The organism is Paenibacillus sp. FA6 (assembly GCF_051550225.1).
Classification (GTDB): domain Bacteria; phylum Bacillota; class Bacilli; order Paenibacillales; family Paenibacillaceae; genus Paenibacillus_AQ.
Genome location: NZ_CP188820.1, coordinates 57672 through 288357, shown reverse-complemented (window position 1 = coordinate 288357; position 230686 = coordinate 57672). Strand labels below are relative to the sequence as shown.

Genomic DNA, 230686 nt, shown 5'->3' with positions numbered 1-230686 from the left:
CGACGCACGATCGCTTCCATCTTCAATCTTAATAGCAATACCGATGCCACGATCAACAATTCCCATACATTGTACGCCTTCGGCTCCCACTTTAGTTACGATATTCCCATTAAAGGCTCTCATGATGTCCGTATCGAATCTCTTCTTGCCAGCCACCATCTCAGGATGCTCCATCATCGCATCACGGATCATTTCGAGTGCTTCTGCTCTACTTACAGAAACCGTCCCCCCTGGATGTGCCAGTCGAGCAAATCCCAATGCTGTGTTACAAAGAGGAATTTGATGTACTGGCAGACCGCAGCCATCTACACTAAGTCCAATTTGTTCTTCAGGAATGCTACACACCTCTGCAATGACGTTAAGCACCCTTTGTTGAACAGGATGGCTAATTTGGGGATACGTATGAATATCTTCATGCAAATGTACCGCTGTCGCAAGCATGCTTGAATGTTTCCCTGAACAATTACTAAAGACTGGAGTCAGCTCTCCACCCGCTTTAATTAGCTCAATATAGCTATCTTTGTCCCTAGGAACATGGGTTCCGCACAGTAGATCGTCTTCTTCTAAGTTCGCTCTTTCTAGAATGTCCAACACAGCTTCCCGATGTATCGTTTCCCCACTATGTGATGCGCAACTCAGTGCAATCTCAGATGCACTATATCCGAATGATGCCGCTGTCCCTGTCTCGACAATCGGAACTGCCTGGAACGGCTTCATTGCTGAACGCGCGAAAGTTAACCGTTTGGGATCTCCATATGAGTACAAGAGTTTCCCTGTATAATCTACAACTGCTACGTGAATATGATGTGTACTCTCAACATAATTCCCTCTAAACACTTGAATGGCTTCTGACATATATGATTTCTCCTTTTGCTTCTGACTTATTTCATCATAAACATTTTCATAGAAAAAGGAAACCAGCTATGCACAGTCTTCTCGATTACCATCAAGCCAGAATTTGCTCAATCCGAACTAACTCATCATCCGTGAAGGATAGATTATTAATTGTTCCTACAGCATCTTCAATTTGGCTAACCTTACTTGCTCCGATCAGGGCAGAAGTCACTCTTCCACCGCGAAGCGTCCATGCTAGTGCCATCTGGGATAGCTTCTGACCACGTTCCATAGCCATATCGTTAAGCTTGGCCACTTTAGCTATTATCACATCTGTCAGTTCACTCGGATTCATGAATACACTTGGCCCCGCAGCACGAGAATCCGAAGATATTCCATTTAAATAACGGTCCGACAATATCCCTTTGTTCAATGGTGAGAATGCAATGGAACCGATTCCTTCCTCTTCCAATACATCGAGTAAGCCACGCTCGGGTTCACGAGCGAACATCGAATACTGTGGTTGATGAATCAAGCAGGGGGTTCCAAGTCTTTTCAGAATACGTGAGGCTTCTAACGTCATCTCAGGTGAATAATTGGAAAGACCAACATACAGAGCCTTACCTTGACGAACAATTAAATCGAGTGCAGACATGGTCTCTTCAAGAGGCGTATCTTGATCTGGTCTATGGTGATAATAAATATCCACATAGTCGAGTCCTAATCTTGTTAAGCTCTGATCCAGACTGGCCACTAGGCTCTTCTTAGATCCCCATTCTCCATAAGGACCCGGCCACATATAATAACCAGCTTTGGTTGATATGATCATCTCATCCCGATACGCTTTGAAGTCTTCTTTTAATATTCTACCGAAGGTCTCCTCTGCTGAACCTGCTGGTGGCCCATAATTGTTAGCCAGATCGAAATGTGTAATCCCTAAATCGAAAGCTCTACGCACCATAGCTCTTCCATTCTCATACTTATCTATTCCACCAAAATTATGCCATAGTCCAAGAGAAATGGCAGGTAGTTTCAATCCACTTTTCCCGCTTCTCCGATATGTCATCATTTCATATCGCTTATCATCTGCTGAATATACCACAATAATCACTCCTTCTTTAACTTTCAACTTATTATAGGCATCATTACGGGAATAACCCATAACAAGAAGGATGATAATTATGGATTAATGTCTGATTTATGATGTTCTCTTTGATAATGTTTCGGAGGTATTCCGATAACCTTCTTGAACATTCTCGAGAAGAGGAGTGGATCCTGATATCCGACCGATCTCGCCACCTCTCCAACGGTAAATTTACCACTACTAAGTAATTCGCATGCTTTATTCATACGATAATGCAGCAAGTATTGACGAGGTGGTACGTCGAGCGCCTTTTTAAAAATCGAACTTAAATGCTTACGATCCAATCCTAAATTGTCAGCGTGATTCTCCAGTGAGATATCTTCACTGTAATGATTATGGAGAAACTCCAACGTCTGGTGAACGTATCCCTCTTGTCTGCTAGAAATCGTAACGAGTGGCGAATCCATTCCGGTCATCTCCACCCAAGATGCCAGAAATTCAAAAAAGATAGCATTTATTCGAAAATCAAGAGCGCTACTTGCAAGTACAGCCGCACTCGATAGTTGATCGTATAATGTAGGCATTATTCTCGAATCCATTGAAAAAACAGGTTGTGCGGGGGAAAGATAGGTTCGTTTAACAATATCAGGTACTTCAGCGCCTTGAAATCCTATCCATGAATACGTCCACGGTTCCTCCCCATCCGCTTCATAATAATAGACAACATCGGGGCAGATCAGGAAACCTTGTCCTGCAACGAGCTTATGCGTCTGCGTTCCTACGCGAACGAATCCTTGTCCCTTATGGATGAAATGGATCTTGTACACATCCCTAACTCCCGGCCCTACAGCATGCCCCGGGACACAATCTTCCTTGCCCCAGAACAGAAGGTGAAGATGAAAAGGATTACCCGTAGGACGAAACGGATTATATTGAAATATGGCCATACTCTGTACTCCCCCTACTATTCTTTGAAAAACAATAAATACTATGCACCAAAAATAAGTGTGACAATTTACACGAGAAAAAGAGGAAAAGGGAAAATACCAACATGCGTCGAATTTACTTAAGTTGTGACGACAAAACTAACTTTACCTAATCAGATTGTTCAGAGCAAGCCCGTGGTAGGTACTACCGTGTCATTCATCATTCCCGATCAGAAGGTTGGAGCTATATAGCGAAAGTCAACCTGCAATGTAGCCATGCAGACACTAATATCATATAGGAGAGTGGTATCCAATGATTGAAGAGATACGTAACAACAATGTAGAGCGGTTTGCCGGTTTCGGTTCACTATATGATCAGAATCGTCCTAGCGCACCTTTGGAGGTCGTTAAGATACTCACCACCTATTTACGTAGCAAGCCTCAAATGGTTGTGGATGTCGGATGTGGCACAGGTCTATCCTCATTCATATGGCTTAACGCTGCAGATCATATCATCGGGTATGAACCCAGTGATGATATGCGTGAAGTTGCCATATCCAAATGGGAAGCAAGCGGACAACCGTTAAATCTTGAATTCAAGAATGGCTTATCGCATGAATTGGGATTAGCATCCGGAAGTACTGACATCGTGACCTGTTCCCAATCCTTTCATTGGATGGAGCCGCAAAGTACGTTGCGTGAATTCGCTCGTATCCTTCGTCCTGGAGGAATATTCGCCGCTTATGACTACGACTGGCCTCCTGTCTTCGACTGGAAAATTGATGACATGTATCAGCAACTTATCACCTATGCAGATGTTCGTGCAACGCAATTAGCACCACAGGAACAGCGTGCACATAAATGGAGCAAAGATGAGCATTTGCATCATATCCAGAAATCTGGATTGTTCCGCTACGCAAGGGAAATCGTCTTCCATCATAGCCAACAATGTGATGCAGAGCGGTACGTGAACATTGCTCTCAGTCAAGGCGGGCTACAAACAGCTCTTAAATTGGGAGCAGATGAGATCCATTCTGAGGTATCGCAATTCCGGGAACTTGTCTCTCAGGCATTCGCAGGGGAATCTCGTGAAGTTATATTCAGCTATCGTATGCGACTCGGTATTCTTTAATCCATGTGGATTGCAAACCATGGATCAGAAACGCAAAATAGCAGGCCAAGGATAATCACCTTGGTCTGCTATTTCTTTGGATATCGTTCTCCCTTTTTTGGGGAAAAAGGTTTTTTTCGGTTATCTCTCGTAAAATTTCACAAGCTCCTGAACGATTTCTTCTTTGTTATGATCCATAACCAACTGATACTGCGGCTTGGAGAATAACTGCTTAATCTCGCTTGGGAACTCCTGCTCAATGCCACATTGTTCGATCGCTTCATTAAATTTCGCAGGGTGTGCGGTAGCAAATGAGATACAAACCTCATCTTCACCATGATATGTTTCATACGCTGCAATCCCACAAGCCGTATGTGGATCTAGCAGATAATTATAATCCGCTTTGTATTTGCTAATCAATTCCAGACATTGTTCATTGTTAGCACCGTAAGCTTCGAAATCATCTTGTACACGTTCTAGATCCTCTGCGCCAATTACGATCTCCCCATCGTTCTGTAACTTCTCCATGTAAGCAGACACTTTCTCTGCATCTTGACCTAAGAAATAATAAAGATATCTCTCGAAATTACTTGCCACTTGGATATCCATCGAAGGACTATGGGTACTTTTGAAGCCACCTGGCTTATATTTGCCCGTCTTCACAAACCGCTCCAAAATATTATTCTCATTCGTTGCTATAATGAGCTTGTTAATGGGTAATCCCATCTTCTTCGCTAGAAAGCCCGAGAATATATTCCCAAAGTTACCTGAAGGGACACTGAAATTAACTTTCTTCGGTCGGTCACCTTGCTCAATTTGGAAATAAGCATAGAAATAATAGACCGTTTGTGCCAAGATGCGTAAGAAATTGATCGAGTTGATCGCTCGAAGATTATGCTTCCCTTTAAAGTCTAAGTCTGCAAATTGCTCTTTAATAATTTTTTGACAATCATCGAAATTCCCTTTAACCGAAAGGTTCAATACATTCTTATCATCAACCGTTGTCATTTGCAGTTCCTGTACTTTACTCACTTTCTCGTGAGGATGCAGAATACATATCTTGATGCCTTCTTTCCCTCGAACTCCTTGGATCGCTGCAGCCCCTGTATCACCTGAGGTTGCTCCGAGGATGTGAATAATTTCATTCTGCTTCTTGGATACATAGGAGTAAAATTCACCCATGAATTGCAGAGCTACATCTTTAAATGCAAACGTCGGTCCATGAAACAACTCCAGAATATACAGTGAATCATTTATTTTCTTAACAGGTGTCACCTCAGAATGACGGAAATTAGCATAACTCTTATCCACCATTTCCTTCATATCTTCATAAGGAATTTCATCATTCGTAAAATGGGAAAAGATTTGGAGAAACAGCTCCTTATAGCTTAGTTTGCTCCATTCCTTCAATGTGGATTGGGAAATGACCGGAATCTCCGCTGGGATCATGAGTCCTCCATCATCCGCTAACCCCATGAGCACGGTATCAATAAATCCTTGAGCTTCTACCTGACCTCTTGTACTTATATATTTCATACGAATCCTCCGTTAGTTTAATATAGAATAGTTAATGAGTTGATTTCTACCTTAGTTATATCTATAATACCTTCACTTGCAGATATAGCCAATCCCTTATTTTTGGGGAGCTATATAAACATTATATAACAAAAAATAATATAGGAGGTTAACTTTCAAGTGATCACTAGAGAACAGCTTGAGAATAAGCAAATTTGGTTATATGTAGTATCCCTGTTCATTGGAGCTATTGTTGGCATGACTAATCCTACCGTAAGTTCCTTTCTGTACTTCACCATTTCACCTATTATAGCAGTTCTTCTGTTTGGAATGTTCGCGCAAATTCCCTTTCTCCATCTACGAGATTCTCTTTCAAATGGAAGATTTATCGGTGCGTTGCTAGTTACAAATTTCATTGTCGTACCCTTTGTCGTGTGGTTGCTTACACAACTATTTCCGCAGACTCCCCCTATTCTAGTCGGAGTCTACCTTGTTCTACTGACTCCATGCATCGATTACGTCATTGTGTTCACACAGCTAGGGCGTGGAAACGAGAAATTAATGTTAGCCGTAACGCCTATTCTATTCGTAGTTCAAATGATATTACTTCCGTTGTATCTGTGGCTATTTATAGGTGAGGAAACGACTAATATTATGAAGGTAGGGCCGTTTGTAGAGGCTTTCTTAAGCTTGATTATGTTGCCATTATTATTTGCCGTATTCACACAATTTTGGGCTAGGCGCAGACCTAAAGGACAATCCGCACTAAATGCAACGGCTTGGTTGCCCGTCCCATTCATGGCACTTACCCTTATCGTTGTCGTAGCGTCTCAAATTGAAAAAGTATATACCGATTTCAATGTCGTCGTTCGTGTCGTTCCGATCTATGTTCTCTTCCTAATTATCATGCCAGCGATATCAAGATTAATCGCTATGCTATTCCGATTGGATATAGGGGCAGGTCGAGCGCTTATTTTCAGTTCAGGAACGCGGAATTCCCTCGTTATGCTCCCCTTAGCTTTGGCTTTGCCAGATGATTGGGCTACGATCGCAGCAGCCGTTATTGTCACCCAGACTATTGTAGAATTGATCGGAGAATTAATTTACATACGCCTAATTCCAGGGTTTGTTATGCGGGATCAACATAAGTCTACCTCAGAATAAGAAGCAGCACCCTATTGGCTGCTTCTTATTTATGATTCAAGACAAACCTTACTGAGACTCAGGATGCACCTGTATACACCATCGGTTATCCGCTTCATGAAATGATACGAGCAACAAATTGGACAATCTCAATAGTAATTGGAGTATTTGAATAAATAATATCTCCACTCACAATAAGGTTCAAAGTATTTTCAGTTAAAATGTATAAACTGCTTTCTTGTAATACTCCATTAATATATAAATTTGAATAACTATTCAGGCCCAGACCTGCAAAACTATTGCTTGAATTTCCCTCGTCGTCAAAAAATTGATTAGCTTGGATGACGATTGGTGAATCAATATCGGTAGTAGCAAAATAAAAATATCTTTGTGAACTAGGTATAATGGATACCTCTGATATTGAACCCGGCTGCCCTTGGGGTCCTTGAACACCCTGAGGACCCGTAGCACCAACACTTCCTTCAGATCCAGTGGCTCCTGCATTCCCTTGGGGTCCTTGGGGTCCGACAGAACCGGTAACCCCCGCGATTCCCTGTGGTCCCGCAGCACCAACACTTCCTTCAGATCCAGTAGCTCCTGCATTCCCTTGGAGTCCTTGTGGTCCGACAGAACCGGTCACCCCCGCGATTCCCTGTGGTCCCGTAGCACCAACACTTCCTTCAGTTCCAGTGGCTCCTGCATTCCCTTGGGGTCCAACAGAACCGGTAACCCCCGCGATTCCCTGAGGTCCCGCAGCACCAACACTTCCTTCAGATCCTGTGGCTCCTACATTCCCTTGGGGTCCTTGGGGTCCGACAGAACCGGTAACCCCCGCGATTCCTTGTGGTCCTAGCAATCCAATTGGACCACGATCCCCTCTGCCACCTTCTAAACCCTGAAGTCCCTGTAGCCCTTGTATGCCTTGAAGACCTTGAGGACCTTGAGGACCTTGAGGACCTACTCTACATCTAGCTTTAGCTACTTTACAGCAAATGCGTCTAGATTTGGATTTGGATTTGGATTTGGATTTGGATTTGGATTTTTCAGAACATATCCTAGTATATATCCTAGTACATATCTTCACTGTAGTGTTTTGTCGATACTTAGGGCTATTTTTAGTACTTACTTTATTTTTTCGCACTTTTTTTTTGCAGTTTATTTTATTGAGCTTACGACGCGCCATTTAAAATTCCTCCTCACATAGTTTATTCATAGTATGTAATCTACCTATGTGAAGGATTGGACATCATCGAAATCCATTAAATAAGAGTAAATCCGCCGTTTCATAATCTTTTTTTTCACATTAACTATTGATATAACCGAGGAAATCTCTCAGTTATTTCCAAATGAAAGGAGGTGATTATATGCCCGTTATAAAACCTGTCTACACAGCTACTTCTACTGCTCCTGTATCAACTGGTGGAGTTATTGCTACCGCTGTTAACCCAGCTGTATCTCGTTACTTCGCAACAATAACTGCTGGAATGATAACCACAGATACAACCATTCCCGCTGCAAGCTTTGTTGACGATGCCGACGCACCTGTAGTTGAACTTCCAGCAGTAACTGCGGATGATTATTTCAATGTCTACATTAATGGTGTGCTCCAACAAGGAGCTCTATCTATACTAACAACTACTAACTTAGTATTAGATACGACTGATGTTTCCGTATCCGTGCCTATTTTACTTGAGATAGCAAGCTTCGGAAATACAACATCAACTATAACTACTCAACCTACGATTTCCGCTCCAACGATCACTATTATTACTTGATATGATTTAATGCCTATTAACTATGATATTGTTCTATGCTAAGTAATAGATTTGAATTCAGAGGTTACTAACCCACACAGGTTGGTATGTTTCCCCTACGATAGACAGTGAATAAGGAGTTCATGATCTTATGGATTCATTACTGTTCTTCGGAGGGGATTTTTTATGGCTACATAAGAACAGATGTTTACACGGTATACGAAAGACTTGATGATAGAGGCTGTTCGACTTCCGGTTAGGAGAAGGACGATCGCTTTCTAAGTTTTCCCCCTTTTCAAATAGGCTACAATGCATTATTCTAATATAGTAAAAAACCAGAACATAAATAGGAGTGTATTAAATGTCAGATGTACATGCGGCGCATTCGTTGCCCGCAAGCGGTAATTTATTCAAGAATAGGTTCTACCAAACTATACTTATCTCAAACTTATTTCTACAAATCGGAATATGGGTCAGAAACTTTGCCATTCTTATGTTTGTCACCGATCAGACGAACAACGATCCGATGGCTATTTCTCTTATCTCGGTAGTTGAATTCGCACCGATCTTTGTCTTCTCCTTTATTGGAGGTGCATTCGCTGACCGTTGGAGACCGAAACGAACAATGATTTGGTGTGACTTCCTTTCCGCTGTTTCGATACTTGCCGTTCTGTTTGCGTTACTATACGGTTCATGGGAAACCATCTATTTGGCCACCTTCGTTTCCGCCATATTATCGCAATTCTCTCAGCCCTCTGTCATGAAGCTGTTCAAACAACATGTTCATCCTGAACAGCTACAGCAAGGTATGGCATTATTCCAATCTCTTGTTGCGCTCTTTATGATCATGGGGCCTGCACTCGGCATATTCTCATATCATCAATTCGGTATTAACATCTCCATAGCCGTTATGGGCGTAGCTTTCTTATTGTCTGCTGTCGTACTCTTTCGTCTGCCACCTGATATAGTGGAAGATCCCCATAAAAAGAAGAATCTGAATTTGCGTAAAGAACTAGCTGACGGGTTCCGCTATGTCTGGAAGAGTCCCGTGTTGAAAGTACTTGCGGGTGCATTCGCTATTGCCGGATTCTCTGTTGGTATTATTCAGACTTTGGGGCTGTTCATAGTCACGGAGCGACTCGGTCAACCGAAAGAGTTCCTACAGTTTCTTATGATGGTTAACGGTGCTGCTATGCTCGTTGGTGGTGCTCTCATTATGACACTTGCCAAAAAAGTCTCACCCCAAGTTCTATTAGCATTCGGGATGAGCGTCAGCGCCCTATGTATTGCCGGTATGGGCTTATCTACAAGTATCCCTCTAACGTTAGCTTTGCAATTTATTAACGGACTGACCATGCCATGCATTCAAATCGGCATCAACACCTTAATACTACAGTGGACAGAACAATCCTATGTTGGTCGTGTGAATGGTGTACTTAGTCCTATGTTCATGGGGATGATGGTCATCATGATGTCCTTGGCAGGCGTCATCAAGAAGAACTTCCCACTCGTAGAGATTTATTGTATATCAGGTCTGATCATGCTGGTTGGTGCTATAATCCTAATTCCAATCTTCAAACATAAAGCTGCGCCTTCCATAGTCACGAGGGCAACTGAAACAACATAGAACAACAAATCAAAACAAAGGGGCGTCCCAAAAGCCATTAACAACGGCATCGGACACCCCTTTCGATTATACCAACGTTCCAAATATATAAGTTAATAACGACATTACCAATGATTCATACAGTAGAAAGTTTAATCAGGTCTGGTTAGTTCTTCCAAGCACCTGGATGATCATCTTGTACCAGATCAAGCGAAGCGGCGCGAGCGTTAGCTTCCACCTGTTCCACACTCTTACATCCTGGAATAACACAACTGACAGCAGGATGCTTCAAGCACCAAGCCAACGCCCAACTCGCCATATCGACGCCTTCAGGTACTTCTGTCTGCGCAATCTCATGAACGAGACGTAACTTCGCATCAATCTCGTCACGTTGATGCCCTTGTCTTACTCTATCATCGAACACAACACCCGGCTTATACTTCCCGCTCAGATACCCACTTGCAAGTGGTACTCTAGCAAGAACGCCTAGATCCTGTTCCAGACACGAAGTAAACACCTGTTCCTCTGGCTTCTGATCCAAGCGATTATACACGACTTGAATCGCTTTAGCGTTTATTTCGATTGCTTTTGCTGTTTGGTACAAGTTATCGTTACTTCCGATAGAAATACCTAGATTACGGATTTTACCGGCTTGTACCTGTTTATCCAACAGGGTCCACAGATCATCATTATCGAATACATCATCTGAACCGGAATGGAATTGATACAGATCCAAATAATCTGTCTGAAGCGCCTTCAGAGAATCGTCCAATTGTCGGCGAACTTCATCCACACTCCAAGCGTTCTCCCATTGATCTTCCCAGTGGTGTCCGAATTTCGATGCGATTACCCAATCCTGACGCGATTGCCGTGATAGATAATCCCCTATAAATTTCTCAGACATATGATGCGGTCCATAACATTCAGCTGTGTCAATCAAGTTAATGCCTACCTCTTTGGCATGATTAAGAATGTCATCTACCTCAGATTGAGTGAAATCTTTGCCCCAATCTCCGCCAAACTGCCATGTTCCTATTCCGACTACTGAAACTCTTAAATCAGTTTTGCCTAAACGTCTGTATTTCACACGCTCACCTCATATGTTATTGGTATATGTTCATCCTACTATTTCTTATGCTCAGGAGCAATACACACCGGAATCCCGGTTGTTCATCGATTGTCTCAGAACACCTAACTTTCGCCTACACAATACAAAGGGGTTGGCCCTAGCCATTTGAATGACCATTCGGACAACCCTATTCTCTACTACTCTTTATAAAATAACAGCATCGGCATCTTGAAAATATACTTGATGACGATAAAGATCCCAATCATCATGCCTATGAGAACTACAACGCTACCCAAGGACATACTACCTACACCACTAATGACGTTAGCGATGTTACATCCTGGAGCAATTCGAGATGCAATTCCCATTAGCAATCCGCCTATGATGGCGTTCGGCAGACGTGCGAGCTTGGGTAGACGAATCTTGAACGATCCACTCAAGAGCGCAGCAATGAACGAGCCGACAATCATGAAGATAATTAATGTCTCTTCAGGCCCAAGTCCAATCCTCGGGAATTCAGCGAACAGACCATTCAAATACGTATTGTTCAATACGATATCTTCTCCAAACATAAGCGATAGCGCTGTTGCACCGACACGTGTTTGCGGTCCGGTAATGCCGATACTCGACATTACAGCAAACTGTATTGTCGCGAGGATACCTAACAATGCAGCCACGAGGCGAATATCCCAGTGTTTTTGTTTAAATGGATTCTTCTGCCAGTCTGTTGCTGCTTCTTTGAATCCATTGAAGAAAGTCTTCACACCGAATCGATAGATTGCAATTCCAATCATTACGAGAACGATCAGTAGTGGAATCAGAAGTGGAAACAAAGTAGGCATGGAATACAATGTGTACCCTTCAGGCTTCAAAGTTAAAGGTTCTATGAAATAATCTCTTGCCCACGGATCATAGATAAATGCAAATACTAGATTTCCTATTACGGCAAACAATAATACGATCCAGAATTGCACATAACCCATGCCACAGCGATAAAGCGTCCCCGATCCACACGCTCCTGCAAGCGTCATTCCAATCCCGAACAGGATCCCACCAATCAGGTTAATTCCACCGAAAGGAACTACCCACAGTTCAGACAAATCTGCCGCTCCTACAGTCAGCATCGCTCCCCAACCTAATAGAGACACGGCCATAAGTACTAACACACCATTTAAGATCCGAGTATCTTTAACGATGAACCAGTCTCGGACGGAAGCCGTAAAACAAAAGTCAGCCTTCTGCAGTAGAAATCCGTATAAAAGACCGAAGATCGCCGCAATTATGAAAAAATCTAATGTAAACTGCATATGAATTCATCACTTTCAAAGTAAGTTTTATAAGTGCTTTATTTCGCATCAACCAGCATCTGATCTAATTTCAGCCGATATTCCTCAGCAGCTAGTTCACCACTTGCACCTAGCTTTTGTTCCACAATAACACCGTCCGCATCGACCAGAATGACGGTAGGAACGTTATATACTTTTAATGAATCGCCCGCAATACCATCTACGTCCAAGTAAACAGGCATCTGCAAATCATGTTTCTCAACAAATTCTTTGGCATCTTTGAGCGTATCTTGTGTCGTTACGTTCACGGATACGAATTCAACTTGATCTTTGTATTCTGCATATAAGTCATCCAGCACAGGCACTTCCTTATTGCAATACTGACACCATGAAGCCCAAAATGTGTAGAGAACTGGTTTAGTGATGGTGGATGTGTCTAGTTTCTCCTTATTGATGCCTACGAGTTGTAACGCTGGCGCAATCCTTTTCTCTTCAGCCGTATTCCCGCCCTTGGAACAACCTGTAAGAAGTATAACAGTACATAGTAACAAAGCTAGTAACATGCTACTATGACGTTTGATTCCATAGAATATACTCATTAGGAGCCCTCATTAGGTGTTAATTTTTTTTCAGATAAATATGGTAGTTACCCTTTTCTTCGATGATACCTAAAAACTCAGCCTGTTTGTTCATCTTCACAGCAGCTGGGATCGTCTTTGTAGCAATCGTATGATCCGTCACTTCTACGACAATTTCACCAGGTTGTGCTTTCTTTAGACCTTTCAACGCTAGATCCAATGTGTGCGGACACACCTCTCCAATGGCATCAATCACATAATCCTTCTTCAATCCTGCTAATTCTTCTGCTGAATAGCTCATTCATATCTCTCCCTTGTTAATTTATCCATAGAAAATGTCTCAATAATATGTTCAGGACCTACCTCAACTTCACGATCCCATGCGAGCATACCACCATAGTAGTTATGAACCTTTTCAATACCTTCTTGTTGAAAAAATTTAGATACCTCAAGGCTCCGGCGTCCACTACGACAGACGATGACATACTCCGCTGATTTATCAAAACTCTCGATCAAATCAGGTATATCGCCCATCGGAATGAGTGGAACTCCTGGGATATGTACCTCATTGTATTCCTCAGGTTCCCGAACATCAATCACATATACTTGTTGCGGCGTATGCTCTATTATCTTGTAAAGCTCAGAGGTATCCACATGGGATACCCCTTCAATGATTGTAGACATCATCATTCCTCGCTTCCTCTTAAATCTCTATAGGTGTCCCTTCTGTGTTACCCCACTCTGACCATGAACCTTCATATGGGCGAATGTCAGTGTAACCTAGCAATCTCAGTGTGAAGTACGTGTGTGCTCCACGTACATTCGTTTGGCAATATGGAATGACTGTCTTATCTTCAACGACACCAATTTGTTCGAATTTAGCAAGCAATGTATCATAACTAGAGAATACGTCCAGTCCGTTCTCATCTTTTTCTAATACACTAGTCCATTCTTGATTAACCGCTCCTGGAATATGTCCACCGTTTGCGTTCTTACGAAGATCTGCACCTGTATATTCTCCCTCCGAGCGGGCATCCAAGATAACAACCTCTTCTGAATCCAAGCTTCCAAGCACATCATCTTTGGTAGATACAAGTTTGTCATTGGCTTTCGCTACAAAGTTCCCTGCAGTAACTGTCGTTGGATCAACAGATATATCATATCCCTCTGTCAACCAAGCTGGATAACCACCGTTAAGTACTTTTACTTGATCTTGCAAACCATAAAACTCTAATGCGTAGAAAATACGTGTTGCGCTCAAAGCATTACCATCATCGTAGACCAGAATTTCCGAGTCCTGATTCACTCCTAGACCACTAAGCAATGCAGTGAAGTCTTCTTCTCCAAGTAGGAATCCGTCAATTTCATTCTCTGCATCATTGATTTGCCCCGCGCCCAGACTGACAGCACCTTGAATATGTCCCTCATTGTAACCTTCAGATCGTGCATCAATGATGACCAAATTTTCTTTATCTAAATTGTCATTCACCCATTTCGAGTCAGCCAACAACTGTTCATTTGGGTAATTTCCTTCTTTTGCAGTTTTATTGTCTCCGCATGCAGAGAGTAACAACACCATGGTCATAGCCAGCAATATAAAGTTCCTTTTTTTCTGTAATTTCATTTCTCTTTCTCCCCTTACTAAAAGTGTTTAATATATTGAATTAATTTGCTATGAATAGTACAATAACATTATTCCGATGTCTTTACAATGCTTTAGTCAAAAAAATATATTTTATACTTGGGGAGAATTGCAGAATGAATTTCTTTAAGAAACAAAGCACAACATTTGTATTCCTGTTCGTCGTTCTTATTATGTTGAGTGGCTGTGCATTAGAAACCAAAGAGGAAGCTAACAAACGTTTGGGAGTAGGAGATTCAAATGGAGGTGCTGGGAAGTTAACGAGTGTACAATTCTATGTACCTGTTGAAGATGAGAATAAAGTACAGATTATCGACATTGTTAGTGGCGAAGTCACCGGTGAAGTCGCAGTCGGTGAAGGGCCGACGAACACTGTCTTCTCCAGCACAATGCGTCAAGCTTATGTCGCAAATCAACTAAGCAGTACGATCTCCGTTATAGATACGATGAAACTGGAAGAAGTACAACAAATTGAAGTGGGTCCCATGCCACATGGACTGTTCTTAACTCCTGATAATAAGACATTGTACGTCTCTACCGTAGCCGATCAATATATTGATGTCATAGATACCCAATCTGGTGAGGTGACAGGTAGAATCGATATGGGTGAAGGGGCTAAAACCAACTACTTAGCTGTAAAGAATAACATCCTTTATGTAAGTGATCACGAGAACAACTGTGTATATATCGTTAATGCTTCCTCCAATACTGTGACGGATGTGATTCAGACAGGTCTAACGCCTCGGGCACTTCGATTATCTGATGATGGCGAGAAATTATATGTCCCAACCGCAGGAGATGGCAAGCTAACGATTTACAACACAACTAGCTTCGAGAAAATTGTAGAACTCGATACCGTCGAGGGAGCAACAGATATTGTGATCTCTAAGGATGGTTCCACAGCGGTCATCACCGGTACTGAAGGCAATGCTGCCGCTATTATCGACTTGAACAACAATACGATTATTACAACAATCGCTGATTTACCAGGAGCGAAGCATCTATCCTTCAATCGTCAGGAAAACCGGGTCTACATTACATTAAGTGGATCTGATGAAGTGGCTGTCTTCAATATGGAGACACTTGAACTAGAGAATAGCATCAAAGTAGGCGTTAAACCACATGGCATTCAGATCAAAGCCCTACCTGGTATCGGGGGAAGCTGCTAAATTCAGCCAAAAATCTAACTATCGCAACAGTTATGAAAACGACAAAGGGGAATACATCTCATGTGAGATGTATTCCCCTTTATTCATATTTGATCTCAATCCCTCGAAGGAGAAAAGCCTTCTTCCCACAAGTATTCCTTTGCCTCTTGTAGCGTTCCAAACACCATTTCAATGCTAGGACCTGTGTAGATATACCAAAGATCTTCATCACGCGTAAGAGTGAGCGATTCTTCTTCTCCGTTAATCCACACTTCAGCATCATAGAAATGATTTTCCTCACGAACACCTTCACTTTCGGATTCACCCTCTTCTCCATCATTAGAGAGAGAACGAATTGAAGCCTCTACAAGTGTCTTTATTTGTTCCGCGGTAAACTCACGGACATTTACATACCCTTTCTCATCAAGATCATATCCCTGTAAAAGTCCGGCATAAATATAGCCGTTGCCATTCGGATGAATGTGAAGGGCAATCGTTTTTTTATCACTCTGACTCTCCTCGTAGTGAAAATTCACTCGTCCAAGTGAGACATTCTTTCGTTGTAATGTAGGAAAAGATTCTAGAATCTCAAGTTTCTGTTCAAAGTTTAACATGTGACCTCCGGTGTGTAGCTTTATAGTATATGTGATTATATCATAACCATTGATTCCAAACTATTATAACCTGTTTTAGGTTAAACATCTGTTCCATATCCTTCTCAAGCCCAGTCGTCGGAAGAGGATCATCATGAACAAGGATCTCCACTATACCCACCTGTCTTGCTTCCTGGAGCATTTTAGAAATGAAGGGGCATGATACATTAAATTTCTTTGCAATTTCCTCATGTGTCCGAGATTCATAATAGTAGAGTTTGCACATTTAACACTCCCTTAATTCTAGAAAAACAAACCCCCTTTACAATTGTGTTGTACCGGAACAAATGTAAACAAATTTAGTGACGTGCGTTTGAGGTGATACCATGGATGTCAAAATTTCAGGTTACTGGGGAGGTTATCCTTCAGCAGACGGAGCAACCGCGGGATATTTAGTTGATACTGGAGAAGGACAGATTCTCCTTGATTGTGGTAGTGGTGTGATGAGTAAGCTAGTCAAACAAACCGATGTAGAAAAGCTTGAAGGCGTCATTCTTTCCCATCTGCATCATGATCATATTGCAGATATGGGCATTCTCCAATATGCCGGTGCCCGAATTGAGTTTGTCCCTGTATTACACACCATTCCATGTTATGCGATGAGAATTACGTAAAACGGCAAGGTACTCGTCTATTCAGGAGACACTTCCTATTGTGAATCGCTAGTAAAGCTAATGTAAAAAGGCTGGTGCTAGTCCATCTACCGGGAGATGGCGATTTCGAATTAATGCAAAAATCAGCAAGTGATGTCTTTGGAGGCACTGTTGATCTTCCTGACACGTCCCAGATGTATACTTTGTAAATCCAAATTAATGATTAGAGGAGCAATCAAATATGTTAAAGAAAAGTTCGTTTTTTGCCATAATGGCATCCATGTTGATATTTACGGGATGTAGCTCAGAGACACAAGCATCTACGAACACGGGATTAGCACAAGGTTCTACTAATACTTCATCTACTTCAATCTCTGGTAAGCTCTCCTTCTATACTTCTCAACCGGAAGAAGATGCTACTCAATTAGTCCAAGCCTTCAATGTTAAATATCCAGATGTCCAAGTTGAAACTTTCCGCTCTGGTACTGAAGAAGTAGCAGCAAAGATTCAAGCAGAAAAGCAAGCGGGACAAGTTCAAGCAGATGTTCTTCTCCTCGCCGATTCAGTTACTTTTGAAAGTCTGAAAAGCCAAGACCTACTAATGTCCTATAAATCAGCTGAGAGAGATCAAATTGCGGATGAATTAATGGACGCTGACGGAATGTATACAGGAACAAAGGTCATTGCTACTATTCTCGCTGTGAATACAGATAAAGTATCCACCCTACCAACTTCTTGGCAAGTTCTGACCTCTGATGAGGCTAAAGATGATGCAATTATGCCCAGTCCGTTATATTCTGGCGCAGCGGCATATAACATTGGTATATTCTCACGTACCGATAGCTTCGGTTGGGAGTTCTTAGGGAAATTAAAAGCAAATAATATGTCAGTCATCAAAGGAAACGGGGCAGTCCTCAAAGCCGTAGCCAGTGGCGAGAAGAGTTATGGCATCGTCGTTGACTATATGGTAGCACGTGAGAAAGCTAAAGGATCAGCTATCGAGCTAATCTATCCAGCAGAAGGAGTTCCCATCATTACGGAGCCAATCGGCATTGTCAACAATACAGATAGTATCGAAGCAGCTAAAGTATTTGTCGATTTCGTCTTATCCAAGGATGGACAGGAACTTGCCGCTGAAATAGGATACACTCCGATTCGTAACGGTATTACACCACCCGAAGGATTGAAGGGTATATCCGATCTCACCCTATTGTCTGGAGATATCGCCATTCTGACAAGTGAACGTGAAGCGGACAAGAAACAGTTTACGGAGTTATTCGGAAACTAACGAGCGGAGCGATTACTTATGGATGACTTAACTACCGATGATATCCAACAACCACTGAACAAGGAGAGGCTGAAACCCAGCCTCCTCCCTTTTTCCTTGTTAATCAAAAAGTCAGTAATACTTCTAGGTATCCTAGCCACACTATTCTTCTTCGTACTCCCAATCGCCAAGCTTCTCCATTTAAGCATTGGGGCGGAAACAGGATTTAGTCTCGATCACTACACTGAATTATTGAAACAAAATCGCTTTTGGAATACATTGCAGAATACATTTATAATGGTGATTGCATCTACACTATTATCTTTAGTACTTGGTATTGTGGCTGCTTGGATCATGGCTTACACCAATATAAAATATAAAAAAGTACTACATCTACTCATCCTACTATCTTTTGTTCTTCCATCGTATGTACTTACATTATCCTGGTCCTCTTTTATGGGCTCTCAGGGATTAATGGCTTCATTTCTACACCTATTCCATTCAGGAGCTCAGCCATGGAGTATGTATAGCATGGGTGGAATCATCTTCGTCATGGGTATTCACCACTTCCCATTGGTCTATTTATTTACCGTAAATGTATTAAAAAGAATTCCACGTGATCTAGAATGGGCAGCCAAGGCTAGTGGTGCTGGTCGGATCAAAAATTTTATAAAGATCACATTTCCACTTGCTTTACCTGGACTGACAGCAGGCGGACTGCTCGTATTTCTTGCTTCACTTGATAACTTTGGTATTCCCTCCTTTTTGGGGACACCTGTAAACATCAGTGTACTTAGTACATTGATTTATGAAGAAATTATTAGCTTCGGTCCCTCTGCCTTTGCACGCGGGGCATCTTTATCTGTCATATTAAGTATTATCGCTATCTTTGGAACATTGCTTCAATGGCTCTCTGTCCGCAAGAGTAAATCTGATGATACTGCTCGATTGGATAATCAGCCTCGTTATAATTTAGGTAAACATCGATTATGGTTAAGTCTACTTATTTGGATCAGCCTTATCTTCATTACTATCGTACCGTTATTCTCAATGATTTCACTCTCGTTAAAGAGGGCCTATGGCCGTCCATTGAACATGACAAATCTGACATTTGAGAACTACAAATATATACTTTTCAACAATCCAAAAATCTGGCAATCGATTCAAAATAGCCTACTACTTGCACTAGGCACACTCATCGTCTGTTTAGTTATCGGTTCATTGTTCGCTTATGTCCGTGTACGCAAACCATCAAAGCTAATAAAAGCCACTGAGCTGGCCATTTCAATTCCTTATACGCTTCCCGGAATCGTATTTGCATTATCTATGATTCTTGTCTGGATGGAGCCTATTCCTGGATGGAACCCTGGGATCTATGGAACGACTACGATTCTCTTCATTGCTTACGTCTGCCGTTTCCTTATCTTACAGATTAGAGCAGGTGTCACAGCATTTATGCAAGTTGACGCTTCTATGGAAGAAGCAGCTAGGATATCAGGAGCTAGTCCCTGGCGGAAATGGGTATTCATCCTGCTACCTCTACTGCTCCCAGGACTCCTTAGCGGAGCTATTCTAGTCTTCCTAACAGCATTAACTGAGCTGACGGTATCGGCACTTTTATACTCTTCACGGTCGCAGACGATTGGTGTTGCTATTTTCAGCTTTGAACAGGCTGGGGATACACTCCATTCGACGGCATTATCCAGTTTAATCGTCTTTCTAATTTTCATCGGAGCAAGCCTATTACATCTTGTACAAAAAATATTTTCCCATAAAGGAGTACACGAATGAGTATTGAACTAAAAGAAGTTAGTAAGACGTTCGGTAATTATAATGCGCTGAAATCAATCAACTTAAATATCGCGGATGGAGAATTCGTAGCTATCTTAGGTCCCTCTGGCTGTGGAAAGACCACTTTACTTCGAATGCTAGCAGGATTTGAGCAACCCTCTGCAGGTGAAATTGTTATGAATGGCTCGGTTGTAGCTACGTCCCGATCAAGTATCCCTCCTGAGAAAAGACGGATTGGGATGGTTTTTCAAAGCTTCGCACTTTGGCCCCATATGAATATTTCAGAACATGTTCGTTTTCCAATTCGTAATCATAAAGAGACACCTAAGGCTATCCGTGAGAATGAAGAGACACGTATCTCAGACGTTCTTGAATTAGTCGGCTTGTCCCATCTATCCCAACGCATGCCTCATGAACTATCAGGTGGCCAGAAACAGCGTGTTGCTATTGCTCGTGCTATTGCATCTCAGCCTTCGCTTCTACTTATGGATGAACCTCTAAGTAGTCTTGACGCTATGCTTCGTATGAACATGCGTCGTGAAATCCAATCCATACATAGGGAGACTGGTTCTGCGATCGTATATGTTACGCATGATCAAAGCGAAGCTTTAGCTATGGCAGATCGAATTGTAGTGATGAATGACGGTCAAATTGAGCAAGTGGGGACTCCGCAAGAAATTTACTTGAAGCCGGAAACTAATTTTGTCGCACAATTTGTATCGAAGGCAAACCTTATTCGGGGGCGTTGGGATCACGAACATTTCATTCCTGATGGTGCAGATTCCATTGTACAGTGGCCTGGAAATGAAGTAGCCGGTTATTTCAAAACAAATGGGCTTTATCCTGTCAGACCTGATCAATTCCAACTTGGACCTGAACAAAATGAGGGTCTATCTGGTGAAATAGTGAATGTACAGTTTCAGGGCAAAGAATTCTATTATGATATCCAATCCACTGGACAGCAGTGGGAAGTTATCTCTCCCTTACCTTTTAAATTAAATGATAAAGTGTCCATCAATATACCCATAACTGAGCATCATTATGTATAAAAATTGGAGGGGTTAATCATGACAAATACAAGGAGGATGATCTTTTTTATGCGATGGAACCCCTGCTCACTAGAACACTCTTTCGTTAAAGCATTCTTTTTCCCAAATTAATAAATTGATTAAAGATAGATTGTTTTGCTTTAACGGAGTTCTTAGATTGGCGATTTAATTTCGATATTTCCCTTTGGATAGCTAATACTTGCTGTGCTACTCTGTGCTGTTCCACCGAACTTTGTAAATCACGGAGATGCTGTTTGACGATCTCTTCATTGTTAAGATATAACAAATTTATAAATACCCCATTTCTTAAAGCGATAGCGACTCAACCTTGCTTAAATAAGCACTCGCTCCTATGTTCACCTCCCAACTATATGCTATTTTGAACCCTAAGGTTAGGTACAAAATGGCTTTAATTCTTTTTTCCGCGAACAGGATCTTCCCTAATTCATTAGCTAATACAATTTCTATAAAAAAAATACCCCCTATTGAAATCATCGGAGGTACTTCTCTTCATTCCATTATTGGTCTACAGATTGTACGAATGGTGGAACTCGTAGTTCAAGGAATAACAATCCTTACCGTAGTTCCTTCCCCTATCCTAGATTCTATCGTGATCCCATATTCCTCACCATAATAAAGCTTCAATCGCTCATCCACATTGTTGATACCGACTCCACCTAATTTAGATTGAGTTTCCGATTTATTACCTAGGATGTCCTCTTCTCGACTCGGTTCAAATCCAACTCCATCGTCCTTCACGACAAATAGAATATTGCCATCTTCTGTTCTCTTACAGGTGATTTCTAGCAGACCGGGACCGTCCTTCTCACGAACTCCGTGATAGATCGCATTCTCCACCAATGGTTGGAGGATGATCTTGGGAATAACCTTGTCAGACAAATCAGGATCGAATTGGATATCATAGTGAAGTCTTTCACCATAACGTTCCTTTTGGATAAATAGATATTGGGAGACATGGTTCATTTCATTCTGAATGGACGTGAACTCGCTGCCACCGCTCAGAGATAATTGAAAAAATTTCGCAAGTGCCTTTGTGGTCGAAATCACGCGTTCACTATCATTGAATTCAGCCATCCATACAATAGTATCGAGCGTATTGTACAAGAAATGAGGATTGATCTGACTATGCAACACGCTTAACTCGTATGAGCGAAGGTTCTTCTCCTTCTTCTCAATATCTTGCATTAAACGCTGCATCTCCATAACCATGGTGTTGAAATGCTGGGCAAGTCCTTGAACCTCAGTGACTCCAGTCTCTGATACGCTTACTTCCAGTCGGCCTTTCTTTACCTTTTGCATGGCTTGTTCCAATCGGTGAATCGGTCTTGTGATGCTCTTTGCAAGCAGAGGAGATACAATAACAATCAACGCTAACAATCCCAATGCTACGATGGCGAAAGACCTTAATAACTGATTACGAATTTGTGCTAAACCATCTAAGGAACTAACCCCAACTAATGTCCAATCTGAATTCCGTAACTTCGTATGGTATACAAGGAGGTTCTGCTTCTTATCATAACCTTCCTCCTCTTGGCTCACTTGTCGTAATTCGTCCTTCTTAGCAGCATTCATGAAATAGGATGGGTCTTTGTGGTACACAATCTCATCTTGATTATTCACGATGTAGGAAAATCCTTTGCTACCCAACTCTACCTCATTCAAATAATCTTCGAGTCCTTTATATTGGATATCCAATAGGACAACACCGATATTCTGATTGTTCTCATCTTTAACTTCCTGACTCATCGATATGACCCAATTATTTTTATCCATCGAGAATCTCTGCATTCTAGTAGAGGTCAGAACTGGATTACTACTATTAATGGCCGCAACATACCAGGGCTCCTTCATCATATCCGAGGAACGCATCATATTCAGCTTTTTCTCATTCGATAACACATATCCATCTTTACCTATGACGACAACGGATTGGATATAAGAATCCGACATTAGCACCGTATTAATGAACTGAAGTACATCCTCTTCTCCTGCTTTATCCTCTGAAGCTAATGTTCGAATGGTTTGAGGATTATGAGCGAGCATTGTAGACAACACCTTTAAGCGGTCCACATACATCTCTACGTAAGTACCACTCTTCGTAATCGCCATCTTAGAAGATTGAATGGAATCATCTAGTACTACCTGAGAAATCCCAACATACAGAACACTTCCTATAATACCAATGGTCACAAAGCTAATCATCATATATATCCATGAAATCCGAAATTGAAGTGAACGAAAGAAGGCCTTCATGAATCTTTAATTCTTTCTCGGTATTGAAGCGGAGAGAGTCCAAACTTCTTTTTGAATGCAACGCTGAAATAATTAGGATTATCAAAGCCTACGGTTGATGATATTTCATACATTTTCATATCTGAAATCAACAATTGAAGCTTAGCGCTCTCCAAACGGATCGAGACCATATAATCTTGAAAAGATATATTGAACAATCGCTTAAACATCACGCTCATATATCCTGAACTAAAACCCATCTGATTGGCTAAAATCGTAAGTGAGAAGTCTGGATTCGACATGTTAGCCTCAACGATTTGTGTTATGGATGCCTTATAACCTGCATCATCGTTCACATGCTGAATTTGACCATTATTATTCATATTCGTCTTAAATTCCATCACGACATCCTGTAATTTAGATTGTTGCTCTTCACTCTTCATCTTATTCACTAATTTACTCAACACTTCGAATACATCATTCTTAGATACGGGTTTGAGCACATAATCATCGATGCCAATTTTCAAAGCGGTGACCGCATAATCATAGTAGTCATAGCCTGTAATAACTGCTATCTTGACGTTAGGTTTTAGTTCTTTAATTTTCCTAGCAAAATCTAGTCCATTCATCTTGGGCATATTAATGTCTAATAACACCACATCAGGATGATGAGATTCGAAGAGCCGAAGCCCTTCCTCTCCATTGTTTGCTTCAATGATTTCGGTAATGTTCAGCTCACTCAGAGGCACTAATCGTTTAATACCATTCCGCACCAATTCCTCATCTTCTACAAGCAATAGTGTATACATTAGCGAAGGGCTCCTTCCTTGTTATTCTACTACGATACTAACATACCCGTATCCTTCTTTTTCCATGTCTGCAAGAGGGATAAACTGAATTGAGGCACTATTGATACAATATCTTTTTCCACCCTGATCTTCTGGCCCATCATCAAAAACATGACCTAGGTGAATGTCACCCGCGCGGCTTCTTACTTCTGTACGGACCATATTGTATTGCGTATCTTCATCATACGTAACGACTTCAGGTATAATCGGCTTGGTAAAACTCGGCCATCCACAACCTGAATCATATTTATCCTTGCTTGAAAAGAGCGGTTCACCTGTCGCCACATCCACATAAATACCTGGTTCATACTGATCCCAGTATTCATTCGAGAAGGCATGCTCCGTATCTTGCAACACCGCTACCTGATATTGTTCATCGGTTAGTTTGCTTTTAAGTACTTCATCACTCGGTTTAGGATACATCGCCGGATCTATTTCGATAACCACTTTTTCTTCCATTGGAATCTCTTGATTATCTAATATGCTTAGATCGATATGGCAGTACCCATTCGGGTTCTTCACCAAATAATCCTGATGGTAATCCTCCGCTAGGTAATAATTCTCGAGTAGTAACACTTCGGTGACGATATTTTTATCGTATTTATCCTGTTCTTGCTTCACCATATCCATAATGATGGGAGCCTCTGCCTCATCCTTATAATAAATACCAGTCCGATATTGAACACCTCTATCATTCCCCTGCTTGTTCAAGCTCGTTGGATCAATCACCTTAAAGTATTTGGTTACTAGATTCGCTAGAGATACTCGCTCAGGATCATATTTCACCTCAACGGTTTCAGCAAATCCACGGTTTCCTGCAATAACATCATCATACGTTGGATTCTCACCTGTTCCGTTGGCGTAACCCGAAGTTACATCGCTGACACCATAGATGCGGGACATATATGCCTCCACTCCCCAAAAACATCCCCCTGCAAAATAAATTGTACTAAGCTCACTATTAGAATAATCTATCGTTGCATTAGGATTGTTAGATGAAGAATTGGCACTAGCACTTGCCTCACTTTTCATTCCGTTAAGGGACGAACAAGCTGTCACAAGCAACAATAGTAATAATAATGAACCTAAATAAGGTAATCGTTTCATCGTGATCCCTCCTAACTATTATATTGTCAATTAATTTCGTTAATTGTACTTACTATTTGCTCATTAGAATTGTGACCCGGGGCAGTCTTTGCTAACACCCCATCTGAACCAATGTAATAAGACGTTGGGTATCCTCGGACGCCGAATTGCTTCGCCCATTTTCCATTCTCATCTATTAATACCGTAATATCTTGATCTGATGTTTGTTTCTTGAACCACTTGGTAAAGTCTTCTGTTGATTGTTCTCCATTGAAGTCCGGACTGACGATGCTGATTACCTTGAAATCATTATCTTGAGCAGACAATGTGTTCAACTCATCAAGTCCCGCTAGGCAAATGGAGCACCAAGAAGCCCAATACTTTACATACACCTTGTCTCCTGCAAGATCTGCCAGTGCGACCTCATTCCCATTCAAATCCTTGAGATCGAACATCGGAGCAGCTTTTCCTTGATTCATCGCTGTCTGCCCTGTATTCAAAGTTTGATTGGTTACATTACCACCATTTTTTCCACAAGCCGTAATAAGTAGCAGCATAGAGAGTAAAGCGATCATCAAGGGCCACTTCATCCTTATTTTCATCATTAGAATCAACCTCCTATATACTTGTTGAATTCAAAAAACGTCGTAATCATATTCAACTTATTAGTCATCAGTAGTAACCCCATGAGGATCAGAATAACACCAGAAATCACTTTCAGTATCCCCATGTATTTATAGATTTTTTTCAATCGCTGTAGTAGTAAATCAGAGAAGAGCGACAGAACAAGGAATGGAATCGCTAATCCCAAAGTATAGATCAACATCAACCATCCACCGAACGCGGATGAGCCTTCACTTGCAGAAATACTGAGAACAGCGGCTAAGACTGGACCGATACAAGGCGTCCATCCGAAGCTGAACGTAAATCCAAGTAGAAATGCACCTGCAAAACCTTTATTCCCTTTTAGCTCTAGCTTCAACTTCTTCTCACGTTCCAGAAAGAACAGTTTGATGACCCCAGTCTGATAAATTCCAAACAGAATGACAATACCTCCACACACCACAATAAACCAAGAGCTATTAATAAGACTTCCTAATGCCCCAGCACCGAAGCCCAGCAGTACAAAGACAGTGGAAATTCCGAGAATAAAGAAGATCGTTTTCCCAATCAAAAGAGGACGTATCTTAAGCTTTCCCAACTTCTTCGTCTTAGATTGACTTCCCAGATCCGAACCTCCAAGAAATGATAAATAAACAGGTAATAAAGGCAATATACATGGAGAGAAAAAGGATAATATACCTGCAATAAATACACTCCCGACGTATACCTGTTCTGTCAACATGGTCATCACATCCTCTGTCTTTGCTTATTTCAATTTTAATATATTTAATACAGATTGAACATTCAATCTCATGATCTCTTTCTACGAAATCATCATATAACGAAAAGAAACCCAAGCTTTTAGCTTGGGCTAGTCATTCATCTAATCCTATTTAACGGAACTTTCGGAATTATTGTAAAGGCATTCGCGGGTGTCCTGTAGCAGGTGCATATGCGTTTAGCATCTTCTGTGCATCGGAATTGTCCAATTGTGCTACCTGATAGTAACCATGCTTGTTCTGATACAAGAAAACTTCATACGCCATTTCGATGTAGTTCTCGATCTGCGAAGCCAGTACCCGACGAAGAACAGGATTAGTCGCCTCTACTGCAGTCATCGTCATATGAGAAGAGAGGGTTTTAAGGTTACCTATCATGAATCCACTAATCTGAGCTTCCTTGATTTCATTTGCAGATTGAACTGGCTTCTTAGGTTGAGCTTGAGTGAGACCGTAGATGATTTGGTTCGCTGATTCTTGCATCATATACTTCGATGTATCCTGACTTGGTTTGCGGCCTGTTGTAAAGCATTCTGTTGTCAGGTTGTACTGGGAAAGAATAAAGTTGTATTGACGGTCCATCATGGACAACAGCTCTTGATCTTGAACCATCGGTTTGTACATCAACATTTGGTCTAGAGTACTGATCGTACATGATAATACTTCATGCATATCAAGAAGTTCATGACCTCCACGATTGATATTCTGATTCTGCATACCCATCGACTGATTATTCAAGTTATTTTGTTGATTCTGATTCTGCATTGTAAAACCTCCTCTATTGAATTTAGAATGCTACACGAACTACAATAGGTTGAGTGTTTTGGGACATTTTTATACATGCCAAAATTGCGAACTCCCTTAAAGATACGTTTCTCGTCATCTACAATCTATGCAACGTCTATACTCCTTGTGGAAACAGCGCATTAAATGCAGGACATGGTTCAGTGTCAAGAAACTTCTGAAGCGGCGATGGTATGGCAGAGTAAATATCTTGTAATGCATTTCCCTTATAAATATTACCTATAATGACTGGATGGCATAACTCTGAGATGAGAATATCACCGTTCCCATGAAGATGAAGTTGTGTCTTCCCTTCTATACAGTGAGGAAAGTATACTCCAGGTTGTTCCTTGAATCCCAGTGCCTCTGCAAAACGATCCATACACGTAAAATACAGCACGGTATCCTCTTTCTTACGTTCGATCAGCTCATTAACCGCATTCTTCAATGCATCACGAGCTGCAATGGCTTTCCAACCGGTATGATCCATAATAATACTATTCTGAATCTCGTGTGTTCGAACTCCTAGCTGGTATACGTGATCACTGATCTCCTTCATATGATGCTCGGTTTCACTGAACAACAATGTTTCAAGCACCGTATCAACAGAAGTTGCTGCGAACATGGATATGTTTTCTCTTATCTTTTCGTATATGCTAGGATGGATATTGTAATAACGGGAGAATTCCTCAGCTGTTGTGAAATTGAATGAAATATGAATCGTCGTCAGCCCCGCATCAACTAGTTGCTGAATCCGTTCAGCATTAAGAAGGCTCCCATTGGAATTCAACTGTGTTTGAATCCCCCTCGATGAACAATATGCAACCACCTCGACACAATCTTGAAACTTCAAGGTCACCTCTCCACCTGATAATCTTACCCTTTTCAAGGTGGGAATCCCTTCTAGAATACGAATAATTTCTTTGGCATCGATACTTTGCCCATCATTTCTATTGTATGCGCAACAGTAATCACAGCGAAAATTACAATTAGAGGTTACTCCGATCTCCAATCCTTCCAATGCATATGTAGTAGGTTTCTCTAGCTCAAGGGATTTATACCTCATCATTTCAATTACCTCCCGAAGATATTGGTCACAATAAGTGATTATATAGATTTATCCCCATGGTTTGTGTGATGTATCTTACAAACAGCAATAAGCAGGTCAGCTCTAAATAGAGTGACCTGCTTATCAAGTGAAACTTATAGTTCTTCTAAAAGGCCTCCATTATCAGCAGAACGAATCTCCGCTTCAATAATTTCCAACGTATTTACGGCACTCTCCGGAGTACAAATTGTAATCGGTTCACCGCTTACAATAGATTGAATAAAGTATTTCATTTCGCGATAATATCCTCTATCCTCCGATAAGTCGGCAATAAAGCCAGGACCATCATTTGGATTAACTTTTAACACATCATTTTCAAAAACGAGGTTTCCGCCTTCAAAATTGACTCGATAGGTCATGGCGAAGCCGAAATCCCCTTGAAGGGTCCAATCTGATTGTGCATTCAATACCTTACCATCCGGGTAGATATAGTTCGTCGAGACCATGTCATATCTAATTCCCGAATCATCTTTGCGACCGAGTGCAGAAACCTTGTCAGGTCTGCCGAACAGCCAGTGAATCATATCTGTATCATGAAGATGCATATCCATGATGTTACCACCACTTTTACTACCATCAAGATACCAATCCTCCCAACCTTGTGGGAACCCTGATCCGCGGAAGAATGATCCCGCTTTAACCTTGCCAAAGCGTCCATCCTCTACACAGCCCTTTAAATACTCATAGGCTGGCCAGAAGCGTAAGCATTGCCCGATCATCAGCGTTTTGCTGTTACGTTTCGCTACTTCAACCATCTTCCATCCATCAGTAGAATTGCCTGCAACAGGTTTCTCACAAAATACATGCAATCCTTTTTCTAACATCATACATGTGATTTCCGCATGTAAATAAGTAGGAAGACAAATGTCGACGACGTCCAACTCTTCATTAGCTAACATCGCATCGATATTATCATATAGGTTGTATGGAGATAAATCGTATTCATCTTGATCTGTTGCAATATTACCCGCTACTGCTCCTTGCTTGAGCTCCTCGATCCGCAGATCGCAAATAGCTACCAGTTGCACCTGTGCACCTTCCGATGCTAGCCGAACATAATTGTCAAAGTGCATATGACCCATAAATCCAAATCCGATTAATCCAACTTTTAACAAGAGAAAAACCTCCTTATATTATATAAATAAATAGCTTACTTACGACCCAATATTGCATCCATAGAGTTCGATGTATTGTATATGATTTGGTCTGTATGATGCGTATAAGCAGGAATCATCTCTGCTGTAACGTAATTGTCATACCCAATCGCTTTGAGTGACTCCATCACTGCTGGATAGTTCACATCTCCTGCTAGTAGATCCACAAACCCGTGCAAACCTCCCGCTTCGCGACGATAATCCTTGAAATGCACCTTCTTAATCCGATGAGCTAATATGCGAATCCACTGCTCTGGATAACCATTCTGCAAGGCATTGCCGACATCAAAGTAGGAACCCACGAAATCGGAACCTATGTCATCAATAAACGATCGCATTTCAAGCGGCGATAGCAGAAACTTATTCCAGACATTCTCGATAGCAATGGATACTCCTGCAGCTTGTGCATAAGGTACAAGCTGAGCAATCGACTCTTGCGCTCGTTCGTATGCGTATTCATAATCCGTTACCTCACTGCCAGGAATAAAGTCTACTCCTACAGCGCCCGGAATAACCAATATGGCATCCACCCCAAATGCAGCTGCTAACTCTAGTTGTTTTTTACATACGTCGATGGCTTTCGTTTGCAATTCCTTATTCCCGCTTGTCATTGGATAGTCCCAATACAAACCAGTAGCCAAACCAGCAATTTCGAGTGATGCATCCTCAAGACGAGCCTTGATCTCCCTAATTTCCTTGTCCCCGCTAGCAAGACCAAGCTCACCTGTCTCATTCAATGATAATTCAATACCATCAAATCCTGCCTTCTTAGCTAGTTTAATACAATCCGCAATAGATAAATCCCCGTTAAAAGACCAAATGTTTATTCCTTTTTTCATTATAAAAACCTCCACATTGTAAGTTTAAACAAACAGCATCGTTCCAAATTTGGATGGAATATGATAGTTAATTGCTCTTGTAGGTTGCCATGCTTGATATTCACGGATTCCATTCACACACTCGTCAATTCGATAAAAGTTAACCTTCCATTGCAATCCTGCTTCAAGTTTACTCATGAAATTGGATGATGGAATTCTGATAGAATAGATGAGTTGATCTGCTTCATCTCTGACGACTGAAGTCTGAAGTCCAATAAAATCCCAGGACCTATCGACCTCTACAATAGATTGGTGACCATCATTTCTAATGATTGCGTCGAACACGATATTTCTTGGACTAATCTCAAGCTCTAGGTATTCTTTACCTAAGCCTTCCTCATCTATGAATACTTCCACGACATCCTGCTCATACAATGGGTCATCTCTCATCTCATAATCTGCTACGACATGGGTATCCTCACAAATGAAACGCATGAACAAATCGTCCTCGTTCCAGCACGCTTGAACCTTCGTATACTCTTTAGACGGTAATCCGGTTAACGTATCGGTTAATGAGACAACATGACAATTGCTCCAGTCTATGGCACCGATAGATGGCTCATCACATAGATATTCAATATGTTTACATATATAATGATCTTCTTGCGTGATTATAGAAATGGGCTCTCTACCTCCTTATCCTATTCAGCTGTATTGTATATCAAGCAATGTCATGTAATAATACATTTATAATAACCGAATGATCACAATATTGATTTAGCTAAAAAGGGTATTATTTGGACAATTCCGTCATTCCATCTCATATATCATTTAAGGAGCATCTGTTATGGACAATTTCAGGGGAATTTATCCTCTTCAGCGGCAAGCCACTTTCCGCGAATGGTCCCCAAATATTCATTACGCACAATTCCAACGCATGCCAACAGGCATACTTCCTCAGAGGAGACTTTACAATTTCGAGCTCCTCTATGTCGTTCAAGGACAAGCAGCAACAACAATATACGGGCAACGCATCGACATAGCCGCAGGACAACTCATCTTCTTACCCTCTGGCGTGTTTCATCAGAATGAAGTCGTTTCAAAGCCAGATGCAAGTTTTATCGGCATTCATTTTGATTTCTTCGATGAGCTTAATATTGCAACTGAAGCAGATATGATTGTGAACGAAGACAATATTCACTCGAATAAATTTGCACTTGAAGCCTGTTCTGAGAGTTACACTTCCTTATCATCACAAGTGGTCTATACCATTCCGCTTGTGTGCATCCAGCTTATGGAGAAGCTTGTACACGAATTTACGATGCGCCATCTAGGCTATGAACTTGTCTGCAGATCACTCATTCTGAACATTCTAGCCCATCTATTACGTATCTCACGATCCATTTCATTAACTCACGCTTCACCACATGCATCTAAGCTTTCCAAGATTATGGAGCAGATTGAATCCTCTCCCTCTGAGAGTTGGTGTAATCATTCCATTGCTAATGAACTACAATTAAGCGTTGATTACACTGCAAAACTCTTTAAGCAAACCGCCGGCATGCCACCTAATGAGTTCGTTCAATCCATTCGACACCGCGAAGCGCGAAGACTTTTGAGTGAAACAGATATGACCATTGAACAGATTGGGGAACAGGTTGGTTATCCAGATATTCATTATTTCAGCCGCATGTTCCGCCGTCAGGAGGGGATTCCTGCAAGTGAATATCGGAAGCTCTCTCGGATTCTATAAGTTATTGATCATAATGAAATGGTAACTATCGTGGGTGGGAAGGGACTGGATATGGGCTGCATCCGCTGTTAAAGTCGTGTTCCTTGAATTGTTTTCAAATGATGGAACTCGACTTTAAAGGCGGACCGTAAACTTTTCGCTCCATATCCATTCCCTTCTCCTGTTCTATTACGAAGATTCTGCTGCTCACACAAATAACAAATAAGTAGGTCAGCTCTAGATAGAGTGACCTACTTATAATTAAATACCTGCATGATCGCAGGTATCTTCGTGATGTCATTGGATTCGAATTTCCCCTTTTAATCCTGCGATTTTAATCCCTAATAAAAGGGTTTGGAAGAAGTGCGAAGCAGCACAGGTGACGGAATTGTCCTGAAGAAGCGGTAGCGTTCGCCTTTGCCCTCTGATTTCAACCGCTATGGGTATATAATCAAGAAATCGGAGGGCAACAGCGATCGGAAGGACAATCCGTCATCGGAGCGCCATCCTACACAATGTTTGTCAAGCGCTAATTATGGTCTTAAGCCATTTATTTCATCAAGATCAGCGTGTATCATTCCAATAATTCACAGGAGTCATATCTGGTGAGATGAGCTCAAACGAATATCCTTTTTTCTTAAGGGATTCAATAATCTGTGGAAGAACCTTTAGAGTTTCCTTCTGATCATGCAGAAGAATGATCGGTGTCGTCTTCTCCTTCTCCAATCGACTAACTTGATTCATGACCGTATTGTAGATTGAAGTGCTGTCCCCTTTATACTTCCAATCCATCGAATCTACATTCCAATCCCATAAACGATAGCCATCACCCAACATCTTATCCCTGAAGGTTTTCGTGAAATAGGGCTTACTACCATATGGTGTGCGTATTAATCTTGGACTAACGCCTGTAATCTTTTTGATATATTGCTTATCTGTATCCATCTCAGCTCTCGCCGCTGCTGGCGATTTATAGAACTTATCCTTCACATGTGTAATTCCATGCAACCCTAGACCATGACCCTCAGAGGCCGTCCGCTTAACTGCACTCGGATATTTCTGTACATTATTCCCTATCATAAAAAAGGTAGCTTTGGCATGATGCTCCATCAATACATTTAGTAATTGTCCAGTGGTAGCCGTAGGCCCATCGTCGAATGTTAAATATACGACTTTCCCCTTAGATGCTACAGGTATTGTGGGTACAACAACTGTCATTGCTTTCAGCTCCGCTGAGAACTTTGTTACAAACTCAGCATCACTAAGTGTAACTTTACTATCTTTTATTCTTAATAGATTCTCTTGTGATTGATAAGAGATATTGTAGCCGAAATAGCTAGATACTTCACGTAATGGAACCATTAGTTTACCTTCATGCTTAAATGATAGCATCGAAACCTTGCTTCCATCAGACTTAATAGCAACTTGATCATCCGCATAAATCGTCATCCATCCATTGGTTCCCGTAATCGTGAGAACGGTTAAAGTGCCCGTCATCTTTACATTCATAGCTTCTGACAAATCTCTCAAGGAAACATAGAATGAATTGTTCTTCATTAACGTATCAACAGAACTGACTTTGTCATTGATACTGAGCTTTAACTTTGGCATATTAGATGCCTCTACAGTGTTAATCACACCTATGGTCATGAGTAACATTACTAATAATAAGTACGAGATTCTCTTGATTTGCACTGGCCCTAACTCCTATCTATCTATAATCTAGCATTCAATAATATTACTATATCATAGACCATTTCCTTGTTATTTGAGAGTTTGTAACCTCGGAGTGAAGGTTCTGTTACTTCTTCGTCATAACAAAAACTCCTTGAAGAAATTTCATCCTCAAGGAGTTTTTGTTATCCTGACCGTTAGTAATTCAAGAACAATCTATTCTATTTTACTTTTCAGGTTCATTGTCGATCTGTTTGCGACCATTCAATTTTGCATTTTCTGCTTCTTTAGCAGCAGCACGGATAGCACCATAATTTTTTTTAACAATTTTTGTTTTATCCGTTTTATTCCAGCGGGTCCAACCCTTACTGCCAGTCCCTCTGCCTGTTCCACCTTTAGCTTTACTCATATCATCACTCCAATGTTTCTTATATAGATTATTCAAAAAGTCGACTTTTTGAACTTGCATTCATACTCTCATGTATTATAACATTAACTGCTCAGTTATTTAATCTAACTACGATTTCATTTATATTTACCAACCATCTCACGTCTACTTCTCCAAAGTAAACATTAAGAAAGGCCCGACTTCTACACATTCGCGTAGAGCTGACGGGCCGACCTTGTTATTAAGTCACTCTTGCTTTCAACTTCTAAGGTGAATTTCTCATGTTGTCCTTTAGTGTTGCTTCGATCAGCCATACACTACTTTGAACGCTTCCTCTACTTTAGGTAGAATGTCATCCCACTGTGCATCTGGTTCCTTGCTAACCGTTACGAAATCTCTAATCCCAAATATATTATCTATACCTTCTATGCTGAGTAGGGCACTAGCTAAAGGATGATCTGTTTGTGCTCCACTTTTCAGTGATACACTCCCAGTACCTTCAAATATCGTCTCACTCGTATTAATCTTCATTGAATTCGGATTAGGTGTTTCTTGAACATTAATTTGTATTGCCATGTGATCACTCCTTCTGCAGACCATTGTAACATGTAGAACCAAATCTTACTAATACTCATCCATTCCAAAATGTACTACATGTAGATAAATCACATTTCAATATATATGCTATTCACGCAAAAAACAAGGACCTCTCCCATCTCACATAGAGATGGAAGAGGTCCTTGACATTGATTCACTGAATTTTGTTGAGTAAGTTTATGAGAGCCTGAGCGCTTTCCGCACGGCTCGTGTCCGCTTTCGGAACAAATTTAATCTTGCTTTGCCCATTCATCAATCCAAGCGATGTAGCTGCTTGAACCTCTCCAACAGCCCATGAACTAATCTGTTGTTCGTCCGTGAACGCAGACCCTGAACCATTCGATATCGCAGTTGCTGTATTTCTAAGCTGATAAGCACGTAAGATCATCACAGCCATTTCTTCTCGTGTGATGCTCTCTTGTGGTGCGAATGCAATCTCACTCTTACCTTTCACCAGTCCGTTATGGTATGCAGTGGAAACTGCCGAAGCGTACCAAGCACTACTATCGACGTCTTTAAAAGCTACATTGCCTTCATCCGCCAGGTTCAATGCTCGGACGAGCATCGTTGCGAACTGAGCACGAGTCAACTTTTCCGCCGGACTAAATGTACTATCGGTGGTTCCTTTCACCACATGCTTGGCAGCGAGTTCCTTAACAGCCGCTTCCGCCCAGTGACCTACTAAATCTACAAACGATTTATTGTATTCTATTACCGCATACTTACTGAAATGGTATACATCTGCTTTAAGCTTGCCATCTTCCCAATAGGAGACTACGTGTTCCATTTCCCCATTGTCCTTAATAAAATATACGCCCAACCATTTTTTATCCGCAGAAGGATCAACATTGAAGACTAAAGTAATCGGCGTTACGAAACGTTCTACCTTTACTTCTTTTCCATCCTTCATTTGGACGCTCAGACTGAAATTGAACATCTTGCTTGCCAATTTCAACTTCGAAGTCGAACTGTTCGACTTCCCAACAAGGGATTCGGCTAATGATTGTTCTACCTCATCCATCTTAAAGGAGATGACAGCACCTTCAGCTTGCCCAGATGGAATCAATAACTGAATGGCTTTCAGTAATGATGCAGGAAGTTCAATCGTGAAATCTCCTTGATTGATTTCAATCGACTTAGATCCCAGAATCTCGGCTGCTTTCAACGGAAGTAGAACCCCATTTTCTCTTGCTCCAAGGTTAATGGATACTTTTTCTTTACCGCTCTTAAGCGATTCTTCATTAACGATCCTCTGAGTGAATTTATTGCTATTACCACTGGCAGTCCCACTACCAGTAGAAGCATTGCTGCCAGCGGATTCATTATCGGTATTATTGCCAACCGCTGGAATGATGGCGAGAATAACAGTTCCACCTTCATTTATACCTGGAAGGCTAAAGCTTACCTTATTAAAGTTCGTTACTCTGTAAAACTTACCACTATACTCATCCTTCACTTCGCTGCCGGCTGCAAACGGCACGCTTAACGTAACGTCTTTACTTGTTTCTTTCGTATTAATGATCGTAACGATATTACTTCCTTCATATTTTTTGCTAAATGCTAGATATCCTTCTTCATTAGAAGCAACAAGAGATGTCCGTGTTCCTTTGGAGAACACTTTGGAATACTTAGCTCGGATATTCAGCAACTTCTTGTAATGATCATGTAGATGTTTTTCACTCTCCAATTGATCCCATGGCATATCTGCACGATTCTCGCTAAATTCTCCTTTACTCATTTCGCCAGCATTCTCACCTGAACGCCCTAATTCTTCTCCATAGTAAATGACTGGCTGTCCTTTGGATGTAATTTGTAGTGCTGCTGCCGCCTTCAGCTTCCCTTTGTTTCCACCAACGGCATCAGACGACAGGAATCCGTCCTCATCGTGGCTACTCAGGAATTGCCCCATCGTTCTTGTATTATCCATCTGCGCTTCCCGATTAGCTAAGTACGCTTCAACCGATTCAATGTTTCCGTTCACGAACTGGGTCGCATTCTCATTGAAGCTGAAATCAAGAAGACTGTCCATTTGACCACTTTGGAGCGTACCACCATCACTATCAACAGTTGCACCGAAGTATTCACCGATCATTTTGAAATTTGGATCCATCGTAGTCAATACATTCTTGAACGCTTTCCATGTTGTGTCTTCCACATGCTTCACCGTATCTACACGGAAATAATCAATCGTATCTCCACGATCTGTTCTAGCCCGATCTAACCATCCAGCCTGCCAATCAATAATTTGTGCACGAACGTCGGCGTCCTCTGTGATGAAATCAGGAAGTTGTGCTAATTCTCCCTTAAGCACATCTTCATCCGAAGTAAGTCCATCTGTTCTCAGCATACCAGCGAAACGATCTTTATCTTCCTGCGTAATTCCAGGCCTGTTGTCCTCATCTTTCAAACCATACCCTGCATGATTTAGGACTACGTCTACCATAATCTTTATTCCTTTATCATGAGCCGTATCAATCAGTTCTTTGAACGTTTCTAGATCACCAAGATGTTCATCGATCTTCGTAAAGTCCTTAGCCCAATATCCATGATAACCATATTGTTTGCTGTCGAAATCGATGCCTTTATTGAAATCTATGTTGTCAACAATAGGTGTAATCCACAATGTATTTATACCCAACTGCTGTAAATAATCCAACTTATCAATAAGACCTCTGAAGTCACCTCCGTGATAAGCTTCAAGATGATTTTTATCAACATCGTTATTATTCGTTGGATCACCATCCTGGAAACGATCCGTCAGCGCGAAGTAAATGCGAGCTTCGTCCCAATCGAAATCATCTTTCCCAGTATACGTTCTTGCCTTCACCTGTACGGTCGCAGAATGAAGATGTTTGTTACCATATTGATCTACCAAAGTGATCGGAATATTCTTCGACCCAGCAGCAATCGAATCCTTCACTGCAATGGACTGTTCCAAAAGCTCCGTATCAAACTTCACCTTAGATGGTCCACCTAATTCAGTAAGATCGATATAACCTTCACGGTAGTTTATGAATTGATCTGATACAACATTCAATTTCAGTACCGCATTCTCGTTAGCTGTCATTACTGATGGATTAACAGCCGATTTGATTGTCATCACAGGCAATTGATACTCCACAATAGATTTCCCATTCATCGTATTGTGTGGATCTGTCACTTCATTAACTACCCCATCCTTGGTCACTACGAAAGTATACTCATGTGTACCAATCCCTACATTTTTTAACGTATAACTGAACCATTCTTTGGTTGGGTCGTAAGTCATTACATATTCTGTACCGTCGACTTTAACTTTTACATCTGTCATAGAGCTCATTTGCCCGCTTTGGAAAAGAGCATCATCTCTGTACACAAACGTAATATTACCGTCATTTAGAATAGGCCCTGTAATGCTTGGTAAAACATCCATTTCTCTGACCATGCTCGTCACGTTTACTTTGGTAAGCGTCTCACCAGGTGTGACCCAAATAAGACGATCATCCGGATAATCTTGTTTGATCTCATTCCAATCTAAATCTGTACCTTTAGCTTTAATAAGAACAAATCCAACACTTGTCGCTTGTGGGGCGATTTCAATCATGACAGTCGCCACACCGTTATCTACCTTATCAAAATGAATCAGATCATTCTTCACGCCTGTATTCCATACCCACAGCTTCCAATTCTCATAATCCTTATCTGGGCGGATATAATTGATTTGGACATAACGCTTCGCTGCTTGTGAAGTAACAGTCACCGTTACTTCTGACGTGATCCCGCCATAGGTAACTGTAATCGTTGCAGTTCCTTTAGACACTGCTTTTACTAGACCCTTTGCAGTCACTGTAGCAACTAGGTTATTACTTGAAGAGTAAATAGCCTTACTCGTTACTGCTCTTTGGCTACCATCATCGTATCTCGCATAGACGGCAGTTTGATGGGTTCTGCCTATTTCTAATGAATAATTGGATTCTTTCACTTCTACCGAGCTTAATACCGAAGCCGCAGCTTCCATCTTAATAATAACTGCTGATAAAGGTTCTAAAGTGATCGAATTAGCCGTGAGTGTAAATCCAGATTTCGATTTAACCTCAACGATCCCTGCTTCATCATTATCTACCACGACCGTACCTGCGGTTAGATCTTCCGAAAGCGTAAGTGTTCTTGCTGTATTATCTGCATTTACAAACGCATAATAATGACCGGTTCCGTCTGTTGCTTTGTTCTTATAAGCGATTATGAGATCTTGTGACTTTATCTCAGGCGCTTCAATCAAGGTGATATTAGAGTCTACTAACATTTGGTCGCCTAGTCGAAAAGCATCCGTTGATTTTCTTAATGCCGTCAATCCAGATGTATATTCTCTTGTTGTGTTGTTCACAGGAAAAGCTACCTCATCCGTTGCCTTCGTCCAATCAAACATATTGATAGCATCAGAAGAGTCATAGGAATCATGTACAAAATATCCAAAAACATGACCTGTTTCATCTTCTAATTCATGAAATTTTTGTTCTGGCTTCCCTTTTTCTTTCCATTGTTTCGTTCGTCCATATTCCTGGCCCGCATGAAGAAATGCCGTCCCTTGGGAAGTCAGCACTAACATATTTCCAAGTCGGATCCGCTTATGAATCTCCAGATCATTTTCCTCTATTGATGGATCCTTCTTAATCGACTGAGCAATAATATCATATAAAGGTAAGTTGTCATGTGCCTCGATATATTGCACGATGTCACCCGGATCGTCTTCAGCCGTGTTGCCCGGTTGCGCCTTAATGTTATTGAAGATCACATTGATGTCGCGCGCGCCGCCCGTAATAAATCTCGGCTCACCTTCATTACCAAATCCTGATTTCAATTCATTTCTGATCTCATCGGAGAACACACCGACACTGTCGGTTTTGTCCATCCAGTCCTGGTCCGCCCCTTGACCTGCTAGTGAAGGATCTGCAGCGGCTCCGCCGAACGTTCTCCAACCTTCACCAATAAATAAAGCATTCGGATTGATTGCCTCTGCTGCATCATAAGCATTCTGCACAGATTCATAGGTTGCATCACCCATCATATCCCAGCGCATTCCGTCAATTTTGTATTCGTCGAACCAGTATTTAACGGAATCTACCATTAACTTTTCGGACATTTTATGGTTTGTCGCTAGATTATTACCAAAGCCACCAATATTATTGCCGTTGGCATCTTGGAATGAATAATAATTAGGAACGATATCATCCAAGAAACTTGCTTGAGCCATATGGGTATATACAACATCCAGCACTACACCCATACCCGCATCATGAATGGCATCAATCATGTTCTTCAATTCCTTGATTCTGAGCTCTGGATCTGCAGGATTCACAGAATAAGCACCATCTGGTGAGAAATAATTATGTGGGTCGTATCCCCAGTTGTATTCATTGTCTTTAGCAGAATAATCAAGTTCCCTATCATTCATATTCATTTCATCCCCGTAATACCAAGCCATGACAGGAAGCAATTGAACATGCGTTACACCTAGAGACTTAATGTAGTCAAGCTTGCTCTTAAAGGCATCATAGGATCCCCATTTCACATTGTTCAAGTCATCTTTAATAGATGGGTCTGATGTGAAGTCTCTTACATGGATCTCCCAAATAATTGCATCTTCTCTTTGTTCATATCCTTCAATATTTGCGAAGTCAAAACCTGCGGGGTTCGTTCCGCTTAAGTCCACGATAGCCGCTTTTCCTACAGCATCTCCATCAGAACCAACTTCACCTTTCGTATTGACTCTAAATGGAGCCATTGATTTGGCATAAGGATCAAGCACTTGTTTCGCTACACCGTTATTGGTTACTTCATATTGATAGAAATAGCCTTTAAGATCTGTAACACCTAGATCCCCGGGGGAAATCCTAGCAGACCATATACCTTTATCCTCTTGGGTTAAGTTCACACTTCTCACTAGCTGCGCAGCATCATCTTTGTCATATACATCCGCAACTACCGAACTCGCTTTGGGTGCCCAAAGCTTAAGCGTTACGCTTTTCGTATCCGCGTGATATGTCGCTCCGAGATCATCCCCCTCATAATGGTACATTTCATCGATCATTCTCCAACCAGTCGTAGCCAGTAGGGTTCTTCCAGAGTATGTGACACTTAATGGAACATTCTCCAATGAGAACGGTGTTGTCACAACTTCAACCGTTGTTGCACTAATGATTTGGACTCTGTTGACCGTTACAGCATCACCATTTTTGTCTGTAATGATCAGTCCATCTTTCAATGCTTTCTCATCCAGACCTTCGGTCATCGTAAATCCTAACCGAATTTTACTTTCAGATAATACCTCAGCAGACGTCAGACCTGTAGGTAAATCTCCTTTAGATGAGACATATACGTTATTGTCTCCTTGTGTGATCCATATCTGATTATATTTATCCAAAAGATTAAAACTTCTATTGTCTTCTTTATCTTTATCACCTTCGGTGCGATTCACAACAAAAAAGCCTATTTTCTTCGCATTCTTTTTGAGCGGAATATCAACATATGCTCCAAATGGATCTACTTGATCAGCTGGAAATGGAGTCGCATCTGATGCCCATACGGACGACGGTCTTGCTACATCATCCCAGTTCCAAATTCCATAAGGACTATAGTTATTGTCCGCTCTTTGATAATGTATACGAACCGTATTGGCCGGAATATCGTCACCTGGCGCAACGAATTCTGCCGATACACTATGATCTGATGCATTGTAATTGAATGTGACTGGAAGCTCTTCGGGAAGACTCAGCTTCGCATTACTTCCGGGATACTCCACTCCCCAGCCAGAGCCAAGGACAATTTTATAGTCATAATCACCAGCGTAAACAATCTTCGTGACCGAATAAATATTATCGAAATCATCATCGTGCATGATGGCTTGAGCGTCAGCCGGAGACCAGTTATTGGAATCTCCCATATCCATTTGCAAATCTCCAACTACCCGAGGGAGCTTATCCGTTGCAATCGGAGTGTAGTATGTAGAATCTGCGATTTGGTGTGTGTTGTCGTTGTAGTAGAAAGTCACCACTTCATCTTGAGTTAATGTAATGTTGATGTTTCCTCCAGCATCAACCCCGGCTGGGTTGGTGTAGTTGCTGAAACCATGCCATTCTCCAGCAGCAACAACTTTGTATTGATAAGTACCTGCAGGCAAGGTACCCGTAAACTGATAGTTTCCATTGCCCTTATCGACCATTTCAGTCGCGGTAGCCTCAGGATCCCAATCCCCGCTGTGCCCTAACTCAGATTGCAAATCACCTGCTAATACAACTTTAGTAGGGGCATCTGCACCTGCTTGTAAAGGAAATAACCCAATGCTCGAAATAACAAGTATAAGTACCATAAAGATGGATAATATTTTTTTCATTTTATGAATAGATTTCACGTGAGCAACACTCCCTATTATAAATTTCAACAAAAAAATGCAAACGATTGCACAAAAGACGGTATTCCCCCCTTTTAAAATTTCAGCTGATAAACCCACTAGATTCACGATAGTAAGTACCTATTGCAAATGATTCCAATTTTGTGGAACGGTAACTTAGTCAATAAAATGAAACCGTTTGCATATATAGTATAACGCTTTTAACAATACGTCAATTCTTATATTTATCAGATCATCATATCGAATCTAATTGTGCGTGTAGTATTTGTAGTTCTTCATCGCTAAGGTCTCTCCAATTCCCTTGTTCTAGTCCATCCATAGAAATATTCATTATTCTTATCCGTTCAAGCCTAAGCACTCTATAGCCGAGAGCCTTACACATTCTACGAATTTGAAGATTGAGCCCTTGGGTTAGAATAATTCTAAACTCATATTCATCGATCCGGAATGTCTCACTCGGTTTGGTCGTCACTCCAAGAATGTCTACGCCACTGGACATTTCTTGAAGAAATTGATCAGTAACACGCTTGTCTACCGTCACCATATATTCTTTCTCATGACCATTCTCTGAACGCATCATTTTATTTACAATATCTCCATCGTTCGTTAATAAAATTAACCCTTCAGATGCTTTATCCAATCTTCCAACAGCAAAAATTCGAGAAGGATAGTTCACGAAATCAATAATATTTCCTGCTACATGCTGTGCAGCCGTGCAAGTAATCCCTATTGGCTTATTCAGTACGATATACACGGGTTCTGCTCTACTAGGTATGACTTCACCATCAATAAGCACCGTGTCACCTAGAACAACATTATCTCCCGCTTCGCAGATAACACCATTAATCGTAATCCTTCCAGCTGCAATCAATCTATCGGTTTCACGCCTAGGACAAAAGCCCGTCTCGCTAATATATTTGTTAATTCTCATATTAATCCCTACCTTCGACATCATGATATGTCTTGATTCTAGCAGAATCGTCATCACAACGACAAATAACCCGCCTTGGTTCACACCAGGTACGGGTTATTCTCGTTACTCAGATGTTACTTTGTGATTCGCTTGATTAGATCATTATTTTGCAAATATCATTTGTAAATTGTACTGGATCAACGACCTGCAATCCTTCGATTAAGAGCGCTTGATTATACAACAGGTTGGTATACAAACTCAACTTGTCTTTATCATTTACATAAGCATCTTTCAAAGATTGATATACTTCATGGTTGACGTTAATTTCCAAGATCTTATCTGCTTTAACATCCTGCCCGTTAGGCATTGCTTTCAATATCTTTTCCATCTCAATCGTTAGCTCACCCTCAGTAGAAATACATACAGGGTGGGTTTTTAGTCTCTTCGATGCTTTTACATTCGTAACTTTATTAGCTAGAATACTTGCCATCGCTTCAAAAAGATCCTTGTTTTCGTTCTCTTCTGCTTCCGTAGGATTGTCTTCTGCATCTGACTCAATCCCTAGATCGCCACTCGATACCGATTTGAATTCTTTCTCTTTATAAGTCATGATCATCTTGATCGCGAACTCATCGATATCATCTGTAAGGTACAGAATTTCATATCCTTTATCGGACACTAACTCTATTTGCGGAAGTTTCTCAATTCTATCGATCGATTCTCCAGAAGCATAATAAATGTACTTCTGATCTTCAGGCATTCTTGCTACATACTCATCCAATGAAACAAGCTTTTTCTCTTTGGATGTAAAGAACATTAGCAAATCCTGCAATGTTTCTTTATGCATACCATAATCATTATAGACTCCGAATTTCAACTGTCTGCCAAAGGATGTAAAGAATTGCTCATACTTCTCTCTGTCATCCTTCAATAAACTTAATAGCTGACTTTTGATTTTGTTCTTAATATTTTTGGCGATAAGTGTTAACTGACGATCATGCTGTAGCATCTCTCTTGAGATGTTCAGTGATAAATCTTCCGAATCGACCATTCCTTTAACAAATCCGAAATAGTCTGGAAGCAAATCAGAGCACTTATCCATAATCAACACACCGTTGGAATAAAGCTCTAAGCCCTTCTCATATTCCTTGGTGTAATAGTCAAATGGTGTATTCTCAGGAATGAATAGAATCGCGTTATAGACAACAGCACCATCGGCACTAATATGGATGTGTTTAAGAGGCTTATCGAAACCATAGCGTTTTTCAGCATAAAAGTTATCGTAATCTTCCGGCGTAAGCTCATTCTTATTTTTGCGCCAGATTGGCACCATGCTATTGACCGTTTGTTCTTCAAGAACTTCCTCGAATTCATTCTCGCTACCTTCTTTAGGTCTTTGCTCTTTAACATCCATCTTGATTGGGAATCGAATGAAATCAGAGTATTTCTTAATAATGGATCTTAAGCGATACTCTTCTAGATATTCATCATATTGATCGTCTTCCGTGTTTTCTTTTATTTTTAGAATAATTTCAGTTCCTACAGCGTCTTTCTCGCATGACTCAATCGTATACCCATCAGCACCCTTGGACTCCCACTTGAAGGCTTCGTCGCTACCGAGTGCTTTACTGATGACAGTAACATCATCCGCCACCATGAACGCTGCATAGAACCCAACCCCGAATTGACCAATGATGTTGTGCCCATCTTTCGCTTCATTCTCTTTCTTAAAAGCTAATGAGCCGCTCTTTGCGATAGTACCCAGGTTATTCTCTAGTTCCTCTTTGCTCATACCAATCCCTGTATCGGAGATGGTCAAAGTTCGGCTTGCTAGATCCGTCGTTACTTTGATGTAATAATCCCCTTGGTTAAACACCATGTTATCATCTGTTAATGCTTTATAATATATTTTATCAATGGCATCACTAGCGTTAGAAATAAGTTCTCTCATAAATATCTCTTTGTGCGTATAGATGGAATTAATCATCATTTCTAATAATCTTTTTGATTCTGCTTTAAACTCTTTTTTAGCCAAGAATAGTTCCCCCTTCAATTTAGAAAATAATAATAGTGGTTGTACAAAAAAATTAGCACTTCAATGACTAGAGTGCTAATCTCTATTTTTGCATATAGTAATTTTTGTTGTCAAGTTGTTCGGGATACTTGTCCATAAGACAACACCAACTATTTCTTAGTTGATGTTCTTACTGGTAGGGATACCCATGTGTTTTCGAGCCACGAATCAAAATTTGCGCCCTTATCACCTTCATACGTATCGTACAAATCAACTCTCATCTTCTTCAACTTCTCTTTGAACTCTTCATACGTATGACCTTCGGGTAAGCTCTTCTTAATTCTTACTAAAATTTTAGTTATTCCCTTAAACAATTCACCAGTGTTCTTTGGTGGTAATTGAACGTCTTCACCCAATTCCTTGAGTTTATGGTAAGCAGCCTCTTGAACTTTATATACAGCATCGTTAGCCATAACGCGCGTAAGTATATCAATGGATCGTTTGTCATCTAACTGGCCCAATTCTTCTATGGCATTTAGACGTTCTCTCCAGTCAGATGTACGATTGACAGCTTTCTTTAATTGCTCCATATTGGGGCCTAACTCCATTACCTCTTCATTACTTACTTCTTCATTGTTCACTTCTTCATTATTCAAACGATCCAATCCCCTTCTATTCAAAATCTTGTTGACACAATGAAAAAACATCCATTACCTTTATTATACCTCATATGTTTATATTATTGCGCTATAATGTCTATATTAGTCCTAGAAGAAGGTGAACCTATGACATTCATTGAAGTAATGGCACAACTAGAGGAATTAGGCACAGAACAAACGAAGACAACATTTATTCGTCATGGAGCGCAAGAACCCTTATTCGGAGTTAGAATTGGTGATTTAAAAAAACTCGTCAAGCAAGTGAAAAAGGACCAACCTTTAGCTCTGGCTCTATACAATTCGGGAAATTCTGATGCGATGTATTTAGCTGGACTGTCCGTAAATCCGAAGACAATGACGAAAGAACAATTGCAAACTTGGGTCAGCAAAGCATACTGGTATATGCCAGCAGAATATACGGTTGCAGGCGTAACTGCAGAAAGTAACTTCGCGTTAGAACTAGCGAGAGAATGGTTGCTATCTGATACAGAATCGATTGCCACATGCGGTTGGAGCACGTACGCTAACTATGCATCCATCACAGCTGATGAAGATTTGGATTTAGATGAGATCCGCAGTCTCTTACATCAAGTACAAACAACGATCCACGGAGAACGAAATCGGGTACGCTATACTATGAATACTTTTGTAATCACAATAGCAGCCTATGTCGAACCTTTACATCAAGAAGCCGTTCAAGTCGCTAACGAGATTGGAAAGATCCATGTCGATGTCGGTCAAACTGCCTGTAAAGTCCCATTAGCTACAGAGTATATTGAGAAGATAGAAAGCAGAGGAAAGATCGGCGTAAAGAAGAAAACATGTATTTGTTGAGCATACACTTCTCTTCAAGAAATATATAATGATTAGCCACAAAGGAGACCTTTAAGATGATTAAACAAGTCGTTCCATATTTAATGTTTGATGGAAATGCAAATGAAGCACTGGAATTTTATGCACAGGTTTTTGAGACTGAAGTTACCGATCTACAAACATATGGTGATGCTGATTACCCAACCCCTAAAGAAGCAGCTAACCGCATTATACATGCACGTTTGAAGAAGGATTCTTTATCACTCTACTTCTCCGATACATCCGTAGGTCAACCTGTGCAGTCTGGCAACCATATAGCGATCACCTTGGAGTTCGATTCCAAAGCGGATCAAGCACGCGTATATCATAAGTTAAAAGAAAACGGTAAAGTTCACATGGAGCTTCAACAAACATTCTGGGGATCTATTTATGCAAAAGTACAGGATCAATTTGGTTTCACATGGGACTTGAATTTCGAACTATCTCAATAAACGATTGAAAGCTACAAAAAGGCTCAAGAATAATTCCTGCTTGAGCCTTTTTGTGATACATATACAAACATTTCAGACTTGTACGTAAGCATTCTGTGCTTATTCTGATTTTGCACCTGTTGCCCCATGACTTTTCATTACCTTTTTCATTCCATCAGTCGTTTCGACTGTTCCGTCAGGCATCACCCACACAGCTTCGACACCCTCCAAACTCTCCACAAGCCTCAAGCTCTGCTCAAATGGCACAAGGAATGCTGCCGTCGACAAGAAATCTGCTACACCTGAGTCTTCCGTCAAGATCGTCACAGCCCGATAATATTGTCCTGGCATCAGTGTCTTAGGATCGATCAGATGATGATATATCTCCCCATCTACGACGAAATATCTTTGATAGTCCCCACTACTGACGACAGAGGCATCATTAATAAAGATTGTATCAAGTAAATTCTCCCCATCATTAGCAATGAACTTATCCGGATTCTGTAATCCTACACCCCAGCGCTGTCGAATGCCGTCAAATGGTTTATGAATAGCACGAACATTCCCCCCAGCGCTGATCATGCCCGACAATAATCCATCCGCTATTAATTCATTAGCAACAACTTCTACTGCATATCCCTTAGCAACGGCTCCAACATTAAGGCTCATCCGCTCATCAGCCAAATATACGGTGCTATTCACCGTATCTACAATAACCTTATCCAGATCGATATGTTCTGCCGCCTCTTTAAGTTCATCCATCGGAGGTAGCTTTGCATTCATAGGATCATCTAAACCTGCTTCACGATAATCATGCCAAATCTGAAGAACCGCTCCCATGGCTATATTCGTATCTTCACCAATTTGCTCAGCCCATTTCTTCGAGAAAAGAATCAGATCAATAATGTCATCGTCGACTTCTATCGGCTTAATCCCTGCATGATCATTAATCGTTTTAATATTATTTACACCATCATAATCATTATAGATATCATAGAATTTATGAAGTTCTAGAAATCGCTCATGTGCTTTCTTATAGAACATTTGGAATTCTTCTTCATCCTCCGTATACGCAACGAATTGAGTTAACGTATTAAAGCTATCATAGAAGCTACCACTATATTTATGAAACTTACTATCATTATTATTCTGTCCCGATTGACACCCAGTCAATAGAAGAGACACTAGTACTAACACAGTAATAATCTTGCGCCACTTATGCATGTGATCTCCTTCATTCCTAATAAACATAACTAACAGTGAATAATCCACTTTAGACAAAACTCCCCCTTTTGAATGGGAGAGTTTTGTCTTTATTATTTAAATGTGTTGAACTTGTATTATTTCGCGTTTACAGAGGATTCTTCTAGTGCAGCGATATAATCTTGAACTGTCATCGTTACAGAAGAGGTTAACTCAGCAACATCTGGCACAGAAGGATGGGATTCATTGACCGCTTTTGTTTTCATCCCTTTAATCTCATCTACTGATTTGCCTGCCATCCATTTCGCTAAAGCATCCGCTTGCTGAAACCATTCTTTTTGAATCGTGGAAGCCTTAATCATCCCGTATTCATCGCCTAGTTCAACCTTTGTTTTGGGTTGTTCGTTCAGATCTGAAGTTACTTTTCCAGTGTTATCAAAACTAACTTTAGTTTGTGCATTGTCAATAAGGGTTCCAACCACTTTACCATCTTTATCAAATGTTGTTGCCATCATAACCGTATCTACTTGAGCCATTGGAAGGATCTCCTTGCCATCCTTCGTTCCTAACCCTTTCGAACTTGAAATAGAAATATTATTGCCCAATCCTAACTTTTCAGCACCTGCTCCTACTTCTACCGCGTTATTATATGCCTCTTCAAGAGCACCAATATAATCTTGAACAGTAATGGTCACAGAGGAAGTTAGTTCAGCGACATCAGGTACGGAAGGATGTGAATCATCTACCTTCTTCGTCTTCATTCCTTTGATTTCATCCATCGACTTACCGACCATCCATTGACCCAATGCATCCGCTTGTTGGTACCATTCTTTTTGAATGGAAGAAGCTTTGATCATGCCATATTCATCAGCAAGCTCAACCTTCGTCTTATTCTCAACGGTCAAGTCATTCGCGACTTGAAGATCTTCCGTGAAATCCACCTTGACTTGTGCATTATCAATCGATACTTTTACAACTTTCCCATCTTTGTCAAACGCAGCCGCTACCATAACAGTATCTACTTGACCCTTTGCTGGTGCAACTTTACCATCTGTATCTTTGCCCATATCACTCGATTTCGCAATGGATGTGATATGCCCAAGCCCCATCTTTGTAATCCCTGTATCCGAAGATTCAGTCTTTGAATCCTTTGAGGAACAACCTGCAAATAGAGATACCATCATTACCGCCACTAATAAACTAACTAATGTCTTTTTCATAATAAACCCCCAGTAAATCAATAATATTCAGAACATAATTAGTATCACACATCTCCACGTCAAATTAAGTGAAATAAATCACATGCATAATCTATAACAAGTACAACCCCTAGAATGTCACGCGTAAAACCTGAGTAATTTCCGTTTTTTCTTCTAAGAGGTGCACTTTATTCTTGTACAAATTATCAAATTAAGGAGATTAAATGTAAAAACCTCTAACGAGGTCTATTCAAAAATGAACGACCCCATTAGAGATTTCCTTGATTAAGAGTTCATGTCTTACTTCTTAACTGCTGTTTTACGAACTATTCCTTTCCGTACTGATGTTGTCCCGTCACTCAGAACTTCAGCAAAATTAGAAGGAGCCGTGCCGCGATTTTGGATTCGATTAATATCGCTATTAGATAGCCGATTACGAGAAATGATAAATGATGAGGTACGGTCATTGAAATTTCCTAGAGAATCCCTTTCTACGTCGGATCCTCTGAAAACACGACGGCTACCTTGGTAGTTAATATCTTCAAATAATACCAGAGTACTTTGATTCCTACCCTCAAATCTAAAACTGGATAAAGCATCATTAAAATTGAAAACTTCCAAACTACGAACACCTAGATTACCACGAAAACGTAATCTCCTACCGGAAAAATCATTATCGCTCCATAAGGATAACATTGGTAATCGTGATTGCTGATTGGGTATCACTTTTTCCATATTTTTCACCTCCTCATGAGATCATCATATGGATTTCAAGCATAATTGATTGTGTTATCTTCCTTATTTCTAACTCTATTTAAATTAAAGGCGAAAACAATAGAGTGCTTTATCTATGTTCACGCTAAAAAACCTCCCTTAATAGATAAAGGGAGGTTTCTATTAATCATTTATCTATATCACTATCTAAAAGAAACCTTATCATTTCCTTATTAATGGTTTCAGGCTGCTCATGGTTTATCCCATGTCCTGCATCTGCAACGACCTTATATCTCAACTCATGATCATCAAGCATTTTAATTGCCGCTGGATAATTGGATAATATATCATATTCTCCAATCAAATATAGTGCCTTTGTTTTTAAAATTTGCATATCATCTGTAGTGAACTTCACGACTTTATGTACCATCATCGACCTATTATTAAAATACTTTAGTAAGAGATTCCAGTGTAGGAGCAGTTCACTATTCTTCTCAAACACATCCGAGTTTGGAGCGCACAACTTTTTGAGTAGCTTCTTCGTATTCTTTTCTGTAGGAATTAATGCTTCTGGCAAGAAAGCCAGCATCATTCTCATCATACTCGTTCTTACTCCACCAGCCATGCAGACCATTCTAATTACTTTCTCCGGTCTCTTTGTCGCATAATAATTCGCCAAATAAGTTCCATTGGAAACACCCGCTATGTTGACTTTACTAATATTCAATGAGTTCAATAGATCATCGATCCATAATGCTTGTTCGAACCCTTTTCCATACATCTCATTGGGCTCACTCTTGCCAGGACCACCAATAGTATCCACTGCTATAATATAGAAATGCTTCGCTAACTCGCCAACATTATAAATCCACATCAAGGCAGAGTTGTCACCAACTCCATGAAAAAGAACCAATGGAGGATGCTCACGCTTACCTGCAAGGATAATGTGTGTTTTACCGTAACGTGTATGTATATCTACCTCCTCATATTCCACATTCCAAGCTGATAACAGCCTCTCGTAAGATTCATATAGCCACTGCTTTCCTTCTATAGATTTAAATCTAGTTACCATATCTTATTCGCCTCCAATTATTATAATATTAGGGATGGTGTTGTATGAATTTACTCTTAGCTCATCAATAAAAGCTACATCAAGTTATTCTCTATCATTATTATTCTGGTTCTATTTAATAATTCCTGTCACAACAATAATAATTATAGCTATGGCTGAAGTGATAACTAGTAATTGAAAGCGTTTTATATTTATGTTGATAAATGGTATAATAGACTTAAGTAACTTACTATCAACAAATTCTATGAGAATACAGCAGAGGAGGGAACGGGTATGAGACAAAATATTATTGTTCCATTTGATGGCTCTGACAGCGCACAAGAAGCTTTGCGAGTTGCAATCGAAATGGCAGAGAAGTTTAAGGAATCAATCATATTAATCAATGTGCAGCCTAGCTTCACTACACCCCACACCACACTCTTTTTCAAAGATTCGGATATGAAAGAGTATCAACAGATCCAGTATGAGGAGGCCATCGCTCCGGGATTGCGCATTCTTGAGGAAGCCAACATCCCTTTCGAGGCAGAACTAATCATTGGTTATCCTAAAGATGAAATTTGTAAGGAAGCTGATAAGCGAAATATACGTTGTATCGTTATTGGATCTCGTGGGCATAGCCTTTTCGTCGGCAGTGTCCTCGGAAGCGTCAGTCAAGGTGTCCTTTATCGAGCGAAATGTCCCGTGATGGTTGTTCCTATCCAGCCAAACTAAGTATATAAATCAACATAGAAATGCACCCCCTAGATCCTTCTAAGGGGTGCATTCTTATTTCACTCTACATGACACTATTAGTTGTTGTCTGCTACTACAGCTTTGTATGCAGCTAAATCTGTATAGACTTCTACTTTGAGTGGATTACGTTTATGCTTGGATATTTTAAGTGGTACTTCAAATGCATTACCGCTTGCGTTTTAATATGGACAACCCATTCACAGTGAGGTTCAGCACTTCTGGTACAAAAGCACCTGATTCCATATCAGTATACTCTTGCCCGTCTAGTTGGATAGCTTGAACACTTCCGCTGAAGTTCTGCACAAAAATATAATCGTTCTCTCCGTCCGTCCGCAGCTGCGCCGTCACACCTGCTGGTAGGTCGCTGTCTAGTGAACGCGAGATCCCTGCCTTGTTCGCAATAGCAGTATACAACGCCACATAGAAAGCAGGATCCTTCACTCGTGTAGCGAGGTGGTACGCCTCTCCCTCACCTAACTTATTCACTGTTAGTGCAGGACGTCCAGCATAGAAATCACTGCGATATACTCCTAGTGCTTCCGCACCTTCAAGATGAATCAACTCAGCAATTTCATGTGCATCATAATCTCCACTTAGCTCTAGAGCATTACCGGCTTGTAGCACGACCCCATTCAGATCACGACTGTGTAATCCTTCTGTCTCCTCTGCCCAGATCCCAAGCGTTTTTCGCAGTGGACCCGGGAAGCCGCCCAGATGGCATAAATCCGTTTCTCCTACAATACCCGACCAGTAGGTTGCCAGTAACGTCCCACCTTGCTCAACATATTGTTCAATTCTTTGACCATTCTCTTCACTAATGAGATACAGCATTGGAGCGATAATTAACTTATAGGCAGACAGATCATCTTCTGAACCGATCACATCGACCGAAATACCCTGCTCCCACAATGCGCGGTAATGCTGTAGCACGGTCTCCTCATAACGTAATCCGGAATTACGAATACCTTGTGCATCCTTAATCGCCCAACGATTATCCCAATCGTAAATGATCGCTGTCTGTGCAGGTGTAGACGTACCCACCAATTCAGACAATCCCGCAAGCGTCTTTCCTACTTCGGCAACATCCTGAAATACACGAGTTCCTTCGTGACCGTTATGGTCAACGACTGCGCCGTGGAACTTCTCGCTGGAACCGCGGCTTTTACGCCACTGGAAGTACTGCACGGAATCTGAGCCGTGTGCTACCGCCTGTATTGATGAGAGCTTATGCATGCCAGGTCGCTTCAGCTTGCTGACAGATTGCCAATTCGTGAGAGATGGTGTGCTCTCCATAAGCAGGAATGGCTTCTGTTTGAGCGTACGGAACAGATCATGATGCATTGCTGTCCATGCTGCTAAGCGGACGTCGTCATCCTCTTCAGTATAATGCCATTCCGGATAAACATCCCAAGATATAACATCCAGAATCTTAGCTAGTTTGCGGTAATCTATACTGTCAACCATATGCATATTGGTCGTTATAGGCAGTTCAGGGTTGTAGCTACGAACCGAATCTATCTCATGCTGACAGAAATCAATCGTCTGATCACTAACAAATCGACGCCAGTCTAGGTTCAGACCGTGCACCTGCGTCTCCCCATGCGGAGCTGGAGATTCAATCTGCTCCCATGATGTATATGTATGACTCCAAAAAGCCGCCCACCAAGCATGGTTTAACTTCTCCAGACTGTTATCGTATTTCACCTTAAGCCATTCTTTAAAGGCACTCTGGCAATAATCACAGTGGCATTCTCCGCCAAATTCATTGGATATATGCCAGCCTATCACTGCTGGATGTTGACTATAACGCTCAGCAAGTTTGGAATTCAGAAGAGCCGTCTTCTCCCGATAGATTGGAGATGTGTAACAATGATTATGACGGTGACCGTGTAGATTACGAACCCGGTTGCTCTCTACTCGAAGTACCTCAGGGTATTTCTCTGACATCCAAGCCGGACGACTTGCGCTAGGTGTTGCTAGAAAGGCGTAAATGCCATTCTCTACAAAGGAATCCAGTAAGCTATCCATCCATTCGAAAGTAAAAACACCCTCCTCTGGTTCAAACGATACCCAAGAAAAAATACCGACTGACATGACGTTGCAGCCCGCCAGCTTCATCAGGCGCAGATCCTCACGTAGAATTTCTGGGTATTTCAACCACTGCTCAGGACTATAATCGGCACCATGTAACATCGCTGGAACTTTCATGCTAACTGGTGGACATTTCATACTCATATTATACTATCATCCTCTCAATTCATGCTCGCATATGAATGGGACTATTCTCTGATGAGATACTATAAAGTATCCACTGTCCAATTCAGGGAACATCATTTATAGTATTAAGTATATATAAATATTCAGTACATCCGATAGGAATATATTCGCGATTTAATAGCACATAATGAATATGAGGTGAATCTTCATGCTTACGTTCTCACTGGTTGAAATGCCTCGAGACCTACACAGGTTTCCAATATATCCTTACTCCATCGGACGCCATATTCAGTACCATCATGTTCGTCCCTCTGGTTTTCCCGTGAACCAGGTCCTTTTTATCCGCAGTGGAAGTGGATTATTCCACGATCTAGACAGCGGTACAGAAACCATGCTAGAACCGGGTATGGCTTTCGCTATTCCTGCAGACAAGGGACATGAATATTATCCGAACTCACATGAACCGTGGCATGTGGCCTTTATCGGGTTCCACGGAAATCTGGCACAAGCAATGGTGGAGGATATCGGTCTGCTACCGTCTTCACCGTTCCGTCCTGACCGCTTCGAAGAATGCTGGGAGGATATCGGACACATCTGGCATACTGTTAACTTGCAAAATACCAACCGACAGGATGAGCATACTATGCAGGAACTATCCGTAACCGTGTACCGACTACTCTTAATGCTGCGCCGTTCGGAGTCGACATCAGGAACAATAAGTCGGCTTGAGTTCGAATCAGTTCGCAACGAAGCCCTACAAAAAGCAATCAGTCTCATTAACCAGCATTTCACAGAGCCTCTGCTCATTTCCAATCTAGCCAGTGCTGTCGGCTATTCCGTTCAACATTTCCAGCGACTCTTCTTACAAGAATTTGGGGTAACTCCACATAAGTATTTGCAAAATCTACGACTACAACGGGCGATGCAGTTGATGGTGGAGAATGCCGACACCCCCGTTCAGGAAATTGCTTTGCAGCTAGGCATGGAGACGAATTATTTCATACGAGTATTCCGTCATACTTACGGCTGCACACCCGGTGTAATGATCAAGCGTCTGCACGGATCCATAACATCTGATTAATCAATTGCCTTCATAGATTCAACCATCTCAATTTTCTTCAGCTTACGATACATGATCAAATCGACAATGAATGAGAACAATAGCGTGACCACCGCAGATAATATAAAGCTTGTAACAGATATGCTTCTGCCAAACATTAAGTCTGTACTTTCCGCAGTTCTTATTACAAACGCGTGAAACAGTACACCTAACAATAATCCCACAATCGTTCCAATCACGCTTAATATCGTCGTTTCTCGGAATATATAACCTGCCACCTCTTTATGATGGAAGCCAAGTACTCTTAGTGTAGCAAGCTCTTTTCTGCGTTCATCGATATTAATATTTGTAAGATTGTACAGCACAATGATAGCCAGCGCACCAGCTGCCATAATAAGTACGATGACCACAAAGTTAATGCTGGACAGTAGACTATCAAAAGACTTCTTGGTTTGTATCATAAACGCTGCGCTCGTAACAGTGTCACTCTTCAAGATTTCGGTCAGTATTACATCTTGCTGAGAAACATCCGTATTCAAACTTTTTACCATCAAAGTATTGTAGCTAGGCTCGCCACTGAAAGCATTCGTGTAATCGGTTTGATTGATATATACATAACTACCTACGTAGTTTTCAGTAATACCTGAGAGTACAAATTCTGCTGTTTCTTCCTCTGCATTCCCAAGAGTAAACGTATCTCCTAGTTGTATATTTAAGATGTCCGCAAGCTTTTCTGTAACAATGACAGAGGTATCATCAAAACCAATTTCTACGCCGCTTTTCCGATCACGTAAATTCATCACTTGCTTGAATTCAGTTGATTCCCTCGGAACCTGTATGGTCGTTGTGACATTTTCACCGTTTTGCTGTGCATATCCAATTTCGCTGAATACCTCTGTGTACGTATTGACCTGTTCTGGATCATTCAGAAACTGTTTCAGTGACGTGTCCATCTGAGCATTCTCATCCAATCCGATCAGAAGATCGTATTGAATGATCTCATTAAATTGTGTGTTCGCAATGCTCTTTACAGAATCGCTCAGACCAAAGCCGGTTACAATCAAAGCGGTACAGCCTGCTATACCAATAACCGTCATGAAAAAGTGCTTTTTATAGCGGATGAGATTCCGAGCAGTTGCCTTATGTGTAAACTTCATACGAGACCAAATAAAATGGATCCGCTCTAGAAAAATTCGCTTTCCTGCCTTAGGTGCACGTGGGAGCATCAGTGTTGCAGGTTTTTCTTTCAATGCTTGATAACCAGCCGAGATCGTTGCAACCATCGTACATAGAATCGCCAATACAGACGCTATGATCGCAAAACTCCAGCTAAACTGTGTTATGAAGCTAGGCAAATGATACGACGACTTATACGCATTCCATAATACGATGGGCAATAGCTGAAATCCTGCGAGCAATCCTATGATACTCCCCACAACACTCGCAAGACCACAATAGATAATATATTTAGACATAATAGCAGTCTTCGTATAACCAAGTGCCTTTAATGTTCCGATTTGTGTACGTTCTTCTTCGACCATCCGTGTCATCGTTGTCAGCGCAACTAATGCGGCGACAAGAAAGAAGAACATCGGAAACACCTTTGCGACTGCCGCTATCTTCTCAGAATTCATCGAGAAACTAACGTAGCTTACGTTGGAGTTGCGATCAAGTACAATCCATTTTGGTGCTGCAATACCAGCAACCTGTTCCTTTGGAACTTGACTGACGATATCAGCATAACGAACCGCAGATTGCGATTCACCAAGGACTTCAAGTTTTGCAACCATTGTCTCAATGGCTCCCTCATATTCCTTTGCAAAGGTATCTAATTCAGAAACGCCCGAAAGGGTCATATAGAAATCCGTATATGCATCAAGCGCATAGTTACTTTCATTAACATAAATAATGGCACCGATACCTCCGTTGCCGACCCTGCTTGATTCTTGCTTCATAGAGAAATAAAAGGGATTACCCACAATGCCGACTACCTTATACTCTATGGTGTTATATATATTGCCGATATTCTCATAATTCTCATTTTCCTCGGATACACTCAACGTTGTACCCAACTCAATTTCAGACAGATAGACTCCGCTTCGTTCTACAAGAACTTCATCATCAGCTTGTGGCATTCTCCCGTCAATCAGTTCCAAGCGATTGACTGATCCTTCACCATTGGTAGTTAACTGATCACTTGGTAGTCCGTACACCCGTGTCGCCAACACCTCATTACTATTCGTTTTCATTAAGGTATCCGTAACATAGGCAGGCATGATCTGCTCTACCTCTTCCATAGAGGACACCGCTTCTACATCTGCTCCAGTCAAGCCCATTGTACCTTTAATATTAATATCCGCCATATGATTGTCATCATAATATTTATCAACTGATAATTTCATATCTGGGGTCGTTGCAAGCAATCCCGCGAGAAAACCTACACCAAGGGCAACAATCGCAAAGATAGCAATAAATCGTCCAAAGCTTTGTTTGATTTCACGGATGATCGTCTTACCATAGGTCTTCTTCACATCTACCACTCAATCCTTTCGACTGGCACAGGGGCAGCATTTTGCTCTATTTTTGAAACTTTTCCGTTTTTAACGTGAATGACCCGATCAGCCATTTGGGTAATGGCTAGATTATGAGTAATGACAATAACCGTTTTCCCTGTTTGGCGACAACTGTCCTGCAATAGCTTCAATATGTTCTTTCCCGTATTGTAATCGAGCGCACCCGTCGGCTCATCACATAGCAATACCTTGGGGTTCTTCGCGAGTGCTCTTGCAATCGACACACGTTGCTGTTCCCCACCCGATAGCTGTGCAGGAAAGTTAAGCATACGCTCCGAAAGCCCAACCTGAGCAAGTACTTCCTTCGCATCTAATGGTTCTTTACAAATTTCTGAGGCAAGTTCAACATTCTCAAGTGCCGTCAAATTCTGTACTAGGTTGTAGAACTGAAACACAAATCCGACATCATATCTACGGTAATCGGTTAATTGCTTTTCGTTTAAATTGCTGATCTCACGGCCATCTAATGTAATCGTTCCACTGTCACAACAATCCATTCCTCCTAGCATATTCAAAAGTGTCGTTTTTCCTGATCCGCTTGGGCCGACAATGACACAAAACTCACCCTTTTCGATATTAAAGCTGATCTGATCTGTTGCAGCAATTTTATGTTCACCCATTTGATAACCTTTACTCACGTTCTCAAATAATATAAAATCTTTCATAGCTTATTCTCCTCGCTATCCATAATACCTACGGAAAGTTCAATTAATCTAATCATATCCAATACATTTCCTTCGCCTAAACCTTTTACAAGCACGTCAAAGTATCTAACCACTTCTTCTTGTTTCCCTCTAATAAAAGCTTCTCCGGCTGATGTTAGCGATACAGTCATCCGCCGTCTGTCATTCTCAGACATCTCCATCGTGACATATCCCTTTTTTCTTAATGTGGAAAGAGCAGCCGTAATTCTCGATCTTGATACATGGAGTTTATCACTCAGTATGGAGGGATTAATTTCTGAATGACTATTTTGAGATAAATAGTGAAGCATATGCAGTTCTCCTTGTAAGAACTCAGCAAGATGGCTGAAAGCCTCCATATCGTACATCCGCGCAAGAGACATCATCAATTTTCTTATTAATAGCTGGTTTTCCATCGTGAACCTCCACATCAAAAGTAGTACATAGTGTTTACAGTATATATTGTGTATTATATAAAATATAAGTGATTATTACAATCCCTCTTATTAGTGAGGGCCCTTCCTCGCATAACCCAGATGTTTATAGTAAAATGGTGTCAAAGCTTTACTATACGATGAGGAGGTGTCCGAATGGCTATTAGTTTCACTCGATCTATTGTAGATAGATTAAATAAAGAAATAGCTGAAATTCACGACAAAAGTCTGAATGAAAAGAAAAAAGCCGAGAAGGCACTTTCTAAAATAAATCAATTGCAAAAAGATATGAAATTAAGTACTTCAGCCCACGACTTAAGCAGTAAAATGAGTCGCATAAGCAAATTGAAAGAAGATATCAAACAAATCAATTTTTTACAAGCTGATTTATCAAAACAGTTGGTTACTAAAAACACCTTGCTCAATCAGCAACTCCCCAAAGTTCAACAACTGGGAGTCGACAAAAAACAAGAATAAGACGACAAGAAGCCCCCTTTCCACTTTTGTGGTTTAGAGGGCTTCTTTCCTTTTATGGGTTACGTTATATCATTTCAATACCCTTAGCCAGATAAGCGGCTCCTATTATTCCCACACGGTTTCCAATCTTTGCTTTTTCAATAATGATCGGTTTACGCGTCATTTCTCGCAGTGTTTTATCCAGTCGGCCCCACCATAGATCCGCTGTATCAATCAACCCACCACCGATGACGATCACTCCACCGATTCCGAGTACCTGCTGAAGTCATAATCCCTTCCTTGACTCTCCACTTTTCTCCATCGCAGATATGTATTGTGCAGTAATTAATTGTGGGCGCGTAATGGCTGATCCGACAACTACGAAATAAGCACCATGCTCAAGCGCTATCCTAGCTTGCTCCGGCGTCGATATTCCACCCTCCGCTATGACCGGAACGGTAAGCTTCTCTGACAGCCGCTTCACTAATTCTAAGCGTGGGAGGGGTCCTTCACTATAAGGCGTATAACCAGCTAAGGTCGTCGAGATATAGTCCGCTCCATATTCAGCAGCTTGTATCCCTTCTTCATATGTCGATATATCCGCCATAATAACGATGCCTCTTTGCTTTAACTGAATCATCGTTTCTTTCAGATCCAAACCATCAGGACGAGGGCGATCAGTAGCGTCTAGCGCCACGATATGCGCACCTGCCTCATGTACGTCAATCGCATCCTGTAGGGTCGGTGTAATATACATTTCGAACCCTTCGTAATCCCTCTTCCATAGCCCGATGACTGGCAGATCTACGGCCGCTCGAATCGCTCGAATATCCTCAGGGCTGTTTGAACGGATTCCCTTCGCTCCCCCTTCACGTGCAGCACGGGCCATCACGGCCATATGATACGAACCATGCAAAGGTTCATGCGACAGTGCTTGACACGAAACAACTAAACTTTTAGGAGCAATAATAGATATCATGAACCATTCACCTCTTATTTAAATTTTCTAGAACGTATAGACCCGCTCATATACTGTTCAATCATTTACAATGCTCCCAGTGAAGGCCATTTCATCTCGACCCCGGCATCACGAAGCCATCCTTGATAGCTGACCAATACATCCTGATTTCCACGAACGGCTCGCGGCTGCATCTGATGCTCGATACAATATGCCGCCAAATATCCAGCAGCTTCACCAATATTCCATTCGACTGGATGTAGCCTGTAGCAACCGTTGGTAATGTGAGTTGTCCCAATATTTTTGCAGGCTGCAATCAAATTGTTAACTCGTACTGGAATTAAGCTACCAAGCGGAATTTCAAACGGTAGACAGGGAACGTCAATATACGTTCGCAGTGCTGTGCTCGGGTGCAAATCGATGCGATAGCCGCCAATCCCAACCGAATCGTGATAGTCCTTCGCCTTGCCGTCCTTTCTGCATGCCGGACTCACATCCTGTTCTACTATCGTCGTCTCCGCTCGAATACGTCTGGACTCACGTATGTAAGGCATCTTCGCCAATCCGTCCAAAGTGCCGGCCACATCCCCGCGCAGCCTGAGGCCTGGATACCCAGATTTCCCGTCTGGACGAGGTGCCTCCGTCTGCATCCAGTATAGTAAAGATAAACTCAGTTGTCGTGCGCTTTCGAGATGCTTCTTGCGCTCCGCCTCTTCCACATCAATAATCGAACCCAGCCAATAATCATTCTGCGGCCAGTTGACCAACGTAATATCGCTCTCAAATGCACCTTCTTCAAACTGGCTACGATCGATTAGCCGACGATATTTCCATAGTGAGAATGATTTATCATCCGGGAAGAAGCTATAATGGTTCGGCTCTAGCGTATGAGGAACGAGCCCTGTCCAGCTTAACTGCTGATCCGGCCAGAAATCCGCCCTATACTGCTTCCAAAAATCATACTGCTCTGGCTTAGTAATGGTGAAATTTTGTCCCTCTATATGGTCAATCGCATAACACCAGGTAAAAGCCTGCATATCCATCGGATCAGCTTGGCCGGAAAGTGCATGTGCCTCTCCGGTTTCCCGTATGGATTCGGCTCCCGTTACATATTCCGTTCCGGTCATCGGGAGCAGGTCCCCTTCATCCGTCGCGTCCAAAAAGTAAGGAGCCGTTAGAACCGTCACATCCCCTGTCAATTTGCTTCGGACATGAATGGCATGAATGGTATCTCCCTCTGTTTCTGCCCGCAAAGGCTTGTGATTCTCCATAATCAGTAGCGTTCCCCTATGAACATAAGGTGCCAGCATATCGCGTAAAACGGCAAGTGCAACAGTCGGTTCATGCGCAATTCTACTAACTGACGCATTTCCTGGACTGAAATGAATAGCGGCCTGTGCCGATGGCTGAAGCCGGAAGTTTCTTTTGTAATAATCCCTTACTCGCGTACGGAATCCCCGATAGCTTGCCGTGCTGCCGAACTGTTCTATCCATGGGTGCTCATCAGGCGGCACAGCTTGGCTAGTCAACTGACCCCCAATCCAATCCGATTCCTCTGTCATAATGACGGTTTTACCAGCTTTAGATGCAGCTAGGGCAGCAGCACAACCGCCGGTGCTTCCTCCGATAATGATGATATCCGCTTGCTTATGCATTTCCATCTTAAGTTCTCCCTTCATTCTTCAGTAAACACTCCATATACTCGGAATATTCCATCGTCTTCGTCATCGTACTTTTCGCCTTCATCAGTCAAATAGACTCTCATCCAGCATGGCAAGCAGCAGTCCTGCAGAAGTAATCGCATTCGTCCAGCCGCTCTCCATGCAATAAGGCCCCCAGCCGGTGTCACCGTTATTTCCGAAATATTCACCTTTGTTTAAATCGAAAGCACGCATCCAACCGCCGTCATAACGACCATCCGCACTTCTGATTTGAATACTCCTCATAAAAGCCGATACTTCTTCATGAAGCATCTTGTATTGTGGGTTGCCGGTAGACCGCCACGACTCCCAGCTGTTCATCACAAGAAAGTTGTTCGTATACAGCTGATCCGCAATCCCTTCGCCATTGGCAATATAGACGCCCGCATCTTCCTGTCCAAACCGCTCTGGATCCGGATTATCTGCTTCTTCAATTCCGCCGAGGCGATGCTGATGAACGGATAAATAGTCCATCGTTCGGCGGAGCCCCGCTTCAATCTCACCTGTCTGATCATACTTGCACAAGAATCCGAGCGGAAGCAGTAACCTTGTCACACCTGAAGTACGGCTGTACATAAACTTCAGCTCATCCCACTTCGCTAATAACGCCCGAGATCCGAGAAGCGCCGATTCCAAATACGTCTCTTCTCCCGTTACGAGAAAGGCTTGGATAAACGCCGCATGTGTGATGCTTTCAAAATGCGGGTTCAAGCTAGGATCAAGCTTTGCCGCCCCCTCTTTACCAATCTCGGAAAGCTGTGCACGTGTAAGCACATTCGGTCTTAGTCCATCCTGACGCTGTGTTGACAGCAGCCCTTCTGCAATCAGCATGCCTCTTTCCCGGTAGATCTCCTTGCCAGTCTTACGATATACATATAACAGTACGAAGCAGACCCAGGCATTATCGTCTGTAAACAGCTGATGTGGATACTTTCCCGGGAAATCATACCACTTGAAAAAGCCATAGGAAGGCGATGTCGGATCCATATCCTGATAGCCTTGATCAAACAAGTAATGAAGAATACGGTCCGAAGCGTCCAGCGATTGCATGTCATTTGTCCATCTGCCATATAAATGAAGCATCAGTGCCGTATGCGCATGGCAATCCGGGCGACGATCTGGAGACAGCTGCGACGTGACGGAGTGAATATTTTCATATACACCTTCTGAGCCATCGGCGATTGGGAGCATGCCGGAGTTCATGAACCAACTACGATTCGCCTCCACTGCTTGCTCTGCAGTTACCTCTCCTGCCGTACTCATAAACGGTGCCCATAATTGAAACGGAATACCCGATTCATCCGCTAAATGCCGAATAAACGGCGCCCAACGGCTATAAGGCCGGAGCGTTTCCGGCTGATCGCAGGAAAATAAAGAGAAGGCCGAGTATACGACCGTGCCTTTTCCGAGCTTTCGAATCATAAGCCCCGGAAGCGCAGTCTTTCCCTTCTCCTCACTTTGGTGTGTATCATGGTAAACACCGAAGGAGAGCTTAACTTCTGAATCGAAATGAAATCCGCGGAGCATTGCCCCTGACCACTCAAGCAATTCTCCCGCCACCATCCCCGGAATATTCTGATCATTTCGCAGCTTCTCCACTGTTCTTCTCGTTGCCTTGAAATCCTGCTTCCAACCGAATAAGCGGGAGCTTGGAAAATCAAATGCCTCCACCATTTCCGCATAGATGCTCCCTCCCTGCTCGGTAAACTTCCAAAGCTTGGTGCATGCCTCGGCTGAAAGTGCGGAAGGCTTATCCAATGATGCAGATCCAATGAGTAACACCGCATCATACTTATCCAATGTGACCGTATTCAATTCTATCCATGTATAGCGATCTGCCACTTCAATCGGCTGCAATCGAAGATCCAGGTTCTCGCTAACGAATAAAGCCGTTTTCATATTAAGTTCATCCTCCTTCAAGGTTTTTAATCATTTTATTCATTACTCCGCCCTTTTCCGTACAAGCTTTGATACTCCGTTGGCGTAAAGCTCGTCACTTTTTTAAATGCTTTGCTGAAGGAATGAATCGATTGATAATGTAAGTCCTCCGAAATTTGCGTGATGCTGCTCCGGCCAGACTGCAGCCTGCTCATCGCCCTCATCATCCGCCGCTGAACCCAATATGCCTGCAAAGAAACGCTCATCTCCGCGCGAAACACGTGCGACAAATAAGAATAGCTGTACCCTAATACCTCTGCGACTTGACCAAGCTCATCAATCTTCTCTATATGTTGGTCTATATACTGTACCGTTTGATACAATAGCTCTTTCTTATTAAATGTTTTTTCTATCCCTTTTGGTGGGCTTCCGACACCTTCCAATAAGCGCCCCGCCTGAACGATGATTCGGTTGAGTAAGCTATCCAGCATCGTTTGCGTATAGTGGTCCTGAATCTGCAATTCGTTTATCAGTTCAAAAAAGAGCTCATCCATGCCTGCAGTATCACAAATCACCTGGTGGCCGTCGCCTGCTCGAAATACAGCCTCCAGCCCTTGCTTGCCCACCGGACTCATCTCAACAGTTACAAACCGTATCGCTTTGTTTGACTTCTCTGCTGCTGTGATCTGATAGCTGTAACACGGCTTGATCCAAATCAATTGCCGATGCGGCAGATGTACCAGTTTCCCTTCTACCGCTACATCTGCGTTTCCAGACAGCATGTAAATTAACAGGTGCTCGTCGGCTGAAGACCGTCCTTCCGACTCATAGCAGCAGCGGTCATGTACTTGATGTAGCAGTACTTGGCTCAATCTGAATGTCCGATCTAAAAACCGTTTGTCGAATCCGGCTACTACTTTTCCCGCAGGATAAGCCGTTACTGTTCTCGTCAACGACATGATAAGCCCTCCTTTTCAAACTGAATTAAGTATCGAAAGAACAGTAAATGACCTGTCAGCGCCAGCTCCTCCATGCACATGAAATTCAATAAATCTTATTACTATCTTTACATTTTATTTAACCTCAAACCGTGCTGTACTGTAATCCTAGTATCTTATGAAAACAAGGAAAATCTTTAGATGTTGTAACAAAAAAGAAGCTATCCCTAGGTCATCAAGACTTTGCGGGATAGCTTCTTTTTTTATTAGTTATTTCTTTCCTTCATACCATGTGGTCAGCTCATCCATAACTTCTGCTCCGCCTTGCGATTTCCAATTCGTTACAAACTTATTGTAGTCGTCCAGCGACTCTGCCCCTGCTATTACTTTAATAATATAATCGTTCTCCAACTTATTCAGCAGTTGCAAATTGTTAGCAACAACCGGAAGCGGAGGAGCAAGTAGCGTTGGGTCACTCCGTGAGATTGGAATCTGCTTTTCTTGAATTTCATCAAAGGTTGCATGCAATATTGGATCCTTTCGGACACGAAGTAGCCATAGATCTTCAAATGCCGCTGCATCCGTACTCGTCATGAACCAGTCAGAGTTGCCGCGATCCGTATTGAATGCAGGCAGAATGGGTAGCATATTTCCTTCGCTGTCATTACTGTAATGTACACCTTCAACTCCGATCGCCATCTCTTTGAACAATTCCGGCTCCACTTTCATATTCATATATTTCATTGCTTCTTCTTTGTTCTTGGACGATTTAGGAATGGCAATATACCAGCTTACACCGCCGCCTTGAACCCAGTTACCTATTTCACCATCCTCACCTTTTAAAGAGGTGATTAACGTAATTTCAGCATCCGGATCATTTTTCTTTAATGCTTCCGTTACAGGTGCCGCGAGTCCCCATCCGTAAGTCATAATACCGGCTTTACCAGTTGTAAATTTTTGTTGGATCGTTTCCGTTTTATTTACCGGCCATTCGGGATCCATTAGTCCTTCTTTATAAAGCTTATTCATAAAAGCAAGATATTCTTTCATGCCCGGCCCTTCCAAACGGTGGATCAGCTTGCCATCTTGTTCATCAAAACTGGTCACAACACCAAATGCACCGGAAATTTCAGGGATCACGCTTTCAAATCCAGTCAAAGGCACGATACCTTTTTTCTCTTTAATCGCTACGAGTAGCGCATAAAATTCATCGATTGTCGTCGGAACCTGCATATTCAGCTCATCTAGCAGATTCTGATTTATTGCCAGTGCACTGCCGACAAATCCGCGCGGATGTTTTTCCGGAATACCGTAAATTTGGCCATCTACCTTCGCGTTTTCGAAGAATTCAGAAGGAGTTGCTTTGAGCAAATCTTGTCCATGCTCCTCCAAAAGCGTATTCAACGGCTCAAGCGCGCCTTGCACCGCAAGACGATTGTACTGTGTGCCCGAAAGCTTCACGATATCGTAAGGCTCATTGTTAGCCATCAATATGTTTAGCTTGTCATCCGGATTTTCGAGCGGGAGTGTTTCATACTTCACCTTGTAACCTGTTTTTTCCTCTAGAAATGCAGCAACCGGATCCTTATTCGGATCAAAGTTCCGTTGGAATCCAAGCTGCTTTAGAACTGGCTTTGTCTGATCCGCTGATGCACCGTTATTACCTGCAGCGGGATTGCTGTTTCCACTGTTTGACCCGCTACCGCAAGCGGTAAGCATGGCCGTAATGAGAACGAAAATAATACCAATACTTAATCTCTTGTTCACCGTATTTCCCCCATTCATGGATGTGTTTCTTGTATACGCTTTCAAGATTATCATAGGTCATCAAACTTGTATTTGTCTGAAGACGTTTCCTTTGTTGTCCTAAATCGCTTCCTCATTATTTTTAACCGCTCGGATTTACATTATCAATAGCTACCGGAATAGTGATACGAACCCGGATACCTTGATGTTCACGTGCTTCATATTTAACTCCTGCTTCTGTCCCAAAATAAAGCCTAAGCTTATCCTTCACATTTCGGATCCCATATCCTGTCTCAAGAGAGTCGCTATTGAGATGATCAAGCTTGTCCTTCGTCATCCCTACCCCGTTATCTTCGACGACAAACACAACCTTATTCTCCTCTATAAAACATTTAATTTGGATTTCTCCAGATTTATCGCGCTTCTCCCTAATTCCGTGCAATATCGAATTTTCCACTACAGGCTGCAAAATCAACTTCACAGTATTAAGCTTCACAACCTCTGGTTCCACATGAACCGAGTACTCAATCTGTCCGCCAAAACGTCGGTTTTGGATATCTAGATACATTCTTACATGCGCCAGCTCATCAGTTATCGGAATGATGTCACGCCCTTGGCTAAGGCTTATCCGGAAAAATTGAGATAGTTGACCCGCGACATCGCTAATTTCGCTTGCACCCTTCTCTAACGCCATCCAATGGATGAGATCCAATGTATTATAGAGAAAGTGTGGATTAATTTGCGCATGAAGCGCCTGCAACTGTGCCGTTTTTTTCTCCGTCTCTATTTGATATTTCTCTTGAATCATCTTCCGCATACTTACACTCATCCGGTTCAAATGAGATTGTAGCACACCGATTTCATCATGAGATGTAACAAGATTATTTGAATCCCAATTCTCCAATTCAATCTGTTTAATTTGCTCTAGAAGTGGTTTAATTCTGCGGGTCAGCCCCTCCGAGAAAGCAACAGCAAGTATTACGCCAAAAAATGATACAACGATTAACAAGATCAGCAGCTGGTAGGTCCACTGCCTGCTTTCCGAATATATTTCTTCCTTCGGTATATGAGCAACCAATTGCCAGCTCGTACCGTCAATTCGTTTGCTTGTCAGAAAATGTGTTTTCATATCGACCGATTCGACCGATTGTCCAATATCGGACGGGTCGATACTGGAAATAATGTGATTACTTTTATCCAATAAATAGACCTTTCCGGTGCTTGTGATTTGAGTCTCTTTAATAATTTGCTGAAAGGTATCTTCTAAAATATCGATGGACAGAACGGCTAATAGAGCTCCATTAAATCCATTCGTGTACAACGGCCTAACGCAGGAAACAATATTTTGCTTGCCCCGTTCGCCATAATAATCGTATTCATAGGTTGAGCGGCAGTAAATCCCCTCTGAATTATTCAGCATTTCTTTGTACCACGCATCCTGTTGAATGGTGGACAATGCAAATAGTGTGCTGTTATCTCGCGTGTAAATGCTCGTCGCGTTTGCATATAGCCTGATACTGTAAATTTCACGACTGTTTTGCGCAGATCTCAAAATTTGCAATATTTTATTGTAGTCATCAATTTGATTTTTTAATGGTATGTCTTGACTTCCTCTGTTCAACATTACGTTCAATTCTTGATTCATGAACAGAATACTGGAGACGTCTTTCACATTGCTGAGCTTGTATGATAGAAACGAGTTCGCCTGGTTAATCGCCCGTTCCATCGATTGCTCTACCCGGTTCTCCAAAATTCGAATCGTATTTTGATAGATAATCATGGAAACTAATCCAACCGTAATAAAGATCAAAGCCATAAATATGATCATAAGCTTTGTCTTGATGCGGATGCGCGATATTTTTTCGCGAAAAACGACCTTCTGCTTCATCATTTCTCTTGTAGGGTATCCCGAAATTGCGATGGAACGACCCCGGTCAGTTTGCGAAACACCTTGGCAAAGTAATTGGCATCATGATAGCCAACCAACACCGATATTTCATAAAGCTTCAATTTACGGTCGCGAAGAAGTCGTTTGGCCTGTTCAATCCGGTATTGGGTAACGTAATCATTAATCGATACGCCTTTTTCTTTCTTGAACAAAATACACATATAGGTTGGGGCCAGATAAACATGGGTTGCTAACGTATTGATAGAGACATCTTTATTATAATTTTCTTGAATAAAACAGATGATCTCACGGATAACCGTTTTGTCACTCGTATCGGTCTGGGCAAGTGCTTCCTGAATCATTTCCAAGCGCTGTAGCATAAATTTACGTATCGTGAACAGCTCACCTGATACGAACATAGTAGCCCACAATTGATCATTCTCAAATTCCCACATCGTTTCCGAATAGATGCGAGTCAGTGCCACATACCAGCGGAATAGCTTCTTTCGTACGCCCTCCACATCAACTGGAGTAAACAAGAGTAGTTCATTAATAGTCTGGTCCAGCCATTCGGTGGCTTCCTTTAATTGCTTACCTCTAAGCAGCTCCTCGAATTTGATAAGGGCCTGTTTATCAAATAAACTGGACTGGTAGCTGCAAGGCGGAAGTTGGCTGTACCAGATAACCGTATTCCATCCTCGATAGAACCGATATGAAAGGGCTTTCACAGATTGTTCATAAGAAGCGCTGCAACCATTCAAATGCGGATACACCTCTCCAACCCCAGCTGTAATTCCAATTCCCTCATGCCCATTGCGACGGGTTATGCGATTCAACCATATAGCTAAACGGTCGTCACCGCGCTGCGTGGCCAGTGCCGCGCATGCAATCCCGATCCCGTCCACTAAAGCGGTCAATATAGGGAGCCCTGCTGAAGCCGCTTCTATTTCCGCGTCCTTCTGAAAGCGCTGTCTCGAATCCTCATTTTGAAAGCCGAACGCGATGCATTGGTAATACCCCTTTGTTGGCAAAGCAGGGTGCAGCCGCGCGATATCATCTTCGATCGAAGCATACTCCGTCTCGTTATAAGGAGACAGCTTCAATAATGTCTTTAACAAGCGCTCCATCAGCTCCGGCTTGCTACGTTCAAATTGTTCCAGCATAGCATGTAGCTCCTGCTCCTCTGATTTCGATTCCTTAATCACTTTCACAGTTTCCTCTAGTAATTGCGTCAGCTCCGACATTTGAATCGGTTTGAGCATATAATCGACAGCTTGCAGCTTTATCGCCGATTTTAAATAGTCAATATCGTTAAACCCGCTTAAAAATATGATTTTGCACGCCGGATCAATTTGCCGGATACGCTGTGCAAACTCAATTCCGTCCATTCTGGGCATCCGAACGTCGCATAGAACGAGTTCCGGACGAATAAGAATAAACTGCTCATAGGCCTCCATTCCATCCTCCGCTTCGCCGGCAATATCGATGCCGATCCGGCTCCAATCAATAAACCGACGAAGACCGCTTCTTGTCATGGGCTCGTCATCAACAAGTATCGCTTTTATCATGATTACACCCTCACTTCTTTTATCTTTATCTAATAATAACAGAAAGCCCTCTCATCGCCGATGTTAATAGATGGCAATGAAAGGGGGATTTTGAATATTTTTCAGCCCTTTACAGAGCCGACTAGTACACCTTTGACAAAATGCTTTTGCAAAAATGGATATACCAATAAAATCGGTATCGTCGCCGTTACGATCGATGCAGCCCTCACAGCTTCAGGTGCCTGATTCAAATCGCGGTTGACGTCGATCTGTCCGGCCGTTGTAAGCACCTCCGTCGTAGATGCGATTAATTCCTTCAAATAGAGCTGCAATGTTTTTAATTCCGGCGAAGTTATATAGATCATCGCGCTAAAGTAACTGTTCCATAATAATACGGCGTAAAAGAGTCCTACCGTCGCCAGCACCGGCTTGGCAAGCGGAAGTATGATGCTAAACAGGATACGCATATTCGAAGCACCATCCAGCTTGGCGGATTCCTCTAAGCCTTCCGGAAGCGCCTCGAAGAAGTTTTTAATAATCAGCATGTAAAAGACGTTTATCAGGCCCGGTACGAATAGTGCCCAAATCGTATTTATAAGTTCCAAATCACGCATGACCAGGTAAGTCGGAATGATCCCACCGTTAAACAGCATCGTGAAGACATAGATCAGAAGCAGCTGCTTGCGGAATTTCAAATCCGGCTTTGACAGCGGGTACGCCGCTAATACCGTCATAAACAGTGATGCTAAAGTTCCAATAGCCGTAACAATAATCGTTATTTTGAATGAGTTCAGAAACTGCGCATTGCCGAGCACCATTTTATAAGTGCCTATCTGAAAATCGACTGGAAAGAATGAGACGAGACCGGATACAACTGCTGCTTCACCGCTGAACGACTTAGCGATGACATTGAGAAAGGGAAATAACGCAAGAAAGCCTAATGACAAAAAGAAGCAGTAATTCAAAACAGTAAACAACCGTTCTCCGAATGATGCCTTAATTGAATTATTTTTCTTAAGCGGTTTTAAGAGTGATTTTGCTATTTCCATTACCAGATGCTCCTTCCGAAAAGCTTTTTGCAAAGCGAATTACCGGATACAACCAACGTGAAGGCAACAACAGATTCGAACATACCCACAGCTGTAGAGAAGCTGTAATCAGATGCTCCGATTCCGACTCGATACACATACGTTCCGATAACATCTGCTACGTCATATACGACTGGATTATACATGACGAGAATTTGTTCTGTTCCAGCTTCAAGCACACTTCCTAATCGCAAAATAAGCATCAGGATAATGGTTGAAACAATGCCCGGAATCGTAACGTGGATCATCTGCTGTAGCTTGCTTGCGCCGTCAATCTTAGCCGCTTCATACAATTGAGGGTCGATACCTGCAATCGCTGCCAAAAAAATGATCGTTCCCCATCCGACATCCTTCCACCCCTCCGTTAAGACTAGCAGTGAACGAAATACCTTCGGATCCATAAAGAACGCGATACGCTCCCCACCGAAAAAGTCGATTACTGTGTTTACAATACCGTCATTGAGCGATAACAGGTTAACGAATAATCCGCTGATTATGACCCATGAAATAAAATGTGGTAAATAAATAACCGATTGAATGACACGTTTAAACATCATTTTACGAATTTCGTTTAGTAAAATCGCTACGATAATCGGAGCCGGAAACAAAAAAATCAGCTTGAACACGCTAATCAACAGGGTATTAGTGAGAACGTTTAAAAATTCATCGTTCACAAAGAGTCTCTCAAAATGCTTGAGGCCTACCCACGGACTGTCTCCTATACCTTTAAAGATGTTGAAATCCTGAAAGGCGATAATTAATCCATACATAGGCGTATACTTCAGCAAGAATAGGAACAATAGTCCCGGTACGAGCATAAGATAAAGATCGTAATCCTTGATTATCGCTTTCCAGGTTCTAGATTTCTTTGTTGCTACCTGTGTCACTCTCATACTTTAGGACTCCTTTGGGTGTGATATAGAGGCTGAGTGTGCTTCTACATCTCATTATCCATAAGATATTCAAGCATGAAAATATTGCAATCTTAATAAAAAGAAGAAAATCTAAAGGTCATCCTTTAATCTGGCCCCTTAGTCAAGGACACATAAAAAAGGAGTGGTTAACGATTCCACCCTTTCCATACGAAAGGTACCCATAGTCTGAACACTTTTTTAGTGTCCACTCTATGGGTACCCGTTTACCTTCGTTGGTTTCAAATGAATGATGATCGATGTGAAATATTTCAGTAATATTTCACCTACCGACAGTTAGATCACATTTCTGACCGTTCAGCGCAGCGCAGTGCACTTAATTAATATCACTATCTTTTGCACTTCTCCGGAACAGCTTAAGCATTTCATTGATGATAAGAGGAACTAAACCCAAAGCGATGACTAATCCCCAATCAGCAAATGAGAGAAATTGCACCTTAAATGCTGTCGCAAGGAACGGTATGGAAATAACCCCGAATTGTAGCACTAATCCGATGATTATTGCCCCTAACAAGTACTTATTTGTAAATAGCCCCACTTGAAATATGTTCTTCGTCTCGCTTCTCATTGATAATGAGTAGAACAATTGTGAAGTTGCAAGTACCACAAAAGCCATCGTCCTCGCATATGTCATAGCGTCCTCAGAGATATCATTTGAGCCCAGATTATATCCATGTTCATATAACCCCACATAAAAGGCAACTAAAGTTAACGTCCCGATCAGGGTTCCACCGATAACAGCTCTTATTCCTGCGCCCTTCGCGAAGAAACCTTCATTAGGATCTCTTGGCTTCTTCTTCATCACATCTTTCTCACCAGGGTCAACACCAAGCGCAATCGCTGGCAACGTATCCGTCACAAGATTGATCCAGAGGATCTGGGTTGGCAGAAGCGGTATCGGCCAGAAGAAAAGGATCGAGGCAAGAATAGCAATAACTTCCCCCAAGTTACACGATAGAAGAAAGACAACAGCCTTCCGAATATTCAAATAAATATTCCTTCCTTCTTTAATCGCATGAACGATGGTCGTGAAGTTATCATCTGTTAATACCATATCACTAGCACCCTTGGAAACATCTGTCCCAGTAATCCCCATGGCTACACCGATGTCTGCATATTTTAAAGAAGGAGCATCGTTCACTCCATCACCAGTCATGGAGACGATATTCCCTTGAGCCTTAAGGGCTCTAATAATCTTCACCTTATGCTCAGGTGAAACGCGAGCGAATACTCTATACTTACTAATTTGTTCTGAGAAGTCTTCATCAGACAATTCATCAATTTCAGCGCCAGTCATACTTTGCTCGATAGAATCTGCAATTCCTAGTTCTTTCGCTATCGCAAACGCAGTATTCTTATGGTCGCCAGTTATCATCACTGAAGTAATTCCAGCCACTTTCGCTTCCCGTATCGAATCCTTCACTTCAAGTCTCGGTGGGTCAATCATCCCAACGAATCCAAGTAGCGTAAGATCCTTCTCCATCTCGTCAGCGTCAATCATACGTTCGGTATCCTTATATGCGGCAGCCAGAACTCTTAAGGCATCATTCGACATTTCTTCAGCAATCGCAAGATATTGGGACTTCATTTCTTCTGTCAATGGCACTACTTCTCCATTAACGAGAACAGTAGTGGTAATCTGTAATAGTTGATCGATTGCACCTTTTGTATGTACTCGATAGCCGGATTTGATTTCATTTAATGTAGACATCAGTTTCCTGTCGGAATCAAAGGGCTTTTCGGAAACTCTTTTAAACTCGGCATCTAAGGATCTTTTGGTTAAATTATTGTTGTCACCGAATACGACTAAAGCTATTTCTGTAGGATCACCCGTTCCTTTTCCATGTTCGAAGGTCGCATCTGAACATAATACAAATGCTTTTATTAACTCAGTAGGAGCTTCATCCTTGATTGGATTTGGCGATGTGTAATGCTTTACGACTGTCATTTTATTTTGCGTAAGTGTACCTGTTTTGTCAGAGCAAATAATATTAACTGAGCCTAACGTTTCGACGGCCGTTAGCTTCTTCACGATGGCGTTAATCTTCGACATTCTTGTCACACCAAGCGCTAATACGATCGCTACAATCGCTGGAAGACCTTCTGGAATGGCCGCAACCGCTAAACTGATGGCAGTTAAGAGCATTTCGAATAGATCTCTTTTTTGGATCAGAGCAATGATAAATATAAACAAACATATACCAATCGCAATATACCCTAGCGTCTTACCGAGTTTCTCTAATTTTTTCTGTAGCGGGGTCAATTCCTTATTATCATCATCTAGAATCTTGGCTATCTTCCCCATTTCTGTATTCATAGCCGTAGCTACTGCAATTCCTTCGCCTCTGCCATAGGTAACAAGTGTAGACATAAATGCCATGTTAGACTTATCACCAATAGGAGTTTTGGGATTTGTATACAGCGCACCTGCATCTTTATCCGTCGGTACGGATTCACCTGTTAACGCAGATTCCTCAATTTGCAGGTTTGCACTCTCTAATAATCGTAAATCAGCTGAGATGAATCTCCCCGCATCTAAAATGATAATATCTCCGGGCACAATGTCCTCGGATTGGATTTCTTTCACTTCGCCATCACGTCTGACAAGCGCTTTTGGAGTTGTCATATTCTGCAAAGCTTCAATGGCTTTTTCTGCTTTATTCTCTTGAATCACACCGATCACCGCATTTAGAATGACGACGGCAAAAATAATGATCGTATCCATAACTTCCCCAATAATAAGTGTTACCACGGCAGCACCTAGAAGAACATAGATGAGCATATCCTTCATTTGTGCAAAGAAGAGGGATATCATGCTTTTCTTAGGTTTCCCCTCCAGCTTATTGGGTCCGTATTGTTCAAGCCTTGATTTAGCTTCTTCTGTTGTCAGCCCCGTTGCAACGTTTACTCTAAGCTCTTGCAGAACCTCTTCTTGCGATTTCGAGAACCACATCAAGAACATCCTTTCAGCTACATTCATTTTTTAATTTATTGAATCTTAGTTAATAATATCACAACTTTTACCTACAAAAAAACAAAGGGCTGTCCCTAGCCATTTTTAATGACTTATGAGACAGCCTCTTGTTAGTTGTAGATCTTATTCCTTGTATAGCATTCATTATCCGTTCAGCAAAAGATCTTTAAGTAACTTAATATGCTGTCTTTCTCCAGCGATCACAAGTGTCATTTCCGCGGACAGTTTTTCTTCCGGACCCGGATTGATATTCTGCTTGTTCTTCTCCACAATAGCAAGTATCGTAGCTCCACTTCTTTGACGAACTCCCAATTCAGCTATGGATTTATTAATACATTTATATCCAGTCTCCACTTTTATCCACTCAATAATTAATTCATCAAGAGCTATTTCTACCGTTTCTAACGCCTTAGGTTTATAGTTCATCCCACCAATGATAGCTGCGATCTGTCTAGCTTCATCATCGTCCAAGCTTACTTGTGAGATACTCTCTTCCTTATCGCCATCTACGTAATGATATATCTCCCTCCTACCATCATCATGAATGACAACAACGATTTGATCTCCCGAATTGGTCTCTATCAGATACTTTCTTCCAATACCAGGTAGATCAGATTCTCTTATATTTGCCATCTTTAATACACTCCATTCAGATTACTCTGTATTTTCTTCACTTTTCCTTGGCTTCGTTCCATTTGAACATTTTATTTAATCCACTATAAATACGTTTTGATTCTTTGGTCAATAAAGGTCCCAGAATCGACAAGACAAGAACATATAGTGCTGAAAAAGGCTTAAGCAATGGCATTAGCCCTGCTGCTATACCAAGGTTGGCAACAATAATCGTAAATTCTCCACGTGCCATAATGGTAAGCCCAATATTCATAGAAGCCTTATGAGACATTCCAGCCTTTCGCCCCGCAATCATCCCAGCTACTACATTCCCCAAGATGGTCAGTATGATGGCTCCGATAGCCAACCATGCAGCATCTCCAAGAGTTAGTGGATCAATACTTAGACCAAAGCTGAAAAAGAATATCGCTCCAAAAAAGTCTCGGAATGGTATAACAAGTTGTTCTATCCTCTTACTATGCTTCGTTTCAGATAAAGCTAGACCGAATAATAATGCTCCAATAGCTTCCGCTACATGCAGGGTTTCTGAGAAACCTGCAATAAAGAATAAAGTAGAAAACACAACAATAATAAATATTTCATTTGAAGTTATGTTTAACAGCTTATTTAATAAAGGAGTTGCCTTTCTAGCGATAACGAAGAACAGAAGCATATATCCAATAGCAATCCCTACTGAAAGAAGGATTCCTCCTATCGAGGTCGCACCTCCAAGGAGCAGGCCTGACATGATCGATAGGAATACAGCTAGAAATATGTCGTCAAACAATACCATTCCCAAGATTAACTCTGTTTCTGAGTTACCCGTACGCCTGAGATCAACCAATACTTTAGCAACGATTGCAGTGGATGATACAGACAGCATACCAGCAATGATCAACGTTTCATACAACGGTAAATTAACCAAGAAACCATAGGCTAACCCAATTACGAAGTTCAATACTACGTATATCGTTCCTCCAAATACAATATTACGACCAGATTTAACCAATTTCGAAACTGAAAACTCCAGTCCTATGTAAAATAAAAGAAAGAGCACCCCGATTCTCCCAAGGAATGAAATAATCTCTTGACTTTCAACAAAGGTGAAGTCAAATATTCCAATGACTGGTGCATGCGGTCCTACTAACATTCCTAGAATAATTAGAAAGGGTATAATGGAAACTTTTAGTTTCCCAGCTAACAATGAAGCAATTGCAACTAACAACATTGCGGTTCCAACTTCAAAAATCATATTATCCATACAATGTCTATCTCCCTCCCTATTTCTCATGAAACTAAACGTAAATTATACATGAACAAACATTTGAAAACAAATGAAAACGTGGAAAACATACTCTTTTGATAGACAATTGATACTAAACTTGTCCTAAAAATCCTTAGAAAAAAAACTAAATAAAAAGCTGGTGTTCGTTTAGTAACGATACCAGCTTTCCGTTTAGATCTCTTTAACCTTATTCACATTCATACTTCTGGCGGTTGTCCACCAAAAACGGCCCATTCTTCCCTTGATGGACCATAAACACCTGGAACGCTTAGCCCTGCTTGGCGCATGAGTACGGTCAATTGACCGCGGTGGTGCGTCTGATGGGCGATTAGAATTCCAAGTATGACAGCGATAGGCCAGATTTCACCATACATATCCTTCTCTTCACTCAGTGTTGCATCGGTCCACTGATCGTGGATCGCCGCTACCATCGCTTCACTTGAGGTTTGGTATGCTTCGGCAATTTCACGAGCCACTTGCGGAACCTGCGAATCGTGTGGAGCCGCTTCAAACTTAAGTCCTGTCCGTCCCATCATTTCATCGAGCGTCGTAACGATATGCCATGCGATCCGTCCAAGTGTTCTATCTTGCGGTGATACTTCCTGTGCAAGTGATTCATCCGTTAGTGCATTCAAAATTTTTTGCGTTGATCCACTCTCTTGATGCCAATTTATTAAAAACCCTTCCATTGTTGCAAACATGTTATCGCCTCCATTTTATTATCTTTCTTTGAATAATTCTGTATGATTTGATATTACATTAAACACGCATACAATACCAAACACTGTACTTTCTACTATACAATCTCCATATAAATTCATCTATTTCTTATGATTTATCATTCTTTTACCGCGCCAACTACAATCCCTGTAACAAAGAAGCGTTGCAGAAACGGATAGACCAACAGTATAGGCAATGCGCTTATAAAGATCTGCGATGCGCGAATGGTTCGTTGAGATAGACTTGCAACGGCCGCCGCGTCTAGTGACGACATATCTGCCTTAACGATAATCGATTGCATGAAACTCGCAAGTGGTAGCTTCGCAGAATCTTTAATATAGATAATACCGTCAAAATACGCGTTCCAATGTCCTACCATGATGAATAACGAAACCGTCGCAATAACGGGCATGGAGAGTGGTAAATAAATACTAAAGAACGTTCGGAATTGGCCCGCTCCATCGATGAAAGCCGCTTCCTCGAGATCTTTAGGCACACCGCGAAAGAAATTCAAAAGCAGAATAATATTGAAGACGGCAACTAACCCTGGAAGGATAAGTGCCATTAAGGAATTCATCAATCCAAGTTTGAGAATAAGGATGTAGCCTGGAATCAACCCACCGGTGAACAACATCGTAAAGACAAAATACCAAAGATAGATGTTGCGTGCACGAAAGACACGGGTTTCTTTGGAGAGCGCATAAGCAGCAATGGTGTTAACAACCAAAGCAAGTCCTGTTCCAAGAATTGTTCGTTGTACAGATACCCACAAGGATGCAAGGAAATTGCTGTTAGTAAACGTTTGTGCGTAGGCTTCCAATGTGAATCCGATCGGCCAAAATGTAACCAAGCCAGCATTGGCAGGCGCGGCTGAGCTCATTGATACCATCAGTAAGTGATACAAGGGTAACAAGCAAAGAACGGACAACATAGTCAAAAATATATTGTTGCATATGCTGAATATTCTATACGGTAGCGTTTTATGATACATAAGTAGTCATCCTTTCTAGAATATTCGATACCCGGCAAATTTATAGGCGAGACGATAAGATATAACGATTAAGATTAAGCTAATGACCGATTTAATTAGACTGACCGCAGTTGCGAAGCTGAACTGACCGCTAAGAAGACCTTCTCTATACACAAATGTATCAATAATATCTCCTTGTTGATAAACCAAAGGACTATACAAGTTGAATACTTGGTCGAAGTTTGCGTTCAACACATTTCCTAGTGCTAAGGTTGCGATAACGATAGCGATGGGTATAAGGGAAGGGATTGTAATATGCATCGTCTGCTTCCAACGGGTCGCTCCATCGACCTCTGCTGCTTCGTATAACGCTGGATTAATACCCGAGAGTGCTGCCAGAAAGATGATTGTATTGAACCCGAATTCCTTCCAGACATCACTAAAGATAATGGTGAATCGGAACCAACTACCGTCTCCTAAAAAGAAAATCGGCTTTATACCGAACACACTTGAAATAAACTGGTTGATGATCCCGGTCTGGGCAAGCATATCAATTAGAATTCCTGAAAGGGTGACCCATGAAAGAAAATGTGGCAAGTAGACAAGCGTTTGAATGGTTCTTTTGAGCGCCATCTTCCTTACCTCATTCAATAATAATGCGAAAATGAATGGTATAATTAAATTCATGATCATTTTGGAACAAGCAAAAAACAAGGTATTCCACGCAATTTGCATGAAATATTCATTCTCAAACATGTATCTAAAATGTTTTAGGCCGACCCACGGAGATTCGACTATGCCTAATGCGGGTTTATAATCTTTAAATGCCATAATGATACCTGTCATAGGAATATAAGAAAAAATAAAAACTAAAATGGCCGCTGGTAATACCATAAAATGCAGCATCCATGGTTGCTTATAACTTTTTTTTCTTCTTATACTTTGGGCAGTTTTGAGTTTCACCGGCTGTTCAGTATTCGCTTCCATAGCTCTCTCCCCTTCAAAAAATTATTTTGTATGTCATGAGTATCTCTGATATATATAGTATCAAGCATGTCTTTCGAACTGACTATATAACATTGTTAGGATTGATATGGTTTTGTTAGGGGATATCCGTCTGGAGGGACAATTATGCAATTACAGAGAGGCCTTACATCTCTTAAAGGAAAGATTAAGTCCAGATTTAATCTATTTTCCAAAATGAACATTTTAATTATCGTATTATTTATACCGATTATTATTGTATATACGTATTCTAACGACGTTACCTATGATGTTGTAAGTACCGAATTACAGATGTCTAACACCAAACAACTCACTTTTTTATCTAGTCAAATCGATTCGCGAATTAATCAAATGATGGATTTCAGCCATATATTCTCAAAAGATCCGAATGTCAGGAAATTTAATGGACTAAACATCTGGGAAGATCGTTATGACCGAATGCAGACCCGATATGTGATTCAGGAAAAGATGGTGCTTCAGGCTGGTGTGATGAATATATGGCCTGCCAGATACGCCGTTCATTCTCAGCAGAACAAAGATGTCCTTTCCAATTACGATCAATCACTGCAATATAATGAGGATTACTTAAGAAGAAATATCAGTGGGAAATGGACGTACGGTGATGGTGGAACCCAGTCCTCTGATGAACTAAAGGCCTTTTATTGGTTCTATAGCGATTCTTTAGTTCAACAAGGTAAGCTCACAGGTAGCAGTCTAGTGATTGAAGCCAGTTTCAGTTATGAAAATATTCAAAATATGCTAGACACATACAAAGCCGGCGGGCAAGGTGATCCCTTCTTTTATCACAAAGGCGATACTCCGATCCTAAACCGTAGCGCGGATAAGCAGCTTTCGAGTGAATTGATACGCTATTTGGATGGAAATCCACCAGAAAACACAAGCCAGGATGTGGTTAAGTTAGATGGTGAAAATTATTTGGTCAGCTCTGTTAAATCCTCGTATTTGGATTGGCATTTGATAGATGTTGTTCCACTCGATCAGATATTAGGACCGATGTCATTCAGCCGTAATTTATTCTATTTTTCCATGTGCTTGCTTTTTGTTGTTGGTATCTCTGCATCGATTTTGCTCTATCGAAACATTCAAAGTCCGATCAAAAAACTGGTTCACGGGTTAAGACGCGTTCAACGCGGAGACTATTCAGTACGGCTCCATTCCAAAGATCATAATGAGTTTTCGTTTCTGTTTCATCGTTTTAATGATATGTCACGTCAAATTCAAGACTTAATTGAGAACGTATTTAATGAGAAAATCCGTGCACGTGAAGCAACGTTGAAACAGTTGCAAGCTCAAATAAATCCGCACTTCCTCTACAATTGCCTCGGTTATATTATTAATATGGCTCAAATGAAGGATGAGGAAGCTGTCGTTTCCATGGCATACAATTTAAGTGCTTACTACCGCTATACCACACGAATGGAACGGGATACAGCTACCTTGAACGAAGAAGTCCAACTGCTCATTAACTATTTGGATATCCAAAAACTTCGTAACGGTAGAATTGATTATCATATTGATATCCCAGAGGAAATGAGGTCCCAATCTGTCCCGCGCTTGATGTTACAGCCTATTGTAGAGAATTCCGTCATTCATGGAGTAGCCAAATCGTATACATCAGGTGAAATTCGAATCAGTGGCGAGATGTCAGATGGCTATTGTAGGGTGTACATCGAAGACGATGGGCCTGGATTAAATCCTGAGCAGCAAGAAGCGTTAAGTCGTAAAATGTCAGAGCCTTTACATGATGAAATGGGCTGTGGCCTCTGGAATACGAATCAGAGAATCATTCATCAATTCGGAAATAACTCTTACTTATCCTTTAAAAAGTCGCCACTAGGAGGACTTCGGACAGAGATTATTTGGGAGACATCCAGTGGAGACGATTAACATAATTAACCCAACACACAAGGAGGAACACAACATGCAGATGATTATAGTTGATGATGAAGCACACTGGGTTGATAACTTATCCATGCACAAACCCTGGCACACGCTCGGTATCGAACATGTACACAAAGCTTATTCCGCACATGAGGCGCTCCAAATCATTGATACTCATCCCATTGATATTGTCATATCGGATATTCTAATGCCCGAGATGACAGGGATTGAGCTGATTGAGCGAATAAGAATACGCGATAAAAAAATAAAATGCATTATATTATCCGGTCATTCCGATTTTGATTTTGCCAAAAAGGCGATTCAGCATCATGCAGTAGATTACCTACTCAAGCCGCCGACGGATGAAGAATTGTTCGGTGCAGTTAAATCTGCGATACTTCAAATAAATACGGAATGGGAAACCATCAGCTCGCTCGAGCGAACCCAATATACCCTCCGGGAGAACCTGCCAATACTGCGCGGCCAGCTTCTCCTTGACGCATTGGGTGGGCATCGGATGCCAGCTGACGAATGGATTCGGAAACTTGAGAATTACGGATTGTCGCATAAATATGGGGAGTGCGCCTTGCTACTCGTCCGGATGGAGGAAGAATTCGGTCAATACAAAAACAATGGGCTCCCATTGATGGAATATGCAATCAGCAATATGGCCGAAGAGATTATTGGTGAATTTATGGAAGTCTGGGGCGTCAAAGAAGAGCATGGGTATCTTGTGTTCTTACTTCAGTTAAAAGACAGTGTTGCAGACATGGGAAAAGAAACCATTTTGGAGAAGCTTTCCGTCCAGCTTCAGTATAAAGTGAAACAATTCCTGAAAGGTTCCCTATCTATTGTCATAACGGAGTGGTTTCAATTTCCGGAGCAGTTGCCGGCTCGCTTCCGTCAAGCTTCAGCCTATTTCCGGCAAATCGTAGGGGAAGAACGAGAATTTGTCATGCGGGTCGGTGAATTAGAACAAGTCACTACGCTAGGGCCCTTAGACACTCTCTACTTGCCTCCTTCATTAAGTAACCTGCTCGAATCTGGGCGCTGGGATGCGGCAGAAGAAAAACTCGTGGCAGTGTGTGCAGAACTAGATGAGAAATGGTCTGATTCATTAGAGCACTGTATAGAAGCCGGGTTTGTCATCTCTTCTTCTTTCTCACATCTAGCACACCGGAATGGTCATACGCTAGGTAAGTTGCTTGGGACGGATATTGAACCATTGCAGAGTGGGGAGGCCTTCGCCTCCATTAGTAAACTCAGAAATTGGTCACTCAGTGTACTGGGTAAGCTGAAAAAGGAATCTTCAAATGAAATCAAAGACATACGTTCTTTGTATGTGAAGAAAATCCAAGAGTTTACGGATAACAATCTACATCTCGATGTTTCATTACGTGTACTCGCTGACCATGTCAATCTGCATCCGACACATTTATCCAAAATTTATAAGATTGAGACCGGTGAAGGAATAAGCGATTATGTGTCACGTCTTCGAATGGATCGCGCTTGCCATAAGCTAAAGAACTCCAACAAAAAGGTATATGAAATCAGTACTGAAATTGGATATATGGACCCAGCTTACTTTATAAAAGTGTTTAAACGCCAGTTCGGGGTAACCCCACAGGAATATAGAGACAGTACTAAATAGCATGACAGAGTCCTATGAAAACTAATAATCTCATATAGATCCCCTCCCCTAAAAGTTGATAAAGTAACACATGTAGAGATTAAACATCGTAGGGGGATTGAAGAATGAAGAAATTGAGAAAACCATGGCAGTTGCTCATGATCATGTCACTCGTCTTGGTTACAGCCTGTAATGGAACGTCTAATGAAAGCGTAAAGAAAGATGAAACCGCTTCAACTGAAGTCAGTGCAGCCGACGCTGCATTTGCCAAAGGTAAATACGATCCACCGATTGATATCAGTACTGTCATCATGTTCGCTGCGCCGAAGAAATTCATTAATGGCGACACTAGAGAGAACAATGTTCACGACCGTTGGATGCTTGAGCAGTTAGGAATGAAGCACAAGGATACCTGGTATCCCTCTAGCGCAGATCAATATAAGCAACAACTTCAGCTCGCTGTTGCTTCAGGCGAGAAAATGCCTGATTTCGTATACGTACCAGGCGACCCTATCTTGACCAACCAACTGATCGATTCCGGCCAGTTCGTTACCATCGATGAGTTATTTGATAAGTATGCCAACAAAATTTGGAAAGATCATGCCATCAAGAATCCTGAACTTTGGTATCCGTTCATGAGGGATGGCAAGAAATACAACGTACCAATTCTTGAATATACAGACAATGACAATACGTTGTTGTGGCTTCGTGAAGATTGGATGGTGAAGCTAAATCTTTCTGCACCCAAGACAATCGCGGAATTAGAGAATGTGATGGACAAATTCAAGAATGAGAACCCGGACGGGCTTGCTCCGAAGGACGTCTATCCGCTCGCTATTACCTTGAAAAGCAAAACAAACACATGGTTAGGTGGGCTCGATTGGTTGTTCGGGGCATATGGAGCGGTCCAGGAGCAATGGAACAAAGACGCAGCTGGAAATCTCGAATATGGTTCGACGAATGCCGGAGCTAAGCAAGCGCTCGCTAAGCTGCAAGAATGGATGGATAAAGGTTATATTCATCCCGATTCAGCCTTGTGGGATGAGAATAAAGCGGCAGAAATTTGGACAAAAGGAAATGCTGGTGTTCTTCCAGGAGCAAACTGGGTTCCGGACTGGCCAGCTCCAGATTTGCAAAAAAATGTACCAGGATCGGAATACAAAGCCTATCCGGTTCCAGCAGGTCCAGATGGACATATAGGAACCAAGTGGCAAAATTCCGGCGTGAACAGTAGCTTCATGATTAATAAAGATGCTAAAAATCCAGAAGCATTTTTTCTATATTATAACTATTTGCTGGACAACTTGGCTAACCCAACAACTGGGAGCAAATACGAATACGGCTTTGCACAAGGGTACGACTGGGACATGGTCGACGGAAAACCGACTGTTAACAAAGATAATGTTAACTTCACATTTATCACCTCACCTGGGCGGATTCCAGATCTTTATATGAAAACATTGGTTAAGCTTGCGGACGGCGAAACGCCGGAAACGCCTTACGAGAAGCAGCTTGCAGAGTTCCGCAAACCTGAAAACTGGGCTGCTGCGAAAGTCGTTATGTCCCAAAAGGACGTTCGTAAGCAAAACTACTTTACAGGTGCTTCGACACCAACCATGATTTCGAAGTGGAACCTTCTAGCCCAGTCTGAGCTGGAAACCTTCAACAAAATCATATATGGTAAACTGCCAATAGATGCTTTTGACGATTTTGTTGCTAGCTGGAAGACAAATGGCGGTGAGCAAGTTACGAAAGAAGTTAATGATTGGTTCAAGTCAGTAAATAAGTAGAGACGGACTCTCCGTCCTCTTTGCTTCAAGAACTAGCATAAGAGCCACCTCATCCTGACTACAGGATAGGTGGCTCTTATATATTCGCAAGTTCCATTCAACTTTTTTCAATCTAAATTTTCTAATTCCACCGTAACAGATTCTATCATATTGACAAAAGCAGTTAATTCTTGAGAGCTTGCTGCTTGTTCCCTAGCAAGTTGATTGGTTCTTACCGAATCCTGCATGACTTCTTGAAGTACAGTAGAGATTTCATTTAGTTTGGTCTTAATATCCCCTACAGATTCTTTAGAATGCATAGCTAATTTACGAATTTCGTCTGCTACTACGCCGAATCCTCTACCAAACTCCCCGGCATGTGCTGCTTCTATCGCTGCATTCAATCCTAACAAATGAGTTTGATCCGATACTTGTTGTAACAACGTTCCAACCACCGAAATTTCACTAATTTTTGAGTGAAGTAAATCAACTTTAGTATGAGCTTGATCTTGAAGCTCAGCTGTATTGGTCGCAGTATCCGCAATCGACTGACTACTTCCACTTAATTCTACCATCATCGCAGCAAGATCTTGTACCACCTTATTAATTTTGGTAAGGGTTCCTTCTCGTTCATCAGACATCATTTGAATCTTATTTTTCTCATCCTGCTCATATGCTTCTAATACTAACTGAGAATCGAAGTTAAACATTTTAGCTAGACATAGAGTAATATCCATCCATTGATCAGGTGCTACCTCTTTAAGGCATTGAATAGACATATCCAAATAGGTCATATAAGTTCCAAGATACCAATCCGTCGTAAGTCCAATACGAGAATGAAGCTTACCAATATAAAGTCTCTTTTCAATAAACTCCATATCAATTTTCCCTTCCACCATCGTCATGAAGTACCATCTTTGCGTTTTCTTCAGGCGTTCTACCGTGCTGTTCTCATTGATGATTGCAACAAGTTCAGGTTGATCGTCAATATGATCATATAGACGATCAACTACGATGTCCGTAATGGCTTCGAAATATTCCTTCTGCTCACTTAAGTAATTCAAATCTTTTTCCGTAAGCCCTGTGTATCTTAGTTGTCTATTTCTTGCTTCTGTTACTTGAATCATTATGTACCCCCCATAATTGCTAATCTTATTATTATATCAGATCTTAGCTATTTCTTATCTTAGATAGATTCATATGAAAAAGCTAGCGTTTACAAGTACTTTGTAAGTTTCTAATTACCCCTTACGCGAGTGGAGCTTATATTACAAATAAAAGAAGAGCCATCAGCTACACGGCTCTTCTCTCATTATTGTTTAAAATGGGTTAATGACGTGGAAGAATACATTCGGCGATGCCATTCTGTAGTAATAGCTACACCAGCCTACTCCTTTATTGTTGAATCGGTTCGTTGAGCTGTACAACAGTCGTTCCTGCTCTAGCTCTTCGATCCGCTCGATCTTACCCTCCATATAATCAAGAATCCTTAGTGTTGCCGTTTCGATCCGATTCACGACCCCTCCATAGCGAATGTCAATCACTTCCCAACCGAAAGGCTTGAACATGCGTAGCCACTGCCTACGATGTGCTTCTCGTAGCGCGCGTACAGCTTCAGCGATCGCGGGTAGCCCTTCCGTCGCAGCCCATTGTAACGTCTCATTGTCCTTCGCATCATACGCCTGCTTCAATGTGATCCCGATCTCGCTCTTCCGCTTCAATACACCGCATAACTTCTCTGGAACCTCGAACAAGTAATCGAGTTCAGCATCCTTGTCACGTCGTCTGCGTATTCTGTGCTCCACTTGCGCATAATGCGCGGCCATATCCAATCCTTCGATCTGTTTGTCGAAGAGCCCAAGCAGCACATCTTGGTACAATAGAAACTTTGATGGATTGCTCTGTTTCTGGTTATTCGGCTCAGAACCCGGTGTTTCGTCTAAATACTTCAGCTGAAGAAAGGTATCTGCTTCAATTCCCGTGCAGAACTTGACCCGCTCAGCCAAATGCTCGTGATTGGGTTTCTCCTCTGAATACGCGTGCTCTGCGTAGAGCTGTAAGCCCAACAGTGCTGCAAACGGATTCCCCTCATTCCCGTCATCGCCCCACATCGTTGCGTATACCTCACGGATTCCTTCCTTCTTGCATACCTGTAGTGCCGTATCCGAGGCGTTCAGTGACAAGCCGTAATTGACTCCGAATGTATTGAATATCCATACGGCACCAGCGAATATTAGATTGTTTCCGAGCTTCCGATGCTTAGCAATCAGCTGAGCGTAATCCTCCTGCTCAGTATGAACATAATCCCAATAAACCATATCTACGTCCTTAGGGATAAGACGTGCCATTTCTTCGGGAATCTGCGTCTCTTGATCGTAATACTCACTGCTATTCTCCGAAGCAAGCTTCAGGAACATATCACTCCACATCATTGGCTTTAAGCCGTGGCGACGAGCACAACCGAGTACCTTCTTCAAATGTTCCGTCATGATATCGAATCGGCTTCTATAGCCATTACGGTCCAAATATTTGCCCCGACCAAGCTCCTCCGCCTCGTCCATGCCAATATGGATTTTACGACTGCGAAACGGAGCACTAGCAGCTTCTATCATTTTCTCGATCAATTGATCTGTTTTCTCTTCTCCAACCAGAAGTGCCCCTTTTGTATCCTTGTAACTCGACACAGGCTCCCACTTTAGAAACTCCTCCAAATGAGCAAGCGTCTGAATACTTGGGAAAGCCTCTATGCCGAATTGGTCAGCGTAATCGTCAATCTCTTTCAGCTCCACCTGCGTATATCTGCCCCGCATATAGCCAAAGTAAGGCTCATCCTCGATTGCATATGTATCTTCCATATATAGCATAACCGTGTTCAGTCCCATCAGGGCCATCTTGTTTAGCATGAATTTGAAGCTGTCTACCGTCAATACTGCATTACGGGAAAGATCGAACATCGGTCCGATCGTATCGAACTGTTGGTTCTCCTGAAGCTCGAACGTCTCGCTGCTTGGACTGTGTTGCAGAAGAAGGCCGAGTCCGCGAAAGAACTGATGTTTTTGTCCATAACGTATATACGCTTTACCCTGATTTAATCCGACCTCCAGTTTCCCTACATCGGCCAACTGCTCGACTTGAACGGTTAAGCCGTCATCCGATTCAGTGAAACTAAGGCCATGAGATAACGCCTTAATACCAGGCATTATCGTCGTCAAATCCCCTTCAAAATGCAATTTCATCTGCGTTATCCTCCTCTAGTACAAAAAAGGTGTCCTAAGCCACATTTATGGTTTGAAGGACACTCTCTTTTATGGTTGTAAACCAGGTCTCTCTTAGCCTTTTACAGCGCCCTCAGTCAATCCCTTTTCAATATACTTCGAAATGAACAGATATATAATTAATACAGGGATAACGGTAAGAGCTACAGCCGTTGCCATCAGTCCGAAGTCGGTTCCGTACTGCGAACTAATTTCATTCAACAAGGCTACAATTGGGCGTACATTCTCTTTATTAACAAAGATCAATGCAGAGAACAAGTCATTGTATGACCACAAGAACACGAAGATACTTACAGATGCAAATGCTGGTCTGGATACTGGGAAAAAGATCTTAAGGAACATTTGCCATCTATTGCATCCGTCCATAAACGCTGCTTCTTCCAATTCCTTGGCAATGGTCGTCATATAACCGGCAATAACTAGTGTAGCAAAAGTTAAGTTACCTGCGGTTTGTGGTAAAATCAGTCCCCAATACGTATTAACTAAACTCGATTTGATGAGAATCTCATATACAGGAACGACAGTCGCGAATGCAGGTATAAGCAGTGTTGCATATAGAAGCGAGTATAAAGCTTTCTTTCCTCTAAAGGTAAACCTGGCCAATACATACGCAGCTAATCCACCAAACAATAACACGAATAATACGGTGCCACCTGACATGATCAAGCTGTTCACGTAACTCTTTCCTATATTAATTCGATCAAATGCAGTCATGTAGTTAACAAACACCGGTTCCAACGCTAGTGCAAACGACTTATTCATAACATCTCTGGATACTTTAAATGAGTTATTAACAATCCAGAATAGTGGATATATTGTCGTTAAGGACCATGCAGTCAACACAACATACATGAGGGTAGTTCCTAAACTAAATCGACTTGTTCTTTTAACTTGCCGAGTTTTATGTTCTTTGTTAATGGCTGGTTGCATCAATTACACCCCTAATAATTGCTTAGTATGTGATTTCATCGCTTTTTAACAAACGGTTAGCAAGTAAAGCTAATATAACACCGACAACAACCATATAAATAGCAATCGTTGAGCCGTATCCGAAGTTTTGATCGACCATCGCTTTTTTATACATATAAGTTCCTAATACTTCTGTACCGTTCTGACCTCTTGAAACGACCCAAACGAACTCGAATACTTTCATGGTACCCGTGATCGCTAACGTAATAACAACCTTAATATCATTCATAATCAAAGGAATTGTAAGCTTCGTCGTCTTCTTGAATCCAGTAATCCCCTCAAGCTTAGCCGCTTCGTAATAATCGGCAGGTATCTTCGCCATTGCTGTTAAGAATAGGACAAAATAAAAGCCTACATAGTGCCATACTGTAGGAACTGAGACTGCCTTCAAAGCATTACTCTCACTCAACCAAAGGACTTTCTCTATTCCAAAGTTAGCAAGAATATTGTTCAACAGACCAAAATTATAGTTATAGAATAGAACGAACATCAACGAAATTGCTGTTCCAGAAATAACGACTGGAAAGAAAAACACGGTACGGAAAAAGCCCTGGAACTTACTAATATTATCAACCATTACAGCAAGTAATAAGGCGATACCCACTTGAAAAACAATGACGTATAGCATAATTTCTAATGTGTGTAATGTTGCAGCACCTAGCAGCTTATCCGATATTAAGCGTTCATAGTTATCCCAACCAACAAATTTCTTGTCGAAGAATCCTCTTGTACGATAAAAGCTAAGATATAAACTTTTAAAGAACGGATAATACAGGAAGATCGACATAAATGCTGCCATAGGGAACAAAAATATCAAGATATACTTTTTATCACCCTTCATAGTTATCACCTTTGATGTTTATTTTCTTCATTTGTTGTTAAAAGATTACGCCGCCTTGAGAAAAAGGGCGGCGTAGATCATATAAAATTAGACCGTTGTTAACTTCATTCCATTACTATTTGTTCGCATCCTCAATAGCTTTTGCTTCTTTAAGTGCGTCGGCTGGTGATTTCTTACCAGTTACGACTTGTTGAACTCCAGCACGTAGTGTAGAGAATGTTTCTGGAGTAATTCTGCTATCCACTGGATTATTGATTGAAGCCGAGCTTGCAGCCATTGCGAAACCATCAATTTGAGCTTGTGCCAAACCTGTGATTTCAACGCTAGCCGCAGGAGTACCACCGTTAGCAGTAGCAATCTTTTGAATAACGGAAGTTGAAGTCATATGTTTCAACAATTCAATGGCAGCATCTTTCTTATCTGCATTGTCAAACGTTGATTGAGACAGGTAGAATCCTGATCCGAAACCACCGACAACATCATTTCCGCTACCAACTCCACCAGGAACTACCGGGAAAGGAATGACCGTTGTATTGTCTTTAACTCCTTGATCTGTGAATCCACCAAATGCCCATGATCCTTCAAGAATCATTGCAGCTTTACCTTCGCCATAGTAGTTGGATGCCATACCAAGATCGATAGTTGCAGCATCCTTAGGGAATGCGCCAAGGTCATAAAGTTCCTTCATCGCAGCATAACCTTTTTCCCAGTTAGGATCGATGTCGCCCGACAATCCTTTAGCTTGGCTTTCTGGACCAGCTGCTGAAAGGATGAAGTGCTCAACTACATAATGGGATTGGTCGAATGGAGCAGCCAAAGGAATGATGCCTTTAGCAGCGAACGTTTCAACCGCTTTTTTCATTTTGTCCCAATCTGTAGGAAGTTCAAGGTTGTTGTCTGCAAATAACTGTTTATTTACGAACAGACCTTCGTAGAAACCAGTCAATGGAATGCCATAGATGTTGCCATCAGCTTGTCTTGTGTTCTCAAGAGCACTTGGAGTGAAGCCAGCTTTCCATTCAGCATCTGCTTCCAAGATTTCATTCATAGGAACGACTTTACCGGCATCTACGAATCCTTGAGCATCAGCACCAACGAAGTAGAAAAGTAAGTCAGGCTCATTCCCAGTCGTCATATCCGTGTTAACTTTTGTTCTGAAACCGTCATCATTTGCTGACATGGTATCATTCTCAATTTTTACATTAGGATTGTTTGCTGAGAATTCATCCAAAGCTGCTTGGAAAGATTCACGAGCTGCATCTGTACCACCGAATGTTGAGAATACGCGTAATGATACGTCTTTTTTCGGTTCCTCTTTTTTTGGCTCTTCTGGTTTAACATCTTCCGTTTTAGCGCTTTCATTTTTTGGAGTATTCTTAACTTCTCCCCCGCCACAAGCTGCTAAGAACATGGTGAATACTAAAAACATACTTAGAAGAACTAACGATGATCTTTTCAATTTAAATCCCCCTTAAATAATGGTTTGTAGAGATAGATGTGCATGTTTCTGTATGCTTATGTTCTTGTTGATAAGATGATTCTATGATCTATTTCTGACAAGTGCAATATGCTCCAAGGGAGACAATTCTCTAATAAAATGAGGATAAAATAGATCGAATAGAGTCATGTGAACAGGGGATTTCTGGGCATTTACATCTGAATCCAAGCAACAGAAGGCACATTTATTTAGGAGTCCAAGCAAGTCTTATAGCATGAGGTAGACCTTTAGAATCAGGTCATATGGAGGAGATTTCGTGCTCAAATCAGTAGACAAATTTATCCCTGACACTCATAATTGGCATCGCTTAACACACTATAAAAGCTCTATTTTTATACAATTATTAATAATATTTGGAAAATAAATCAAAAAAAGATGACCTCTTCCTATTACTACTGAAAGGTGGTCACCGCATATTATCTATTCTTTATTTTATTAATGAATTCATTGATTAACAAACCATCTTTCTTATGTCCCTTCTCAATAAAGAACATAGATACTGCCCCTAATCCTACATGGGTCCCTACGGCTACCCCCATTTGCATAATAATTATTTCCCCTATATATTCTGTTTCTCCTCTGAGCTTGTCCATTAACTTCTCAGCAATCGTTCTCTCCGAAGTGTAGCCTATGATGATGAAATCCGTGACTTCCCAATCATTCCTCTGGGTGAACTCCTTCACATAGTGGTTTAACACACCTTTCAATCCTCTTTCTTTAGCTACTATAGCTCCTTTTCCATTTCTCATAGACATGATTGGTTTGATCTTCAGTATTCTACCTATTAAGGCACTAGCATTTGTAAGCCTGCCACTTTTAATTAAATGATTTAGATCATCTACACAGAGAAAATGTTTCACATTTTTTTTATAGGTTTCATTAAAATGTATTAATTCTTCAAAGCTAAATCCTTTTTCTCTCAACATAGCAGTTTTCAAAATCAACCATCCACTACCTTGGCTCATCGATTTGGAATCCACTACATGAATTTGTATAGATGAGTCTGGATGTTCATCGAAAAAGGTTTCTTTAGCAAGTTCAGCGGATTGATAAGATCCACTTGTACCACTTGACATACAAATACATAGTATCGCTGTATGCCCTTCTTCTATAGCATATTTTATTATTTTTAAATATTCTGATGGATTTGGCATGGATGTCGTAGGGGCTTCCTTCAAATTTCCAAGGATAGCATAAAAATCATCAGGTTTTATATCTATTTTATCCCTACACTCTTGACCGTTTATCATTATCATTAATGGTGCGATACCAATGTTATATTTCTCAATTATCTCTTCCGTCAAATCACAAGTTGAGTCCGCCATAATCTTAATCATCTTTAGTTCCTCCAAAGAAAAAGAAGCAGGGCGTTGTTCCGTTCCCTACTTCTCATATATTATGATGCATAATCTATTCACTTTAATCGTCTACCAAAAGATTAGCTTATTAATCAATTTCCGTCAATGAAGTTTGTCGCTTGATGTCGATTCGCGTCTTATTGACTGCCTGCATTTTTCTGAATGAGTGATATCTGTCCTGCGTGAATCCCCGTGTGATACATCAGTCTTCCTATCGCTTCCAGTGGCGTAGATGCCCCGAAGGAGGACTCAACAGAGTGATGCCACGCCTCTTCTGGAAGATCACGCATCGCTTCGGTCAAATGTGCGTTTGAAGCTGTCAGTAGATCAACGAGCTCTGTTATACGAGTGAAAGAAGTATGATCCCCCTCCGCTCCCTGTGTCATGGCTTCTTTCATCTCCTCGGGTATCTTCCTACCGAAGAACCAATCAGCGAACATATATTCAACCTCTGCGTTATGACGAATCAATGACCCGATGGATGCAGAACCGATTTGCAAACTCAGATTCTGCTCCGGTAATGCCTTCACCATTGTATGAAATCGTTCTTGAACCGCTTGCCATATCGGTAATACAGTTAAGAATGACATATATACTTACCTCCTCTAAACATCCATTCAATGTTATGTACTTTATTTGTTCACAATATCTTTTTTCTTATCCACAACAACATGGTTGAACACATTAGCATCCAAATCTAGATCGAAAGCCATACCGAAGCCAACAACGTAACGCCCTTGTAACGGAGTCATTTCGAACAAAGAGAAATCCAGCCCACGCAGTAAATCCATCATTTTAGAACTATGGTCGGTATTGAATAGTTCAAATATATCCTCATGTCCTTCATTACCGATATTCATCGAAGTACAACTCCAACGCACTCGCTCAGTTGCAAATTTGTTGTTCGTTGTAGACTCGTCTCCAATAAGAAGCACATCAACATACTTGTTATTCTCCATATATCTATAGTGGTCGGCGATTTGACTAATATAAATATAGAACTTACCATCCTTCTTAACGAAAGGAGCATAACTAATAAACGGCTTACCTTCATCGTCTATTAAACTCAAAATGAGATTTTTACGATTTTCAATAAACTGCAAATAAGTTTCCTTATACTTTTCTACATCAACTGGCTTTTTCAATATAAATCCCTCCATTTAAATGTTATCTTCTTTATTATTCTGATTATCTAACGGTACTTAATAAATGAATGCGGGGTTTCTTCTCTGATGAAACATATTGGATCTCTGCATCCATTCGGTAAACCTGTCGAATCATATCTTCTGTCATCACTTCATTCGGTGTGCCACACATCGCTTTCTCACCATCTTGCACAACAACAATGTTATCGCTATAGCGGGAAGCTTGATTAAGATCATGCAACACCATTACAATGGTCATCCCCATCTCCGCATTAAGTTCACGAATAAGTTCAAGCACTTCATGCTGGTGGGAAATATCCAAGTACGTTGTCGGTTCGTCAAGTAACATAATTTTAGGTCGCTGTGCCAGTGCCATCGCAATCCATGCGCGCTGCGATTCACCACCGGACAAGGAAGAGACCGTTCGATCCTTGTAGGCTGTTAAATGTGTCTTCTCAAGCGCCCAGTGAACGACCTCCATGTCATCATGATTTAACTTCTCGAACCACTTTTTATGCGGATATCTGCCATAAGAGACTAGATCAACCACAGTCATATCGCTTGGTGCTTGATTCTTCTGACTGAGCATACACATCTTTCGCGCAACTTGTTTGGCACTCATGGATTTCAAATTCATGTCTTCGAGCATTACCTTACCTTTATGATAAGGAATAAGCCGCGAAATCGCTTTGAGTATTGTAGATTTACCCGAGCCATTAGGTCCAATGATAGACATGATCTCACCTTGCTTCACTGCGAAGGAGAAGTCATTAATAATACTCTTCTGCTCATACCGAATCGAAATGGAATCAACCGTAAACATATTAATATGTCCTCCTTCTCATCAGGTATAGAAAATAAGGTGCACCGATGACAGCCATTAGAATGCCAGCAGGTATATCCAATGGTGAGAACAATGTACGACCACCCGTATCAGCAATCAAAAGTACAAGTGCTCCAAGTGCCATACTCATCGGTAATAAATATTTATAGTCTGAGCCGACTAACATTCTAGCCATATGGGGGACAATGAGACCGACAAAACCGATCATCCCAATCGCCGCTACAGAGATTGCTGCCAAGAAAACAGCTAATAAGGATAGCAAGATACGGATTCGGTTCACATTCTCGCCTAGATTAGAAGCAACCTGATCGCCAAGCCGAATGATATTTGCCTTGCGTATAGCGAAGATCGATAATATCCAACCAACGATGGCATACGGGTACACCATTCCCAAGGCATTATTACCTTTTGCAGCTAGGCTACCGTTCAACCATTGGACCGCGGCTGGGAGTCGATCACTATACATAATTGTAAGAAATCCGATCACACCTCCACATAGGGCATTCACCGCAACGCCAGATAAAATAATTGTGATCGGTGATATGCCATTCCGTCTCCATGCCAGTACATAAACAATGGTTGCGGCAATTAATCCGCCAACAAAAGCAGCAATCGGTATAAATTGAGTATATTCCGGTAAAGCGAGCATGATGAGAAGCACGCAAGCAGCAGCCCCGCTAGTAACACCCGTCAGACCAGGATCTGCAAGTGGATTACCCATTACAGCTTGTAATAGGGCTCCCGAGATCGCAATATTCGCACCTATTATCAGCGCCAGAAGTACGCGTGGCAATCGAATATCCCAGATGATTGTGCTATTTACTGCTTCGGAGGATTTAATAAAGAGCGTTCTAAATATGTCTGGTATAGAAATAGACACACTGCCTAGTCCGATGGCGATTATTGCTGCAACAATCGTCAGGATGAACGTCATGATAACAATGGACCGACTTCTAGATATACTCATCACCTGCTATCTCCCCTGTTTATTCATAGAAGTAGTTTGCAATTTGAGTCAACGCTTGCTCCACATTACTTATCGAAGTTACACCAAAGATACTGTAGTCTAAAATATGAATTTTATCATTCTTGTATGCTGAGAGCTTCGTCCAAGCATCATTATTGTCTACTTCCTTCTTAAACTTGTCCTCTGATGCACCGTGATCGCCTGAAGCCAACACGAGAATGATATCTGGATCAGCAGCTACAACATTCTCCATATTTATGGCAGAGTATGTCTCAGACACTTTCAATACGGATGTTGCAATATTATCTGCACCAAGCTTCTTCACCAGACTGCCCAGATAAGACTTCTCACTCATCACCATGAATGAATCCGAGGTTCCGATCATCAACATCACACTCGGTAGTTCCTTCCCTTCAGCTTGTTTCAGCAAATCATTTTCTTTGTTCAATATCGTACTCAGAACCGTATTCATCTCATCTATTTTATTGAAATAAGTACCTAACACTTTAAAACTAAGTTTCAAGTCATCGAATGAGTCTGTTCGTAAATAAGCCTTTTCCAATTCAATCCCTTCCAGATTCTTGTCTAATGTACTTCGTAATGATTCCGCTCCAAGCAACAAATCTGGCTTAAGCTTAGTCACAATCTCAAGATCTGGCGCCATAGGCGATCCAATACGCTCAACTGCATCGAAATCTGCAGGAATCGGATTAGTTGAGGTCGGCACTCCTACGGGAGTAATACCTAGCAAATGAAGCATCTCTGTTAGGGGTACGGATGTCGTTACAATTCGCTCCGGCACATCCGTAGGAAATTGACTTAGCGCTTCAGTGAATGTAGCTTCATCTACGCCATCGTTATCTAGACTGTATACATTTTCAGTATTCTCAACTGTATTCTTTGTTTCCTCACTTGCAGTATTCGTAGCTACTTCTTTCTTTGGTTCATTGTTGACTGTATTCGTTGAGCACGCAGTCATTACGGTAAGAACCGCAATAAGTATAAGTATATAAATCTTCTTCAAAATGTACCCCTCCGTTTATATTTGGATATAATGCTCATTATCAGGTTCGCAATGATCAAGATCTCAATGATAATGATTTTCATTCTCGGTACAATGATATTGGTTATCACTCACTGTTGTCAACCTATTTATTCCTTCAGTTACATTTTGGTCAAAAAAAAGAAGCGGGACTATGCCCGCTCCGTTGTTATCTACGCCACTCATATTGACTTAGTAATATGTCATCCACATCGTACTACCCACAACCTCAAAGCCTTGCTTGAACCAGAAATTCCGGGATTTATCTAAAGTATATACGTATATTCTTTTGTTAGGATACTTTACTTTAAGCCAGTTTATGAAAGATGCTGCATAACCCTTACGTTCAAATTCTTTGAGAACATCTAGCGCTTCTATAAAAATAAAATCTGTTTTATTTTTAATATCAATATAGAAGTCCTTTTCTAGATATCTTTCATCTTCACGGAAATAATCTTGTTCCGCCTTTTGAATTAACTGTTTCCCACTATTGTATTCCCAAATAACGCCATATCCGACCATAAGATCGTTAGCTTCAATGACGTAGAGTTCTTCAGGTATATCCGAGGTTTGCTTCTTACTCAATTCCCCTGCATGATATCCCGACTTCAATTCGCTTAATATCGTTTGCATTTCTTGATCAAATGGTTTCGCAGTAATTGTAGGCATTTTCTATCTCCTTTGCTAGTTGTAGCGTGTATAAGAGTAACTTATTAGATACCTGCCGTCAATCTATGATGCCTCTTTATATCGTATATTCAAACAGTAAAAAGGCACGGAATATGAATTCCGTGCCTTTCATTATTAATTAGATAATCCTAATGTACGAAGAGTTCTCATCACAGTAACTGCGGCCTGAGCTTTGGTAACATTCGACTGAGGATCTAATTTAGTTGGAGATACCCCTTGAATGATTTTCTGCTCGACCATCAGCGCTAATGAAGCTTTCGCATACGAGGAAATCGTCTTTTGATCACTAAACTGATTTAGTATTGCAAGATCTGCATCCTGCTTCTTGCCCGCATACTTCATTGCATTAGCAAGCATAACCGCCAACTCTTGGCGTGTCACCTTATCATTGGGACCAAATGTGTTCTCTGTTTTTCCGTGAATGAATCCAGCTTTATTGGCTGCTGCAATTTCTCTTGCATACTTCGATTGAGGATCCACGTCTTTATAAGTTTCACTAGTCTCATTAGGGATGAGGCCTAAAGCCTTTACGATCATCGAAGCGACTTCAGCACGTGTAATATGACTATTAGATCCAAATTGATCCACACTCTCTCCAGATACAATTAGCTTCGTCGTAGCCTGTGTTATATCCTTCTGCGCCCAATCTGCAGTAACATCTTGGAAGTTAAAGTCAGTTGAAACAATAGAGTAAATGCTATTTCCTTGTCTCTTCAATTCCACTGTTACAGTTCCATCTGCGTTCACAGTGAATAAGGTTGGCACAGAACGAATCTCATTGGCCCCTGGGATAAAGACAACACCAGTAATCCGGGACACATCGATCTCTTTTCCGTCCAATATGAATTTTCGACTTAGAAAATGGTTCCCAAAATCTTTGATCTCCGTAGATGTCTTGTCTGCGTTGATCTGTTCGATCTTAAATTCCAGTGGACTAACGAGTTGCTTCATTCCGCTATCCTGTAACAACTTCGTAAGTTGATCGTTAATCGTTTGTGCAGAAGACTCGATCGTAATTTTAATATCTTTTGATGGATCGACGGAACGAATTGGAATAATATATTCCACTCCATTTGTTACAATGGATAGCGTCGCTTGTTCCCCTTTTTTCGCAATAGCAGCAACGATCTCTTTAGGAACGATCACTTCTACTTGCTTCGCTTTGTCGCTAGCGACGATTCGGAATGTTGATGAAGTCGACTCATTAATCGTCGCTAATGAAGTAGCTAATTGTAGAGTTACATTCAGCTTATCTCCATCTTTGGTAATACGGGCATCCAATTGATTTTTCACTTTTGTCGGTGTTGGTGTTACTCCTCCCGATGAAGGATACGATACCGACGGCGTAGATGGTGGTGTTGCGCTCTCTGGTTGTGTTGTCACACTCAACTCATTACTTTCAATGGATACCTTTTGAATTTGATCATTATCTTTTACGATGGCAATAACATGAATTTTATAATTAGTGCCGGCTGCGAGAGAACTTAACTTATATTGCCTTGCTGTTGTATAACCTACATATTGTTTATTCATGAAAATTTCGTATCCAGTTGCTTCCTCTATGGCATCCCATTTCACTTGAATGTCATTCTGACCACTGGATGTGAGTAGGAGATTCTGAGGTATAGCTAGCGCTGACGTATTCACTGAGCCATCAATTGGCAAGTTATTGACCAACTCTGTGCTTAACGTTCTATTACGATCTCCACTAATCTCCCAGCTCATCACACCTGCAAGATCCAATGACTTCAAGAAGGAGGCCGTGTACATCATTGACTCCTTGTCATTGTAGGTAATAAAGACTTGCTCTTCACTGTTGTATAAATAGGCTACCTTAGATGCGTCATTCCAATAACGAACATAACCATTCTTGTTCACAAAGTCATTCTCCAGAGCTGAGAAATCAAATATACCACTTTCCCATGATCCAAATTGAGTACCTCCGGCACAAGTCTGATATTGTCCACCCGTTGGGCAGTCCCTCCAACCCTTCCCATAAAACGGAATCCCAACAACTAATTTATAATTGGGCACACCTCCGTTTAAATGACCTACCACTCCACCTTGGACATTATTTCTAGGTGCTGATGAAAAAGGATTGTTGATATCATAGTACAGCGGCGCATTGTGATGAGCCAGTGTTTCCCAGCTTCCGCTGTAATCATAGGTCATAATATTGATGAAATCTAGATAACTTGCGGAATTAACAAAATCTGCATTGACGGTGAAATTATCTCCCTGTCCAGATGCAATCGTCTGAAGATAATACTTGCCATCCTCTGAACCCGCAGCATCTAAAGCTTCACGAACCGTTTTTACCATGAGAGGATAGTTTTCTTTGTCTTCTGCTCTTCTAGAATTATCAGGCTCTCCTCCCTCAACGGGGTATTCCCAGTCAATATCAATTCCGTCTAAGCGATACTCGCGCAGGAATTTAACTATGGAGTTAGCGAAAGCGCGACGAGTTTCTTCGGTCGCTGCCATATTGGAAAAGTTCTTCGACCAGGTCCAGCCACCTGCTGAGACCAATAACTTCAAGTTAGGATTCTGATCTCTAATTGTTGCAAGTGTGTTGAAATTATCCAGATCTACTTCCGGATCGCCAATAACCATTTCGCCATCAAATACATACTCCTTTTGCAAAGGAATATTGTCGTTCTGACAAGCCGTAGCACCTGTTCCGAATCCTTTCCAACATAGATCGGAGAAGGCATAATTAATATGAGTGATTTGCGATACATCGATCTCGGATGGTTTGAAATTCCGTCCATCCTCACTAACAGACCATGATGTATAGTAAGTAACAATATTATAATTACTTCCAGGTACAACCTTCACATCAGAACTTTCTGATGATTCCCAAAGACTATTTTTGGCCACCACTTTAATACTGTACGATTGACCTTCAGTAAGTCCAGTCGCTACGTAGCGATTAGAATCACTTGAGCCTACTAGAGTATCATCTTGGTAAATATCATAGCTTGTAGCACCAGGGGAAGGAGCCCACCCTAATGAAGCCGTTGTTCTTGTTGCCGTTACGATCTTTACATCCTTAGGTGATTCTAGTTCTCCCCAAGTAATGGTTACTTTATTGCTGTTAGCTGAAACAGGGTTCGGAGGATTCTGTGCCCCTACTTCAAAATTGTACGTCTCACCTATTATCAAACCTCCAGCAGGAGCGTACGTAATCGTAGTTACGGAATTTTCCCATGTCCCTCCCATCCAACCACCATTCACATAGAGGTCATAGCCAGTTGCTTGAGGACTTGCACCCCAATTCAAGGTCACAGACGCATCCGTCACATCCGTCACTTTTAAGTAACTCGGTGCTACTAAAGGTGCAGCTGGGTATAGGCGCATGTCTTCCAACGTAGTAAACGTTACTATGTTACTCTTTTGTTCTGGTGTGAGATTAGGTGCTTGAATTCCATCAGCACCTACATAAAAGGAGTATGTCGTCTCTGGTTCCAAGCCACCTACAACTTGAGCTCCATCGTTTGCCCAGAAAATATACTTATTATTTTGATCCCAAATCCAATAAGCCTTTATTCCTGGTACAGGATCCCATTTTAAAGACACTGTATTATGTGTCACATCTACAACAGATAAGTTACGAGGACCAATGTTCGTTGGAGGTCCAGGATCAACCTCTCCCGCAAGCGTAGTAAACTCGATAACATTACTTTTATGTGCTCGAGTAGCTGGTCTCTCATGCCATGTAATATAAAACTTATACGTAGTTTCTGGAGTTAGTTTATCCAGTGTTTTGCTTCCATAATTACCCCAAGTATCCGCACCAGTCTCCACATTCCAAATATCAATATCAACTATTTCCTTATCTACATGCGAATCCCATTCTATTGTTGCGGTAGTCGCCGTTATTGAGTCTTGCACAACTCTCAAATTTTGCGGTGCAAGTGGATCTACCTCTGCTTCTGCCGCATACGATGCTGGCCCAGGAATGAATGTACCCAATGCTACAATAAAACTCATAAACAACACCATAAATTTAAATGTTCTCTTCTGAACTATACGCACTTTCATCCCCCTCATAATAACTTGATTTCTAAATTCAGCTCTTTATTGTAAGCGATTTCATAATCGTCTAAAAATGGACAAACGTTTAGAGTCACCATCCTTATCCATGATTTCGTTCAGTATTTCCAAATCTTACGCCTCCCTAATAAAATATAGTGATTATGTAATATACATGAGGTTATATAAATAATGAGGTGAAAACCAGCTGAAAACAAGGGTGACATTTTTACTTTGATAGGATAAATACATCTACTTTCATTACGAGTAATTGGTTTATCATGCTACTATGAAACTAGATTTCCACGTAAAAAACAAAACAAAAAGAGCGAGATTATATCGAGGATACTGAAAATTTCATGATATTAATTTACTAAGTTCAATGAACATAAATAAAGTCGAAATTCCATTCAATTTTAAATGGAATTTCGACTTTATTTTATTCTCTACCTCAATACCGAACACTTCGCAGTACAAAGAATAAGGCTGAATCATCGTCTAATCTAGCCCCACACCATAATGCGTCGCTACCACATGCTTGCACATAATTGCCAAGTCAGGACAGCTAGAAACACAGGGACATTCTTATAGTGTCATAGAATGCCCATACTGCGCTAGAAACTCTTCCTTTTTTTTATAATCCGGCATAACACTTCCGAGACGTCTCCAGAATGATCTATCGTGATTCATATGGAGAAGATGACATAACTCATGGATAACCACATAATCTATTACTTCCATTGGTGCCATGGCTAGACGATAATTAAAGGTTAGCTTTTTGTCCGAACTACAACTGCCCCATTTGATTCTCGACTCTACGATCTCAATCGTTTTAGGCTTTACTCCCAGTTGTATTTGATATATTTTTATTCGTTCTCCTACAATTTTCTTACAGCTAGAGAAATAGAACTTCTTGAGATTCTTTTTGAGTTCCTCTTCATTTAATTCACTGGTCTCTATTAATTCATGAAGAGAATACTCCTTTCCCATGTAAAGGAATGTGCCATTGTCTTGATACTCTTTTTTATTTGTCATGATTTGTGCAAAGAACCCCTATCTATTTAAATTAGCTTGTGGGCATACCATTTATCCCCTTTGAATCGCCATGCAAAGATCAATCCGCGAATACCCCATTCGGCAACCATAGCCACCCAGACACCCATAATACCGAAATGAAGTGTTACTCCTAATATATATCCTAATATCACACGGAACAACCACATAGAAAGCAAGGAAGAGATCGAAGTAAATTTCGAATCCCCAGCTGCACGTAATGCTGATGGCATAATAAAGCTAAATGACCACAAAATTGGTTGTGCAATCGATATTAATAAAGTAAGTGCGAATATCGTAGGAATAATGTCTTCCGGCGGAGAGAACAATTTCACAATCAGTGGGAATAATGGCAGTATTATGAGCGTTGCGATCACGAAGAACACCGTAGAAAGTCCGATAAAAGATTTAATAAACTTCCTTGCATCCTGAACGTTTCTTCGCCCAATACACTGACCAACAACCGTTACAACGGAAATGCTCAGTGCATTCCCCCCAATTTGAAATAACAGCGATATGGAGCCACTGATCGCATTCACCGTCATCGCTAACGTCCCCAATTGTACAATGAACGTCTGCGTTAATAGTTTACCACCATTGAAAAACATTTGTTCTGCGGCAAATGGAATCCCGATGTACATGATTTTCTTTAGAATTGAAAAATTAAGCTTCAGCGCATTTCTTATTTTGAAGCGTAACGTCTGATTATACTTTAACAAATAGATTAACGATGTAACCATTCCCAATACTCTGGCTAGAATCATAGAGATTACTAACCCCATAACACCCATATCAAAAACTGTGATTAACACGATATTTAAACATAAGTAAGTTAAATTCATAATTAACGATAAACCCAAGCATGCTTTTGTCTCAGCAACACCTCGGAGCACGCCACTCACCGCTTGAAATATCGCCATGAATGGATAAGAGATACAACTACCGATGAGGAAAATCTTTGCATTGCGGAACACTTCTTCTTCAGCATTACCAAATAGTAAGTTTAAGGTAGGTGTATGAAACAAGATTACGAACACACTGATCAGCACAGATAATATCGTAACTGCGGATATGGCTTGCGCGGCAGCCTTAGATACCATCTCTTGATTCCCACTACCTTTATATTGCGCCACAATAACAGTACCGCCTGTCGCTACAGCGACAAACACATTAATCAAGAAAATATTCAGCGAATCGACCATACTCACCGCACTGACAGCAGCAACCCCAGAGGAACTTATCATCGCGGTATTCAGCAAGCCCATCAAAATAATAAACGCTTGATCCACAAAAATGGGGATAACGATGGCGATAATTTGTTTGTAATCAATCGCGTCCCCTGTAAAATATTTATTCAACATGAAAACTGTTCTTTTTTTTATATTCAGTCTCATACTATTCACTGCATCATCACTTCTTTGGTTAGATTGTATCAAAAGACATCATTAATCGTCGAACTGCTTTGCATATTATACCACTCCTAAAAAGAGTGTGCTGTGAAGACTGTTGCCTCATCGTGTTATTGATACTCTAAACGCAGAAAAGACGAACCACGATTTCTCGGCAGTCCGCCTTCCCTTAGAAAGCTCATTTTCATTTAACCCATCTTGAACAGGGAATGTTCACTTTTTATCCACTTGGAGCAGTATTATGTTCTTAACCGAAAATGTATCTTTAATTCTGTCTTCCGAGATAACATTCAGTTTAATCAAGCTCGCGATTTTGGAGGAATCCGGCTTTGAGAGCATACGCCACACTTCTGGATCAGGCAACGATTCGAAAAGCTTCTTATCATCGTATTCCTTCCGTTCTTGGCGGACAATCTTCACCTTATAGCTTCCGAACTCAAGATCGGAAACGTCCTGCTCTGCACAATGATTCATAATCTCGCTCCGCAGTACCGCCAATTCTTGCTCTATCTCTTTGTGCTTTTGCTTCAGTTGATAGTATCGTTTTACTTTCTTGTCCACTTTATTCACCCTCCTCTTTATTACATGTTTATGCTGAGGAGGGTAATTTAGGACAAGAAAGCATGGCTAATTGTTCGAAACAAAAAGACACCACCTTTTAAAGGTAGTGACTTATTAACCTGCGCGATTATTTCTCGGAATATTAGTAAAATCCAATCCGTAATTTATCTAATTCTTTTTCCATACTTCGTGTGAAATGATTGGTCAGAAGAGGCTAAATATATAATCCCTTCAATAAAGCCAATGATAGCTGGAATATAAGTCCAGCAGAAAATCAAGTATAGAATCCCCATCCCTATTTTTCCTAGATAGAATTTATGAATACCAAAACCGCCCAAGAAAATACCGAGCAAACCTGCTGCTACCTTATTTTTAGTAGGAACATATTGAATGGTTTCTTGAGCATAAATCGGTGATGCTTGTTGATACGGTGGTGGTGCTTGTTGATACTGTGGCGGCGCTTGATATTGCTGTTGCTGTTGTTGCTGTTGTTGTTGTTGTTGTTGTTGTTGCTGAGTTTGTGGGACAGATACACTTTCCCCACAGTATTTACACTCTGTTACATTCATTCCTATCGATGCCCCACAAGATGGGCAGTTCTTTATACTCATTTTCATATCTCCTCATCTGCTATTGTTATTTAATCATGAGTTGTTCCCTGCGTATGATAAGTCTCCTTGTTTCCTCTATCAATCCTTGAGCATCATCTGCATGATTGTCAGTAGAGCTTGCTTCAATCATTGTTCGAAGATACTCTAAATTCCCTCTAATTTGATTCTCTACATCACTTACTGCACTATTTCCGGATATCCTCATAAATGGCGTAGAGGCATTGATTCGTTCTTTCAGTTTCGCAAATAAGTCGATAATCGGTAACATTCTGTCATTATGTTTCTTTGCGATCATCATTTCTTCGATATCCATTAGTTGCATATTTAGAGATTGCTTTACCATTTGCTCTACTACTACTTTGCTCATGTCATCTGATATACCCTTTGAAAAGAATCCTGTGATGGCTAATAAACCGAGGAATAGAGCAAGAACAAGCAGTTCCCATACAACATACCAAAGCATACTCCCTGCAATTAAGAACACAGAAAGGACGTTAGATACGATCACATACAATATTAATAGAAAGATAATATATGTAGAATACGCCACACCCATCTTTTGTAACAATACATTCGGAAAAGCAACGGCTCCATTGATAATCACAAGTCCCATTAGTAATACTAACAGCATTAAAATAGATTTCATAGGATCAATCAATATAAATAACCCAAAAAAGGCAAAGAAGGAAATGACCATAGCAATGTCAAAAATGAGGCATGCCAACACTATTAATCTGCTAGATAATGAAAAATTATAACGATTCATAGTCAACCCTCCATTTTCGTTCCACAATCAGAGCAAAACTTCGTTCCAGATGGATTCTCTTTGTTACAGCCTGAGCATACTTTCTTGGCTAAAGAGCAACCACAATCGGAACAAAACTTCATATGTTCATTTACTAAAACTCCACAGGAGTGGCATGCAATTTTTACAATCTCCAGTTTATCCCCGCAGTTTGAACAAAATTTAGTTCCTTCTGCATTCAATGCTCCACACTTACTACAGGGGGATGCTTTTGAAGAAGGCTGCATCACATCGCCAACACCTTTTGCAAACGTATTGCCCACAGCCAATCCTGCTCCAGCCCCAAGGCCAAGTCCAATACCCGCTGCAGCAATATTCCCATCGCTTTCATTTCCAGCAGCAGTTTCCATAACATCAAATGATCGCTTAACGGAGTATCGATGATCACCAATGATATCAAAAGCCGCCTTTTCCCCTAATATTTTGTTAATCGCTTCGAAATCCTCGTCTGGAAAGTTGATTGATGACAAATAGAAATTAACCACTTCAATTCCAAATCGATCAAATTCACTAGCAACATGTAGTTTAGATAAGGTCGATATTTCTTCTAGTCGAGGTGCTATTTCAAGTACAGAAATCTTCTGATTAATAACAGTATCTGCAATCAACGTTTTCATCTTAGTTATAATGACGCCCTTGAAATAATTCATCACCGTAGCATACTTAACAACTTCCCCATCGCCCACGGCACCGATCAGTTCTGTTAAAAATACACGATAATCAGAAATTCTAATCCCCAATTGTCCGAATGCACGAACTCTTAATCTCACAGCATATTTAGGGTCAATTAAGCTAATTGGATCTGACGTTCCCCACAAAATATCAAGCTTCGCTGTTCTATTTATGAAAAACACTTCTGCTGTGAATGGAGTTTTACCCCCAAAAGGCATATTAATGAGTGCTTGCAAAATAGGGATGTTATGTGTGCTCAGCGTATGCGTACCTGCTGAAAAATAATCGACAGCCTTTCCACCCTTTACAAATACTGCTATTTGCCCTTCTGCGACAATAAGCTGGGTTCCAAAAACAAAGCTCTCTCCAGGATAACGATAAACTAACCAATCACGATTTGCTAAGCCATTGAATTTGATAATGTCTATTAATGCCAATCCTACCACCCCGTTTTTCTTTATTCACTAGGAATTAGATGCTACTCAATAGGTCTTTATGCTTGCTTCCACTTAAATCATTAATAATAGTTCCAAAAGACTTATTCTACAAGACTTATTCTACATTTCACCTGTAAAACCCTTCCTTCGACATTAAATAACCCTACAAAGTACTCATTCCTCAAAATAGATATACTACATACTCCCCATGCGGATAAAATATCAGAAAAATTAAACGACCACTCCCCGGTATAGTACCGAAAAGCAGTCATTTCATAAACCTTTTGTTGTTGTCTACAGACCATTCGCCCCAGATTGAAGCCGTTCAAGAACGCGCTGCCCTTCGTCTATCCATGCAAGCGGATGTGCACATATGAGATTTATCCCATAATGTGCATGTTGAGCTATCTCTTATATAACGACACCTTTTTTCAAAATAATGTTTCCATAAAGCGCTCTTTCACCTGTCGAAACGATGGCATATGCCTTTTTGGCTCTCTCGTAAAATGAAAATCGCTCTATTTCCTCGAAAACATCATCAACGGGATGGTATTTCTCGACAATGGATCTATAGACATTCCAAATCGGGGTTTGCACTGTATCGCCTAGAGTTACGGCCATCAATGAAACGGGGTGGTCTACATAAACATCAAGCGGAAACAACGGTAATACAGCCTCCAATAATTCAGGAATACCGTGCCCATCACAGCGGATCAGACGCTGAGCGTGACTCGCTGCTGGGAAATTCCCGTCGCCTAACACAATCTCGTCAGCATGACCCATTTCCAGCAAAATTTTGAGCAATTCCGGCGAAATGATACCCGGGATTCCTTTTAACATATCAGACCCTCCAGTCAATTATCGGTCTACAAAGGGGTTAACCTACCTCTTCATTCTACTTCGCAGCAATCATCGTGATCCGGGAGTACCTGTTATACGCCTCCGCCCACTCCTGTTGATTCTCTGGCACGTACGTTTGGAGCGGGAAAGATGCCTTTACCAATTCGAGGCCATCCTGCAAATCAGAGATATGCCCCCCTGTCTCTAACTGTACCAACATATTACCAATAGCACTCGCTTCCACGGGTCCTGCCCATACAGGGCGTCCAATCGCATTTGCCGTAAAGCGACACAGTAATTCATTCTGGATGCCACCCCCGACCATATGCAGTACTTCAAAATGGGACTTCGTCAACTGCTCTGCCTGCTCTAGTACTCCACGATAACGTAAAGCAAGACTCTCCAGTATGCAACGGACAATTTCACCTTCCGAGAGAGGATGGGGTTGCCCTGTCTCCCGACAAAAACTTCGGATGGCCTCGGGCATATCATCTGGGTTCATAAAACGGAGATCATCAGGATCAATCAAACAGTGAAATGGCGCCGACTCTTCAGCCAGCTTGACGAGATCGCCGAATGAGAAGATCAATCCCCTTTGTTCCCACTTGCGTTTGCATTCCTGAATAATCCATAGTCCCATAATGTTCTTGAGTAGATGATAGGTTCCCCCTGCTCCACCTTCATTGGAAAATTGATACTCCATCACGGCAGGATCAAGTAACGGTGCCTTCATTACCGTCCCAAGTAGCGACCATGTACCACTAACGAGGTACGCATAAGAAGAAGTTGATGCTGGTACTGCCACTGCAGCCGATTCCGTATCATGCGAGGCGACCGCAATGACCTTCATCTTGGGAACTCCGAGTTCGGCGCATAGCGCATCGGTCAATTCTCCAATGACTGTACCTGGCTGAACAGGTTCTAGAAATATAGAAGCAGGAAGTCCTAATTCCTCCATCAAGGACGTGTTCCAAGCTGCGGCACCGGGATCATACAACTGCGTAGTAGTCGCCATTGTAAATTCACAAGCTTTACAACCGGTAAGAAAATAATTGAGTAAGTCAGGCGTTAACAGGAGTGTTTCCGCTACATCTAGCTTGGGAGAACCCACTTTTTTCATAGCATATAATTGATAGAGTGTATTAAAAGGCATAAATTGCAGGCCGCTCTCGCGAAACAATCTCTGCGGTCCAATAAGTGCCGATACCTCTTCAACTAAGCCTTCCGTTTGACGATCTCTGTAATGATACGGAATACCCAACAATTCACCATTGCGATCAAGTAGGCCGAAATCAACACCCCATGTGTCGATAGCACAGCTCTCCGGATTAAATCCAGCTTGGAATGCTTTGCGGATTCCGTTCTTCATCTCCTGCAGCAGCAAGGGGGTGTCCCAATGCAGATGGTTGCCTATTTGTATAGCATGGTTAGGAAAACGATGGACTTCCGTAATCCTCAGTTTGTCCTTACCGCCATCCTCATCTGCTACCTTCTCACCAATAAGAGCCCGACCACTGCTAGCTCCCAGATCAAAAGCCAAAACACATGGCAATTGCTTCATGGATGACACCGCCTCACTCATTTCATTTTCTGAAGCAACTGGATTCGATATTCTTCGCTTTCAAGCGCTGCGATGTCCGCAACCTCCTGATCTGTCAACGGAACCGGTGTTCCTGCTGCTTTCGCGCTCAAGTAGATCTTCGCACTCTCCTCCACGACCTGTGTGCGGTAATAAGCTTCCCGCAGATTGCGACCTGTCGTCACGAGTCCGTGGTTTCCGAGTAGAATCGAACTTGCTTCATTTACTTTAGCAGCAACCGCATCGGCTAACAGGTCCGTTGTCGGAATCAAATAAGGTATAAAGGCTGTTCTTCCAACAAGTGCGGCTTGGTCTGGGAACATCATTGGTAAATTCTCTTCAATTAAAGTGAACGCAATACAATATGAAGGATGGGTATGAACCATGGCTCCCATATCTGGCTTCTGCCGATATCCATATAAGTGCATCAGCACTTCTGACGATGGTCGCAGACCTTTATCGGTAATTTCACCCGTAGGGATATCGACTTCAACCCATTGTTCCGGCTGAATTTCCTCAAGAGCAAAACCACTTGGTGACAAGTACATCTTATCTCCCGCCCGGGCGCTGATGTTCCCTCCCGGTCCAACGACTAAACCGTTGTCGACAATTTTGCGGGCATATTTGCATAGTTCTTGGCGTATATCTTTGTACATGATGTTGTCTCCCCTTTTTTGTAGCTAAAATTTATAGTTGGGTGAATTATGCCCGCTGTGCATGCCGTTTGACCCTTCGATCGTTGTTGCAGCGGATTCATTTGAATTAATTACACCTGATTAGGTAATAATCCCACTGCAAAGACGAACGCTTACGCTTCTCCAGATTCAAACGGCCCGCTCCGCTAATTTTTTCACCATTAATGAAGTTACGAAAAAAAGTGCATCCCCCACATGCTGTGGGTTATTTATAAAGCGGACCGAAGTTTGCGCATGCGCGGAAGTCGGCACTCTCTGCTTGCTCAGTTCCGAACATCCCCCAAGCACGTGGGCGGAACACCTTTTCTTTCGGCACATTGTGCATGCTAACTGGAATACGGAGAATAGAAGCCAGTGTAATCAGGTCCGCCCCGATATGCCCATAGCTGATCACGCCATGATTCGCACCCCAGTTGTCCATGACATCATAAACGCTTGAAAAAGCGCCATTGTCCGTCAGATTAGGCACAAACCAAGTGGTCGGCCAAGTCGGGTCAGTACGATTATCTAAAGTCTCATGCACATGTTCTGGTAGTTCTACAGAATAGCCTTCGGCGATTTGCAATACTGGACCGAGACCCTTCACCAAATTAAGCCGCGCCATCGTCATCGGCATTTCTCCGCGAGTCAAATAGTCAGTAGAGAAACCACCGCCACGGAAATATTCCACGGATGCTGGACGCCACTGTGTAGCCTTCAACATGTTATCTACTTCCTCATCACTAATCTCCCAGAATGGCTTCATTGCAGGCTTGCCGTCTTTCATCTGCTCACCGGTACCGTCTAGCGTAGCCGATCCTGAATTGATCAAGTGCAGAAGTCCATTAGCCGCCCGACCTTCCAACTTATGTCCAGTCACCCGTTCTACCGAATCCGGGCTCCAGTAGGTCCTAACATCAGCGAAAATTTGCGCCGTATTCGTGAGCAAGTATCCAAACAACATCCCCATTCCGTTCAGGCTATCATTCTCTGTAGCAACCATATATGGAGAACGCTTACCATTCCAGTCGAATGAGGAGTTAAGAATCGTTTCCAGGAAGTCTCCATTCGGAGAGTGATCTGTCCACTGTCGTTGACCTTGGAAGCCGGAGACTATTGCATGATGTCCTTGCGCTTCTTCACCATAGCCAAGTTCAGCCAATCGTGGGTTACCAATCATTAAGTCCCGCGTAATCAGTGTCATTTTCACAACTGTTTCCCATTCCCAATCCTTACGTTCACGAGTCGTTTGTAGTAGCTCTGGATTGTTATCAGAACCTTCTTTGCAGTTTTCCTTCACCCAAGCAAATGCCTTCTCATACTCTTCTGGATCATAAATGCCTTCTTCCAAACGCCGTGTAAATTCGCTCATATCGATGTATTCATTGCGCATGCCCAAATATTCTTGAAAGAATGAATCGTTCACGATCGAACCAGCGATCCCCATGGATACCGAACCCATGGATAAATACGCTTGATCTTTCATACATGCAACAGCCAGCCCGCTTCGGGCGAACCGCAGTAGTTTCTCCTGCACGTCAGCCGGAATATGGTCATCCCCTTCGTCTTGAACGTCCTCGCCATAAATACCGAACGCCGGTAATCCCTTTTGCGCATGGGCGGACAGCACAGCCGCCAAGTATACCGCTCCCGGTCTACCTGTACCATTGAAGCCCCATACCGCTTTAGGAAGGCTTGGATCGGTATCCATCGTCTCTGTTCCATAACACCAGCAAGGTGTCACTGTAATCGTCAGACCAACCTCTGCGATTTTGAACTTTTTAGCAGCGGCTGCAGCTTCCGCAACCCCACCGATACATGTATCCGCTATAACGCATTCTACTGGTTCTCCATTCGGATAACGCAGTTCCTCCTGTAGCAATTTCGCCACAGCTTTGGCCAAGTCCATGGTCTGTACTTCGAGTGACTCGCGTACTCCTCTTCTTCTTCCATCAATCGTTGGTCGAATCCCAATCTTAGGAAATCCATCTCTCCATCTGTAACCGTTTTCAATCATAATCGTTCATTCCTCCTTGGAGTTCGTTTAATATACTCATATATTAAATTGAATAGCAGGAAATGATAACCCACTATGTTGCTGTTTGCCATCCTATATATCATCCATATAGTGAACCTCATGATGTATAATAGAACTATTATTGTACGGGAGGGACCCTTATGCCTAAGATCGAAATTCCCCACAGCAAGAGTGACCGCTTCCGCTTCAAAAAGACTCCTGAGCTACTTTTTGCCGGACAAGTGCTCGATGAATGCTCCTTTTATGCAGCTCCACAAATTCATGAATTTTGCGAAATGATCTATATTGTTGAGGGTTCCGGTGAATTTATCATTAACGGCAAGACCTATATATTGAATCAAGGGGATATGGCTATTTATAATCCCGGTGTCCAGCATGAGGAACGTTCCTCCAGCGAGGGGTCATTCAAGGTGTTCTATTGCGGCGTCAATAATTTGCATATTGAGGGCGTTCCATTCGGCATGTTATTGCCTCCCTCCGTCGATCCGGTCATCTCCTGCGAGAAGTACGCTTTTAAAGTAGAAAGTTATTTGTCTGAAATGCTACAGGAATGCGACTCCCAAGTGCTTGGTTACGAAACACTGAGCAACAACTTGCTCATGTCCCTCATTACGCTGATTTATCGGATTATTGACGTGAAACATCAGTTCCAGTCCCTCCAAGGCAAGAATGAAATTACGATTCGCACCAAGGATTTTATCGACAAAAATTACACGAAAAGCATCACGCTAAAGGATATCGCCGACACGCTTTATGTCAGCCAGCATTACCTATCCCACCTGTTCAAAAGAGATCTAGGCGACTCTCCCTTCAACTATCTCATTCGTCGTAGAATTGAAGAGTCCAAGCGACTCCTAGCGGAAAGTAATACTCCGGTACATGAGATCTCCTCCCGTGTTGGTTACAGCAATGACAAATACTTCTCCATGTTGTTTAAAAAGGTAACCGGGCAAACACCAAGTGGGTTCCGGAATGAGGAGAAAAGAAAAGGGGAGCCCAGCACCTCGCCGGACTCCCTTAAGTGAGCGCAACTGCCCAAGCGAGTTCTCTACAAAGACGATAAGAATGAGTAAAAAATATTGCTTCACACTGCCCATTAAAGTGGTATAATCACTTTAATTTGTTGATTATGTAGAGTTTTTTTCAACAAGAGTGTAATAACAAACAGAAATCAGGTGCTCAAATGTTCGAACTGAAATGGCTATGGCAAAACCTGCAGGGTGACAGAACACGGTATATTCTGGCGCTTTGCCTCTCGGTGGTGGGCTCTGCGCTCATGATCGTGAATCCGTACATAGGTCAACGCATTGTCGATACGTTCATAGCCAACGACAACGCGGTGCACAATTTAACACAAGAGCGTGGACTGCTGATTACGCTCTGCATGGCCATGATAGGCTTTACCTTACTACGTACGGGGCTAGCCTATCTCACAACGATGATGTATGAGCGTTCCTCCCAGAACATGCTCTATCGCGTCCGCATTCATCTGTACAACAAGATTCAAGGTCAGGATATGCATTACTACGACCACAACCGCACTGGCGACCTCATGACCAAGATGACAGGCGATCTGGACATGGTGCGGCACTCCATGGCATGGATAATCAAGACGATCATCGAATCGCTCGCGATCTTCATCGCCGCAGTCGTCTATTTCTTTCGCATCGATGTCCAATTGACGCTGTGGCTGCTGATTTTGTCACCCCCAATTTTCATCGTCGCTTATATCTTTGCGAAGCGAGTACGCCCTATGTACACTGACCTGCGTGAACGGCTGTCGCAGCTTAACACCACAACGCAGGAGAACATCTCGGGTAATCGGGTTGTCAAAGCTTTCGCACGCGAGGAGTATGAGGTCGAGAAGTTCACGGATAAGAATATCAGCTATGCCAAGGCGAACAAGACTGCCGCACTCGTCTGGCTCGATTACTTTCCTTACCTAGAGACCCTTGCGCAAGCCTTCAATGTAATCTTAATGCTGGTGGGTGGTTTGTTTGTCATGAATGGCCGGATCACTTTTGGTGAATTCGCTGCCTTCTCTGCGTTGATCTGGGCCATTTCCAACCCAATGCGTAACATCGGCATCATTATCAACGATATTCAGCGCTTTTTTGCCAGCTTGACCAAAATCATTGAAGTTTATTACGCGCATCCAAGTATCGTCAACGAGCATAATCCTGTCGACAAACGCCGTTATAATGGCCACATAGAGTTTGACCATATCAGCTTCAAATACGACGGAGTGACGGTTCTGCACGATGTCAGCTTCACTGTGGAACCGGGTGAAACCGTCGCCATTATGGGTTCAACTGGTGCGGGCAAAACAACGCTAGTCAACCTGATTCCTCGTTTCTATGATGTGTCGCAGGGACGGGTACTGGTCGACGGCATCGACGTACGTGAGCTTGAGCTCGACGAGCTCCGTGGTAATATTGGCATTGCAACACAGGATGTTCTGTTGTTCTCAGATACGATTGATGGCAACATCTCCTATGGCAACCCTGAACTTTCTGAAGAGGAAACGAAAGAATATGCCCGGCTTGCCGCCGCGCACGAATTTATCATGAAAATGCCCGAAACATATGACACGATTGTAGGAGAACGCGGTGTTGGCCTGTCCGGTGGACAGAAGCAGCGTATCGCGCTCGCTCGTGCCTTAGCGGTTCACAGTCCAATTCTGATTCTGGATGACACGACCTCCGCCGTCGATCTAGAAACTGAGGAGCATATTCAGAAAAGTCTGCGCGAGCTAGACTACCCTTGCACGAAGATCATCATCGCTCAGCGCGTATCTACTACCGCAGAGGCTGACCGTATCCTCATTCTCGAAGACGGACGTCTCATCGAGGAGGGAACTCACGCTGAGTTGCTAGCAAAGCGGGGTTATTATTACGAAGTGTTTAAGCTACAGAACGAGGGCATTGGAAGGCAGGTGACCGATCATGGCTAGGAATAAATTCGACATCGATGAAGATCTGGAGTCGCCATTTAATATAAGGCACTTTCGGCGTGCGTTAGTCTACATCAAGGGTCAGAAAAAACCGATGATTGTTGCGTTTGTGCTGAGCGCATTGTCGGCAGCCATTGCGTTGTCAGCTCCACTCATCATGCGTCACGTCGTCGACGTGACTATCCCGACGAAGGCTGCCCTCCCACTGGTAGGATGGTCAGCGCTCATGCTGGTGACCATTGTGGTCAGCGTTTATTTGGCAACAATCCGCTCGCGCATCATGACGAGCGTCGGTCAGGATATTATTTTTGAGATCCGTACAGATCTGTTCAAGCATTTACAGGAACTACCGTTCAAATATTACGATGACCGTCCGCAGGGAAAAATTCTCATCCGGGTCGTCAACTATGTCAACTCGGTATCAGATGTGTTATCCAACGGTATTATCAACTTCATTCTTGAAATCGTGAATCTGATCTTTATCGCCGCTTTTATGTTTGCCGTAGATGTTCGGCTCTCGCTTGTTATTCTCGCGGGACTGCCCTTCTTCCTCGCCATTATGCTGATGATCAAGACCCAGCAACGGCGGGCATGGCAGGCGGTATCCAACAAGAGTTCCAATATGAATGCTTATTTGCAGGAAAGTATCAGTGGTATCCGCGTGACGCAAATCTTCTCCCGGGAGCAACGCAATGAGGGCATCTTTACTCGCCTATCTAGCAATTACCGGACAGAATGGATGCGTTCCATGCGATATAACGCCTTAATCCCGTTTAGCGTCGACAACTTGGCTACCATTGTCTCTACATCGATTTATCTGGTAGGGCTGCTCGCCCTTAACCCGAAAGATGTGACCTTTGGTGTCATTCTCGCGATGGGAGCCTACGCGGCCCGCTTCTGGCAGCCGATTCTGAACCTATCAAATCTATACAATAGCTTCATTAATGCCGTTGCCTATCTTGAGCGTATTTTCGAAACACTCGATGAACCAGTAACCGTCAGCGATGTGCCTAATGCGAAGCAACTACCGTCAATCCAAGGTAGTGTAACCTTTGATAAGGTTACATTTTCTTATGATCCTGGCAACAATATTCTCGAGAATCTTTCCTTCAATATTAAGGAAGGTGAAAGCATCGCCCTTGTAGGGCCGACGGGTGCAGGTAAAACAACGATAGTGAACCTAATCTCTCGCTTCTACAACATTACAGATGGTACAATCTCAATTGATGGACACGACATCTCACAGGTGACTCTGAAATCGCTACGAAGCCAAATGGGTATTATGCTGCAGGATAGCTTTATTTTCTCAGGCACGATTCTTGAGAATATTCGTTACGGCCGGCTCGATGCTACAGAAGAAGAAATCATCGCTGCCGCGAAGACAGTATGCGCCGACGAGTTCATCCGCGAGTTTGAGCAGGGCTATCAGACGGAGGTCAATGAGCGTGGCTCGAAGCTGTCACAGGGACAACGTCAGCTTATCTCATTCGCACGGACACTCTTGGCCGACCCGCGCATTCTCATCCTGGATGAAGCCACCTCGTCGATTGACGCCAAGACCGAGCGGCTACTTCAGCAGGGCCTGAACGAACTGCTGAAGGGACGGACTTCATTCATCATCGCACACCGTCTATCCACCGTAAAAAACTGCGATCGCATTATGTATGTTTCCGATAAAGGTATCGCAGAGTGCGGCTCGCACGACGAGCTAATGGCTCTCCGCGGCCTATACTACCGGTTATACTCGGCACAGAAGATGGAGATAGAAGCTTAAGCTATTAATCAACGTATATTGGCTGCACCCCTTATAGTAGACATTGTAAAAACACCAAGTGTGTTGATCGATGAATGCTATAGGGGGTGCTTTTTGCTATGGAATAAAAGGACGGCCCTATATTGTACCACTTCAAAATCAAACAACCTTAGTCCGATGGAATGCCGGACCAAGGCTGTCTAGTGTATCTTCGTTATCATACTTCTACTATTGCGATAACATTGAGCTTTTGATCAGATGCAATTAGATTTATTAATCAATCTAACGTTATCGAATAAAACAATCGATATCCATTGCTGTTCGTATACCAGACAATTTTGTCGCTACTAATGATGGGACTGCTTTCTGATAATACAAAATTCTTGATGGTTTGGATGTCACCCATGGCTTTCCCATCTCCATCAATGAATACATATTTCAGGTCACCAGGATGATTCTCCATATCAAATTCCTGCCATAGCACCATCATCTTGTTGTCTGTTATTTTTACCAGTTTAGGTATAGATGCGATCAGGTTCGTGCCTACATATTTAGCCATGGTGATATGATTCACTGCAGTGCTAGCCTTTGGCAATACACTAAGAATGATATCCCTTTGATCTTTCTCCAAACCAACCATCTCATAAGACGTATACTCTTTGACAAGCGAATGGTCAATCGTATTCATTGCGACAATATAGTTGGCTGAAGACATTTCAAACCCGCCTATAGAAACGCCAGTGGTGTTCGCTCCAATTTTACCGGGGATATTAAACAAATCTACCTCTCTGTAGCTGGTTCCATCTCCTTTATTCAGCACAATCGAACGGGGGTAGGCATCACCATGATCAACCAGAACATGAGTACTTCCATCAAACAATACATACTGATCAAAGGAATGACTGACATGATTTTTTTGGAAGCGTCCCATATCATTGGTTACGTTCATGGTATTGGTATTCACAATAATTGTGAGCTGGGATTGGTGATTTAAATTATCCTCTGTCGTGTATCTTTTACGAGAAGTGTGAAATACAAGCGTATCCCCAGCCTCAGCCATCCTCCCGGCACCTGCATCAAAGGGCTCTACTGTATAACTCTCCCCACCCTTTATGGAGACATTATCGATTCTATTGAAACTTTTATCATAACGGACGATGCGAATTACTTCTTTATTGTCATTCTCTTCACGGTTGTCTTGTCCAAAAGCAATATAGTTGTACTTCTCACCGCTGTAGAAACCACCAAACAGAGGGAGCTCATAGGATATACTCTTGTTTCCACTTAGTTCATACTTTTCATTATATGTTTCAATCGTAACATCCTCATTCGCCTCAATGACACTTACAGTCCCATCACTATTATTCATAAGATATGAAGCAACTGTACCTTTCCATCTAGGAAAATAAGAAGATTCGGCGTTACTCTTGGCTTCAATAGCTGTCTTAGCACGGTAAGTATGGTCTGGGGTTTTGGAGAACAGTGATATTCGATTGGATTGAATGTCATATTCGATATCAAATGGAATCTTGCCCGCCAAATCTCTCAATTGAAAATAATTGTTTCCATCAATATTGTATGCCGTAATTAGCTGCAACTGCCCATCCACTAGAACTTTTGAGGTTGAACGGGTGGCTGAATAATTTCTATTGCGACTATAATAGTTGCTGCCTTCTGTCTCTTCAGGAGTATACGCTTGCCCTGTTATGATCTCTATTGCGTTGCTCTCTTTATTCCAAGATATATCGAATTGACTCGTAGTTCCTGAGAAATACTCCGCTAAATCTCGTAATCTAAAATAATTGCTGTTTGAAATATTGAATCCATCAAGACTCCTCTGTTCTCCATTAAAATATGTACTGCTCTCTGTCACCTTAGCATTCATAGTGTTGCTCGCAAAGGTTGTAGAGCCTAGAACCGGTGTGATCAGTAATAAAATAAATAGTAAACTAAACATCTTTTTCATTCATCGTTGCCTCCATCAATTGTTAGTATCGAAAAGAACTCTTTCGCATTCATCTATTGCTCCTTAGATTTATCGGTAATTTGCCTCACTTTCTTAATATTCGTCTTTTAATATAGACATATCAATTTTTGAGGATTATAATAACAATTATCGCTTAAAAAGCGAACATTAAATCAAGTCTATCAAATTAATATATGTATTCAAGTTAAGTTATAAAAAAACAGAAAATTCGAGGTGCACATCTAAGTGAAAACACAAGCAAACAAGCAAGATAACGCTCAAGTGAAGCCACAACATTTAACTGTCTTACCCGATGAAAAAATTTCATTCGGCAAATCCGCCATTCTAGGTTTACAACATGTATTGGCAATGGACGTCTATGTAGTTCCTTTCCTTATTGCGATGTTAATCGGTTTGCAACCTAATCAGTCAAGCGCTTTGATTCAATCTACTTTTATTGCTGCTGGCCTTGCAACGATTGTGCAAACTTATTTCTGTATGAAGCTGCCTATGGCCCAAGGTCCTTCTTATGTTCCGCTTGGTGCCATCGTCACGATTTATGCCGCTAGTGGTGGCGGGGAATTAGGTTGGAGTTCGGTGTTAGGTTCCAGCTTAATTGGTGCGATCTTAGTTATTATCTTGGGCTATACTGGCATTTTCAATAAAATTGTTAAATCATTTATCCCACCCATTGTAGGTGGTACGATCATATTCATTATAGGTCTTTCCTTACTACCTGTTGCTATAAGAGACAATATTTATGGCGCCACTGACGCTACAATCAATCAAAGCGTGTTATTAGCCCTTATTTCAGGTGCTGTACTTATTATTTTCGTGATCCTAGGTTCTTTGTTCCGTACTAAAGGATCTATATTCCGAATAACTTCCGTGATGTTCGCGTTAATTATCGGAAGTATTTCTGCAAAGTTTATGGGCGTCTTAGATTTCACATCTGTTCAAAACGCCAAGTGGTTTAGCATGCCGCAGATACCTTTTAAAGATTTCGGATTTTCTTTCGACTTTTCTGCTATTATCACCATGGTCATTATTTATCTCGTACTGCTGGCTGAAACAACAGGTACTTGGTTTGCTATCAGCAACGTGATCGATAAACCGTTAACGGATAAAAATATTAACCGAGGTGTTATTGGAGAAGGAATTAGCTGTCTTATTGCTTCATTACTCGGTTCAACTCCTGTTACTGGCTATTCTACAAATGCAGGTATTATTTCCATCACAGGTATTGCTAGCCGCCGAGTCTTTCTTGCTGTAGGAGGATGGTTTGTCCTCTTCGGTTTCTCAAGTAAATTAGCCGCTTTAATATCTTCGCTTCCAACATCTGTCATCGGCGGCGTATTCGCCATCGTCTGTGGTATCATCGCGATTAACGGTATGCAGGTGATGAAAAACGAAACCATTGGCGAAAAAGAAATGTATATTATTGCGATACCCATGATTTTAACGTTAGCGTTAGTGTTCATTCCTAAAGATTTCTTATATTCTTTACCTACTATCGTGCAATATTTATTGGGCTCACCTATTTTAGTTGCTTCGATGGCAGCGATATTATTGAATAAATTATTGCCAAGCGCAAAGTAAGTTGTAAAGCGAGGCCATTGAATCGGGGCGATCACATCCCCTGTAAATTAGTCATAAGTAATCTAAACGGGGCTGACCCCAAAGGCTACATTAATTGTAGCCTTTGGGGTCAGCCCCGTTGTTTATGGTATTGTACTTCTAGCGATTCAATCTACTATCCGAGTGAAAAAACACGCCCCCCCCCTGGGGGGAGCCGCAAAAGTGGGTTGTTCCCCCTAATAATCAATACGCAACGCTCCATATGTGTGGAGAGGGGAATAGGAATTTACGTTTGTTGATGGTATAAAAGTGGTCAATTAAACTAGGGTTCTAGGATAATATAACTACTTTCCCCAAATAGGTTCGCCAGAAACTGCATCTATATAGCGTAAAGTCCGTTTCTCCCCCCGCTCATTGCATATAGTCGTGGTCGGTTCATACAATAGCCGATATGCAGTAACCTCTTGATCATGATCCAAGTACCACCTAAGATGAAGTTTCATCTGTTCGACATAGTCATCAAATGCCGTTTCCGATGTGAGAATTGGAAGGAAACTACATCCTGCCAATTCTGTAATCATCTCATAAGAAACACCCATATAGTTGCAGATGTCTCCCGTCGATGTGCTGACACTGATCGTAATCCTCTCATGGTTCACGGGGATTCCGTCGATATAAACGGGCAAATAGAAAAATTCACGTTCGCACGGTTCCCCATCTGATTTCTCTTCATCGTTTTCAAGTTGGAGATAATCGATGTAGTCTGGAAATACGATACGCAGGAATTGTTCAGCCTTCTTCCAGCACTGTTCCCGGTTTAGCGCTGGTGCTCCTTCCTTCCCGCGATCTAACCAATGATACCCGACCAGACGTCTAGTCGTCTTCTCCAGTTGTACCATGATCGAGGAGTCCCTAAAATGACGCAGATTATCGCCCCATTTTCGCTCCATATAAGCATCTCTGGACAAGGGGTCCCGCTCTGGGTTCTCTTCCTCTTCCTCCTGCCCCCTAAGTTGATACAAGGATCTTATTCTCTCCCCGTCATCCGTCGACTTCTCTAGCACATAATGCTCTAGGTTGATGCCAAGCCGTTGTTCCCAAGACACCGTCTCGTCAGTAGCAGGCGTCGGAACAGTATCGATTAGCAACAAGGGATGACTTGGCGGCATGACGTAGTGTTCTGGACCAAACAGATCACGGCCTGTTACAGCATCAATATTATTACGGTCTAGAATCGGCTCATAAACTAGTCGATATTCCTGTTCAGTTCCTTTCATTTCGTACATTGAAGGATCTAGAGAAACGATCGTTAGCTCCATACGTAAATTGCTCCGTATATCCTGCATCACAGTATCCGCATCCACAATGGAGGGCGGCCATTCTGGCTTACGAGCTTTACTAGCCATTCCCCCATTTATATGATATCGTACGACGTTTAGTTCTGTATCCAGCGTCAGCCAACAACCCGTGCCGGGCAGTGGCAGCCCACCGACTTCCTCGCGAAACGTAAAGTCGACTCTATCTTTTCTTTTTTCAAGTAAGACTGACGTATATTCCTCAGGATAGGGAGCATGCTTCGCAACGAATTCATCGGCTGCCACACTAGCCTCCCCATCTAAGCCTAACCGTTTAGCCTCCACCTTGGTCTTTCTCACTCCTTCCCGATCGATAGCAAGCCGTGTCAGGTGTCCGGTTACCAGATCCAATGTGATCTCAATTGTGTTATCCTGGTTTGCAGGGTCCTCCCAAATAAAGCACCGTTCTTTCTCATCACCTTCGGGCATGTTGTCTTCCATCTCTAGCTGATAATGCTCGGGTATCATAACAATGGTTTTCGCTCTGGCCAAAAGCTTCTCTTTATCGATTGACACGTTTTCCCTCCTACTAAAAGCATCCTTTTACGCAATCATTACAAGCAATACCTATGAGCAATACTATCACATCTATTCTTTCAGACCCATCAATAAACCAACTTAAGCTTTCTATTTACTTGGTTTCGAAGGGGTTTTACATTCAGATAAATGGCACTTCAGAATAGTATTCCGCTCATGCGGAATGCTGCTGGTAGAACATAAAACAAGGTTGGAGGGTCTTTATAGACCGTCCAACCTTGTTTACCTCAATCAATAAATAATTATACTTGATGATCACTAAAAGGATAAATCACACTTGGTAAGCAGCTTTAAATCAGCTCAGACTTTTGCAGCAACCGTTGTACAATAGCTACCACCTCAGCTCGTGTAATGTACGCCTTAGGATCAATCCCCGAACTTCTGCCCGTTACGATGCCAGCGTCGTGTTTCCCTCCCTCTGTGGAGGATCAGGATTGATCATCACATTCCACTCTTTTTTCCGCTCAATACATCTTATTAAATTTAGCTATTTGCTTCTGTAATCATAGTTATAAAATGAGTCTTTAAACATAAACACTCTTGCTACAAATCAATAGTTTTCTCAATTTTCATCACAACTTTATTAAGAACTGAATAATGTCTTGATACAAAAACAGGGGAATGGCTTAAATTTGCAGATCCCTCTTCAATCTCCGCAATCCCACGCACAGCAAGGCATCTCAGCCCTTCTCTCGCCTTTTTCTTCCCCACGTTAAATAGCTAACAATCTACCGTCAGAGCAGTAGAAAACATAGGTGAGCGCTGGATTTAGGAAGAAATTAATCAGAGTAATTGATCGATTAAACAGTCGATGAAACACATGAGATAAGCTTAAAAGCTGGATGAAAAGAGCCGAGCGAAAAGCAGGAGGAAATCCTGAAAATCGGTCGGCTCTGCGGAATCGCATGGATCTGGGGTTACGCCGTGCTCCATTTAGCGATTGGATGGTTTTATCACGATTTTATTTGATTTTTAGCACGACTTTATTTGTAATATCACGGTATTATTAATTCTTTACAGATTTGTTCAAACTTAATAAACCCCTGCTAAAAGACACCCCCCAAACCCGCATTCCACCGTTGCCCGAATAAATAAACTCTTGCTACAAAACAGTGCTTTCCTCAATTTTTTCCTCATTTTTTCTATCACGACTTTATTAGAATCTGAATAATGTCTTGCTACAAACACAGGAAAAGGCTTGAAATTCGCAGATCCGACTCCAATCGCACAAACCCCACGACCAGCAAGGCATCTCAGCGCTTCTCTCGCCTTTTTCTTCTCTACGTCAAATAGGTAACAATCTGCCGTCAGAGCAGGAGAAAACATAGGTGAAGTACTGGGTTTAGGAAGAAATTAACCAGAGTAAATGATCGATAAAAAAAGCCAAGGAAACACATGTGATAAGCTTAAATCCGGTTGAAAGGATCCGATGAAAATCCTGAGAATGCAGGTGTGGTGAGGGATTCCAGAGGTTATGGAAGAAAAAAAGAGAGAGGGAAAATGACTGAGAAAAAAGGACTTTGGTGATGAGGCGAGGGTGGGCTGAGTAAAAGAAAGATAAAAAAAGCCGAGCGAAAGGCAGGAGGAAATCCTGAAAATCGGTCGGCTCTGCGGAATCGCATGGATCTGGGGTTACGCCGTGCTCCATTTAGCGATTTGATGGTTTTATCACGACTTTATTCGATTTTTAGCACGGCTTTATTTATAATATCACGGGTTTATTAATTCTTTACAAGATTTCGAACCATCAATACCACGCACTCCACATGCACCGTATGCGGGAACATATCGCCATAGGATTTAATTTGTTTCGGTACTCAATGACCTTGATTTAACAGGCTTTTTGTCACTTGGTTTCCGTTCTTAAAGGCTGCTTTCCTTTTGTTTGTGTTGATGTTTTACATCAATTTTACATCAACTTGTTTAGAAAGCATTTCCTGACTTCATCGGTGCCAGCGATAGATGTCAGGGACATCATTTGTTCACTGTGGACATTAAAAACTGGATTACGGATCACTTACCCTCTAACGTGAACGGTATAGTAGGGGAAGTTAGAAAAATATAAAGAGCTGCTTTACTTAAGGAAACAGAAAACCAAAAATGTAATCTGGAGTTATTATTACTGTTTTAGCGACAGTTTGGAAATATGTCAGTAATTTATCCTGTTATTCATTATCACTTTTCTTTTACATAATGCCAGTATCCCATCATATAACTTAGTTTTATAAATGACTTCTTTTATTTGATGTGAATTATTCACTTCACATTTATATCTTACATAGTAAGAATTCTCCTCTTTTATGATTTCTGTGTTTTTCAGACTTTTACTCAACACTTTTTCACAATCTTCGCATACAACTTCAAACACTTGAGGATATTCTTTCTTTGTTTTTTCACTACAATTATTTGTAATAATTAGCTTTGAATTGGTCAATTGTCTTCCACAACAACAGCATTTATTATCATTATTTCCTCTTGCTGTAATAATTTTTTTAAGTGTATCACATGAAAGTCTATTAGCATCAAATTCACAACTTATTCGGCGATACCTTGGATTTATATCTATATCACAGCTTGATAATTTATTATATTCCTCTCCTTGAATCGCGAGTCTTTGACCTTCCGAGATAAAAACCTCGCACTTATCAACCATATCGCCATTTCCAAATATATCTTTTAAAACCTTGTTAATTGCCTTTTTATAGTCCATCTTTTCATTATGAATAATAATGATCTCATTTTCAGAATTTCTATTTCTATTTCCTTTTCCTATTTCATTCCAGTCGTTATCCCCCCATATTTTAAAGCTACCTTTATGCCAATACATTACTTCATCTCGGTTTCCAACTTTATTGGTTTGCATAACATAGATCTTCTTCTTTGTTATTCTAAACACATGGTCAATATAATCACTTGGACACAAATTATTCGTTATGTCACCTAATAATTTGATGTTAAATGTAATCTTATACTTATTAATGTCTGTTGTTAATTTACTATATCTCCTATTAGTATAGAAAAACTTAAAGATTTCAGGAATATCATTTATATTAAGACTAAATAGAGGTTCACCAGACTTGGCTGTATCGAGTGTGAAATCCCCCCATTTACTTACAACATCGCTCTTCTCAAGAAAATCCTCTACATAAAACTTAAAGCTCTCAAAAGTATGTGCATAAATACGCCTTAAAAAATTAATGTTTATTAGCTGGCATTCAAACCATTCGCCACTAACATAAGCTTCGCTTCTCCAATACGTACACGTGGGGTTCTTGTGCAAAGGATATTTACTCGATGCAAGCATTATTTTCTCACCAATACAAATAATATGTCTTATTAATTCATCCTCATCTAATATTTTCTTCACAAAATTTTCTGAAAGTTTATCACCAAATTTATCAGTATTCGAGTCCAATTTTTTTTCAGTATTGATGTAATCATATATTATGAAATTATTATTATGACAGTAAATTTCATTGCCTGCATTGTGATGATCTGAACCATAAAATACAACTGTACCCTCTTTGTATGTCTTCTTAGGAAAAGGATACTTTGGTAGTTCTACCTCACCTGATTGTTCTTTGTTGACCACTAGATCTAATAATCGTATTTTTAATTCGTTATATTGTTTATCAAAAAGCTCCTCTTGCTTCCCTTCCAATGTTGGATATTGTTTGCTATTAGTCTGCTCATTTTGATTTTCATTATTACTTTGATTAAATAAATATTCATAAAAGGAAGCGCCTGTAATTTTACCTGCTGTATCAATATGATTGTGTAATTTATACCTTCCAATCATCGAATAAGAAATATCTATTAATTCAATATTACCCACCCACAACTTTTCATGCCACGCGTCAACCTGCGCATCTCTAAGTATAGGCTGCTGTTCTTTACTATTGGGGAAGTTACCTGTTATTCGATAATATATTAATTCCCGAACACTACCGGCTATGTTTAGTACAGTCTTCAATTTATGAATATTTCCAGATTGTTGATTAACTTGAAATGCTTGATTATATATTTCTTTTAATTCTTCAATGAATAGCTTCTCATCATATTTAATACAATCATTGGCAACAAAACTTTTCACAAAAAATTCTATCACATTTTCTTTAGTGAATTTCTGTATAATAAACTGCTTTTCAAAATCCTCTTTATCTTTTCTTTGATATACAAGATATCTGTCTTTCAGATCTTGATTCAGTGGTTCATCACTTTTTATGTACCTTGCTAAAAATCGGTTACTAATTTCATTTTCATAAAATAAGTCAATATTTGAATTATCTTGGATCAATAAACTATGAAACAATTTACTGATATCTTCACCTATATCCGAATCAGCACACTTCTTACTTACCATAAACTTATAGATTTCTATAAGTTCGCCCTCTATTTCTTCCTTTATTGCTTTAATTTTATTATCTTCATCTGTTAATTTAGTTCTAGCGACATTTGAATACTTACTGTTAACTAATATATCTATTCCTTCGTCATCAGCTTCAGAAATATAATATGTTTCATAATATCTTCGCCTGCTGCGCTTAGGTTTTAGCGGAAAAGCAACCGAAAAATTCTGCTGTTCTCCTTCTCCTTCTCTGATAAACATCAGATAGGATAACCTTTCCTCCTCATTACATTTCAAGGTTGCTTTACATACTCTATTACCGTCATCTTCAACTGAATTACTTTCATCACAAGATATCGTAAACAATTCTGACTTGTTATCATCATTCTTATGAAAATAAATTTTTTTAATGCCTTTTTTTTTACCTTTGTTTTTATCTGTAAATAATAACCCTCTTACGTCAAAAATCAATTTTTCCTGGTTCAACCCAAAGAAATATTGCTTAAAAGTTTCATCTTGTATAGGGTTTGTCTTATCTAACATTGAATCAATGAATTTTTTAAGCTTCGCAACGTTAAATTCACCATAGCTTTCTTTTTGGGGAAATCGAATTGTAAACCGAGTTGTTTTCCCATCCCATTCTGCATTTTTAGAAAAATTAGAACTTACCTTTTCAATTTTATCAATACCATCTTCGTTGATTGTTTTAACTTTAAATTCAATCTTTACGTTACTTTCCATTGTCATGTGATCAACAAAATAAAACAATGATTTAATTCCTACACCATGTTTACCGGTTGTGGATAAATCGGATCTTTTGGTATGTATCTCTGTATTAAAAAAACCTATAATGTTTTCTGTCTTAAATCCAGAATCTTCATACAAAAAAGACATCTCATAATTATTATTAATATTGGACAGTATTATACTTATAGATTCCCCAGTAGTGTTATCATTTGCATTCTGAATGATCTCGTTAAAGTATATTTCTTTATAACCTTTCGTTGCACTAAGTCCTTGCTCATCTGCTCTTGTTTTCCGAATGGTAGAATTAATAGGATTCTCCACATTATCTGATGTATACCTTTCGAATAAAGCACTAAAGAATTCATTTTCTTCACAGTTCTTATCTAATAAGAATCTATCGAGCTCTTTAATCCCCTTTTCAACCTCATTTTTATCTTTATTGGGGTATGTTTTAGGATTCATATAGTATTTTACGATTTCATCAATTAAGAGTATATTATCCATCATTCATCTCCTCGTAACTCGTTAAAATTATTGCGATATTCCTCAACGGTTTGTTTAATATAATTATTATCCTTTATGTAAAAAAGTCCTGTTGCAGTCTGACTATCAGAAGTCTCCACCAGATCTTCCAACAGATTTCCTAATTCTCCATATTTTTTAAGAGCAGCTTCATACTCAAAATCAAAACTATATTCATGTTTTCCCTCATTTTTTTTATCCTCTTTAATCACAATACTTTCGCTTCGTATAATATTTTGTTCTTCATAATATTCGTCATATTTTTCTTCATCATCAGCTACAATAAATGAAGCACTCTCGATGTATATTGTTGATTTTTTCCCAAGTAAGTTACACCAATTAAAAATTTGAGGCTCCAGCAAATTTAGTAATCTTATTTTATAATAAACTTTAATAGCGCACTCAAACTTTGCTTTATCCGCTATGAAATCAATATAAGCTTTTGTTCCTTCAGATAATAACTCCGCTATATCTACATCAAATTGTTCGATACTCTTTTTCTGTATGATGTAACCTTCCAAACTTTCTATTAGTTTTTTATCGTTGTCACCGACCTTACTACGCATTTCAATCAATTCTTTCATGAAGTTACTATCAGCCTCAAGCTTGCACTTCGACAATTCATTTTTTAATGACTCGATATTTTTCTTTATAAATTCAGAATGGAATAAAATCGTATTTCTTATAGGCATATACTCACAAGTTTTATTGATTTTTAAAGTACTATATCTTAACATTGGGTTTGCATCGTTATTTAGCATAAATACCATCTCTTTATCTTGCGAATCACTGTTATCCATTCTATCAACTCTACCAAAACGCTGTTCAAGTTCAATGCTTGTAAAAGGGAGTTCATAGTTGATCACACCATGAAATTTCCCTAAATTTAGTCCCGTTCCACCGGTTGCTCCAGTGGTAATAAATAGCACTCTCTTTCCTAATTCTATTTGCCCTTGCAAGTAATCCAATACATTATCAGGTGTAACAGCATTATCCTTTGGATAAACCTCACACTTATTACCACCAAACTTTTTAGCAATAATAATATTTCCCTTACCTAGATTTCCATCCCCTATTAGTCCTTCAAATGTATTATTAGCGGGCCATATTGTATTGAAAAATATAATATAAGATTTATTATTATTATTTTGAATATGCTCCACCAATTTACTATACTTATTATTATCAATAGATGGTGCTTTATCTTCTATCAAGTATCCATAGTCTTCAATATCATTCCTAAACTTTCTGTAGATTCCCTCTAGTAGAAATTCATCATCCTGTTCGTAGATTAACCTCGTCATACCACCTTTCACCTCGGCTAGAATATTAAGATATTCATATCTTTTATCCCAACGTTCACATTCTAAAAATATAATATTTCTTTTTTTCGGAATTATTTCTAAATCCTCTCTAAATAGCTGTGTAAAAATGTCACTATCACCAAATAAATCACTTAAAGAAGCATCGTGTTTATTGTCTACGATTCTAGACAATTTATCTCTATATGCCGTTAAATCACGCACCTTGCTAATATCCAATATTCCATCATTTGTTCGACTGTTAACTACAATTGGTGTCGCAGTAAGCAATATTGCTTTTTCTGCTTTCAAATCATTATAATTATCAAAGCATAAATGCCCTTCATCTATTATAATTAAATCCCAGCTGTTACGACTATTCCACGAGTTTAACTCCGTCTTAAGTTCAATAACCTTTTGATCTTTAATAAAAATAGTTGGCTCGTTGCATTTAAAGTACATTTGCTTTAATGTTTCATTATAAAATCCTCCTTTATCTCCATTATCTACTGTATGAGCATACAATCCGAGCTGTCGCTGAATATCCTTTTCCCATTCACTCTTTTTATTATTCGGGCAAATAACCAAAATCTTTGCCTCATTCTTCTTTTCAGAAACCACATCACGGATACAATAAATTGCAGATACAGTTTTACCGGTTCCCACCTCATCAAAAACAAGATGAAAATTCGGGCATTCCGTATTTTCGATCTTTTGTGATGGCCTTGCCTGTAGTTCATAATATTGAATATCAAGTAATGGTTGTTCTCCCAGGAAAAACATATCGATGATACTTTTATCCGCATCTATCAAGTCTGTATAATAGCCTATTTCCTTTTTTTCATCATATAATTCAGCCTCTTTTTTTCTTTTGTTAAAATATCCAGCATTCCACTCTATTAAATCTTGCATTGTTAATTTGGTTTCTTCCCAATCAATTTCACCATTGCTTCTTTTGGGCTTCATTACAGGGTTGCCCAATACACTTTCATCATACTTAGTTTCATCCCATTGTCTAAATAACACTTTATATTGCAACAATAGATCAACCTCATTACTAAATGCTTTCTCAAAATTTTCATAATTAATAAAGCAGTTCATAGTTAACTCCTCTCCAACAATTAATTTCCATTCCCTTTGTTTTCAGTCAATATTTACTCAATCTCTTCATCGTAAAGCATTATTGCAATATAATCTGGAAACATATAATTAGTCGTAAGCAATATATCAACATGATATTTTTTACCTATTCCGTCCAATTGTTGTATGCTGTCAACATCAATTAATTCTTCTAAATAGCTCTCTTTGCAAGGCTTCTCTTATTTTGTAAATATACGGGGTAATTTTCCACCCGTATTCACTTTATTGGTAATAGATGCTCTTGTAATAATGCACTTCATCTTAAACACCTCTCTCATATAATAAAGGTACAGTTAATTTATCAAGAAAACCGTATAAAAACTTGTTGTTCCATAAGCTATATAGGAAAATAGGTTTATTACGGATGAGCTAGATAGCATAAAGTACTAAATATAGAATGAGGTTGTCGGTTGTATACCGTAAAGTAAAAAGAAAAACTTTTCTGCACTGAATTTTTTGTTACTTTTCAACCTAGAAAGTTATTTATTTTACATAGGAATAAATATTACCAAAAACGATCACGAAGCTTCTGTAATTGATGAAAATGGATTTCCTTATTAAGAGTGAATTCGACAGGATATGCGGTAAGTCCTTTGTTATAGAGTAGGGAGGGAGATTCTAGAACATTAGAATCTACTATGATGCTCTCAGCTTTCAAGCGAACTGTATCAAACACAACAAACCTCCCCTTGTAATTCAAAATTTTGATGTTAATTCAAGTTGTTACAAGAACTCGATTGGTGTGCACAGCCAAATGCTCCTTACACTGAGAATGATCGTGATAAGTATCTGATTAGTTACGATACAAATCCAACAACCTTCTCACCCTCCCTATCGTGTTGACTAAGCACTCTGTTGCGATTAGTGCATTTTCTTATTCATTTTCAAAAAAACGCAAGAAAGCGAAGTTAGGCTAAAGGCGATGTTTCATGGAGGTATCTAGCCATTTTAGGGTTAATTCTGAGAATCTTAATAGAGGAAAGAGGTTATATTATCCGTTCTTCTTTGTACGCACATAAGTTTCATAAAAAAGTCGTACAGGCATTACAACGGTTATGGGGGTATGAGATACAAATATCGTTCTAATCGCCACCCACCCCCATCTATAAAAAACCTCAGAGAATAGTCTCTGAGGCATTGTTACTTACAAACCATATTTAAATCATCTAAAGCTGAATGAGTGTGCCCTCTAACAAACTTACTCTCATCTTTCAATCCATTATTTATAAGTGGAATAACGAGTTCCTTATTAACCGTTCCATGTATCCTCGCAATATGACCAAAACAAAGAATTGCTATTCCTCTTACATTTTCATTTTTATGCTGACAATATCGGACCAACAAGTCTTGTACGAAATCTCCATCTTCAGCATTTATCGCAAGGGATAAAGGTTTATCGGAATTAATTAGATTTATTATAACTTGATTTTTTCAATGTTATTACTGTACCGTTCTGTACTTTCATGAACAATATCATCTAATGCCTTCTCGAGTGCGTCAATTTCTTGCCATACTTGTCGAGTAGATTTACTAGAAACGATTCTAAGTTTTTCAAACGCTTTAATTAAACCTATTTTTATTTGAATTTCTTTATCTGTCTGTTTTAAGATTCTTCGTCTATCTCTATACATGATATAATGCTTTTTGAAGTTTCCCCTGGCCTCTGTTAGTGAATAATCTGAATTTGGACCGCCCCAAACTTTATCTGCATGGGGGTCATCTTGCCCATCATCCTCCATTACATAAACAACAAATTTCCCAACCTCGTCTTTCTTCTAATGTGGGATAACCACAGCAAGGACAATTATGTCGATTCATGTTACACTCTCCCTTATAATTCACCCAACCAAACATCTCCAACTTTTACTTTGAAAACAGTGTCGATATCAACCCTTAGAGGGGATTACTACTATATATTTTGAAAAATGCTATTCAACTGATTTTTTATATCCTCTTTAGAGACTCCTTGCACAAAATATAATTTATTAGTTGATTTACTATTATATTCCTCGAAATAGCGATGAGCTGAATTTGTTAATTGGGTATTAGTTACAAGTATTAAATCATTATTTAATCTATTTATACTATGTATTAATACTCTTATTTCAGATATATTAATTGCTCTTCTATAGTATTTACACTGTATTGCAAACTCCTTGTTATTTTCGTTCACTATGAAGTCATAGCCCATGTCTCTACCATAACTATGATGAGTATAATTTTTACCGTTTAAGGCTTCCTTTACAGTTATTTCAAACGTAAAAGCACTCATAATACTGTGTTGAATTTCGGTCTCTCTTTCTTCAAGGTCCACTTCAATCTGTTCTTGTCTGTCACGCTTAGCCTTCTGAAGGGTACTATTAAAACCTAATATAGCTACTCCAAATGTAATTATAGTTAGTAATGATTCTAAAAACTTCATTAAAGAATTGGATTCTTCTTTGGGCTTTAGTTGTGGTTCATTGATACCTTTTCGAAGATTTTGAATTCGTTCGATTAAACCCTTCCTTTGATCCAGTGGAATAAATTTGTTTTCCAAAAATCTTCCCGAAATTTGTATTAACAACTCATCTTTCGTGTAAGGGTACGTTATACTATACTTTATTTCTTTAGCCTTAATTAAGGATTCAATCTCTTCTATAGAAAGACTTTGATTGTTATAAATGAGTTCCTGAAGGTTCTCTATTAAACCTTCATTGATAGTATTTATTTTTTCCGCTCTCATTTCCTGAAGATATCCTGGAACGAAATACACACCAAAATATATTGTAAGTAGTATGCCTATAATACTAAAAATATTAGATAAATTCCTCTTTGACCATTCCCATATCCATCTAAACGCATTCATTATTGAGCACCTCTAATATATTCAATTGTAATCTAGTATAGATTATATTCCAAAAGTCACCAAATAAAAAGAAAAATCCCCATAATTGGGGATTTCGACACCGTCACATCTTAGTTTTCTTCTTTTCTGATTAGTAGTGAGCAACACTCCACATGAATGGGATGCTTATTATTGATAGAATGGAAGGGGCATTTAAGCCCCCGCTGGATTTATAAAACCATAATGAATTTCAACTTTCGACTTTCATATTTTTTAACTTTGGAAATTAGCTTTTGGAATTTCACTTGAAAAATATCTTCATTAGAAAAGTCCAATTGAGTAAAGGACGAACTCCCAACTCGTGAATAGCGTCTTTGTTTTCCCGTTCTTGGGGGAGTTTGGATTCCAATACTTTCACTTCTTGCTCTAGATTCTCCTGTTTAATCCCCATACCTTCATTGTACAGTTTAAAAGTTTCATCATCCAAAACCTTTTGCATCAATTTATCAACAAGTTCCATCCGATTTCTTTGAATAATCTTTAGCTGTTTATTAACCTCGTCAAGTCTCTCCGTTGCTTGATCGATCGACTTCCGTCTTTAGTTACCTTACGCATAATGCACCAAAGACTTTTGATCAATGGCATTTCCAGCAATCTTGCGCAGGTCATTGATAGCCCATGTGGTCTCCAAGAGAGACGCAAACAGAAATTTAGTCTTCAATGCAAGGTTGGATATCCATAACTTGATCATTCCAAATTCTTATAACATTAACATCAGTCAAGTACTGTAATGACCTCATAATCCTTGATGGTCTATACATATCAGTTTCCGAAATGAATTGTGATGTTTCAATTTTTCCTACATTTATTTCACCTTTCAACAACTTGATATCATCGCTCTTACCATCTAAGAACTTTGTGTAATTATCATATAAGTCTTTTCTTTTCTTTTTTAGAAGAGCTCCAACATTTCGATACACATATTTATCAACAGTCGATAAAGCATAATATGGAGTCATTGTTCCATCTTCTGGATTCACATAAATATGATTGTAAAAATCTATATCTACGATACATCCGTGAATTGTTCCGGTTCCGCCAATCGACTTAATGTTATTCGATATGGATTTCAATACTTGATGATATCCACTAAATAATCCTTTGATAGCGTCCGAATAGTATGGCATTCTTTCAAAGTAGTAATTAATATCGTTATGATCTAATTTATTAATCACTCCTCCATTCAACAGATAAAACTTTCCTAACTCTGCATTTTCAAATATAAAGAAATATATGTCGCGATTCTTTAGCATATGGATTTTGCCGATTCTATTAAAAGATAAATTGATTCCCACACCTCGATTGAAGTGTAAATATTGCTCTCTTGAGATGATATATATGCCGTCTGTATAGTACTTGAAAATATCATAATGTTTAGAAACATTAAAATACTTCAAGCCAACACTACTGGTGTAATAACCAATTTGATTATCTGCATAGACTGTCTTTTCATCATTATTATAGTAATCGTTTCGATGAGTATGTCCATTTACATATATCCAATTACTATTATATTTTTCATGCGACCAATTTTCCTTTGGAGTGTGAGTGAGAATAATAACCCGATTATCCCCAATAGCATTGTTTACTTTTTTATAAATAAGTTCAAATAACTTTGTCTGTTCGATATCTTCATCTAATGACTTAATAGTTTTCCGATAAATTCCTTGTGCGGCGTTAAAATCAGGATTTAACCCAGAATAGCCTAACCCGCCTAATATCACAAGAGAGCTTTTTAGGCAGCTAATTTTCAGTTCATTTGGATCAATAGACTTCAACTGCTCTTCAGAAATAATTACATGTTCCGTTTCATTTAAAATCAATAGTTCATTTTGCAAAAAACAAATCCCTAAATTAATAAACAACTCCCTAAATCGTTGAATTATATCTTCTAAAGTATTCGAATGAGCAGAAGCAGCCCCATTTAGATTAAAATCCCATAATTCGTGATTTCCAAGCACTACTACTATTTTGCGATGGCTCCAATGCTTGACCAACTCTGAATAAAATAACGTAGATATTTCAAAGTTGTAAGATATATCTCCTGCTATTAGCAGATAATCACCATATGACTTTTCTGCTGCAGTGTTTACCATTTTGCTGATTAGTTGTCTAATATATTGTATGACTTCTTGTTTAGTCGCATGTGATGGAAATTCTTTTTTCAGTTTATGATCAAGATGAATATCGCTAATATAATATATTTTACGAAACTTCTCATTTAACGTGGCGATGGAACCAAAGTCAGAATCGTGAAGAATGGTACTTGCCTCAACTACCTCATTTTCAGCAGAAAACATCAATTCCGAGTTATTATTGTAATCTCTGATATTCTTGGAAAAGAAAGAATCGTCATAAAGTTTTTGTGCTATTAGCACAGCACTACTAATATAGGCTCCTTCAATGTTAAAATCTTTAAGATTGATTCCTTTAAAATCAAAATCATATAAATTGGAATTTCCCAAATTTCCATCTACATATTCATAAAACTTGATAAAAGTCTCAAATTCTTTTACTTCATCCTCTTCTCTATAACAAATAGACTCCTTAGTCATAAACTTATTTGTGCTTCTATCGAATAACTTTTCCTCAAAATATCTTACTTTTAGTTGCCTTTCTAATCTGATGATTTGAAATTCGTTGTTTACATCATCGGAGATTTTTTTAAATATTTCTTTAATATATAAACGGTCATTGAACGACATATCTGAATAACTATCACAATCGCTTAATATCTGTTTGGATATCTCAAGGCAACTATCTAAAGTATACATGCTTTCAGGCATATAAAGAAAAGATCTCCAATTTGAGAGTACTGCCTTATTGCACAAATCTACTATTTTAAACCTATTAGGGATATACTTCATTGCCAGCGCATTATTATTGACAGCGGTAAGACATAACCCCTTGCTTTTACTATTGCTTGGCACATATTCCAAAGCCAGTCCATTCTGCTCAACTGCTGACAAGTAAAACTCTTTTGATAACATACTGGGTGGAACATATCTAAGTGCTAAACCATTCTGCATGACGGCTTTCATGCAGACGCTTTTCGATTTATATCTCTCAGGGATATATTGAAGAGCTTCGCCATCTTGCTTTACTGCCTCAAGACGTAATTCTCTTGTTTGGAATTTGTCGAGAACGTAAGATAACGCTGTTCCATTATTTCTAACCGCTTCTAAGCAAATCTCGCTCGTCAGCACTTTTTCCGAAATATACTCCAGGGCCAGACCATTTTGTTTTACAGCTTCAAGACACAAATCTACTGTATGTAAAGCTTTGGGAATCTTTTTTAATACACGACCATTTTGCTTAACAGCAACTAAACATCTTTCGAGTGTTTTTTCAACTCTGTCAATATAAAACCCATCTTTCTGAATTGCTTCAATTACATCTTGATCTTTCATTTTGAGAGCAAGAGCGGATGTGTTTTCTAGCATCTTTACACCTCACAAATTTTCCTTATCTTCCGCAGGTTTACATCTTTCCAAAATCCGCTATGTCACATTTTTCAGCATTCTGCAGTTTCTCCATCCAGCGTACGAGTTTTTTCAATAAGTTGTGTAACCGCTACCGAAAACAGCGATGAAGTCGCCGTTTCCAATGCACTATCCGGCAACTTCGCTTTTATTTACTGTGAAAGCTTCTTCTAATCGAACCATACTACCACGGAGAATTCGATTTTCGGCTTTTCAATTCATTACTTTTGGCTTTCTTAATGGAACTCAACTCGTCCCTAATTTCAATAAACTGTTTCCTATGACTCTTGACTAAATCAACTGTGATAGGCTCTTCACGCATTGTATCACTTCGATTGTGTGCATCAATATATCTTGATAGTATTCCATGAAGATTAACTATTTTTTGAGCTTTTGAGTCGTCCCACGGAACCTCTAATAGGTTACTTACTCGTATATAGTCATCATGCCTTTGAATGGTTTTATTAAACAACACCTGCTCTATTACAGCCTCACATGCACTCCTTAGAAGACCCAAAGAATCTATAAGCTTTTGTTGCTGCTGTTGTTGATCATCCAATAACCCTGCCTCTGCAATAAAACGATCAACCTCCTGTGAGATAACTGGAAGAGTAGCAAGTTTGGGGCTGCTATTAAGTGATATTTTTCCCGGCCTTCCCCCCAAGCGTTGAATCCAATGTGCTTCATACGGAGTCTCTAAATTAGCAGAAATATCTGCAAGATAGCTTAAAAAGACTTTATCATGTGTTAGAATAATGACTTGTCGTCTTTCAGATTCAATGACTAACCTTTGAGCAATTTGTCTTTTTCTTACATGATCTAACGACGTCACTGGATCATCAAAAATTATCCCACAGTTTCGTTTGTCTAAAGAAATTTCTGTAAGAAAATCCGCCAATGCACAGACCCTTTGCTCACCTTCACTTAAAATCTTCCCCACCTTATAGTCGGAAGATATATTTAGACGCAGTTCCTTTACAGTTGAGCCACTGACACCTCTAGTCGTAACTGATACTCCAAAATTACAGCTTAATGTTTCGCATTCTTCAGCAAAGCTACGCCTATATTCTTCTGTAACAATTTGATCAAAAAGCTCTCTTTGCTTTGCTGTAACTTGTCGCTTCGGGAATGTTATTTGTTCACAAGACTTTAGCCATCGTTGATTACTAACATACGTATTTACTTCTACTTTTATTTGTGAGTATATTTTACGATGTGCAATTAGTGTTAATTCCGCTTCTAATCTCTTGATCTCAGCATCTGGGTCGCCCAACTCTTCAATCTTCTTCTCTATATCTACAATCATACCTTTTAACTTTTCTAATAGTAGCGGCACCACCTGTGGAAAATTAATAGTCTCCAAATCATCAGCTCTAGCCTCTACAATTGCTTTGATATCAACTACACTATCAATCTGGTCTTTTAAGTAAGCAAAGTACTCGTTGTCAATATCCATAACTATTCTTGCTCCTGGTGAATCCAAATTAAACTTTGGGATTTCAAGTTGACTGAGCAGCATTTTATGACTCTCCAATTTTTCTTTTGATTGTTCAAGCTCACTTATGGATTTCCCTTCTAAGAACGTCCAATAACGTTCAAAAAGTGACACCTCGCTGTCACCTAAATTCTGTTTGCATAAGGGGCATTTTGTAAGAGTAAATTGATTATTCAGCTCTTTTTCATTGTCCAGTAAAGTTCTCGCAGTACATATGAGGGATTTCCATTCATCTGATCCAGTAGTCAAAAACAACTCATCATTAAATGAACAGGCCCCAATTCTCTTTGAAAGTTCAGTTTTATGAACTACCTCATTAATGAAAGAAATTTGTGTTGTTATATATTCAACGTTTAAAGTTGAGTTGATTTTTTCCAATTCAGCAAGTAACTCTATAATTTCTTTCAATTCAGTGTTCATTTGTTTTTTCTTCGACTCAACATCCAATTTGCGTAGTACTCGCAATTCTTCATTAATGGTGTCTGCTCGCTCAGTAGCACTTGTGGTATAATTCCATTGATTAATTTGTTCTGAAGTAGTATTGTGAGTTATTTCTTTACAAAAACGGGAGATTAAACTTTCATTCTCAAAACGACCCACTGTTGGATTTTGAGTCTTTCGAATTTCTTTTTCATGCTCTATTTTCTTTTCCAACTCATTATAGGCTTCGATAACATGTTCAAAAGCCTTTAGTTGAACTGGAGTAAAAGTTACATTCGAGGTACTATTTATATGTATTTGAACACTTGATGAGTCAAAAACTGAGAACTTTTGCAATAATTCATGATTGTCATCTTCTTTATATTTAATAATTTCTTGTTTATCGCCAATGATTACCTTAATATCTGCCGACGCTTTTGTTGCTTTTGAGACTTTTGTTTCTCTTAGGTTAGGAAGTATATTCTTGTCTCCACGTGAGAAGCATGCTGAGCTGAGTAATCGAGAATACCCTGATTTCCCAGAGCCATTTTCTCCATAAATGAGAGTAAGATTCTTTCCAAATACTAATTTTTGATCAGATTGAAGAGCGTTAACATGCTGTAAGTTACTAATTTCCTTAATATAAGTTAATTTTAATTCTTCATTATCCGTATTGTCAGATGAGACATTTTGAAAATCAATCGGATTACGTACTACATTATCTTTCACTGTTACCTTATTATCTTCTAAAAGCAATTTAAATACTTCTTGAATGTTTTCTTCATTTAGTTTACCCTCGTTTATTGCAAAGCACCAAACCTGTTGATCCCAATATGGTTTTGATTCCAGCCATTTTCTTAAATCACTTGTATTAATTATCTCCAACCCCTTCCGAACATCTCACTCACCTCTTTCTTTCGACAAATTCCAACAAAACCCTTCTTATGTACTAGAAATTCTTTACTGTTACTTACAAAAGACCCTTGCAACCTGAGGTAAAACCTTTTCTCTTACATTACTAATAGCAAAAATAAAGGGACAGCTAAGAATTTACTCTTAACTGTCCCTTTATTTAGAACCATAATGTTACTACGAATCCACCAAAAATGTATATTGTGTTCGTTTTTAAGTAGGTTGGTGGAGGCGAGGGGAGTCGAACTGTTGTCGGTGATTCGAACCTAATTGAATAGTATTAACAAATCCCGTGAAGTCTTATCCAGTACGGCTTTGCGGAATGCTATTTATTAACTGGTGTTAGGTCGATTTATTGTCAAAAATCGGACAGGAGTTTTGGATATTATACGATTCATATTAGCTAAGTTTATATTGCTTTGTAGTAAAACCGAATTATTACATCACTATTTTCGGCAGTAGTCTTCTTTCGTGTATAAATTTTTGCTTCTAATATATGATCTCATATTTAACCCATACAGAATCGATATTTCCCTCAGAGTTTCTTTCATATTCTTATTACTCATTTTTTCACCCTCTTTTGAGAACATTAAATGATAGATAGATGCCCAAAATATTGCAGCAGATGAAAACCCAACATCTTTTGAAGGTCCCACAACTGACAGCGGTTTCCCATTGGATTTAAGATTTCTAATTAAACTATCGTTACAAACACTGCATGAGGAGAGAAATAATCTTCTATTATCAAAGTCCTTTAACATTTTGCAAAATATCTTAAATGGAACGTCATTATCTATTGTTAAACCAAAACTTTCTTGATCACCGTGGCATGATATATGCAAATATCTATACTTACTTTCAAAGAAGTTTTCAATCATATACTCTAGCTCTGATATCGTTCTGATATACTTGTAAATAGTCTTGCTTCCGGATAAATGAAGAATTTCCTTAAGAAGTCTACCTTCATATCTATTCTCATTTTCGTCCTCGAAACTAAGCGATTCAATGATGTAAACACCAGGAATAGTAGCCACTTTGTTCTCCCTACTTTGTATATATTTATATTTTTGAAAGGCACACGATTACTCTTAAGGAAGTTTTCGAATTCTCAACTTTGTTTAATAGCTAATGTACTCTTAACAAGAGAAAGATCTTCTACTACTGATCATTCCATAAAATTGCAGTTTTATTTATAAAATGAATCATAATTGATGATGTATTGTTCTAACCATTCATGATCAAAAACATGGTTGGCTACTGATTCTTCGAATTCCTTGGCTAGTGCATCAGACACGAATAGAATATGTTTTCCTCCTCGTTTATACCTTTCGATTTCTATGGGTGGACACTTGCAATCAATAGCAATCCGATAAAGGTCCGGGTTGTAAAAATCAGATTCTAGCCATATTTGCTTGTAAAATGTCCGTTCAATAAATCCACCCTCTTCAACCCATTGATTCATAATATAAATATCTTGAGTTGGAACGTCAAAAGTAAATGGATCGAATTGACCGTTGGGATTAACGGCCATTTGAACAGGGGTGTTCGGTATAATATACTTTTCTATTTCTTGTACTTTTACCCTACCGGGACTTAAGCTGTCCGACCAGTACAGAGCCTTTCCCTTCTCATCCCATTCAAGTGTGTAAGTATAAGTTGTTCTTGGCACAGACCCATTCTCATCAAAATCAGTTGTAATATGCGAATCTACATTGGTTCCACTCAGCATGCAGAATCCGGATTTCCCTATAAGAGACTTTACGTAGTAGGGGGATATCCCCAATTCATTATAAACTCCAGTGCCACAACCACGGATCACTTGATTTAGTTTGTTCTGAAGCAAATTCGCAATTGTCTCTTGGTCATACTTCTTATATCTTTTCGGAAAAATCATACGGCTTTGAAGTTGCATACGGCGGTGAAAGCTGCGAATTTTTGTGTAAGAAGAGCCAGCACGCCCAAGGTTTGTAAGAGCATTCTGGAGATCCGGAACCTTACTGCCTTCACCAATAATCGTACACATCCCACTAGCTAGCTTTTTTACCTGTAAAGTTTCGGTCCCCGAAAATCCTTGAAGCATAAATATTTCATTTTTATTAAACTGAGGATCAAACAAAAATCCAATTCCTTGAAAAACCCTTTTTCCAATCCCTAACCCTCGATTGAAAGCAAGCAATTCCTGCCTGAGAGGTCCATTTTCATCTATCACATTGTCAGTTGTAAGTCTTGATTGAATACTGCGAAGGATTGGAATAAGTTTTTGTATATATTCCACATCACCGGCAAAAAACATCCCCATATTAAACCCAAGTTGGGCATACTTCATGCAAGCATCGTACTGACTTTTTATAGTTCCTTGTTTATGCGTAATTCGAAAATCACTAATCACAATAGCAAAAGATCCATACCGGTAAGCGGCCACAATCGTCATCATTCTTACCCCCACTATAATTTTTCATTTACAAATGATTCCTTCCGGCCTTCATACGCTTCTCTCAAGACATTCAGGATATTAACATCCTCGACATCAGTTACAGGACCCTAATATTCGTAAACTCAATAAACCTACCGCTTCTTCGTGATATCTAGCGAAGCTTGGAGTTGTTGGTGCTCTGGAAATAAAGTCAGCTAGCGAAATTTTATATCGGCAGAAGAGATCAAACGATTGCTTTAGAAAACCGCGATCATTTGGATGATAAATCGTTTTTCTTTGGAATGGATGGTTATGATTCTAACCGAAATCCTGCCGAAAGTATGTATGGAAATCTCAGGACAGGGAGATGCCATCGTTCAGCAGAAAGGACGTGACCCAGCAATGCGAACACATTAAAATAAATATACCACATTTCGCTTGATAAATATGGTAATAACGGGGTTCGTCAACTCTGCCTTTATCATAATTTTCGTTTACACGCTGGTTATCCTGATGTTTATAACCCTTCCGTCCCCACACACTCCGTCCTTCCCTTTAAAGTTTTAAGATACACTTCTTCTGGAAGCTATGGTTGAGCATTGAAAAAGGTACTTGGTTGGCGACGTCTTTGTCACGTTTCATTTGCGAGTATTGTTCATTGATGTTTAGAGCCACATCATCGTCGATCAAAACATCGCACAGCACTAACAATTTTACTGCAAAACACAAACTGTTCTACCAGTTGGTACTTTATTAACCTGATAGACTCCTTATAACCATAGTGTATTCATACATGCAAGAAAAACACTGCCTATTGTCTTACGGCAAAACTTCCTCATACTCTTTTACACGCCGATAAAAAGTTCTATGCTTCATATCCAACTGCTTCATAGCATCCGTGGCAGTAATTGCACCCGAATTCCATTTCTCATACATATATACGAATGAGTTACTAATTTCTAATCTTGGTCTGCCAAACTTAACTCCGTCAGCCTTTGCCACCTCAATACCTTCGGCTTGCCGCTGCCTGTTCTTCTTCCTCTCTTGCTCAGCAATGTAAGCTAATAGGCTTAAAAACTGGTCTTCCATAACTTTTCCGAAGTCACCCATTGTCTTGAATTTTCGAGAATCAAACAATGTTTCGTTATCCAGACAAACGATATCAGCTTCATATCCCGCGTAATGTATTTCCATTCCTTAATGATACCCTCATAGTCACGACCTAACCGATCTAGTGCATCGATGAAAATTAAATCTCCTTCCCGAATCATTAAACGCATCGCTTGATAACGAGGTCGGTTAAAATCCTTACCGCTTAGTTTATCGACGAAGACATACCGTTCATCAATCCCGAGCTCCCGAAATTTCACGACTTGTCTCTCTGGATTCTGGTCTTTTGCTGATACTCGTCCATATCCCATTTCCATCCATAATTCCCCCTACATATTTGTGCCAAAACACCTACAAATTCAGTGGCACATGCCAAAAGTGATTTTATGATGTTTTGGCACGCAAAAACAAGCCTCCTAGAATCGTGCCCAAAAGCATGCTTTTAGACACAAGCTAAAAGAAAAAAGACACCGATAAACTAATCGGTGTCCATAGAATGCTCTACAGTAAGTTTTTCATTATTTTCTGTTAGATATCTATCACCAATCAGGGGTAATGCATCGCAAACAAAAGGATTCTCGTACTCACCTTCATGACTCAACCATACTGCTATAAATTGTTACCTCTTTGTCGCTTCAAATGCCCGTTGTGAATCAGCAAAGGTACTACAAAGATAAGGCATGAGTCGATCATATACTTTGCTATTTGTATTTTTAAATATATGCCAATTGGCACTAGCTACCATCATCATTTCTACAAAGCCGTGATACTTTTTAAACTGCTGGAAATGATGAAATACGATGATAGGAGCTAGGCGATATTTCGGACCTTCGGAAAGCATTCTCTCCATGAAATGCACCAACCCCTGCGACAAGAATTGATGTGGTTCATTCAGGGGCGCGCTGAAGAGTTAGCAACTATATTAAAACCGTACTTCTAAGGCATGCAAGCGTAGAAATACGCCCCTGTAGCTCGAAGGATCGGGCAGATAATGAATAGTGAGTTCTTGCGTCCGATATTCTGCCAACTCCCTAATTCAGAGGTTGATCTATTCAAGTGGATCAGCGAAGGAAAGGTTGTTATGTTCAGGATCCCGACATGGGCTATTTCGGAAAGAGCTATTGAGATGGTAGCTTATTGGCTCACACTGAATGTGTTTTTAGTTAAGGTTGCATTAGGCGGTCGGGGATCAGGGACTTATTTAGTACATGAATGTGAAAGATGAACTACTTATAGCAGTAGCGAACGGTCAGAGGGTAACTTTACAGATTCATGATGACACTATAATAACAGGAGTAGTAGAAGTATCCACCGCCTAATATATACAAGAATTACAATTCAAGGACTTTATAAATTGGATACGGATATGACTACGGGTATATCTCTGGTATCAATGAGAAAAGTTAAATAGTATATCTATTAGAAAAAGGAACATTATTTGACAAAAGTTTATATTTTATGTATTAATAGTGTTAAGGGTGGCCACCTTAACACTATTAATTAATTTATTTAAGAGAGGATACCTACACTATGAAAAAAATACTATTTGGAGTTGCATTCGTTTTATTGTCTACGCTTTCATTTGTACAAAATGCAGATGCCTCAACAGGTTTGGATGCCTCTACAGTAATTGAAGTTTCAACAAATATAGAAACCCTAGGAGAAGTTGGGACTAATGCAGTAGGACCACCACCACCTGGATCAACGAATATTACTACATCTTTCACCCAAATAATGCACAACAATAAGGCTACCGTGAACGCAAAGAAAAGCGAATTTCTAAATGCTTGTATCCTTACAGCCCCTACAGCCCCATCTGTTTGTTTTAATAGTTTGCTTAATGGTTATTTTGTTGGACAAGTAAAGTCGGGTGGACCCTGGGACTATAAACAATATTATAAAGGGAATTATTCCTTTAATGGCTACTGGTACACTGGTGAGGACTTAGGAAATATGCACTTTGGTTATATTGGTAGGGCTTTTGGATATTCGGCAACGACTTTAAAAGCAGGAGCAGGAATATATCAAATTATTAGTGGAACAAGTAACTCTTCATGGGCTAATAGTTATTTTGATGATCCTACTGATCAAACTTATATTCAGAATGGTATTGATTATTATAATAATGGATATTAATATTCAACTAGCTCAGGGTATGTAATGACTGCTCGAGAAACATTGTAATGAACCGCCCGTAATAGCAGGGATAATCATATTGAACTTTAAAAATTCATAGACATGTAAAAAAGTGCATCTCTCTTTTCCAAATAAGAGGTGCACTTTTTATGTTGGGGCATTAATACTCATAAATCTTAACGATTCCTAAGATCGTAGATTGCTGATATAGATTCTTAAATCAAAGTGCATTTTATTTTACATTTCTCTTATCGTATATATCAGAAGTAATATTCAATTCTTTATTATCAATGATAACAATATTGTTGTCTTTCCATTTCATATGAACATCTTGTTGCGGAAAGTTCCAGTATATATTTTTTGTTTTGTTTGTGTCCATATCCAGAACTTCGACTCTTACGGAAAATGGGGTTGTAGCATGTTCATTAACTATATAGGCTCTTAAGCTATGCATTTCATCTGGTGAAACGACCTCTTCAATTTGTACGCCTTGTGGTAAGCAGGACATACATTCTATATTGTAGTAAAAAAAATACCTTACTCCAGCAATAAATAGCAGAATAAAAATTGATAGTCCAATAAGTACTTTCTTCTTCATTTAAATTCTTCCCCTTTTCGCGTTCAATTTAGCATATAAATAATAACATGTAGAAGTATATATAGGCAAATACTGGTACAAAATGGGTGAGGGTAATAAGCTCCTGCTGATTTTGATCAGATAAAGTATTTAACAAAACAACTTGAAAGAGCTAATCGGACTTACATGATTGAATTGAAACTAGGTAAAGATATCTCAATTTCTATTCAAAAGTATATCTACAAGTTTACTAACATCGTGGTCCTTCTTTATGGCATTGCGTAGATAGTTTTCTCTCTGTTGGAATGTTTCAAATACAGCCTCATACAGTATTCTGCCGTCAAAATCAACCGACCGAGCTAGTGTATAAATATCAATACTTCATTACAGCTCATGATCTCGTCCAGACCCTACAGCAGGCACATCAAACGAATACGATGAAACAAAAGGTACGAATGTTTCCCAAAGCAGATCTACTCATTATTGATGAAATTGGTTACCGAAAGATGGATGATGCTGCCGCTCACTTTTTCTTCCAGATTATCTCTGAACGGTTTGAGAAAGGCTCCATCATTCTCACCTCCAATAAGTCGTATGGATCTTGGGGTGAAATATTCGGCGATACGGTACTTGCTACTGCGATCCTAGACCGTCTCCTCCATCATTCCGTAACCCATCAAGGGTGAGAGCTACAGGATTAAAGAAAAGAAAAAGGCGGGCTTTTTCAAACCGGAGTTATTGGAAAGTAAAGAACCGTAATTAAGCTCTATCTAGGGAATTTTCAACTGCTACTTGTGGGGATTATTAAGTTGGTGTTGACAATTTATCTCATTTTGATAGAAACTGGCTTGAGTAGAATAAGACCTGGATTTTCATCATATTCTTCAACCGTAGCAATGATACGAATATTAAGACCTACTCCAAAAGGATCAGGAATATTATCTCCTGTAAGATGTAAATCAAAGTAATTAACATTTCTAAATTGGAATTCAGGTCCCGAGAAAGTAGTTGTACTATAATCTCCAGCAAAAATTAAATAATTAAATCTTGTTTTATAATTTTCGTGTTTACTCACATAAGCGGTATTCCCATCAAACTCAATGGTTCTTCCAGCATACTTCTGAGCAAATTCTTTAAAAAGAGTACTAGACTCGTCTTTTGTGCTAAGTATCTCTGCTAATTCTTTGTTGTTATCTACTGTTAAGATTTCTTCTTCTGTCTTTTCTGCACTTGAATTATCCTTTACCTCAGATTCTGCTACACTCTCAGTTTCTTCTTTTTTGAATGTGTGATACTTAATAATGACTTCTGTATCCGAAGATACCCATTCATCTGGAGAATAATCAACATCGCCGCCAACAGATACTTCTTCAACCTCTCCATCTTTTGTTATCCAACCTGTAATTAAATCCTCTAGTTTTTCTGTTTTAATTTTCTTGAAACCTTGTTCTTCAAAATCATTAATAACATCTTGGTGATTTCTACCCTCTTGGACACTTGAACCTGACGGCGTTTTTGCTTCACCTTCATGTTCATTCGATTCTCCGCCACATCCCGTTATTGTTATAACCCAAATACAAGCAAGAAGAACACTAACCATTTTCTTCATTTTTGATTATCCTCCAATTTAACATATTTATCGCCCATTTAAGATAGTATTAATTAACCTTTATTTCAAATTAATGATGAATTCACATCAATATGAAGCTATAAAATAAAAATTAAATTAATCAAAATAATTAACTAGACAGTTTGCTTAACACCAATTATTACAAACTTATATAATTCAGGAAATCCCTCTTATTCCAGATAATGGACCCCTCACTGAGCAAAGATTAAACCTTGACTTTTTCACTAAACTGCCCGTTAGCTGAGCGGATTTCCAGCAATATAAAACAAGCCATGGATCGGTTCCACCGCTGTGCTATCGTGTCCCGTTAGCTTAATAGGGGACCAAGTAATTTAAATTCAATAACGATTATTATTGCTATTAAAATTAAACACATTTCAGTTAAAGTCAAAATAGATTGCTTCGGATATTGAGTATATTTCCATTCGAAAAATGCTCTTACCATATAATCCAATACCATAAAAGCAATTACTGCAATTAAAATTAGGTAAATTAAATCTTCATAATAAAACAACAGCACAAAAGATAGAATCACCAGAGTAATCGCAGAAAAAGTTCTCAAACCTTTATCGATTTTTCTATGTAACTCGTTTATGTGATTAAAAGAAAAAAACTCTTTTTTTACTTCCTCAATTTTGAGTAGGTTCCTCAGAAGAAGCTTAACTGTTGAAATAAGGACAAAAACAATTATCGCAATCAAACAAAATTTTATCCAGAACACACAACTCCTCCTATCCCATTAACCTGCCCGTTAGTTGAAAAAAGCCAGTGCGGTAGACCTTTCGGTATTGAACTATCACGTCAATCTTTCGGAGATAGTTTTACTTATTTCTTCAGGGTTTTTAACATCAATGATTAACTTTGATATTTTAAATTTACCAACAAGAAAATTATTCAAGTCAAAATGAAGGGTATCAACCTCATTATAAAAAAAGTAGAGATGATAACCTCCATTGAATCTAAATAATCCATTTCTTGTTCCTCCAAAAGAAGCACCATAAAGCTTGAAAGCATTTGGTATGGGTCTACCTGTTGTTATCCCCTTAATCGAAGAGTATGGAATTTGCAACCCGTTATCTAATTTTAAAAAGGGCGGATTTCCAAGATCGATATTTAAATGGGTTTCCATTAATTGAATTGTACGTTCCATTCGTTTAGTCCACCATTTCATAACGCTTTAGTATTTTTAAAATATATTTACATATTACACCATAGATAATCTTATTTATAGAATTTATTGAGCTAATTTACCCAAGAACTGAACATGCAACCGAATATTTCGCCGGTTGCATGATGGAATATTACATTATCCTGCCCGTTACTTTAATAAACGAAAGGAGTTCCACTCAGGCAGGATCCTGCACTATCGTGTCCCGTTAGCTCAATAACATATTAATTATTTTCTTGGTTTTTACTGTACCAAGATAGTGCAAGTTGTTCCATTTCCATAACAAATGTTTTTTTTGCTGGGCTATATTCACTTGTGTTTTCAAAACGTTCAGCTAATTCTTCCTTAAACCGACTGTATCTTGCTACTTCTTCAGGATGACATCTCAGATAATCTCTAAATATAAGATGCCGTTCAATTTGTGGGTTGTCTGTTTGATAAAAATGAATGTGATGAGTCCTTTCTTCACCACCCTTTCGGAATAACCTTCTTCCAGGGATGCCCCAATCTCCAGCCACATCATATCCGATCTGATTCATTTTATCGTTATGTAAATCAACATTGTTAATGTCTTTTACAATACACATCATGTCAATTACAGGCTTCGCTTGTAAGCCTGGTATTGAAGTGCTTCCAAAATGCTCGAAACGTACGATTTCATCCGTAAATATAGTTCTTAGAAAATCAACTTCATCTTGATAAAGTTTTGCCCAATTCTCATTAAAATCGCTTAGTCTTACTTTCATTCAATACCCTCCTAAAGAATCCAAATTATAATTATAATTCCACATTCTGTTAATCAATCCTGCCCGTTAGTACAAAGATTCTTAAAACACGAGCCCTCGTACAACTAAACATGCCTATGAAGCTTGACGTTACATTCTGACGTTGTCGCAGGGACAAACTCTATATAATTCACAGAGCCGTTAAAGTTCAAATAGGCTTCATAACGCATGCGGATTGCGGGTAAAGTAATCAAATCCAGAACATTTTCCTTTGGAACCCACCTGCAATCGCTCGTTTCATTAGAAGTAGCTAACTCTCCACCCACAGCTTTGCACACGAAATCAAACATGACCTTCGTAGGAACATCAGTCACACCGTCATACCACTTATGGATCGCTGTATTCGAAACAACACTAATTAAATTGCTAACAGTGGCGTCTATTCCACTTTCCTCTTTGATTTCACGAATCACGCCATCAATCAGGTTTTCTCCAACTTCAGTTATCCCACCAGGATACACCCAACCATCGTCATGGGCTTTTACTAAAGAGAGAGGGGAAATGACTGAGAAAAAAGGACTTTGGTGATGAGGCGAGGGTGGGCTGAGTAAAAGAAAGATAAAAAAAGCCGAGCGAAAGGCAGGAGGAAATCCTGAAAATCGGTCGGCTCTGCGGAATCGCATGGATCTGGGGTTACGCCGTGCTCCATTTAGCGATTTGATGGTTTTATCACGACTTTATTCGATTTTTAGCACGGCTTTATTTATAATATCACGGGTTTATTAATTCTTTACAAAATTCCTCACCAACAAAGCCACTGACTCCACATGCACCGTATGCGGGAACATATCCACTGGCTGCACCTCAACCGTGCGGTACCCGCCATCCTCAAGCACCCTCAAATCCCTCGCTAACGTCGAGGGATTACAACTCACATACACAACCCGCTCCGGCTGCATCGCTAGGATCGTCTCCAATAAACGCGGATCGCATCCTTTGCGCGGCGGATCGACGACGATCACGTCAGGCGTGATTCCTTGCTCTTTCCAGTGTGGAATGACATCCTCGGATGCTCCGACTTCGAACTCGACGTTGGTTATGCCGTTCAACTCAGCGTTGGCACGTGCATCTTCAATCGCTTCAGGGACAATCTCAACGCCATAGACCTTCTTCGCATGCTGTGCTAAGAATAACGAGATCGTACCGATGCCACAGTATGCATCGATCACAGTCTCTGCTCCTGTAAGTCCAGCATAATCCAACGTTTTCCCATATAACACTTCGGTCTGCACCGGATTCACTTGATAGAAAGAACGTGCAGAGATGGCGAATTTCACGTCACCGATATAATCATAGATGACTTCATTCCCCCACAGCACGCTTGTCTTATCTCCGAAGATGACGTTCGTCTGTTTGGTATTGATATTATGACAGATGCTAGTTACAGCGGGCATAGCCTCTGTAATCTCAGCAATCCAAGACTCTACGTTTGGAATCTTCGCACCATTTGTAACGAACACGACCATCATTTCTCCGGTACGGAAGGCTACTTTGACGACCACATGGCGAAGCAGGCCTTGTCCTGTTTCTTCATCGTATGCTGTGATGCCAAGCTTACGACCAATGGCTTTAATATGGGAGACGATCTCGTCATTATTCTCATGCTGTATAAGACATGCTTCCATGTCAACAATCCGATGACTCCCTCGTGCGTAGAAGCCACCTACAAGCCCGTCCTCGGTTTCTCCGATAGGCACTTGGGCTTTATTGCGGTAACGCCAAGGGTCACTCATTCCGATCGTAGGGAGTAATGTAATTCCTTGTCCAATACTTTCTCCGCTTTGTCCTTCATCCAGCACATTCAACTTTCCGATGCGCACTAAGTTGTCTAATACTAACTGGCGCTTCCATGCCAATTGTGCTGTATAATCCATATGTTGCAACTGACAGCCACCACATTGGTCGTAGATCGGACAAGGTGCCTCCATGCGGTCGGGGCTCTGAACAACGATTTCCACAAGCTTGGCATAGCCATATTGTCTCTTCGTCTTCAACACTTTCACGCGAACTTTCTCTCCTGGGAGCGCGCCCTGCACAAAAAGGGTATAGCCTTCTGCCCGGCCTACCCCTTCTCCGTCATGGTTCATACCAATGATGTCAATCAAGACTTCATCATTCTTAGATACCGGCAATCCGATTAATGGAGCCGGATTGCTCCAACGATCAGATTGCCGACCGCTACGGTTTTTTCTCATGATGCTATATTCACTTCTTTCCTTATCTTCTCATTCATACATACCATTTCTCATCAATCTTGCACATCAAACATCCCTTACGGCTTAGCTTACGATTTCGCAAAAATCTGTAAGTGCTGTTTGAGCATTTCAAATGTTCCAGGTAGAGAACCACCAAGTTCCCCATCAAGGTTTAGTAGCACTTCACCAGGTGAAGTAACCTCCATATAATCTGTTTGGAAATGGATCACTTTCTTATCTTTCAGATGTTCTCCACGGATCGCCATACTGACGACACGGACGAATTCCGGCAGCGAACAGTTCTTTAGTGCAATCACATCAAATAAACCATCATCAATACGAGCGCTAGGTGCCAGTAATTCAAAGCCACCTACAGAATTCGTATTAGCAATCAGGAACAGCATGAATTCATCATGCAGAGTTTCTTGTCCATTAGCCTTAATGATGAGTTCCTGTGGGGATAAGCGCACCATCTTCTCAATCCCTTTAAGATAATAGGCCAGTTGTCCGATTAATGTCTTCAGCTTGCTTGGAACATCATACGTTAATTCTGTAAGTGTTCCTCCACCTGCAATATTAATGAAATAACGATCATTCGCTTTACCTACATCGATAGGTCTTGTCTCCTGTTGAATAATCAGATCACAATAATCTTCCCAACTCTTGGGGATTCCGAGACCACGAGCGAAGTCGTTGGTTGTTCCCAGCGGAAATAAACCAAGCGGTGGAAGATTCTGTTTCCCCGCCATACCATTGACCACTTCATACAACGTACCATCACCACCCGCGGCAATGATTAGATCATACCCACGTTCTACCGATTCGGCAGCTTCACGAGTGGCATCTCCCTCTCCCGTCGTAGCATGGACCGAAGTCTCAATACCACCTTGGTCAAGTCGTTCTAGTATATCAGCGAGTCTTCTTTTCATTTCCTCTCGTCCGGAGGTTGGATTATAGATCAACCTTGCTCTCTTCATACAAGAAACCACCTGTTATTATTATTTGATCATTTGTAACATAGCATAAATCTGTCTACCTATCCAATGAGTTAATAATGGATGTGGCAATAATGCCTCACCAGAATAGCGATATTCAAATCCATCAAGTCGTCTCGGTATCACCTTCTGAGTGAAATATCCTTCACTCAAAAAGAGTGGAAATACAATCACTTCATACCCTTGTTCACTTTGCCAATATGCCATTCTTTCTTTCACTGAATCCGGGTTCAATAACGCATAATCTACGGCGGCCACATCGCTAATTTCCCGCACTTTAGCCGCTAGTGATGATATCCCCCGCTCCCATCGTTGCCGAAATTGATCATAAATACTTCCGTGCCCTACGAGGAGAATCACTTCCCGCTCATGTTCTACGGATTGATTTCGCACCTTATCCCATATCATCTGGGCAACATCCGTATCATCATCCATCGGAACACCATAATGTATATTAGCTTGAATGTGAAAAGGCGCAAGGTCGGTATCGCAATCCGCCGTCTCTTTCACCCCTAAAGCGTAAGCAATTTCATCAACATGAGTACTGCCTGAAGATACAAACAGTGGTATGACGACAATATCAGTAACACCTTGTTCTTCAAGGGAATTTATTCCATCTTGAATCAATCTGCCATCTACTAACTCCAAGAACGAAACCGCCACAGGAATAGTATCCTGTAGCGGTAATTGATTCACAGCTTCATCCACTAGTTCTACCCAGGAAGATTCTCTGGACCCATGGCTAATAATTAATATACCAGGACTCTTCATGATGTTACCGTCCTAAGCGTTCCAATGACATTTTATAGCCATCATTACCATAATTCAAACAACGCTTCACACGAGAGATTGTAGCTGTACTAGCTCCCGTTTCTGCCTCTATTTGATTATATGTAGATCCTTTTCCTAACATACGTGCTACTTCCAGTCTCTGAGAGAGTGATTGTATTTCATTTACTGTGCACAGATCATCGAAGAAGACGTAGCATTCTTCTATATTCTTAAGAGTTAATATCGCTTCAAATAATTGATCCACGTTCTTGTCATTGAGCTTCTTTAATTGCACCGATAATCATCCCCTACTATTACTATGTAATCCCATTGTACTTTAGTCGATACAATCTTTTCAAGCATTAACGATTTCACGCATTAAAGTAAAATGACAATTTCATCACATAACACGGTTTATCCAGTCATTTTCCCTCTATATACGAGTTCAAAAAGTCAGGTTTTCAGCACCGAGAAGATTGGATGAAGCTAGGGAGTGAGGAGCGGAGCGTAGGCAGTACCTACGTGAGCACCGGAAGGACCGGCTGAATTCAATCTTCGATGTCGAATAGACCTCTTGCTATACTTCGTGATCAAAAGATGACTTTTTGAACTTCCTCTATAGGCTTACGCCCTTTTCCGCTCCTATCCCGTATTACCCAGGCATTCGTCCATACTTTATGTTCGCCTATCACATACAGTATTGTAAACCAATCTGAAAAGGAAAGTGATAATCATGGCAGAGCACTACCATCGTATTTCTCCGAGCAACCAGCGTTCACTCGGTCCTTTCTCTTCGCCTTCATACAACAATTCATACCCTGGAATTGATTCCTTAGGAGAAGTTCCTCAACTTGGAGCATCCGGGTTAACACCATATCAAGGAGGTGGGCTGAACGAATTAGGTGCTGCTGAATGGATTGATCCCGCAGCGGCAGCCGCTACGACAGTATTACCTGTTGCGGAAACTGCTGCCAAAGCAGGTGGATTCTCTCTTGCTAGTCTAGGAGAACTCAAAGGTGTGATCGACAGAATGGGAGGTATTGACGGAATTGTCGGCTCCATGGGGAAGTTCCAGAAAGTCATGGCTGGTGTCACACAAATGGCTCCCATGATAAAATTAATGATGGGCTCCTTTGGTAAAGGTAAGACCAAAAAAAATTCCGCAGAAGGCGACGACATATACTATACTCCCTCTAAACGTCGGCGTAAGAAGTCATCTACTACTAAGCGTCAACAGACTTCACGTCGTACATCCACAAACACCACCAAGCAGATCAAGAAGCGCTCAACCTACACAAAAAAGTAAAGTCAGCTTTCCCTTATGTACACTCCACCATGTATCCCAGGAAGAGTGCCGCATTTATACAACAGCACTCTTCCTATTTAAACCAGCCACGTCGAATGAACCACATCACCATCCCAGCGCCGAGCAGGAACATCATGACCATCACGATAGCATAGCCGTATTTCCAGTTAAGTTCCGGCATATTAATGAAATTCATTCCGTAAATACCTGCAATTAAAGTCAAAGGCATGAAGATGACCGTAATGACAGTCAGCGTCTTCATAATGGCATTCATTCGATTGGAATTAAGCGAAATATAGCTATCGCGCAAATCAGCCGTCATTTCGCGGTCAGCCTCAATCATGTCGGTTAACTTGATCAAATGATCATAAATATCGGCAAAATACACCGTATGCTCTCCGCTATTCTTTATATGTTGGGAATTAATAATTCGATACATAAGGTCCCGCATCGGAACAATGGTCCGTCGTAGTTTCAATAGTCTTCCTCGTAAATCAAACACTTGATTCATCAATTCTTCGACTGATTCATTACTCCCTTGGTTCTCAAGTTCTGCCAACTCATCTTCAATACTATAGAGTGATGGGAAATAACGATCTACCATCATATCAATCAAAGTATATGCACAGCCTACGGGTCCTCGAGACCATATTTTACGCTCATGGGCATGTTGAATAACTTGTGACCATGCGTCGTCAATTTCAGACAGATGTCGATGGTGAAAGGAAACCAGTAAATTATGATCTAGAAACAGGTCTACTTCCTCCACCTTTAACGTATCGGGATTTAGCGCATGGAGAACAAAAAACTGTAAATCATCATAAAAGTCCAGCTTCGGTCGTTGCAGTACATGTATACAGTCCTCGATAGCCAGTGGATGAAAATGAAAATATGTATCTAATAGTTCCGCTTCCTCTGGTGTAGGAGAACTGAAATCTGTCCAGATCCATGCATAGTCATCCCTATGAATTTCTTCTAATGGTATCCCGACTTTCACTTCATGCGAATGGGTAATGGCAAGTGTCCTAATCATCATTTTTCCTTTCTGGTAAGTTCCCTCGTCCTTCAATATAAAAAAAAGCCAACCTTCAGCGATTGGCCCTCATCATTTAGAATAAGATCATAAATATCAAACCTGCAAGTAGCCCCGAAATTGGAATCGTAATAAACCATGTAATAATAATTCGTCCCGCAAGCGACCATTTCACTTCAGAGACCCGTTTAGCACTACCAACACCTAATAGGGCTGACGTAATGGCATGTGTTGTACTTACAGGCATGTGAAGAACCGTTGCTGTTAATATGACCGAAGCTCCAGTCATATCTGCCGCAAAGCCATTAATCGGTTCGATTTTAAAGATTTTAGTTCCCATCGTTTTGATAATTTTCCATCCACCAACGGAAGTACCAAGCGCCATGGCGGTTGCTGCAGATAACTTAACCCATAGCGGTACCTCAAATGTGTCAAGCCTTCCTGATGTGACTAGAGCAAATGTCATAATTCCCATCGCCTTCTGCGCATCATTCGTTCCATGTGTAAATGATTGTAGTGCCGCCGTCACAATCTGCATTGAACGAAAACCCTTATTCACAGAGTGGGGACTCTTATTCGCAAATATCCATTTCAAAAGTGTCATAAAGATGTACCCGATAGCGAATGCGATTAATGGGGAGAAGATAAGCACCTTAACGATGCCTATAAATCCTCCCCAATTCACTTGATCAGACCCAGCTCCTACGAGTACTCCCCCTGCCAATGCACCAATTAACGCATGTGATGAGGATGATGGAATCCCGAACCACCACGTCACCAAATTCCAGATTATAGCGGCAAGTAGAGTCGCAATGATTACCTGTATCCCGTTATCGAGCATTGCAGGGTCAGCTATGCTCCCCCCGATGGTCTTGGCTACACCCGTAAACATGATAGCCCCGAGGAAGTTCATACTAGCAGCCATAATAATAGCCACTCTCGGCTTCAACGCACGAGTAGAGACTGATGTTGCTATAGCATTGGCTGTATCATGAAATCCATTAATAAAATCAAATGCTAAAGCTAGAAAGATAACGATGCCTAAAACAAATAATGACGTTTCCATGTTTGTAAACCCCTTAAGAGTTGCTCATAATAATTGATTCCAACATATTAGCCACGTCTTCACATGTATCCGTAGTTTGCTCTAGACGTTCATAAATTTCTTTCTTCTTAATCAATTCGATAGGATCACTAACGGTTGCGAACAAATTCTTGATACAAATTCGAAGGAGGTCGTCCCCTTGGTTCTCTAGATCATTCAAACGAATAGTGTATTCGCGAATAGCAAGCAACTTCTTCTGTGATAGCAAATGAATTGCTTTCTGTATGACATAAGCAGACTGACGTAATATCTCTGCAAACTGCACGATATACTCGTCAGGTGCATCAAGGTTATACATATAGAATCGGGAAGCTGTAGCTTCTAATCCGTCTATTACATCATCTAAGCTAGATGTAAGCGCCAAAATATCATCTCGATCAATCGGCGTAATAAACGTTTTGTTGAGTTCTATTATTATGATGTGTGTAAACTCATCGCACTCAGACTCATACTTTTTCATTTGAGTTGCAAATACATTGACATCTTTGAAATCCGCAACATTCTCAGCAAAATAATCAGCAGCTTGTACAATCTTATCTGCCATGTTCTCCATCGTTTCAAAAAAAATGTCCTTCTTCTTCTTAAATCTCATTTGATTACCCCTTTACAGAAATATTGCCATAAATACAACCCACAAATTCAAATGACAACCCTGTTATTCTACCACAATCCGAATCTTTTTTGTGTAATCAAATTCGTTTTTTTTACAAAGTTCGTCATTATATTTTACAATAGCATATTTTTCGTGTCAAAACTCCATTTATTATGACAAATTAGGACGATTTTTCTTATTATAATGAAGAATTCGACACGGTCACATGACTATCAAAGGAAGGATCATTGGGTACAATATTTATGTAAGTCGTGCCCGGAACCAATGGAATCTCTTGATCACCCTGAACAAATCGAATAACATCATCTTTACGATGAATCCAATTCCCTTTAATCATCTGCCCACGTTGGAATATCAGCGCTTCGCCACCTAAATTGATATCGACAGAGAGCCTTCCCACATCATCAAGCACACGATGGTTTGCGCCCATAACAATGACATTAGCAGCTTCAAGTTGCATATTGTTCGTTAAATCTATATGTGACTTACTATTAATGAATCGTTTGTAGACCTTCATATCCTCATCGTATTCATAGGATACCATATAGCTTTTCTGTAGAAAGGTAATGTCCACTTTTTCCGCATTCTCGCCTGTTATAACGTCATTCTCCGCCCTGAATGGGTAGGTTGGTATCGTCACATCCTGGGCATACTTCAATTTATCCGCACCTGCTCGTAGCTTGTCCGTATCCGAGTATAAATTATGCGGCGCTTTACGGCTCTTATCTCTCCAAAAAAAGGAACCTGCTTTCCCAATCTCATCTAGATCATCTTTCTTCTGCTTCTGTAAGATCGAATAGGCTTCTGGACTTCCGCCTGCATGCACAAGTAAACCATGATACAGCTCTCCTATTTCAATAAGATAAGGTCTGATACTTCGTATTGGACCAACCGTAACGGCATCACTGTTGCTTTGGAAGATGGCAACCAGTCGCGTAATTCCTCCTTCTGCAAGCACTTCATAGACGATATCCGCTTTACTCAATCCAGATTGTGGTCTAGCTGCTGGAGCATTGTTAATCATCACCGCAATGGGCCGTACGCTCGAGGGTTCCTCTATAGGTAACCCCGTAAGCAGAGCTGTATGTTGATTGATAGGCTCAACTTCCACTATTGGTTCAGTTTCTTCTACTATTGGAGATGGATCAGGTAGTGGCATCTCTACTTGTTCTTTCGAACTTGCACAAGATGAAAGAATAAATAGCATGAGTACGATGCTGAGTATTTGCTTTAATTTCAATTGGTTCATCTGATGCTTGTTCCTCCTTGTATAATAAGTCTCTCGTTCCTTCCATCCATTTAATCATAAAAAGTCCTACTTGTCTGTCAATATTATCTATTATTTATGAACAATTTTATTTAATATTTAATATTCTTAAAATATAGTTTAAATTTGTGATTTAAATCACATATGTACGTGAATGATTTCACTTATACTAAGGATATCAAAGATGATCATCTTTCACAGACACATAACTATACACTGAGGAGTGGGTATCAAATGTTTAATCATACACTAAGAACTAATAAGTTTGTTGCATGGATCCTTACATTCGTCCGTATTTATCTAGGTTATCAATGGTTTACCGGTGGTATTCATAAATTAATCAGTGGCTTCGACTCGGGAGGCTTCCTACAAGGTGCTATTGCAAAGAGTACTGGTGATAACCCTAGCGTTCAAGCTTGGTGGGGCGCATTCTTGGAACATGCCGCATTACCAGGTGTCAATTTCTTCAATGTACTTATTCCATTAGGTGAAACATTAGTAGGACTGGGGCTTATTCTTGGAATGTTCACTACATTCGCTGCACTAATGGCCATGGTCATGAATTCGGCCTTCTTATTATCGGGAACAGTAAGCACCAACGTTCAAATGTTATTAATGGAAATGTTCATCGTCGTTGCTGCCGCTAATGGTGGTCGTATTGGGCTAGACCGTTGGGTAATCCCGTATATCCGTAGCTTGTTCCACAATAAAGATAAGACACCAGCAACACAGATTCCTCATCTAAGATCCAAAAGTGCTATGTAATATAGAAGAAGAGCAGGACTTATCATAAGTCCTGCTCTTCTTCTATTTAATGTTATACACCTATCGGTCTGAGTTAAGTCATTACGAATCTGATACAGAACCAAACATCCAGCAGTTCAGACTCAGATTTCCGTATTGATAGTCTTGGAATAGTCGCTTGGCCTTACGTTCATCATCTGCTGCACCCATCGCATAAAAGAGTGGAATGAAATGCTCTACACCATAATGAGGAACGGCTTGATCAACATAAGGAGCCTTATGTTGATATTCGAATAAAGATTTCAAATTCCACTGTTCTAACTGCTCAGCGATCCAATTGTCAAACTCAACGGCCCAATCATCTGGATGTTCGGCTTTATTGAGTTTCCTTAAATTATGGACCAGTCCACCACTAGCGATGATCAGCACACCTTCCTTGCGAAGCTCTGCAAGCATGGAGCCAATATTATATTGTTCCTTCGGTGAGCGCTTTGAATCTACAGATAGTTCTACGACTGGAATATTAGCTTCTGGATACATTTTCTGTAGAATGACCCAAGCCCCATGGTCAAGTCCACGACCTTGTACAGGTACATAATTTAAATTATTTTTTTTGAAAATATTAACTATTTCTTTGTTCAGTTCGAGATCCCCAGCTACAGGATAAGTAAGCTTATACATTTCCTCTGGAAATCCGTAGAAATCATGCATCGTACTGTGGTTGTCATCTACAGTCATAGACTGATCAGGTGTATCCCAATGTGCTGAGAATAGCACGATAGCCTTAGGTGTCATGAATTGGCGACTTAGTTCTTGCAAAAAGTGGGCATATTCATGCTCTTCCAAAGCTAGCATTGGCGAGCCGTGAGCTACAAATAAAGAAGGTAATGTCATCGATGTCAACCTCCATACACTAGTATACGTTGCTACTCACTATTTTACAGCTTATGGAGGCATATTGACAATAAAAATTACCTTTAAAATGCTAAATCGTCCAATTATGCCATTCTTGTTGATTTTTCTCTTGTTCATTCAACCAATTTTTCGTCCGCTGAAGTAATATCTCCCGGTGTGATCCCGAAGAGAAGGTATGATCCGCTTGAAATATAATTTCTTTATCACAACGCCCTTCTGACCGCATCCAGAATATTTTCTGAAATAAGAACGCGTAATCTACGGGAATCGAATCATCCGATGTTCCGTGTATAACTAACACATTTCCATTGAAATTACTTGCCTGTTGGAAAGGTTGGAATGGTGCGAGTGATTCGAAGAAATTAGGGCTTAATTCATATCCCAAATAGTCAGAAGAACCTGTCTTAACCGCTGTATCATATACTTCTCGACTGGTTATTTTGACAATATCATTAAATGGGTAACCCACAGATGCCCATAATACGAGATTCTTAACTCTACGATCACGTCCCGCAGTTAGTATGGCAACGGCCCCACCTAAACTGTGTCCAATTAGAGTAACACGTGTTGGATCCACATCAGCACAAGCAAGAGTATAATCGAGTACAGTACGAGTCTGATCAATCATGGATTCTAATCCTTCTTGACCATAATCGCCCGTGCTCTCTCCGCAACCGATATAATCAAATCGAACAACCATATAGCCATCTTCTACTAGATCGCGTGCAGTTTTCACGAATAAACGATCCGCACCGATACGATTCCCTACGAATCCATGGCATATGACAACTAGAGGAACTCGTTCTGTGCTTCGTCCCTCTTTCTTTGTTATTGAAGACGGATAATGAATATTCGCTGTTAACTCCTCTTGTTTATGTCTAATAATGATGTGACGTTCCATACCGTATTCCCCCTCAACTTCTATATTACAATAAATCCGATTGGTTTAGTGTGTATTGATACTTTTATTTTAACATCGTTAAAAAGGGTATGTCAATCTATTTAGTACGCAAGAAAAAAGCCTCCCGATGTAGGAGGCTAGAAAACTTTTTAAAGATTTAATATTAGTTTAGCAACGCTGAAGTAGATGATTAGACCCGTTCCATCCACTAACGTAGTAATGAGCGGTCCTGAGATGACTGCGGGATCCGCCTTCAATTTATGCAAGATGAGTGGTAGAATGGCTGCGACCAACGAAGCCCATAATACGATGAGCATCGCTGTGATACCCACAACGTATCCAATATTCGATTCTACGCCAAGCATCGACGCTCGTAGGAATGCAATGATCGAAATAGTCGCACCCGTCATGAACGCAGCGCTAAATTCCTTCTTGATCACCTTAAATATATCTCGAAAAGCTACTTCTCCAACAGCAAGCGCTCGTACCAATGTCGCCACAGTCTGGGTTCCGGTGTTACCTCCTGTACCAATTAACAATGGAATAAAGAAAGCCAATGATATCACTTCTGATAGTGTTGCTTCATAGTGCCTTAATACAGAACCCGTATAGGCTTCGGCAGCAAACAATATTAATAGCCATACAATCCGCTTCTTGTATAAGTGAAACACCGAGGTTTTTAAGTAAGCATTTTCTAACGGCTGACTTCCACCTAACTTTTGAATATCTTCCGTTGCTTCTTCTTGCATGACATCAATCAGGTCATCCACTGTGATTGCCCCAATAAGCCGGTTTTGGGTGTCAACAACAGGAAGCGCAACCAAATCGTAACGAGATAAAAGCTCAGCAGCTTCCTCTTGCTCCATCGTAGCAGGCACAGAAATAGCCTCGTCCATAATTTCCATCAATTGTGTTTCAGGTTCTGCTAAGATGATTTTTTTCAATGAAACTACACCTAGAAGCTCACCCTTGATCCCTATCACATAAATATAGGTCATGATTTCGGCTTTACGCCCAACTTTTCGGATGTGCGCTAATGTTGATTCAATGGTCCACGTATTGCTCGCTGCAATATAATCAATCGTAGCCAAGCTTCCCGCAGTCTGCTCGGGAAATGTCATTAACGTCTGAACCTTCCGACGATAATCCTCTGGAAGTAAATCGAGTAACTTCTCCGCCTGATATCGATGTATAGCCAACATCATATCCACTACTTCATCGCCGGACATCTCGTTTAGCACCTGTGAAGTCAAACTTCCCTCCAGATGATAAAGAATTTGATACTGGAGCAGAGGTTCCAGATACTCCAGTATTTCAGCAGACTCTCCCGGCGGGAGTAATTCCACTAATATGAGTTGTTCTTCTCTATTCAATTGTTCCAAACACTCTGCCAAATCAATCGGTCTGAACATTCCCACGAATGCTGATACAGAATGCTTATCAGACTCCATGATCTTATTCCGCATTTCCTGTAAATTGATCATGTAACGTACCCCTTTATGGTGATGATGATACCTTATCATTCTTATAATGATACCTCTATTATCCATAACAGGCAAAACATCAGGGATGATACAGCAATTACTTGCATCCATATCCACCGATTATATTGCAAACGATCTTCCGTATTCCTATACTTGAAGTAGATGGAGGAGTTCACAATGACAATGAAAGAAATGATTAAAGAAAATAATAAATTAAGAGAACAAATGACACCTGATAATAAAGATTACTACGAAGACATCGTGGTCTACTTCCGCAGTAGCGAGGCAGATCGAACTCAAAGCGAACAATTACTGTTGAAATTAGCACATCAAGTGCTAGAAGCGCAACAAAAAGGCATCAACGCACGTCAGTTATTAGGAGTAGATGCTGTCGAGTATAGCCGTACCCAAGTCGCTACTCTTGCTAAAAGAAAGACGATCACCGGTATTCAATACTATATTATGATTCCTTGGGTTGCATTGACGATGTTCTTCTTCATGGAAGCATTGGTAGGCTTCACTGCACAATGGTTAGGTGGAACGATGACTACCTTTAATCAAATCAGTCTCTTTTCACTCATTATTATTGCCCTTGGTTCCATTCTATTGATCGAGGCGGTTACCAAGTTACTGAATAGGGGGAATGAAGAGGAAACGAATGCGAAGCCTAGAATAAATTTAAAGACCATCGGTATATTCGTTGCCGTCATGGTTGTTATCTTGATGATTGGTTACCTGTTTGGAAATCTCTTGCCAGTCTTTACTGTTCAGCCATGGGCTAGCCTTCTTATTGCCTTCATAGGTTTAGTAGGATCGATCATTCTGTTTAAAAGGGGGAAATAACCTAATGAAAATTAAATCTTTTACAATTACTGCTGCTATTCTTGCTCTAATGGTTACCGTACAGACCTCAGGAGCCGCAGACGTGAATGCTTCAGGTGAATTATCAACCACCAACTCATCTAACAATACCGCTGCAACAGCTCCATCTTCGATAGCTACAAACCGTGCCAATCATGTATACAATACGTTTTTGAAGTTAGTACAACAACCTAACCAACTCAAGGAATCCCATACTTTTCTCAAGTCTCATATTTATGAAGTTAACTCTTATCAGGCGACTCTGATGACACTTCGACTTGAGAATGCTCAACGAGCAGAGTTTGAGGCATGGGTTAATAAATTCTTTGTTGGAACCATCCAGGAGAACATTGCGAAGTTATATAAGCAGAATGACACCTTCGGCACTCTGATTGCACGAACCACAAATCCAACCCTACGCACACTATTTCAAGGTGCTCAAGATAGTGGATTTAAACTCGAGACCGCAGAAGGAACCTTCTTTCCAGTCATTGACTATGAAGGTTTTGCGAATTACCGTCCCTATGTTATGAAGGATATTAAGAGCTACATCGACATCATGGCGGTCGAATCTGCTAATCCACCAGCTAAGGATGCTGCTCTTATCATTAGCTGGGAGGAAGTCACCACGCGTGCACTATCACAAGAATCATTTGTGAAATTGTATACTAACTCTAACCGCACGAAACAGGTACAAAACTTATATCAACAATATGTAATCAATACAGTCTATGGACAGAACAATACGCCACTATTTGATTATGAATCCAAAACAATGAATCCAGAAGCCAAAGATACCTATTTATCTCTGCTCGCTAAGGAGGGAACTACAAATAGCGGTTATTTAAAGAAACTTCAATCCTACATGGATGTTCTGAAAGATAACAACTATAAGCTAAATGCTACCGTCGAGAAATTTCGTAAGGATAGCTTTCCTTTGTTGGATTTCTAACTCCAAGATAAGTTCTTATATTTATAAAAAAGGCCTTTCTCGACACAACGATGTGATTTCACACAATTGTTATGTCCGAGAAAGGCTTTTCCTTCTTAACGCTAATTCTTATTGATCCTCGGGTCAATCCGAGGAGTGACCAAGAGATAGCGACTTTAGTCCCTTTGGTTTACGACTTGCTATGAAGACCCCGACAAGAATAATCATTAATCCCACCAATAAGGTCCATTTTATATGTTCATTCAATAAAGTATATCCCCAAATAACAGCGGTGCAAGGAACGAGATACGTCACCATCGTTGCAAACTCTGGGCTTCCTTTTTGAATCATGAAATAGAACAGTATATACGCGATCCCTGATCCAAACACACCTAACCCAATAATCATTAGAATATTTGAACCCGAAGCAAGCTTCGAAAAGGAGACTCCCTCCGTAGCGAAAGCCATGCTTCCACTTGCCATCATCGTACATAGCAAAGTTCCAAAGGTCACCTGATACATCGAATACCCTTTTGTAAGAATATTCTTGGATAGTTGCGATCCAATCGCATAACAAATTGTCGCTGCAACCATACAACCAAACCCAAACACATCCATCGAAATGAGCGTTGTAGGATTGATATCTAGTAATACAATAATACCTAGCGTTGCGATCCCTATTCCTAGCCACTGTCTCCTACTGGATACAGATCCGAAAAATAACACACCCACAATAATAGTCCACACCGGAGTCGTAGTATTCAATACCGATGCCATGCTACTTGGCAAGCGTGTCTCGCTCAATCCGATGAGTGCCCACGGAAAGGCTGTATTGATCAAGGCCATCACTGTCATGGGAATCCATGAGATGCTACGCAAGCCAAATGGCTTCCTTAACAGGAGCATTATTAATACGATGGTGAGCAAGCCCGCTCCAGATCTTAGAAAGGCAATACCCCAAGGACCGAAATCCTGAAGAAGCATTTTGATGAAATAGAACGAACCGCCCCATATGAGACTAAGTACTATAAGTGCTAAATATACAAGACGTGACACCCTTACTCCTTCTTTCTCTCATGCTGAAATATTAAACTCTGCATCTCAATATACCACATACTACGATACAGATAACATGCATAAGAGACGCCTAGCGGATATACTTATATTGTTGTTCAAAAAGTCACCTTGTGATCACGCAATTACAAAGTTACCCCCGATTTAAAAATAGCAATTTCCCTGAAATCATTCTTCTCATTATTCACCTGTTCACCACTCGCAATCGAAATAATATAGTACACGAAGTTTTCCAATACTTCATCAGGTGCAGTATCCTCTACAAGTGTTCCTGCATTGTAATCGATCCAATGACCCTTCTGATCATATATCGCTGAATTGGTGGATACTTTAACGGTTGGAACAAAGGTCCCAAATGGGGTTCCTCTTCCCGTTGTGAATAATACGAGCTGACATCCCGCTGAGGCTAATGCTGAAGATGCAACGAGATCGTTGCCCGGAGCACTCAGAAGGTTCAGCCCTTTCTTCTGCAGTGTCTCACCGTATTTCAATACATCCATAACCATGGAAGTTCCTGCTTTTTGTGTACACCCAAGTGACTTATCTTCTAATGTCGTAATCCCGCCCGCTTTATTTCCCGGGGAAGGATTCTCATAGACAGGCTGCTTATACTCCATGAAATATTGCTTGAAATCATTAATTAACGCCACAATTTTGTGAAACACCGGCTCGTTCGCTGCTCGCTCCATTAACAATGTCTCTGCTCCGAACATTTCTGGCACTTCAGTTAAGACCGTGGTTCCTCCCTGTGCTACAAGGAAATCTGACAATCGACCTAGTAATGGATTCGCTGTAATACCAGAGAAACCATCAGAACCGCCACATTTCAAGCCAATCGTAAGCTCCGATAATGGAACATCCTCCCGTAGGTCTGCCTTTGCTGCCTTGTAGATTTCATGGAGTAACTTAACCCCTTCCTCGATCTCATTCGATACATCTTGGGATACTAGAAACTTCACACGATCAGTATCAACCTTACCTAATGACTCTTTGAATGATTGCATCTCGTTATTCTCGCAACCTAGACCAAGAACTAACACTCCACCCGCATTCGGATGTCGAACAGCATTTTGGAGTATAGTGCTTGTATTCACATGGTCGTCACCAAGCTGAGAACAGCCATAATTATGCTTAAGGACCAGCGTGTTCTCGAAAGGAGTTATATCTCCAACCTCCTTCACGAACCTCTTCAAGATCCCCTCAGCCACACCATTCACACAACCCACTGTGGGTATAATCCAAAGCTCATTACGAATGCCCACCTTACCATTGAGGCGTCTATATCCTTTAAAGGTCAGGTTCCTCATTTCAAAAGGATTCACACTAAAGCGTGGGCGATATTCATACTCCTCGATTCCTTGAAGATTCGTCTTGGTATTATGGGTATGAACCCATTCCCCAACTTCGATCTCCGCTGTCGCATGACCAATGGGAAAACCATATTTCACAACGTTTTGATGTGGTTCGATCGAGGTAATCGCAAATTTATGGCCACGAACAACCTTGTCTTTCACAACAATCATCTGATCGCCGACCTCAACTTTTTCACCTTCATGCAATTCTCTCAATGCCACAGCCACATTATCATTCACATTAATTCTCATACTTCCTTTCATCCATGGTCACCCCTTATTCCTGCATCAGTAATTGCAACGCTTCTTCCATTCCTAATTGGTTGATATTCACAACATATTTCAATACTGAATGACTCAATCCAGGAACGATGTTCAGGTCCGTATCCCAGTGCGCCTTATTGCCAAGTGCGCTCATTACAACTTGCTCAAGGCCAATCATTGAACCATCCCATGAACCCCACAGAGCTTGATAGAATTCAAGATTGGGGGCATCATCCGACACTTGATATGTCTCTTCCCCTCTTTTCCCTTGATAGAACATCATAAGAGCGGCAAGAGAGAATGCTAATTTGGATGGAATCTCGGAAGTTCTGTTCACGTACTCTAAGAGTGATGGTAGGTTCCTTGTTTTGAATTTAGAGATCGAATTGAGTGATATACTCATAAGATAATGTTGGACAAAAGGATTACGGAATCGTTCAATAACAGCTTCAGCAAAAGACTCTAGCTCTTCTCGTGGTAAATCAAGTGTCGGTATGATCTCCTGTTCAAGCATCTCCCTAACGTACTTGCCAACAACTTCATGATCAATAGACTCTCCTACGGTGTTCAGACCATATAGGTAAGCTACGGGCATCATCCCTGTATGTGCACCGTTCAATATTCTCACCTTTCGTGTTCGATACGGTGCCATGTCATCAACGATGAGAACATTTAATCCCGCAGCCTCTGCTGGGAATTCTCCCTTTATCCATTGAGGCCCTTCAATTACCCATAGATGAAATTGTTCTCCAACGACGACAAGCCCATCTTCATATCCTAACTCTTCTGTTATTTCAGCTATGGAATCTTTAGGGTATCCAGGCACAATTCGATCCACTAGACTTGAACAGAATGTGTTACACTTCTCAACCCAGTCAACGAACTCTTGCTCGAGATTCCACAGTGTTGAATACTGTAGGACAATCTTTTTCAGCTTATCCCCGTTATGATCAATTAGCTCACAAGGAATAATGATCAGTCCTTTATCCTCATGTCCTTGGAGTTCAAGATACCGTTGATAAAGGAATGCCGTCAGTTTACCAGGGAAACTGTTCTGAGGTTGATCCTCAAGTTTATCGTTAGGATCATAGGTAATCCCCGCTTCTGTCGTATTGGAGACGACGAATCGAAGTTCGGGGCTAGACGCCAATGCCATATATGCTGAATGGTCCGTGTATGGATTGATTCCCCTGCTGACGCTATTGATAACAGAGTGTTCCTTCACAGCTACTCTATCCTTCATCCCTTGTAAGAAAAGCGTATAAAGCCCATCCTGTTCATTCAGCTTATCGACAAGTCCTTGTGCTAATGGCTGAACGACAACGACGCTGCCATTGAACCCAGCCTCCCGATTCATCACATCAACCATCCAATCCACAAATGCTCTTAGAAAGTTACCTTCACCGAACTGTACTACTTTCTCCTGATAGGTTGCATTATGAGACCATGTATTTCGATTTAAAGATTGCATACTAATCCCTCCATTCAAATATATTCATGTGTATATTAATGTACTCATGCACACGTTAACAATTTAATGTAATCAAGCTAATTCAATGATGTGCATCCCAATTACATTTGTGATTTATTTCACATTTCTAACTAGTCTTAGTGCAGTTTGCAGGTTTCATATCTCTCCCACAAACTGCACACCACAGCTTATATTTTGTTAACCCCTAACACCATGCTACATCTTCTTAACTGAATCGCGAATCTTCAGTTCTGTGTCGACAAATATGAGCTCTCCTGGTTGATTCGGTTCATTGATCAACTGAAGTATTTTCTTCGCACCTTCAATACTAATCTGTTCAATAGGTCTCTTCACTGTCGTTAACGCAGGTGTCATATAGTGCGCAAATCCAATATCATCGAATCCAACAATGGAAAGTTCATTGGGAATGTTAATCCCATGATCAAAAGCTGCCCTCATAGCACCAATAGCCATATCATCATTAGAACAGAATACCGCCGTAGGACGTGACTCTAGTTCTATTAACCGTTCCAGTGCTTGATATCCACTTTCCATATCATAGCTACCCTGCAGCAGATACTCATGACGAATCGGAATTCGATGCTCAATGAGCGCTCCCAGGTATCCATCTTTCCGAACCTGGGTTGACCTAAAGCCTTCTATCCCTTCAATCATCGCGATCCGTTCGTGTCCCTCTTTAATCAGATACGATACCGCCTCATACGCTCCTACTTTATCATTCGGCACGATATTAATAATCGAAGGGTCCTCCACCTGCCGATTCAGGACCACAAAAGGAATACCACTCTGCATAACATGATATACAAATGCGTTATCCACTTCACTTTGACTCATCAGAATAATACCATCGAATCTTTTTTTGTTAATGGAATGGAAATCCTTATAGTTATCGATCCCTCGTACGAACAAGTTGTAATTCTCACTGATGACACTGTTCACTCCACGAATAACATCTGCGAAGAAGCTGGAGGATGTCCCCGTCGTTATACTGGTGAAGAATACGCCCACGGTGTACGATTTCTGCATAACCAAACTTCTGGCATTGTAATCGGGAATATAGTTCAACTGCTCCGCGAGGTCCACGATCTTCCTTTTGGTTTCCGCTTTAATAAGCGGACTATCGTTAAGTGCGCGTGACACAGTAGTATGCGATACATTGGCCAGTTTGGCTATATCTTTAATCGTTACGGACATGTAAGTACCTTCCTTTATTAGAGGTTATTCAAAAAGTCACCTTTTGAACACGCACTATTAGAACAATTAGAATGCAAAGTATTCCTTCGCATTCTTGAACGAAATACCTTCTACAATGGAGCCTAATAACTCCATATCAAGAGGTACTTCTCCTTCCTCCACCCATTCTCCGATCAAACGACATACTAGACGTCTGAAGTATTCATGTCGCGTGTAGGATAGGAAGCTTCGCGAATCCGTCAACATACCTACGAACCGACTCAATAGGCCCAAGTTAGATAATACCTTCATTTGATCAAGCATACCTTCTTTATTATCATTAAACCACCATGCCGTTCCGAACTGTATTTTACCAGCAACTCCACCACCTTGGAAGCTTCCAATAATACCAGCAATAGCATAGTTATCTCTTGGATTCAATGAATATATAATCGTCTTCGGCAATGCATTCTCTTGCTCTAATCCATCCAGAAATTTCACTAATGGCTTCGCAATATCGTTGTCATTCATGGAATCATAGCCTGTATCAGGTCCTAATTCATTTAGCATACGAGTATTATTGTTTCTGAGCGCATTCATATGAAGCTGCATCACCCAACCAAGCTCAGCGTACAACTTACCAAGGAATGTAAGCGTGTATGTCTTGTACTTCTTCTCATCTTCAAGAGTTAATGCTTCACCCTTTAGAGCCTTTGCAAAAATAATACCCGCTTCTTCTCTCGTCGACTCTTCGTGCATCACGGTATCTAATGCATGATCAGATACCCGACCACCGATGGAATGGAAGAATCTAACCCGAGCTTCCAACGCCTGCAATAGTGTCTCATAATCTCCAATGGCTGATCCGTAGGTAGTGGACAATCGATCCAACCAAGGTAGAAATCCTTCTCGGCAAATTTCAAGCCCTTTATCTGGTCTAAAACTAGGTAGAACGCTTACATTGAAATCATCTAGTTGCTTAATCTGTTGATGATATTCTAACGTATCGGCTGGATCATCTGTTGTACAGATGACGGTAACATTCGATTTCACAATCAAGTCTCTAGCACTAAATCCATCACCCGTCAGTTGAGCATTCACCTTTTCCCAGATTGCAGGTGCACTCTGTTCGTTCAGTACCTCATGGATTCCGAAGAACCGTTGTAACTCTAAATGTGTCCAGTTATACAGTGGATTTCCGATGAGCATTGGTACTGTCTTTGCCCAAGCGATAAACTTGTCATAATCACTAGCGTTACCCGTAATATATTGTTCCGGAATGCCGTTAGCTCTCATGGCTCTCCACTTATAATGATCACCGTACAACCATGCTTCCGTAATATTCTTAAATTTCTTATTCTCATAGATCTCTTGCGGGCTTAAATGGCAATGATAGTCGATAATCGGCATATCCTTTGCATAATTCTCATACAATTGGACCGCAGTCTCTGTGGTTAGTAGAAAATCTTCTCCCATAAACTTTTTCAATACATTCACCATCTCTTCTTAATGAATTTGTGTAAATTAAGATTGAACAGATTAGATTGAACCTCCAAAATGTTAACGTTAACATTTTATAATTACAGTGTATCGTATTTCACCAGGAAACTTCAATACGTATTTTCACATATCTTAATCCTTCTTGTGTCATACTACTCATTTTTCCAAAAACAGCACGAGATACTCATGTGGATGTAACAATAGGCTTTAACCCATACCTACCCTCTAACATATACTGGTACCAATTCATGGCAAGATATGATGGAGGTAAAACTCATGCCCAATCTAGATATCAATGATCTCCACGAGGAACTCAGCTGCTGCTCATTAGAACAACATTTCAATTCATTTCGTAATCATATGATAGGGATAGACTATTCTTTCCAATCTCCTTATGGAAAAAAGCAACTCATCTATGCGGATTGGGCTGCAAGTGGACGTCTATACGGACCTATTGAATCATGTATTACAGAGCGTTTCGGACCCTATGTGGCTAATACACATACGAAGTCAAATATCACAAGCACAACCATGACTAATGCCTATACGGAAGCACGGAATATCATTAAACGACACGTGAATGCTAGCGAACATGATATTCTTATCATGACCGACGCGGGTATGACCTCAGCTGTCAACAAGTTACAACGCATCTTAGGACTAAAAATCCCTGAGTGGCTCCATGGTCATTTTACCTTATCTGAAGAGAACCGCCCCGTTATTTTTGTTAGTCATATGGAGCACCATTCCAATCAATTTTCGTGGTCCGAAACCATTGGGGATGTCGTAAGTATTGACCCAGGCGATCATGGAGACGTGGATCCAAAGAAGTTAGAACAAGCATTATTAAGGTATCGCCATCGTACTTGTAAAATAGGTTCCTTCACAGCATGTTCCAATGTGACTGGAATCCAAACACCTTATCATGAGTTGGCACGAAAGATGCATAAGTTCGGTGGGGTATGTTTTGTTGATTTCTCGGCAAGCGCTCCTTACGTCGAAATAAACATGCACCCTTCCTTACCAACTGATCAATTGGATGGCATATTTTTCTCTCCTCATAAATTTCTAGGTGGCCCCGGGAGCAGCGGCGTCCTCATCTTTAATTCAAAACTGTATAAGAACCAAATTCCTGATCATCCCGGAGGTGGGACTGTATCTTTTACTAACGCTTGGGGTGGTCATCAATATCATAAGGATATAGAGACACGCGAAGATGGAGGAACGCCCCCCATTCTACAGACCATTAGAGCAGCATTATGTATTCGTCTGAAAGAACGTATGGGTTACAAACAGCTAATCCAGCGTGAACGTGAACTAACCTCTAACCTTTTGGACGAATTAACCCAAATGTCGGGAATATTTGTGTTGGAGAGCTCCCAGGTGGAACGTATCGGTATTGTGTCTTTTATTGCACTCAATATTCACTATAACTTGTTTACCAAGCTACTTAATGATCGTTTTGGAATACAGGCTCGTGGAGGGTGCTCCTGCGCCGGTCCTTATGGACACTATTTACTTCATATTAGCAAAGATACCTCAAAGATGATCTCAGATTCACTAGATCAGGGCGATCTAACCTACAAGCCGGGTTGGGTTCGATTATCCATTCACCCTATTATGACCCAGCGTGAAATTTATCTCATCATTGATGCAGTTCGCTCAATTCTTATAAATATCACCAGTTGGAAAAAGGATTACCAGTATAACCCCTCCACCAATGAATGGAACTATAAATATTCATCCCCTCCAATAGATGTAAGTGAACTATTTACATTGTAGAGTCTCTCCCGACAAGCGGAATAGTCATCATTTCACTAAGGCTTAATTAATCTGGATGAATACCCTAATAAGTGCTTGACAAAAATTTACGTAGGATACGGATGCGCTGACGCATTTCAGTCAAACAGTCAAGCACTGATTTTGAGGTTGAGCCATTAATCTTTCACTCCACAAATTCTGGTGAGAAGTCACCATCGTCTTCGAGTATTTCGACTTTCCCATCGGTGACTTTATATTTCCAATAGTGAGTCAAGGTTGCATGCGCAGGGCTATTCTCATTTCGAAAAATATCTGAACTCCAGTACTCCGTTAATATTACAATGAATGTATCCTCATCTTCTCTCATCGCAGCTGATTCAAACTCACCTGGAATTCGCAGTCCTGGAGCTGGACCCCCTCCTTGAATAATTCCCTTAACTTTATCTCTCTTCGTTGGGAACTCAATTCTTTGGGTTTCAAGTATAACTTGCGCTATGGCTTCGTCTTCTGATACTGAGTCGTTATGATTGGTTCTATGACCCCCTCCTAAAGAGCAACCTAATAGAAACAATACAACGACCATACAAGTTACTAAGTACTTCATGTAAATAACCTCCCTTGAGCGTCTTATATGAGTAAATCCCTTATTATCTATTTAACGCCACCATGGTAGAGAATGTTGCACATCATTGTTCTTATACTGGATGACCAATGGATGATCATTAGGCATAGCGAAATAGCGTGCACTCGGATTTCCCGTATACACGCTATTGATTCGACCATTGAACACTAGAATAATAGATTAAATAAGTTCACATCTTTATTAAGCTCCTTGTAATCAAAAGCTTTGCGATCCAAACGTTCGATTAAGGCACCGTAATCTTCTTTGGAATCCAACTCAATACCAACAAGCGCTGGACCATTCTCTTTATTATGCTTTTTGGTGTACTCAAAATTTGTAATATCATCGCCAGGTCCTAACACATCCTCAAGGAATTCTCGAAGTGCACCCGCACGTTGCGGAAAATTAATCATGAAATAATGCTTAAGTCCTTCATAAATAAGCGATCTTTCCTTAATCTCCTGCATTCGAGCGATGTCATTATTCCCACCACTAATAATACATACAACCGTTTTACCGACAATTTGTTCACGGTATAACTCTAATGCTGAAACAGTTAACGCACCTGCTGGTTCTACAACAATAGCGTTCTCATTATATAATTCTAGGATCGTTGTACATACTTTACCTTCAGGCACCTTCACTATATCATCAAGCACATTGGCACATATCTCATAGGTTAGATCCCCTACACGTTTAACCGCAGCACCATCCACAAATTTATCAATCTCATCTAAAGTCACGACTTCCTTGCGTAATAGTGCCTCACTCATCGATGCTGCCCCTAGTGGCTCTACCCCGATCAGTTTCGTCTGCGGACTAACCGCCCTCATATACGAACCTATACCCGCAGCTAATCCTCCTCCACCTATGGTCACGAAAATATAGTCAGCAGGGCTATCTAAGCTCTCCATCACTTCCATAGCAATGGTCCCATTCCCTGCAATAATTCGCGGTTCATCGAAAGGGTGTATGAACGTCAAAGCTTGTTCTTCACAGACCTTCATAGCTGCAGCATAAGCATCATCATACGTATCACCCGTTAGTACTACTTGAACATTCTCCCCACCGAATCGTCTCACCTGTTTCACTTTCTGGTTAGGTGTCGTACTCGGCATATAAATCTTACCTTGAATCCCAAGCGTTTTACAAGAAAAGGCCACACCCTGAGCGTGATTTCCCGCGCTTGCACAGACAATTCCATTCGCTAATTCTTCCTTTGAGAGATTACGAATCATATTATACGCACCGCGAATCTTGAAGGAGCGTACCACCTGCAAGTCCTCTCTCTTCAGAAATACTTTACAGTTATACTTAGCCGAAAGTACAGCATCCCACTGTAGCGGCGTACGTACAATGACCTCCCGCAAAACATGATGTGCCCGAACGATATCTTCCATCATCACTAGGCCTGACCTAGTCCCATTATTCAATTCTGTCATCGTTTTCCTCACTCCAATGGTTATATGGCAACGTCCATCGCTGTCTTTTTTCTATTTCTTATCTTCCTAGCGTACTCTTTTCGGACGTATTTCTCAAGCGATCCATTATAGAGGAAGTTCAACCATTAGAATTAGAAATGTTCCCCGTACCATGCCGCAGCGGCAAGTATCTCTGTTCGGGTTAGTTGATGTCCGTTATTCTCCCAGTGAAGCTCCGTCACCGTTCCTGCTTCGGTTAATAATGCATGAAGATCTTCAGACTCTTGTGCAGAACACATCTGATCATTCCGCCCTGCTCCAATGAATATAGGAATCCCAGATAAATTAGGAAGTTCCTTATCACGCAAAGGAACCATCGGATGATGCAGAATAGCACCTTTGAAAGCATCCTCATAATGGAACAATAAGCTAGCCGCTATGTTCGCACCGTTAGAATAGCCTACCGCTACCATATTATGTCGATCCACTCCATATTTCTCTGCTGCTTCATCTAAGAAGTCATACACTTCGTGCGTTCGTAAGATTAGATCCTCTAGATCGAACACCCCTTCAGCCAATCGACGGAAGAATCGCGGCATCCCATTCTCCAACACATTACCACGAACACTGAGTACAGATGATGTAGGTGATATCATCTCACCTATTGGTAATAAATCCTCTTCCGTTCCTCCCGTACCATGAAATAGAACGAGTGTAGGTGCTGATGCATCGCTTCCTTGTTTAAAAATATGTTTCATTATATACCCCTCCAATTATAAATTCATATCACTAGTTTTATTATTTCAATATTAAGACTATTAATTTAATAATATATTAGTTGGAGATACATTGCAACCTTCCTGACCACTATTTGGAGATTCCCTTTCCTTCCCTTCCTAGGTAACAAATATTATTGACATATGTATCATAGAGAGTTACGATTTATTCTTTGCTACTTGCAAATTGTAATACAATTTCATGAAAGTATCATTGAATACAACAAAGGCGGCCACTACATGAAAAAGAAAATCATCGATATCGCATTTATTATGTTAGGAACTTTTCTCTTCGCATTAGCAGTTAATCTGTTCGTTATCCCGAATGAATTGGGTGAGGGCGGAGTTACAGGTTTAACCATTATCTTCTACTACCTTTTCCAATGGTCCCCTGGATTAGTCAACTTGATTATCAATTCCTTCTTACTCATGGCTGGCTATAAATTTTTGGACAAACAAACGACGATCTACACTATTATTGCGGTACTATTCAATTCCCTCTTTCTACATCTAACCGAGAGCTGGAGTATCTCCTCCAATGAATTGATCGTTAACGCAATATTCGGAGGTGTCTTTACAGGCGCTGGGATCGGAATCATTATACGTGTTGGGGGTACAACTGCTGGAACTGCGATTCTTGCAAGAATGACCAATAAATATCTCGACTGGAATATAAGCTACTCTTTATTATTCTTCGATTTAATTGTTGCTTTCTCTTCTTACTTCATTATTGGAGCAGAAAGTCTGATGTTCACGATCATCATGCTATATGTTGCTACCAAGGTCATGGACTTTATCATTGAAGGTCTCAATCCGAAGAAAGCTGTTATGATTATTTCACAAGAACAAGACCAAATTGCTGAGAAAGTCACTGTATTCATGGAACGCGGTGTTACTGTTCTCTCAGGTCATGGCTACTACACCAAAGCACCTAAAGAAGTTCTTTATATTGTCATCAGCAAACAGGAAGTTTCCACTCTCAAAAAGATTGTTAAAGCGATTGATATCAACGCCTTTGTAACGATTCATGACGTACGTGATGTTTTCGGAGAGGGCTTTGTTGATATTTCGAAATAAATGCTAAAAAAACACTTTAATAATCAGAAAAATGACCGCTACGCGTATGGATTGTCCTTCCGATCGCTGTTGCCCCCGAATTTTATTGAATTTAACGCTATTGGCGGTGAAAATTCAGGGGCAAAGGCGAACGCTACGCTTCGCCAAGACAATTCCATCCGCTTCGCTAAGTATTTCTGGTTATTCAATCACTAGTTTTCCAGCTATACTATTTGCTCAATCTCTATATCTAAAGAGGCCTTCCTATTAGCAGGAAGGCCTCTTGTTTATGATCTATTTATTAGATCTATATATATTGATAATCCGCTCTTGTTCCCCCGATATTACATCACACATTAGTCTATTTACTCTATCTAATCCTTCTCAACTACAGAAGTGCTTTGGCTGCGATGTCCGAACGTAGTTGCTTGCCTTCAAACTCAATATAAGCCGCTTCTTCGTACGCCTTAGCACGAGCACTGGCAATGTCTTGTCCTAGACCAACAACGCCTAGAACACGCCCGCCATTCGTTACCCACTCACCTGCAGCATTCTTAGCAGTACCCGCATGGAATACGAGTGCATCCTTCACATCGTCCAGTCCATGAATGGCGATACCTTTAGGATACGATGCAGGGTAACCACCTGATGCAAGCACCACACATACCGCTGCTTCGTCGCTCCATTCGATCTCGATGTCAGCCAGTGTTCCGTTCACGGCAGCCATCATGATGGCAAGGAGGTCACTTTTCAGCCTTGGTAATACGACCTGCGTCTCAGGATCTCCAAATCGAGCATTGAATTCAATCGTCTTCGGCGTCCCATCTGGAGAAATCATCAGCCCAGCGAACAATATTCCGCGGAAAGGACGTCCTTCAGCAACCATTGCCTTAGCCGTTGGTTTGATAATCTTCTCGATCGCTTCTTCGATAATAGCTGAATCAATATGTGGAAGTGGAGAATACGTTCCCATTCCACCCGTATTAGGTCCTTGATCATTATCGAATACCTGCTTATGATCTTGAGCGGCAACCATCGGTCGAACCGTTTCCCCATCCACAAATGCGAGAATCGACATTTCTTGGCCAGCAAGAAACTCTTCAATCACCACATGACTTCCCGCATCACCAAATACTTTACTCACCATAATGTCATGTAGTGCAGTTTCGGCTTGCTCCATGGAAAAGGCAACCGTAACACCTTTGCCTGCTGCCAATCCATCTGCCTTAATCACGATAGGAACCTGCTGAGTCAGTAAATATGCCTTAGCATCCTCATAGTTATCAAACTTCTCATAAGCTGCTGTCGGAATATGATATTTATGCATTAAGTCCTTCATAAATGTCTTACTTCCTTCAATCGCTGCTGCATTTTTGCGTGGTCCAAATACCGGAATACTTTCCGCTTCAAATGCATCCACAATGCCATCAACTAATGGATCATCAGGACCAATGACCACGAAATCAATGTTCTTCTCTTTTGCAAAAGCCGTCAGAGCGTCGAACTCATTTACAGCAATAGGTACGCACTCTGCTAGGGTTCCTATTCCAGCATTCCCCGGCGCGCAGTATATGCGTCCAGCCTGTGGGCTCTTCGCAAGCGCCCAAATGATGGCGTGCTCACGACCCCCACCGCCAACGACCAATATATCCATGTTCGCACTCCCTTTGATTACCTTTTTTCTATCTAGTGTTTAAAGTGACGTACTCCTGTGAATACCATCGCAATGCCATTCTCATTCGCAATTCTAATGGACTCTTCGTCTTTAATCGATCCACCAGGTTGAATAATAGCTGTGATTCCGGCTTTAGCCGCAAATTCAACCGTATCTCCCATTGGGAAAAATGCATCCGAAGCGAGCGCGGAACCTTTAGCCTTATCTCCAGCCTGCTCAATTGCTATCTTCGCTGAACCGACACGATTCATCTGTCCTGCACCCACACCAACAGTCATATTATCTGCTGCAAGTACAATCGCATTAGACTTCACATGCTTAACTATCTTCCATCCGAACAACAATTGCTTTAATTCATCCTCGGTTGGTTGACGATCCGTAACGACCTTCAACTCTGATGCATCAACGGAATGAATATCGCTCTCTTGGACAACCATTCCACCATCAATAGAAGTGAATAGGAATTGACCAGTACGCTCTTTAGATGTGTGGAATTCACCCATTTTCAACAGACGAATATTTTTCTTCTTCGTGAGAATTTCAAGGGCTTCAGGTGTGAAGTCAGGTGCAATAATAATTTCTAGGAAAATCTCTTTCAAAAGTTCCGCTGTATCTGCATCAATCGTACGATTCGCCGCTACAATCCCACCGAAGATCGAAGTTGGGTCCGCATTGTAAGCTTTTTGATAAGCCTCATACACATTACTTCCTGTTCCAACACCACATGGGTTCATATGCTTAACCGCTACAACAGTTGGCTCATCGAATTCTTTCACGATTTGTAAGGCAGCATTAGCATCATTAATATTATTATAAGATAATTCCTTACCATGAAGCTGTTCAGCCGTAGTGAGCGTACCTTGTGGAGCCAACGGTTTACGGTAAAACGCTGCCTTTTGATGCGGATTCTCTCCGTAGCGTAAATCTTGTATTTTCTCATATGTCACTGTTAGACGTTCTGGTAGCGGATCTCCCGTTACATTCGACAAATAATCAGAGATTAGGGCGTCGTAAGCCGCTGTGTGACGGAACACTTTTGCCGCAAGCCGTTTGCGTGTTTCCAGTGTCGTATCTCCATCCTTGCGGATTTCCTCAAGCACTGAACTATAATCGCTAGAATCTACAACCACACTAACAAAGGCATGGTTCTTGGCACCTGAACGGAGCATAGTTGGTCCGCCGATATCAATGTTCTCAATAGCTTCTTCATACGAAACACCTGGTTTAGCAATGGTTTCTTGAAAAGGATACAGGTTCACGACAACAAGGTCGATATACCCAAGATCCAATTCCTTCATCTGTTGTTGATGTTCCACGTTATCACGTACAGCCAATAATCCGCTGTGTACGGCTGGATGTAATGTTTTAACTCGTCCATCCATAATTTCCGGGAACCCCGTAACTTCTGATATTCCGATGACTGGAACGCCTTCTTTAGCAAGTAGACTGCTTGTTCCCCCAGTCGAAATAATCTCCACGCCTAATGCAGACAGTTCGCGGCAAAAATCCACGATGCCTTGTTTATCCGACACGCTGACTAACGCTCTTTTTATACTCACGAATTGGATCCTCCTTTATATGTGATGGATTGTCATATTTCAACGATAAATTTCCATTCCACGAATAATATTTCCCGAGAAATATCGAAATACCTTGCAGACTCATATCCGCTGACGAATCCATGTTATTTATACGGTAATATCGTTACCTGTCTGTCGTTTAACCGTACTCGTCCCTCTGCAAACCATGAAACAACCCGCGGATATAGCTCCTGCTCTATCGAATGTATCTCTTTAGCAAGTGAATCCACACTAGCCTCCGGCATAATTTCGACACTTTGTTGAGCGATAATAGAACCCGTATCCATTCCGCCATCTACGAAATGAACAGTAGCTCCTGTCACTTTCACACCATAGTCGAGCGCTTGTTGAATAGCATTCGTCCCAGGGAAAGATGGCAGTAACGATGGATGAATGTTAATAAGACGCCCAGCATATTTGTCTACCATGACAGATGTTAACAGACGCATATAGCCAGCTAACACGACTAATTCTATATTCAGAGCTTCTAACTGCTCCACGATCTCTGCTTCATACGCTTCACGTGAAGGATACGATTTAGGCGTGAACAAGTGCACAGGTATTCCTGCATCACGCGCACGCTTAACAACCCTTGCCTCAGGCTTATCGCACACTAACAATTCCACCTGCGCACCACCAAGTGATCCTGCCTTCCCAGCGTCTACAAGCGTTTGGAAATTACTACCCTCACCTGAAGCAAATACAGCAATACGGTAATGACTCATTACACATCAGCCCCAGTGAAGGTTACGATGGATTCTCCTTCGTTCACACGACCAATAATATATGCGTCTTCTCCATTACTCTTCAAAATAGTAAGTGCTTCAGATGCATCTTCTTCGCGTACGACAAGTACCATACCGATTCCCATGTTGAAGGTTGTAAACATATCACGATTCGTGATATTTCCTTTATTCTGCATTAATTCAAATATCGGTAGAATCGGCCATGAACCATAGTTAACATCAACGTTTACGTTATCTGGTAGCATACGTGGGATATTCTCAATAAACCCACCACCCGTAATATGAGCCATACCTTTGACGTTCAGCTTCTCAATCAAAGCAAGCAATGACTTCACATAAATCTTGGTTGGTATTAGCAATGTATCTCCTAATTTGCCACCAAGTTCAGTGATTTCATCATGCAGATCATATCCTACTTCTTCTAGAAGAAGCTTCCGTACCAAGGAGAATCCGTTACTGTGTACACCACTGGAAGCAAGCCCAATGACAGTGTCCCCAGGAGCGATAGTAGTACCATTAATGATATTCTTCTTATCGACAATACCTACTGTAAATCCAGCAATGTCATATTCGCCTTCGGAATACATACCAGGCATTTCTGCGGTCTCACCACCCGTTAATGCACATCCTGCTTGATGACATCCTTCAGCGATTCCTGCTACGATGGCTTCAATCTTCTCTGGCACCACTTTATCGCATGCAAGATAATCTAGGAAAAAGAGCGGTTCTGCCCCTAGTACAATGATATCATTCACACACATCGCTACAGCATCAATCCCAATCGTGTCATGTTTATCCATTGCAAAAGCAATTTTCAACTTTGTACCGACACCATCCGTACCTGATACTAATACAGGCTCTTCGTATTTATCCTTATTCAGACTGAATAACGCACCGAATCCTCCAAGATCAGTCATCACTTCTGGACGCATTGTCCGCTTCACATGCTTCTTCATTCGTTCTACCGCTTCGTTCCCTGCTGCGATATCTACCCCTGCATTTTTGTAGGCTTCAGACACTTGTAATAACACTCCTTCCTAAATTAGCGATCACTTTTATATTTAACATCCACATCCGCCTTTTTCCTCACCACCGAAATCCAACGTCGTTGGATAATCGTTATTGAAGCAGGCGAGACATAATCCGCCACTCGGATCACTTGCATTATCTCCACCTACGGCGCTAATAAGCCTCTCTGCACTTAAAAAGGCCAGCGAATCTGCATTGATTTCACGACAGATTTCCTCAACCGTCTTCCCATGAGCAATAAGTTCCTTACGATCAGGCGTATCTATTCCGTAGTAGCATGGGTTCTTAAACGGTGGTGAAGTAATCCGCACATGAACTTCAGTCGCTCCCGCTTCACGTAACAGGTTGACGATACGCAGACAAGTCGTACCTCTGACGATAGAATCGTCAATCATAACAACGCGCTTACCTTCAACTACACGACGAACAGCACTCAGTTTCATCTTGACACCTTGCTCACGCAATTCTTGACTTGGTTGAATGAACGTACGACCTGTATATTTATTCTTGATTAGACCCAACTCGTACGGGATTCCGGTCTGTTCAGCATATCCAATGGCAGCTGAAATACTAGAATCCGGAACTCCGGTTACTAGATCAGCATCCACGAAAGCTTCCAGAGCCATTTGACTCCCCATTCTTTTACGTGCGGCATGCAAATTCGATCCGTTCAGATCACTATCAGGACGAGCGAAATAGATATACTCCATCGCGCATAACGCTTTACGCTGTGGTTCTGTATACCGATCTTCCTTAAGGCCATCTTTATCTAGCACCAACAGCTCACCCGGTTGAATATCACGTAATAATTCCGCACCGATCGTCTCAAGTGCACATGTCTCTGAAGCAAATATATAAGATTCACCTAGTCGTCCCATAGTAACAGGACGAAGTCCATGCGGATCTGAAGCTACAATCAGTTTGTCATTTGTCATAATAAGAAATGCATATCCACCAACAATACGTTGTAATGCTTCTTTAGCAGCCTCCACAACACCTTTGGATGAACGCGCAATCAGATGGGCCACAACCTCTGTATCACTTGTCGTCTGAAATATAGAACCACTCTGTTCTAACTCATGACGGATTTGTGGTGCATTCACAATATTACCATTCGTTGCAATAGCTAAATCACCATCACGGTACTTAAATACAAGTGGCTGTGCATTGGTTAGATGACTGTCACCGCTAGTAGCGTAACGTACATGTCCGATCGACATATTCCCAGTCAATGTAGCCATTCTATCCTTATCAAATACTTCCTTCACAAGTCCCATGCCACGATGATAGTTGAATTCTTTCCCATCTGCTACACACATCCCGCAACTTTCTTCTCCACGATGCTGTAATGCGTGTAATCCATAATAGGAGAGTGAAGCAGCCTCCGGATGATTAAATACTCCGAAGACCCCACATTCCTCTTTTAACGTGTCAAAAATATCATCCTTGCCCGTACCTTCATTGTAAAAGTCTCCCGTCCAAAGTGGATGAGAAGTGGATGGTTCGGACGTTAACTTAGCAGATGTTATTTCATGAGACATGGAATCGCATCCTTCCAAACCTGCTTAAAGGATTCTACAGATTCATTCACAGCGTTCGTACCGTTAATATCAATGCTTAGATTATTTCCCTCTACAGCACCAATCTTCACCACTGGAACACCATGGCCTTCGATATAAGTCTGCAATTGCTCTGCCTTATCTGGAGATGCAGATAATAGAATACGTGATTGACTCTCACTAAACAAAGCGAAATCCGAACGAAGATCCGTCGTGATATTCACTTGGGCGCCTAGTCCTCCACTAATACAAGACTCAGCAATAGCTACAGCAAATCCACCTTCGGATAAATCATGCGCCGATTGTACCAATCCACTTTGAATTGCTCCAAGTACAGAAGCAAGTAGTTTCTTCTCCACTTGAAGATCAAGTGCTGGAGGACGTCCTTCTGCTACGCCATGTAGAACAGTTTGGAATTCACTACCTCCAAGTTCAGCATTCGTATTCCCAAGAAGTAGAATGACATCTCCTTCTTTCTTAAAGCCTTGTGTCGTAATATGATCGATATCATGCACCAGACCAACCATACCTACAACAGGTGTTGGATAAATAGATCCATTTGCATTCTCATTGTATAGACTAACATTACCACCAATAACCGGTGTATCTAGTTCACGACAAGCTTCTGCCATGCCATCCACCGCACGTTCCATCTGCCAGAAAATTTCCGGTTTCTCTGGGTTACCGAAGTTCAGGTTATCCGTAATTGCGATCGGCTCAGCACCTGAGCATACAATGTTTCTTGCTGCTTCACTAACCGCGATCTTACCTCCCACTTCAGGATCAAGATATACATATCGACCATTACAATCGGTTGTCATCGCTAGACCCTTACGTGTACCACGAATCGTTATGACAGCTGCATCAGAACCCGGACGAACAGCCGTGTTTGTACGCACCATATAATCGTATTGTTCATATACCCATGCTTTGCTTGCCACACTTGGAGAGGAAAGAATCTTGCTTAATGCTCCACTAAGATCTGTGACTTCGTCATAGCGAAGGGTATCAATTTTATCACTATTCACATAATAAGCAGGAACTGACGATGGTTTATCATAGACTGGGCATTCATCAACCAATGCTGTAACAGGCATATCACCCACTACTTGATCTTGATGTATAAGCTTCAGACGTCCATCATCCGTTACTTTACCCACTTTGGCACAAATAACGCCCCAACGTTCAAAGATCTCTAGAGCTTGCGCTTCATCCTTTGGTTCAACAACGAATAGCATACGTTCTTGTGATTCTGACAGCATCATTTCGTAAGGAGTCATACCCTCTTCACGTTGTGGCACTTCATCCAAGTATAGTTCTAATCCGTTGCCAGCTTTACTTGCCATCTCCGCACTTGAACATGTTAATCCTGCAGCACCCATATCTTGAATACCAACCACTATGCCGCTATTTATCAATTCTAGACAAGATTCCATCACCAGCTTCTCCATGAATGGATCGCCTACCTGAACTGCGGTACGGTTAGCTTCAGATTCTTCACTAAGTTCAATAGAAGCGAATGTAGCACCATGAATCCCATCGCGACCCGTTGGTGGACCTACGTAGAATACTGGGTTACCTACACCTTTCGCCACACCACGCTGGATTTTATCATGATCGATAAGCCCAACACACATCGCGTTTACGAGTGGATTCCCATCGTAGCTTTCATCAAATACAACTTCTCCACCCACCGTTGGAATACCAATACAGTTACCATAACCAGCAATACCCGAAACGACATGTTCGAATAAATACTTCACACGATCACTTTCAAGCTTACCGAAACGTAATGAGTTCAACACAGCTACTGGTCTAGCACCCATTGAGAAAATATCGCGAATAATTCCTCCTACGCCTGTCGCAGCCCCTTGATAAGGTTCAATGGCCGAAGGGTGATTATGGCTCTCAATTTTGAATACAACCGCTTGGTTATCGCCAATGTCTACGATCCCTGCACCTTCACCAGGACCCATTAGAACACGTGGTCCTGTCGTTGGGAAACGACGTAGCAATGGCTTTGAATTCTTATATGCACAATGCTCTGACCACATAACACTGAATACGCCAATCTCGGTATAGTTCGGTTTACGACCCATGAATCCACAGATCAATTCGTATTCGCTATCCGATACGCCCATCTGATGATATATTTGTTGCTCCGCAATTTGTTCTGCGGTTGGTTCTTTAGCGGACACTTGCTGTACCATATGTATCCCTCCATGACTTTAATATTGATGTGAACATACGCTTACCGTCTTCCGAACCCAATAGAGTATCTACTGCCCGCTCTGGATGGGGCATCATGCCAATAACATTGCCTCGTTCATTACAGATCCCAGCAATATCAGCTAGAGAACCATTAGGATTATCTCCATACGTAAACACGATTTGATCATTTAATTTCAACTTTTCAAGCGTCTCTTCATCACAGTAGTAATTTCCTTCACCATGTGCGATTGGAACTACTATTTCTTCATCCTTGCTATATTCATGTGTAAAAGGGGTCTTATTGTTAACTACCTTCAACACCGTATCGATACACCGGAATTTCATTGATTCGTTACGACGTAACGCACCTGGTAACAATCCTGCTTCTGTTAAAATCTGAAATCCATTACAGATCCCTAGAATGAATTTTCCTTGTTCAGCCGCTTTAGCTACCTCAGCCATGACAGGTGCGAAACGTGAAATTGCACCACAGCGTAAGTAGTCACCATAGGAGAATCCACCAGGTACAATGATGCAATCGTACGCAGAAAGGTCCGTAGCAGTGTGCCATACATAATCAACAGACATACCGACTGTATCTTCTACCGCTTTATAACAGTCAATATCACAATTAGAACCTGGAAATACTAAGACTGCAAATTTCATGATATTAACCCTCCAATTCGTAACGGTAATCCTCGACTACCGTATTGGCTAGTAGCTTCTCGCACATCGCCTTTAAGCGTACTTCAGCTTCAGCACGGTCATCCGTATCTAAATTAACTTCCATATATTTACCAATGCGTAAACTTTCAACTTCTTGAAAACCGATCGAATGAAGTGCCCCCTGAACAGCGACCCCTTGTGGATCCAATACGCCTTTTTTAACAGTCACATACACCATAGCTTTAATCATGATTCAAAATTCCTCCTCAGAATGTCTTATATATTATTGTGATTCCGTTAATCTCCGGTAAATGTCCAAATACCTTTTTGTAGTCTCCTCAACCACTTCTTGTGGAAGCGGATCAGGCTTGCTATCCATGTCCCAAGACGAGGCGGCCAGATATGACCGAACCGGCTCCTTGTCCATACTGTCAATCTCAATATCTAGTTCATACTTCTCTTTGTCCCAGAAACGAGAACAGTCTGGCGTGAATATCTCGTCAATGAGGATCACTTCACCATCCAATAACCCGAATTCAAACTTACAATCTACTAGAATAATTCCCCGTTGATCACAATACCCATGAGCGAATCTATATAGTTTCAAGCTCTGTTCTCGCAATTCAAGTGCAATTTCTTCTCCTACCGATTGTTTCATCATTTCGAATGAAATATCCTCATCGTGACCCACATCATTCTTGGCTGCTGGTGAAAAGATAGGCAGTGCGAAGACCTCATTCTTACGCATTCCTTCTCGGAGCTTAATCCCATTCACTTCTCCGGACTCTTGATATTGTCGCCAACCGCCACCCGTTATATATCCACGTACAACGCATTCAATATCAATACGCTGTGCTTTACGAACAACCATGATTCGATTCTTCAGCAGTTCCTTATCCTTGATCATATGACCGAGTTGTTCAACATCCGTATGAACGACATGATTCTTCATGAGTTCAGCCGTCTGATCGAACCAGAAAGCACTTAACTGATTCAAAATATTCCCTTTGTCAGGTACTGCTGGATCAAGGACATAATCGAAGGCAGAAATACGATCCGTCACTACGATTAGAACATTTTCCCCCAAATCATAAAGTTCACGCACCTTGCCTTTATACAACAGTGGAGCGTCAACAAGTTCTACTGCAGTAGATACAGCCGTTGATGTCATGTCCATTCACCTCACTTCCAGCCTCTTACATTATCTATCATATCAAGCTAAACCTAGCTTTGTAAAAATAGTATCTACATGCTTCAAATGCCAGCTCGGATTGAACGCATCTTCGATTTCTTCCACGCTGAGCACTTCTGTAATTTCAGGCGTAGATTCGATGATATCACGGAATTGACGTTGTTCTTCCCATGCCTGCATTGCACGAGGTTGAACAGTATCATATGCTTGTTCCCTGCTAAAGCCTTTATCAATCAGTTTCGTCAACACTCTTCCTGAGAATGGGACCCCGAAGGTACGAGCCATATTACGTTTCATATTCTCAGGGTATACCGTCAAGTTCTTCACTATATTACCGAAACGATTCAGCATATAGTTCAACAACATCGTAGCATCCGGAAGAATAATTCGTTCTACCGAGGAATGCGAAATATCTCGTTCATGCCACAGCGTTACATCTTCGTACGCAGTCACCATATGACCACGAATAACACGGGATAGACCTGAAATATTCTCACAACCAATCGGATTACGCTTATGTGGCATAGCAGAGGAACCCTTTTGGCCTTTAGCGAAAGCCTCTTCAACCTCGCGCACTTCACTTTTTTGCAACGCACGAATCTCCGTAGCGAACTTGTCCAATGACGTAGCGACTAGTGCTAGTGTTGCCATATATTCAGCGTGACGATCACGTTGTAACGTTTGCGTCGATATCGGCGCTGCAGTCGTACCTAGCTTCTGACATACAAATTGTTCTACAAAAGGATCAATATTGGCGTATGTTCCAACTGCACCAGACATCTTACCAAATTGTACCCCATTAGCCGCATGCTTGAATCGTTCTAAATTACGTTTCATTTCCTCGTACCATAAGGCCATCTTTAGACCAAATGTCGTTGGTTCTGCATGTACACCATGAGTTCTACCCATCATCGGTGTATCTTTATAAGCTACAGCTTTATCTTTCAGAATTTCTATGAAATTCATTATATCCTTTTCGAGTATATCATTGGCTTGGAGTAATACATATCCGAGAGCGGTGTCAACGACATCCGTGGATGTTAGACCGTAATGGACCCATTTACGTTCTTGTCCAAGACTTTCAGACACAGAGCGGGTGAAGGCAATCACGTCATGACGTGTTTCCTGTTCGATTTCATAGATACGATCGATATCAAACTTTGCATTCTGACGAAGTAGTTCGGTATCTTCCTTTGGAATAACTCCCAGTTCAGCCCATGCTTCACAAGCACAAAGTTCTACTTCTAGCCATGAATTAAATTTATTCTCTTCAGTCCAAATGGCTCGCATTTCCGGTCTGCTGTAACGTTCGATCATGTTTTAGTGCCTCCAAATTTTCGTTTGTTCCACCCATTCAAGCCCATCCTGTACATCCTTGCACAGCAAGTTGATATGGCCCATTTTACGATTAGTCTTACTCTCCGTCTTGCCATACAGATGAAGCTTTGGAATAACGCCTAACTCCATCGCTACCTCGTCTTGTACTCCCACTCTCTGAACAACCGATTCCAGATGTTGACCGAGAACATTAACCATGACTACCGGGCTCACTAACGTAGTATCTCCCAATGGAAGATTACACACTGCTCGTATGAGCTGCTCGAACTGCGAAGTCATACACGCTTCCATTGTGTAGTGTCCTGAGTTATGCGGACGTGGAGCTAATTCATTCACATACAGTGTTCCGTCCTCAGTGACGAATAATTCAACAGCTAGAAGCCCAACAACACCCATGTTCGTTGCTACTGCTTCAGCTAGACGTCTTGCTTCATTCTGTACCTGTGCAGTTATCCTAGCAGGCACAACGGACAAATGTAGTATATTATTGATATGAATATTCTCTGATATAGGGAAGCTCTTCACTTCACCATTTGGGCTACGTGCTACAATGATTGATATTTCACACTGGAAGGCAATGAATTTCTCAAGTACCAATTCTCTCCCAGATGCGGCAAGTTCATTATAAGCACCTTCCAATTGATCCTCACTTCTAATTACGAATTGCCCTTTACCATCATAGCCGCCTGTCGCTGTCTTCAATACTGATGGATAGCCTAAGTCTTCTATCGCTTGCCGTAGACTATCGATTCCTTCGATGACGCGATAGGGTGCTACCGGAACGCCTGCCGCTTCAATGGCTCTCTTCTCGCGTACACGATGCTGTGTCGTGTACAGTAGCTCACTTCCTTGAGGAACATAGGATTCCTTCACTAGTATTTCTGCAACACCTGCATCCACGTTCTCGAACTCATACGTGATCACATCCGAAGCATGAGCCAATTTGCGCGCGGCATTCACATCATCATACTCGGCTACAATCTGCTGAGCCACATCACTACTTGGTGATTGTGGTGTTGGATCCAGTGTTACGAATCGATATCCCATCGCTGTACCTGCAAGAGATATCATCCGACCCAACTGTCCCCCGCCTAGAATACCAATTGTGCTTCCTGGTAACAAAGTTTTGGACATTTCGTTAGATTGATCTTCCTCTAACTTCTTACTCATAGATCATCACTGCTTTCTAACACTTCATCCCGTATAGCATCCCTACGGAGTTGCACACGCTTCTGAACCTCTGGATGAAATGCCCCTATGATCTGGGCTGCGAGTATTCCTGCATTAGTTGCTCCAGCCTTACCAATCGCCACGGTCGCCACAGGTACACCACCAGGCATTTGTACAATGGAGAGTAAAGAATCCAAACCATTCAACGCCTTCGATTGTACCGGAACCCCGATCACAGGAAGGATGGTCTTCGCAGCCACCATACCTGGAAGATGCGCAGCACCTCCTGCTCCAGCAATAATAACCCGAATCCCGCGCCCAGCAGCTTCTTCTGCATAGGTGAACATTAGATCAGGTGTACGATGAGCCGAGACTACCTTTTTCTCATAACTAATTTGAAGCTCATCTAGCATTTGACAAGCGAATTGCATCGTTTCCCAATCCGATTTACTGCCCATAATAACAGCGACCACTGGTAACATTCATTCAACCCACTTTCCCTACGGATCATTTCTTTTCTTATATATTGAGACTACATATTTATTCTTTGATATTCTGATTTCTTATTACTCATGCTTAGTTTAACAATCTCTCTCACCCAATGTCAACCTAAACACGGACATTTATACAACACACAAAATAATTGTTCGTCTTTTCTGATTAGTATCCCTTTAAAAGAACCCATAAAGCCAGCTTACCCTAATCATTCAGGCATGCTGGCTTTATGGGTTAACTATTTATTTAACAACAAGTACTGGGATTCGAGCGTGTTGCACGACATTATGACTGACACTTCCAAGTACAAATTCACGAATGCCTCCAAGACCACGACTACCAATAACGATAACATCGGTGTTATTCGTTTTGGCATACTCAAGAACGACTTCAGCAGGAGCACCTTGAATCATTTCCACTGTTCCAGTTACACTGGCTGCTGCAAGAGTTGCCTTGGCTTCCTCAACTGTTTCTTCCGACAAGTCAAAGTATTCTTTCGTAACCGAAGCTGGAATCGCCGCATAGGCCTCTCCAAAATATGCACGTGGAAAACCAAAAACATGAATAACCGTTATCTTTGCGTTGGGGCTCAACTTCGACAATGCGATCGCGTGATTCAATGCCTTTTTGGACGCTTTAGAACCATCATAAGCTACTAAAATATTAGAAAATAGCATGTTCCACACCTCTTTTCTGAAGATTCAGAATAAATTGAACTAGCTAAACCATGAAATATCCGTACATTATAGCATTCATAAAGAGTAGAAGTGGAATCCCTATTCGGAAGCTTGCATGTTTCGTCTTGTGCCGTTTGCGATACATCGCAATGATAACACCTAATGATCCTCCAATAGCAGCTAGTAGGAATAGTGTTCTCTCCGGTACTCGATCTCGCCTCCTCTGGGCTCTCTTCTTGTCTTCAGACATAACCAGATAGCCCACCATGTTTATAAAGATAAACCAAATCCATAGTGCAGTCCCCATCTGCTACATGTCCTCCTCTTTATTCACAACTCATTTTCCTTACACCTCTATTATAAGTCTATCAGGCTTAGGATACAATTAATCAAACTTCCTTCATACTATTTACGAAGACATCTACCCTTTGTTCTTCTGCTCTAATGCCGCTTTTAAAAGCTCACCCAGGTTCGAACCAACGGTCTCCTGTTGGGTGTACTTATCAACTAACTTCCGTTCTTCACGTTTATTGATATGTTTATTGTCTTTATTTACGGTCTCCGTAATTCCACATGTCAGGCACTGCACATATAGTCCAGCCTTGCCTTCCTTCATGTCCATTTTCTTATGACATTGTGGACAGCGACGATTCGATACTCTTTTCTCATCAGAACGGCGATAGCCACAATCTTCTTTCGGGCAGACAAGCAATGTACCTCGTTTGTTCTTCTTCTCTAGAAGCCGAGTATTGCATTCCGGACAATGACTGTTAGACACATTATGAGGCTTGTATTCAACCGAGCTCCCCTTAACCCCTGCCACCAGTTCCTTTGACATACTACGAATTACTTTTAAAAATAAATCTGAACTTCCTTGGCCTTGGGCAATCTTCTCAAGCTCCGATTCCCATTTAGCTGTCAGCTCAGGCGATCGTAACTGTGGGGATACCAATTCGATCAATTGTTTCCCTTTACCAGTGGGATGTAAAATATTACTCTTGCGCTCAATCGTATCTGATGACACTAGCTTCTCGATAATATCGGCACGAGTAGCCGGTGTACCTAATCCATGCTTCTCCATTTGCGAGAGGAGTAACGCTTCTGTAAATCGTTTCGGTGGAAGTGTACGGCCAGGACGAACGTTACAACGCTGTACCTTTACAGAATCCCCAACTTTTAATTCAGGAAGAACCGATCGTTTCTCTTGATGGTCTGATGATTCATCTTCATCTGTATCGTCTTCCACATCTCCACCGTATACTTCTCTCCAACCGATATCCTTGACTGTCGTTCCTTTTGCATGAAGGAGTTCATTCTCCACTTTCACCGTAACGGCAACATCATCATAACGAGCAGGTGGATAGAACAGACTTATGAAACGGCGAACAATAAGATCATACAACTTCCGTTCCTCTGCATTAAGTAAGTTCAGCAGTACAGTCTCTTCAGTAGGAATAATAGCGTGATGATCCCTTACTTTACTATCATCTACAATCCGTTTAGTGATCGTTAGATTTTTGCGCAATAATGGGCGGGCTAGCGTTGCATAAGGTCCAACTGCTACACTTTCTAAGCGCTCCTTGAACGTCCCTGTCATATCCGAGGTCAGATGTCGACTATCTGTTCGTGGATAAGTGACCAGCTTATACTGCTCATAGAGACGTTGCAGTACATTAGATGTCTGCTTGGCTGAAAATCCAAAACGTCGGTTAGCATCCCGCTGAAGTTCGGTAAGATCATAGGCAAGTGGATGGGGCTCTACCTTTTCCGACTTTTTAACCTTTTCCATAACACCAGTCTTACCTTGTAGCTTATTCTGTAATATTTCACCTTGCTTACGATCAAACATGCGGGCATCACCATTACTGCCCCTCCAAGTTGCTGTGAAGTTGCCTAGTTCTACGGTAAGTGTGTCATATTCCTCTGAACGGAAATCAATAATTTCCTTCTCTCGATCCATAATCATACCGAGTGATGGCGTCTGTACTCGACCAGCAGACAACTGTGCTCCGAATTTACAGGTTAACGCTCGTGTAATATTCAAACCAATCATCCAATCCGCTTCAGCTCGACAACGGGCAGATTCATACAAACGGTCGAACTGATTCCCTGGCTTTAATGTTGCAAAACCTTCCTTAATAGCTTTATCCGTCTGCGAAGAAATCCATAGCCGCTGAAATGGCTTGTCCCACTTCATCATTTGCAGGATCCAACGTGCTAACAACTCTCCCTCACGCGCAGCATCCGTTGCGATAATCAAGCCGCTAACATCCTGACGCTTTGCCTGATGTTGAACAACTTTAAATTGTTGGCTTGTTTCTCTTAACACTTTCAATTTCATCTTTTCCGGAAGAATCGGTAGATCCTCCAAATTCCAAGTCGCAAATTTATGATCATAATCCTCAGGCTCCGCCAATCCAACAAGATGTCCTAACGCCCAAGTCACGATATATTTAGGTCCTTCGAAATAACCTTTATGCTTCTCTCTACTGCCCATCACTCGAGCAATTTCACGAGCAACTGAAGGCTTCTCTGCTAATATTAAAGATTTCATAATTACGCTCCTTTGTGTGTTCCTCTATTCCATCAACCTCAGACAAGCATCGTAATAACGTGTTCCCTCTGGTGACTGCCCTCTGAAATAGATAACTCCATCCGTTACATCAGAACGTAGTATATGAATAACTTCTCCCATTCGGGCTTCATGATGATACGTAATTTTGAAACCTTGAATAGATGTACTATCCAATTCGTCCACGCTTAAGGCATCCATACATAAATCGGCATAACGAGCGTTATTCAAATGTCCATTACTATCAATACCGCTGTAACGAACCGTCATAGCATAGGATTCATGTAACTTCACTTCGTCTAATATATTTATTTTGTCAGGAACAGGTCCAAGCGAATCTTCATCATTAGATTTGATTTCAAACGGATACGCTGATGGCCTAAGCACCTTACGCTTAACACTATCCACCAATACCCACGACGTACACGCCTTCGCAATCTCTTGATTATTCCCATCACATATCCTAAAGTCCCTTAACCATAAAGCACCCTTTGTCCCTTTATTCCATGTCGTAATTTTAATTTGCTCATTAAATATAGGTATCCGTTCGCATGTAAGATCAATCGTAGTCAGCATCCAGCCCATGTTACGAGCGACCATTTCATCCCGCGAACCACCCATATTCTCGACATCACCATCAGCAGCACGTTGCATCAGGCTTAATAAAACAGATAGGCGACAATTGGCTTTATTATCAATTTCATTAGAATAAATTAAATGTTCTTCAGTCCTCATATATCCCATTCGTCTACACCTTCTCTTTCTTTCCCATCCAATAAAAGGTTAGTTCATTTGCCTTACTGATAATATGATTATATCTATGAATATCAAAATAACACTACCAAGTTATTGGTAGTGTTATTTCTGTTGCTTGGCGACGTCCTACTCTCCCAGGACCCTGCGGTCCAAGTACCATCGGCGCTGGAGGGCTTAACGGTCGTGTTCGGGATGGGTACGTGTGGAACCCCTCCGCTATCGCCACCAAACGTGATTCTTCTGCTCGTTGACTCTCCCTGAATAAATCCAAGTCAAGATCAATCGCTAGAAAAAACCTCAGCTTTATGCTGTTATTCAGATGTTTGATCACCTGAAAACTAGATACGAACGAATTTGTGTTAGAAAGTATGAAGTATACACTTCAACTGTTTAAACATTTGTTAGGATAAGCCCTCGACCGATTAGTATTGGTCAGCTCCGCACATTGCTGCGCTTCCACCTCCAACCTATCTACCTCGTAGTCTTCAAGGGGTCTTACTAATTGGGAAATCTCATCTTGAGGGGGGCTTCACGCTTAGATGCTTTCAGCGCTTATCCCGTCCGCACGTAGCTACCCAGCTATGCTCCTGGCGGAACAACTGGTACACCAGAGGTGCGTCCATCCCGGTCCTCTCGTACTAAGGACAGCTCCTCTCAAATTTCCTGCGCCCACGACAGATAGGGACCGAACTGTCTCACGACGTTCTGAACCCAGCTCGCGTACCGCTTTAATGGGCGAACAGCCCAACCCTTGGGACCTACTTCAGCCCCAGGATGCGATGAGCCGACATCGAGGTGCCAAACCTCCCCGTCGATGTGGACTCTTGGGGGAGATAAGCCTGTTATCCCCAGGGTAGCTTTTATCCGTTGAGCGATGGCCCTTCCATGCGGTACCACCGGATCACTAAGCCCGACTTTCGTCCCTGCTCGACTTGTAGGTCTCGCAGTCAAGCTCCCTTCTGCCTTTGCACTCTTCGAATGATTTCCAACCATTCTGAGGGAACCTTGGGGCGCCTCCGTTACTCTTTAGGAGGCGACCGCCCCAGTCAAACTGCCCACCAGACACTGTCCCCGAACCGGTTTACGGTCCTAGGTTAGAACCTAGATACGATCAGGGTGGTATCCCAACGATGCCTCCATAGAAGCTTGCGCTCCTATTTCTCAGGCTCCCACCTATCCTGTACAGATCGTACCCAAATCCAATATCAAGCTGCAGTAAAGCTCCATGGGGTCTTTCCGTCTTGTCGCGGGTAACCTGCATCTTCACAGGTATTAAAATTTCACCGGATCTCTCGTTGAGACAGCGCCCAAATCGTTACGCCATTCGTGCGGGTCAGAATTTACCTGACAAGGAATTTCGCTACCTTAGGACCGTTATAGTTACGGCCGCCGTTTACTGGGGCTTCGGTTCATAGCTTCGGGTTACCCCTAACCACTCCCCTTAACCTTCCAGCACCGGGCAGGCGTCAGCCCGTATACTTCGCCTTACGGCTTCGCACAGACCTGTGTTTTTGCTAAACAGTCGCTTGGGCCTTTTCACTGCGGCCCCCTCGTGCTATTCACACTACCGGGGCACCCCTTCTCCCGAAGTTACGGGGTCATTTTGCCGAGTTCCTTAACGAGAGTTCTTCCGCGCGCCTTAGAATACTCTTCTCGCCTACCTGTGTCGGTTTGCGGTACGGGCACCTTCTCCTGGTTAGAGGCTTTTCTTGGCAGTGTGAGATCATGACCTTCGCTACTGTAATTTTCGCTCCCCATCACAGCCCAGCCTTATAGTGTGCGGATTTGCCTACACACAAGCCTCACTGCTTAGACGGACTATTCCATCAGTCCGCGTCACTACCCTACTGCGTCACCCCATTACTCATAACGGATTACGGTGGTACAGGAATTTCAACCTGTTGTCCATCCACTACGCCTTTCGGCCTCGCGTTAGGTCCCGACTTACCCTGAGAGGACGAGCCTTCCTCAGGAAACCTTGGGCTTTCGGCGGATCAGATTCTCACTGATCTTTTCGTTACTTATACCGGCATTCTCACTTGTATAGTGTCCAGCGCTCCTCACGGTACACCTTCAACCTCTATACAACGCTCCCCTACCCCTGATACTAATGTATCAAGCCATAGCTTCGGTGGTGTGTTTAGCCCCGTTACATTTTCGGCGCAGAGTCACTCGACCAGTGAGCTATTACGCACTCTTTCAATGATGGCTGCTTCTAAGCCAACATCCTGGTTGTCTGTGCAACTCCACATCCTTTTCCACTCAACACACACTTGGGGACCTTAGCTGATGGTCTGGGCTGTTTCCCTTTCGACAATGGATCTTAGCACTCACTGTCTGACTCCCGGATATAAGTACATGGCATTCGGAGTTTGACTGAGCTTGGTAACCCTTGCGGGCCCCGCACCCAATCAGTGCTCTACCTCCACGACTCTTCATTCCGAGGCTAGCCCTAAAGCTATTTCGGGGAGAACCAGCTATCTCCGAGTTCGATTGGAATTTCTCCGCTACCCCCACCTCATCCCCGCATTTTTCAACATGCGTGGGTTCGGGCCTCCAGTGCGTGTTACCGCACCTTCACCCTGGACAGGGGTAGATCACTCGGTTTCGGGTCTACGTCCACGTACTAAAATTCGCCCTATTCAGACTCGCTTTCGCTGCGGCTCCGCCTTCTCAGCTTAACCTTGCACGGGAACGTAACTCGCCGGTTCATTCTACAAAAGGCACGCCATCACCCATAGAACGGGCTCTGACTTTTTGTAAGCACACGGTTTCAGGTTCTATTTCACTCCCCTTCCGGGGTGCTTTTCACCTTTCCCTCACGGTACTGTTTCACTATCGGTCGCTAGGGAGTATTTAGCCTTAGCAGATGGTCCTGCTGGATTCATACGGGGTTTCACGTGCCCCGCACTACTCGGGATACGTCTCGGAGAGAATATACTTTCAGCTACAGGGCTTTTACCTTCTATGCCGGGCCTTTCCAGACCTCTTCACTTAATATATTCCTTTGTAACTCCGTGTGAGACGTCCCACAACCCCAAAGAGCAAGCTCCTTGGTTTGGGCTAATCCGCGTTCGCTCGCCGCTACTGACGGAATCACTATTGTTTTCTCTTCCTCAGGGTACTTAGATGTTTCAGTTCCCCTGGTCTGTCTCTACCTACCCTATGTATTCAGGTAAGAGTGACTGCGTATTAACACAGCCGGGTTTCCCCATTCGGACACCCCCGGATCAAAGCTTGCTTACAGCTCCCCGAGGCAGTTTCGTTGTTCGCCACGTCCTTCATCGACTCCTAGCGCCTAGGCATCCTCCGTGTGCTCTTAGTAGCTTAACCGCGTTGCTCATTTGTTGCGCTGCTCGCTCTGTTGTCCGCTTATTTCCCCCGTAAACGGTTGAAACAAACTTCCAAAGGATCGATCATCACATCAAATTCGCACGTACATGTTAGCTTGTACTCGATAAATCGAATACTCGCTGCTACTTTTACACTTTGTTTCGTTAACAAGTTAACAAAACGTACATATAAAAGAATGTTCATTCTAACTTACAAATTCGTTCGTTATCTAGTTTTCAAGGATCAAAGTCATTTCTACAAGAGAAATAACGGTTTGAAAGATTGCTCTTTCAAAACTGACAACGAGTGAGTGTGCGACTTTACATTGTAAAGTCTTACGGTGACCGTAGTCACCGTGTTCGAATGTTTCCGTCTCAGGAAACGATTCTCCATAGAAAGGAGGTGATCCAGCCGCACCTTCCGATACGGCTACCTTGTTACGACTTCACCCCAATCATCTACCCCACCTTCGGCGGCTGGCTCCCTTGCGGGTTACCCCACCGACTTCGGGTGTTGTAAACTCTCGTGGTGTGACGGGCGGTGTGTACAAGACCCGGGAACGTATTCACCGCGGCATGCTGATCCGCGATTACTAGCAATTCCGACTTCATGCAGGCGGGTTGCAGCCTGCAATCCGAACTGAGACCGGCTTTGTTGGGATTGGCTCCATCTCGCGATTTCGCAGCCCGTTGTACCGGCCATTGTAGTACGTGTGTAGCCCAGGTCATAAGGGGCATGATGATTTGACGTCATCCCCACCTTCCTCCGGTTTGTCACCGGCAGTCTGCTTAGAGTGCCCACCATAATGTGCTGGCAACTAAGCATAAGGGTTGCGCTCGTTGCGGGACTTAACCCAACATCTCACGACACGAGCTGACGACAACCATGCACCACCTGTCTCCTCTGTCCCGAAGGCCGCTACTATCTCTAGTAGATTCAGAGGGATGTCAAGACCTGGTAAGGTTCTTCGCGTTGCTTCGAATTAAACCACATACTCCACTGCTTGTGCGGGTCCCCGTCAATTCCTTTGAGTTTCAGTCTTGCGACCGTACTCCCCAGGCGGAGTGCTTAATGTGTTAACTTCGGCACCAAGGGTATCGAAACCCCTAACACCTAGCACTCATCGTTTACGGCGTGGACTACCAGGGTATCTAATCCTGTTTGCTACCCACGCTTTCGCGCCTCAGCGTCAGTTACAGCCCAGAGAGTCGCCTTCGCCACTGGTGTTCCTCCACATATCTACGCATTTCACCGCTACACGTGGAATTCCACTCTCCTCTTCTGTACTCAAGTCACCCAGTTTTCAGTGCGACCCAGGGTTGAGCCCTGGAATTAAACACCAAACTTAAATGACCGCCTGCGCGCGCTTTACGCCCAATAATTCCGGACAACGCTTGCCCCCTACGTATTACCGCGGCTGCTGGCACGTAGTTAGCCGGGGCTTTCTTCTCAGGTACCGTCACCTTGAGAGCAGTTACTCTCCCAAGTGTTCTTCCCTGGCAACAGAGCTTTACGATCCGAAAACCTTCATCACTCACGCGGCGTTGCTCCGTCAGACTTTCGTCCATTGCGGAAGATTCCCTACTGCTGCCTCCCGTAGGAGTCTGGGCCGTGTCTCAGTCCCAGTGTGGCCGTTCACCCTCTCAGGTCGGCTACGCATCGTCGCCTTGGTGAGCCATTACCTCACCAACTAGCTAATGCGCCGCAGGTCCATCTATAAGTGGCAGATTACTCCGCCTTTCAGTATCTCTTCATGTGAAGAAATAAATTATCCGGTATTAGCTACCGTTTCCGATAGTTATCCCAGTCTTACAGGCAGGTTACCTACGTGTTACTCACCCGTCCGCCGCTGAAATTTCAGAAGTGCAAGCACTTCTAAAATCTCCGCTCGACTTGCATGTATTAGGCACGCCGCCAGCGTTCGTCCTGAGCCAGGATCAAACTCTCCAATAGAGATTGATTTCAAATCAGCTTTGCAGTGATTTGGAACCAATCATGAAAAGAGCGATTATGCTCATTTTGAAACATGCTGACGAGAATTATTCATTCTCAATCCAAATGATTTCTCATTTGTTTGTTCTCACTTTCGTGAAAACCACTCACTCGTTGTTCAGTTTTCAAAGATCAATTTCTCTTTCGTTAATCACCAGTGTGTCTCGGTGACAACTTTTATATCATATCGCATCCGGCTTAACAATGCAAGTGTTATTTTCAAACTCTTGCGATTAATGCTTGTACCAAGAAATCATAAATGTTTTCTCAGCCGGGTAATTAATATATCATGGGTACTGTAGATTAGCAAGCCTTTTACATAATATATTTGTAACAACCAGTATCCCCTTAAGTTTATCATTCATTCAACCATTTCATTTCATCTATCTATAGTTGAAGAAGTGACTATAGTGTAGGAATGTGGATTATGCTTCCTATGCTATCGATACTTTGTATCACTTTCAGGTGTAAGCTATATCATCTGTTAAATCCGTGCGGTTTGCACCTTTCTATAGAGTAGGAATACGACTTTAAATGTGGAACATTAACTTTCCCTTCTCATATAGAGCTTCTTCTGCAGATACTCCATCCTCCTCTGTCTCCCTTCTTGAGTGAAGCATTGTTTGTGAGCATATAGTCGCCAACCTATGTATTTCGATGGATTACATCTGAAATACATAGAATGCGGGTGGTTTCGTGTAGCTTTTCAATTCAAAAAAAACCAGCATAGCCATAAAGGCTATACTGGTTCGGAACAATCAAATGGTATTAACCTCCACTACCGAGAAATGCATAGCGTAGAATGATCAGAACTGCCAGCACCCACATCATCCAGTGAATGTTATATTTCTTCTTCTCTACAAGGTTACCGAAAGTAGCTAAAACAACATAAGTCACGATACCGAACGAAATTCCATTAGCAATATTGTAAGTGAAAGGCATCATTACAATAGTCAAGAAAGCTGGAATCGCCACGACCATATCCTGAAAATCGATTTCTTTAATGGATTGCACCATAAGTACTCCAACGATAATAAGCGCTGCCGCTGTAGCCGATCCTGGAATCAATGCCACAACTGGGGCAAGGAACAATGCTAATAAGAAACATATACCTGTCGTTACAGCCGTAAGACCTGTACGACCGCCTTCAGCAACTCCAGCTGCACTTTCAACAAAAGCCGTTGTAGTCGATGTACCAAGCATAGCACCGCCCGTTACCGCAACTGCATCTACAAACATTGCATTACCTACACGTCTTTTACCTTCTACCGGATCTTTCATAATACCGGCACGTGTTGCAGTACCTACTAATGTACCGAACGTATCAAACAATTCTACAAAGGTAAACGTTACAATTGCAGAGATCAGACCTGTATGCATAATACCTTCCCAATCGAAGGACATAAAGTTCATTTGGGTGAAATCAGGAACCCAATGAATATCACTGCTTTGCAATGAACTGAAATTCACTGCACCCATCATGATAGCTACAACCGTTGTACCGAGGATACCGAACAGAATCGCACCTTTAACACGGAGCACCATTAAGATAGCAATTAGAATCACACCAACAAGTGCTAATTGAACATCTGTATTCATTAGGCTACCTAGATGAATCACTGTTTCAAATCCTAGTACATCCGTAAATGTATGTGCTGGAATATCTTTACCAGCTTCAACACCAATTGTCATCAGTCCACTGTTCTTCAAACCTAACACAGTGATGAACAAGCCAATACCAACTGTAATTGCATGTTTCAAACTATCTGGAATAGCATCAAGTAACATTTGTCTTACACGAGTAATCGTCAATAGAATAAAAATCAAACCGGAGACAAATACAGCGGTTAAACCCATTTGCCAAGTGAACGGATGATCCGTTGATGCTGAAGATAATACAACAGAAGCGAAATAGGCATTCAAACCCATACCAGGCGCCAAAGCAACTGGGAAGTTAATGAACACGCCCATTGCAATTGTAAATATCCCTGCAGCTAGTGCCGTTGCCAAGAATACAGAATACCAGCCCATATCAATTTGACCAAAAGCCGTTAGCGTGTTCGGATTGACGGATAAGATATACGCCATCGCCATAAATGTAGTCAAACCAGCCATAATTTCTGTGCGCACTGTGGTACCATTCTGTTTCAGTTTAAAAAACCGATTCAACCAACCCATTAGAATATTTCCCCCTTAGATATGTTTGACAGCAACAGAAAGCCGGAATCTAAGTAGACTCCGGCTCGAAAAAAGAACAACCCGTATGATGACAGTCAAACAACTGTTACCACTGTGGGTTTCTTTTATAATCGTAGCCAGGCCATTATGGTGACCTCGTAGAGACTTCCAAGCCAATTCTCGGAATTATACGAAATATGTGTTGTTGCACTTTATCATTTTAGGTCGATGTTACACAGCTTGTCAATGACAAATCCGAACATTATAACTCTTATCTTAATTTTTGTTCGTAAATCAGTTGATTATACTGAATGAAACCTATTGACTACCCGTCTATCCAAATACGGTATGGAACTTCTATCCAGCTTTTCAAAGAAAAAGAGCAAGCCCGTTAAAATAATGGGCTTGCTCTTTTTGATCTTATTTTTGATCTTATTCTTATTCCCACTCAATCGTTGCAGGTGGCTTGGAGGTAATGTCATACACGATACGGTTAACATTATCTACTTCATTTACGATACGAACGGAGATTTTCTCAAGTATATCCCATGGGATACGTGGGATAAGAGTCTTTATTATGACTTAATCCATCGTAAATCCCGCCACCACTACCCGCTTCAATAGAGTAAATTACTATTCAATTATTGCGTTATCTTTGTATATCAATTGTAGCGGGTGAAATGGAGAATTTCAACTGTTCAAGATACAAATTGTTAGTTCATCTACACAAGAAAACTCACCAATGAAATTTATACGTAGCACTGGACATAAAACAAAGACCAAGATCATACTATCTCTTGGTTTTTGTTCATTTCACTTACACTTAATAAAAGTATCCCTTCACTAAATACACTACATTTTCACTCCTTTTATCAAAAAGCCTTTCAAACTTCAATTAATTCCACAAACGATTTCGCACTCTGCATTTACTCAATTAGCTTATTTTTCAATGCTTCAACTTTCTGTTTAAAGTTTTGTTGCAGTATCCCTCCCAAATCCTATGTCTATATAAAGAATAGACCGACTCATATAGAGACGGTCTATTACTTGTATTATTTACGTTTAACATTAGCTATCACATCCAGTGGTTGCACTAGCACCTTACACTAGCAACTCTTCTTAAGTTCTTACCCGTTTAAACTGAATACCTAATCGTTCTTCCAAATATTCTTCCAGAACAATTATTTCAATACGGTGTGGATCTCTTTCATCCTCTAAGAAATATTGTGTGAATGTACTTTCACTAGAGCTTGGAACACATCTTAGTTTGCGACTATGACCAAACGCATCAGTAACAACTTCATCATGAACTATTTGCAGATTCCAACAAACAATACCATAGAGTCGTTTAAAAGAATGATTGAAATTACTTTTCAAAATATTTTTAAACTCAACAAAGCGTAAGTAAGAACGTTCTAAATCTACACCTGAATTTCTTAAACGTGCTAAAACATCTATACCTGCGTGCGTATCATAGTCAACAATTTCGAATGGAAATAACTGTGGTTCAAGAATATTTATTATATGGTATATGGAAAACACACCTTGCTCTTGACGTGGTTCCCGTAAGGTAATGTCTTTATATTCGGCGATTTTCGCTGTCTTAATTAGTTTTGCTCTCTTTTCAAAATCCTTTTCTTCTTTCCGTTCACTTTGATAGGATTGTGATTGTTCTTCAAGCCATTCCATATTACTCCAATCGTCACTTTCTGTAATTCTCAAATATTGTTCGTTGATTGTATTTTTTATTTCCTCTAGAATATCACCTGAAGTGTTCTCTACTGAACCTCGGTTTGCTGTTAATCTAAAATCTTGACAATTAAAAAAAGCATGTAGCTTTGTTGATTCACTTCCCCGCTTATTTATCCATTCATTTTTTTGTTGGACTGGTATGTAGTCTTTAGATAACCATATACCATACCTTTCTTGAACGGAATATCCTCCACTGGGGGCTTGATAGCCACTTCTTTTTATCATATTATTTACCAAGCGCTTAGCCTTATTTCCTTCTATGTACCATACGGCTTGATAACTAATATCGGGATATCTACGAAGATTATCCTCGAAGACAAATTTTTTAACAAAATAATCTGGTGCATCAGTTATATGGTCATTCATAAGTTTGTCCAAACTCTCCGACTCTTCCGCAAATTTATGACCAAATTTTAGAGTTTCATGATTATTCCGGTCAATTCCTTGTAAGTGAAGTTGTATATCTTTGTAGGGGTGCTGACCCAACTCGCCTTCAAATGAACCATATTTAGTAAACCAATAAATATAATCCCTTAATCGGTCATGAGTAAATACATCTCTCTCATTATTGTTGTATCCAATTATCTCTATCAAAGTACCCTTGAATTTTCCTTGACTTTCCTCTACCTCAACATCGGGAACAATACCCTCATATAATGAACCTATTGGATTGTTCATACAACACGAATATTTTATCTCATCTTTTCCAGTTATAACAACAATCCTTTCAGAATTAAAATATATCTTCGTTCCATGCCCCTTCTCTCCAATTAGAGATGGATCACTAACTTTATCATCCTTACGCAAACTGTTACCTAGATCGAAAAATGATTCTACTCCCTTATAGTCCATACCTGTACCATTGTCACGAAGCAGTATTTTTAGTTTTCTACGACCACTTTCTAAACTCATAGAGAATGTTATGAAAATTTCTGATGCTTTTGCATCAAATGAATTTGATATTGCTTCACGTACAATATCAAGAGGATTCGAGAAATCTGAAGCGATCTCTAAAAATTCGCGACTTGGGTTAACTTTAGGTTTAAATAATGTTTTCAAAAAAATCCTCCCCTTCTAATAATATTGTGGACTCTGGATGCGACGGATATCTTTTATGTAGATATTCTGGAAATATCAAGCTAAATACTTATTAAGATTGTACCATATGTTAACATTCCTATAGAGTTCATTTTTACAGTACAAAAAAAGACCACTCAATAGAAAGGTCTTTGCTTAAAGCATATTCTAAAACGAACCACTTACCTTTCACAAGCAATCAAGTCTTTATCCCGATCACTCTTCTTATTGGCGTCATACAGTGCCTGTGAAACAAATGGTTTGTATTTCGTTTTTCCACCTTTGTTTTTGACTGAGGAGGAACGAGCCACGCCACCTTTGTACACCTTATTCAACTCTGTGCAGTTTTTATATGTAACTATCTTTTCTTTTGCTTCTGCTACTCCAATTGAAATTGAAGTAAATCCAAGAATAAGCATTAATGAAAGAATAATTACGTATACCTTTTTGATACTAACACTTCCTTTCCCATATTAAAACCTTTTATATCTCAAGACAACTACTAATTAAAATCCCAATTTTATTATTGAATTAAATTAGCTACTCACTATATGATAAAAAGCCATTTTCCGCTAAACTGTCATGGTATTGTACATATTTCATCTGGATTAATGAAATTCCGTATTATTGGAATACCGCCCCTACCATTAGAGTATCCACGATCACTTTTCATTTCTATAATTTTAGACTTAAAATCAATTTCATTACAATCATTGAATAAGACTTTTACCGTTTCAAAGTGACTTCTTGATTTCAATTTACTGAAAATCTTGATAACACCTACTTGATTCAAGTAAATATAAGTAATAGGAAACCAAATATTCGACCAATCATTGTAATATATCTTAGAAAGATTATACAAGATAATATCTGTAATAATTAGTTCCTTCTTATATTTCTCAAAAGCACGTTGTACCAATAAATCTGCATGTAAGCTTACTCTATTCAATTGAATATTTTCATTGTGACTATCCAAAGATTGCAAATAAAATCTAAAACCAGTAAAATCACTTGGTTTTTCACTTCTATTACTTTCCACATAGTATTCAGCATTTAGAACTTGATTAACTAAAGAATATTTTTTCATCCTCAACAAAATCGCTATAGAATATAAGAAAAGTTCATTAAGCAGAAATTTGTAGTGATCAAAATGAAATTCAAAGTACGAACCATTTCCTTGAAATTCAGTTAATGTATACATTTTTTCGAAAAACTCTATTATATGATCAGCTTCAATTGTATCTGTCATACATAACAACTCAACAGCAACAATATAATCATTTCTTAGAGGAAGTGATTCATCTATTAACTTTACAATTTTCTCAACTTTTTGATCTGCATCGTTTATATTATCACCAATATCAAGTCCTTTAATTGATTCGTAAAATGTATCAACAAAATCATTCCATAAGTATTTTACTCTGTTGGGGTTTTTATCTGCACTTGCTTTCATCTGTCTTATTACAGTAGCAGTTTGAAAAAACGTGGTTTCATTTTCGAAAAGATACTCTGGGGCTTTACCTAAAGATGGCTTTTTGTGTAATGGAACTTTGTAGATATTTCTTATTAATTTATCGTAGCTTTCCTCGTATGCTTCCGATGAAGATAAGTCTATATATAATCTTGTAGCAATATATATAGGTATAAAATGATTGCCTTTATTATCTCTTTCTGCAACAATTGGAATAAACTTTTCTTGATTTATATCTTTATAGATTTGAGGGGTAATTATTTGCGTTTCAGTCCCTACGCCCCCAACTCTGCTGTCGGCTCTTTTTTGGTATCCTTCATCACATATAATTAATACTTTATCAACTGACTCAGAAGTTACCATAGCTTCCATAAAGGCATAAACATCATGCCCTTCTTTCAAGTCCCATTTATCTAGTATTACATCAATTCCATGGTGTCTCAGTCTGGTTGCTAAATCCACAACCCATTCCTCATGTTCAGGAGTAGTCCAACTGTATGAAATAAACACTCTAGGATTCACTAGCGCTTGCTGAATCATTTATCTCCCACCTTATTATTTATTAAAACTCAAAACTTCCAAAATGGCATAGTCTGACTATCTTGTCTCCTCATAACTTGCTATTATTGGAAACTCCTTGCCGTTAGCATAGATATAATACTTCATAGCTGTATTTTGTGGATTTCCATTTTTATCATTCTATTCATGCAACTTCCTCAATAATAGGTACATTTTCTCATCATCGCCTACAACAGTGACCCTATGAAAATTGCTATGTTGCCAATTTCACTTCTTCACAGCATTCATTAAATCAAACATTTATATTATTGTTTCTTTTATAGAGTTTAAACTAGGACATGAAGCCTTTCATACTCACTGGCTACTGACTTTAAAGATACATAAAGATCCTTGAGACTTTTCATTGAAATATCTATTAAAGGTTCATACATGAAAGAATTAAGATGAATATTCTCAGGAGTCATAAGGCTAACTTGTTCAAGAACAGGCAATATATCCTTATTAGTACCAATACATGATTTATATAAAGATAGCAATCTACCAGTCTGATTCGATTTAATTTTTTCGATTTCAGAAGCATCTCCAAGGTCTAAAGTAATTCCTTTTATCATTATTTCTTCCGCTAGCAATCTAATGCCCATAGAGAAGGCAACCTTTTCTTCAAGATTGATACCAGTATCATCAGATTCATTATTAATTTTTTCTGCAACTTCTAGTATTAAACTATATATACTCTTTGATTCTCTTTGGTGAGAAATATCTTTACTAGTTATCCATACTTTATTAATAACAAGCTCTAACTCCTTCATCGTGATTTCTTTAGTTTTTCTTGCCGATCCAAACTCAACTAAATGTAACAGTGTAGTCAAAAATTTATAATTTTCACAATCTTCCGACTCTACATATTCAACAATATTTCTAATAAACGGGATAGACGCAACAAGAATTGTGTCATTAGTTTCTAATTGATCCTTCCAACTTTTAAAAATATTTTTCAAATATCTTCCATTAGTTAACTCAATCCCCGATGACTTTTTCAGTACCATCAAACAGTGATCTCTATCATATCCCAAAATTCTAGAACTAACTGTTCTATAAAAATCAAAATTATGCGTTAATATAATAAAGTTAAATAATCGGTGTTCAACATTTTCCTGCAAATATTCAATTATTGCATATTTATTTTTGTAATCAAAAGATTCAGCAATATCATCTGCAATAACTAATACATTTTTACCTTCTACTTTCAATGCTTCAATCTCAAAAATAATATTCATTAAATATAATGCTCTTCTTTCTCCACCACTTAATAGAGAATTGAGCTTACTTCTATCAATTTCTACTTTTTCACCATCTTCATGATATTCAAACACTAATGTTGGAACGGAATTTTTCAAAACAACTTCTTCTTGATTTTTAATAGAAACATGAAAAGGAACATAAAATCTATTGGTGAATATTTTAACTACCTGTCTCCATTTTTCATTTTCTTTAGCTGCTATCTGAATAATCTCATTAATTTGTGAAGCTGAAACTTTGTATTCAGAAACGAGAGCATTAAAATGTTCAATATTACTTTTTAATATTGTTACCCATGCATTCCTTAATAACCCATCAAAATCAACCAATTGACTAATCAAACTCGGTTCGTTTTCAATCAAAATTCTAAAATTTCTTAATTGGACATTTGCGGATAACTTTTTATCTATTTGTTCGAATCTCTTCAATAATTTTGGATCTTTTAGTATTTCAGCTTTCTCAGTTTGAATTAAATCGATTAATTCTTCATAGGACTTTATTCTTTTCCCATCTCTTAATAAAAGATGATGTTCTGCTGTAAAAAAACCATTATCATTTAAGCTATCATTAATATTCTTTGCATTGTATTGATTAAATGTCCCTTTTTTCAAGAAAGTAGTTTTATCCATTAAGTTATTGTACTCAGTGCTGTACTCCTTTAATAATTCAAGACTTTTTGGGTCTTTCACAAATGTAGCAACCTTATCATCAAATAATGTTGTGTAATCAATTTGAGTAAAGTCTAGTCCACTATCTTCTAGTTTATTCAAATCATTATTATGTATTTCATTTAATAGTTTCAAAAAATCAGAGTCCTGTTTATTAAATGCATACATTAATTGATTTTCTATAGCTACCTTTGGCCCCAAATATTCTTGCAAAGCGTTAATAAAATTATCCTTTTTAATAGTAATTTCTTTTAATAGCGATATATATTTCTCTTGTAGTAGCTTATTTACTAATAAATTAGATACATTTTTCGAACTGTAACTTTCATTATATGATTCAATTACAAAGATTTCTTCAGGTACGATACTCTGTTCATTACTTTTAATAATATTACAAGAGGATTCTCTTCCGAATATCTCCTCTTTTGGGTTTCCTCCTTCTTTTAATTGCTTAAAAGTTTTTGTGAAGGAAGTTTTCATTGAGCCATTCGAAGCGTAAATTACATAAGCTTTCTTTTTATTGAAATTGAAAGTTGTAGTAAGAGATTTAATACCATAGCAATTCTCCATATGAACACTTAACTTATCCATTAATATCCCCCCACTTTCTTAATTGAATAGACTCTGCATGTTATGCCTATATCCTCAGCTATACATTGATAAGCATTAAGACGTTGGATTAATAGTTAAATACTACCACATTAATTGTCGAATCAGCATACTATTTCGAGTAATCAGTCAAACCGACAGTCATTAACCTAATTTCACTACTTATTGGTTCCCTACTTGTACCGTATGGCTTTTTATTCTCTTGGTCGAGGACTATAACTGCTTCATCCATTATCTGCAATGAAAATAATGACTTGGATGAGAACCCTGCCCCCTCCCCCTCTCTAATAAAAACAAAAACCACTCATATGGAGTGGCTAGTCCCTAAATATACGTTCAACGGCTCTCTGTTTATCTTCGGCACTTGGTCTGGCTAGATGTGATAATTCAGTTCTATTTAAGTCTTCTAGTACGATACAACGATGTGTTAAAATAGACTGATACATTATAAGGAGGGAAAACAACTTGAGTAAAGGCTACATCTATATTCTCATTAATTCTTCAATGCCTAATCTAGTTAAGATCGGAATGACAACAAGAGAACCTGACGATCGTATATTGGAACTATCTAGTGCAACTGGTGTTCCAACACCATTCATCCTCGTGTATAAAAGGCATTTTAATAACTGTAGGATTGCTGAAGATAAGATGCACGTACTATTAAGTGAGAACAGAGTCTCGTCAAGTAGAGAGTTTTTTAACATTCCTGTCTATGAGGCAATAAATATATTAATTGACCTTCAAGATGTAGATAGTATCAATATCAAGACTGATAATTAATCAAACAGTACTGATTCTGATTTAAGCGATGAGGTCACAAATAAAGCAATATCCTATTTTTATGGCAACAATGGTGAACTTCAAGATTACTTAATGGCTTTTGACTTATTTAAAAAGGGTACTGCCTTAAACTCACCTATTGCGATGCAATATCTGGGGAGAATGTACCTTAATGGATATGGTTGCAAAAAAAATATAAGTATTGCAGTAAACCACTTAAATAAAAGTGCAAAGCTAGGCAATATCAGTGCATATGCGGAACTTGGTGAGATTTACCTAAATCATGACAAAATATCTAACCAGACGAATGCATATAACATTTGGAATATATATTTATCATCTATAAATCGTGAAAACTATCCATTATATTCTAAGGACTTGAAATTTGTAACGACTTTATTTGAACATTATCATAATCATAGGACTGAAATAGTTTTCGATCAGAAAGACAAACTATTATTTTTTAAGTCAGATCTTCTTCATTATTATCAAGAGAAAATTAAAAGTACTGAAATGTCTACTCCTATTTGGTATCATTCGTCCCATAATGAATATTCAAGAGCAAAAATTGAGTATCTAAAGAATGAACTTCATTAAGATTGGGACAATAAACCATAATATTTAGGTTTAAGCAGGTAAATAAATTATCTTATTGAACAGAGATATATTCACTTATATTGTTTCATGTACTTTGTAGACGAAAAATCCAACTTCTATTAATGAAGCTGGATTTATGTTAGTTATTATAGTAGCTTTTCACTAAGATATTTAATTAGAGTTTCTATAGACTATTTCCTAGGTGAACCCTTCACTATTTCTGTCTATCATCGATAATTAAATAATAGAGTCTTTATTGGGCATAGTAAAAATGCCACTAATATTTTGAGATATTAGTAGCATTTCACTTTCATTATATACAACCATTACAATAACTCGCAGTTGATGCATTTGGTAACCTCAGTCGAAGACTAATATTTCATTAAATATCAATGACACTTTTGATAATCTGTATTCTTCTCATTCTTTTTGATTTACTCTGAGTACCTTCTGAACTCAATTTCTTATATTCAGCAATATCACTTAAGATTTTTGTAGTAAAAAGATTACTATTAGATGTATTTTCATAGGCATCTATAAATTTCGAGACTTTTTGTACATGTTCTTCTTTGACTTCACCATGCATTTTAAGGATGTAATACGTAATAATCATGAAAGTGTAAAGGTGCGTTTGTTTTGATAGAAACTCCCCTATTTTTTCATCTGTTGATTTAAAAAATTTCTCCATCTCGTTTAAGATAGAATTGAATAAATTCTTATCATCGTCATATTCCTCATATGTCTCATTATAAAGGTCATAGACTCTATTTATATTTGTTTGTGTAGTATCTCCTTCAATCCCTTGTCTAAAGAAAATTAAAACGTTACTTATAAATTGGATATCTTGCATTCGTCTTACTTGTTGTTGATTAAAAATTTTATAGGTTTCCCAGAAGTTTAGATTTGATAATTCCTCAGCCAACTTAAGAAATTTCCCATCAAATTCTGCGTTTCTTAATTCTTGTGGGTTTAAAGAAAGGTTTGTGCTGTTAAGTCTTAAAAACATGGTTACAATATCTTGCCTTACGAACTCTTGTCTAATAAAACGAATTGAAAAAGGGTAATCCCATATTGCCTTTTTTTCATCAGAATTTAAATCAGAGAAATGCTTGTTAGCATAAGATGCGTCCTTCTCTGCAACGCTTGTAACTGATAAATTGAATTTCCCTTCAATAAAGTCAACTACTGCACCAATTCTTTGCTGACCATCAACAATACTGTATACCGTGTCTCCATTATCAGGATCGGTATCAATCCCCCAAAGATATATTTCTGGAATAGAATATCCTAGTAAGATGGTTTCTATTAGCTTGACTTGGTGCTTTTTTAACCAAACGTATTGTCTTTGGAAGCTATTATCGACTTTTAGTAATTCATTTCTCATATTATCGACTAACCATTTTACATTTCTTGTTTCAGTTTTAATTAAATCAATTTTTCTTTCAGCCATCCTATTCTAACCCCCTAACTGTGATTTTAAAATATGGATACTTCTCATGTAGTAGTTTTGTACGGCATCCCATGATTCGAAAATTCTATAATTAATGTCATGAACAATATTAAAGTTCAGCTGTAAATCTTTTTTAAAATCAGATTCTTGTTTATGCCATTTAACATATGCTTCGTTACTCAAATCAAATCCATTAAATACAATGAACTTTTGAAAAATAGCTTTTGCTACATAAGGATAATTATTAATTGGTCTAATACTTTTAGCGTGAATGTCCATATATTCTGTCCAAAAATATGAAAACATGGTCTGCGATACTACCACAATATCTATATCTGAACATTCATTAAAAATTCTAAAATCTTTATTTGGCGAAAAACTATAACCAGTCTTTGCACTGCCGAATATTGCAACATTATTAAAATGAACCGCTAGCTTCTCACTAATAAAATGCTTTAAATTATCATAGGTTCGTGAGTAATCGGGGTCTTGTAGGTAATCTTTAAAATACCAGACTTCATTTCCAAGAAGATTAGTGCGATATATATTATAAATATCATTCTCAAGAATATCTCTTTTCAAACTCTCGAGAGTCAACAACTTCGCCCCCTTATGTAATAGGTGCCTTCTAATTTCATGTGATAATATTATCATATTTTGGGACAAAAGAGCATTTTAGTTCAATCAATTAGATATTCATAGAGTTTTCAATTCTGTATAAAATAACAATGAATATACAAGGAATATTGTTCAGAAAATACTTGTTCACTTTGATTATATTATTAGTGGAACACATTATTGAAGTATCACTACTTAATGATTCCGATATGAAAGAAATGATAAAAAGGTAACTTCTACATACATAACTATTTAACCACTCATCTTAAAAAGAGAATCCTTCTTTTACCCAAAGTATTGTACCATATGTTGGTATTTGAATCTTATCATATCGCTATTAATGTGCTTAGTCGAGGACTGTAACTGCCCTATCCATTTTCAACAATGGTAAAGACGGTTTGGATGAAAACCCTCCCCCCTCCCCATACAAAAAGGCTACCTTAAGAACTGGTAGCCATTCATGTTAATCCGATTTCTTAGCAAACATCATAGACCATGCATTAAAGCTTTTCAGATTGTAGTGTACGTTCCTTCAACGCTCTGTATAGGGTTGCCTTCTTAACACCTGTCATTTCCTCAATATCTGCCACAGAGTGTTCTTGAGCATCATAAAGCTTAATTGCACGATCAACCTTCTTAGCATCTGTTTTTGGTCTACCACCTAAACGTCCTCTTGCTCTTGAAGCGGCTAATCCTGCTTTAGTACGCTCTACAATCATTTCCCTCTCCAACTCTGCGATTACCCCTATCATCTTGAACATCGCTCTTCCAGTAGGTGTTGTGGTGTCCAATCCATCACACACACTAACTAATTCAACACCAAGTTTAGTCATTTGCTCGTACACTTCAATCAACTTCTTAGTAGATCGAGCTAATCGATCAAGCTTATACACTATGAACACATCGCCTTGTCTTAAGGAATCTAATGCACGTTGCAATTCCTTGCGATCATCTTTAGCTCCACTAGCTTTCTCCGTATAGATACGTTCACACCCTGCATTGTTCAAAGCATCCATCTGCAAATCCAATGATTGATCTATCGTGGAAACCCTCGCATATCCAATCTTCATATAATTCCGCTCCTCTATGTAATCTATAGTTATATAGTATCATTTAAGGTACGTTTTTGCAACATAGAAATAGGAACGAGTATTGGAACTGAATATTGATAGATTTAAAGACACAATCAAACAAAAACTAGGAGTGTCTTATACGAAGGTTTTTGGAACTCATAATTCACGCTGATATCGTGCAATTTTCATTCATCGCTCTTATGTAGCTGAACCTGTTTCTAATAATAGCAATCTCCACTTCATGAACAAGAACTTTGTTTCAATTAAACTTACAAGATAAAAACGACTTTCTACTTTTTTTCATTCTATCGGTATATATAACAAGTGTGTCGTCAAGGGTGTGTTAAAAAAATAAATCCTACCATCTTGAATGACAGCAGGAATACTAGCATCATATTTAACCAATCCAATTAGAAATAATCGCACCAATAATACCGCCAACAACTAAGTTAGTCACTGCATATAACCAATGGTCTTTCATTTTTTCAAACAAACCTTGTGCAGTTAATCCATATGGCTCATAAAATTTAGCGTTTGTTTTTAATCTACCTTCAGCTACTTTTTCTAGGATAGTATGAAATATATCGATCTTTTTCAAAGTTGAGTGGTGTAGCATTACATACTCTTTTTTTTCAAATGCCCTCGCTTCTGATTCACCTGCAAGAAAATCCTTTTTAGAAATGTGATTTTTCTCAATAAGTTTTTCCAAACGAGGATGACCTATATAATCTGAACCAAACATATCAATTAAGTAACGAGGCAAGTCAAATTTATTTTTATCGTCAATAACCTCTGGCTTTCCGCTTAATACAGAGTACCTATTTTCCATTGCTTCAAATCCAAAATTTAAATCACGCATGTTCCAATGAATCCAATTGTAATCTTTATGTCTTTTTGCAAATTGAAAAAAGTCCTTCAACATATCTCTTTCTAATTCATCATAATGACTTTCAATCTCATTGAAAGCAATTCTCTTTGATTCGGCTACTTTATGTATGGCAAATGATTTTGTTTGTGCAGTATTAAAGTATCTGACCGCAATAGAAGTTATACGAGGCGTTCTTCCCTCGTTTGAGTCATAAAAACTTTCACAAGAATAGTGTATAATTAAAATACGTGAAGGGTTAGTCATTAGTTCTTTAATAGTATTAATGGCTTTCTTTCTTTTATCTACACGATATTTTATGCCCAAACGAACTTCCCCCTTATTTACGGACAACCAACTTAACTATAACATATTCCCCATATTATAAACGCTACTCCAACAACAAATGTTCGCATATTCGCATACAAGTTTTACGTTCTAGCTATAGCAAAGGCAACTTCTAATTCATAGGCAAATATTATTTTATTTATTACGAAGGAAAGTAATTTAATATTTATTGTTATTGTTAGGAGCGAAGCGACCAAAACGAACGAAGTGAAGTGAAATTTGCCGTGAGGGGGTGTGGGGGTGGTGCGGCAGGTACTTTATTCACTTTGTTTTGTGAGCGTAGCGAGTCAGAACAAAGTGAATACAAGTAGTTGGTTCTAGCATCCCCACTTTTGTTGATTGAAGCGAAACTATATATTTTAATATTTCCCTATGTAGACCCCTAGCTTCGCTACGGTGTTGCTCACGCAGACCTTGCTTCGCAAAGCCTTTGTGGGAACGAAAAAGCTTCGCTGTTTCCGCTCCATAATCGTTCGCTTACGCTCACTGGGATTCTTCACGTTTTTAGGCTAAAACTATGCCATAACTTTTTTGAAAATCTTTATATAAATCTAATAATATTACTATACTTTATGACCAAGTCATCATCGTATCTATATAATAATAAAGAAATGATTACTTGATCCGTTTATTATTTTCTATTTGTTTATATTAAAATTCATTCACATCGTCACATCGCTATCTTTTTTATCAGGATCAATTAGCTTTTCAATTTGCTTATTATGAATCTTTAGAATACCGAGTCCGAGTCTATTTTCAGTAATAGGTAACAACGATTGAACCCTTGCGTCTGTTAATACTCTGTTAAAGTTGTTTGTAATTCCAATCGCTTCAGATATATCCTTCTTTTTATACATTCCTTTAGGCAAACCGTATACGTAATCCACAAATTTATCAATTATATCTCTTTTTTTATCACCTTTACCTTTTTGTACAAAGTCCATATCCATGGATTTAACATTGTCAGTGCCTTTGATTTGGCTCAGTACCATAGACACGATCTGTGGGTCTCCATTAACTAAAAAGAACTCACCCTGTGGTCTTTCATTTCGTTGGATTCGTTTAATACTTTGATAAATTCCTGATGATATATAGCCAATCTGTACAGCCTTAAATTCGTCATTCTTGAATCTGCCAAGTTGAATATCAGTTGATTTCTTACCCAAATCAGATTGCTTATACATCATATAATGGATTAGATATTGCTCATAGGGTATGTTCGGTGTGCCAATAATCCAACATTGAGTGAAATTGGAATATTCATTTTTCCCTATAAGATTTCCAAACCAGTTGATTGCAAAATTTTCACCATTATAGTCATCACCAATGCCTATTTTCGTTATTTCTGCTTTGTAAAGCTGTTCTAATATGGCTTTGTAATTTTCCTTATGGCAAAGGATTAGCGTCTGATCGTGGGGCTTATGGTTAGATTTAATCTTTTCACAAATTTCAGGATTGAATTTACTTTGATTATCTTGTAAGTTACTTTTACTTGAATTAAATTTGATGATTGTGAACTGTGAATTGCTGTGGTCAACAATTCTTTCCTGTCCAACAAGATTAAAGTTACCAAGTTTATAAATCCCATCAATCCCTGCACTAGCATCAAGAATAATATTATTTTTCAAACCCCATAATTTATGATTTCTATTGAACGTAGATATGTTGCCACCATTATAAAGACATTTGGTTGAATACCACTGTTCTAATCCTGCCATAAATTCTTTTAATTTGTTTTTGTGTTTCATGTTCCTTTCATTTTCAATATTCACTTCCATATGCTTCTTAAAATTCCCAAGTGTTTTAGGGTGAATCCTTGGTTCACAACGTACTACCTTGTTCTTGTTCTTCTCAATCTCTTGCTTATTTAGTTCCTTTAAAAGCCCACTACACACTTTATCATATTCCTGTTGAACGCCTGTATGGAGTAGAGAACGAGTCTCATCATACGTGATTTTAGAAAATGTATAGATAGGGAATTGTATTTTTTCGTCAATGATTAGCACTTCTCTATTTTCCATAAATGCTTGTCTATATTTATCATCAAGACATAAGTTCTTATACCTCTGGTGGCTGATAATAAGGACACGAATATCTTTTAGCTTATCGAGATTAAATTGCCACTCAGACCAATTTTCGAACGTTATGCCTAACACATTAGTATGAAGTCCTTTATTGTGTTTTTCTAGTTGGTTCACGCTTTGCTCTATGTCAATTCTAAAGTTACGAACAATTAAGAAGGACAACGAATTATCCCAATCATCAAGAATTGAATCAATAATTTTTAGTGTGTGTAAACTCTTTCCCAGTCCTGCTTCTAGGCTGAATACACTAAAAGAAGTTTCATCTGCATTTGTTTGTGTAATCGTTTCCCTCAATTTCTTAATTTTGCTCAGATACAGATCGCCATATTCCTTCGCATAATTATCGTCAATAAAATCGTCCTCATATAGTCCTAGTTCGTCGTTATCCACAAAAATATTGTTCAAATCTATCAAAACCCTCTCATGTATATCTTGTTAGTTGCTTTAGACTAAATGATGGCAATCAATAATTCCCATTAATTCTAGTTTCATTTTGAATGTCCAGATACAATTAGTTTGCTGAAAATGACACTTGATAGCACCCTACCTTATTGCCATAATACCTCTATGGGTATAAGGCTCGATCATACGAGTCTTGTATTACACAAAAAAAGGAGTTTCTATACTCATGTTACCCCAACAATGTCTAACCACATTATACATGTTTAGTCAGTGTTAATGGTTTGTCTCTTATAATAAACGGCTTTATAATTTCCTTACCACCTATATAAGTGAATGGGATTGGTTCTATACCATAAATCCCTTCATCACATAGATCAATGTTACATTCATCTTCTCTGATATGATGAATAATTGAATCAGTATCGAACAATATAGTAATATCAGATTCAGATTTAGAGATTTTAGATTTGTAGATTGGCATATCTATAATACCAACATTGGGTAGATCGATTTGCTCAATAAGTCCATTGCCATCGTTAGTACGTTCATTGAAAACCTTTATACCTATCAGATTGTCGGAGCCGTCGTAAAGGAGACCGCACCTCACATCTGAAATTAATTTACCAACCTTTTCATATCTCTCAGAAGATTTTAGATAAATATACATAATTGCATTATCTTCAATTGTTATTTGCATTAATATTCCTCCTTTAACATCTGGATAAATCATCATCACCACTTACAATTTTGAATAAATACTCTAATTCAATTACTGCTTTATTACCTTTTTCCTTAAATGCTTTTGTAAGAGTTTTATATACTCTATCAGGATAAAACGCATCTTGATAATTCAGGAATGGCTTTTTAGTATTTATAAAATACAATTCACATAGCAATCTATCTATCCAACACTCAATGTAATAGGCTTTAAAGGAATAATAGAATCTATAGAAGTGTTCATCTGCAATTGAACCGCCAACTTTACCATAAAACTTTTGATAAATTCTATAATGCAATTCATGTGCTTGACCAATATTTCGTAGAAACCCTTTTCTATTATAAAAGAAATATACTCCACCTTTTTTCTTGGTAATATCACTCAAATATTCTGCACTAACATCAAATTTCAATCGCTTTGCATTCTTAATGTAAAAACTAAGTTTTCTATTTTTTTTGCTCAACTCGTAATGCTCCCATTTCTCTTTATCTGTTTGCAAAACAACGTCATCATTAGATGCAAACACTAATTTCATAGTTTCATATAACTCCTCTCTTAAAATTCTTATAAAAAAAGTATTGCTATTACCTATCTATTATGATATATTTATTATGTATGGTAATATTTATTTAATAATATGTAAAATACAATCATAAGCTATTAACATATACTTGTCTACAATAAATTTAGAGGGCATACTTCGCCCTCTTTTTTGTGTTCATGCTCTTCATTTGATTGTGAACTGATAATCCGCAAATGCTCAATATTACTTTCATCCTCAGGGACAAACACCTTAGTGTTGAGTTTTTTGATAGTGAGTTTAAGACGTTATCTTTATTCGACTATACATCTGTTCGTTGATATCTTTAAAACATTAAAGTAATATAATAAGACAAGAGGACAAGTACACAATGCGTTGGGCTAATCTTCTTTATTCAAAAAAAGTAATCCTTCACTTGGTTAGGGTGGGGCGGATTACTTTTTCTTTTGTCATCGCTCTATAATAAATCTACTACATATATCCTCAGCTCCTGAATAGATGAAACCATTCCGTCCTCAATATAAACATATTCCTTATTAGTTAATTCTTGCTGACAAATGATAGTACGCTGAAGAGTCCAAAATGAAATCCCTCAGTTTTACTTTAATCATTTTAACAACAGCTTCATACACCTTGATTTGAGTGTCATTTTTATATTCAATATCAATCGAATCCAACAACATCAAATCCAGTTCTTTTGTAATGGCAGTCAAAACATAAGAAAATTCCGCTTCGATCTCAAGTTTAACCTCGGTTTCTATTAAATATTGGTCAAAAGTATGATCTTCATCTACCTCAAGGAAATCAATGACATCGTTGAAATACTTAGTGTTGAACTCATTATAGAAATCATTAAGAAATCTACGGTAAGCAATTGATGAACTAAAATCCATAACAGCACTCCTAATCATATTGATTGATTAATCTTCCCACACATCATTCATAAGCTTCTTAATATGCTGTTCTCGTTGTTTAGTCTCTGTTGCATCAGTAGTCCATACTCCATTCACAAAAACAACGACATCTCCAGCTTTGACGGATACATCTACCTCTGATTTATTAACGTCCTTTGTTTGACCATCAATCTCGATTATCACATAATTCCCTTCGAATCTATCAACGATTCCCTTCATTGAATTACTTCCTAAATATTACTCACAACCTACTCCGTCACCGTCTCGGTCTAATTTTGAACAACCAACATCCCCCTCATGTAATAGAGCCTTCCTGCTTCTCTCATAGCCGTGCAATTATAATAGATGACTGATTGCTTGGTTAGGACTGCCCACAACCTTAGAAGTGGTTACTGGAGCTTGTGTACACATTCTGTGATGCTGTGATCTTATAACCTTCAGATGTAATGTATAGGGGGACTTACAAATCTAATTGTTCTGAGACACTCCTAGCATCGAACAAAAAAATAAATATACTATTAAAAATACCCCTATCATCACGATAGAGGTTGTTTATTGTATCACAATGTCATTTTAAAGGCTTTGAGCTTATCCCTTACGCATTATTACACTCCATTAGATAAAGTGTCAGCCAAGTAGATGTAGACGCTTAAAGCCCAAAATAGAGTCTCTCAGGCGCATACAATTAATCCCCTTCATCTATTTAATAAGGAATAGTATACACCAATCATTTTCATGACTAAAGTATTTACCAACGTACTGGTATCCATCAATATTAAGTTTAAATATCTTTGTTTATATTCTGTTTTATCTTCAACTCTTTTAATGGACTATGGACACGTCCTATCTCAAGTATGTCATCTTGCTCCAATCCCCTCAGATATTTCGAAGTAATCTGTGTATCGAAATGTCCCATTAGTCTACTCAAACTGTAAATGTCGATTCCATTTCTCAACTGCTTCTGTGCGAAGTAATGACGACAATCATGTGGAGAGCATCGGACTTCTTTTCTCACACCAGCATTATTACAATGTTCTTTCAAAATCTTATTAATACGTGATCGGGACAATCTTACAGCTAATTGATCTAGGAAATAGTAATCCTCAATTTCGTCCTGCTGTCTTTTTTTGAATCGTTCCAGCTTTAATACCTCGAATCTTCTCATGTACTTACGCATGATATTGCTGATGTACACCAAACGCTGTTTAGAACCTTTCCCATGAATCAGAATGTGTCTCCTAGCTATATCATTAATTTTAATGTCACATAGCTCAGAGACCCTTATACCAGTGTCAAAGAGCATTATAAGAATCAGCTTGTCACGAACATTGGAATACGTTTCTTCTTTGAGATCATTTATTATACGTGATACTTCATCGTCATTAAATGTGACAACGATTGTTTTCTCTTCCTTGAGATTTTTAATCCTTCTCATTGGATTTTCTTGTTCATCAATAAATTCTTCATCGACAAGATATTGAAAAAATACTTTCATAGTCGCTAAATTATTATTAATTGTTCTATTTACTTCTTTTCCGACACGTTGACGCTCCTGAATATATCTTTTGATATGAAGTGGTATAACTTCTTCAGCTTCAGTCACACCTAACACTCCAACAGTAAATTCCCCCCATCTATTCAATCGATACAAACAAATTTTGATATACTCCTTGGCTCGACCTTGTATTTCTTGATTTAATCTAAAATCATCAATAAGTTCATTTATTTTAGTCATAAAAAAATACCCCCTTCTATTTGCTAAACAACGCAGATAAAAGAGAGTAATTTTTTGCACTCAATTGTTGCAGGTGTACGCGGAATATCACCAATGATAATGCCATAAACCCTTATGTATCAGGGGTTTACAAGCGATTAATCTCATCGGCATTAACTTTCTATTCCCACTCAATCGTTGCAGGTGGCTTGGAGGTAATGTCATACACGATACGGTTAACATTATCTACTTCATTTACGATACGAACGGAGATTTTCTCAAGTATATCCCACGGAATACGAGCCCAATCAGCTGTCATACCATCGATTGAAGTAACTGCACGAATCCCTACTGTATAAGAATAGGTGCGAGCATCGCCCATGACACCTACACTCTTCATGTTAGGAAGGGCCGTAAAGTACTGCCAAATTTCACGATCTAATCCCGCTTTGGCAATTTCCTCACGCAGAATCCAATCGGAATCACGAACTATTTTCAATTTCTCATCTGTTACTTCACCAAGGACACGGATCGCAAGACCTGGACCTGGGAATGGTTGACGCCATACGATTTCTTCTGGCAATCCACATTCTTTACCGACTTTACGTACCTCATCCTTGAACAATGCGCTTAATGGTTCTACTAGCTCAAACTTAATATCATCAGGTAATCCACCGACATTATGATGTGATTTGATCGTTTGTGCAGTAGCTGTGCCGCTCTCTACGATATCTGTATAAAGAGTGCCTTGAGCTAAATATTTGAAGTCATCAAATTTATCAGACTCCTCCTGGAATACGTAAATAAATTCATTACCAATAATTTTACGTTTTTGCTCAGGATCATCTATACCTTTCAGTTTACCTAAGAAGCGCTCTTGAGCATCGACTTTTACAACCTTCATATCGAATTTGCCCACAAATGTTTCCATTACGCTTTCAGCTTCACCTTTACGAAGTAGACCATGATCGATGAACATACAAGTCAATTGATCGCCAATTGCTTTGTGCAATAGAATCGCAACAACGGAAGAATCTACGCCACCAGATAATGCGCATAGCACTTTCTCTTTACCAACTTGTCTCCGAATATCCGCAATCGTATTCTCTATAAAAGATTCCATCGTCCATTTACCTTCACATTGACACACTTCAAAAAGGAAGTTACGAATCATCTCGTTACCGTGCACAGAGTGTTGAACTTCTGGGTGAAACTGAACCGCATATAGATTTTTCTCAACGTTACTCATCGCTGCTATAGGTGCAGATTCAGTACCTGCATCCAAACGGAAGCCATTAGGAAGTTCCACAACGTGATCTCCATGACTCATCCACACCGTCTGCTTCAGTTCCAGACCTTTTAGAAGTTCAGTCTCTGTTTCGAATAGTAAATCTGCTTTTCCATATTCCCGCTTGGAAGAGCGCTCTACTTTTCCGTTCAACTGATGCGCCATAAGCTGCATACCATAGCAAATACCAAAGATCGGCAGATTCAGATCATAAATAGCAGGATCTACATGTGGTGCATTCTCTCCATAAACACTAGAAGGTCCACCTGAGAATATAATTCCCTTTGGAGAAAGCTCACGAATCTTCTCCATTGGTGTGTTGTAAGGTAACAACTCGCTATATACACCCAGGTCCCGGATGCGGCGTGCTATTAACTGATTGTATTGACCCCCGAAATCTAGGACTACAATCATTTCATTTGGTTTATTCATTATGTGCCTCCCTCAATTCATTGATGTTAATTATACGCAACGATAAATCATACCGTCAAGAAAGTTAGAACAGTTAGTTATACAGTGATTGAGCCAGTTGTGAGCATCGTTGCAAAAAGGTGATACTGTGTGCACGATTAAGGAATGTTTCATCATAAGCGATTACTTCCCATTGTTCAACAAACTGAAGTAATTCCTCCTGCAAATTCTCATCCTTAAGAGAATGGATATATTCTCTTGTTGTAGTCCCCATGGGTATTGGCCCAAATCGACGTCCGACCTCTGCCCAAACGACCCAAGCCGCTTTCAACAACTGTTCCTTCTGAGGAAACGTGCTTCGGGTAATGAAGCGTAGTCGCCATAGAAATAGGTTTCTGCGACTCCTCCAAACACTCCTGACACACGCTATCATTAGTATTGTCACAAAGATCAACCCTAGAACCCGATACCCTGATTCAGATATGATCATTCCTGCCTTCCGTAATGTCTTACCAAGGAATTGAACCGTGTTAGTATAGAAATCACCTACTGATTCCCTTATACCATCACCTTCTGTGTCATGATTAGCTACTATAGGAAGTTCTGAGTTCCCTTCCTGAATAGAGAATCCCGGAGTTGGATCGAACGGTATCCATCCCATTTGAGGAAAATACACCTCTACCCATGAATGAGCATTCAGCGATCTTACAACATATGTACTTTGACTACCACTCTTAAGCGTCCCAGGTGCATACCCTTTCACTAGTCGAGATGGAATACCTTGACTCCGAAGAAGAATAACCATCGATGTGGAGAAGTGATTGCAATATCCCATCTTGGTCTGGAACAAGAAATGATCAACAAAATCCTCATTTGCTGGAGGTACATTAGTATCGAGAGAATACTTATAATTGTTCTGCAAAAAGGACTCGACTGCGAGTGCCGTATCATATCGATTGATCGTGTTTGATGTTATTTCTTCACCCAGTTCTTTAATACGTAACGGAAGTTGTTCTGGCAATTGCAGATAACGTTGAGATACTGAATCAGGATCAGAACCAGTACTTTCGCGTAATGAATTCGCATTAATTACTGAAGGGGTGACTTCCACCTGATAACTCGTAACGGGACTTGATCCGGAGGCAGCTGGGTATTTTATCGTACCCGACATGTCATCATGTAACAAATACACTGGCCTTTCTCCGTTCATAGTCGTGATATTTAGAATCCGATCTACATCTCCTCCACTAAACAGCGGAAATTCATCTGTCATAGATGGATTAAATCTTATGGTCTGAACGATAGATTCTGTCTTTTCTTCTTTCGAGGAGATACTTTTGCGCAGTTGCGCCTTCATATCAATCGCATGAAAGTACACCTGTGGCTCAGCCCAACGGCGTCCATCATAATATCCGAAGGATTCTCCTCTCCAATAAGAAGGAATGGGTGATTCTGCTGTAAATACAATTTCATTTGAAGGTTTTAGAGGTATACCCATATCCCCCTCCCCTGCACCATACCCTGTCACAGCTGACTTTGAAGATGTTTGGTTCATCTTCATGCCTAACCACTCCTCTAATGTCGTCACACCAGATTGAACAACCTTTGTCTGAGCAGGCTCCACAGTGATGACTCTTCCCCCCAACCAAGCTATACCCACGGCGACTATAGTTACCATACAAACAGAAACAAACCACCCCACATAACGACGGTTACGAAGTGCATATGAATGTGATGATTGTTCACGGTGTCTAGATAAAGATAGGCCCCCAACAAGAACCATAAGGAGGAAGGCAGAACGGATGATATCTGCATACACGTCTAATCCAAGCACTGCTTCTAGACACAATAGATAGATTACAGTAGCCATAGCAAACAGCCCTATGCTTGAACGATCAAGAACTAGTGATTGTACCGTTGAAACGAGCAGACCCCATCCTATAATAAGGATCAATGTTCGGGTCTCAGCACTCACTGTCGAAAGGGTCCATTCCTGTATAACGGTCATTATATCCTGTTGTGCAATCGCCCCATAGGATAAGAAAGATTCAAGGCCTCTATCTTGTTCAAAAAGAAATACCCATGACCCAATCGTTAGGATTATATACAACGGAATACTTATCCGATGCTTCCAACGAAACATCCCCACAAGTAACAACAATGCTGTGAGACCATACAATACATTTATTAACGAAACACTTAAAGATCCGTCGTAAATAGATTGAAGCGGATACAACCATTCCGTTAACAAACCCATAAGTGGTATCGTTAGCAACATGCGATATAGAAGTGTATCCCCTTTTCGAGACTTTTGAAAAGAGCTATTGGTTCTGTGGGAAGTGACCACCATCGGATTATACATAACGCTGTCTGTGTTCTGTATAGGTACCATCATGGTTTGTTACCTCCTTACTTGAAACAGCATCCACAGTATATTTCAACCCTGAAGAAGCAACATTTAACCTAAATAACCTAACTCCAAGAGTGATGAGTGAATTAGCAAGCATGTCTTGGCTTATTCGTTCTGCCTCTGCTTCCTTGAAGGTTGTTAGCGAAGTAGGGGAATGAACTGAATAAATATCTAACTTTAATCCTTTATCCTGAATGCTTGCTACCGTCCGTGTAAGCTCCTTATCTAAACGTCCAGTAACGATAGTAAGTCTAGTTCCATGACGTAAACGGCTCGCCTCTTCCTCCAACACCTGAGATATTCTGTTTGTTCCATCTAAATCTATAACAGCAAGTGTGGTTAGGTTAGAGACGGATGAGACCGTCGGAGTGGACGGGAACCTGCTTCCGTTAATTAACTCTACTTGGATCCCCTCTTCATTTGCCGTCTGAAGCAGACCCGCAGCGATAGAAATGGCCCATTCAAATGAATCCCTTACAACGTCCTCTCCAGTCTTATTTCCAGATTCTGTAGCCATATAACTCCCTGGTGACTGATCCAGAATGATACATAGCTCATGATCCACTTCGTCCTCAGGGAGGCGGATCTGCAACCGTCCCAGCCGAGCTGAACTTTTCCAATGAACTCTACTCAGTGGATCTCCTGCGGTATAATCACGAACCTCTTGCCCCCAATGACTCGTCGGTCGGCGTTGCTGATATCCCTCAAGATCACCTTCCCCGATATCCTTGCTTGTCCATCCTTCTTCCAAAGAAATGACTGTAGGCAAAGGGAATACAATAATATTGTCTTCACAAGGTAATATGTGACTGTTCTTGAAATAACGAAATAGCCCACCCCATTCCACCTGGCAGCTTTGAAAAGTGAACATTCCTCTTGGAATGTTCTGTAGATAATACGTATAGGTAAAGGATCGACGCCAACCTGGAAATAACAGGTTGCTATAACTTCCTTCGGTGAAATAATCTGTGACACTCATCCATGGAAGTGGAAGAATAGATCGAAATTGAATATTCACCTCTACTTCAACTTCTGTTCCCATAGTTAGTCGTCCAGGATTAATATGTCGTTGTATCTCAATATGGTGAGCACCGAACAGTTGAAGGACAAGACCTCCCAATATAAAGGTCGCACTCAGCATGATCAAGAACCACACCGATGCCCCCCCATACCACTTAAATAACGCTACTAATGCTCCCGACCACGCAACAACAATCAGCCATTCTTGTAGCTTGACTCTCATGGTCGGCTCCCATTCCGACTTCGATTCGGAGACATACTGATTCTAGATAGCAGATCCAACACAATCTCTTCACCATTATCGCCCGCCATCAGGCTGTGCGGATGAATTATCATGCGATGGGAAAGCACAGCAATGGCAGTCTCTTTGATATCATCTGGCGTTACATACATTCTTCCATTCATATAGGCTGCTGCTTGTGAGGCCACCATCCAAGCCAACGTCCCACGTGGACTGATCCCAAGCTTAAGTTTAGGATGCCGACGAGAGGTATGCGCAATGGATACTAGCAATTGTTTGATAGAATCATCAACAAACACAGTTCTCACTTCCCTCTGCATTGCCTCCATTTCTTCTACCATAATCACAGGTTTCACCCGCTCCAGCGGATGGGTCATCTGCATCCGTGATAATAAATCCATCTCCTGCTCCGGGCTTGGGTATCCTAGACTGAGGCGCATAAGAAAGCGATCAAGCTGTGCTTCAGGTAACCGATATGTCCCTTCAAATTGAAGTGGATTCTGCGTTGCCATTAGAAAGAAGGGTCGCGGTAATGGATAGGTTGTACCATCAACAGTCACTTTCTTCTCCTCCATCGATTCCAGCAGAGCCGACTGTGTTCGTGGAGATGCACGGTTAATTTCATCTGCTAATACTACATTGGACAGGATGGGTCCTGGCCTAAATTCGAAATGACCACTTTTGGGATGATATACTGAAATACCTGTAATATCTGAAGGCATAAGGTCATATGTGAATTGAATACGTCCAAAAGATCCACCCATGCAGGCGGCAATAGCACGAACTAACATCGTTTTACCCACACCAGGTACATCCTCTAGAAGGACATGTCCACCACTTAACATCGATATCAGCACAAGGCGGATCCCAGACTCTTTGCCTACCATAACCGTACTTACTCTTGAGATCATTCTATCTAATAGCTCTGGCGCAATATCTTTGCGATTCATAGATGGAGTAGACAATATGATAACCTCTCTTCTCCTCATGGATTGATTTCCAAGAAATCTATCACTATTATTTCCATGAAAGAAGGATCATAGACATCCATTGAATTATTTTCATAGATTACGATGTTGAGCTGTTCTCTTTTTGAACTTCCTCTTACTTGTCTATTGTTGTTACTCGCCATTCTACTTTATTCATACTGACTGCGATCTGCGCATACCCTGAGGCCTGAAGTAATTCACGAAGCGGCACCCAAAGTGTATCCCCGCTTAACTGGACTGGTACATTCATTGTCCGTTCGACCTGATTCATTATACGATTATTGCTGATCCATTGACCTGTAACCACATTCATTTGAATGGATTCCATCCCCATATTCATCCTAACCAGCTTATTCTCGCCGTCCCATTCCACCTTAACGCCTAACTTTTCCATCGTTGCTCGAAGCGGAACCATTATTCTTCCTTCAGTGAGCCGATATTCTCCATATTTGAAATCCGTCTCCATTCTACCTATCTCCATCACCAAGCGTTTCCCTTTGGAGAAGAGCGTAGAATTAGGTGCAACATTTGTAGCCGTCCACTCTTGACTAGGTTGTTGACGTTTAAGAGCCCGTGCGCTCTCAGTAATTTTAAATTGAACCGGCTCAAGTTCCGGAGTCAGAATATCAAATTTATATCCTTTATCCCGATAGTAAGTAATAATTTCAGGAAGTGCCTTTACGGTCTCTTCATGCCCACTGCCATCATGCATCAATACAATAATCTGATCACTATGGATGTCCGTCGTCGCACCTTTAATAATCTCTTGGGCTGGAACACCTCTTCGCTTCGAATCACCACTATCCACATTCCAATCTACTACCTGATACCCACCTTGCTTCAATAGAGTGAAATAAGTATCATCGAAATGTCCTGCTGTTCCTCCAGGTGCCCTCACTAAGGATGGTCGGAAGCCTGTAATGAGACTAATCTCATCTTCAGTCTGTTTGATTTGGTTCCAAAATGGAGAGAATCCCTTATATAGCTCTTCGTAATTATGGTTATACGTGTGATTACCTAGAGCATGTCCTTCTTCCGTTATTCTCGTGATGAATTCAGGATAGCGATGGACTTGTTCACCTAATACAAAGAATGTCCCCTTAATGTTCGATTCTTTTAAAATATCAAGCACTTTACCTGTAAGTTTACTTGGTCCATCGTCAAATGTAAGATACACTGTTTTGGGTGGAAGTGATATTTTAGCCTCATTTTTTGTTGAAGACAGTAACTCTATGGTTGGGGAGCTAGTTATATGATAATTTATAGGTTTATGATCTGCCAAAGATGTTGATAGCCCCTTAGATAATGAGGATAGCGAACTTTTGTTATCAGCGAACGTTATATCAAGTGGTAGGACATGATCTTGCTGCAACTGCACTGATAGGATCACCACAGACATTAACATCATCATGAGCAGGACACGAATCTTGTGTTTATGAAGTATCAACCATTGTTTAATCATAAATTCAACCTCCACCATTTCTATGAAATGAACTTTTCTGATAGATTATATGGCGGAGTTTATAAAAAAAGACTAGAGTATTTATTTATAGTAGTAATTTATATGGAGAGTGAGTAAATTGGAATTACTTCGTTGGATTCATCTTCTTTTCGAGGAGCATGGTTATCTAGTATTGTTTATAGGCTTATTATTAGAATTCATCGCTCTTCCCTTTCCTGGGGAAACAACGATGGCCTACGCAGGTTATCTTTCCTATCTGGGTACGCTTCATTTTGGATGGCTTCTAATTCTATCCTTTCTGGGTACGACTATCGGTATAACTATCACCTATTTCATTGGTCTAAAAGCAGGTTTACCCTTTATAAACCGATTCGGGAAGTGGTTATTCCTATCTCCTCGCAAATTAGAAAAAACAAGAATATGGTTTAGTAAATACGGGCATGGTCTTATTTTTATCGGCTACTTTATTCCAGGTGTACGACATTTCACTGGGTATTTCTCCGGATTGAATGCTCTCCCCTTTCGTAAGTTTGCCTTATATGCCTATAGCGGCGCACTATTCTGGGTCATTCTCTTTCTGGGTCTCGGTAAAATATTCGGTCCACAATGGTCCGTCGTGTTCCATTTAGTAGAGTTATATTCTCTTTGGATCTTCTTAGCACTCGGTATTATCGTACTTATGTTGATCATCTATCGCTTCCGTGAAAAAGTGAGACACACTGTGTTCGTTAAAGAAAGCAAGAAAAAAGTTGAACGTTCATCATAGACTTTGCACATACTTAGGGAGCCTTACAGGGTATATATGTAAGGCTCCTTTTCACTTTATTTTATTATAAATAAATCGAGGGCGTATCTTTCCACCCTTCTCATACGTTATATAAATATAGGCCTTGAAGGAGTGATTAACATGTTAATCCAAAAAAAAATTGAAACACAAATTGAACTAAAGACACAATGTGAAGATCTATATACAATATTGCAAAAACACTGTCTCTCCATCACTAATAATCGTTG

Annotated in this window: 185 protein-coding genes, 3 rRNA genes, 4 pseudogenes and 1 riboswitch (2 of these 193 only partly in view); of the genes and pseudogenes, 34 read left to right on the top strand and 158 right to left on the bottom strand. The window is 40.5% G+C overall.

What is annotated here, in order from left to right:
* The 3 genes from ACP8HI_RS01310 to ACP8HI_RS01300 all read right to left on the bottom strand — a co-directional run.
* Positions 1-855 carry the 5' portion of an asparaginase gene (locus ACP8HI_RS01310; protein ID WP_438349358.1) on the bottom strand. The gene continues 159 nt to the left of window position 1, outside the view, so only the first 855 of its 1014 coding nucleotides appear in the window; it begins with the start codon at positions 853-855; its stop codon lies beyond the left edge, outside the window.
* Between the two features lie 91 nt (positions 856-946).
* Entirely contained in the window at positions 947-1903 is a 957-nt protein-coding gene (locus ACP8HI_RS01305; protein WP_438351669.1) for an aldo/keto reductase, read from the bottom strand.
* A 110-nt stretch (positions 1904-2013) separates the two neighbouring features.
* Entirely contained in the window at positions 2014-2865 is an 852-nt protein-coding gene (locus tag ACP8HI_RS01300) for an AraC family transcriptional regulator (RefSeq protein ID WP_438349357.1), read from the bottom strand.
* 292 nt (positions 2866-3157) lie between these two features.
* On the opposite strand from ACP8HI_RS01300, the gene ACP8HI_RS01295 reads away from it, so the two are divergent.
* The gene (locus ACP8HI_RS01295; RefSeq protein WP_438349356.1) at positions 3158-3976 is read left to right on the top strand and encodes a class I SAM-dependent methyltransferase; all 819 of its coding nucleotides are present in this window, start codon (positions 3158-3160) and stop codon (positions 3974-3976) included.
* A 120-nt stretch (positions 3977-4096) separates the two neighbouring features.
* Here the strand turns inward: ACP8HI_RS01295 and thrC are convergent, their stop codons facing one another.
* Complete coding sequence (gene thrC, locus ACP8HI_RS01290; RefSeq protein ID WP_438349355.1) at positions 4097-5491, bottom strand: threonine synthase; 1395 nt, start codon at positions 5489-5491, stop codon at positions 4097-4099.
* Positions 5492-5650: 159 nt separating this feature from the next.
* Between thrC and ACP8HI_RS01285 the strand changes: the two genes are divergently transcribed.
* Entirely contained in the window at positions 5651-6634 is a 984-nt protein-coding gene (locus tag ACP8HI_RS01285) for an arsenic resistance protein (RefSeq protein WP_438349354.1), read from the top strand.
* A gap of 94 nt (positions 6635-6728) precedes the next feature.
* Here the strand turns inward: ACP8HI_RS01285 and ACP8HI_RS01280 are convergent, their stop codons facing one another.
* A complete protein-coding gene (locus ACP8HI_RS01280) occupies positions 6729-7796 on the bottom strand; it encodes a DUF4183 domain-containing protein (protein ID WP_438349353.1) in 1068 nt (355 codons plus the stop codon).
* Between the two features lie 181 nt (positions 7797-7977).
* Here ACP8HI_RS01280 and ACP8HI_RS01275 point away from each other — a divergent pair, with 181 nt between their 5' ends.
* Both ACP8HI_RS01275 and ACP8HI_RS01270 read left to right on the top strand, forming a co-directional pair.
* Positions 7978-8388, top strand: a complete 411-nt coding sequence (locus ACP8HI_RS01275; protein WP_438349352.1) for a DUF4183 domain-containing protein — start codon at positions 7978-7980, stop codon at positions 8386-8388.
* Positions 8389-8728: 340 nt separating this feature from the next.
* Positions 8729-9994, top strand: coding sequence for an MFS transporter (locus ACP8HI_RS01270; RefSeq protein WP_438349351.1), 1266 nt, complete (start codon positions 8729-8731; stop codon positions 9992-9994).
* 145 nt (positions 9995-10139) lie between these two features.
* On the opposite strand, the gene ACP8HI_RS01265 is transcribed toward ACP8HI_RS01270, so the two are convergent.
* The 6 genes from ACP8HI_RS01265 to ACP8HI_RS01240 form a co-directional block, all read right to left on the bottom strand.
* Complete coding sequence (locus tag ACP8HI_RS01265; RefSeq protein ID WP_438349350.1) at positions 10140-11060, bottom strand: aldo/keto reductase; 921 nt, start codon at positions 11058-11060, stop codon at positions 10140-10142.
* 179 nt (positions 11061-11239) lie between these two features.
* A complete protein-coding gene (locus tag ACP8HI_RS01260; RefSeq protein ID WP_438349349.1) occupies positions 11240-12349 on the bottom strand; it encodes a YeeE/YedE family protein in 1110 nt (369 codons plus the stop codon).
* A 38-nt stretch (positions 12350-12387) separates the two neighbouring features.
* Positions 12388-12927 (bottom strand): TlpA family protein disulfide reductase, encoded by a 540-nt coding sequence (locus ACP8HI_RS01255; protein ID WP_438349348.1) that lies wholly within the window; start codon positions 12925-12927, stop codon positions 12388-12390.
* A 19-nt stretch (positions 12928-12946) separates the two neighbouring features.
* Positions 12947-13207: a sulfurtransferase TusA family protein gene (locus ACP8HI_RS01250; protein ID WP_438349347.1), complete on the bottom strand. Its 261-nt coding sequence runs from the start codon at positions 13205-13207 to the stop codon at positions 12947-12949.
* Positions 13204-13596 carry a rhodanese-like domain-containing protein gene (locus tag ACP8HI_RS01245; protein WP_438349346.1) on the bottom strand — a complete coding sequence of 131 codons (393 nt, stop codon included), beginning with the start codon at positions 13594-13596 and terminating at the stop codon, positions 13204-13206. Before ACP8HI_RS01245 ends, ACP8HI_RS01250 begins: the two co-directional genes overlap by 4 nt.
* A 13-nt stretch (positions 13597-13609) precedes the next feature.
* Entirely contained in the window at positions 13610-14530 is a 921-nt protein-coding gene (locus ACP8HI_RS01240) for a sulfurtransferase (protein WP_438349345.1), read from the bottom strand.
* Positions 14531-14664: 134 nt separating this feature from the next.
* On the opposite strand from ACP8HI_RS01240, the gene ACP8HI_RS01235 reads away from it, so the two are divergent.
* Positions 14665-15717, top strand: a complete 1053-nt coding sequence (locus ACP8HI_RS01235; RefSeq protein ID WP_438349344.1) for a beta-propeller fold lactonase family protein — start codon at positions 14665-14667, stop codon at positions 15715-15717.
* 95 nt (positions 15718-15812) lie between these two features.
* Here ACP8HI_RS01235 and ACP8HI_RS01230 read toward each other — a convergent pair whose 3' ends face one another.
* Positions 15813-16310, bottom strand: a complete 498-nt coding sequence (locus tag ACP8HI_RS01230; RefSeq protein ID WP_438349343.1) for a hypothetical protein — start codon at positions 16308-16310, stop codon at positions 15813-15815.
* A gap of 365 nt (positions 16311-16675) precedes the next feature.
* Here ACP8HI_RS01230 and ACP8HI_RS01225 point away from each other — a divergent pair, with 365 nt between their 5' ends.
* The 4 genes from ACP8HI_RS01225 (at position 16676) to ACP8HI_RS01210 (ending at position 21049) form a co-directional block, all read left to right on the top strand.
* A complete protein-coding gene (locus ACP8HI_RS01225; protein ID WP_438349342.1) occupies positions 16676-16963 on the top strand; it encodes an MBL fold metallo-hydrolase in 288 nt (95 codons plus the stop codon).
* A gap of 220 nt (positions 16964-17183) precedes the next feature.
* A complete protein-coding gene (locus ACP8HI_RS01220; protein ID WP_438349341.1) occupies positions 17184-18230 on the top strand; it encodes an ABC transporter substrate-binding protein in 1047 nt (348 codons plus the stop codon).
* A 96-nt stretch (positions 18231-18326) separates the two neighbouring features.
* Positions 18327-20000 (top strand): ABC transporter permease, encoded by a 1674-nt coding sequence (locus ACP8HI_RS01215; RefSeq protein ID WP_438349340.1) that lies wholly within the window; start codon positions 18327-18329, stop codon positions 19998-20000.
* The gene (locus ACP8HI_RS01210) at positions 19997-21049 is read left to right on the top strand and encodes an ABC transporter ATP-binding protein (protein WP_438349339.1); all 1053 of its coding nucleotides are present in this window, start codon (positions 19997-19999) and stop codon (positions 21047-21049) included. The genes ACP8HI_RS01215 and ACP8HI_RS01210 overlap by 4 nt, the downstream gene beginning before the upstream one ends.
* 85 nt (positions 21050-21134) lie before the next feature.
* Here ACP8HI_RS01210 and ACP8HI_RS01205 read toward each other — a convergent pair whose 3' ends face one another.
* The 11 genes from ACP8HI_RS01205 to ACP8HI_RS01155 all read right to left on the bottom strand — a co-directional run bounded on the left by ACP8HI_RS01205 (position 21135) and on the right by ACP8HI_RS01155 (position 31084).
* Complete coding sequence (locus tag ACP8HI_RS01205) at positions 21135-21335, bottom strand: hypothetical protein (protein WP_438349338.1); 201 nt, start codon at positions 21333-21335, stop codon at positions 21135-21137.
* 272 nt (positions 21336-21607) lie between these two features.
* Positions 21608-23323: a cache domain-containing sensor histidine kinase gene (locus ACP8HI_RS01200; RefSeq protein WP_438349337.1), complete on the bottom strand. Its 1716-nt coding sequence runs from the start codon at positions 23321-23323 to the stop codon at positions 21608-21610.
* Positions 23320-24111: a response regulator transcription factor gene (locus tag ACP8HI_RS01195; protein WP_438349336.1), complete on the bottom strand. Its 792-nt coding sequence runs from the start codon at positions 24109-24111 to the stop codon at positions 23320-23322. Before ACP8HI_RS01195 ends, ACP8HI_RS01200 begins: the two co-directional genes overlap by 4 nt.
* Before the next feature lie 21 nt (positions 24112-24132).
* Positions 24133-25257, bottom strand: coding sequence for a peptide-methionine (R)-S-oxide reductase MsrB (gene msrB / locus ACP8HI_RS01190; RefSeq protein WP_438349335.1), 1125 nt, complete (start codon positions 25255-25257; stop codon positions 24133-24135).
* A 26-nt stretch (positions 25258-25283) separates the two neighbouring features.
* The gene (locus ACP8HI_RS01185) at positions 25284-25841 is read right to left on the bottom strand and encodes a redoxin family protein (RefSeq protein ID WP_438349334.1); all 558 of its coding nucleotides are present in this window, start codon (positions 25839-25841) and stop codon (positions 25284-25286) included.
* A 5-nt stretch (positions 25842-25846) separates the two neighbouring features.
* Positions 25847-26581, bottom strand: coding sequence for a thiol-disulfide oxidoreductase-associated membrane protein CcdA2 (gene ccdA2 / locus ACP8HI_RS01180; protein WP_438349333.1), 735 nt, complete (start codon positions 26579-26581; stop codon positions 25847-25849).
* A 169-nt stretch (positions 26582-26750) separates the two neighbouring features.
* On the bottom strand, positions 26751-27383 hold the full coding sequence (locus tag ACP8HI_RS01175) for a spore coat protein (RefSeq protein WP_438349332.1): 633 nt from the start codon (positions 27381-27383) through the stop codon (positions 26751-26753).
* A gap of 136 nt (positions 27384-27519) precedes the next feature.
* Complete coding sequence (locus ACP8HI_RS01170) at positions 27520-28467, bottom strand: radical SAM protein (RefSeq protein WP_438351668.1); 948 nt, start codon at positions 28465-28467, stop codon at positions 27520-27522.
* Positions 28468-28604: 137 nt separating this feature from the next.
* Positions 28605-29624, bottom strand: coding sequence for a Gfo/Idh/MocA family protein (locus ACP8HI_RS01165; protein WP_438349331.1), 1020 nt, complete (start codon positions 29622-29624; stop codon positions 28605-28607).
* 35 nt (positions 29625-29659) lie between these two features.
* On the bottom strand, positions 29660-30502 hold the full coding sequence (locus tag ACP8HI_RS01160) for a sugar phosphate isomerase/epimerase family protein (RefSeq protein WP_438349330.1): 843 nt from the start codon (positions 30500-30502) through the stop codon (positions 29660-29662).
* A gap of 24 nt (positions 30503-30526) precedes the next feature.
* Positions 30527-31084, bottom strand: a complete 558-nt coding sequence (locus ACP8HI_RS01155) for a carbohydrate-binding family 9-like protein (RefSeq protein ID WP_438351667.1) — start codon at positions 31082-31084, stop codon at positions 30527-30529.
* Positions 31085-31328: 244 nt separating this feature from the next.
* On the opposite strand from ACP8HI_RS01155, the gene ACP8HI_RS01150 reads away from it, so the two are divergent.
* Positions 31329-32234, top strand: a complete 906-nt coding sequence (locus tag ACP8HI_RS01150) for an AraC family transcriptional regulator (protein WP_438349329.1) — start codon at positions 31329-31331, stop codon at positions 32232-32234.
* A 543-nt stretch (positions 32235-32777) separates the two neighbouring features.
* Here ACP8HI_RS01150 and ACP8HI_RS01145 read toward each other — a convergent pair.
* The 7 genes from ACP8HI_RS01145 to ACP8HI_RS01115 form a co-directional block, all read right to left on the bottom strand.
* Positions 32778-33908 (bottom strand): polysaccharide deacetylase family protein, encoded by a 1131-nt coding sequence (locus ACP8HI_RS01145; protein WP_438349328.1) that lies wholly within the window; start codon positions 33906-33908, stop codon positions 32778-32780.
* Positions 33909-34113: 205 nt separating this feature from the next.
* Positions 34114-34356 (bottom strand): DUF3934 family protein, encoded by a 243-nt coding sequence (locus ACP8HI_RS01140; RefSeq protein ID WP_438349327.1) that lies wholly within the window; start codon positions 34354-34356, stop codon positions 34114-34116.
* 225 nt (positions 34357-34581) lie between these two features.
* A complete protein-coding gene (locus ACP8HI_RS01135; protein WP_438349326.1) occupies positions 34582-34851 on the bottom strand; it encodes a NifU N-terminal domain-containing protein in 270 nt (89 codons plus the stop codon).
* Between the two features lie 175 nt (positions 34852-35026).
* Positions 35027-42259 (bottom strand): pullulanase, encoded by a 7233-nt coding sequence (locus ACP8HI_RS01130; protein WP_438349325.1) that lies wholly within the window; start codon positions 42257-42259, stop codon positions 35027-35029.
* A 235-nt stretch (positions 42260-42494) separates the two neighbouring features.
* Complete coding sequence (locus tag ACP8HI_RS01125) at positions 42495-43190, bottom strand: pseudouridine synthase (RefSeq protein WP_438351666.1); 696 nt, start codon at positions 43188-43190, stop codon at positions 42495-42497.
* A gap of 136 nt (positions 43191-43326) precedes the next feature.
* Positions 43327-45207: a molecular chaperone HtpG gene (gene htpG, locus ACP8HI_RS01120; protein WP_438349324.1), complete on the bottom strand. Its 1881-nt coding sequence runs from the start codon at positions 45205-45207 to the stop codon at positions 43327-43329.
* Positions 45208-45356: 149 nt separating this feature from the next.
* Positions 45357-45827 carry a HEAT repeat domain-containing protein gene (locus tag ACP8HI_RS01115; RefSeq protein ID WP_438351665.1) on the bottom strand — a complete coding sequence of 157 codons (471 nt, stop codon included), beginning with the start codon at positions 45825-45827 and terminating at the stop codon, positions 45357-45359.
* A gap of 144 nt (positions 45828-45971) precedes the next feature.
* On the opposite strand from ACP8HI_RS01115, the gene ACP8HI_RS01110 reads away from it, so the two are divergent.
* Positions 45972-46679: a DNA alkylation repair protein gene (locus tag ACP8HI_RS01110; protein WP_438349323.1), complete on the top strand. Its 708-nt coding sequence runs from the start codon at positions 45972-45974 to the stop codon at positions 46677-46679.
* 56 nt (positions 46680-46735) lie between these two features.
* Positions 46736-47149, top strand: a complete 414-nt coding sequence (locus ACP8HI_RS01105; protein ID WP_438349322.1) for a VOC family protein — start codon at positions 46736-46738, stop codon at positions 47147-47149.
* A gap of 99 nt (positions 47150-47248) precedes the next feature.
* On the opposite strand, the gene ACP8HI_RS01100 is transcribed toward ACP8HI_RS01105, so the two are convergent.
* From ACP8HI_RS01100 to ACP8HI_RS01085, 4 genes are all read right to left on the bottom strand, one after another.
* The gene (locus tag ACP8HI_RS01100; RefSeq protein WP_438351664.1) at positions 47249-48400 is read right to left on the bottom strand and encodes an FAD:protein FMN transferase; all 1152 of its coding nucleotides are present in this window, start codon (positions 48398-48400) and stop codon (positions 47249-47251) included.
* 68 nt (positions 48401-48468) lie between these two features.
* Positions 48469-49551 carry a hypothetical protein gene (locus ACP8HI_RS01095; protein ID WP_438349321.1) on the bottom strand — a complete coding sequence of 361 codons (1083 nt, stop codon included), beginning with the start codon at positions 49549-49551 and terminating at the stop codon, positions 48469-48471.
* A gap of 279 nt (positions 49552-49830) precedes the next feature.
* Complete coding sequence (locus ACP8HI_RS01090) at positions 49831-50265, bottom strand: hypothetical protein (protein ID WP_438349320.1); 435 nt, start codon at positions 50263-50265, stop codon at positions 49831-49833.
* A gap of 166 nt (positions 50266-50431) precedes the next feature.
* Positions 50432-51316, bottom strand: a complete 885-nt coding sequence (locus ACP8HI_RS01085) for an alpha/beta fold hydrolase (protein WP_438349319.1) — start codon at positions 51314-51316, stop codon at positions 50432-50434.
* A gap of 273 nt (positions 51317-51589) precedes the next feature.
* On the opposite strand from ACP8HI_RS01085, the gene ACP8HI_RS01080 reads away from it, so the two are divergent.
* On the top strand, positions 51590-52027 hold the full coding sequence (locus ACP8HI_RS01080) for a universal stress protein (protein WP_438349318.1): 438 nt from the start codon (positions 51590-51592) through the stop codon (positions 52025-52027).
* Between the two features lie 186 nt (positions 52028-52213).
* On the opposite strand, the gene ACP8HI_RS01075 is transcribed toward ACP8HI_RS01080, so the two are convergent.
* A complete protein-coding gene (locus ACP8HI_RS01075; RefSeq protein ID WP_438349317.1) occupies positions 52214-54283 on the bottom strand; it encodes a beta-galactosidase in 2070 nt (689 codons plus the stop codon).
* Positions 54284-54473: 190 nt separating this feature from the next.
* On the opposite strand from ACP8HI_RS01075, the gene ACP8HI_RS01070 reads away from it, so the two are divergent.
* Entirely contained in the window at positions 54474-55346 is an 873-nt protein-coding gene (locus tag ACP8HI_RS01070; protein ID WP_438349316.1) for a helix-turn-helix domain-containing protein, read from the top strand.
* Here the strand turns inward: ACP8HI_RS01070 and ACP8HI_RS01065 are convergent.
* The 3 genes from ACP8HI_RS01065 to ACP8HI_RS01055 are packed head-to-tail and all read right to left on the bottom strand — an operon-like array spanning position 55343 to position 58997.
* Positions 55343-57856 carry an ABC transporter permease gene (locus tag ACP8HI_RS01065; RefSeq protein WP_438349315.1) on the bottom strand — a complete coding sequence of 838 codons (2514 nt, stop codon included), beginning with the start codon at positions 57854-57856 and terminating at the stop codon, positions 55343-55345. The genes ACP8HI_RS01070 and ACP8HI_RS01065 overlap by 4 nt on opposite strands.
* 2 nt (positions 57857-57858) lie before the next feature.
* The gene (locus tag ACP8HI_RS01060) at positions 57859-58563 is read right to left on the bottom strand and encodes an ABC transporter ATP-binding protein (protein WP_438349314.1); all 705 of its coding nucleotides are present in this window, start codon (positions 58561-58563) and stop codon (positions 57859-57861) included.
* Positions 58560-58997: a MarR family winged helix-turn-helix transcriptional regulator gene (locus ACP8HI_RS01055; RefSeq protein ID WP_438349313.1), complete on the bottom strand. Its 438-nt coding sequence runs from the start codon at positions 58995-58997 to the stop codon at positions 58560-58562. Before ACP8HI_RS01055 ends, ACP8HI_RS01060 begins: the two co-directional genes overlap by 4 nt.
* A gap of 174 nt (positions 58998-59171) precedes the next feature.
* Here ACP8HI_RS01055 and ACP8HI_RS01050 point away from each other — a divergent pair, with 174 nt between their 5' ends.
* Entirely contained in the window at positions 59172-59492 is a 321-nt protein-coding gene (locus ACP8HI_RS01050) for a hypothetical protein (protein WP_438349312.1), read from the top strand.
* Positions 59493-59556: 64 nt separating this feature from the next.
* Here ACP8HI_RS01050 and ACP8HI_RS01045 read toward each other — a convergent pair whose 3' ends face one another.
* The 16 genes from ACP8HI_RS01045 to ACP8HI_RS00970 form a co-directional block, all read right to left on the bottom strand.
* Complete coding sequence (locus ACP8HI_RS01045; protein ID WP_438349311.1) at positions 59557-59730, bottom strand: hypothetical protein; 174 nt, start codon at positions 59728-59730, stop codon at positions 59557-59559.
* 27 nt (positions 59731-59757) lie between these two features.
* Positions 59758-60450 (bottom strand): N-acetylmannosamine-6-phosphate 2-epimerase, encoded by a 693-nt coding sequence (locus tag ACP8HI_RS01040; protein WP_438349310.1) that lies wholly within the window; start codon positions 60448-60450, stop codon positions 59758-59760.
* Positions 60451-60515: 65 nt separating this feature from the next.
* Positions 60516-62090, bottom strand: coding sequence for an FAD-dependent oxidoreductase (locus ACP8HI_RS01035; RefSeq protein WP_438349309.1), 1575 nt, complete (start codon positions 62088-62090; stop codon positions 60516-60518).
* 84 nt (positions 62091-62174) lie between these two features.
* On the bottom strand, positions 62175-64028 hold the full coding sequence (locus ACP8HI_RS01030; protein WP_438349308.1) for a hypothetical protein: 1854 nt from the start codon (positions 64026-64028) through the stop codon (positions 62175-62177).
* A 35-nt stretch (positions 64029-64063) separates the two neighbouring features.
* On the bottom strand, positions 64064-64966 hold the full coding sequence (locus ACP8HI_RS01025) for a helix-turn-helix domain-containing protein (protein ID WP_438349307.1): 903 nt from the start codon (positions 64964-64966) through the stop codon (positions 64064-64066).
* 249 nt (positions 64967-65215) lie between these two features.
* Positions 65216-66712 carry an extracellular solute-binding protein gene (locus ACP8HI_RS01020; protein WP_438349306.1) on the bottom strand — a complete coding sequence of 499 codons (1497 nt, stop codon included), beginning with the start codon at positions 66710-66712 and terminating at the stop codon, positions 65216-65218.
* Between the two features lie 121 nt (positions 66713-66833).
* Positions 66834-68582, bottom strand: a complete 1749-nt coding sequence (locus ACP8HI_RS01015; protein WP_438349305.1) for a sensor histidine kinase — start codon at positions 68580-68582, stop codon at positions 66834-66836.
* On the bottom strand, positions 68579-70147 hold the full coding sequence (locus ACP8HI_RS01010) for a response regulator (protein WP_438349304.1): 1569 nt from the start codon (positions 70145-70147) through the stop codon (positions 68579-68581). The genes ACP8HI_RS01015 and ACP8HI_RS01010 overlap by 4 nt, the downstream gene beginning before the upstream one ends.
* Before the next feature lie 101 nt (positions 70148-70248).
* On the bottom strand, positions 70249-71175 hold the full coding sequence (locus ACP8HI_RS01005) for a carbohydrate ABC transporter permease (RefSeq protein WP_438349303.1): 927 nt from the start codon (positions 71173-71175) through the stop codon (positions 70249-70251).
* Complete coding sequence (locus ACP8HI_RS01000) at positions 71175-72107, bottom strand: ABC transporter permease (RefSeq protein ID WP_438349302.1); 933 nt, start codon at positions 72105-72107, stop codon at positions 71175-71177. The genes ACP8HI_RS01005 and ACP8HI_RS01000 overlap by 1 nt, the downstream gene beginning before the upstream one ends.
* Before the next feature lie 355 nt (positions 72108-72462).
* Positions 72463-75108: a cation-translocating P-type ATPase gene (locus ACP8HI_RS00995; protein WP_438351663.1), complete on the bottom strand. Its 2646-nt coding sequence runs from the start codon at positions 75106-75108 to the stop codon at positions 72463-72465.
* A gap of 156 nt (positions 75109-75264) precedes the next feature.
* A complete protein-coding gene (locus ACP8HI_RS00990; RefSeq protein ID WP_438349301.1) occupies positions 75265-75753 on the bottom strand; it encodes a cation:proton antiporter regulatory subunit in 489 nt (162 codons plus the stop codon).
* A 37-nt stretch (positions 75754-75790) separates the two neighbouring features.
* Positions 75791-76993 (bottom strand): cation:proton antiporter, encoded by a 1203-nt coding sequence (locus ACP8HI_RS00985; RefSeq protein ID WP_438349300.1) that lies wholly within the window; start codon positions 76991-76993, stop codon positions 75791-75793.
* Positions 76994-77214: 221 nt separating this feature from the next.
* Entirely contained in the window at positions 77215-77718 is a 504-nt protein-coding gene (locus tag ACP8HI_RS00980; RefSeq protein ID WP_438349299.1) for a DinB family protein, read from the bottom strand.
* Positions 77719-77855: 137 nt separating this feature from the next.
* The gene (locus ACP8HI_RS00975; RefSeq protein WP_438349298.1) at positions 77856-78728 is read right to left on the bottom strand and encodes a carbohydrate ABC transporter permease; all 873 of its coding nucleotides are present in this window, start codon (positions 78726-78728) and stop codon (positions 77856-77858) included.
* Positions 78729-78743: 15 nt separating this feature from the next.
* Positions 78744-79694, bottom strand: a complete 951-nt coding sequence (locus tag ACP8HI_RS00970) for an ABC transporter permease (protein WP_438349297.1) — start codon at positions 79692-79694, stop codon at positions 78744-78746.
* 144 nt (positions 79695-79838) lie between these two features.
* Between ACP8HI_RS00970 and ACP8HI_RS00965 the strand changes: the two genes are divergently transcribed.
* From ACP8HI_RS00965 to ACP8HI_RS00955, 3 genes are all read left to right on the top strand, one after another.
* Positions 79839-81620: a sensor histidine kinase gene (locus ACP8HI_RS00965; RefSeq protein ID WP_438349296.1), complete on the top strand. Its 1782-nt coding sequence runs from the start codon at positions 79839-79841 to the stop codon at positions 81618-81620.
* A gap of 34 nt (positions 81621-81654) precedes the next feature.
* Positions 81655-83265, top strand: a complete 1611-nt coding sequence (locus ACP8HI_RS00960; protein WP_438349295.1) for a response regulator transcription factor — start codon at positions 81655-81657, stop codon at positions 83263-83265.
* 104 nt (positions 83266-83369) lie between these two features.
* Positions 83370-85034: an ABC transporter substrate-binding protein gene (locus ACP8HI_RS00955; protein ID WP_438349294.1), complete on the top strand. Its 1665-nt coding sequence runs from the start codon at positions 83370-83372 to the stop codon at positions 85032-85034.
* 107 nt (positions 85035-85141) lie between these two features.
* Here ACP8HI_RS00955 and ACP8HI_RS00950 read toward each other — a convergent pair whose 3' ends face one another.
* The 23 genes and pseudogenes from ACP8HI_RS00950 to ACP8HI_RS00840 form a co-directional block, all read right to left on the bottom strand.
* A complete protein-coding gene (locus tag ACP8HI_RS00950; RefSeq protein WP_438349293.1) occupies positions 85142-86140 on the bottom strand; it encodes a protoglobin domain-containing protein in 999 nt (332 codons plus the stop codon).
* Between the two features lie 192 nt (positions 86141-86332).
* Entirely contained in the window at positions 86333-88249 is a 1917-nt protein-coding gene (locus tag ACP8HI_RS00945) for a beta-N-acetylhexosaminidase (RefSeq protein ID WP_438349292.1), read from the bottom strand.
* Between the two features lie 93 nt (positions 88250-88342).
* Positions 88343-89218, bottom strand: coding sequence for a carbohydrate ABC transporter permease (locus ACP8HI_RS00940; protein ID WP_438349291.1), 876 nt, complete (start codon positions 89216-89218; stop codon positions 88343-88345).
* 22 nt (positions 89219-89240) lie between these two features.
* Positions 89241-90056 carry a carbohydrate ABC transporter permease gene (locus tag ACP8HI_RS00935; protein WP_438349290.1) on the bottom strand — a complete coding sequence of 272 codons (816 nt, stop codon included), beginning with the start codon at positions 90054-90056 and terminating at the stop codon, positions 89241-89243.
* Positions 90057-90213: 157 nt separating this feature from the next.
* Positions 90214-91557, bottom strand: coding sequence for an ABC transporter substrate-binding protein (locus ACP8HI_RS00930; protein WP_438349289.1), 1344 nt, complete (start codon positions 91555-91557; stop codon positions 90214-90216).
* 455 nt (positions 91558-92012) lie between these two features.
* The gene (locus ACP8HI_RS00925; RefSeq protein ID WP_438349288.1) at positions 92013-92933 is read right to left on the bottom strand and encodes a DegV family protein; all 921 of its coding nucleotides are present in this window, start codon (positions 92931-92933) and stop codon (positions 92013-92015) included.
* A 158-nt stretch (positions 92934-93091) separates the two neighbouring features.
* Positions 93092-93544: a DinB family protein gene (locus tag ACP8HI_RS00920; protein ID WP_438349287.1), complete on the bottom strand. Its 453-nt coding sequence runs from the start codon at positions 93542-93544 to the stop codon at positions 93092-93094.
* Positions 93545-93586: 42 nt separating this feature from the next.
* Complete coding sequence (locus tag ACP8HI_RS00915; protein ID WP_438349286.1) at positions 93587-94099, bottom strand: HugZ family protein; 513 nt, start codon at positions 94097-94099, stop codon at positions 93587-93589.
* A 43-nt stretch (positions 94100-94142) separates the two neighbouring features.
* Positions 94143-94922 (bottom strand): ABC transporter ATP-binding protein, encoded by a 780-nt coding sequence (locus ACP8HI_RS00910; protein WP_438349285.1) that lies wholly within the window; start codon positions 94920-94922, stop codon positions 94143-94145.
* A gap of 1 nt (position 94923) precedes the next feature.
* Positions 94924-95910 (bottom strand): FecCD family ABC transporter permease, encoded by a 987-nt coding sequence (locus tag ACP8HI_RS00905; RefSeq protein ID WP_438349284.1) that lies wholly within the window; start codon positions 95908-95910, stop codon positions 94924-94926.
* Between the two features lie 19 nt (positions 95911-95929).
* Positions 95930-96934, bottom strand: coding sequence for an ABC transporter substrate-binding protein (locus ACP8HI_RS00900; RefSeq protein WP_438349283.1), 1005 nt, complete (start codon positions 96932-96934; stop codon positions 95930-95932).
* Between the two features lie 210 nt (positions 96935-97144).
* Entirely contained in the window at positions 97145-97621 is a 477-nt protein-coding gene (locus ACP8HI_RS00895) for a GNAT family N-acetyltransferase (RefSeq protein ID WP_438349282.1), read from the bottom strand.
* Between the two features lie 135 nt (positions 97622-97756).
* Complete coding sequence (locus tag ACP8HI_RS00890; protein WP_438349281.1) at positions 97757-101686, bottom strand: glycosyl hydrolase family 18 protein; 3930 nt, start codon at positions 101684-101686, stop codon at positions 97757-97759.
* 576 nt (positions 101687-102262) lie between these two features.
* A pseudogene (locus ACP8HI_RS00885) lies at positions 102263-102700 on the bottom strand (M48 family metallopeptidase); the annotation flags it as partial.
* Between the two features lie 38 nt (positions 102701-102738).
* Positions 102739-104091, bottom strand: coding sequence for an MATE family efflux transporter (locus tag ACP8HI_RS00880; RefSeq protein ID WP_438349280.1), 1353 nt, complete (start codon positions 104089-104091; stop codon positions 102739-102741).
* A gap of 261 nt (positions 104092-104352) precedes the next feature.
* A complete protein-coding gene (locus tag ACP8HI_RS00875) occupies positions 104353-104700 on the bottom strand; it encodes a hypothetical protein (RefSeq protein WP_438349279.1) in 348 nt (115 codons plus the stop codon).
* Between the two features lie 164 nt (positions 104701-104864).
* Positions 104865-105092, bottom strand: coding sequence for a TM2 domain-containing protein (locus ACP8HI_RS00870; RefSeq protein WP_438351662.1), 228 nt, complete (start codon positions 105090-105092; stop codon positions 104865-104867).
* A gap of 244 nt (positions 105093-105336) precedes the next feature.
* Positions 105337-106077, bottom strand: coding sequence for a hypothetical protein (locus ACP8HI_RS00865; protein WP_438349278.1), 741 nt, complete (start codon positions 106075-106077; stop codon positions 105337-105339).
* 2 nt (positions 106078-106079) lie between these two features.
* Entirely contained in the window at positions 106080-107225 is a 1146-nt protein-coding gene (locus tag ACP8HI_RS00860; RefSeq protein WP_438349277.1) for an SPFH domain-containing protein, read from the bottom strand.
* 411 nt (positions 107226-107636) lie between these two features.
* On the bottom strand, positions 107637-108065 hold the full coding sequence (fucU, locus tag ACP8HI_RS00855; RefSeq protein WP_438349276.1) for an L-fucose mutarotase: 429 nt from the start codon (positions 108063-108065) through the stop codon (positions 107637-107639).
* 55 nt (positions 108066-108120) lie between these two features.
* Entirely contained in the window at positions 108121-109626 is a 1506-nt protein-coding gene (locus tag ACP8HI_RS00850) for a rhamnulokinase (protein WP_438349275.1), read from the bottom strand.
* Between the two features lie 17 nt (positions 109627-109643).
* Positions 109644-110300: a class II aldolase/adducin family protein gene (locus tag ACP8HI_RS00845; protein WP_438349274.1), complete on the bottom strand. Its 657-nt coding sequence runs from the start codon at positions 110298-110300 to the stop codon at positions 109644-109646.
* A gap of 244 nt (positions 110301-110544) precedes the next feature.
* Positions 110545-112335, bottom strand: a complete 1791-nt coding sequence (locus ACP8HI_RS00840) for an L-fucose isomerase (RefSeq protein WP_438349273.1) — start codon at positions 112333-112335, stop codon at positions 110545-110547.
* Positions 112336-112496: 161 nt separating this feature from the next.
* Between ACP8HI_RS00840 and ACP8HI_RS00835 the strand changes: the two genes are divergently transcribed.
* The 3 genes from ACP8HI_RS00835 to ACP8HI_RS00825 all read left to right on the top strand — a co-directional run bounded on the left by ACP8HI_RS00835 (position 112497) and on the right by ACP8HI_RS00825 (position 117083).
* The gene (locus ACP8HI_RS00835) at positions 112497-113381 is read left to right on the top strand and encodes an AraC family transcriptional regulator (RefSeq protein ID WP_438349272.1); all 885 of its coding nucleotides are present in this window, start codon (positions 112497-112499) and stop codon (positions 113379-113381) included.
* Positions 113382-113539: 158 nt separating this feature from the next.
* The gene (locus tag ACP8HI_RS00830; RefSeq protein WP_438349271.1) at positions 113540-115309 is read left to right on the top strand and encodes an ABC transporter ATP-binding protein; all 1770 of its coding nucleotides are present in this window, start codon (positions 113540-113542) and stop codon (positions 115307-115309) included.
* Positions 115302-117083: an ABC transporter ATP-binding protein gene (locus ACP8HI_RS00825; protein WP_438349270.1), complete on the top strand. Its 1782-nt coding sequence runs from the start codon at positions 115302-115304 to the stop codon at positions 117081-117083. Before ACP8HI_RS00830 ends, ACP8HI_RS00825 begins: the two co-directional genes overlap by 8 nt.
* A gap of 256 nt (positions 117084-117339) precedes the next feature.
* Here ACP8HI_RS00825 and ACP8HI_RS00820 read toward each other — a convergent pair whose 3' ends face one another.
* Positions 117340-119028, bottom strand: a complete 1689-nt coding sequence (locus tag ACP8HI_RS00820) for a hypothetical protein (RefSeq protein ID WP_438349269.1) — start codon at positions 119026-119028, stop codon at positions 117340-117342.
* 246 nt (positions 119029-119274) lie between these two features.
* On the opposite strand from ACP8HI_RS00820, the gene ACP8HI_RS00815 reads away from it, so the two are divergent.
* Entirely contained in the window at positions 119275-120627 is a 1353-nt protein-coding gene (locus ACP8HI_RS00815) for a uracil-xanthine permease family protein (RefSeq protein ID WP_438349268.1), read from the top strand.
* A 323-nt stretch (positions 120628-120950) separates the two neighbouring features.
* Here the strand turns inward: ACP8HI_RS00815 and ACP8HI_RS00810 are convergent, their stop codons facing one another.
* The 14 genes and pseudogenes from ACP8HI_RS00810 to ACP8HI_RS00745 all read right to left on the bottom strand — a co-directional run bounded on the left by ACP8HI_RS00810 (position 120951) and on the right by ACP8HI_RS00745 (position 144125).
* Positions 120951-122477 carry a YcdB/YcdC domain-containing protein gene (locus ACP8HI_RS00810; protein WP_438349267.1) on the bottom strand — a complete coding sequence of 509 codons (1527 nt, stop codon included), beginning with the start codon at positions 122475-122477 and terminating at the stop codon, positions 120951-120953.
* 2170 nt (positions 122478-124647) lie between these two features.
* Positions 124648-128100, bottom strand: coding sequence for a hypothetical protein (locus tag ACP8HI_RS00805; RefSeq protein WP_438349266.1), 3453 nt, complete (start codon positions 128098-128100; stop codon positions 124648-124650).
* Entirely contained in the window at positions 128097-130517 is a 2421-nt protein-coding gene (locus ACP8HI_RS00800; RefSeq protein WP_438349265.1) for an SNF2-related protein, read from the bottom strand. The genes ACP8HI_RS00805 and ACP8HI_RS00800 overlap by 4 nt, the downstream gene beginning before the upstream one ends.
* A 544-nt stretch (positions 130518-131061) precedes the next feature.
* On the bottom strand, positions 131062-131232 hold the full coding sequence (locus tag ACP8HI_RS00795; protein ID WP_438349264.1) for a hypothetical protein: 171 nt from the start codon (positions 131230-131232) through the stop codon (positions 131062-131064).
* Between the two features lie 464 nt (positions 131233-131696).
* On the bottom strand, positions 131697-131897 hold the full coding sequence (locus ACP8HI_RS00790; protein WP_438351661.1) for a hypothetical protein: 201 nt from the start codon (positions 131895-131897) through the stop codon (positions 131697-131699).
* Positions 131898-131971: 74 nt separating this feature from the next.
* On the bottom strand, positions 131972-132295 hold the full coding sequence (locus ACP8HI_RS00785) for a hypothetical protein (protein ID WP_438349263.1): 324 nt from the start codon (positions 132293-132295) through the stop codon (positions 131972-131974).
* Positions 132296-132465: 170 nt separating this feature from the next.
* Entirely contained in the window at positions 132466-133404 is a 939-nt protein-coding gene (locus ACP8HI_RS00780; RefSeq protein WP_438349262.1) for a restriction endonuclease, read from the bottom strand.
* Between the two features lie 280 nt (positions 133405-133684).
* Complete coding sequence (locus tag ACP8HI_RS00775) at positions 133685-133903, bottom strand: hypothetical protein (RefSeq protein ID WP_438349261.1); 219 nt, start codon at positions 133901-133903, stop codon at positions 133685-133687.
* A gap of 190 nt (positions 133904-134093) precedes the next feature.
* Positions 134094-136886 (bottom strand): DUF4116 domain-containing protein, encoded by a 2793-nt coding sequence (locus ACP8HI_RS00770; protein ID WP_438349260.1) that lies wholly within the window; start codon positions 136884-136886, stop codon positions 134094-134096.
* A 223-nt stretch (positions 136887-137109) separates the two neighbouring features.
* The gene (locus ACP8HI_RS00765) at positions 137110-139725 is read right to left on the bottom strand and encodes an AAA family ATPase (protein ID WP_438349259.1); all 2616 of its coding nucleotides are present in this window, start codon (positions 139723-139725) and stop codon (positions 137110-137112) included.
* Positions 139726-140198: 473 nt separating this feature from the next.
* A complete protein-coding gene (locus ACP8HI_RS00760; protein ID WP_438349258.1) occupies positions 140199-140786 on the bottom strand; it encodes a hypothetical protein in 588 nt (195 codons plus the stop codon).
* A 152-nt stretch (positions 140787-140938) separates the two neighbouring features.
* Positions 140939-142186 (bottom strand): hypothetical protein, encoded by a 1248-nt coding sequence (locus tag ACP8HI_RS00755; RefSeq protein WP_438349257.1) that lies wholly within the window; start codon positions 142184-142186, stop codon positions 140939-140941.
* Positions 142187-142984: 798 nt separating this feature from the next.
* A pseudogene (locus ACP8HI_RS00750) lies at positions 142985-143592 on the bottom strand (recombinase family protein).
* Between the two features lie 302 nt (positions 143593-143894).
* A complete protein-coding gene (locus ACP8HI_RS00745) occupies positions 143895-144125 on the bottom strand; it encodes a hypothetical protein (protein WP_438349256.1) in 231 nt (76 codons plus the stop codon).
* A gap of 680 nt (positions 144126-144805) precedes the next feature.
* Between ACP8HI_RS00745 and ACP8HI_RS00740 the strand changes: the two genes are divergently transcribed.
* Positions 144806-145411, top strand: a complete 606-nt coding sequence (locus ACP8HI_RS00740) for a polymorphic toxin type 44 domain-containing protein (RefSeq protein WP_438349255.1) — start codon at positions 144806-144808, stop codon at positions 145409-145411.
* Positions 145412-145643: 232 nt separating this feature from the next.
* On the opposite strand, the gene ACP8HI_RS00735 is transcribed toward ACP8HI_RS00740, so the two are convergent.
* Positions 145644-146009 carry a DUF5412 family protein gene (locus ACP8HI_RS00735; protein ID WP_438349254.1) on the bottom strand — a complete coding sequence of 122 codons (366 nt, stop codon included), beginning with the start codon at positions 146007-146009 and terminating at the stop codon, positions 145644-145646.
* Positions 146010-146365: 356 nt separating this feature from the next.
* On the opposite strand from ACP8HI_RS00735, the pseudogene ACP8HI_RS00730 reads away from it, so the two are divergent.
* Positions 146366-146747 (top strand): annotated as a pseudogene (locus ACP8HI_RS00730) (ATP-binding protein); the annotation flags it as partial.
* A 64-nt stretch (positions 146748-146811) separates the two neighbouring features.
* Here ACP8HI_RS00730 and ACP8HI_RS00725 read toward each other — a convergent pair.
* The 9 genes from ACP8HI_RS00725 to ACP8HI_RS00685 all read right to left on the bottom strand — a co-directional run bounded on the left by ACP8HI_RS00725 (position 146812) and on the right by ACP8HI_RS00685 (position 153827).
* On the bottom strand, positions 146812-147597 hold the full coding sequence (locus tag ACP8HI_RS00725; RefSeq protein WP_438349253.1) for a DUF4839 domain-containing protein: 786 nt from the start codon (positions 147595-147597) through the stop codon (positions 146812-146814).
* A 328-nt stretch (positions 147598-147925) separates the two neighbouring features.
* Positions 147926-148339 (bottom strand): DUF4181 domain-containing protein, encoded by a 414-nt coding sequence (locus ACP8HI_RS00720; protein ID WP_438349252.1) that lies wholly within the window; start codon positions 148337-148339, stop codon positions 147926-147928.
* Positions 148340-148414: 75 nt separating this feature from the next.
* Positions 148415-148768, bottom strand: a complete 354-nt coding sequence (locus tag ACP8HI_RS00715; RefSeq protein ID WP_068535889.1) for a hypothetical protein — start codon at positions 148766-148768, stop codon at positions 148415-148417.
* A 242-nt stretch (positions 148769-149010) separates the two neighbouring features.
* Complete coding sequence (locus ACP8HI_RS00710; RefSeq protein ID WP_438349251.1) at positions 149011-149532, bottom strand: GrpB family protein; 522 nt, start codon at positions 149530-149532, stop codon at positions 149011-149013.
* 104 nt (positions 149533-149636) lie between these two features.
* Positions 149637-150194: an NUDIX hydrolase gene (locus ACP8HI_RS00705; RefSeq protein WP_438349250.1), complete on the bottom strand. Its 558-nt coding sequence runs from the start codon at positions 150192-150194 to the stop codon at positions 149637-149639.
* Between the two features lie 99 nt (positions 150195-150293).
* Positions 150294-151766 carry a 23S rRNA (uracil(1939)-C(5))-methyltransferase RlmD gene (gene rlmD, locus ACP8HI_RS00700; protein WP_438349249.1) on the bottom strand — a complete coding sequence of 491 codons (1473 nt, stop codon included), beginning with the start codon at positions 151764-151766 and terminating at the stop codon, positions 150294-150296.
* 89 nt (positions 151767-151855) lie between these two features.
* Complete coding sequence (locus tag ACP8HI_RS00695; protein WP_438349248.1) at positions 151856-152743, bottom strand: diacylglycerol kinase; 888 nt, start codon at positions 152741-152743, stop codon at positions 151856-151858.
* Positions 152744-152764: 21 nt separating this feature from the next.
* Complete coding sequence (locus ACP8HI_RS00690) at positions 152765-153532, bottom strand: sirohydrochlorin chelatase (protein ID WP_438349247.1); 768 nt, start codon at positions 153530-153532, stop codon at positions 152765-152767.
* Positions 153533-153536: 4 nt separating this feature from the next.
* Positions 153537-153827: a YerC/YecD family TrpR-related protein gene (locus ACP8HI_RS00685; RefSeq protein ID WP_438349246.1), complete on the bottom strand. Its 291-nt coding sequence runs from the start codon at positions 153825-153827 to the stop codon at positions 153537-153539.
* Positions 153828-154265: 438 nt separating this feature from the next.
* On the opposite strand from ACP8HI_RS00685, the gene ACP8HI_RS00680 reads away from it, so the two are divergent.
* A complete protein-coding gene (locus tag ACP8HI_RS00680; protein ID WP_438349245.1) occupies positions 154266-154838 on the top strand; it encodes a tyrosine protein kinase in 573 nt (190 codons plus the stop codon).
* A gap of 73 nt (positions 154839-154911) precedes the next feature.
* On the opposite strand, the gene corA is transcribed toward ACP8HI_RS00680, so the two are convergent.
* From corA to ACP8HI_RS00660, 4 genes are all read right to left on the bottom strand, one after another.
* The gene (gene corA / locus ACP8HI_RS00675) at positions 154912-155871 is read right to left on the bottom strand and encodes a magnesium/cobalt transporter CorA (protein ID WP_438351660.1); all 960 of its coding nucleotides are present in this window, start codon (positions 155869-155871) and stop codon (positions 154912-154914) included.
* Positions 155872-155947: 76 nt separating this feature from the next.
* A complete protein-coding gene (locus ACP8HI_RS00670) occupies positions 155948-156937 on the bottom strand; it encodes an anion permease (protein ID WP_438349244.1) in 990 nt (329 codons plus the stop codon).
* Positions 156938-156950: 13 nt separating this feature from the next.
* Positions 156951-157568 carry a DUF47 domain-containing protein gene (locus ACP8HI_RS00665; protein WP_438349243.1) on the bottom strand — a complete coding sequence of 206 codons (618 nt, stop codon included), beginning with the start codon at positions 157566-157568 and terminating at the stop codon, positions 156951-156953.
* Between the two features lie 199 nt (positions 157569-157767).
* Positions 157768-158838 (bottom strand): DUF3048 domain-containing protein, encoded by a 1071-nt coding sequence (locus ACP8HI_RS00660; protein WP_438349242.1) that lies wholly within the window; start codon positions 158836-158838, stop codon positions 157768-157770.
* A 252-nt stretch (positions 158839-159090) separates the two neighbouring features.
* Here ACP8HI_RS00660 and ACP8HI_RS00655 point away from each other — a divergent pair, with 252 nt between their 5' ends.
* Positions 159091-159621, top strand: coding sequence for a DoxX family protein (locus tag ACP8HI_RS00655; RefSeq protein ID WP_438349241.1), 531 nt, complete (start codon positions 159091-159093; stop codon positions 159619-159621).
* 81 nt (positions 159622-159702) lie between these two features.
* Here the strand turns inward: ACP8HI_RS00655 and ACP8HI_RS00650 are convergent, their stop codons facing one another.
* From ACP8HI_RS00650 to mgtE, 3 genes are all read right to left on the bottom strand, one after another.
* Positions 159703-160494: a DODA-type extradiol aromatic ring-opening family dioxygenase gene (locus tag ACP8HI_RS00650; RefSeq protein WP_438349240.1), complete on the bottom strand. Its 792-nt coding sequence runs from the start codon at positions 160492-160494 to the stop codon at positions 159703-159705.
* Positions 160495-160585: 91 nt separating this feature from the next.
* Positions 160586-161416 (bottom strand): alpha/beta hydrolase, encoded by an 831-nt coding sequence (locus ACP8HI_RS00645; RefSeq protein WP_438349239.1) that lies wholly within the window; start codon positions 161414-161416, stop codon positions 160586-160588.
* A gap of 149 nt (positions 161417-161565) precedes the next feature.
* Complete coding sequence (gene mgtE, locus ACP8HI_RS00640) at positions 161566-162900, bottom strand: magnesium transporter (protein ID WP_438349238.1); 1335 nt, start codon at positions 162898-162900, stop codon at positions 161566-161568.
* 177 nt (positions 162901-163077) lie between these two features.
* Here mgtE and ACP8HI_RS00635 point away from each other — a divergent pair, with 177 nt between their 5' ends.
* Entirely contained in the window at positions 163078-163743 is a 666-nt protein-coding gene (locus ACP8HI_RS00635; protein WP_438349237.1) for a DUF1129 family protein, read from the top strand.
* A gap of 4 nt (positions 163744-163747) precedes the next feature.
* A complete protein-coding gene (locus tag ACP8HI_RS00630; RefSeq protein WP_438349236.1) occupies positions 163748-164713 on the top strand; it encodes a hypothetical protein in 966 nt (321 codons plus the stop codon).
* A 123-nt stretch (positions 164714-164836) separates the two neighbouring features.
* On the opposite strand, the gene ACP8HI_RS00625 is transcribed toward ACP8HI_RS00630, so the two are convergent.
* The 5 genes from ACP8HI_RS00625 to uxaC form a co-directional block, all read right to left on the bottom strand.
* A complete protein-coding gene (locus ACP8HI_RS00625; protein WP_438349235.1) occupies positions 164837-165748 on the bottom strand; it encodes a DMT family transporter in 912 nt (303 codons plus the stop codon).
* A 143-nt stretch (positions 165749-165891) separates the two neighbouring features.
* A complete protein-coding gene (locus tag ACP8HI_RS00620; RefSeq protein WP_438349234.1) occupies positions 165892-167382 on the bottom strand; it encodes a UxaA family hydrolase in 1491 nt (496 codons plus the stop codon).
* A 13-nt stretch (positions 167383-167395) separates the two neighbouring features.
* Entirely contained in the window at positions 167396-168853 is a 1458-nt protein-coding gene (locus ACP8HI_RS00615; protein WP_438349233.1) for a tagaturonate reductase, read from the bottom strand.
* A gap of 216 nt (positions 168854-169069) precedes the next feature.
* A complete protein-coding gene (locus ACP8HI_RS00610; protein WP_438349232.1) occupies positions 169070-170068 on the bottom strand; it encodes a LacI family DNA-binding transcriptional regulator in 999 nt (332 codons plus the stop codon).
* 66 nt (positions 170069-170134) lie between these two features.
* The gene (gene uxaC / locus ACP8HI_RS00605; protein WP_438349231.1) at positions 170135-171523 is read right to left on the bottom strand and encodes a glucuronate isomerase; all 1389 of its coding nucleotides are present in this window, start codon (positions 171521-171523) and stop codon (positions 170135-170137) included.
* A gap of 300 nt (positions 171524-171823) precedes the next feature.
* On the opposite strand from uxaC, the gene ACP8HI_RS00600 reads away from it, so the two are divergent.
* On the top strand, positions 171824-173329 hold the full coding sequence (locus ACP8HI_RS00600) for an aminotransferase class V-fold PLP-dependent enzyme (protein ID WP_438349230.1): 1506 nt from the start codon (positions 171824-171826) through the stop codon (positions 173327-173329).
* Positions 173330-173492: 163 nt separating this feature from the next.
* Here the strand turns inward: ACP8HI_RS00600 and ACP8HI_RS00595 are convergent, their stop codons facing one another.
* From ACP8HI_RS00595 to ACP8HI_RS00585, 3 genes are all read right to left on the bottom strand, one after another.
* Positions 173493-173912 (bottom strand): hypothetical protein, encoded by a 420-nt coding sequence (locus ACP8HI_RS00595; protein WP_438349229.1) that lies wholly within the window; start codon positions 173910-173912, stop codon positions 173493-173495.
* Between the two features lie 185 nt (positions 173913-174097).
* On the bottom strand, positions 174098-175372 hold the full coding sequence (gene ilvA / locus ACP8HI_RS00590; RefSeq protein ID WP_438349228.1) for a threonine ammonia-lyase IlvA: 1275 nt from the start codon (positions 175370-175372) through the stop codon (positions 174098-174100).
* Positions 175373-175503: 131 nt separating this feature from the next.
* Positions 175504-176109 (bottom strand): alpha/beta hydrolase, encoded by a 606-nt coding sequence (locus ACP8HI_RS00585; protein ID WP_438349227.1) that lies wholly within the window; start codon positions 176107-176109, stop codon positions 175504-175506.
* 258 nt (positions 176110-176367) lie between these two features.
* On the opposite strand from ACP8HI_RS00585, the gene ACP8HI_RS00580 reads away from it, so the two are divergent.
* Complete coding sequence (locus ACP8HI_RS00580) at positions 176368-177204, top strand: YitT family protein (protein WP_438349226.1); 837 nt, start codon at positions 176368-176370, stop codon at positions 177202-177204.
* Between the two features lie 367 nt (positions 177205-177571).
* Here the strand turns inward: ACP8HI_RS00580 and purD are convergent, their stop codons facing one another.
* The 25 genes and pseudogenes from purD to ACP8HI_RS00455 all read right to left on the bottom strand — a co-directional run bounded on the left by purD (position 177572) and on the right by ACP8HI_RS00455 (position 209729).
* Positions 177572-178837, bottom strand: coding sequence for a phosphoribosylamine--glycine ligase (gene purD, locus ACP8HI_RS00575; RefSeq protein WP_438349225.1), 1266 nt, complete (start codon positions 178835-178837; stop codon positions 177572-177574).
* A 32-nt stretch (positions 178838-178869) separates the two neighbouring features.
* Positions 178870-180417: a bifunctional phosphoribosylaminoimidazolecarboxamide formyltransferase/IMP cyclohydrolase gene (purH, locus tag ACP8HI_RS00570; RefSeq protein ID WP_438349224.1), complete on the bottom strand. Its 1548-nt coding sequence runs from the start codon at positions 180415-180417 to the stop codon at positions 178870-178872.
* A gap of 125 nt (positions 180418-180542) precedes the next feature.
* Positions 180543-181163: a phosphoribosylglycinamide formyltransferase gene (gene purN / locus ACP8HI_RS00565; RefSeq protein ID WP_438349223.1), complete on the bottom strand. Its 621-nt coding sequence runs from the start codon at positions 181161-181163 to the stop codon at positions 180543-180545.
* The gene (purM, locus tag ACP8HI_RS00560) at positions 181163-182203 is read right to left on the bottom strand and encodes a phosphoribosylformylglycinamidine cyclo-ligase (protein ID WP_438349222.1); all 1041 of its coding nucleotides are present in this window, start codon (positions 182201-182203) and stop codon (positions 181163-181165) included. Before purM ends, purN begins: the two co-directional genes overlap by 1 nt.
* Positions 182204-182245: 42 nt before the next feature.
* A complete protein-coding gene (gene purF, locus ACP8HI_RS00555) occupies positions 182246-183754 on the bottom strand; it encodes an amidophosphoribosyltransferase (RefSeq protein WP_438349221.1) in 1509 nt (502 codons plus the stop codon).
* On the bottom strand, positions 183739-185982 hold the full coding sequence (purL, locus tag ACP8HI_RS00550; RefSeq protein WP_438349220.1) for a phosphoribosylformylglycinamidine synthase subunit PurL: 2244 nt from the start codon (positions 185980-185982) through the stop codon (positions 183739-183741). Before purL ends, purF begins: the two co-directional genes overlap by 16 nt.
* Positions 185960-186649 carry a phosphoribosylformylglycinamidine synthase subunit PurQ gene (gene purQ, locus ACP8HI_RS00545; protein ID WP_438349219.1) on the bottom strand — a complete coding sequence of 230 codons (690 nt, stop codon included), beginning with the start codon at positions 186647-186649 and terminating at the stop codon, positions 185960-185962. Before purQ ends, purL begins: the two co-directional genes overlap by 23 nt.
* Positions 186650-186653: 4 nt before the next feature.
* On the bottom strand, positions 186654-186899 hold the full coding sequence (purS, locus tag ACP8HI_RS00540) for a phosphoribosylformylglycinamidine synthase subunit PurS (RefSeq protein WP_438349218.1): 246 nt from the start codon (positions 186897-186899) through the stop codon (positions 186654-186656).
* A gap of 33 nt (positions 186900-186932) precedes the next feature.
* A complete protein-coding gene (locus ACP8HI_RS00535) occupies positions 186933-187820 on the bottom strand; it encodes a phosphoribosylaminoimidazolesuccinocarboxamide synthase (protein WP_438349217.1) in 888 nt (295 codons plus the stop codon).
* 42 nt (positions 187821-187862) lie between these two features.
* The gene (gene purB, locus ACP8HI_RS00530) at positions 187863-189158 is read right to left on the bottom strand and encodes an adenylosuccinate lyase (protein ID WP_438349216.1); all 1296 of its coding nucleotides are present in this window, start codon (positions 189156-189158) and stop codon (positions 187863-187865) included.
* Between the two features lie 3 nt (positions 189159-189161).
* On the bottom strand, positions 189162-190349 hold the full coding sequence (gene purK, locus ACP8HI_RS00525) for a 5-(carboxyamino)imidazole ribonucleotide synthase (protein WP_438349215.1): 1188 nt from the start codon (positions 190347-190349) through the stop codon (positions 189162-189164).
* Entirely contained in the window at positions 190346-190831 is a 486-nt protein-coding gene (purE, locus tag ACP8HI_RS00520; RefSeq protein ID WP_438349214.1) for a 5-(carboxyamino)imidazole ribonucleotide mutase, read from the bottom strand. The genes purK and purE overlap by 4 nt, the downstream gene beginning before the upstream one ends.
* 255 nt (positions 190832-191086) lie before the next feature.
* Positions 191087-191521, bottom strand: a complete 435-nt coding sequence (locus ACP8HI_RS00515) for a universal stress protein (protein ID WP_438349213.1) — start codon at positions 191519-191521, stop codon at positions 191087-191089.
* Between the two features lie 43 nt (positions 191522-191564).
* On the bottom strand, positions 191565-191828 hold the full coding sequence (locus ACP8HI_RS00510; RefSeq protein WP_438349212.1) for a DUF1294 domain-containing protein: 264 nt from the start codon (positions 191826-191828) through the stop codon (positions 191565-191567).
* Positions 191829-191942: 114 nt separating this feature from the next.
* Entirely contained in the window at positions 191943-194075 is a 2133-nt protein-coding gene (locus ACP8HI_RS00505) for a DNA topoisomerase III (protein ID WP_438349211.1), read from the bottom strand.
* Between the two features lie 24 nt (positions 194076-194099).
* Entirely contained in the window at positions 194100-194837 is a 738-nt protein-coding gene (locus tag ACP8HI_RS00500; RefSeq protein WP_438349210.1) for an acyl-[acyl-carrier-protein] thioesterase, read from the bottom strand.
* 125 nt (positions 194838-194962) lie between these two features.
* Positions 194963-195079, bottom strand: a 5S ribosomal RNA gene (gene rrf / locus ACP8HI_RS00495).
* A gap of 172 nt (positions 195080-195251) precedes the next feature.
* A 23S ribosomal RNA gene (locus ACP8HI_RS00490) occupies positions 195252-198182 on the bottom strand.
* Positions 198183-198577: 395 nt separating this feature from the next.
* Positions 198578-200135, bottom strand: a 16S ribosomal RNA gene (locus ACP8HI_RS00485).
* Together the 16S, 23S and 5S rRNA genes form the textbook arrangement of a ribosomal RNA operon.
* A gap of 807 nt (positions 200136-200942) precedes the next feature.
* Entirely contained in the window at positions 200943-202343 is a 1401-nt protein-coding gene (locus ACP8HI_RS00480) for an NCS2 family permease (protein WP_438351659.1), read from the bottom strand.
* Between the two features lie 123 nt (positions 202344-202466).
* Positions 202467-202566, bottom strand: a riboswitch (purine riboswitch).
* 224 nt (positions 202567-202790) lie between these two features.
* A pseudogene (locus ACP8HI_RS00475) lies at positions 202791-202910 on the bottom strand (hypothetical protein); the annotation flags it as partial.
* A gap of 561 nt (positions 202911-203471) precedes the next feature.
* Positions 203472-205163, bottom strand: coding sequence for an ATP-binding protein (locus ACP8HI_RS00470; RefSeq protein ID WP_438349209.1), 1692 nt, complete (start codon positions 205161-205163; stop codon positions 203472-203474).
* Positions 205164-205363: 200 nt separating this feature from the next.
* Entirely contained in the window at positions 205364-205600 is a 237-nt protein-coding gene (locus tag ACP8HI_RS00465; protein ID WP_438349208.1) for an excalibur calcium-binding domain-containing protein, read from the bottom strand.
* A 161-nt stretch (positions 205601-205761) separates the two neighbouring features.
* Positions 205762-207192 carry an SEFIR domain-containing protein gene (locus ACP8HI_RS00460; protein WP_438349207.1) on the bottom strand — a complete coding sequence of 477 codons (1431 nt, stop codon included), beginning with the start codon at positions 207190-207192 and terminating at the stop codon, positions 205762-205764.
* Positions 207193-207497: 305 nt separating this feature from the next.
* A complete protein-coding gene (locus ACP8HI_RS00455) occupies positions 207498-209729 on the bottom strand; it encodes a hypothetical protein (protein WP_438349206.1) in 2232 nt (743 codons plus the stop codon).
* 483 nt (positions 209730-210212) lie between these two features.
* Here ACP8HI_RS00455 and ACP8HI_RS00450 point away from each other — a divergent pair, with 483 nt between their 5' ends.
* Together ACP8HI_RS00450 and ACP8HI_RS00445 are read left to right on the top strand one after the other, a co-directional pair.
* A complete protein-coding gene (locus ACP8HI_RS00450) occupies positions 210213-210527 on the top strand; it encodes a GIY-YIG nuclease family protein (RefSeq protein ID WP_438349205.1) in 315 nt (104 codons plus the stop codon).
* Between the two features lie 93 nt (positions 210528-210620).
* Positions 210621-211124 (top strand): tetratricopeptide repeat protein, encoded by a 504-nt coding sequence (locus ACP8HI_RS00445; protein ID WP_438349204.1) that lies wholly within the window; start codon positions 210621-210623, stop codon positions 211122-211124.
* Between the two features lie 382 nt (positions 211125-211506).
* Here the strand turns inward: ACP8HI_RS00445 and ACP8HI_RS00440 are convergent, their stop codons facing one another.
* From ACP8HI_RS00440 to ACP8HI_RS00365, 16 genes are all read right to left on the bottom strand, one after another.
* Positions 211507-212574, bottom strand: coding sequence for a DUF262 domain-containing protein (locus ACP8HI_RS00440; protein ID WP_438349203.1), 1068 nt, complete (start codon positions 212572-212574; stop codon positions 211507-211509).
* Between the two features lie 6 nt (positions 212575-212580).
* Complete coding sequence (locus tag ACP8HI_RS00435; RefSeq protein ID WP_438349202.1) at positions 212581-213156, bottom strand: hypothetical protein; 576 nt, start codon at positions 213154-213156, stop codon at positions 212581-212583.
* Positions 213157-213692: 536 nt separating this feature from the next.
* A complete protein-coding gene (locus tag ACP8HI_RS00430) occupies positions 213693-214262 on the bottom strand; it encodes a recombinase family protein (RefSeq protein WP_438349201.1) in 570 nt (189 codons plus the stop codon).
* A gap of 400 nt (positions 214263-214662) precedes the next feature.
* On the bottom strand, positions 214663-215457 hold the full coding sequence (locus ACP8HI_RS00425; protein ID WP_438349200.1) for a hypothetical protein: 795 nt from the start codon (positions 215455-215457) through the stop codon (positions 214663-214665).
* A gap of 683 nt (positions 215458-216140) precedes the next feature.
* A complete protein-coding gene (locus tag ACP8HI_RS00420; protein WP_438349199.1) occupies positions 216141-217952 on the bottom strand; it encodes a hypothetical protein in 1812 nt (603 codons plus the stop codon).
* 265 nt (positions 217953-218217) lie between these two features.
* Positions 218218-218661 (bottom strand): hypothetical protein, encoded by a 444-nt coding sequence (locus tag ACP8HI_RS00415; RefSeq protein ID WP_438349198.1) that lies wholly within the window; start codon positions 218659-218661, stop codon positions 218218-218220.
* A 13-nt stretch (positions 218662-218674) separates the two neighbouring features.
* A complete protein-coding gene (locus ACP8HI_RS00410; protein WP_438349197.1) occupies positions 218675-219217 on the bottom strand; it encodes a hypothetical protein in 543 nt (180 codons plus the stop codon).
* Positions 219218-219759: 542 nt separating this feature from the next.
* Positions 219760-220116, bottom strand: coding sequence for a hypothetical protein (locus tag ACP8HI_RS00405; protein WP_438349196.1), 357 nt, complete (start codon positions 220114-220116; stop codon positions 219760-219762).
* A 27-nt stretch (positions 220117-220143) separates the two neighbouring features.
* Positions 220144-220356 (bottom strand): DUF3006 domain-containing protein, encoded by a 213-nt coding sequence (locus ACP8HI_RS00400; RefSeq protein ID WP_438349195.1) that lies wholly within the window; start codon positions 220354-220356, stop codon positions 220144-220146.
* Positions 220357-220374: 18 nt separating this feature from the next.
* Positions 220375-220473: an excalibur calcium-binding domain-containing protein gene (locus ACP8HI_RS00395; protein WP_438349194.1), complete on the bottom strand. Its 99-nt coding sequence runs from the start codon at positions 220471-220473 to the stop codon at positions 220375-220377.
* 445 nt (positions 220474-220918) lie between these two features.
* Positions 220919-221872 (bottom strand): tyrosine-type recombinase/integrase, encoded by a 954-nt coding sequence (locus ACP8HI_RS00390; RefSeq protein WP_438349193.1) that lies wholly within the window; start codon positions 221870-221872, stop codon positions 220919-220921.
* 160 nt (positions 221873-222032) lie between these two features.
* Complete coding sequence (gene guaA, locus ACP8HI_RS00385) at positions 222033-223571, bottom strand: glutamine-hydrolyzing GMP synthase (RefSeq protein WP_438349192.1); 1539 nt, start codon at positions 223569-223571, stop codon at positions 222033-222035.
* Positions 223572-223644: 73 nt separating this feature from the next.
* A complete protein-coding gene (locus ACP8HI_RS00380; RefSeq protein WP_438349191.1) occupies positions 223645-225945 on the bottom strand; it encodes a transglutaminaseTgpA domain-containing protein in 2301 nt (766 codons plus the stop codon).
* Positions 225905-227203, bottom strand: coding sequence for a DUF58 domain-containing protein (locus ACP8HI_RS00375; RefSeq protein ID WP_438349190.1), 1299 nt, complete (start codon positions 227201-227203; stop codon positions 225905-225907). Before ACP8HI_RS00375 ends, ACP8HI_RS00380 begins: the two co-directional genes overlap by 41 nt.
* Positions 227200-228171 (bottom strand): AAA family ATPase, encoded by a 972-nt coding sequence (locus ACP8HI_RS00370; protein WP_438349189.1) that lies wholly within the window; start codon positions 228169-228171, stop codon positions 227200-227202. Before ACP8HI_RS00370 ends, ACP8HI_RS00375 begins: the two co-directional genes overlap by 4 nt.
* 154 nt (positions 228172-228325) lie before the next feature.
* Positions 228326-229672, bottom strand: coding sequence for a polysaccharide deacetylase (locus ACP8HI_RS00365; RefSeq protein WP_438349188.1), 1347 nt, complete (start codon positions 229670-229672; stop codon positions 228326-228328).
* A 118-nt stretch (positions 229673-229790) separates the two neighbouring features.
* On the opposite strand from ACP8HI_RS00365, the gene ACP8HI_RS00360 reads away from it, so the two are divergent.
* Positions 229791-230438: a DedA family protein gene (locus ACP8HI_RS00360; RefSeq protein WP_438351658.1), complete on the top strand. Its 648-nt coding sequence runs from the start codon at positions 229791-229793 to the stop codon at positions 230436-230438.
* Positions 230439-230579: 141 nt separating this feature from the next.
* Positions 230580-230686, top strand: the 5' end (the start) of a protein-coding gene (locus ACP8HI_RS00355) for a sigma-70 family RNA polymerase sigma factor (protein ID WP_438349187.1). 583 nt of this gene lie beyond the right edge of the window; 107 of the gene's 690 nt are visible here — the first part of the coding sequence; it begins with the start codon at positions 230580-230582; the stop codon falls past the right edge of the window.

Excerpts from the sequence above, each read along its gene's own strand:
- purN (WP_438349223.1), bottom strand. The coding sequence starts at position 181,163 with ATGAGTCATTACCGTATTGCTGTATTTGCTTCAGGTGAGGGTAGTAAT.
- ACP8HI_RS00880 (WP_438349280.1), bottom strand. The coding sequence starts at position 104,091 with ATGTTGAATAAATATTTTACAGGGGACGCGATTGATTACAAACAAATT.
- ACP8HI_RS00800 (WP_438349265.1), bottom strand. The coding sequence starts at position 130,517 with ATGAACTGCTTTATTAATTATGAAAATTTTGAGAAAGCATTTAGTAAT.
- ACP8HI_RS00615 (WP_438349233.1), bottom strand. The coding sequence starts at position 168,853 with ATGCAATCTTTAAATCGAAATACATGGTCTCATAATGCAACCTATCAG.
- ACP8HI_RS00845 (WP_438349274.1), bottom strand. The coding sequence starts at position 110,300 with ATGTACAAAGATATACGCCAAGAACTATGCAAATATGCCCGCAAAATT.
- ACP8HI_RS00600 (WP_438349230.1), top strand. The coding sequence starts at position 171,824 with ATGCCCAATCTAGATATCAATGATCTCCACGAGGAACTCAGCTGCTGC.
- ACP8HI_RS00410 (WP_438349197.1), bottom strand. The coding sequence starts at position 219,217 with ATGAAATTAGTGTTTGCATCTAATGATGACGTTGTTTTGCAAACAGAT.
- ACP8HI_RS00895 (WP_438349282.1), bottom strand. The coding sequence starts at position 97,621 with ATGCCTACAATTACTGCGAAACCATTTGATCAAGAAATGCAAACGATA.
- msrB (WP_438349335.1), bottom strand. The coding sequence starts at position 25,257 with ATGAAACGATTACCTTATTTAGGTTCATTATTATTACTATTGTTGCTT.
- ACP8HI_RS00635 (WP_438349237.1), top strand. The coding sequence starts at position 163,078 with ATGACAATGAAAGAAATGATTAAAGAAAATAATAAATTAAGAGAACAA.
- ACP8HI_RS00745 (WP_438349256.1), bottom strand. The coding sequence starts at position 144,125 with ATGGAGAGAATGCTTTCCGAAGGTCCGAAATATCGCCTAGCTCCTATC.
- ACP8HI_RS01305 (WP_438351669.1), bottom strand. The coding sequence starts at position 1,903 with ATGATGACATATCGGAGAAGCGGGAAAAGTGGATTGAAACTACCTGCC.
- ACP8HI_RS01300 (WP_438349357.1), bottom strand. The coding sequence starts at position 2,865 with ATGGCCATATTTCAATATAATCCGTTTCGTCCTACGGGTAATCCTTTT.
- purD (WP_438349225.1), bottom strand. The coding sequence starts at position 178,837 with ATGGATATATTGGTCGTTGGCGGTGGGGGTCGTGAGCACGCCATCATT.
- ACP8HI_RS00840 (WP_438349273.1), bottom strand. The coding sequence starts at position 112,335 with ATGATTGAAAACGGTTACAGATGGAGAGATGGATTTCCTAAGATTGGG.
- ACP8HI_RS00510 (WP_438349212.1), bottom strand. The coding sequence starts at position 191,828 with ATGGGGACTGCACTATGGATTTGGTTTATCTTTATAAACATGGTGGGC.
- ACP8HI_RS00945 (WP_438349292.1), bottom strand. The coding sequence starts at position 88,249 with ATGAAATTGCATTTTGAAGGGGATTTGACGACGATAATGCCTGGTATT.
- ACP8HI_RS01060 (WP_438349314.1), bottom strand. The coding sequence starts at position 58,563 with ATGAAAGATTTTATATTATTTGAGAACGTGAGTAAAGGTTATCAAATG.
- ACP8HI_RS00960 (WP_438349295.1), top strand. The coding sequence starts at position 81,655 with ATGCAGATGATTATAGTTGATGATGAAGCACACTGGGTTGATAACTTA.
- ACP8HI_RS00935 (WP_438349290.1), bottom strand. The coding sequence starts at position 90,056 with ATGGCAGCATTTATGTCGATCTTCCTGTATTATCCGTTCTTTAAAAGT.
- ACP8HI_RS00910 (WP_438349285.1), bottom strand. The coding sequence starts at position 94,922 with ATGTTTACGGTTGATTCCATTTCGATTCGGTATGAGCAGAAGAGTATT.
- mgtE (WP_438349238.1), bottom strand. The coding sequence starts at position 162,900 with ATGATCAATTTACAGGAAATGCGGAATAAGATCATGGAGTCTGATAAG.
- ACP8HI_RS00985 (WP_438349300.1), bottom strand. The coding sequence starts at position 76,993 with ATGGATAATATGATTTTTGAAGTTGGAACCGCAATGTTGTTAGTTGCA.
- ACP8HI_RS00365 (WP_438349188.1), bottom strand. The coding sequence starts at position 229,672 with ATGATTAAACAATGGTTGATACTTCATAAACACAAGATTCGTGTCCTG.
- ACP8HI_RS00770 (WP_438349260.1), bottom strand. The coding sequence starts at position 136,886 with ATGCTAGAAAACACATCCGCTCTTGCTCTCAAAATGAAAGATCAAGAT.
- ACP8HI_RS00715 (WP_068535889.1), bottom strand. The coding sequence starts at position 148,768 with ATGGAACGTACAATTCAATTAATGGAAACCCATTTAAATATCGATCTT.
- ACP8HI_RS00620 (WP_438349234.1), bottom strand. The coding sequence starts at position 167,382 with ATGAAAGGAAGTATGAGAATTAATGTGAATGATAATGTGGCTGTGGCA.
- ACP8HI_RS01055 (WP_438349313.1), bottom strand. The coding sequence starts at position 58,997 with ATGGAAAACCAGCTATTAATAAGAAAATTGATGATGTCTCTTGCGCGG.
- ACP8HI_RS00415 (WP_438349198.1), bottom strand. The coding sequence starts at position 218,661 with ATGCAAATAACAATTGAAGATAATGCAATTATGTATATTTATCTAAAA.
- ACP8HI_RS00610 (WP_438349232.1), bottom strand. The coding sequence starts at position 170,068 with ATGTCCGTAACGATTAAAGATATAGCCAAACTGGCCAATGTATCGCAT.
- ccdA2 (WP_438349333.1), bottom strand. The coding sequence starts at position 26,581 with ATGTTGACAGAACAGGTATACGTCGGGAGTGTATTTATTGCAGGTATA.
- ACP8HI_RS01295 (WP_438349356.1), top strand. The coding sequence starts at position 3,158 with ATGATTGAAGAGATACGTAACAACAATGTAGAGCGGTTTGCCGGTTTC.
- ACP8HI_RS01235 (WP_438349344.1), top strand. The coding sequence starts at position 14,665 with ATGAATTTCTTTAAGAAACAAAGCACAACATTTGTATTCCTGTTCGTC.
- ACP8HI_RS00375 (WP_438349190.1), bottom strand. The coding sequence starts at position 227,203 with ATGAGAGTCAAGCTACAAGAATGGCTGATTGTTGTTGCGTGGTCGGGA.
- ACP8HI_RS00535 (WP_438349217.1), bottom strand. The coding sequence starts at position 187,820 with ATGACATCAACGGCTGTATCTACTGCAGTAGAACTTGTTGACGCTCCA.
- ACP8HI_RS01000 (WP_438349302.1), bottom strand. The coding sequence starts at position 72,107 with ATGAGAGTGACACAGGTAGCAACAAAGAAATCTAGAACCTGGAAAGCG.
- ACP8HI_RS00445 (WP_438349204.1), top strand. The coding sequence starts at position 210,621 with ATGGCTTTTGACTTATTTAAAAAGGGTACTGCCTTAAACTCACCTATT.
- ACP8HI_RS00595 (WP_438349229.1), bottom strand. The coding sequence starts at position 173,912 with ATGAAGTACTTAGTAACTTGTATGGTCGTTGTATTGTTTCTATTAGGT.
- ACP8HI_RS00390 (WP_438349193.1), bottom strand. The coding sequence starts at position 221,872 with ATGACTAAAATAAATGAACTTATTGATGATTTTAGATTAAATCAAGAA.
- ACP8HI_RS00690 (WP_438349247.1), bottom strand. The coding sequence starts at position 153,532 with ATGAAGAGTCCTGGTATATTAATTATTAGCCATGGGTCCAGAGAATCT.
- ACP8HI_RS01015 (WP_438349305.1), bottom strand. The coding sequence starts at position 68,582 with ATGATGAAGCAGAAGGTCGTTTTTCGCGAAAAAATATCGCGCATCCGC.
- ACP8HI_RS01185 (WP_438349334.1), bottom strand. The coding sequence starts at position 25,841 with ATGATGAAAATAAGGATGAAGTGGCCCTTGATGATCGCTTTACTCTCT.
- ACP8HI_RS00695 (WP_438349248.1), bottom strand. The coding sequence starts at position 152,743 with ATGAAGAGAGCAAGGTTGATCTATAATCCAACCTCCGGACGAGAGGAA.
- ACP8HI_RS00710 (WP_438349251.1), bottom strand. The coding sequence starts at position 149,532 with ATGAAAGTAAGACTAAGCGATTTTAATGAGAATTGGGCAAAACTTTAT.
- ACP8HI_RS01200 (WP_438349337.1), bottom strand. The coding sequence starts at position 23,323 with ATGAAGGCCTTCTTTCGTTCACTTCAATTTCGGATTTCATGGATATAT.
- ACP8HI_RS00830 (WP_438349271.1), top strand. The coding sequence starts at position 113,540 with ATGTTCGAACTGAAATGGCTATGGCAAAACCTGCAGGGTGACAGAACA.
- ACP8HI_RS00980 (WP_438349299.1), bottom strand. The coding sequence starts at position 77,718 with ATGTTTGCAACAATGGAAGGGTTTTTAATAAATTGGCATCAAGAGAGT.
- ACP8HI_RS00865 (WP_438349278.1), bottom strand. The coding sequence starts at position 106,077 with ATGAATCGTTATAATTTTTCATTATCTAGCAGATTAATAGTGTTGGCA.
- ACP8HI_RS00400 (WP_438349195.1), bottom strand. The coding sequence starts at position 220,356 with ATGAAGGGAATCGTTGATAGATTCGAAGGGAATTATGTGATAATCGAG.
- purF (WP_438349221.1), bottom strand. The coding sequence starts at position 183,754 with ATGTCTCATGAAATAACATCTGCTAAGTTAACGTCCGAACCATCCACT.
- ACP8HI_RS00670 (WP_438349244.1), bottom strand. The coding sequence starts at position 156,937 with ATGGAAACGTCATTATTTGTTTTAGGCATCGTTATCTTTCTAGCTTTA.
- corA (WP_438351660.1), bottom strand. The coding sequence starts at position 155,871 with ATGATTAGGACACTTGCCATTACCCATTCGCATGAAGTGAAAGTCGGG.
- ACP8HI_RS00515 (WP_438349213.1), bottom strand. The coding sequence starts at position 191,521 with ATGCTATTTTCTAATATTTTAGTAGCTTATGATGGTTCTAAAGCGTCC.
- ACP8HI_RS01070 (WP_438349316.1), top strand. The coding sequence starts at position 54,474 with ATGCTTACGTTCTCACTGGTTGAAATGCCTCGAGACCTACACAGGTTT.
- ACP8HI_RS01080 (WP_438349318.1), top strand. The coding sequence starts at position 51,590 with ATGAGACAAAATATTATTGTTCCATTTGATGGCTCTGACAGCGCACAA.
- ACP8HI_RS01220 (WP_438349341.1), top strand. The coding sequence starts at position 17,184 with ATGTTAAAGAAAAGTTCGTTTTTTGCCATAATGGCATCCATGTTGATA.
- ACP8HI_RS00500 (WP_438349210.1), bottom strand. The coding sequence starts at position 194,837 with ATGGGATATATGAGGACTGAAGAACATTTAATTTATTCTAATGAAATT.
- ACP8HI_RS01135 (WP_438349326.1), bottom strand. The coding sequence starts at position 34,851 with ATGGCAATACAAATTAATGTTCAAGAAACACCTAATCCGAATTCAATG.
- ACP8HI_RS01140 (WP_438349327.1), bottom strand. The coding sequence starts at position 34,356 with ATGCAAGTTCAAAAAGTCGACTTTTTGAATAATCTATATAAGAAACAT.
- ACP8HI_RS00920 (WP_438349287.1), bottom strand. The coding sequence starts at position 93,544 with ATGTCATTCTTAACTGTATTACCGATATGGCAAGCGGTTCAAGAACGA.
- ACP8HI_RS00905 (WP_438349284.1), bottom strand. The coding sequence starts at position 95,910 with ATGAGTATATCTAGAAGTCGGTCCATTGTTATCATGACGTTCATCCTG.
- ACP8HI_RS01230 (WP_438349343.1), bottom strand. The coding sequence starts at position 16,310 with ATGTTAAACTTTGAACAGAAACTTGAGATTCTAGAATCTTTTCCTACA.
- fucU (WP_438349276.1), bottom strand. The coding sequence starts at position 108,065 with ATGTTAAAAGGAATCCCGGGTATCATTTCGCCGGAATTGCTCAAAATT.
- ACP8HI_RS00755 (WP_438349257.1), bottom strand. The coding sequence starts at position 142,186 with ATGATGACGATTGTGGCCGCTTACCGGTATGGATCTTTTGCTATTGTG.
- ACP8HI_RS01025 (WP_438349307.1), bottom strand. The coding sequence starts at position 64,966 with ATGTCGTTGACGAGAACAGTAACGGCTTATCCTGCGGGAAAAGTAGTA.
- ACP8HI_RS00805 (WP_438349266.1), bottom strand. The coding sequence starts at position 128,100 with ATGATGGATAATATACTCTTAATTGATGAAATCGTAAAATACTATATG.
- ACP8HI_RS00990 (WP_438349301.1), bottom strand. The coding sequence starts at position 75,753 with ATGGCAAATATAAGAGAATCTGATCTACCTGGTATTGGAAGAAAGTAT.
- ACP8HI_RS01010 (WP_438349304.1), bottom strand. The coding sequence starts at position 70,147 with ATGATAAAAGCGATACTTGTTGATGACGAGCCCATGACAAGAAGCGGT.
- ACP8HI_RS01030 (WP_438349308.1), bottom strand. The coding sequence starts at position 64,028 with ATGAAAACGGCTTTATTCGTTAGCGAGAACCTGGATCTTCGATTGCAG.
- ACP8HI_RS00655 (WP_438349241.1), top strand. The coding sequence starts at position 159,091 with ATGTTTAATCATACACTAAGAACTAATAAGTTTGTTGCATGGATCCTT.
- ACP8HI_RS00950 (WP_438349293.1), bottom strand. The coding sequence starts at position 86,140 with ATGATTCAAGTAACAGAAGCAAGAAATAGACAACTAAGATACACAGGG.
- ACP8HI_RS00370 (WP_438349189.1), bottom strand. The coding sequence starts at position 228,171 with ATGAATCGCAAAGATATTGCGCCAGAGCTATTAGATAGAATGATCTCA.
- ACP8HI_RS00775 (WP_438349261.1), bottom strand. The coding sequence starts at position 133,903 with ATGGAACTTGTTGATAAATTGATGCAAAAGGTTTTGGATGATGAAACT.
- ACP8HI_RS00460 (WP_438349207.1), bottom strand. The coding sequence starts at position 207,192 with ATGATTCAGCAAGCGCTAGTGAATCCTAGAGTGTTTATTTCATACAGT.
- ACP8HI_RS00975 (WP_438349298.1), bottom strand. The coding sequence starts at position 78,728 with ATGTATCATAAAACGCTACCGTATAGAATATTCAGCATATGCAACAAT.
- ACP8HI_RS01250 (WP_438349347.1), bottom strand. The coding sequence starts at position 13,207 with ATGAGCTATTCAGCAGAAGAATTAGCAGGATTGAAGAAGGATTATGTG.
- ACP8HI_RS00440 (WP_438349203.1), bottom strand. The coding sequence starts at position 212,574 with ATGGCTGAAAGAAAAATTGATTTAATTAAAACTGAAACAAGAAATGTA.
- ACP8HI_RS01170 (WP_438351668.1), bottom strand. The coding sequence starts at position 28,467 with ATGAGGTATAAATCCCTTGAGCTAGAGAAACCTACTACATATGCATTG.
- ACP8HI_RS00580 (WP_438349226.1), top strand. The coding sequence starts at position 176,368 with ATGAAAAAGAAAATCATCGATATCGCATTTATTATGTTAGGAACTTTT.
- ACP8HI_RS01240 (WP_438349345.1), bottom strand. The coding sequence starts at position 14,530 with ATGAAATTACAGAAAAAAAGGAACTTTATATTGCTGGCTATGACCATG.
- ACP8HI_RS00780 (WP_438349262.1), bottom strand. The coding sequence starts at position 133,404 with ATGAATGCGTTTAGATGGATATGGGAATGGTCAAAGAGGAATTTATCT.
- ACP8HI_RS00465 (WP_438349208.1), bottom strand. The coding sequence starts at position 205,600 with ATGCTTATTCTTGGATTTACTTCAATTTCAATTGGAGTAGCAGAAGCA.
- ACP8HI_RS00705 (WP_438349250.1), bottom strand. The coding sequence starts at position 150,194 with ATGCGATTCCGCAGAGCCGACCGATTTTCAGGATTTCCTCCTGCCTTT.
- ACP8HI_RS01260 (WP_438349349.1), bottom strand. The coding sequence starts at position 12,349 with ATGCAGTTTACATTAGATTTTTTCATAATTGCGGCGATCTTCGGTCTT.
- ACP8HI_RS00660 (WP_438349242.1), bottom strand. The coding sequence starts at position 158,838 with ATGAACCAATTGAAATTAAAGCAAATACTCAGCATCGTACTCATGCTA.
- ACP8HI_RS01195 (WP_438349336.1), bottom strand. The coding sequence starts at position 24,111 with ATGTATACACTATTGCTTGTAGAAGATGAGGAATTGGTGCGGAATGGT.
- ACP8HI_RS01225 (WP_438349342.1), top strand. The coding sequence starts at position 16,676 with ATGGATGTCAAAATTTCAGGTTACTGGGGAGGTTATCCTTCAGCAGAC.
- ACP8HI_RS01150 (WP_438349329.1), top strand. The coding sequence starts at position 31,329 with ATGGACAATTTCAGGGGAATTTATCCTCTTCAGCGGCAAGCCACTTTC.
- purB (WP_438349216.1), bottom strand. The coding sequence starts at position 189,158 with ATGATCGAACGTTACAGCAGACCGGAAATGCGAGCCATTTGGACTGAA.
- ACP8HI_RS00430 (WP_438349201.1), bottom strand. The coding sequence starts at position 214,262 with ATGAAGATTGGATATGCGAGGGTTTCCACGATAGATCAATCATTGGAT.
- ACP8HI_RS00970 (WP_438349297.1), bottom strand. The coding sequence starts at position 79,694 with ATGGAAGCGAATACTGAACAGCCGGTGAAACTCAAAACTGCCCAAAGT.
- ACP8HI_RS01275 (WP_438349352.1), top strand. The coding sequence starts at position 7,978 with ATGCCCGTTATAAAACCTGTCTACACAGCTACTTCTACTGCTCCTGTA.
- purS (WP_438349218.1), bottom strand. The coding sequence starts at position 186,899 with ATGATTAAAGCTATGGTGTATGTGACTGTTAAAAAAGGCGTATTGGAT.
- ACP8HI_RS00965 (WP_438349296.1), top strand. The coding sequence starts at position 79,839 with ATGCAATTACAGAGAGGCCTTACATCTCTTAAAGGAAAGATTAAGTCC.
- ACP8HI_RS00820 (WP_438349269.1), bottom strand. The coding sequence starts at position 119,028 with ATGAAAAAGATGTTTAGTTTACTATTTATTTTATTACTGATCACACCG.
- ACP8HI_RS00825 (WP_438349270.1), top strand. The coding sequence starts at position 115,302 with ATGGCTAGGAATAAATTCGACATCGATGAAGATCTGGAGTCGCCATTT.
- purK (WP_438349215.1), bottom strand. The coding sequence starts at position 190,349 with ATGAGTAAGAAGTTAGAGGAAGATCAATCTAACGAAATGTCCAAAACT.
- ACP8HI_RS01095 (WP_438349321.1), bottom strand. The coding sequence starts at position 49,551 with ATGAAAAAGACATTAGTTAGTTTATTAGTGGCGGTAATGATGGTATCT.
- purL (WP_438349220.1), bottom strand. The coding sequence starts at position 185,982 with ATGGTACAGCAAGTGTCCGCTAAAGAACCAACCGCAGAACAAATTGCG.
- ACP8HI_RS01280 (WP_438349353.1), bottom strand. The coding sequence starts at position 7,796 with ATGGCGCGTCGTAAGCTCAATAAAATAAACTGCAAAAAAAAAGTGCGA.
- ACP8HI_RS01050 (WP_438349312.1), top strand. The coding sequence starts at position 59,172 with ATGGCTATTAGTTTCACTCGATCTATTGTAGATAGATTAAATAAAGAA.
- ACP8HI_RS00645 (WP_438349239.1), bottom strand. The coding sequence starts at position 161,416 with ATGGAACGTCACATCATTATTAGACATAAACAAGAGGAGTTAACAGCG.
- ACP8HI_RS00995 (WP_438351663.1), bottom strand. The coding sequence starts at position 75,108 with ATGTTCTTGATGTGGTTCTCGAAATCGCAAGAAGAGGTTCTGCAAGAG.
- ACP8HI_RS01160 (WP_438349330.1), bottom strand. The coding sequence starts at position 30,502 with ATGAAAAAAGGAATAAACATTTGGTCTTTTAACGGGGATTTATCTATT.
- ACP8HI_RS01090 (WP_438349320.1), bottom strand. The coding sequence starts at position 50,265 with ATGGAAAAAGTGATACCCAATCAGCAATCACGATTACCAATGTTATCC.
- ACP8HI_RS01245 (WP_438349346.1), bottom strand. The coding sequence starts at position 13,596 with ATGATGATGTCTACAATCATTGAAGGGGTATCCCATGTGGATACCTCT.
- ACP8HI_RS01125 (WP_438351666.1), bottom strand. The coding sequence starts at position 43,190 with ATGAGAATTAACAAATATATTAGCGAGACGGGCTTTTGTCCTAGGCGT.
- ACP8HI_RS01210 (WP_438349339.1), top strand. The coding sequence starts at position 19,997 with ATGAGTATTGAACTAAAAGAAGTTAGTAAGACGTTCGGTAATTATAAT.
- uxaC (WP_438349231.1), bottom strand. The coding sequence starts at position 171,523 with ATGGGAGAAGATTTTCTACTAACCACAGAGACTGCGGTCCAATTGTAT.
- ACP8HI_RS00735 (WP_438349254.1), bottom strand. The coding sequence starts at position 146,009 with ATGAAGAAGAAAGTACTTATTGGACTATCAATTTTTATTCTGCTATTT.
- thrC (WP_438349355.1), bottom strand. The coding sequence starts at position 5,491 with ATGAAATATATAAGTACAAGAGGTCAGGTAGAAGCTCAAGGATTTATT.
- ACP8HI_RS00925 (WP_438349288.1), bottom strand. The coding sequence starts at position 92,933 with ATGATTAAGATTATGGCGGACTCAACTTGTGATTTGACGGAAGAGATA.
- ACP8HI_RS01040 (WP_438349310.1), bottom strand. The coding sequence starts at position 60,450 with ATGATATCTATTATTGCTCCTAAAAGTTTAGTTGTTTCGTGTCAAGCA.
- ACP8HI_RS01005 (WP_438349303.1), bottom strand. The coding sequence starts at position 71,175 with ATGGAAATAGCAAAATCACTCTTAAAACCGCTTAAGAAAAATAATTCA.
- ACP8HI_RS00630 (WP_438349236.1), top strand. The coding sequence starts at position 163,748 with ATGAAAATTAAATCTTTTACAATTACTGCTGCTATTCTTGCTCTAATG.
- ACP8HI_RS00725 (WP_438349253.1), bottom strand. The coding sequence starts at position 147,597 with ATGAAGAAAATGGTTAGTGTTCTTCTTGCTTGTATTTGGGTTATAACA.
- ACP8HI_RS00785 (WP_438349263.1), bottom strand. The coding sequence starts at position 132,295 with ATGGAGGATGATGGGCAAGATGACCCCCATGCAGATAAAGTTTGGGGC.
- ACP8HI_RS01105 (WP_438349322.1), top strand. The coding sequence starts at position 46,736 with ATGATTAAACAAGTCGTTCCATATTTAATGTTTGATGGAAATGCAAAT.
- ACP8HI_RS00665 (WP_438349243.1), bottom strand. The coding sequence starts at position 157,568 with ATGAGATTTAAGAAGAAGAAGGACATTTTTTTTGAAACGATGGAGAAC.
- ACP8HI_RS00405 (WP_438349196.1), bottom strand. The coding sequence starts at position 220,116 with ATGGATTTTAGTTCATCAATTGCTTACCGTAGATTTCTTAATGATTTC.
- ACP8HI_RS01270 (WP_438349351.1), top strand. The coding sequence starts at position 8,729 with ATGTCAGATGTACATGCGGCGCATTCGTTGCCCGCAAGCGGTAATTTA.
- purE (WP_438349214.1), bottom strand. The coding sequence starts at position 190,831 with ATGTTACCAGTGGTCGCTGTTATTATGGGCAGTAAATCGGATTGGGAA.
- ACP8HI_RS00585 (WP_438349227.1), bottom strand. The coding sequence starts at position 176,109 with ATGAAACATATTTTTAAACAAGGAAGCGATGCATCAGCACCTACACTC.
- rlmD (WP_438349249.1), bottom strand. The coding sequence starts at position 151,766 with ATGAGAAAAAACCGTAGCGGTCGGCAATCTGATCGTTGGAGCAATCCG.
- purQ (WP_438349219.1), bottom strand. The coding sequence starts at position 186,649 with ATGAAATTTGCAGTCTTAGTATTTCCAGGTTCTAATTGTGATATTGAC.
- ACP8HI_RS01110 (WP_438349323.1), top strand. The coding sequence starts at position 45,972 with ATGACATTCATTGAAGTAATGGCACAACTAGAGGAATTAGGCACAGAA.
- ACP8HI_RS00455 (WP_438349206.1), bottom strand. The coding sequence starts at position 209,729 with ATGGATAAGTTAAGTGTTCATATGGAGAATTGCTATGGTATTAAATCT.
- ilvA (WP_438349228.1), bottom strand. The coding sequence starts at position 175,372 with ATGACAGAATTGAATAATGGGACTAGGTCAGGCCTAGTGATGATGGAA.
- ACP8HI_RS00940 (WP_438349291.1), bottom strand. The coding sequence starts at position 89,218 with ATGCAACCAGCCATTAACAAAGAACATAAAACTCGGCAAGTTAAAAGA.
- ACP8HI_RS00680 (WP_438349245.1), top strand. The coding sequence starts at position 154,266 with ATGGCAGAGCACTACCATCGTATTTCTCCGAGCAACCAGCGTTCACTC.
- ACP8HI_RS00835 (WP_438349272.1), top strand. The coding sequence starts at position 112,497 with ATGCCTAAGATCGAAATTCCCCACAGCAAGAGTGACCGCTTCCGCTTC.
- ACP8HI_RS01035 (WP_438349309.1), bottom strand. The coding sequence starts at position 62,090 with ATGGAAATGCATAAGCAAGCGGATATCATCATTATCGGAGGAAGCACC.
- ACP8HI_RS01075 (WP_438349317.1), bottom strand. The coding sequence starts at position 54,283 with ATGAGTATGAAATGTCCACCAGTTAGCATGAAAGTTCCAGCGATGTTA.
- ACP8HI_RS01255 (WP_438349348.1), bottom strand. The coding sequence starts at position 12,927 with ATGAGTATATTCTATGGAATCAAACGTCATAGTAGCATGTTACTAGCT.
- ACP8HI_RS01175 (WP_438349332.1), bottom strand. The coding sequence starts at position 27,383 with ATGCAGAATCAGAATCAACAAAATAACTTGAATAATCAGTCGATGGGT.
- ACP8HI_RS00505 (WP_438349211.1), bottom strand. The coding sequence starts at position 194,075 with ATGAAATCTTTAATATTAGCAGAGAAGCCTTCAGTTGCTCGTGAAATT.
- guaA (WP_438349192.1), bottom strand. The coding sequence starts at position 223,571 with ATGAATAAACCAAATGAAATGATTGTAGTCCTAGATTTCGGGGGTCAA.
- ACP8HI_RS00380 (WP_438349191.1), bottom strand. The coding sequence starts at position 225,945 with ATGATGGTACCTATACAGAACACAGACAGCGTTATGTATAATCCGATG.
- ACP8HI_RS00850 (WP_438349275.1), bottom strand. The coding sequence starts at position 109,626 with ATGAAGCAATTGCCATGTGTTTTGGCTTTTGATCTGGGAGCTAGCAGT.
- ACP8HI_RS00890 (WP_438349281.1), bottom strand. The coding sequence starts at position 101,686 with ATGAAAGTGCGTATAGTTCAGAAGAGAACATTTAAATTTATGGTGTTG.
- ACP8HI_RS01085 (WP_438349319.1), bottom strand. The coding sequence starts at position 51,316 with ATGGTAACTAGATTTAAATCTATAGAAGGAAAGCAGTGGCTATATGAA.
- ACP8HI_RS00955 (WP_438349294.1), top strand. The coding sequence starts at position 83,370 with ATGAAGAAATTGAGAAAACCATGGCAGTTGCTCATGATCATGTCACTC.
- ACP8HI_RS00740 (WP_438349255.1), top strand. The coding sequence starts at position 144,806 with ATGAAAAAAATACTATTTGGAGTTGCATTCGTTTTATTGTCTACGCTT.
- ACP8HI_RS00650 (WP_438349240.1), bottom strand. The coding sequence starts at position 160,494 with ATGACATTACCTTCTTTATTTGTAGCTCACGGCTCGCCAATGCTAGCT.